Genomic DNA, 230,686 nt, shown 5'->3' with positions numbered 1-230,686 from the left:
AACAAACTTTGGTCATCAATGTTACAACATTAAGCCTTAAGGTTACAACATTAAGGCTTAAAGCTAGAACATTAAGCCTTAAGGTTACAACATTAAGCCTTAAAGTTAGAACATTAAGCCTTAAGATTACAACATTAAGCCTTAAAGCTAGAACATTAAGCCTTAAGGTTACAACATTAAGGCTTAAGGTTACAGCGATCGCAGTTGACATAGAAGACAGACCATTTGTAGGGGCACAGCATTGCTGTGCCCTATTGTCTGTTGCTTAAACGTAATATATTTTGCTGAAAATCAACCTTTGATGATTAAATTCCGAGAAATCACGGACATAAATAAAAACTTTTACTAAAAAATGCGCTTTTTGCTGAACCAAAATCCAGGTTAATTGAGACAAAATAGCTTTGTAAAGCTTTGAAAATTGTAAATTTATGACTCGAAAAAAACGTACTTCCCTGGTTCTAAAAAAAGCTGAGTTTAGAGTTGCCGGACTAAAAGCGGTCGATCCAAATATCAATTTCGATGATACTTACAACCTGCAAAACCTGACTCAATTAATAAAGCAGTTTCATAATATGCTTGATGATTATAACGCTGCTATAGCTATGATTGACTCTTCTAAAAAAAAGCTAGATGAAATGGAAAAAACCTTAAATCATGTTTCAGACAAAATGCTAGCAGTGGTTGGTTTAAAATACGGCAAAAACAGCAATGAATATGAACTTTCAGGTGGGGTTCGAGACAGCGAACGGATTCGGAAAAGCAGATTGACACGGTTAAAAGCTAATCAAAATAAAACATCAGATGAAAATGTAATAACTACCTAGTAAAGTTGCACGATCCTTTCAACAATTTTTTGAAAACTTATCGTGTATAGATCCCTGACTTCTTTAATCGAATTCGGGATCTATTTTTTAATAAATGGATCGGAACTACTATATAATAAAAATTTGCCTGAACCCAAATTTTCCGCAATCTTAAAATTGAATGACCCGTTTTATACACGATAAATTCGCCAAAGACTATCTAGAAGAATTATTAAAAAATTACGGTGAAGTCAAGGCATCAGAAAAAGTTTCAGGAAAAATTAAAGAAATAGATGTTTTATTCACTCCTACCAAACAGCAAAGCTCTAATATAGAAATACTAGGTTTGCTAGGAAGATTTGCGGAATATCCTGCACTCATAGAACCCTTCCGTAATCCAGCTTCTACTGATGAAATATGCGACTGTATTCTAAAATTATTAGAAGTAAAAGCTCTTTTACGACGAGAAGCTAAAACTAATAAAACCAAACTTCAAAACTCGGAAATTCCTAAATTGTGGATTCTGACACCTACCGTATCTGAAACTAGGTTGTCTAGCTTTGGAACTATGCAACAAGCAAGTTGGTTATCAGGAGTACATTTTCTGCCAGATGCCTTACGGACAGCAATTGTAGCAATACACCAACTACCCCAAACACCGGAGACATTATGGTTGAGGCTTTTAGGTAGGGGAAGCGTGCAGTCACAAGCGATTATCGAGTTGCAAGCGTTACCATTAGATTATCCATACCAAAAAGCAACTCTCGAATTAGTTTACAACTTGCGCGAAAACTTGAGAGTAAATCAAGAATTAGAAGCAGATGATAGGGAGTTAATTATGCGGCTAGAACCACTTTATCAAAGAGACAGAGAACAAGCCAAAGAAGAGGGAAGGCAAGAAGGAAGGCAAGACTTAATACTGCGTCTACTAAATCGCCGTATTGGTGAAATTGATGCATCATTAATCGGGCAAATTAAAGGCTTATCGATTGAACAATTAAAAAATTTAGGAGAGGCATTGCTAGATTTTTCTAGTGTTGCTGATTTAGAAACTTGGTTAAACCAACAATCAATTTAATTTATTATTACTACACCTAGCGACTAGAAGTCGCGGCTATACAAACGAAACCCACCTCTGTGGGTTAAAAATTCTTGATTTACTCTTAGTCCACGGAGGTGGACGAAAGTTTGTGTAGTAGCGAATTTTATTGCCTTATATTTTCCAAAAATTCAGTATAAAAAAGTTGCTAATAACCAATTACCAGTAAGGCTTTCATCATAAAAATAAGCTAAACTCTTATAGCCAAGTCTTGCCTAAAAATATTTCATAATTGAAGGGAGAACATCCCAATGGAGAACATAAAAATGCTAGAACAATATCGTAAACACGTTGCCGAAAGAGCAGCACTCGGTATTCCCCCTTTACCATTGGATGCGAAGCAAACCTCAGAATTATGTGAATTACTGAAAAATCCGCCAAAAGGTCAAGAGGAGATATTATTACATTTATTGAGCGATCGCGTTTCTCCTGGTGTCGATCCAGCAGCTTATGTCAAAGCTGGATTTCTCACCGCCATTGCTAAAAAGGAAATCACCAGTCCTTTGGTTTCGCGCATAGAAGCAGTGCAATTGCTGGGGACGATGGTAGGTGGTTACAATGTGCAATCTTTAATCGAACTGCTGCAATGGCCCACCGTATCCCTCTCAGACTCATCTGAAACACCACTAGTGATGGGCGGACAAGGGAAGGAACCCATCGCCGCTTACGCCGCCAACGCTTTAAGCAAAATCCTTTTGGTGTATGATGCCTTCCACGATGTTTTAGAGTTGTCTAAAACCAATCCTTTCGCCAAACGGGTGATTGACTCTTGGGCGGAAGCTGAATGGTTTACCAGTCGCCCCACAGTAAAAGAAGCGATTACTGTCACCGTTTTTAAAGTTCCTGGCGAAACCAATACCGATGATTTATCACCTGCCCAAAGCGCCACAACTCGCCCGGATATTCCCTTACACGCCTTAGTGATGTTAGAGTCACGGCAACCGGGAAGCTTGGCAACCATTGCCGAATTGAAGAAAAAAGAGCATCCTGTAGCTTACGTTGGGGATGTAGTTGGTACAGGTTCTTCGCGTAAATCTGCCATCAACTCGGTATTGTGGCACATGGGAAATGATATACCTTTTGTGCCAAACAAACGCGCTGGGGGTTATGTTTTAGGTGGTGCGATCGCGCCAATCTTCTTTAACACAGCAGAAGATGCCGGTGCTTTGCCTATTCAGTGCGATGTCACCAAACTCGAAACCGGCATGGTAATTACCATCCATCCATATAAAGGGGAAATCACTAATGAAGCAGGCGAAGTCATTTCTACCTTTGACCTTAAACCTGATACCATCCTCGATGAAGTCCGCGCAGGTGGACGCATCCCCCTACTTATCGGCCGTACCCTCACCGATAAAACTCGTCTTGCACTCGGTTTAAAACCCAGCACCGTTTTCACCCGTCCCCAGCAAGTCTTTGATACAGGCAAAGGCTACAGCCTAGCTCAAAAAATGGTAGGTAAAGCTTGCGGATTACCTGGTGTGCGTCCCGGCACATCCTGCGAACCTATCATTACTACCGTTGGTTCTCAAGATACCACAGGTCCCATGACCCGCGACGAATTAAAAGAACTCGCTTGTCTTGGTTTCAGTGCAGACTTAGTAATCCAAAGTTTCTGCCACACAGCAGCTTATCCCAAACCAGTAGATATTAAAACCCACCACGAACTCCCTGATTTCTTCGCCCAACGTGGCGGTGTTGCCCTCCGTCCCGGTGATGGTATCATCCACTCTTGGTTAAACCGGATGCTGTTACCCGACACCGTGGGAACTGGCGGCGACTCTCACACCCGCTTCCCCTTGGGTATTTCCTTCCCCGCCGGTTCTGGTTTGGTAGCCTTTGCAGCCGCCTTGGGTGTGATGCCTTTAGATATGCCAGAGTCAGTTTTGGTAAGATTCAAAGGTGAATTGCAACCCGGTGTCACCCTGCGCGATGTCGTGAATGCCATTCCTTACGTAGCAATTCAGAAAGGTTTGCTGACAGTAGAGAAACAGAATAAGAAAAACATCTTCTCCGGGCGAATTTTAGAAATTGAAGGTTTGCCAGATTTAAAAGTTGAACAAGCCTTTGAACTCACCGATGCTAGCGCCGAACGTTCTTGTGCCGGATGCACAATTAAGCTGAGTGTAGAGACAATTTCTGAATATCTGCGTTCCAACGTAGCATTGCTGAAAAATATGATCGCACGCGGCTATCAAGATGCGCGTACTATGCTGCGCCGTGTGGCAAAGATGGAAGAATGGTTAGCAAATCCCGTGTTATTAGAAGGCGATGCCGATGCGGAGTACGCCGAAATAATTGAAATTGATTTAAACGAAATCAAAGAACCAATTGTTGCTGCTCCTAATGACCCCGATAATGTTAAGTTATTATCGGAAGTGGCTAACGATCCAGTGCAAGAAGTATTCGTCGGTTCTTGTATGACGAATATTGGTCATTATCGGGCAACAGCGAAAGTTTTGGAAGGCGCAGGTGAAGTAAAAACTCGCTTGTGGATAGCACCACCAACGCGCATGGACGAACACCAATTAAAAGAAGAAGGTGTATACAGCGTTTTTGGGGCTGCGGGTGCTAGAACAGAAATGCCAGGATGCAGTTTGTGTATGGGTAATCAGGCGCGAGTTGCTGATGGCACAACAGTATTTTCTACCTCTACCCGCAACTTCAATAATCGCATGGGTAAAGATGCGCGAGTGTATCTTGGTTCAGCAGAATTAGCCGCAGTTTGTGCGCTACTAGGACGGCTGCCGACAGTGCAAGAATATTTGGATATTGTGGCGAGTAGAATTCATCCTTTTGCAGATGATTTATATCGGTATTTGAACTTCGATCAAATCGTCGGTTTTGAGGATGAAGGGCGCGTGATTGCGTTGGAAGACATGCCGAAGATTGAGGATATTTTGGATATGCCAGCTAGTAGTTTGAGTAGATAATTAAAGTTTGGTGGGCAATGCCCACCTTTCAAATCAATTATTTTTGAAAAAGCTTAGAAATAGCTATTAAATCACGTCCTTGTATCTCAACTGTAGATGAGTCTTTCCTTGTGAAGGCTTTTTCTCCAAGAAATGAAACTTCAGTTTGGATCGGGATAGTAATTCTAATGACTGAATGACCTTTATATGATATCGTATCAAACTTAGTTAGTACCTGCGTCTTTAATGTTTCTGTAAGAGCAGAATTCTGAATTGTATTCGTCAATAATCTCACATATTGCTCGATAGTTTGCTTTTGCAACTTTGCTTCTCTATCAATTCCTACAATATATCTTCCATTAATTTCAATAGGTTTTACCTTATCTTGCATTTCGATTTTATCAGCGTCTTTTTGAGAGTCAGTAACTCCAATATGAATATATCCATCGCTATCTGACCCTAAGTTTGCTATTCCACATATAGTTTCAACAATTCTTTCTAATAAATCTTTATTTAGGTTTCTTTTTGGAGATAAATCGAGTAACCCTTGCTTACATTCATACCTTGAAGTTTCTATACGAGAACGACGCAAAGAATTTTCAAGATCAAGTACAAGTTCAACGCCATGTCCTAAAACAGATGGTTCTTTTTTAGCAAAACAATCTTGAATTAGACCTATAGTTTGCTTAATGTTGCTCTTACGGTCTTCTGTTGTTGTGTAGTGACTACTTAAATCCAACTTTCTCTGAAGTCCTCGAAGACCATTCATTATACCTTCTGGATCAACAGGAGAAAGTTCTTTACGAATAACTAGGTCGAAAAAAGCCATTAAAATAGTGTAAAATGCTGTTCTGATAGGATTATTACTATTTGGATTGACAACACGCAGTAAAGACTTAGGTTCTGAACTATAAGCTTCTATTGTTTCTCGCATCACTGCAAATGTTGTGATTATATCCTGAGTTAATTTTTTGAATCCATAGGTTGCTAAGGCACTATCTAAAACTTGAGAATATTTGCCACTCAAGTCATATAAACTATCTAAACGTTCGGTGCTTACTGGCAAAGGTTCATTGAGTAAAATAGAAGCTATAATATCAGCTATCATTTGTTCGTCTTCGCTTTCTCGAAGTAGTTTTGCAGTTAAGGCTCCTTGTTTACACCATATTGTATCTTCAGCTTTAATTTTATAACCTTGATTACTTTTTTGTGAATCAATACTTATTTCTGGCATATCTGTAAGACGTAATACTTTATCTGAAACGTCTCCACGCAACTCCATAGAGATTGTTCTCACTAATTCTGCAAATGCAGTTGTTACACCCGCTTGTCTTTTTTCTTGGCTACTTAAGTGTTTACCACTGGAATTAATACGACCAAAGACTTCTGTGATGTCTTCTTCTGCCATTGCAGTATATACTGTTATTGCAAGTTGATAATCTAAAATATCGGCACATTCTTTTCCAGATAGTAGCTTTATGACTTTTTTGCCATCATCTTTTTTGCTAATTGGAATTTTCAGAATGTTATCAATTGCTAATTGTTTAGCATAAGAAAACTCCTCAATATCAAAATATTCATCATCAAAACTAAACGAATTTTCGATAAAACTAAAAATTGCATTAAGACGTTGCATTCCATCAATAATTTCATATTTGCCACTACCGTGTATCTGAGGGCGTTCTGCTAGTAGAATCAATGGGATAGGATATCCTTTTAAAATACTTCCAATTAATTTTTCTTTTTCTGAAACCGTCCATACAAGCTTTCTTTGATACTTTCTATTTACTAATAAACTACCTGAGCGATAGAGTCGGTAAGCTTCTGTAACGCTCATTCCGCGAGGTGTAATGCTCATATTCAGCGTTTAATAAATTTAATTTGTAGTACAAAGCTACACGAAAAAATCAGTTATATTTAATACCTAAATATTTTCTTAAGATTGAGCCGTGCTCACACTTCTAAATACTCCAGTACGATGACTCCGCAGATTCCTAGCAAATAATATTTTCAAAATATAGAGTTCCAGTAGAATCGAAATATCGTATCATGTGTTGCGATCGCACCCTTAATTCCTTAAGTGCGATCGCGATAAACTGTTAAAATCTAATTACCTGACACCAAAATTTTAACAGGTGAACACCAATAGATTTCTGCACATAGGAGTTATTAAAATGCTTGAACTTCACAAAAGCTATGTTATTGATGACAATCAACAACCTATTGCCGTACAAATTCCTATCGCTGAATTTGAAAAAATTGAAGAAATTCTTGAAGATTATGGGTTAGCAAAACTTATGGAGGAAGTAGAGGAAGAAAAACCATTATCAAAAGATGAAGCACTACAATATTATCAATCATTAAAAGAAGAAAATGTGGCAAGTTGAATATACCAAAAGGTTCTTAAAAGAACTTGCTGTTTTACCAGTTGAAATTCAAAGCCGCATAGAACCTATTGTCTTTCAAGAACTTGAATCAGAGAATCCCTTTGAATTAGGATATCTTGAAAAGCTGAAGGGCTATAGTGATAAATATAAGATTCGAGTTGGTGATTATCGGATTGGCATTACTCTCGATCAAGCAACAAAAACATTAATTTGCCAACGAGTTGCTCACCGCAAAGACATCTACAGAATTTTTCCTTGAAGCACTGTAAAACTTGTTATCGTCATTACTGTACATATACCCTAATACCAGTAAAGCGGCAAATGCTGTGTGACAACAATTTATTGATTTTATAGATGTCATTTGCAGTCAAGCTTTAGGAGTATAAAGATAATAATGTTTTCACCTAATTGACCATTCTATCAGCGCGATCGCACCCTTGCACTTTGCACACAGACCTAACCCCCAACCCTTGTAGGGAAGGGGGAGAAATCCAGCTTCCCTCTCAGTTTCGGAGAAGGATTGGGGGAGAGGTCAATCTATGCGATCGCGTATGTTCCAAAACAAAGCAACGGATTTGTATTAAGTACGTATGTAATAAACCTTATGAGGGGAGATCGACGGTTAAGATAATGTCAACTTGATAATACTTCATCAAAGTATCGATCGATTTCTGCTTTCAGTATGTCAAAGTCTACAGGCTTGGTTAAGTGGGATTTGAAACCAGACTTCAGCGCAAGCTGCCGATCCTCTTGGCTACCATAGCCGGTAAGCGCAATCAGAATTGAGCGAGTAAATTTGGAGTCTTTACTTAGTTCTTGTGCAACGGCAAATCCATCCATTTCGGGAAGTCCGATGTCACAAATAATCACATGAGGCTCAAGCTTCTTTGCAGTTTCTACCCCTAAAATTCCATCCTTGGCAATGGCAACTTCATGCCCAAAATACTCAAGTACTGCTTGTAATGATACGGCTGAATCCTCGTTATCTTCAATAACTAAAATCTTCAACGATTTTTTCGCCGCCTCTGTAATCTCTAGTTCGTTGTCCGAAGCTGTAATCTCTTCGCATATAGGGAGAGTGACTTTGAATTCTGCTCCCAAATTTATCCCTCTACTTGAGGCTTCAACATTACCACCATGAAGTTCTACAAGACTTTTGACTACCGAAAGTCCCAAACCTAGCCCGCCCCGCGAACGATCTAAACTGCGATCGGCCTGGGTAAACGGCTCGAAAAGTTCTGGTAATATTGTCGGTTCTATGCCGATGCCTAAGTCTCTTACAGATAAGGCCGCTACACTACCTGAGCCATTTTCACCTGGAATACATGAAAGAGCCACCCAGATGGTTCCATCTGGCTGGGAAAACTTTAAGGCGTTATCAAGAAGGTTCCCAAAGATTTGGAAGAAGCGAGTGGAGTCAACATAAGCCCACACGGGCGTGTTTGGCAGGTCTTCTACAACATTAAGGTTCCATCTCTTGATTGCTTGTGTATGGTCATTGAGACTTTGGCGAATTAATTCTACCAGATTAACCTTCTCAAGGTTTAATGAAATCTTCCCATAAGTGATGGACGACACATCAAGTAACTCATCGATCAATTTCGAGAGGTGCTTAATCTGGTTTTGCATCATTAAAACTGTTTCTCCGACTGCACCAGTCTGTCCTAGCTTCAACTTCAGTAGCTGAACGCCGTTGGAGATGGGGGCAACGGGATTCCTCAGTTCGTGACCCAGCATGGCAATAAATTTGTCTTTTAGGGCATTTTGGTTCGTCAATTTCTGGAAAAGTTGCACGTTAGCGATCGCAACTGCTGTAGTATCAGTCAAAATCTCCAGCATTCCGATCTCTTCAGATGTGGCTAAGTGGGGTGTACTCCAGTAAGCTCCAATCGCACCCAAGGGATCGGAAACCCGAATCGGAACCATCACTAAACTTTTGACAAAAGTTACCTTGTACGCCTCAATCGGAATTCGTGCATCCTGGTAAATATCCTCAATTACGGCTGCTTTTTTATTGAGCATTGCCCAACCGGAGATGCAAGACTTGAGGGGAAAACGCATACCTTTCCAAAGCGGGCCAATGGCGTTTTCATCGACATAGTGGCAACATTCACCATCCCGCAATACAAAAGTTACTCCATCAGCATTTGTGAGATCGCGAGCAGCCAAACGCACAATCTCAATAATTTCTTCAATAGTCCGCACACAAGCCAAATCCTTCACGACCGAAAGCAGCCTGTCGTAAGAGGAAATGCTATGGCTCCGATCTGAATTCTGTTCTTGAGAGATGGAGGTTTGTAATATATTTTTCATAAAGAACTCCGAAGAAAAAGATATCGGTATAAAAACTTAGACATAGCAGGAGGCAGAAGGCAGTTCTTGCTGGAGGCTCAGTTGGTAAAACTATTGCTATTCTTAGCATTCACGCTTTAAAAATGTCCTAACCTTTGTGACTACCGCTATAAAACGGGTAGGTTCAGCAGACACCTACTCTTAATCGTAATCTTAACCTCGATATTGAGAGTGCAATCTGTTACCGCCTTTTTGCTTTTCCTTATATAGTATGAAATTCTTCAAAAGTGCTAAATAAATATTCGTAATTTACTTTTATTTATTAATGCAACTTTTGGTGTTTATTTACGAGGTTACGTAACAGCTTAAACTCGTTATTTAGACGTAGTATTTGCCAGAAAATCGAAGATGCGTCACAATCCTTCGTAGACATTGCCATCGCAGGCAAATTATTTGGCGATCGCTAAATAATACTCAAATCGCTCCCGGAGTTGTTCAACCGTCAGATTTTGAGTCCAGTATTCCACTAGAGCGTGACCAAATGCCCAGGCATTGCGATCGGGTGCAGCGGAATTTTCCAGCAGTAGCGGCCAAAGGGCTAGCAACTCAAAGTTGACCGAGTTGGTGTTTAAGAGTGAGAAAAGCTCATATCCCATTTGCAGTTTGCCAATGACAATCGGCAACTGTTCCACAGGAATTTCCTTTGCCAGCATATACGCAAGAGCTGGAGATCCGGTTGAGAGGGTAGAAACAAACTGAAGGACGGGACTTTTGAGCAATGTCGTTAATCCTTGTGTTGTCGTCATTTGGAAGGTGTAATGGTCGATGATTTTGGCGGCGGCGACGATGCGAGTTTCTAGGTTACGCAAAAAGCGGGCGAGACGGAGTTGCTTGGTAGGTGCGATCGCATCCACTAATCCTAACGATAGCGCTTCTACTCCCCAGGCAACTCGATTTGTTTTGCTGTCGCTTGTAACCACTGGTAGAACGAGATTACAGAAGTTTCCTAGCAGTTTAGCACGATACTCAGTGGCTTCGCGAATGGCAATTTCTTTAGGGCGATCGCCCCATTCCCAATCATAAGGTGGTTGCCATTCGCGGATGGGACGCAGCCGATCTACTTGAGTGACGATCGCGATCGCAGGTAAATCTGCAACTTCTGCTTTGATGTCTTGCAAAAAGTCTACATCCATTTGCAGGGCAGGATCGAGGGCAGGAGTAGCTAACAGCAGCAAATCTGAGTTGATGGCATAATCAAGCACCAAATTTCGGAGTTCGGCACGGTTGACTTGTTCGTAACCAGGTGTATCCAAAAGCGTCAGAGTTTCACCACTTTCAGTTTGCCATTGATAATTCTGAATGCGATCGGTACTGGGTAAAACATCAACGGCTGCGAGATCCGCCTGAAATAGCGTATTAATCAGGCTGCTTTTTCCCGATCCCGTGCGCCCCACCAGCAGAATATTCACGGGTTTTTGCTCAACCGCCTCGGCTGGTTGAGCTTGAATCAGGATTTCTCGGAGTGTTTGAGTTTTTGCCTGGGGTAAAGTTGGAGTGGAAACTACGGTTGCTGGAACTGGTAAGGTGCTACGTCCGTAAAGTGCGATCGCTTGTCGGCATAAGTTTCTCAAGGCAGCTTCCCGGAATAACTGGCTCAAATTCCCCAATAATTGCTGAGTTGCTTGGTTACTAGAACCCTGACTGGCTTGTTTTGCCACCGCCGCCACCGGATTTAAGATCCACTGTGCCCAGTTCCAAGCTTTCCAGAATTTCCGAGCCGATGGTTCCAACTTTCGGTAGACTTCATATCCTTGGTATGCTTGTCCAACCGTCACCTGATTGAGGACAGGGGATAACTTTTGCATCCACCGATCCATATCATCCACCGTTCCCCGAATCAGCCCGTAAGCTTGGGGGACGTAAATATTCAACAGGGGATATTGAACTTCCGGATTGTAGATATGAGCGATCGCTACAACTAAATCTTGGCATCGCGTCCAAAAAGTTTGCCAGTCTTCCCAAATCGGGCGATCGCTTTGTGCTGCTTGGAGAATTTCTTGAAGGGCGGTTTCAGCAAGTTTTGTGGTGTCACTTCCCACTGGTCGCGCTGCTGTATACTCTGCTGTCGATTCCAGTTCTTCACGGACTTCACTTAATACAGCTTCCACTTGGTTAACAGCTGGTTGAGTCCATTTGACTAGCAGCCAACGCCAACCAACAAATAAAACGGTGAATACACCCCAAATCCAATTAATGCCCCACGCATGAATTTGTGAACCGGCAGACACCAGTAAGAAAATGATGATAAACGCGATCGGGATTGCTAAGACCACCCACTGCCACAGTTTTAATCGCACCATTGCCCCATACCTGCTTTGAAATGTTGGGAAATTCGAGTTTTTGTCAAAATTACTCTTATAAAAAGTCTATCGTCTCCAATGCAGGCAGGATGTTTGGTATTCTGGGATTAATGGTAGACTCCTAATTATTAGGGATAAATGTTTTATTTTGCTGTAGGTAGCTAAATAAACAACTGGATATTTATATTTATAGATTAGAAGAAGTTTTAAATTGTTCAGTTGTCTATGAGAGCAAAATTTAGTAAACAAGCTATGCAAACAATTACCGATATTGGCACGCTGATTGTCAGCACACCCGGAACCTGTGGCGGTCGCCCTCGGATTGCGGGACACCGGATTACGGTACATAATATTGCGATCGATTTCAACGCAGGCATGAAACCGGAAGAGATAGTTGTCCAAAGACCACAGCTAATGTTGGCACAAGTTTATGCAGCGCTAGCTTACTACTATGCTAACCAGCAAGTAATTGACAGGGAGATTGCCGCAGAAATTGAAGAATACGACCGTTTGGAAGCTGAGTACACGGCGAAGAGACAGTGAGCCAAATTTGTTTGTATTTAGATGAGGACAGTGTTGAGAAGTCCCCTAATCAAAGCTTTCTGTAATGCAAACTTGGATGTTGTGACAGTGGCCGATGTAAGCAGGCAGAGCTATTCTGATGATGAGCAGCTAATTTGGGCAACAGAACAAGGGCGTGTTATCTATAGCTACAACCAAAAAGACTTTTGCTGCTTACATAACGAGTTTCTAGCCACAGAAAGAAATCATGCTGGCATTATCTTGTTGCAGCAACAACGCTATTCAGTAGGGCAACAGTTACAAGGGTTGCTCAAGTTGGTTGCTACTCGTTCGGCTGAGGAGATGGTAAACCAACTAGTATTTTTGAGTGCTTATATTGATAAAAGCTCTTAACGTTTTAAATACTTAATATTAGTTAATCTTAAGGGTAGTTGGCAACAAAAATTTTTAACAGAAGTTCCCAAGCGATAACATTTGCGGACGATATCTAAGGCAAAGTATGGTACGCGCAGTCGAAGTGGGTAAAACACGGGCAGATATAACCAGTAGTAAGCCTTTTTTAGGTTATTCCACTTTGAGCAAGCTTCTTGATGCAGGAAATCTGATATGTCTACGACTAATCCTCTACCTTGGTACATCATGACATTACGCCCGTGGACATCATGAGGGTGGAGTCCGCAACTTCGCGCATAGTCAAGAGCTTCATCGATGTCCTTTATTACCTGCTTGGGAATTAGTAAACCAAAGTGCATACAATCGTAGAGGGTTGTTCCATAAAGCCGTTTCAAGACTAAAAACCCATCCTTGGCGTAGAAACACTCAGAAAAGGCTGGATGATACCCTAGACGGTGGTAAACTTCTACTTCCTCTTCAAAACCTGGCCGTCCTGGGGCATAAATCTTAACTACATAGTCAGGGTAATCGGGGTGATAGACTACTGCGGCGTAGTTTCCTTTGCCAAGCAGCCGCCAAGGTTGTGGAAGATAGCTTACCTTAATTGGATTATGGGGATTAACACTTTCAATCTGTAATCTAGGCAGTAGTTCCTGATAAATGTTTTTGACTAACTGTTTTAGGGGCAATTGGTCCATATTAATTCCTTAGCCAATTTACGAGGTTTGGGAATAAGGTTGACTTGAGTGAATTACGACCTAAATGACACTGTTGCAACTTCCCGTTAACAGTAGAGATGGCAATTTTTATCCACAACTCATTGCGATATTGATTTTTCGATCAACAATTCTGATGCTGCTTCACCCTCACCCAGGTTATCAGAATTAACAGATTTAGAAAAACCATCTGCTACATCTTTGATAAAACCAGCTATAGGTACCGCAACTAGTAAACCCAAGACTCCGCCAACATTGGTTCCTACAAGTAAAGCAATTAATACCCATATTGGTCTAATACCAGTAAATTTGCCTAAAAGACGGGGTGCGATCGCCTGATCGATTAACTGATCGATAACAACAGCTACCGCAAAAACTTTAGCTGCTAGCCAAAAGTCATGTGACGCTATTATTAAAGTTATTAAAACCAGACTGACGACATCACCAAAGGGAATTAAGCTCAAAAGTCCAACTCCCAAACCAAAGAGTAAACCAAACTGGACTTGAAAAGCTAAAAACAATAATGTTATTGAAACACCCATCAACAAAGCCAAACTTACCTGACCAATTAAGTAATTTTGAAAGTTTTGCTGAATAGACAGGCTTATCTGCTGGGCAAGATTTCCAGGTAACTTTTTAAATATCGCCTCCCAAATTCTTGGGCCATCCAACAACAAGTAAAAAGTTAGCACTACTATAATTAACGCCTCAGAAATACTATCAATTGTATCTATGATAATACTTAAAAGTTTATCTGAAATAAACTCTATCTCATTTGGTAGTTGGTCATTAATTCTTGCTAATAACTGACTGAAATTCACATTTAATTTGTGCCTAAAAAACCAATCATTTACAATCTGAAGCTTTTCTTCGCTAGAATCAATCCATTGGGGAAAGACTTTAACCATTTCATTAAATTGCTCTAAAACAATGGGCATTAAAGTGATACCCAAAGCCACAACAATTACCAATGCTAATATAAAAACTAATGCTACTGCATAGCTGCGTTTAACTTGACGCTGTTGGAGAATCGAAACAGGATAGTTTAAAACGAATGCAAGCAAGGTAGCCAAGATAAGAATTGTGACGACTGGTTGAAAGTTTTTCACCAGCAAAAATGCTAGCCAACCATTGAGGAATACTAGAGGAAATAACAGTGTAAAAATTAACCATCTAAGTAATTGATTCAGTGAAAAATTCATAATTAATTTCAAAACGAAAATTATTCTAGTTACTAGATTGAACCGAGTAATTAAATTTGCTCAATAGGAAATAAACAATAAAAATCTTTCCCGACGATCTATTTCCCATTATTTCAATGATTAACTTTCAGCAAAAGCTGAAAATTGCTCCTCATTTATTCGCCCTGCTTGATAGAGAGTATTAGTAATTTCCGAAATAGTTAAAACCGCATGGCTACGATAACCATTTTGCTGTAACCTATCTTTCACTCCTTGTTCGTGGTCGATAAATACCACAATATCATTAACCTTTAACCCTGCTGATTCCAACTTTCCTGCTCCTTCCATAACACTTTTGCCGCTAATGAGAATATCGTCAACCACTACAACTGTTTCACCAGCATGAAAGTTACCCTCAATTACTCTCCGAGTTCCGTGTGCTTTCACTTCTTTACGCGGGAAAATCATCGGACAATGAAGGCGCAAAGCTAAACCAGTCGCAGTCGGTAATGAACCATAAGGAATACCTGCTAATCTATCAAAATTCAGATTCTTCAAAATATCCTCATAAGCTGTGAGAACTTGATTAAAAACTTGGGGATTGGAAATAATTTTGCGTAAGTCGATGTAATAAGGAAATATCGCTCCTGATGCTTGGACAAAGCTGCCAAACATAATGCAGTCAAGATCATAAAGTTGTAAAATCAAATCTTGATGTGGGTGCTGATTTAGAAAACAAACATCGGGAAACCACACAGAACAAGTAGAATTTTCGTAAATAATTTCAGTTTTGATTTGATTGATTTCTGCACTTAGTGACTGGACTTCTTTTGATAATTCGATATTTACTAACATATCTTGAGGAACAGGAATCAGTAAACCATCACCGTTACTATTCAAGCCAGCTTCTAGAATTTGTTTCAGGTTTTGAGCCTCCGCCCAGATGCTACGCGCCATCATAATTCGTTCGGGTGCAACTGCTCGAATAAGTGCTAAAACTTCAGGATTTGTAGTTCCCACTTCCAAACCCAATTGTTCTGGAGTTCCCCAGGTTTTTGATTCTTTTACTACCTGTAAATAAAGGGGTGATTCGTTTGTCGGATATTGCTGTAGAGCTTCTGCACCTGAATTAGAAGTACAGCATAAAATAAACACCGCTTTATCAGGATAGACTAAAAAAGGTGCTACGTGATCTTGTCCTGTATAGGGGCTGAGAGTGATTGCGTCCACTTGCCATTTTGTAAACACAGTCTGGGCAAAGATGCTACTAGTATTTAAGTCACTGTGTTTGGCATCTAAAATCACTGGGATATGGGCTGGAATAGCTGCTAAAGTTTTGTACAGTAGTTCTAAACCAGGAATACCTAAAGCTTCGTAAAAGCCAAGTGTCGGTTTATAAGCACAAACGAAATCAGAAGTTTCCGCAATAATGAATTGTAACCACTTTTCCAAACCAGCAATCAGTTCTTCAGATTCATAACGTTCAGGCATCATCTCTGGATTTGGATCGAGTCCTACAAATAACAAGCTTTGATTTTGTAAGATATTTCTATTCAATTTATCAAAAAAGTTCATGTTTTTTAAAGAGTTATTGGTCATTAGTCATTAGTCATTAGTCATTGGTCATTTGTCTTTTCGTTTATTTATCTCCATGACCATAGATTGTTTACTAAAACATTGATTCTGTTAATTCAGTACCTCCAGCCTTACGCCCTAATTGATAGTGAATTACTACAAATAAGATAACCATTGGCACTGAGGCAAAGTGAACAATTCGCAATGCTTGCCAATCGCCAAAGCAATCCACAATCCAGGAAAATTGAGCAGGTTTATACATTCCTATCCCTGTAAATAATGCCAGCAGCAAAATAGGAATAATTGCTGTATAAGCAATCCGATGCCAAGCATAAATTAGGCGTTGGGAATTTTGAGTTTTTTGTAATGCTTTCAAGTCATTAGCACCGACAAAGCGATGTCGCCAGCGTCGGGTAATTAAAATGTAAATTCCATACCACAACAGATTCAGCGAGAATAGCCACATTGCCGCAAAATGCCAGTGTCTACCTCCTGCAAGCCAGCCTCCTAAAGTAAATATTGGAGGAATGTGCAAACCTGCGCGTCCACCAAAAACAGGGTTAGCGTTGTAAATTTGTAGTCCACTGGTGAGCATGATAAATAGACTAATGATGTTACACCAGTGGAATATTTTGGCTCCTGTTGCTTGAGTGGGTCGCTTTCGAGTTGGAGAGGGAACGTTGGAAGTCATAAATTTTGACTGATAAAATTTGTTGTTTATCTGTCTTGGGTAAATAGCCCAGCAAGGTTAGGTGGGTATTACTCACTTTTATTTTCCCATCATTTAGATTCAGTATTTTGGCATTAATGGTCTACCATCTGCTGTTTGATTACCAGTAGACCGATGTCAATCCAATACCTAAATCAGCAGCGCAGCAGTACAGGATTGCTCTTTCTTGGTGGAATGGGGTTTTGTGACGACCGTAGAGTTGTCAAACGATCGCATTTTGGCTGGCGAATGCGAGAGCGTTTTTTATCCAGTATGTATTGGTGATAAACGCGGTTTACTTTTTAGACATGATTTAAGATTAAAACATCAACAGGTATCAAACATCCTTTAAGCAAGGAGAATAAGATGGCTAACACAGATAATCTCATCGGTGTGAGAAATTTGGGTATTGCGATCGCTGATTCTTTGATTGGTAGCACTGCTCCAAAAACTCCTCAGATATTGGAAGTTACTGGTCAAGGAGAGGTTAATGTTGCTACCACTTTAACTGATGTAGAATTGGGGATTAAAGTACAGGGAAAAACTGCAACCGAAGTTCAACAACTTGTTGCTCAACGTTCAAGTGCGGTAGTTGATGTCCTGCAAAAGCTTGGGGCGCAAGAACTTCAAACTACATCTATTCAACTAAATCCTGTCTATAGCTATGAAAATAATACTCAAACTCTCACAGGTTTTGAAGGTCTGAACACACTTGAGTTTGAGTTACCAACAAATCAATCTGGGGCAGCAATTGACAAAGCTATTCAAGCAGGCGCAAATGTCATACAGAATATCAGCTTCACTACCTCAGACGAAGTATTGCAGCAGGCACGCCTACAAGTTCTCAGCGAAGCTGTTAAAGATGCTAAAGCTCAGGCTCAGGCTGTTTTTAGTACCTTGCAGTTAACCCCCGGAGAGATTATTGACATTGATATCAACTCAAATGACAATCCTAGACCATCTCCCTTCGTGTCTAATCTAACAGCAGATAAGACTTTTGCAACAGCTAGTACAACTCCTATAATTGGTAGTCCTCAAACGGTAAAAGCTAGTGTTTCTCTAGATATCGGTTATTCTCCAAATTCAGCAGGGACTCTTGCTTCGGCTGCTGATAATCTTATCGGTGTGAGAAATTTGGGTATTGCGATCGCCGATTCTTTGATTGGTAGCACTACTCCAAAAACTCCTCAGATATTAGAAGTTACTGGTCAAGGAGAGGTCAGTGTTGCTACCACTTTAACTGATGTAGAATTGGGGATTAAAGTACAGGGAAAAACTGCAACCGAAGTTCAACAACTTGTTGCTCAACGTTCAAGTGCGGTAGTTGATGTCCTGCAAAAGCTTGGGGCGCAAGAACTTCAAACTACATCTATTCAACTAAATCCTGTCTATAGTTATGAAAATAATACTCAAACGCTAACAGGTTTTGAAGGTCTCAACACGCTTGAGTTTGAGTTACCAACAAATCAATCTGGGGCAGCAATCGACAAAGCTATTCAAGCTGGCGCAAATGTCATACAGAATATCAGCTTCACTGCCTCAGACGAAGCATTGCAGCAGGCACGCCTGCAAGTTCTCAGCGAAGCTGTTAAAGATGCTAAAGCTCAAGCTCAGGCTGTTTTTAGTACCTTGCAGTTAACCCCTGGACAGATTATTGACATTGATATCAACTCAAATGACAATCCTAGACCATCTCCCTTCGTGTCTAATCTAACAGCAGATAGGGTTTCTACAACTCCTATAATTGGTGGTTCTCAGACGGTAAAAGCTAGTGTTTCTCTAGATATCAGTTATTCTCCAAATTCAGGAGTGATTCTCGATCTACCTCTTAATGGATTGCAGCAATTTGCTTAGTCAGGACTTATGCAAGTTTCACAAGCACGTGGCGGACTACACCGCGCTCAATACCGTTCGGTTAAGGAATTTTTTGGTTGAGGCAGGCGGCGGCCGCCTTGTTAATGCATCGACTTGTATTGTGAATGCGGCAGCCGCCTTGTTAATACATCAACTTGTATTGTGAATGCGGCGGCGGCCTTGTTAATGCATCGACTTGCAAAGATTAACACCTCCTCCCCAAAGTTAAATACCTAAAAGTTGGCGTGTTTTCTAATCGCGGCATAGTGTCTTGCTGTTGTATTCATCTCAATCACCAACTCTGTCCCTTGACCTAACTGAGAATTACACTTAAGTTTACCTTGATGTTTTTCAACGATAATTTGCCGACTAATTGATAACCCTAGTCCTTGACTTTTGCCTACTGGCTTGGTTGTAAAAAACGGTTCAAATATATGTCCTTGGATATGGGGAAGCATACCTTTGCCATTGTCAAAAATGCGAATGATAACTTTGTGTTTTTTCCCTAGTAGTTTGTCATTTACCCAAGGTTCATGATTATTGACCAATGATAAATGACTGCTAACAACTTCTGTATGAATCAAAATTTTTGGAGTAAAAGAATGATCGTGCTTCATCCTCTCTTCTAAAGCATCAATGGCATTAGTTAAGATGTTCATGAATACCTGATTTAGTTCACCAGGGTAACACTCAATTAAGGGTAATTCTCCAAAGGTTTTAATTACTTTAATCTCTGCTCTATCAGGTTTTTCTTTGAGACGATGTTGTAAAATCCTGAGAACACTATCAAATCCTTGATGTATGTCAACCTTTTGCATTTGACCTTCGTCAGAGGTAGAAAAATTCCGCAAGGCGAAAACAATATCTTTCACACGCTCAGAACAGGCTCGCATTGACCACAGTAATTTAAAAAATTCTGTCTTCACGAAACCAAGGTCAAGGTGTTGCAAATGTAAGGCAATAACTGGGGTAGGTGTGGGATAGTAATATTGGTAAAGTTCAATAATTCTGATTAAATCTTCAGCGTATTTACTAGCAGTATGGAGATTGCCAAAGATAAAGCTAACGGGGTGGTTAATTTCGTTAGCCATATCTGCCACCAGTTGACCGAGATTAGCCATTTTCTGGTTCTGCAATAACTGCTTTTGGGTATATTTGAGTTCATCAAGAGTAGTTTCTAGCTGTTGTGATTTTTCCTTAACTTGGTCTTCGGTAGACTGGTGTTGAGTAATTTCTCTTTGGAGTTGTTCAAATAGTTGGTATTGTTGAGTAGCGATTGCTTTATCCTGATTAATATCCTTGTGCGTTCCCACCATCCGCACTGGTTTACCGAATTTATCCCACTGAAATACTTTGCCACAAGTCAAAATCCACTTCCACTCCCCGGATTTAGTTAACATTCGCAATTCGACTTCAAACACAGGTATGTATCCTTGGAGATAATCGTGCAATACCTGGCGAATTCTTGATAAATCTTGTGGATGTACCAGTTGTTCAAAGGATTTATAATCGTTGTCGATTTCGTCTACTTTATATCCCAGGATACTTTTCCATTGGGAATCGTAATAGGTTTTGTCAGTTACTAGATTCCAATCCCACAACCCCAAGCCACTAGCGATTAATGCCATTTGTAAGGTGGCTTGTGAGCATTCGCAAGTATCTAAATTTTCTAGAGATAAGTCTTTGGCTTCTGGGAAACTCTGAGAATCTTGTACTGAAAATGGAGCTTCTGATTCATGAGTAGCGGGTTCTTGGATATGCATAGCTGCTGGTACGATGAGGAAGATATTCTGTAGCTTTCTCTCTACGCTGTTTTAGCACCCTGACGATTCAGTTATGGACAAATCGCCTAGTTGGTTTATTAGGCTGTAACTTAGGTCAGGGATATATCAGCCGATATCATCAATTGGAATGGAATTTAGAAGAATGTAACCTCTGTTGCGATCGCAATAGCAATCTTTTAGAAAAAATCGCTACATTGTTGTGCATCTACATTCTAAGATATGTCTAAAAAAAGTAGTTCAAGTCACATATAATTACTTAAAAAGCCCGAAAAAGTTGTAAAAAAAATTCTATGATTGAATCACGCTAAATAATTTCAGGATGCAAAAAATTGTCAAGGCTTTTTTGTAGCTTTTTTAGTCAGAGCTGGCTGCTATGCATAAAAGGCGGTCGACATTGACTTCTAAAGCTGAATGGTGTGAAAAAATATCATACTGAATTAGAGTCAATGAGTAATGACTATAGATGAACTAGTATTGCTACTAAAAGCCAGTCAAGCAACCGGTTTAACGACGCTCCAAGAGTTGATATTACGTTGTTCGTGGGAAGGAGAAACCTACGCCAATATAGCTAGTGAAGCGCACTACGGCGAGGAACGTGTCAAGGAAATCGCTGCTCATTTATGGCAAGTACTGAGTAATTTTTACAAAGAACCAATACATAAATCTAACTTTCGCCAGACTCTAGAAAATCACCCTCAAAGCGTTGCGCATCAGCAGTTAATTAAGGAATTCAACCGAGCTGCCACAGCGATTTCCTTAGAATTTCCTAGCGGCCCAGTATCTTTTAATTCCAGATTTTACATCCCTCACCCGCCAATTGAAGAACTCGCTTACGCAGAAATGGCTGAACCTGGGAGTGTAATTTGCATCAAAGCACCCAAAAAGATGGGAAAAAGCTCTCTGGTTTTGCGGTTGCTTGCACGCGCTAACAAGCAAAGCTTTAATACCGTAACTTTGGACTTTCAGCAAGCAGACAAAGCAGTATTTGCCAGTTTGGATAAATTTTTGCGCTGGTTCTGTGTCAATGTTAGTCGGGAGTTACAGCTAGAACCAAAACTCAATGATTATTGGGATGAAGATATGGGTAGCAAAGTCAGCTGCTCTATCTATTTCCAAAAATATTTACTGCCTGCGCTCTCAAGTCCCCTGGTTTTAGTATTAAATGAGGTGGACTGGGTATTTGAGTATCAGGAAATTGCTCAAGAGCTGCTACCATTAGTGCGATCGTGGCATAAACAAGCCAAAAGGGTAGAAATTTGGCAAAAACTGCGTCTGGTTCTGGTTTATTCAACAGAAATTCTTGTTCCCATAAAACTCACTCAATCGCCATTATTTAATATTGGTTTGACAATTAATTTACCTCCCTTTACGAAAGAGCAAGTGCAGGATTTAGCACAACGTCACGGCTTGGATTGGACAGATGGTAAAGATGCCGATAGTTTGATGGCAATGGTGGGAGGAAATCCTTATTTGGTGCGATTGGCATTGTATCACCTTGTGGGTAAAGGTGGATTAAAAGGAGATTTAGGGCAGTTATTGCAACAAGCACCCACAGAAGCCGGAATTTATAACCAGTGTCTAAGGCAATATGTATTAGCACTTCGAGATCAGCCAGAATTGGGAGATGCTTTTTATGAAGTGATTAATACTACAAATTATGTGAAATTAGAGCCAAGCTTGGCATATCAATTACAAAGTATAGGGCTAATTAATTTAGAAGGCGATGTCTACGACGGGCTACGCCTACGCAGTACTCCTACGTGTGAATTATATCGGTTATATTTCCAACAATATCTTAAAAAAAGTGAGAATTTCAATAATACTCCTGTTGAACAATTGAAACAAGAAAATCAACAGTTATCAGTCCTCTCTAGTTTAGATGAACTCACTTAATTAGTTAATCACTGCTACTTTGAAAGCTACCTGTAAATTGAGTGGCAATTTGCTCGTCATAACACTCTAAGATCACTAATTTTGTGCGATATGAATAAGAATTCAGCTATTCTGAATTCAGGAGTCAGAATTCAGAAGTCAGAATGAAGGCGCTCTCTACGAACGCTAACAGCGTGTCGCAGACAGACGCTAAAAGCGTAGCTTGCAACTCTTACAGAGTAAGCAAACTCGCTTGCCGCCGCCGCTATCAGCGGTAAATTCAGACTTGCCACTGTTTTGTTTACCATGAAATCTGCATATTTACTGTAGGGCTTAAACCCCTGAATTCATCCATCAGTCACTGTTTTGTTTACCACGAAATCTGCATATTTAGTGTAGGGCTTAAACCCCTAAATTCATCCACCAATCGCACAAAATTCATTCTAAATTCTGTTTCGATAAAAATAGCAATTGACAAGATTTTTTTGTCGATGAAACTTCCTTTATCAGCTTGGGAATAATAAATCATGCATGAGATAAGCTTGCAATTAATCTCAGCAAATTAGGTGTGTTTACCATCGACAATTAAAGGAACAATTTGTTAATGAAAGTGAGTTCATCAGGGATTAAGCTAGGTTTTGCAGTTGTTAGCAGCAGTTGTCTTGCAGCAGTCGCGATCGCTATGAGTGGAGCAAGTGCAATTGCTGCTCAATTCATCACAATTGAAAGCACTGGTACATTATCAGGAACTATTGAACTGCCCAGAAATAATCCCAATTTCAATAACAGTATTACTCGTATTGATACCGATGATACTGGAACTTATTACCGGAACTTAGGTACTAATAATAATCCTAATTATGTTCCTGTATACCAATCAGACTATTTACAGGTAAAAACACGCTCCGATGGAAGTCTGCATCATTTTGTTGACTTTAAAGGTATTCCAATTGTCTCGTTTGATGGTGTTCTGACATCGCCTGTTCTTTCTGGCGGTCAATTGACTACCTTTCTTTACCAGGGACAATTGTCAGGAACCACATTTCAAGGAGTAGTTCAGGATGAATTTAATCTTACAAAAGCTTTCTACACTGGTACTGTCACTGACCCAAACACCGGAAAGAAATATCAAGGTACTTTTGAAGTGAGTGGATATGGGGAGCGATATAGTAATCCCAATGGTAATTTAACTCCCACGGTCTTTGATTTCAAGTCTGATATCCCAGGTTTCCCAGGCGTAACATCCTTGACCATAACTAACGCTAGTTTGGCAAATCTAAGAATCATAGTACCTATAAATGAAACTTCTATTCCAGAACCCGCGAGCCTTCTCGGAACTCTGATGGTAGCTAGTTTTGGTATCGTTCTGAAAAGAAGAAAAGACAGCGGACTTAGGAAGACGTTTTAAAACTGAAAGCCTGTTGTAAAAAAGCTCACAAGGCTGAAGCTGAATTGTAAAAATCAGTGCTTTGTGAGCAAATAATCTTAGACAATAAGGACTAAAGTCCTGACTACGAACTTATTTATCTATCAATTTAAAATAAGCCGGATTTGCAAAAGTCCGGCTGAGTTTAATCATTCATCTATACGCAGTAGCTTGCGGTAAAATGGTTGTGAAAAATCGGTTATACGATAACGTTTATAGTTATCCATAAGTTCAATTAAAAAATTAATAAACTCGAAACTAGCCATCATCAGTTCATAACTCAGGTCAGCATTGCCATCAAACTGAATTCGGCAACGGGTTAAGTCTGAGGGTAAAGTAGCAACATTCCAGGAGGCGACAAAGGGGACATGTTCGCTGGCTTCAATCTTCCGATGTCCCTCCAAGACCCCTTTTTGATAAAGACTGATGGCATAGGGTAAGAAATTGCGCCTAGCACCCTGAACATATGGTAAGTAAACACTGGCTTGTTGTTGAGTTGCAGGCTGGAGTTGCTCAATAGACATAGTTAAATATTCCTCAAGTTAGTTAGCAACTGGGGATATTAGTGGATGTTAGTAGTATTCCCCAAAGATGTGTCTAAAGCACATAGTAGGAATGGGGATTGGGGATTGGGCATTGGGGATTGGGGATTGGGCATTGGGCATAAGGGATAAGTCTTTGATACTTGCTGACGAGTTTTTGAACTCCAGTCCCCAGTCCCCAGTCCCCATGCCCCATGCCTCATACCCAATAAATGAAGTTACTACTAAGAAATATTAAAATTTCGGTTACAATGATGCTGCATTAACTGTTATCGAATCTGGGAACGGTAACACTAAAAATCCCTACTATACAGTGGTGGATGGCGTTATTGCAGTTTTTCCCAACAAAAAGCTGCTGCTGCCTTGCTATTACTTTATCCAAACCGGAGTTCTCATTAGAGAAAGTCCGACTCTACAAGCTTCCTGCCGAAGTGGCTATCAAAGGAATCAAGCTTCTGTCTAAGAGTAGTAAACGCGGTTAATATGAGGTAATTACGCACAGTGGCGGTGACAACAAAGGTAGTCCCAGCGGCTTTTGGCTTAGGGATAGCGGGTATTGCAGTTTGCCCATTCCGATTAATATCGGGAAAAGTAGCTTAGGGATATTTGTCCGTAAAATTACTAACTGTAGACAAATAGTGGTTTTTGAATCAAGCAACCTAACCTATGCCAGCGAATTCCTGGCCCGAAGAAGATTCTTATCAAGAGCTCGATCCGCTCAACTCCTTGTTATCTGACCTATCAGTAGATGAGGAGTCAGTGGTAGAGACAGATTCTATGTCTCTACCATCCCGGTTTCAAGGTCGTAGAGGCAAAGCAGCTCTAGTCTTGACTATCGTCTGGAGTGGCACGATCGCTCTGCATTTAGTTTCTTGGGCTTCCATTTTTATTCTAGGACTGACCACCATTCTAGGATTTCATGCTTTGGTGGTAGTGTTTACTAAATCCCGTCGCTATCCAAAAGAAATACAGGGAGATTTACCTTCTGTTTCTGTGCTAGTGGCTGCGAAAAATGAGGAAGCGGTAATTACTAAATTAGTCAAAAATCTTTGTAATCTGGAATATCCAGGTGGGGAGTACGAAATTTGGATAATTGACGATCGCAGCAGCGATCGCACGCCACATTTATTAGCGGAACTCGCACAGAAACACGACCAGCTGAAAGTACTAAGGCGTTCAGCAGAAGCTACTGGTGGCAAATCAGGAGCGTTGAATCAGGTATTGCCGCTGACAAAGGGCGACATTATAGCAGTATTTGATGCTGATGCCCAAGTAACACCAGACTTGCTGCAACAGGTAGTACCTTTATTTCAAAGAGAAAACGTGGGGGCGGTGCAGGTGCGAAAAGCGATCGCCAACGCTAAAGCAAACTTTTGGACTAAGGGTCAAATGGCTGAAATGGCCCTTGATACCTGGTTTCAGCAACAACGGACTGCCCTTGGTGGCATTGGCGAACTGCGGGGCAATGGTCAATTTGTCCGGCGTTCCGCCTTGGAAAGCTGCGGTGGCTGGAATGAAGAAACCATTACCGATGATTTGGATTTGACAATCCGCTTACATTTGGATAAATGGGATATTGAGTGTGTTTTCCATCCTGCGGTGCAAGAAGAAGGAGTGACAAATGCAATTTCACTCTGGCATCAGCGTAACCGTTGGGCAGAAGGCGGTTATCAGCGCTATTTAGATTATTGGGATTTAATTCTCAAAAACCGGATGGGATGGCGTAAAAGCTGGGATCTGCTGATTTTTATGCTGATTATGTATATCTTACCGACAGCAGCAGTCCCAGATTTATTAATGGCGATCGCTCGTCATCGTCCACCAATGTTAAGTCCGATCACAGGCTTGTCCATTTCTATGTCTATGGTAGGGATGTTTACAGGTCTGAAACGGGTACGTCAAGATCAAAAGTTCCCACTTTCTACATATCTTATAATGCTGGTGCAAACCCTGCGTGGCAGTTTATATATGTTGCACTGGTTAGTCGTCATGAGCAGCACTACTGCTCGGATGTCGGTAAGACCAAAGCGCCTGAAATGGGTGAAAACCTTGCATACGGGGAATGGGGAATAGCCCCTTTGGGGAATTAAAAATTAAAAATTAAAAATGCAAAATTACCTAAAATAATTTTGCATTTTTTTATTCATCATCAACTTCTGCTTCTTCTACCCATTCTGGTGTAGTTATAGAATCGGAGAATTCTGGGAAATCATCTGCAAAACGGATAATTTGTCCGTTGAAAAATTCTGCTACACGTTGAGCTGCGATCGCTACTTCATCAGGTTCCCAATCAGGTGCGGGTATTTGTTTTGGGGGTGGAGGCGAAGTTTGCATCCCGTTTCCATTTACCCCATTCCCATTTACACCATTTCCATTTGCCCTATTTCCATTTACACCATTGCCATTCTTTGCTGCCAACTCGCTTTTTTGTGGTACTGGTGATGGGTTAGTTGGCTGTGGTGCTGGCGCTGGAGGCGAAATTTGCTGGTTGTAACTGGGAGTTGGTGGCTGTTGAATACGAATAGAATCTTTTGGCGGAGGATTTTTTTTGGCTGAGGTAGAGTTTGAAGAAGTTCCTTTTTCTAAATTTATCTGGATTTCACGCTGGAAAGTCTGCTGGAAAGCCGCCGTAATCATCGGTAGATAAGATTTACCCTTGTCATACCATGCCTGTTTAATCGCAATTCGAGCCACAGCACCATCGAACTCGATGAGTTGGCTCATTTGACGCAGCATTTCTTGCCTTGATTTTGGCTGGAGGTTGGCAAGTACTTGTTGCCAAATCTGAGTTAAGTCATATTCTGCTTCGCCAACAACTTCTGAAGTTACTGGTTCAATATTCACCGATGGTACAGGAACAGATACAGGTTCTGGGGTTGGTGGTGAAACTGATTTAGCAGCAGAATTATGATTTGTTTGCCGTTCAACTGGGGGAGATGAAGTGACGGGCTGATTTTGGGCTGTCGCTTGATGATTGGCAGATGCAGAATTATGATTTGTTTGCGGTTCAGCTAAAGGTACAGAAGAGACTGGCTGATTTTGGGCAACGACTGGAGTATAACTTGGAGATACAGCAGGTGTATTAACTCGCGGCGCGACACTTGGGGCTTGTGGCTGAATATTCGTCGCACTAGGCAACAATCCTAGTAATGTTACCTCCAACCACAAACGTGGCTGAGTGGTATTTTTAATTTGTACTTCAGCTTCTCGTAAGTGTTTCTGTCCCGCCAAAATCACGCTGATATCGAAGTATTGAGCAAACTCAATCAGTGCTGTCCAAGTTTGCTGAGTACAAGCAACCAAATCGTGGCGGTTGGGTGCTGTTTTGGCAATCAGTAAATCGCGGTAAAAAGCAGCAAGATTTTGCAGAATAGTTAGGGGTTCTCGACCGCGATCTAAAATGTAGTGAGTACAGTCTAGAACTGCTTCCGGTTTATCTTGAGCGATCGCATTTAAAAGCGCTAGCAAGTCCTGTTCGCTTACCGTCCCCACCAAATCCCAAACTCGCTCTGGTGTGACTTCACCTGCTAACAAGCTTAATTGGTCGAGTAGACTTTCGGCATCTCGCAAGCCTCCCTGAGAAAGTTGGGCTACCAGGGTGACAGCATCATCTGAAATATGAATATTTTCTTTAGAGGCGATCGCACTTAAATGCTTCACCATCGCCTCTAACTGAATGCGTCTAAAATCAAACCTTTGACAGCGCGAAATAATCGTTGGTAATACTCGTTGCGGGTCTGTTGTTGCCAATACAAAAACCACGTGTCTCGGTGGTTCCTCTAGGGTCTTAAGTAGTGCGTTGAATGCCTGGGTACTGAGCATGTGGCATTCATCGATTACATAAACCTTGTAGCGACACTGCACAGGAGCAAACTGGGCTTTTTCAATCAACTCACGGATATTATCGACACCAGTGTTACTAGCGGCATCGATTTCAATTACATCTAGGGTGTAGCCCTTAGCGATTCCCTGACAAACCTCACACACGCCGCAGGGTTCAGCCGTGGGCTTATCACCTTTGAGACAATTGAGGGATTTAGCCAAAATTCGGGCACTAGAAGTTTTCCCCGTACCTCTTGGCCCGGTAAATAAGTAGGCAGGGGCAATTTTAGATGTGCCGATCGCGTTCGTGAGGGTGGTGGTGATCGCCTCTTGACCCACCAGTTCAGCAAAACTTTTGGGGCGATATTTGTGGTGCAGGGGTTCGTAAGACATGGAAATATAGACTTCAATGCCTTTCAAAGTGAATTAGTAGCACCGAGTCGAGTTGAGGATTCAATTATTTTAAACTCTCGTACCTGGCTTTATTTACCGATGTTGCCATAGCCCAAGACTCAACTAATGCCGTAAATTTTGGCACTTAGGAAAGCAAGCAACCAGAGCTTATCCTCTACTATGATTTCAACATCAATGTATGGGAATTATAGCATATCATTTAGTACATTTGTTCTATTTAAAGAGACTGGGAAGCAGAGGAGAATAACTCTTGACAAATGACAAATGACAAATGACAAATGACTATACGTTTTATTGACTAAACTAACGTCATAGTCCAGTGCGATCGCTACAATTTTATAGATAAAGTAAAACTCGATGGTGCAGCAGATGCTCAAGCGGCTATTTCAATGGCTCAAAAAGCTTTTTCAGAACTTGTTTGGTGGAAAACAGACTACCTCAAAATCTAGGGTAAATGTAGAAAAAGAACCAGCACCACCCTTGAGCGATACGGATCTGGAATTTCTCTTCAACGAACTGTTGCAAGGAGTACATCAAGCACGAGGGGAAGCATGGGCACAGAAGTGGCTGCATAATATCGAACATCGGATCACAACTCAAGAGTGGGTTGAGTGGTTAGGGCGCTTTGGCGACAGATTGCTCGCATCTCCGACACCCAATAATGAAATGGCGGCGCGGTTAGTGCAATTGGGTGAGTTAAAAGTCGGAGAAATTGGAGATGTTGCCTATAATATCGGGATGCAGTTGTTGACACGCAATGAAGGCGAACCAGTTTGGGAATATGAAGGGCCAGATGCTTTTAGCACTACTTCTTTGCCCTCTGAAGGAACTGCCTCAGTATCGGAGTCAGCAGATGCACCAGAGAACCTCCCAGAGGGAGAATACCAAACTGTCACCCTAGAACAGTTGTTTGTGATGTTGCAGGAGGATGAAAATTTACGTCAGCAAATTGCTCAACAGCTTGCCGTTGAAACAGACGACCCACAAGTGCTTGTCCAGGCATTAATTAGTCAGTTATATCCTGCTGGCCAATCGACTACAGAGCAAACTGAAAATTAACTGCTGGAGAGAATCAAATTCAAGAGTTAAACCTGGGAATTGTAACGTTGTAATGCTATGCTCTTGAAGATTTGTATATTTTTTGCTAACCTGCTACGGAAGCGCTGTCCGAATCTAATGGGTTTTTACGTAATTGATGATTTTTTTAAGACAACGATGGCTAAAATCTAGAAAAACAAAATCCAAGAGTGTGGCAGATGCTCAGGCGGATATCGCAGTCGCTTAAAAGGTTTTTAAAGCGCCTCATTGCAAGTAAACAGAATAGTTCTCTCAAGGCTTCGAGAGGACGCAATTTGGTGGGGGTACCACCAGAACTAACCAATGCGGATCTGGAACAATTGTTTATCCAATTGTTAGAAGGCGTGCATCAAGCACGAGGACGACAGTGGGCATTGAGGTATCTGCAACGAATCGAATATCGCATTCCGGCTGAACGTTGGATAGACTGGTTGGTGATGTTTGGTGAAAGCTTACTAGCTTCACCTACACCAAATCCTCTTTTAGCAACACAAATGGTGCAATTAGGGGAACTTGGTGTTGGCAGAATTGGAGAAGTTGCTTATGACATTGGCATTCGGCTAATGCAAAACTTACCTACAGAAATAGAAAATTATCAGGACAATCAGGCACAAGACGATCTAGAAATCACTCCTGGGCAAGAACTGATCCGCGAGTTGGGCGAGCAGTTATGGGAGTATGATGAGCCAGATGTAATCGAAACTACTCCTGGACAAGAACTGATCCGCGATTTGGGCGAGCAGTTATGGGAATATGATGAGCCAGATGTAATCGAAACTACAACCGATGAAGAAATTATCCCAACTTCTCCCGGACAAGAGCTAATCATTAGCTTTGGCGAGCAATTATGGGAATATGATGTGCCAGATGTTGAACCAATAACGTCAGCACCTCAAAATGCCTTTTTTGAGGAGAGATTGCCCGAAAACTTCGAGGAACTGGTATCGGAATATGAAAGGGAAGACGCCCAAGCCACAATACCAGAAAATATCCCTCTGCCGACAGCAGAAGATACAATCAACTTGTTAACCCAACTTCGGTTTGACGAAGAAGAAGTTGTTCAAATTACTACACCAGCAAATCTTCTTTCCACGAGACAAAAGACTGAATTAGCAACGTCTCCCTCGGTGGAAACCTGGGATAACACTTTGACGAATTTAGAGCCAAATGTGGCTAATACTTTAGATGAGTTGTGGGTGAAGTTGGATCAAAGTACCAATTTAGTCCAGCAACTTGCTTCAGATTTGGCAGTTCAAAGCAGTAATTCTCCTGGTATTATTGAGCGGCATAACGATAATTCGATTACCCACGCTCAAGGGTGGTTTTACCAAGGTCTTAGCCAAGCGAAAACAGGCGATTTGCTAGGCGCGATCGCATCTTATGATCGAGCAATTGAAATGCAACCCGAATTCTCCGAATATTGGTTTAATCGAGGCTTAACGCTGTTCCATTTAGAACGTTTTGATGAAGCGATCGCGTCTTATGAAACAGCCATAGAATTGAAACCAGACTTTTACAAAGCTTGGTACAACCGGGGTGGAACTCTCGGAGAATTAGGATACTTTGAAGAAGCGATCGCTTCTTTTGACAAAGCTATAGAAATCAAGCCAGACTATCAAGAAGCGTGGTCTAGCAAGGGTTTGGCACTGCTGAAATTAGGTTGGCTACCAGAAGCTATTGCTAGTTATGACCAAGCGCTACAACTCCAACCAGAAGACCAAGAAAACTGGTATTACCGAGGCATAGCCCTAGCGGTCAGCGAACAATTTGCCGAGGCGATTCTATCTTACGACAGAGCTATAGAAATTAACCCAGATTACCACGAAGTATGGATAGATCGGGGTGTAGTGCTGTTTAATTTAGGCAGGTGGTCAGAAGCGATCGCTTCCTGGGACAAAGCACTTTCAGTTCAAGCCGATTTCTACTTAGCTTGGTACAACCGGGGTATAGCATTAGACAACTTAGGACGAAGACAAGAAGCGATCGCCTCCTATCAACAAGCGATCGCCATTAAACCTGATTTCCATTTAGCTTGGTATAATCAAGCAGTAGCACTGTTTTATTTAGAACAATTTGCCGAAGCGATCGTCTGTTATGACAACGCTTTGCAAATCAAACAAGATTATTGGGAAGCTTGGATTGGTCGGGGAACTGCGATCGGTCATTTAGTAGATTTTGACGTTTTGCAAAATTTGTCGAGTAGTATCATCGCGACAAATCCCGCCTTACAACAAGGTGGCTACGAAGGAAAATTAGCCAGCTACGAAGAAGGGTTAAGGCATCTGCGAACAGATACCCACCCAGAAGGTTGGGGTAGATTGCATTTTGCGATCGCTAATACTTACTATGAGCAAGGCAAAAAATATACTAACACCCGTGATTATTGGCGCAAAGCTGCATCTGAGTACCATCAAGCGCTGTTAACCCTGACATTAGAATATTTTCCCCAGTTGCATTTAGAGGTTTTACAATCTCTAAGCAAAGTGTTGATGGGTTTGGGACACACAACACAAGTTCAAGAATTGCTGCAACGTGGCACAGATTTATTGCGACAATTACTGAGTGAAGAAACTCGCTCAGATGACAGTAAAAAACAGTTAGCTTTAAAATTTGCCGGCTTCGATCAATTGGCAGTTGATTTAGCTGTAGAGTCGGGTGATTTAGTAGAAGCTTGGGAAATTGCCGAACAAGGCAAAAATGCTTGTTTAAACTGGCTGCTTTCTGGCTGGAATCATAATATTTACTCGCCTTATTATGGCGCAATTCAACAACTATTCAATCCTTCAACAGCAATTATTTACTGGCATATTAGTCCAGTTGCCCTACATACTTTTATTCTCAAAGACCAAGCACCATCACCAATTCTCCTGTTTATACCCATGCAAGATACTGGGGTAATACCTTTAGGAGAAGATGCTATTCGTCTCAATGAATTGCCTTTACCCGAAGCAGTGCAGCGCCTAATTGAATTTGAAATTTGGCTAGAAAATTGGCATCAACAATACCAAGAATATCGCAGCACAGCCCACGACAAAGAAAGTAAAAGTCAGCATTCTTGGCGAGTTGAGATGGAAGAGAAGCTGTTGCAACTGTATGAAATCCTGAATATTTCCACAATTGCACAGGAACTTGAAGGCATCACCCAACTGGTCTTAATTCCTCACCGTGACTTGTACAGATTGCCCATTCATACACTTTTCCATTTTTCTTCGCCATCACCAGAAGAGTTACCGAATGTAGAATCAAATTTCAGCTTTACTTATCTACCTAGTGCCCAAACAGGTTTATCAATCAGAACAGAGGATATTTGGCAGTGGCAAAATAAGTTATTGCTCAGTGTTGAACATCCTGAAAGTACAGGTTATCCCACACTTAAATTTGCCAAATTGGAGTCTGAAATTGTTAGTCAGATGTTCAATAATATCCAACGAATTCAAGGGGCAGAAGCTACGAAAAATATTGTTGAAAATGCCCTATTTGATAATTATAATATCTTGCATTTTACAGGTCATGTTACTCATAATTTAGCTGAACCCAAAAAGTCAGAATTAGCATTAGCGGGTGAAGACAGACTTACTCTAGATGAAATTTGCCAACAAAATCTAGATAGTTACAACCTTATTACTCTCTCTGCCTGTGAAAATTTCAGTATTAACAACTACACTATCACCAGCGAATATGTAAGTTTAGTCAGTGGTTTTGTAACTCAGGGCGTACCTCATGTAGTGAGTACTCTTTGGAGTGTAGAATCTTCGGCTAGTGCCTTGGTAATGATCGAGTTTTACCGACGATTACAGCCCAATAAATCAGCAGTTACTGCCTTAGCTGAAGCAACACGATGGCTGAAAGAACTAACTGCTGGAGAACTGACAAAATGGTATGAAGATATCTTGAATAATCTGCATCCAGAAGAAGTAAGAATTCAAACTTATTTAGCGACTCAACTATATAGAAATAGTAAAATGCCATCAGATAAAAATCTTTATAATCATCCTTATTATTGGGCAGCTTTTACAATTATGGGTAAGCCGAATAAATAATTCGTAATTCGTAATTCGTAATTCGTAATTCGTAATTCATAACAGAGAGGTTTGTTATGCCAGATGTTCGGTTTGATAAATACTATCGTTATGAAGACTTAACAGGCATTCTACACAGTTATGCGAAGGAATTTCCCCAACTAGTACGCATAGAAAGCATTGGCAAAAGTTACGAAGGACGTGACATCTGGGTATTAACAGTTAGCAACTTTGCCACTGGTGCACATCAAGAAAAACCTGCCCTCTGGATTGATGGCAACATTCACGCCACTGAACTCGCACCATCAAGTGTTTGTTTATACTTATTGCAAATATTAGTGACAGCTTACGGTACTCACCCAGAAATTACCCGTTGTTTAGATACCCGCACTTTCTACATTTGCCCCCGTGTTAATCCTGATGGTGCTGAGTTGGCATTGGCTGATAAACCGAAATTTATTCGCTCCGCTACTCGCCCTTATCCCGATGATGACGAAGGCAACGATGGGTTAGTGATGGAAGATATCGATGGCGATGGTCGGATTTTATTGATGCGAATCCCCGATGCTAATGGGGCTTGGAAAGTCTGCCCGACTGAACCTCGCCTGCTGGTGCGACGCGAACCAACAGAAATCGACGGTCAGTATTATCGCGTACTACCAGAAGGAAAGATAGAAAATTATGACGGAGTTCAGATTCAGATTCAGCGTTCTAAGCAAGGGCTAGATTTAAACCGAAATTTTCCATTTTTGTGGCGGCAAGAATCTGAGCAATCGGGGGCTGGTTCTTATCCTACATCTGAAACAGAAGTGCGATCGCTAGTTCAATTTATCACTACACATCCTAATATTACAGGAGCGATCGCTTTTCATACCTTTAGCGGTGTTCTCATCCGTCCCTACACCCACCTCAGCGATGACGAATTCCCGGTCAATGACCTCCGCACTTATCAACGCATTGGCGCAAAAGGTACTGAACTTACTCAATACCCAGCCATCTCTGCCTTTCATGATTTCCGCTATGACCCCAAAGACGTAATTACAGGTACATTTGACGATTGGGCTTATGAATACCAAGGGCTATTTGCCTGGACAGTAGAAGTCTGGAGTCCGCAGCGCCAAGCTGGAATTAATGATTATAAATACATCGATTGGCAACGAGAACACTCTGTAGAAGACGACCTGAAGTTGCTGCGTTGGAACGATGAAAAACTTGCAGGCAAAGGCTACGTAGATTGGTATCCCTTCGAGCATCCGCAACTCGGTCAGATTGAACTAGGCGGCTGGGATACCATGTACGCTTGGACAAATCCACCCCCCGAATTTCTGGAGAAAGAAATAGCCCTGTTCCCAGAATGGCTAGTTTGGCATCTATTAATATCTCCGCGTTTAGAGATTTACGAAGCCAGTGTCCATAGCTTGGGTGATGATACTTATCGGGTGCAATTAGTTGTGCATAATACAGGCTGGTTGCCCACTAATGTCACCCAAAAAGCTTTAGAAAAAAAGCTGGTGCAAGGCTGTATCTGTGAAATTGAACTGCCTCCTGGGGGAACTTTGGTAACGGGTAAGCCTCGTGAAGAGTTAGGTCAATTAGAAGGACGAGCCTACAAGCCTTCAACTCCCATTAGACGGCACAGCGATCCTACCAAGGATCGGGCGAAGGTGGAATGGGTGGTACGTGCGCCTCAAGGTAGTACAGTTAGACTGCTAGCCCGTCATCAACGTGCTGGAGTTGCTCGCACTGAATTGACGTTTCCATAATTTGGATATTTAAAATTGTCAAAAATTATCCTAATACAGCTTTGTCTAAATCAATAATTAACGTTCGCCTAATTACACGCAACGAACTTCCCCAACTTTTGGCTTTATATAAGCATCTAAATCCTGTCGATGCACCTCTACCGACTGATGATGTTTTACAATCTATCTGGGATGGGATTTTACACGATCCCCGTTTGCATTACGTTGTAGCTGATGTTGATAACCAGCTAGTAGCAACATGTAATTTAACTATTGTTCCCAACTTGACGCGTGGCGCACGTCCATACGGCATTATTGAAAATGTTGTCACTCATCTCGATTTTCGACAACAAGGATTGGGTACACAAGTGCTACATTATGCCTTAACATTAGCATGGCAGCAACAGTGCTATAAAGTGATGCTTCTGAGTGGCTCAAAACGTGAAAAGACGTTGCACTTCTATGAAAATGCAGGGTTCAAACGTGGAGTAAAAACCGGATTTGTTGCCTTCTCTCCAGAGGAGTTGTGAGCAGAACCGATACAGATTATACCTCTTTCCAAAATATTGGTTTATCTATGGGTTCTTTTTCATGAAATAGTCTTTTTTAAAAAAATAAATTCCTAGCCAAAAATGCTGGGGCAATCAGGCTTGGAATTTTTGATTGCGATCGCTAATTTCCAGTCTAGTATTTGAAAATTTATATTTAAAAATTTCCCATCAATGACAACTATCTAAAGAGTGAAAGTTTTTCTTCAAAATCCAGCCCTGAGTTAGTTGTATACTCTCGAAAAAAGATTAACAATACACCATATCGCCAAGATTGATTTTATTTCTTTTATTTCTTAAATATTGCTAAAGATCATGATACATTGAATTTGACGGCATTAACCCTCCTCGGCAATTATAAAGAGACGGCTATTAAAAGCCAATTATTTTACTGCTTGACTGCAATTTTAGAACTGAATAAAATCGCTTACTTGCATTAATTCTCTTTATGGTTGCGACATATTATATTACCACAGGAGCCATGCTTATTTTTAGTGTGCTCTGCGGTTCTTAAAAAAAAATAGGAATTCGATACTATGTGTGGTGCACATGAGGATAAACGTTATGAGATATCAGAGCAGCTACTCATAATGTTCAGCGTCTTAATTTTCCAGAGCTAACAGGTTTCATTTCTGGTTTTCATGTCGAGGCGAACCAAATAATCATCTTAGATATTTGTATTCACTTAACCTTGCATCCAGTATTTTCCACATAATCAACATAATCAACCCAAAAAATTGAAAAGAGGATATTTCCATGTCTAGTTTGTCTCGTTGGTCATCAACAAAGGTTGCTTTGCTAGTTCTGGGAATGACAGCTGCTACAATAACTCCCATCGTAATTTCTGCCCCAGCTTCATCTCAAACTCCTGTTCCATCTACGACACCATCACCTGATACACCATCACCTGCAACACCATCACCTGCGACACCATCGCCGACTTCAACAGTTAACCTGTCTGATGTTTCCTCAGATTATTGGGCGCGTCCCTTCATTCAAGCCCTAGCTGAGAATAATGTGATTAGTGGCTTTCCTGATGGCACTTATAGACCAAATCAGCCTGTGACTCGTGCGGAATTTGCTGCCTTAATTCAAAAAGCTTTCAGTAACCAAAACCGAGTCCGACAATTAAGTGCAGGTGGATTTAGTGATGTTCCTGCTAACTACTGGGCAGCTGCTGCAATTCAAAACGCCTACGAAACTGGATTTTTGGCAGGCTATCCTGGGAACGTATTTAGACCAAATCAAGAAATTCCTAGAGTGCAGGGGATCGTTGCTTTAAGTAGTGGCTTAGGTTTAACTGGTGGCGATACAAGTACTCTCACTACTTACTACAATGATGCCTCAGCTATCCCAGAGTATGCTGTTGGCAGTGTCGCAGCAGCGACAGTAAGTAATCTTGTTGTCAACTACCCGGATGTAAAACAACTCAATCCGCAACAGTCTTTGACTCGTGCTGAAGCAGCAGCACTTTTATATCAAGCTTTAGTTAAACAGGGACGGGCACAACCTATTGCTAGCAATCTTCCAGCTAGTCAGTACGTTGTAGCTGGAACTCCTACAAGTACTGATATTGTTTCTCTGACAGCATCCAGTAGTTCTTTTACAACTCTGACTTCTTTATTAAAGACAGCCGGTCTATCAGATATTCTTCAACAGCCAGGCCCTTATACAGTCTTTGCTCCCACCAATGACGCATTTGCTGCTTTACCTGCTGCTACCTTACAACAGTTAGAGCAACCAGAAAACAGAGAAGCGTTAGTTAAGATTTTGAGATATCACGTAGTTCCTGGTGCGGTAACTTCTAGTCAACTCTCAGCAGGGGAGTTGACAACCGATGAAGGAAGACCTGTAAATATTAAAATCGATTCCGCTAACAGTCAAGTTTCGGTGAATAATGCCAGAGTTCTCCAGGCGGACGTGAAAGCTAGCAATGGTGTTATCCATGCAATTAACCAAGTTCTAATTCCGCCTGATGTTAACATCAGTCAATTAAATCAGCCGCCAACAGGAAATGGGACACCTGATGTTAACGTAGGTAGAAGTACTCGTGGTGGCAGAAGCTATATCGGAGTTGGTGGTAACATTGGTTTGAGCGGCGATGATACAGCTCTGAGCGACACCAACTTTACAGTGATCAGTAAACTTGGTCTAACAAATTATCTATCAGTGCGACCATCGGTAATCTTTGGGGACGATACAATATTTTTAGTTCCTGTGACTTTAGATTTTTCTCCCCGCAGAGCAGGTTCGGTAGGTGACAGAACCTATAGCATATCTCCTTACATAGGTGCTGGTGTCGCAATTGAAGCTAACGCTGATACTGATATTGGATTGTTGTTAACAGGTGGTGTAGACATTCCTCTCGGTTCTAGACTTACGCTAACAGGTGGTGTAAATGCTGCTTTTGTAGATGATACTGATGTCGGACTACAGTTAGGAATTGGCTATAACTTCAGGTAAATAGAAGTAGAACATGATAAGGGCGCACAGTTAGTTGTGCGCCTTTGCTGTATTAAGGTCGCTTGATTGCTAAAGTAAGTCCATCGGCAATGGGGACAAGGGAGAGGGTAATGCGTTCGTCATGATGTAACTTCTTGTTCAACGCCCGGATTGCTTGGGTGCTTTCATCTTGATTTTGCTCATCAGCTACTTGTCCAGACCATAAAACATTATCGATCGCAATTAATCCACCTGGACGAACTAATTGCAGCGATCGCTCATAATATCCATCATAATTTTCTTTATCAGCATCAATAAAGGCAAAATCAAAAGTTTCGGCTTGTCCAGTTGCTAATAGCCGATCTAAAGTTTCCAAAGCTGGAGCCAATTGGAGATCGATTTTATCAGCAACTCCAGCTTCTTGCCAATACCTGCGGGCGATCGCAGTAAATTCTTCACTCACATCACAAGCGATAATCTTGCCATCAGGCGGTAGTGCCAAAGCTACAGAAAGTGAGCTATAACCCGTAAATACTCCAACTTCTAGGGTTTTTTTCGCTCCAATTAACTGCACCAGAAGGCTCATAAATTGGCCTTGTTCTGGTGAAATCTGCATTCCACTCCGGGGATGATTGGCGGTTTCTTGGCGCAATTTCCCAAGAATTTCTGGTTCTCGCAGCGAAACGGATAAAAGATAATTGTAGAGTTGTTTATCAAGACCTATAGACTGTTTTGGCATGATAGATCGGAGAATTGAGAGAAACTACAGTTATACTATCGTTGATCGGTGGAATCTCAGGAATAACATGGTGCGGTTAGTTTTGACAGCAATATTGCTGGTGCTAGTGACAGCTTGTGGCAGTATTGGACTGCTACCAACTAGCGATTTAGTGCAAAAAGCGATCGCACTTGGGCTAGAACAAACTCAACAAAAACTTAGCCAACAGTTGGATTTAGATTTTCAAGGATTTGAAATCAAGCGGCTATCAATTACCCAGGAACAACCCCTGACGATTGAAAATTTACCAGCTTTCCACGTTCGGGGAACCTACGATTTGATTCTCAAGCTACCAAAACGACACTTGACGCAACCAAAACAACCCTTTGATGTTTATCTACAAATTCAGCAAGAAGGTAAAACTTGGCGATCGCTAATTCCAGAAAAGGGTAGTAAAGATACTCAACCAATTTGGCGTAGTTATCTCATCCAATAGTGACGGGGAAACGTTTGAATTACCTCACTCTTTTCCCAAACTACAGATTAAATTTTGTGTATTCTATACCGTCATCTTCTGCAAGAATTACAAAATCGAAGGATTCAATTAACGCCTGTATTGCACCAGGTCCGCCATAGGGATGGCTAAAGGGTTCAAACTCCAGTCTAGCTCTGTCAGCAGAAAGCATTCTACAAGCAATTAATTGATATTCACCATTTTGAAAAGCATCAAACATAGAATAAAAGTCCCAAGGAGTTTCGAGGCTAGGATCTGTCCACCTCTGTTCCACAGATGTTGCAAACCAGCGACGGTAATATTCAGTCTCTTCCTCTTCACTAGGCCACCAAAAATGTGATAATGCTTTGCGATCAAAAAAAATTAGCCAATCTTCTTCATTACGCCAAAAATCGTTGTCTTTATCTTTTTTAATTTCGTTGAAAACTTCACAAAGAGCATTGAATCTTTTGCAATCATCTACTTGAAACTCTACAAAGCAGTATTCCATTCTTTCTCCCTTCTTTTATTATGTGCAACTAGAAAAACCATCACAAATATGTTTGTATAATTGAGAACCACTAGCCATAATCGAGGTGATAGTTTCATCGGAGACAGGGTAAGATGTATATCAACTTTTTCATCAGTTCCATTATTGGAATTGTGGTTCCGGTGCTGGTGGCTTTTGGCTTACTGCAATGGTTGCACATACCTACAGGTAACTTTCTTGATTGGGTGATTGGTGGTGCAAGTTTTTGGTGGCTATTGGTAATTGTTACCGTACCGTGGAATGTGCATTTTCAAGCCAAAGAAGTCTTAGCAGAAGCAGCACAATCAACTGAGAAAGGAATTCCAGTTGATGAGAAACAAGTGAAGTATGTCACAGTTTTGGCAAAGCGATCGCTCTGGGTTGCTATTGCTTTACACTTATTCTCAGCCATTGGTCTTTATACTCTTGCTGTTACTGGGATTAGTACGGTGGGATATATAAGTTCTGGTGCAGCTTTATTATTAACAATTCTGCGTCCAGCGATTCGCGCTTACGAGTATTTATATGCGCGGTTAGCGATGATTCGCCAAGAATGGAAGTATCCGCGCGAAGATATTTTTGAACTGCGCGATCGCTTCTCTATATTGGAACAAAAAATCCAGTCTTTGGAAGATCAGCTTAATCCCGAACAACCCTATTCTTTATCCGCAACTCAACAACGTTTTGCCGAAGAAACTCGCAGAGATTTAGCTCGAATTGCAGCTAATTTAGAAGAATTACGGGCGACAAATCAAACAGAACATGAGCGTTTGGCAAGAGAAGCCAGAAATGCGATCGCCCAACTTTCCACTGACGGGCAATTTCTCGATCATGTCCGCGAAATCATTCGATTTTTTAAGACCACTTAATGATTGCTTTAATAGCTACAGCTATAGCAATTATCGTTTATATAAGTACATCTTTTAACCTCAACCCCAACGTCTCTCCTCACTAAGGAGAGGGAGTGTTTGCTTCAGCAAATACGGGGTGAGGTTCCGAATGTATATGTTATAACTTTGTACGAATGATGATTAGTAAAACTTACATAACTTCAGGAGTACTCACGGTGAATCAGATACAACTGACTTTAACTATTAGTTATTTATTAATGACATGCTATTTTTTAACTAATTGGTTAATATTTTCCCTACGTCATCCTGCTTTCAATGCAGAAGATAAATTTTTATCGGTTGTGATGTTTGTGTTAACAACTATCTTCTGGCCTTTGATGATTCCGATGTCTTGTTTAGAAATGGTTCAACAAAAGCGCGTAGACTTTAGTAAAATGATTCCTGTTCTCTTAGCAATATTTGTATTTAGTATTTCATATTATTTAACCGAATAATTAATAATTCCTCCTCGCAAATTGCATAGATATTAAAGAGAAGCCAGAGGTTTGACTTGTTACCCTCCGGCTTCTTTATGTACAACTACCTTTACTTGTTAGGCAGTTTATTTATTAAACTTGGAATTGATTAACGGCGTCTGCTGCCAAAACCAGTTGAGCGGCGAGGTGCTGAACTACGCCCACTACCAAAACCACTGCCAGAATTGCGTCTAGGTGAAGTAGCTCTACCAGAAGGTTGCAATGTACTACCACCAAAACCAGAGCCAGAAGGACGGTTATTACCTGTAGTACTACGCGGTGTATTGCGTATATTTGTATTTCCAGGATATGACCTTCTAATTGTCCCTGTATTGCGGAAGGCAGTGCGATTTCTCACGGCTGCGGGTTGCGTATTATAGCGAGTTTGGTAACTTTGAACTGCTTGGCCATAGCTTCCGCCATATCCACCGAAGCCGCTTAATCCTTGCCCTGATTGATAGACAGGGGGTACATAATACTGGGGTCTAAACAACATACTACCAATTGCCTGTCCCGCCAAGCTACCAGCTACAGACCCAGCAAATGGTGCCCAGAAGTTATTTTCTCGACGGACTACAACCGTCTCTTGTTGTCCTGTTTGGGGATTAGTTCTATTCTCGGTAAGGTTGTGGACGTACTCAATTTTAAAATCTTCCGTCAGATATAGAATTGGTTGTCCTTTATCTACCTTCAGATAGGTTTTTTTACCCTGCTTGATTTCATCATCAGTTAACCGTGCCATTTGCAAATTTTCGGTTGCAAAGGTTGGGGGATTATTGTTAAGTAAAAACAAGCTGTATTCACCAGTTGCATCGTCATAAGTGGCTTGTTGTATTTGATACTCGCCATCACTCAACTTGGTATTAGTAGAGGTTTGGCTAACGTTCTTAGCTGGAGGAGTACTTTGGTTCTCGCCACCACAAGCAACAGTTGTGATACACAAACTCAGAGCTAAAAAAACGGCTGTAAATTTACGTACTATGGTCATGATCATTGGATTATTGTCCTATCTCTGAGCTTAACAATTTATCATCTAAGTAGTAAGTACGGACTACCCAACAAATTACAAAGGAATCAATTCTGGGTAATATTGCAACAGTTGATCGCTAGTAAGTTCATCGCCCAGCTGTGCTGGTGAGAAATGTACTTGGATTGCCTTTAATTTATGTTTATAATGCAAATTTATCAATGCTTTCAATCCTTCCTTGAGCGCCTGAACGTTAGAAAGATCGGTTTCCAAATCTGGTACTTCTCCTTCATAAGCTACTGTAATCATCACAATGACGTTGCGGGTTACAGGTATGGATAAAGGTTCATTCAATCCAGAGTCAGAACTGTAATTTGGTTCGCTGAGATATCTTTCGGCAGAGTCAGTAAATAATTCATTCACGTAATCCCCCGCTTCGCCCTCATTAAAAAATACATCACCTTCGTTAGCAGCAGAAAGCCAATATTCATCGTATTGCAGCAGTGTTTGGCTGATTTCTACCAATCCTTCTCCTAAAACTTCTAAGTCGCCATCGGCATCGATCGCATCTCGTCCTGCACTATTTAACACTCCCAAAATTGGCGCTACTTCACCTCCCCCTAAGTGCAGAAATAGGCGAAACACGACATAGCGAGTTCGACCGATCATTTTATTAAAAATATTGCTCATTTTTTCCTCCAAAATTTTTTTTGTCATTTGTCATTGGTCATTGGTCATTTGTCATTGGTCATTAGTTCAATTCCCGATGCCCAATGACGGCAGTTGCTCCACTTGGGGAGACCCCTGCGTACCCGTCACTGCCTCCCCAATGCCCAATGTTGCATAACTAATGATTAATATAATGAAATCCTTTAACAAAATCTATAATAATATCTAATGAAGGTAATATATTTTTTGTTGAATCACTAGACATATCATAAGCTGAAGCATTAAGAGCAGAGCGATTAATAAATCTTTTTCCAAAGTTGGGATGGTCATAAACAATCAAAGTGTGGGCACTGGAATTCGTTAAAACTATTTGGGCTGGGGCTTTACAAAAATTTAATTTTGCGGCTACTTCGATATTTTTTTTCATCTGTTTAATTGTTGTAGCCTGATTCATAGCTTGTTCAAAAAGAGTATTTAATTGTTTCCCTATCTGAGGCGATTTTAAGTTTTGGTTTGCCACAACTTCATTGTTAATTATTTTCACTATACTGGAAATATTTTTTTGGGTAGATGCCGCATCTAGAAAGGGAAGAATGACAATGTAAGCTGTAGGAAATAATGCTTCATCGCGATCTACATGAAAAGTGAAAATAGTCCGGCGACGACCACTTTCGATGCTTGGAGGTTGTTTCAGCCCTCGATATTCTTGAGCAATTTGATAGTAAGCGCCAGCGATCGCAAAATTAGCTTCATGTTCTAGAGCTGCATCAACAATAATCCGAATTGTTGGCGGTGTTTCGTTAAAAAAATCTCGTGACTCTTCAGAATGGAAATTTTGGACAATGGAGCGATCGCCATTTGGGCTAAGATCGACCCATTCACAAACTATGCCTTCGGTTTTTAAACCAAATCTGGAAGTGGCATAAAGCTTGGCTCCTGTTAAAGTTGCTCCTGTTAAGTCAGCACCGATCCATTCTGCCCTAATTAATTTTGCCTGAGTTAAATTGGCGTGGACTAAACTTGTATTTGTTAAATTGGCATTGCTTAAATCTGCGCCAATTAAATCAGCCCCGCTCAATTTTGCGCCGCTCAAATCTGCCCACCGGAGATTTGCGCCGCTCAAATCTGCCCACCGGAGATTTGCGCCGCTCAAATCTGCCCCGCTCAAATTAGTCTGGCTGAGATTGGCTTGTCTGAGTTCGGCATCTCGCAAATTTGCACCACTCAAGTCAGAACGACTCAGGTCGCTGGCGTTTAAGTTAGCCATCTCCAAGTTAGCTCCAGTTAAAGAAGCACCTCTCAAGATCGCCTCACTCAAGTTAGCGTGACGGAGATTCGCTTGGCGGAGTGTCGCTTCTCGCAAATCAGCACTGGTGAGATCGGCTTCCAACAAATCAGCGCGACTGAGGTCAGCGCGAACTAATTCGGTGCGGATTAATGAAGCTCCTCTGAGTTGAGCGCGACTTAGATCCGCTCGAATCAAATTAGCGACGTTGAGACTGGCGTTATTGAGGATGGCGCTGCATAGATTTGCACCACTCAGTCTGGCTACATTCAGCTTGACATTGCTCAAGTTAGCTTCACTCAGATTCGCGCCACTCAGGTTGACTATACTCAAATTAGCATCGCTCAGATTTACACCAGTGAGTTTTACTCCACTCAGGTTTGCTTCTGGGAGGTCAACACCACTAAAGTTTAAGACTCCTGCTGCGTATTGTTCCAGTAATTCCTCTACAGTCATTGATGCTACCCCTTGGATGCCAACTTTAATAGTTGGTAAAGTCATAAAAAACGGAATGTCAAAATCAAAAATGAATATTGGAATTTTAGGATTGGGACTGATAGGCGGATCTTTGGGTTTTGATTTGCGATCGCAAGGACATCATATCTTAGGAGTTAGTCGCCGTGAAGCAACCTGTCAAAAGGCAGTTACCTTGGGCAGTGTCGATCGAGCATCAGTCGATCTGAGCCTATTAGCAGCCGCAGAAGTTGTATTTATTTGTACACCTCTAGCCCTTATTGTGCCCCAATTTGAACAGTTAGTCGCTCATTTGCCTACGGCTACAGTCGTCACTGATGTGGGTTCAGCGAAAGCACAGATAGTCAACGATATTACTCCCCTTTGGAAAAATTTTATCGGCGGTCATCCAATGGCGGGCAGAACAGATAGTGGGATAGAAGCTGCACAGCGCGATTTATTTGTTGATAAACCTTATGTATTAACACCGATAACGACAACCCCAACTAATGCAATTACAGTTGTAGAAGAAATTGTGCGATCGCTCGGAGCTAATATCTATTTTTGTCAACCAGAGCAACACGACCGCGCTGTGAGTTGGATTTCTCATTTACCTGTGATGGTTAGTTCTTCGTTGATTGCTGCTTGTTTGAGCGAAACTGACCCCGATGTTTTGCAATTAGCCCAAAAGTTAGCTAGTTCGGGTTTTCGGGATACCAGTCGTGTGGGTGGTGGGAATCCAGAATTGGGCGTCATGATGGCGCGATATAATCGTCAAGCATTGCTGCGATCGCTGCAACAATATCGTCAAAATCTCGATGAATTGACTAACTTAATTGAGCAAGAAAATTGGGCAGTTTTAGAGGAGAAGTTTAAATCAAGGCAACAGGCACGACCTGATTTTGTTTAATAGTTGTCGGGTGCGTTCAGCTATCGATAACGTACCCATTTTTTAATTTAGTAAGTTAATTAATCAAGTTTGTTGGCTGCTTTTTTGTCAAAACAACTCTCCACAGCTACTCAGGAATTCCCACAATAAAATCTTTAAAAATGCTACTCAACAGTTTGATAGTCACCAAACCGATGTACCATACAGATAAATTTACAAAAATCAACAATGGTAGAACGTCCAATCAAGAAATCGGAACGTCAGGCTCAAGCAAACACTGACAGCAATTCCGAAAATTCGGATTCTGTAACCCCGATTGAATCTAACCCCAAAAGCTCAAAACCGAGCCGCGATCGCTCGTCTGACAAAGGGAAAAAAGGATCGTCATCTAGGGATGAAAGCAGACCACCGGTAAATCCGGCACTAGCGCGCGGCCCAAAACCCGTTAAACCTCCAACCCCCAAAGTTAAAACAGAAGAACTTGAAACCGAATCAGAATCTATCTCTGAGGAGTCTCAAGATTAACATTACAAGTGTTGTTGTGTGTGATGTGGGAGGCTATAAGCTAAAAAGACTGAGATTTCTGGCTTTGAAGGCAGCGATCGCACCCCCCATCACCATTAGATTATTTTTAGCGATCGCGTCTCTCATAGAGTTCCTGTATGTCAAATGCGCGAATGGGTAGGTGTACAATTTCCACACCCCAAAAAAATTGCTTCTATCTCAATACCAGCAAGCATTTCACCCCACTCATTACCCAATTATCATCCGCGCAATCTCTGAAATGCTTACAAAAACTAGGATGTCAGCCTTTAACTTTTCCCGGCACTCTTCCCAAAGGAATTCTCTAATGCTATGATGGCTCCAGAATCGCGCAACCGCACCTTGAAAACTAAATACAGCTTGGCTTTCAGGCTCCCGCTATTGCAATTCATCAAAATCCCTATTAGGGATTGAAACCTTTATAATAAGTAGTCCAACTATCAGGAAAGATTGCAATTCATCAAAATCCCTATTAGGGATTGAAACACAATCGGCTGAAAAGCTTGCTGTGGCGTGGTTTCAATTGCAATTCATCAAAATCCCTATTAGGGATTGAAACGCTAATGCCGACCTTGAAACAATGAGGGAAGATGATTGCAATTCATCAAAATCCCTATTAGGGATTGAAACTCTATTCCTCTATTCCCCGAATCTAATTTTATTTATTGCAATTCATCAAAATCCCTATTAGGGATTGAAACAGAGGTCTAGACAATCAGTTAGTCGGTACAATTAAATTGCAATTCATCAAAATCCCTATTAGGGATTGAAACAAGGGTGCAGCAGAGCAAGGTAAAAAAGCAGTAGATTGCAATTCATCAAAATCCCTATTAGGGATTGAAACCGTTTGGCAAGCATCTCAAGCACTTGGCGAATCGGATTGCAATTCATCAAAATCCCTATTAGGGATTGAAACGAGTGGGGCGATCGCAACGAGAGGAGTTCGCATTGCAATTCATCAAAATCCCTATTAGGGATTGAAACTTAATTGCATAAACAAAGCCCGATGCCGCTATTAGTAAATTGCAATTCATCAAAATCCCTATTAGGGATTGAAACTGAGCATTAATCCCAAGTCCCGCACTGGTACTAATTGCAATTCATCAAAATCCCTATTAGGGATTGAAACCTAGTGTAGTGGGTGGTGTTGCCGCTTTGGGGGATTGCAATTCATCAAAATCCCTATTAGGGATTGAAACGCCTCTAAAATACTTCTCCCGCTCAATCAATTCTTATTGCAATTCATCAAAATCCCTATTAGGGATTGAAACATGGAATACCATTTGCTAGAAACGCCAGAGAAATTGCAATTCATCAAAATCCCTATTAGGGATTGAAACAGATGCCTTTAGAAATCCATGTATACATGGTAGCAATTGCAATTCATCAAAATCCCTATTAGGGATTGAAACAGTGCATACTGCAATGGAGAAAGAAAGAATAATTTATGATTGCAATTCATCAAAATCCCTATTAGGGAAGCTAAAACCCCATATAGGTTTTAGCATTAGCGTTGCTAAAACCCTCTTCCCTCCTGCCTCCTACCTCATCCCAACGACAAATATTTACACGCACCTACTTATTACTGTTTTTCGCCTTTTTCTTGAAGAAGCGATCGCCAATCTTCAATCGCCTTCTCCGTCCACAGCCAATTTTTAGCTAATTTATCTACCTGGAAATTTTCGCGATCGGACTTGAGAACCGTTTGCCGCAATTTGATCGCTTCATTCAAATATTGCGTCTGCTTACCATTAGATTGACTAAGTGCAGATTTATACAATCCAAGAGCTAAACCAGCATAAGAAGTTAAAGCATCTTGAGGAACTGCTGTGTTTTGGGATGTTGAATTTGTGTTTTGTTCTTTGAGAGCTAAATTCAAAGCCTTGAACCAAGCATCATTGGCGCGATTCAGATTGCCTTCTGTGTAGTAGGCAAATCCCAAAGCGTTATTATACAAAAGCGATTCGGGTTTAGCTTTGGCAGCAGTTTCCCAATAACGACGGGCATCATCGACGCTATAGTTATTGTCTCCAGTTTGGATAGACTGCCACGCCAATCGTCCCTTGTAAAAATTCACAGATGGATCGTCAGCTTGTTTGCTGGGAATTAGTTTTAAGGAAGTTCCAGCCGCAGCCAGTGCGCCCCGATTCAGTAGTTCTTCTACAGCCAATAACCCACCTTGCAAGTCACCCTGACTCAATTTTTCCGTAGCAGTAGCGGTGACAATTCCTGTTGCTTCTATTCCTAAATCGATATTCGGCTGCTTTTGAATCGGTCGAGAATCAGGTAGAGACTGGGCGGGAATTTCTGGTATTTTAGGCAATGCTTGGGGGCGATTTTGCCACCAATTTAAACCGATCGCAGCAGCGATCGCACTAATCCCCACAACACCCACAATCGGCCACAGTTGGCGGCGACGAGTACGATTTATTGGCGGGGGTGGTTGCGATCGCGAAAAATTAGAATTTTGCCAATTTTCTTCAAGCTTTCCAGGAGTTGCAGGTGGCGGTGGTGGAACTTCTCCCCACAAATCTGCTGACTCTTCTGAAAAAGTCATTTCCTCTGAAATCTGACTTTGGTGAAGACTATTTTCGCTAATTTGTCGATCCGGTTCAGTTGCAGGTTTTTGGTTATCTAGCTGACGAAACAAATCCGAAACGATCGCAGAATCTTCTTCATAGCTTGGGTCATCATACTCAATTTCATCAACCAGATCGCCCCAAGTCTCTTCACCCAACCAGTCCAATCCAGAATCCCGCGTCAAACCACTAGGAATCATATCTTCCATTCCTAAAGACATCTCGCTATCATCAGGCATACCAGGGTACATCATGGAAGTTACCTCTAAAGGCGAACCATACTGATTCAGCGAATCTGTACTTGTAGATACCTCAGTTTCCTGACTTAAAAAACCGTCAAATTCTGGCTGGAGATATAAAATCGGTAATGCCCAGTACATCTGGTGAGAACCATAAGCCGAAATTAATCCTTGGCGCACCCGACTTACACACAAATCTACTGGATATCCCTGACTTAAATTGCGGTAAAACAATTGTGTGAGCGTCAACGCCACTTCATCAGGAATCCGTTCTGACATCGCCAAAACGCTTCTAATTCCGCGCTTCACCAGACTTTCCGCTAAGTTTCGTTCGCCAGTATCTCCAGAGGGATTGGACGCTGCTATGTACGCGCCCAAGCAGGAATTAAACACTGCCATTTGGATATTATTGTTGACGAGCAAACCTGCCAAATCGTCCCCAGTTAAGATTTCCGTTAAGCCAGTTCTGCGGCTAACAAGATAAATTTCTCCCCCATTTGCGCCTAAGTTACTATGACCAGAGTAATGGAGAACGTGATATCTACCTTGTTCTAAGGCTTGCGTCAGTTCTTCCCGTCCTGGTTGGTCTAAGACAGTGAGTTCAATTTCTGGGAAACGATTCCGACTTTCACCAAGTCGTGACGTTTGACGGTGAAGTTCCGCTTGCAGTTTAATTGCTTCTTGTTTCTGTAAGTCAAGACGGACTTGATCTGAGGGAGAAGCAATTACCATCAAGACTCTGACACCACCTTGTTCTGGTGGTGTGGGCATATTTTGCGATCGCAAAGGAGAAGCCCCGAAAATTCCACTTTGGAAGCGAGAAAAAGCCACATAAGGCCCAGTAGCCAAAGGGCGATCGCCTGCGTGCATCACTTCCCAAGGCAAACGAGCTAATCTAGTGTCTTTTAGCCCCAAGCGTAAGCGTAGTACTTGTTGATGGTTCTGAGCAATACCTTGGGCAGTAATCCAACTATCTCTGAGAGTGCCTTGAAATAGGGCGTTATAAAATTGTTGACCCAACGCCACCAAATTCACAGAGTTTCTGGCGATATCGCTTTCATGTCCGCCAGAGGTAAATGGATCTCCTTGCAACACTGAATTCAACGGGTCATTCATCAAATGCCCAGCAGCCATCAACCAATCAGCTATAGGCCAAGTCACCAATTCTTCTGCCAATGGTACCCCAGGCGCGACTTGTTCCGTCCGCACCAAGTAGTCATTTTGCCCTACTGGGGTTACGGAAATATGGAATTCCTGGGTCACAACTTCTCCTGTCCGCCTCCTAAATCTGGTTTGAAACGCGAAAGTTTCAAGTCGATTTTTCGCTTTCTCTGATAATTTAGATGCATCCTGCCCCTGAATGTTTCTGATTCGGTGTCGTTTTGGTTTTTCTGCCTTTACAACTTTATCCGGATCGGATTACCTGGGTCTAGAACACTTAATTGGTAGATGCACCTTGATCTTCAACTCCCCTAGTTGGCTAACACCCACTGGGGGTTTTTTTATTTTTGGCAAACAACAGCAACTTCTGACGCAGATATTCTCTACCAGAAAATAGTGCTTAATCCTAGAATACTTGATTAATAGATGGATGTCCCTCGATCTTTAACTTCCCTAATTGAGTTAATATCCACTTTGGTTTTTTTGACACGCGATAACAATCAATTTTCTCATAAATTTATCCGGAGCATGGTGGTTAAACCTAGAACATTTAAGTGGTAGATGCACCCTGATAACTAGCTCCCCTGGTTGGCTAACGCCCACTAGGGGGTTTTTTTATGAAAATTGAGTTTTATTGATTAACCCTGAAACACCCATTTTGTAAAGCAGCGCACCGATCGTTTAATTGGTAGGTCTGTCCTGATAACTAACCCCTCTAAGGTTTTTCTTCCATCGACAAACAGAAACAACTTCAACTTCTGCTAATTTATCCGGTAGCGACCCATTTATTTTAGAAAAGATTATTGGTAGATGCACCCTGATAACTCACTCCCCTGGTTGGTTAACACCCACTGGGGGTTTTTTTTGTTGCATCACTGATAGCGATCGCAAATGCCTCTCGTAGAGAAATGTTACCGAGTCTTTTCCTCTCAAAGATGCTAATAGCTTGCTTTTCCATAGAGGTACGAGCTTTACAGCCCATCGTCGTAGACATCAACTCTGATTTAGTTCATTTTTCCCGGAAGATGCTATCTGCCCCTAGAAAACATTATTAGTAGATGCACCCTGATAACTCACTCCCCTAGTAGGCTAACACCCACTGGGGGTTTTTTTTATTAAAAAAAATAACTGACCCCGATAACTCACTCCCTTGATAGGTTAACATCCACTGGGAGTTTTTTCTACTAGTTGCGTTACCAATAGCGATCGCAAATACGTCTAGTAAAGAAATTTTAGCGAGTCTTTTCCTCTCAGAGATACTACATGTAGCTTGCTTCTCCATAGAGGTACGAGCTTTACAGCCCTTTGTAGACATCGCCTCTAATTTAGTTCATTTTTCCCGGAAGATGCTAGCTGCCCCTAGAAAAGATTATTGGTAGATGCACCCTGATAACTCACTCCCCTAGTAGGTTAACACCCACTGGGGGTTTTTTTATTTAAAAAATAACTGACCTTTGTCCAAATTTATCCGGAGTATGGTCTTCAACCTGAGAACACTTAATTGGTAGATGCACCCTGATAACTAACTCCCCTAGTAGGTTAACACCCACTGGGGGTTTTTTTGCCCCAGATGCGTAGCAGTGAGCCACATAACCGGAGTAAATCACTATCACTACTCTTGTTGCTACTGCTGGTAGACCTTGAGTATCCTCCTGTTGCCAGGATAGAGCATAACTTACTCACTCAATCCCTGAATCGCTTTCTTTTTATTGTGAGCTAGAGACGCCACTCCAAAATGATTGCTATGATATTTAATCACATTCTTAATTTTTTTTATATATTTTGATCGACATTCCTTGATGGTACAAGCTCCTAGATTCATCTATGGAGTTAATCTAAAATTTAAAATCTAAAATTCCCAAGCCCCTAGATTTATCTATAGGGTCAATCCAAAATCCAAAACTTGTACTGAGCGACTTGTGCCGAGCGAAGTCGAGGTAAGTCGAAGTATCTAAAATCCAAAATTGTCTGACGAGTTTCCTTTTAATTTTCACTATTTGTCTGCCTCAGCAAACCTTACCTTCTCAGCACATACTAACAGACTAAATATCAGGCTACCGCTAACAGCACCCCTGAAGCAATTGAAAACTGCTATAAGTTACAATTTTTTAGCTGGTTGAGATTAGACGATAATTGTGTGGTAAACAGGCGGTCTAAAATTTCTGATTTCTGTTCTGAACTGAAGTTGTCATAAAAATTTTCAAGCTTCTCAACTATTCCGAAATTTCTGAAGGCCTCTAAATTAGAATCTGGTTTTTCAATTAAAGGTTTTTGTCTATTCTGAGAATAACTAAGTATATCTACTGGATGATTACTCCTTCGATGCACAAGCTGCATCAATAAATCTATTGCAACAGTTGGCAGAACGCGGTAGGTAGAAGTCACAAAAAAATCAAAAGTCATATTTCCTAGACGGATGCGATCGCCGTCTTTGAGCTTAATCGGCCTAACAGCGCGATTACCGTTCACAAAGGAGCCATTGGTGCTGTTGAAATCAATTAAGTAGAAGCCTTGCTCGTCAATATGCTGAATAGCAGCGTGGCGACGAGACAGATGATTGTCAGCAATGCAAATACCACTGGTGTGATTACGACCTATCGTCCAGATTTGTTGTGGCTGTCGTAAACTCTGAGTCTGATTATTGCCCAAGTTAGTCATCAGATAAACAGCAACACTATCCACTACGCCATGTACGTAACCCGTCGTCTTAACTCTCCTCAACGACGGTTGAGATAGGTTTTCTAGCTGAAGAATTTCATCTAGAAGACTGCTGTGGTGTTCATACAACTTGAGGAATACTTGATATAAAGTTAATCGCCGTTCTATTTCCGTTTGTGCAAAGTCAGTCATTATACGTAAACCTTATATTACCTGATTTCGGTTGCGATCTACTTCTCCAGCCGACAATCAGGGATAATTGATTTTTTGCTTTTTACTGCCATCTGAAAAATTTAGTGCTTTAGGAACATACTATTTTACAAATTTTAGGTGTGAGATTATTTGCTATTTATAACCATAAAAAGCATATAAATACTTTTAGAAAATTATTATGATGCTTCATTGTTTATTGTAAATAATCATTTGTTGTTTGTAACAGATATCAATCATAAAGATTTCATGAAGAATTGACAACTATCTACGTATTTTTGCTAGATAGTTAGATATTTCTTAATATTCGTAAGAGTGATGGTCATCGATCGACCTAAACATTATATATATTCGATCGTTTTTAAATAAATCTAAGTTTTATCGAAAAGAATCAGGGCTAATTTTCCCATATATAAGAAAAATTCAGCATAATAATTCCGATCGAACAAGTATTTGAAAATTGTTAATAAAAATGGAGAATTGAAAAGCAGGGAGGTTGAGGCTATTCTGCTAATCGAAAATAATTGATTTCAATAAAAAGGATTCATCCTTCAGGATAATCTAGAACCGAATATATAGGACTCATATTTGATTTTTGCGAGGCTAGGTACAGCTTTATTCCTTCTTCCCAGTCCCCAATCTCCATTACCCCTTATCCCCAGAGGGGGCCCCACCATCCCCAGTCCCTTACCCTACGAGTGATTCTCTAAATCAAATCGGATTGCTATAGGAGAATATTCGCATAGAACTACGGCGGCAAAAGAGGCTATTCCCGATGAATTAGGAAACTCCATCCGTATCTAGATTGCGGTAGTTCACACTTTCAAATCACAACAGGCCTCGTTTGCCATTGGGACGCACGGTCATCCAATTTGTTTTTGCTAGTGCTAGCTGCTCATCAGAAATTTTAGCACTGGTGAGATTAGCACCACACAAATTAGCTCCTCGGAGGTTAGCGTTGCTGAGATAAGCATTGCTAAGGTCTGCGCCTCTCAGGTCTGCTCCTTCTAAATCAGCATGGTTAAAGTATGCTTTGCTCAAATTAGCATCCTTAAGATTTGCTCGAGTCAGACTGGCTCTGCCAAAGTCACTATTGTGAAGATTAGCTCCCTGAAGATTGGTTTTTTGCAATTGAGCAGAATGGAAATTTGTTTGAGATAAATCAGCACCTTGCAGATTTAGCAAATTTAAATTGTGTAAGGCAAAATCTCGTCTTCCCTTCAGATAAGCTGTTAATAAACCTTGGGTATCTAACTTCCGCCCAACTTTAGAATTTTGACTTTGTGAACCATTGCTGTTGCTACTGAAAGTCGTTGATTTGGCCATCCCAGAACCCTGGTGCAATCCCGCAGCTTCCGCTGCCTTGGCTCGTCTAGCACGAATCGCTGCCGCTACCTGTGCCACTCCAGTATTGGTACCAGCAGGGTTGTTACATAAAACAGCAGAATTTTCCAGGTGGTTATGTGTTCGCTCTTTAGATCGATTATCAGATTTAGTCAGCAAACCCTTTGCTAAACTATCTAAGTATGGTTCTATTTCCAATGCTCTGAGAACTTCTGCTGCTGACTGATAGCGATTACGTACAGACACCTCTAACATTTTTCGCAACACATTGCCTAAGTGATCGCTCACTTGCACAAGCTGCTCCCACATCATCTCGCCAGTGTTGGGATTGTAATCTAAATCTTTAGGAGTTTTGCTAGTCAGTAAATAAATGCATGTCACACCTAGTGCATAAATATCACTGGCGTAGACTGGACGCATAGCCATTTGCTCTGGAGGTGCAAAACCAGGAGTACCAATAGCATACGCAGTTAATGCTGTCTGTCCTGATGGGCCTGTCGCACTTTGGCTAATTTGGTTTTTGACAGCACCAAAATCGATGAGTACCATTCTGGCATCTTGAGTGCGGCGGATTAAATTGGCTGGTTTGATATCACGGTGAATCACCTTTTGCTCGTGGATGTATTGCAACAGTGGCAAAATCTCGCTCAAAAATTGCTTGACTCCAGTTTCACTCAAAATGCCGTTAAGTTTGACCTCCTCTTGCAAGGTGTCACCACTAATATATTCTTGAACTAAGTAGAATTGCTCGCGATCTTCAAAATAGTCTAACAATCTTGGTACTTGGGGATGGTTGCCAATTTTACCTAGAGTTTTAGCTTCTCGCTCAAAAAGTTCTCTAGCCATCTGTAAAACGTGTGGGGCGCTTCCTGATGGGCGTAATTGTTTGATTACGCAACTCGGTTCTCCTGGTAAGCCTCGATCGTTGGCTAGGAAGGTCGCTCCAAAGCCACCCTGGCCTAATGGTTGGATCGCCTGATAGCGATCGCGCAACAGTAGTTGCGAGCCACAAGACTGACACCTTTGGCTATATACCAAATTTTCTGGATTGGAACAGGTAGGATTTAAGCAGTAGCTCATGCACTCTCAACTCGCTGCACGAATAATCACGGGGAGTGTTATACTCCCTTCCAATTATTTAGACATTAATCAACTCTTGCCAGGTAATTTTTGCTGGAAATCCTTTGAAGAGTTCCTAAAGTTTAACTGAGATTACCTAAAGCGATCGCTAAACAAGATTATTTATTATACTTACATTGGTAAAGACTGTGTATGCTACTTTCTACCAATTCGTAATTCCTAATCACGCTCTCTCAAGGCTTGTGGCGTGCATCGTGCTGTTATCCCATTCAGAAAATCAGCTTTAATCTGTTGTTTATATGGGATAACTGGTATTAAAAGTATTGAAGAGCAGTGCCCAACGCCAGTTACTAATTTGGGGCAAACCCCAGATGATCGCGGACTCGCTTGCCGCATTTGGCGTGGGCTGCGGCGATTACACGATAGTATCTAGGTTTCCCAACAATATGGCAATCTTTACTGTCAGTTCGCTTATTTTAAATTGATTGAAATAATTAAAGCTCCCAAATTCTAACTGATTTTGGGAGCTAATAATTTTAAGTTCACCGCGACGCCGTTTTACCTAAGTTTATGACCTGGGTTTATCCAGGTGGGAACCTAAATTCCTCGTTTAAAGTTTCCGGGTACATGCCCGGTATACTGCCACGAGAACAGTTGACTCCCTTGTCATTAAAGGCATAGATCAAAAAACTTGATGGCAGTCACCAACGTCGTAGTGCAACTCACTCATTATAGCTTTTCAAAAGATGTTGTGCGTTCAACAGCGAAATTTTCCCATCTATTTACCTGGATACCAGATAGATTCTATGCTGTGGGCGATGTCATTGGCGTATGCACTTGCCGACTCTCGATTTTGATCGTCGAGCAAAACGGTAACATGTCCCAACTTCCGCCCAGGACGTGATTCTGTCTTCCCATACCAGTGAACGTGCGCCTGGGGAATTTCTGCTATTTGTTGACGCTGGCTTTGGTAGTCGCTGTGAGAATTTTCATACCCTAGTAAGTTGATCATCACAGCACCAGCGCACTGCAAAGCCGGATTCCCCAAAGGTAGACCACAAACTGCTCTCAGGTGTTGCTCAAACTGAGAAGTTTCGCAAGCGTCAAGAGAAAAATGCCCAGAATTGTGGGTACGTGGTGCAATTTCATTTACCAGAATTTTGCCATCAGCACTCAGAAATAGCTCAATTCCAAAAATGCCTACGACTTCTAAGCTATTTAATAGAGTATGTGCGATCGCTTGAATTTCTGCTACTTGATTAGGCGTAATCTCTGCTGGCGCAATCACCCGCCGACACACTTGTTGTTCTTGTTGGGTTTCCACTACTGGGTAAGTGACAATTTCTCCCTCCACAGAACGGGCTGCAATTATTGCTAGTTCTCTTTCAAAAGGCACAAATTCTTCTAACAAGAATAGCGATCGATTTAAAGTTTGTGTTGTGGTTTCATCACTTAACTTTTGTTCTAAAGTAGCAAAATCCTGAATTATGAAAGTACCTTGACCATCATAACCATGACGGCGGGATTTCAAAACTACTGGAAAACCTAGATATTCTATTTTTGATTTGAGATTTTCTACCTCGTCAAGGGCGAAAAATTGAGGAACTGGTAAGCCCAAGTCGCGTAAATAGCAACGCTGATGATATTTATCTAAAAGAGGAGCTAAAGCTTCTAATCTAGGACGGAAACAAACGCCTTGCTGTGCTAAACCAGATAAAGCATTCAGGTTAACAAATTCGTTTTCAAAGGTGATAACATCGCATTTTTGAGCTAATATTTCCGTAGCATTTGCATCATCAACTGGCGCAAAAACAGTTTCTTTGGCGATTGACACGGCCGGGTCGTGAACGCTTGGAGTTTGTACTATTAATTCTACTCCTAGCTTCTGTGCTGCATCCGCCATCATCCAGGCTAGTTGTCCGCCACCAATTACACCAACACGCTTCATTGACATCCTAGAGAATCACGAGTTTGCACGCCTGTTTTGGAATTCACACCACTGGCTTTTTCGCACAGTTCTTTAATTTGCGCTCTATCCAAAATTGCATCTGTAAAATCTGCACCGTCTATATTTACATCATTAAATATGGCGCGGAGCAAAAGAGCTTCTTTGAAAACTGCATCGCTCAAATCTGCCTTAGTCAAGTTTACCTGATCGACCATTGCATTCGTTAAATCTGCTCCGTGGAGATTTGCTTTTGTCATCACCGAAGCGCTCATGACTGCTCCGCGTAAGTCAGCGTTTGTAAAGTTAGCCAATTCCATATTGGCATTAGAAAACTCCGCAGCTTGCAAACTCTGTCCAGAAAAATCACGTCTTGATAGCTCTGCATTGCTAAATGACAGTGGATGAGTCCAGTCTACTGCCACTGCTGGATTGGCCACACACCAGATAATAATTCCGAGAAGGAATGCTAGTGTTTGCCGCCAAAAAATATTGAGAGCCAATTTAGTGTATAATTTGCCCATTTGATTACCGCATTTGAATATTAGCAAGACTAGCTCGTACTAATTGAGACTCGCAGCCTTGCTACTGGACTTGGAAAACGTGTATTTCCGTTGCTTAATATTTTGTAACGCAAAAATAGCATAAACTTCTTACTTTAGCAAAATTCTCCCTGCTACTTGAGGTAGAGAGGGGCAATCTACTAATCGCGCTAAAATTAGATATCAAAACAATAATATTTATTAAATACAATAGTGATCGCCATGACTGAGTATAAATTATTTCTCACAGCCAGCAAGCTTTAGCAAAATAGAGACGGGGAGCATAATCTATCGCTCTTGATAAAAATAAAACTTGAAATTCCTAACTCTCAAGGAATAATTTAGCTGAATAAAACAATGTCTACTATGGCCTATGCTGGTTGACTTATTTACAATTCTTCATTCGTAGATTTAAATTTTCAAGATATAAAAATTTTTTTGAGCAGTAATACCCATGAAGTTATTTACAATTCTTGACTTTCTATTTTTCAAGTAAAGTTTGTTGTCTTTTAAATTCAACAGCCCCGATCGACTGTTAGTCTTTTAATTAATGAAAGCAAGGTTTGAGCGTAATTAGATCCGTCTCAATTGCTTAACAAAGCTTAAAGCTCGATAATTAGCGTTAATTTTATAGCGATTAGTTAGTTCTTCAGGAATCTCCCAGAGTTTACATTCACCAAGTACACAACTTCCACAAACCGAACTCCGAAACCCGATGATGAATCATTACTCTGTTCAATGGATTGAGGCATGGTGCCAAGAAAATGGCTGGACAGATTTATTTGTTGAGCGACGTAACAACTTCTGGGCTTTTCCTCCGGGTGGGGTAATGCCAGAGCCAATTCCAGTTCATGTTCTAAGATTGATTAAAGCCGAAAAAGGACTGACTTTGGAAGAACGATTGTGGTCAATATCCGCAGTAATTGGTACAATCCTAGCTGTTCTTTTTACCTTTTGGTTTCAGTCGCCGATGCCATTAGTTTTAGCTTTCGCTTTTAATGCTGTTACGGTGGCTCAATTTGAACTTGAAGATGCCTAAATTCTTATTTTGGGCTTTGCTATTCAAAACTGCTCTTGTCTGCTTTCAGCAAGAACAGTTTTGAATTTTTAAGAAGAAACAATTCAGGAGTCACGAAGTCAGAATGGGCTAAACATTAACTATCCGCTAACAGAATTGAATTCTGTGGGACTCGCTACCGCAGCGCGAACGTAGAGAGCGTCAAGATTGTTGAATCCTGAATTCTGAATTCTGAATTCTGAATTCTGAATTCTTCTTCAATAATTTGTATAGCAGCCGTTTAGTCTATTAAGACATAACAATTAGAAATTACTAATACTTAAGAGCAGCTAGCAGGTAAAGCTACCTTCGCGTGTTTATTAACGTAGTCCACAAATAATTGCTTCAATCGGGGACTAACGCCAGCGTGTTCAAAGAATCCAAAACCGAGATTCCTTGCTTTTGCTAAGGTTTCCTCTGGCGTTAATCCTTCCTGGATAGCGATACTCAACAGCGCAATTCCAGTCGATCGCATCCCGGCGGCACAATGCACAACTGCTGGTTTTGGGATTTGTTCGAGTGTCGTGAGGATTTTGGTAATCACCTCTTCATTCAAATTTTTGAGATCCACCTTGAGTGGAACATTTTGATAATACAGCCCTAATGCTTCCGCTACTTTTTGCTCATCTTTGGAAAATCCTAGTTCATCAGGCGATCGCAGATTGAGAACAGACTTAAAACCCTCTTGAATAGCTTGCTCAAGCTGTTTTGGTATAACTTGTCCTGTCGTTGTCAAGTTTTCGTTAATTTGTATGGCGTTGATCACATTCACTCCTTTTAACTTTCTAATATCTGCCAGCTTGCTAAATACTCCAAAGGAGCAAGCTTTAAGCAGATATTCAAAATAAACACAGCAAAATTAGCCAAATATCACAATATATTGCTTGATTGCTTCAAAATTTGCCTTTTGAAGTTGGTTATTTTATTGCTTTATCCATAATATACGGTTTATCGATAGAATTAGTGTTGATTAAAGCTTATTATACTTATTGCAGATATAATTACCGTAGATTATATTTCAGGAGTTATACTATTGGGCAAGTTGGGAGAGCAATTGGATCGAGATTTTCGCGAACAAGGGTATAAATAGAACAATTCTTCTTTTTAAACTGGGCAAATGACCCAGAACTAAAATTTTCATTCATACTGCTTTCCCCCTGCTTCCCTGCCCCCCTGCCGTACTCCCTGCTCCCCTTCCCCCAATGCCAGTCCTGAACCTATGAGTGCTAACGAAATATCTCTTCGACCTGCCCAAGAAACAGATGCGTGGGTGCTGAGTGCAATTCATATTGCTGCTATCAAAGCTCTACCTGCAACTTTCTACACTCAAAAAGAACTTTTAGCTTGGCGCAATTACCGCGATAAACCTGATGGTTCAAATATTTTGAAGAGTATGAAAACCGAATCTTTCTGGGTTGCGATCGAGGGAGATGTTGTTATCGGTTTTGCTAGTTTCATTGTTGATGAACTCATCGGACTGTATGTCCATCCTAAATATCAAGGTAAAGGGGTTGGCCGTGCTTTAGTTCAACATTTTTGCGGCGAAGCAACTGAGCAAGGTATAGATAAGGTAATTACAACCGCTAGCCTTTATGCTGAAGGGTTTTATTTACGACTGGGATTTACGGCCATCCAAAAAGCACCTCATTATTTAAGAAGTGGGATATTTGTTCCAGTTACTAAAATGAGTAAAACATTAGCTATTGCATCGAAATCAATTTGAAAAGGTAAATATTTTCAATAATTTTAAAAATGTTGGCATCAATACTATTTTCCCTAAATTACGACCACTTTTTTTACATAATCTATGATGAAAGTAAGTACTTGCCAGCATAAATGCACAAAACCATCCGTTCATCAACTCTCACCCGTACACGTTTGATAGAAGCCGCCTTGCAGGTATTTGCCAGTTTAGGTGTTCAAGGAGCAACTACCCGTGAAATAGCTCGTGTTGCTGGTGTGAATGAGGTGACTTTATTTCGCCACTTTGCTAGCAAAGAACAACTTCTGGGAGCAGTAATGAAGAATGCCTTGGCACTCCAGACAGAAGCCCTTGCATACCCCGAAGCGTGGACACAGGATCTAAAAATTGATTTAAAACAGTATGCCCATCTCTACAATACTATGCTAGAGACACAGGAAGACTTAATTCGTACCTTCATTGGAGAAGCCAAACGTCATCCAGAGGCAGCTAAACAAGTGATTCAAGAAGCTGCCAAGCCCTTAGGGGAAAAACTAGTAGCTTACCTGCAATCGAGTCAGAAACGAGGCACTGTCAGAGCAGACCTCGATCCATTTCCGGCTGTCGATATGTTTACAGGAATGCTATTGGCTGGAATGCTATGCCGCAGTGCAAAATTCAATCAAGGTAACTATAGCTGTGAGGACTATATCGAAACCTGTGTAGATATTTTTGTGCGTGGTATCAGTACTACTCCCCTCTAATACCATTTTACTTTAAGGTTGATGCAAATAGGGAGCAGGGAAGCAGGGGGCAGGGGGCAGGGAGCAGGGGGAATATTAAGTATTTCGTAAAAGCTAAAAAGTAAGTTGTTTCTGTACGAGTCGCTAGTAAAGCTACTTTAGAGGAAATAGATTTAGCGATCGCTACTGCATAATATGTTCAATAAATATAAATACTAGCCTAATTTATCCAAATAAAAATAGATGAAAATATTCAAAGGTAAGGTTGTCAGTGGTTTCGGAAACTTTTCTTACTGGATTGAGAAACTCCAGGAATATTACTTGAGAAAAACCGGAATGAAATTCTTCCCTGGAACTTTAAATATTCAATTAGATCGACCTTATCATCTCCCGAAAAATGTGATGCGTTTGGAAAAGGAAGAATATGGAGGAACTGTTTCTGTGAGTATTGTTCCCTGTCAGATATTTGGCAGAGATGCTTTTATCTTAAGAACAGACAAAAACAATACTGAAAATGGAGATCATCCAAAAACAATTATTGAGATAGCTTGCGATGTGAAACTGCGGGAGCTATATAACCTTAAAGATAATGATTTGATTGAAGTTGAGATTCACGATGTCTGATTTATCTGAATTAAACAATCTGCTTGGAGATGAAGCGTTAATCCATTACGCGAGTGGTCAAGAGCAAAATCGGTTATCAAAAGGTGCAGGTTTGCTGGAATTAGCCCGAAGCCAAGAAATTATTAGCCGCTACCTACCGCCTCCTCCCGCAGTGATTTTCGATGTTGGCGGTGGTGCTGGAGTTTATTCTTTTTGGCTTGCTCAACAAGGCTATGAAGTTCATCTCATTGATGCGGTTCCTTTGCACATAGAGCAAGCTCAACATTTGTCTCAAACTCAACCGGAATATCCTTTAGCTAGTTTGGCAGTTGGAGATGCTCGGCAACTCAATCGGGCAGATAATAGTGTTGATGGTGTTCTCTTACTTGGGCCTTTGTATCATCTGACCGAACGCACAGATCGGATTATTGCTTTGCGTGAAGCTCATCGGATCTTAAAAACTGGAGGTTTTGCTTTTGCTGCGGGAGTTTCTCGCTTTGCTTCAACCTTAGATGGACTATTTGGCGGACATTTAGACGATCCTGAGTTTGTAGAAATTGTTAAACAGGATTTGATTGATGGTCAACACCGCAACCCAAACAACCATCCTCGCTACTTTACAAAAACCTTCTTTCATCATCCAGAAGAACTTAGAGCAGAGGTTGAAGAAGCGGGTTTACATTCTGAAAAGATTTTAGCGATTGAAGGGCCAGGCTGGTTATTACAAAACTTTCAGGAACACTGGAATGAGCAAGGTCGCCGCGATCGCCTTTTAGAAGCGATTCGCTGGTTAGAAACCGAACCGTCTATGTTGGGGATGAGCGCTCACATCATGGCTATTGCTCGGAAATAGGCACTAAAGTAGAGCGATCGCCACTAACTAAAAGCGCTTGTTGTTTTGCCAGAACTCGCGTAATCAGCGCCGATGACATAATGCAGATTATTTTTTCTTCTGTAAATCTTCAGTAATTCAGGGTAACTTTAAAATACTTTAATTCTCAACGAACAGCTTTCAAGGTATCGTAAAGTAGCTTGTAGCGGTTAAAACCTGCTTCATACAAAGGATTTGGCTGCGGCTGTACTACATTACTATCCTGCGATAAAATCTTGAGTGCAGTTTCTAAATTGGGGTAAACACCAATCCCTACCATTGCCAAAATAGCTGCTCCGTAAGCAGCTCCTTCCTCAGCTTTGGGTGCAATGAGTTCTATTTGCAAAACATCTGCCAAAATTCGTAACCAGATGTGAGAACGTGCGCCTCCACCCGTTGCTAAGAGTTGATCGAGGGGAGCGATCGCACTAATTACCTCCAATGCTGACCGCAAGCTAAATGCAACCCCTTCCAGCACAGCACGAATTATATCTGCTTGCGTATGAGCTAATGACAAATTCACGAAAGCACCGCGAGTATCTGGATCGAGGTGGGGACTGCGTTCTCCTGCGAGGTGGGGTAGAAATAGCACACCACGCGCCCCAGGCTGCGATCGCTCTGCTATATCCATCAGTTCGGTGTAAGATATATGCGGTGCAAATGTATCTCGATACCAACGCAGAGAACCACCTGCTGCTAGCGTCACCCCCAGCAGATGATAGCCACCATCCACATGGCAGAACAAATGTACTCGACCTTCGGGATCGGGAATTGGGCGATCGCACGGTGCAAAGATCACTCCCGATGTGCCAATACTCAAACTACCCCGGCTCAGGTTGCTTGATGAGATGCCCAAACCGATAGCGGCGGCGGCATTATCACCTCCACCTGCAACCACAGGTAATCCCACAGGTAATCCCACGCGGGCGGCTATTTCTGGTTTGAGTCGTCCAGCGATCGCGGTAGATTCGATTACCGGAGGGAACAACGCTGGATTAATATTAAGAGTATGGAGAATATTTGTATCCCATTGCCGATTTGCCAGATTCAGACAGCCGACACCAGAAGCATCAGATGGTTCCGTTACTGCTTCGCCAGTTAACACATATCCCAGATAATCTTTAGGCAAAAGAATCTGCCATAACCGAGTGTATGCCTGTGGTTCTTTAGTCCGCAACCATAAAAGCTTCGGCAGTTGAAACCCTGTAATTGCCGGATTTCCAGTGCGCTGGATCAACTCCTGTCGGGGAATAGCGGCTTCAATCTCAGCAACAGCTTTACCTGTGCGCTGATCGTTCCATAAAATTGCCGGTCTGATTGCTTTGCCCTCCACATCGAGAGGAACCATGCCATGCATTTGTCCAGATAAACCGAGGGCGATCGCTTGGTGTCCGTTTAGCTGTTGAGTGACATCGAAGAGTGCATCTAAACTAGCTTCCACCCAATCCGATGAGTTCTGTTCCGTCCAACCGGGTTGTGGAGTTAATAGAGGATAGCTTCTGGTTGACTGAGCGATAATTTGCCCTTGTAGATTAACTGCGATCGCTCGTACTCCTCCTGTACCCAAGTCTAAGCCAACTACGATGTCAGTCAATTGCCCCTCCAAATTCTTAATCGTGAACTAACCCAATTTCTTGAAGTACCTGGCGACTGGGAACAGCCTAAAACCTAGCTTTTCATAAGTACAACGTGCCGGAGCATGACCTGGATCGCCTCCGGTTTCAACCATAGCAACCGACATCCCAGCAACTTGCATCCAATCAAGAGCAAATTCCATTAAAGCGGTGCCAATACCTTGACGTTGATAGTCTGGATCGACGGCGACCATATAGATTTCTCCCATGCTGCTCTCGGAGTGGAGTTTCACGGCTACAAAGCCCATGATTGAATCGGAGTCGATCGCAACCCACACCTTTGTGTCCGCAGCAGTACAGACTCCCTCGACAGCATGAATTTGGCTTACACGCCAATCGGGATAGAATGAGCGGTACACCTCAAGATCCATCACTTTCTGAAGCGAATCAAAAACCGGAGTCCATGCCCGAATCGAAAGGCTCTTGATGGCATCAAGGTGACTATCTTCGTATGGTTCAATTCGCATTTCGGTATGGACTCCACTTATAATCGAAAATCGGTTTTTTCTTAAAATCGGGCTAGTGTTTCTTTTGCTCCAAACTCATACAATCGGTGTAAATGGTTCGTAACTGCATCAACAAAAAGCGATGACTGGGACAAATCGCCAAAAATCTCAGTTAAATTAAGCAATGGTTTGGCATCGCTGCCACTGGAATGAGCTAGTTGAGTCAGAGTACCTGCTATTGGGTCATCAATGGGAATAGTATTGCCTTGGTCATCCTGTCCGTTGAGGTAACGGAACCAAGCAGCAACAGTTAGGCTCATGTAATCAATGGCTCCTCCTTGATGCAGCGCGTCACGGACTGAGCCGAGAACAAATTTTGGCATTTTAGCGGAGCTATTCAAGCAAAGACGCGGCAGCTGATCCCGAATCTTAGGATTGGCAAAGCGTTCGATTAAAGTTTTTTTGTAATTATCTAAATCAATCCCCGGTACAGGTTGGAGTGTGGGCGTAACTTCTGCCATCAAATTATCAACGGCTTGACGAATCAATGGATCTGCCATGACTTCATGAACGTATGTATAACCTGCCAAGGAGCCGAGATAGCCTATTAACAAATGACTGGCGTTGAGTAGCCGAATTTTCATCATCTCATAGGGATGAACATCGCTAGTCATCTGAACGCCAACGGATTCCCAATCAGGTCTACCTGCACTGAAATTGTCTTCGACTACCCACTGAAGAAACGGTTCGGCAACAACTGGAAAGGCATCATCGATATTAAACTGTTCCGCCACCATTTTGATATCTGCTGGGGTTGTGGCGGGGGTAATGCGATCGACCATGCAGTTAGGAAAGGCTACCTGTTCGGCAACCCAACGCCCCAATTCTGGGTTTTGCATTTGGGCAAATGCGGTTAACATTTTGCGGGCAATGTTACCGTTACCTTGCAGATTATCGCAGGACAACACAGTAAACGGTGCTATTCCCTGTTGACGGCGGCGATCGAGTGCTGCTGTCAAAAAGCCATATACTCCAATTGGCTCATCGGGATGCTGCAAATCGTATTGAATTGTCGGGTGATTGGCATCAAATTCACCGCTACCTTCAATATAGTAGTAGCCTCCTTCAGTAATGGTGAGGGTGACGATGCGGCATTTGGGATCTGCTAAGGTGTCAATCACTGCTTGGCGGTTATCTGGGGCAAACAGATATTTTGTAATCGATCCGATCGCACGAGCGCGATCGCCTGCTGGGGATCTCTCAACTAAGGTATACAAACAATCTTGTAATTTCAGTGCATCCCGCATCCGTTTATCGAATTCTAGTAACCCAACTCCGCAGATTCCCCATTCACTACTGGGATTTTGATGAAAGTAATTATCCAGGTATAATGCCTGATGTGCGCGATGGAACCCACCCACACCGATATGGACAATGCCGTTAGTGATTTGCTGGCGATCGTAATTGGGTACGCGAACGTTATTGCCTAACTGAGACAGAGATGCTTCATTCAGCTTGATTGCTGAGTCTGTGCTGATATTGCTGTTCATGGGATTCATTTTGGGTTAGGTGGTGACGATGAACTTTGGGGATGGCTTCACCGTCGCGATCGAACAAATGGCAAAGCTCACCGTTAATGTAAATCGGAACGTAATCGTGCATGTTGGCTGGATTATCTCCGTCTGTTTGCACAACTATGGTTTCGCCACCCGCAATTTTGATGTAGAGAAAGGTTTCTCCACCCAATCGTTCTACGACTAATACTTCACCATTCACGCTTGGGTTATTGCGATCGAGCCGCAGATGTTCGGGACGAATTCCTAATGTTGCTCTGTCCCCAACTGACAAGGTTTTGGGCTTCACTGGAATTGTTACGGTTGCGTCACCAGGGAGTCTAACTGTTGCCCCAGAGTCATTGACGGCTGAAACTGTCACCGAAATAAAGTTCATTTTTGGCGAACCAATAAATCCGGCGACAAATAGATTGCGGGGATGATGGTAGAGTTCCAGAGGAGAACCCATTTGTTCGATGATGCCGCCTTGTAATACCACAATTTTGTCGGCAAGGGTCATTGCCTCAACTTGATCGTGGGTAACATAAATCATGGTGGCTTGCAGGCTGTCGTGTAAACTGGCAAGCTCAATCCGCATCTGCACCCGCAATGAAGCATCCAGGTTGGACAGTGGCTCATCAAACAAAAATACTTTCGGATTACGCACCAAAGCACGACCGATCGCTACCCGTTGGCGTTGTCCTCCTGATAGTTCTTTGGGCTTCCGGTTCAAAAGCGGCTCTAGTTGCAGGATACGAGCGACTTCACGCGCCCTTTCATAACGCTGGGCTTTGGGCATACCCGCAAGCCGGAGGCTAAAGGCCATATTTTCTGCCACTGTCATGTGAGGATATAAGGCGTATGTTTGAAACACCATCGCCAAACCGCGTTTATCGGGTGGCACATCATTGACTTTTTGTCCATCAATGAGTAAATCGCCGGAGGAAATTTCTTCTAATCCAGCAATCATGCGGAGTAAGGTTGATTTCCCACAACCGGAGGGGCCGACGAAGACGACAAACTCGCGATCGCCCACGTCGAGATCGATGCCTTTGATGATCTCTGTGTCGGCGTAGGTTTTATGGATATTTCTTAAAGCAACTGTTGACATAAAATGTTTCCATTAATGAGTTCAAGTTTTTCTCACGCACAGACGTAGAGGTGCAACGAGGAACACAAAAGTTTGTTTTAATACCTCCTGCCCCCTGCCCCCTGCCTCCTACTTCACCGCACCAAAAGTCAGACCCCGGACTAATTGCCGTTGACTCAGCCAGCCGAAAATGAGGATGGGTGCGATCGCTAGTGTTGATGCTGCCGAAAGTTTTGCCCAAAATAATCCTTGAGGGCTGGAAAAAGAAGCAATAAAGGCTGTAAGTGGGGCGGCATCTGCTGTTGTCAAGTTCAAGCTCCAAAATGCTTCGTTCCATGACAAAATAATCGAAAGCAAGGCAGTAGATGCAATTCCGGGGACTGCCAATGGTAGCAAGACATGAACAAGTTCTTGCTGTGTGGTTGCTCCATCCATGCGATCGGCTTCGAGAATTTCTTTGGGAACTTCTTTGAAGAAGCTGTAAATCATCCAGACGACAATCGGCAAATTAATCAGGGTATAAATGATAATCAAACCGATGTGACTATCTAGTAATCCGGCGTTGCGGCACAAAATGTAGATTGGCACTAGTACACCAACAGGTGGCAGCATTTTGGTGGACAGCATCCAGAGTAAAGTCCCCTTGGTGCGTTTGGTTGGGAAGAATGCCATTGCGTAGGCGGCAGGTACGGCAAGCAGCAGCGCGACTATAGTCGATCCCAAGGAAATCGCTACGCTGTTAAAGGCATAATTGAAATAATTTGCCCGGTCTTGGATGGCAATATAATTCTCCAATGTCGGGCGGAAAAACAACTGGGGCGGAGTTGAAACTGCTGCTACTTCGGTTTTAAAACTGGTGAGAAACATCCAGAAAATTGGAAAAAACAATATGCAAGCGGCAAGCCAGCCGAGCAATGTCCATAGCCAAATCTTCGAGGTTTTACGTGCCATGTTAAGTATCCAAATTACGAGCAACACTACGCATTAAAAAGATTGCCACGATGTTGGCAAGGATGACGGCAATTAATCCACCGGCTGAAGCACCGCCGACATCGAATTCCAGCAAGGCTTTTAAGAAGATGTAATAAGCAAGGTTAGTGGTTGCAAGTCCCGGTCCGCCGCCTGTGGTGACAAAGATTTCGGCAAAAATGGTCAGGAAGAAAATCGTCTCAATCATGGCAACCACAGAAATGGCGCGGCTAAGATGGGGTAGCATAACGAAACGAAATAGAGCGATCGCATTTGCACCATCCATTCGCGCAGCTTCTAACTGGTCGCGATCGAGTGACTGAATTGCAGTCAACAAAATCAGTAGGGCAAAAGGCAGCCATTCCCAGGACACAATAATAATGATGGCAAGCAAGGGAACGCTGGCAAACCAATCGATCGCCCCTAAACCCAAACCTCTAGTAATTTGAGCAAACAACCCATTCACTGGATGCATCAGCATATTTTTCCAGATCAGGGCGCTAACTGTGGGCATAACAAAAAATGGAGAGATTGCTAGCACCCGCGCCACTCCACGACCATAAAAGTCTTGGTCAAATAGTACTGCTAGTAATGTGCCCAGACCAATTGTGATTGCTAAAACAGAAACAACCAAAACTATTGTGATGGCGATCGATGTCCATAAAGCTGAATCACTGAGGATGAAAGTGAAATTTTCAATGCCGATGAATTTACGTGCATCTGGATTGAGCAAGTTATAACGCTGAAAGGAAAACCATACGGTCATCACCAGAGGCACAATCATCCACAGCAGTAGGAGAACGACCGAAGGCGCAACCAGAGGTAAGGTTGATACTTGCCGCGTAGTCCGTTGCTTGGTAGGTGGTGGCGTTTCGTGTTGAGGTTTTACCGCTAATGAAGAAGACATAACCCAAAGGAATTTTAGATTTTAGATTTTGGATTTTAGATTTTGAATGTTTTGTAGTTGAGCATCGGCTCTTTTTACCCATGCCCAATGCCCCATTTCATTCGATATAACCCGTATGTTTCATGAAGCGTTCAGTTGATTTCTGGGATTGCTGTAACGCTTGGTCTACGGAAGTTCGATTGGTTAACGCCGCCGCCAAGGTTTGCCCGACTGAAGAACCGATCGCCTGAAATTCTGGAATATCCACATATTGAACTCCCTTATAAGGAGTTGGTTGTGCTGATGGACGGGTAACATCAGCAGATTGGATTGCTGCCAACACGATTTCTGCAAAGGGTGCAGCTTTTCGATAGTTGGGATTCTCATAAGTGGAAGTCCGAGTCCCTGGTGGTACAGCAACCCAGCCATTCTCCTTAGCAACCAGTTGAATGTATTCTTTAGAGGTTGCCCAAGCAACGAATTTTTGCGCGGCTTCTGGTGATTTTGAGGTTTTTGGAACCGCTAGCGCCCAAGCCCAAAGCCAATTTGAGCCGTTGGGATATTTTTCAATTGGCGCACGAGCAAAGCCAACTTTGTTATAAACTTGGGATTCTTTGGGATTGGATAACAGCCCTGCGGCAACGGTTGCATCTACCCACATACCGCATTTACCCGTTGAGAATAATGCCAGATTCTCATTAAATCCATTGGAACTGGCTCCGGGCGGCCCGTATTTGTTAAGCAAATCGACATAAAAGGCGATCGCCTCTTTCCAAGGTGGAGTATTAATCGTTGGTTGCCACTTCATATCAAACCACTGTCCACCATAGGTATTAACCAATGTGGAAACAAATGCGACGTTTTCACCCCAACCGGGTTTTCCGCGCAAACAAACTCCATAAACCCCATTTGCTGGGTCGTGGATTTTGCTTGCCCATTCTCTCATTTGGGGATAAGTTGGCTGTTGAGGAACCGCAATCCCAGCTTTTTCAAACAAGTCTTTGCGGTAGTACAGCATGGAACTTTCCCCATAGAATGGCACAGCATAGAGTTTGCCGTTATTGGAAAGTCCTTCTCGTATAGGTTTGAGTAGATCGTTTACATCATAGTTTGCGCCTAAATCCAAGGGTCTTAACCAATCCCGCCTAGCCCAGATTGGTGTTTCATAGGAACCAATGGTCATGACATCAAACTGCCCACCCTGGCTTGCAACATCTGTAGTTGTGCGTTGACGCAACACATTTTCTTCCAGCACAACCCACCGGAGTTGAATATCAGGATTAGCTTCTTCAAATTTGCGAGAAAGCCCTTGCATCACCACCATGTCGCCATTATTTACAGTGGCGATCGTTAGTTTAGTTTTCTCTGCGGCTTGGGAGCGCGGTGAGCAAGCATATACCAATTGCGCCAGCATTACTCCAGCGAGAAATGCAGCCAGCACTTTAGCGAAGCGGCGAATACGCATCGCGTAACTCCTTTAAAGTAAAAAACCGAACAAAATAAATTTTTGATTTTATGCTCTAATTTTGGGCAAAAGCTCAATAATAGAAATCATACCAATCTGATTTTCATCATGGGCATTTGCAACAATTCTTCAATAAGAGGTTGAATCTATGACAGCAAAAGCAACTTATCAGTTTGCAGGTAAGACGATCCTAATTACTGGCGGTGCAGGAGATATTGGCAAAGCAACTGCACACCGTTTTGCTGCTAATGGCGCAGGAATAGCCCTGCTAGATTTGAATGAACCGAAGATGACAGATGTCGCTGGGGAACTAAAAGAGTACAACGTTCCAGTCGGCACGTTTCGCTGTGATGTTACATCTAGTGATGATGTTGCTAAAGCCTTTACTGGTGCTGTAAAGCAGCTTGGGCGAATTGACTATGTATTTAATAATGCGGGTTATCAAGGAGTGTTTGCCAAGACTGACGAATATCCTGAAGACGACTTTCAAAAGGTGATTAATATTAACGTTGTCGGCGTTTTCCAGATTCTCAAGGCGGCTGCACAGCAATTACGCGATGTAGGTGGAGGTGCGATCGTTAACATGGCGAGTTATGCAGGGGTGGTTGGGCCGCCAAATATGTTGGCTTATGCTGCTTCCAAGTTTGCGGTCATTGGAATGACTCAAACAGCAGCAAAAGACTTAGCTCCTTATGGCATTCGGGTGAATGCGCTCTCGCCTGCGTTGATTGGCCCTGGTTTTATGTGGACGCGACAAACCGAATTGCAAGCAGCAGTAGGGTCACAATACTTTGATGCCGATCCCAAAGTAGTTGAGCAACAAATGATTAATTCAGTACCAATGCGGCGTTTGGGAAGCTTGGAAGAGGTGGCAAATGGAGTAGCGTTTTTGATGAGTGAAGAGGCAAGCTACATTACTGGGTTTAACTTGGAGGTGACTGGGGGATAATAGAAATTTAAAAATAATTGAGCAAAGATTATCTCTTTGGGCATATAGTATAAATAATGCAATTATACCTTTGATAGAGACATAGTTTTTGCAGGTAGTATATGGGACAACCTTTTTTAGAGCAGCGCGATGTCAGCAAGGCTGGCTTGCCTCTGAGGGCGCGCAAATTAGACCTGGCTGCACATGCTGCTTGGCTCTATTACATCGCCGGCAATACGCAAGAAGAAATTGCCGTCAAGCTTAATGTGTCCCGGCAAGCTGCACAACGTTTAGTGGCACTGGCAGTCAGTGAAAAACTGATTAAATTTCGACTCGATCATCCCTTGAGTGAATGCATTGCTCTGGCTGAGTCGTTACGCGATCGCTTTGCTCTGTCACTTTGTGAAGTAGTACCAACTGATGCAGGTAGTGGTGATACATTATACGGGATTGGTGTATGTGCTGCCACCCACCTAGAGGCTTACCTGATGGCTAAAACCCCGACCATACTAGCGTTGTCATCAGGTCGCACATTGCGAACAATGGTGGAGCAAATACCCTCAATGAACCAACCCCAGCATAAGATTGTGTCAATTATTGGCAATATGTCTCATTCTGGGCGTGCAGGTCGTCACGAAGTGGTTATGCATTTATCCGATCGCGTCGGTTCCCAAGCTTACCCAGTGCCGACTCCGGTTGTCGCGACTAGCATTGAAGAACGAGAACTCTTGCAGACTCAGCGATCGTTTCTCGCCGTCAAAACTCTCGCCGAGCAAGCCAAAGCAACCTTTGTCGGAATTAGTCACATTGCCTGGAATGCTCCGTTACATCAAGACGGCTTCATCAATGACGATGAAGTGGCTGAATTGATTGAACTAGGAGCAGTCGGAGAAATTGCAGGTTGGGCTTATAGCGATCGTGGAGTATTGCTGCAACAAGGGACAAACAACCGGGTTGCCAGTGTAGCGCTCGAACAACCCGCTCATCGACTGATTATTGGAGTGACGGGTGGTGTGAGAAAAGCGGAGGCGATTTTGGCTGCTCTGCATGGCAAGTTAATTACAGGATTGATTACCGACGAAGCTGCGGCCCAAGCGATTCTTTCTAAGTTTAGTAAGTACTAAGTGAGATATAGGACTCCGATTTGATTTCTGAAAACATACTGAGACTGAAAAGCCTGTTTGATCGGGGTTTTATCTAAAATCTTGTTCAAAAATCAGATATGAGTCCTATAGTTTATGCTAAGTATTGAGTGGTGAATTTACCTTTGATTTTTGAAAAGCAAAAGTAACTGAAAGCTTTCCATATATAGATTTTTTCTTAGTATACTTAGCAAGGTTCAAGTAAGAGCTAACTTTCTCAGTCGAATAATTGCTGCAAGCTATAAAAATTCACATCTGAATAAGCACTCACAATTAAATCTGCGCTTGATAAATTCTGCTTATTATGTTTCAATCCAGCAAAGCCAACGCATTTCATGCCTGCTTTTTTAGCAGCTTTTATCCCATTTTCTGAGTCTTCAATAACAACGCATTTATTCGGATTAACATTCATCCTTTCAGATGCTAATAAAAATATATCTGGTTCAGGTTTACCTCTCTCAACATCTTGACCAGATATTTTCACACTGAATTTATTTTGCATATTAAAGCACTCTAAAACTGTATTAACTCTGATTCTAGGAGCTGAAGATGCCAGAGCTAAAGGCACTCCAAAATCAAAAAGCTCATCAATCAGTTCTTTCACTCCCTCAATAGGTGCAAGATTGGAGTTATTTTTTAACTCTTCAACAAAATCCAATGTTTCTCTCAATACATACTCTTCTATTGACTGAGATAAATTAAATTCTTTGCTGAGATATGTCCAGAATGTCCGAGCATCAGAACCCCTAAATTTGTCTAGGATATTTTCTGTTAACTCGAAGCCAATTTCCCTACAAAACTTGATTAGAAAAATATCACTTAGCGGCTCGCTATCCAGCAGAGTCCCATCCATATCAAATAATACAGCGTCCATAGATTTGAAAATTCATCATTTATTTGGAATTGGGTTAAAGATTTTACACTACCTATTTAAAAAAGGGCACGCCCGTTAAGCCTGCCCTTTAGTTTTAGTGTTCTTGTCCCGTTGGTCGAATAAGGATTTCGTTGACATTAACGCGCGGCGGTTGCGTAAGAGCGTAAACGATCGCAGCAGCAATGTCTTCACTTTGCAGAGGTTGAATTGACTTGCGTCGTTCTTGAATCCGTTGTTTGGCAACGGGATCGGTAATTTGGCTGTCAATTTCTGTATCCACCAAACCAGGTTCAATAATGGTGACGCGGATGTTGTCCTTATGGACTTCTTGGCGCAATGCTTCCGAGAGGGCATTAACACCCCATTTGGTAGCATTGTAAACACCAACACCCGCCCGCGCTGTCCGGCCAGCCACAGAGGAGATATTGACTATATGCCCGGATTTTTGCGCCTTAAACAGAGGTAAAACAGCATGAGTCGCATATAGCAGTCCTAATACGTTGAGGTCAAACGATCGCCGCCAGTCTGAGCTATTTCCAGCTTCAATAGTTCCCAGTAAGGCAATCCCGGCATTGTTGACGAGGATATCAACCCTTCCCAATTCTGTATTGGCCTTTGCCACCAAGTTATTTACCTGAGTTTCATCAGTCACATCAGTGACAATAGGTAATGCCTTGCCACCACTAGCTTCGATGCGTTCTGCTAATGCTTGAATGCGATCGCCACGCCTAGCAGCGAGTACAACTGTAGCTCCAACTGAAGCCAAAGCGATCGCAGTTGCTTCTCCAATTCCCGCAGAAGCACCAGTGATAATTGCCACTTTTCCTTCTAATTTACCTGTCATTTCTTTAACTCCTTAGTAATTGATAATTAGGCATTGGGAAGAGGCAGAGAGGTAGAAGTTCTAAAATGTTTGAATTTTGAATTTTGAATTTTGAATTTTGAATTGATTTCTCCCCTACCCCCCTACCTCCCACCTCTTACCGATCCTCAAAACAGATGCAACAGCCGCCCCACACAGAATTAGGGCTGCAAAGCGAAAAGTTCCTTGGAATCCTGCAACGATCGCATCAGGAGGGGCAACGGAGACATCTGCACCGCCAGATATGCTACCGATTAAGGCTCCAAATATTGCCCCAATTAGAGAAACTCCTACGGTGTTACCTGATGTACGTGACAAAGACAGCAGCCCAGAAGCAATCCCTAGCCGTTCCCTCGGTACCGATCCCATAACAGTGCTGTTGTTAGGCGATTGAAATAAACCCAGACCAATGCCGTAAATAAAATAGCGCGATACATAGCCTAGTTCAGTAATTTGAGCGTCAAAGGTGCTAATCCCCAAACAGCCGCCAATCATCAACCCCAGCCCAATTGAACTGATTAGTCGAGCGCCAAAGCGGTCTGAAAGTATTCCAGCTAGTGGGGCAATTAATCCACTCAGTACAGGCGATACGGCTAGTAATAGCCCTACTTTTACCGTCGGATAATGCTTGACGCTCTCTAGAAAGAAAGGGACGATCAGTAGCGAACCGCCAATAACAATGAATGCTAACCAGCCACTTAGCAAACCCATACTCAACTGAAGATTGCGAAACAGCTTTAGCTCTAGTAGTGGCTGCTTTAGAATCGCTTCAACTACCAAAAATGTAATGAAACTTACGGTAGCGATCGCTAATAATACCAATGCATTAGTACTGCCAAAGCCCTGGCTCTGTCCTAGCGTCATACCTAAACCAAAACTACCCAGAGTCAATAAAGCCAATATGGCTCCCAAAAAGTCAAATTTCTGTTTGCCCTCAATGCGTGCAGAAGGTGGCACTACACGAGCTATTAAGAAACTAGCGATAATCCCCAAGGGTACATTGATGAAGAATATACTATGCCAGCCTGACCAGCTTAAGAGCAATCCGCCAGCAGAAGGGCCAAAAGCAATTCCCAGTGACACTACACTACCGATGATGCCAACAGCCCGACCTCGCTCGGAAGAAGGAAAAACTTCTGTGATAATTGCTAAACCAAGCCCAGAAATGAACACAGCACCTAATCCTTGAAGCGCCCGAAAGCCGATTAACCACTCGATACTAGGTGCAAAACCACACAACAGCGAACTGAAAGTGAACAGAACCAGTCCCCCTTGGTATAAGGACTTTTTACCCCACATATCCCCCAAGCGGGTTGCTCCCAAAACTAAACCGGAACTGACCAACTGGTAACTCAATACAGCCCATTGGGTGGTAGGAAAACTAGTGCCAAAGGCTTGCACTAATGTGGGCAAAGCAACATTAATGATGCCGACATCTAGGGTAGACATGAATACCCCAAGTCCGACACCGAGTAAGACCCAATTTTTTTGAGAGCTTGATAAAGCCAGAGGTTCTGCTTGGAATTGTGCCAATGTTTAGCCTCCACCTTTGACTTTACGGTTGTGAATAGTTTGCATACGTATATTCATTGTAGGGTGCTATCCTCGCTACTAAGTTCAGGAAACTAAGTTTAACGTCAGTTCTTGCAGAAGTAGGGATAAAGGTTAAGGGGTAAAGGGTAAAGGTCTAAAATTTTCCCTTACCTTTAACCTTTCCCCAACACAGGTATCTACTTCCCAATCGGCAAGATTGGCTTTTCCACTTGCCATATATTTGGTAAAGTACTTAAGTACTCTTAACTCTGCACTCCTTCGGCTATATCAACAATTGTGTTCAATAAAATACGGTAATTTGATATAGTTACTGTACTTTGACTAGTTAGCAAACTATCATAGACAACTCTCAGAAGCAAGCTCTAAAGAAAATGGAGAATAGGGAATGGGAAATGTCAATTATTAAAGTCACATCTGCAACTGCAAATAAGTACCTTTTTGTATAAGCAATGACTCAAAAAGCTGCCTTATCTCGATTTGCATTAGGATTTATTGCAGGCTTTGTGTCTGTTTTGCTGTTTCATCAAGGTATGTTAGCGCTGCTACATACAGTAAATTTTACACCTCGCGCCCCTTATTCAACTGCACCGACACAACCATTAGGAATTCCGCAAATTTGGTCAAATGCTTTCTGGGGAGGCATTTGGGGACTAATTTTGGTAGTAATTGCACCTCGTTTTCGACACGATAAAAACTATTGGTTAGGAGCCTTAATATTTGGTGCAATTGCTCCGACGCTAGTGGCTTGGTTTGTAGTTGCACCACTTAAGGGTCAACCCATCGCAGGCGGCTGGAAACTTGTGGGAATAGTGACAGGTTTATTAGTTAATGGGGCTTGGGGTGTGGGAACCGCCGGGTTGCTGAGATTATTCTCTAGGAAACAATTGTTTAACAGCTAGAGTTTTAGGCGCTTCTAAGTAAGTGGGCAATGTTAGTATCATCCAAACTAACCAAAATAGCTATATTATTATTTGAGAATAATCGGTCAAAAAATAGCGATCGTATTATTCACGTTACACCAATTCTGTATAAAGATGTGTAGAAATAACCCGACTACCTGCGGCGCTTCTTGCGAGTTTGGGAAGGTTGGGAGAGGTGAAAATGATGTGCAGCTTCACAGAGAATTGGCTTTACTCAGTAAATCAAAGATAAAAATAATTTATTACAATGGATAATTTTGGGATTTACACACTGGCTAATGACGTGGTATTTGACCAACTAGTAGCTTTGCTAAACAGCATTGAGGTGAATGTTAGTCCAGATATTCCGATTTGTATTATTCCCTATGATGACCGCTTAAAACGAGTTAAAAAGGAGATAGATTCTCGACCGAATGTCACCTTGTTTGACAATAAAAGCTCGATCAAAAAATGGGAGGATTTTGCCGTTCAAGTTTGGAACGCTTATCCAAGAAATAGTCGAAAAAATAAACCTTCTATCGAATGGAATAAAAAAAATAATTTAATCCGAAAAATGTGTGCTTTTGATGGCGAGTTTGAAAGATTTGTATTTTATGATGCTGATAGTTTGGCAATGAATAAGCTGGATAAGGTTTTAGAAAAACTAGACCAATACGACTTTGTGTTTGATGACTGGGAACACACAAAACAAACTTCAGTTGCAGCTTTCGACTTGCCGAAGTTAGAACAAAAAATGTCTTTGCCTGAATCTGAAATCAGACGAGAAATCCACTGCTCTAGTTTTTTTGGTTCAAAAAAGGGTATTTTAGGCGCTGAAGAATTAAAAATACTCAAAAAGCGATTGATAGAAGATAAAGAAGTTGAATTGATTAACGAAATCGCTTGGTGGTGTGACGCAGATTTATTTAGTTACATGACTTTTAGCATTGCTCGACCACTATTTAACTTTACACTCAGTCCCAATGGTGAAGATAGAACTGGGAACTGTGCTAATGCAAATCCATTTGTGAACATTGATAATGTTCTTTATAACCAACAGGGATTAAAACCAATTCATCGCCTTCACTATATGGGCTATTCTGCTATTGGATTTGCCCGCTTGTGTAAAGGTGAAGATGTTGATATTCGTTACAAAAATGAATTTTTGCACTATCGCTTTCTGAAGCAACCAGAGCAAAAACCAAAGCGATTAAAGCCACCCACTATAGCGGCTAGAAGCAATCGATTTATCAAAAAAATTTGGAATAAAATTAATCAAACTATTTCTTACACTTAGCTTTTGCCCAGCCTTGCTTATTAGCCTTTAGTTAGTGAGCAATGTCCACTCTCATCTTGCAAAAATGCCTAAAGTTAGTGTTTCTATTCCCACGTTTAATCGGGTTAATTTACTGCCTTTCGCAATTGACAGTGTACTCAATCAGTCTGAGCAAGACTTTGAGCTAATTATTTGTGATGACGGTTCTAGCGATCGCACACCCGAATTAATGTCACAATACACAGACAATCGGATAAAATATATCCGTCATCAGCAAAATATTGGTAAAAGTAATAATATGCGCTCTGGCTTTGATGCTGCTAGTGGTGAATATTTTATTAAATTTGATGATGACGACCGACTAGCACCCGATTTTCTCGCAAGTACATCAGCTATTCTTGCTCAAGACTCTAGCATTGATTTTGTTGGTACAGACCATTGGATAATTGATATTAACAATGTCCGGGATGAGGCAAAAACTCAAGAAAATTCTCATCGCTGGGGTAGGAAGAATTTACCAGCAGGTGTTGTAAATAATTTGTTAGAAGTCGTATTTATTCAGCAAAGCTTTCAAGTTGGGGCGACATTATTTCGTCGTAAAACATTGCAAGAATTAGGATATATGCAGCCAAATCTGCAAAATTGTGAGGATAATGATTTATTTGTACGTCTGGCTTTGGCTGGAAAAAAGGGCTATTACTTACCAGAATTATTGATGGAATATCGTTCTCATGCAGAACAGCAAGGTATTAATCGAGCCATTCCTTATTTATTTGATAAAATTCAGTATTTAGAAAGTTATAAGTTTGAGTCTGAAAAATTAGAGAAAGTCAGGAAAAATCGTTTAACTGAAACGCAATTATTATTAGGTTTGCGTTTAATTGAAAAGGGTGAAACGCGAAAAGGCAGAGAGCTAGTTTTGGCGGGACAGTCTTTTTCGACTGCTAAAGCTTGGACTGGTTTAGGTTTATCGTTGTTACCAGTTGGGTGGCGAGGTAAGGCGTTTAATGCACTACGACAGGCGCGAAGTTAGGCTAGCTCTACCTTGCGACTAACTGTTTTCCAGGAATATTTTACTTGTACTATAGCAATCATGATCATCCTTGAGAAACGATATCCGCGACTTCTTTGAAAAGTCGCGGATATTATGCTTACATGAACTTGTTTTACTTAATTACTTCAGTCAATTAGTTTTCTGACCACCGATCAACTATTTCAAGCATTTTTTTAATACTTATGCCTTTTTGCATATTTTTACCATGTGGAATTTTAACCCTTTCTACTACATCATTCAATGATTTAAACTGTTCTTTATTACGTTCCATTTCCACTGCTTCCGCTATCTGAGAAGCTTTTTTCTGATTAAAACCAGCATTTAGTAATTTAGAGATAATTTTAACTTGACTAAGCGTTTTAAAAACTTCTATTGGTTCAGTATTATCAGCAATCTGTTTTTTAAGTTCTTTGATTTCATTTTCTAAATTTGCATTAGCAGTTGCTTTTTCTAATAGTTGGTTTGTTATCTTTTCAAAACGTGATTCCAAATTTATTAAAAATTGTTCCATATCTTTGAAGTTGAAAGATGTTTGAATTGAAGAATCAGTTTTTTGCTGTCTAAATAATTCAACTTGCCTAGTTAAAGTCTCCTCATTTTCAGACTCAATAATAAATACCCCAATCATTTCACCTTTACGAGGATCTATTTCTCTAGCCCGAACAGCAGCATAATATTCAAAGTCTCCATCTACTACCTCGTATGATTGCAGGCTTGTTCTGCGAACCACTATGGGATTAATAACGCCCTCAGAGTCTAAAATTAATCTAGCAGCCTGTTCTAGTTCATCGTCTGCGAAAATTGAACGAACTTTGCTTGAAGTAATTTTCTTGACAGCAACAAGTGATGTAGCTAATTTCATTAAAGTAGCCCTATTTTTTCTAAAACTTCTATTGCTAACAACTCAAATTCATGTGCCGAAGTTGAGTCTGGTTTAAAATCTAGCACTGATATTGGGTCAGCTATCTCAATATCTCCAACAATCTGAATTCTTTCAGCACATTTTGCCAAATCTTCTCTTTCATAAATTACAGCATTCATCACGTTGATACCATATCGGTTATAAATTTTTTCTAGACGATTTTTTAAAGTTGATTGCACAAATTTAGCATTTGTCGATATTTTAGAAGCTAGAACTCCTATGATTTCAATTGGTGGTTTTCTAATTTGTTTCCTAAACCCATTGATAGTTTTTATAAATTCTTTAACATTCGTTAAACCTTGGTTAGCAAAAGGTTTTAGATCGGATGGAATAATAAGAAAATCTGTAGCTATCAAGGCAATTTTGGCATATAGGTTTAAAGAAGGCGGCGTATCAATTAGGACTACATCATACTGATCTTTTACTTTCTCTAGCTTTTCAATCAGTATTAGCCTGCTATAATCAAGTGCGTTCAGTTCCGTTTCTAGTCTTATCAAATCAATGTGTGCAGGGACTACATAAATTTCTGGATTACTAAAATTAGATTTTCTAGCTACTTCTGCAATAGGATAAAAGTCTTCTGATTGCAATACATGAAAAATATTAGAATCTTTTATATCATCAAACTCTTCATCATCAAATTTGACTAAACCAGTAGCAAATGTAGTATTGGCTTGGCTATCTAAATCAATAACTAGGACTCTTTTTCCTTTCTTCCTAATAGCAGCAGCTAGATTAACTACAGTGGTTGTCTTACCTACGCCACCTTTATTATGGTAAACCGCGATTGTTTTCATTGAATGTTTCCTTTTGGTTTCAAATTTGTAATTATTTTCAGTTATTTGGACTTCTGGCTTATCTACTAGCTGTCCTTCTTTGAGGCTTTCTCTACCAATTAAACTTTTAATTTTATCTAACTGTATCTCAACTTCCTTTCCAGAACATTGAAATACTAGTTGAATATCGTATTGCAATTTTTGATAAATTCTAATTTCTTTGCCGTTAGTCAACAATCCATACCTGACATTCAAGCTGGTTAAATAATGCCTGAGTCGAAGAACATGATTATTTAAGTTTTGTTTGGGATGCTTTGCCTCCATGACAACACTCAGCGGTGAGTTGGCATCTAAGACAAAGGGAATCACTTGTGCGGCAAATGCTAAGAAATCTAAGCGGATGCTACCAACCGCAACCTCTTGATGCCAGGTGTCAGGAGTATAACCTAGCTGTGGTAGCAAATATTGCACTATGAGTTTGCTTTCAACTTCGCTTTCGTTACGGCACAGCTCAGGATTAAAAGGCAATATTTTTCTACCTCTAAATAATTATTGGACTTGAGACAAAACCTGATATTTGCTAGATTATGGCATAGCCTTAATTATGTTGAGTGATAGAAATCACTTACTAAAATCTAAAAAATCATCATAAAATTAGTACTTTTACTGATAGAATAACCAATTTTGAAAGCTATCCATATTCAAAATTAACAGGCTACGTATGTATTTCCCTATTATCCCTGTAAATGGCTAGAATCAAAGTGTTTACCTATTTGCGCTAAAGGTTTTGGCTACTGTATCTTGTCCCCACTGCCATCAACTTGTTGAGAGTCAAGCTATTAGTTGTCCCTATTGTCGGACTACACTCAAAGCTTACGGTCATCCCGGTATTCCATTGCACCGCGCCGCTGGGGATGGGTATCTGTGCGACACCTGCACCTATCACGCTGATGATAGTTGCAATTTTCCTAAACGTCCCTATGCCAAAGACTGTACCCTCTACCAAAATATTGAAGAGACAAAGTTAGAGTTGGAACAGCAGCGTTACACTAACAGTTTTGCAGTAACTGTGAAAAGTTGGGTAAAACGCAATCAGGCTTTGCTGTTACTTTTGGGTTTATTATTGGTCTGTTTGTTGTTCGTGATATTAAGGTCTTGATTTGGGTTCTCTGAGGAGTTAAGAATACAAAGCTTCTGTGTTGAGTCTAATACAGAACTAAAGAGGGGAGCATCTCACTTTTACAAAAGTAAGATGCTCCCCTTTTACACGACGTGCCTTTAACAGTTGACCATTGCCGTTGTATATCTGCTTATACCAATTTTAAAAAAGAATGCGACAGATACATACTCCCAAACCTTTGTTCTGTCTAGCTTCCCTAATTTTGAATTTTGAATACTTCGACTGCGCTCAGTACAAGTTTTGAATTTTGAATTGGTATTAGTTTGCCGATCGCCAGGGAATGTTAACAGGGGTAAGTTGGTAATAATTCGTTAAAGTTGGGGTAGTCTTGCGGTAATAGTTTAATCACCACCGGACGCTGACTTGACTCCTGCACTGCTCGATAAACTATTGTCTGAGAACCTGCATATAGCTGCTTAACAATGGCATAATCAGGGATATACGGCAATGGATTTGAATCGGGGATTGCTGCCAGCGTCGTCATAGGGTCAAGTTAAAATTTTGAGAAGAAGTTGATAATTTTAATATTTCCCAATAATTTGGCAGAATAAACATTCCGTAACTTGTATACATAATTAATTGAGCCACAACTAGGCAAAATTCAATACTGTTTGCACGAAGATTGTCAATGACAGTTATATCAACAACTACGCGAACAGTTAGTGCAGTATTTCTAGATTCAAAAGAGAGCAATGCGATTTTGTGAGACGCTCCACCTAGAGAGCGATCGCTAATCAACTCTTATGTATAAATTGAATAAAGTGTGGCAATTTCTTCAAAAGCTTCATCCAAAATTGCCACTATCAGGAATGGTCAAAAATAACAAATTATACTCAATCCTTAATCTTCAGGTTGTGATGATTTTGGATGCTTCTGCAATTTTCAAACTGTAGTGATTTTGGATGTTTCCGCAATAGGTTCAACTTGTATCAATGGCGCTTTTTCTTCAAAGATGGCTAAGTCGAACCAAAAAGTGGTGCCAATGCCGACTTCACTCACTAGATAAACTTTACTACGATGTCTGTCGATGATATTTCTAACAATCGATAAACCTAAACCCGTACCTTCTAGGGTGTGAACTCGGTTTTCTACGCGGAAAAAGCGTTCAAAAATTGAGTGTTGATCTTCTGTGGCAATGCCAATTCCAGTATCGGAAATTTCAATCCGCACTGGTGCAGATTCGCTGTGGCTGGGGTTGAAATCTAGTTGGTAGGCGCGGATTGCTACTTTACCACCGGCTTTGGTGAATTTAAGCGCATTACCAATCAGGTTGCCAAACACTTGTACTAATAGATCGTAATTACCTAATACTAGCGGCAAATTAGGGGCAACTTCCTGAACAAGTTCAACACCTTTATCTTTGGCATTGAGTTGGTAAGTACGCAGGGTTTGCTCGATCGCTTGGGCTAAATCTACGCCATCAAAGCTGTAGTTGCGACCAGATTCGAGTTTTGATAAATCCAAAACATCGTTAACTAGGCGGGTGAGGCGATCGGTTTCATGGTTGACTGTTTGCAGAAACTCTTGCCGTTCTTGTAAATCTAAGTCTTCGCCGTAGTCGTGCAGGGTTTCAATATAAGTTTTAATGTTAAATAGAGGCGTTCGCAGTTCGTGAGAAACGTTGCTGATAAATTGACTTTTTGCCTCGTTTAGTTCGACTTCACGGGTTATATCTTGAATAGTAATCGCAATACCTTTGATGCTTTCTCTTTGCAGATTGAGTACTGTAGTCAAGAGAATACGGATCGTTCGTGGGGTGGGTTGGTTAATAAAAATTCGGAATTCGGCGCTTTCGCATTCCCCTGCTGCCATTTCGTACAAGGGACGGGTGATTTCGATTTGTACTGATGCTGGCAAGTGATGCAAGACATTGCAACCGACTACATTAGCGGCTTCCCAGCCAAAAATTCGCTCTGCTGTGGGGTTGACTAAAATCACCTGCATGTTGTTATCGATCAACACAGCACCATCTGCGATCGTGGAAACTAAAGTTTCTAGCTTGGCTTTTTCTGCGGTTAATTCTTCAATGTTCTGTTCTTCATAGCGCTCTAATCGCTCTGCCATCTCATTAAAGCTGAAAATTAATTCTCCTAGTTCGCCGCCTAAAGGTAAATTAATCCGCTGCTTAAAATTCCCGGTAGCAATTTGCTTTACCCCCACCAGTAGTTCTTTAATCGGCTTGGTGATGGTCAAGGCGTTAATCACTCCTGCCAAAATCACCATTACCCAAATTGTGATAAAAACGGCAATGGTGACATCGCGGGTAAAATTGGTAGAGATAACAGCGGTCTGATTGGGGTTGAACCCGATCGCTAATACACCTAAGTATTTTTTATTGACAATCAGGGGAATAAATACATCGGTGACTGTCCCATCTGGGGTTGTGTGTTGCCGCACCATCGGCTTTTCCCCATCACCAGGGTAATCTTCTGGCAGTTGTATCCGCCGTTTTATGGTAAGGGAATTTTCTACCTCGGCTTCCCAAAAAGGAATGCCAAAAAAGATTTCCCCGTTTTCATCAGCGTAGAGCATATAACGCACGCTAGAGGTGCTGCTATAGAAACGTTGGGAAAATCGGGCAACTTCCGTGAGATTATTGTCAGCGACCAAGGGGGCAACGTTGGCAGCAAGCAGCAGCCCCAAATCACGACCAAAGCGGGTGTCATTCATCCGCGCATCCTGCTGGATTGTATTTACAGCCCAGAAGGTTAAACCACTCATCACCAACGAAACTACCATTGTGGCCACAGCCAGCAGTTTAGTCTGGAGAGTGAACTCCGACCACCAACTTGCGATCGCATCTCGAATTGATTTGAACAGACTTAGCATCTTAAATAAAGTTGTTAGTAGTCTTTGTTATAAAGCCCAACAACTTAAAAATTAACAGTTAATTTGACAAATATGTTAGGGAAATGGGGAATGGGGCATTGGGCATTGGGCATTGGGAATGGGGCGTTGGGCATTGGGCATTGGGTATTGGGCATTGGGCATTGGGCATTGGGCATTGGGAATGGGGCGTTGGGCATTGGGCATTGGGTATTGGGCATAACTCCAAACTCCTAACTCCAAACTCCTAACTCCAAACTCCTAACTCCTAACTCCTAACTCTATGACCGATATCTTTCCGGTAATACATTCCCTGAAACTGAATATGTTGGATACTAGCGTAGGCTTGGGCGATCGCTTGCTCAAAAGTTTCTCCGATTCCTGTCACATTTAATACTCGACCTCCATCTGTGACTATTTCTTGTTGCTGGTTCAATTTCGTACCTGCATGAAATACAGTTGCTCCTGCTGCCTCTGCTTCCTCAATGCCAGTAATCACCTGGCCCTTTTGATATTCTCCTGGATAACCACCGGAAGCGGCAACGACAGTAGCAGATGCTCCCCCTTTCCAAGCAATGGGCGGCAATTCATTTAAGCGTTGCTGTACGCAAGCTAGAATCAACCCTTCTAGGGGTGTTTCTAACAGTGGTAAAATCACCTGGGTTTCGGGATCGCCAAAGCGACAGTTAAATTCCAAAACCTTCAAGTCACCATCGGGTGCAATCATTAACCCAGCATACAGCACGCCTCGGTAATCAATATTTTTAGCTCTTAAGGTAGCGATCGCTTTTTCTAATACTTCTGTTTGAATGCGTGCCATCAACTCTGGTGTAGCGATGGGTGCTGGGCTGTATGCTCCCATCCCCCCAGTATTTTCGCCTGTATCGCCGTCCCCAATCCGCTTATGGTCTTGGGCTGGCAACAAGGGTCTAATTGTTAATCCATCAGTCAATGCTAAAACTGATACTTCTTGCCCAATCAAACATTCTTCAATGACAACAAATTCACCAGCACTGCCAAATTGCCCTTGAAAAATCGCATCAATGGCACTTTCTGCTTGTGCAACTGTTTCAGCTACCGTTACACCCTTACCAGCCGCCAAGCCATCAGCTTTAACAACAATCGGCGCTCCCTGAGATTTGACGTAAGATTTTGCTGCCGCAGCTTCCGTAAATACCGCAGCCCGTGCCGTCGGAATTCTTGCTTCTTGCATCAAGGCTTTAGCCCAAGCTTTACTCGCTTCAATTTGCGCTCCGGCTCTGACTGGGCCAAATACCATCAATCCTTTATCTTGGAGGTAATCTGTGATTCCCTTAGATAGGGGAACTTCTGGGCCAACTATTACCAGAGTTATGCCATGTTCTAAAGCATATCGGCTCATTCCCTCAAAATCATTTACTGCTAAGGGCAAGTTTTGGCAACGTTCCATACTTGCCGTGCCCCCATTCCCTGGTACACAGATAACTTGCTCAATTTGCTTAGATTGCAACAGTTTCCACGCCAGAGCGTGTTCGCGCCCTCCATTACCAACAACTAAAACTTTCACTGATTTCCTCGTGCGTCCCTTGCAGAATGAGAATACCTGATTCGACTCTCGCGGATCAATTTTTTCATCAATTCTCACACTTGTGCAAGTTTCTGATGATTTATTATACCTCTTGTAAAAGTCCCCTAAGATTCCACTCCCCTTAATCCCCCCGATCTATTGAGCTACGGTGTATACACAAGTCAAATTACCCCCCTTAATCCCCCCGATTGGCTACGGTGTACACACAAGTCGAATTACCCCCCTTAATCCCCCCTTGTAAAGGGGGGAAATAAGAAATTTTGTTCCCTCCCCTTTAGAAGGGGAGGGTTAGGGTGGGGTAAAACCTTGGGTTTTTCAGCTATTTTAGTTATTGAATTCCAACTGCATTTGTTTTAAAAATTAAATTTCACTAATTAGTAAAATTTTAAATTTTATTATTAGTAATTACTAAATCAAGTTTATAACACATTTTCAGCATCAATATATTAGTTTAATTATCTTTTTAGCTGATATAATTCAACCTATTTATCAAATAATTTTCAATTAATAACCAATTTTTGATTATAATTATTAACCTGTGAATATAGCGGTTAATCAGGATATAAAAAATCGGCAAAATGGCTAAAATTATCGTTACTGGAGTCGCAGGCTTTATTGGTTCTCAGCTTGCAGAAACATTGCTACAACAAGGAAACGAAGTAATCGGGATTGATGAATTTAATGATTATTACGATCCGATGTTAAAGCGAAACAATGTTGCACACTTGTATCGTTTACCTAGTTTTGCATTAATTGAAGGAGATATGCAGTTTTTAGATTGGCAGAAACTCCTAAAAGATGTTGATGTAGTTTACCATCAAGCGGCACAAGCAGGGGTCAGAGCAAGTTGGGGTAAAGCTTTTCGAGGCTATACAGAACGAAATGTTAACGCTACACAAGTTTTGCTGGAAGCAGCTAAGGATGCTAAAGACCTAAAAAGATTGGTGTTTGCCTCTTCATCTAGTGTATATGGTGATGCAGAAACATTACCTACCCACGAGAAAATTTGTCCTCAACCGGTTTCTCCTTACGGCATTACAAAGCTAGCAGCAGAGTTTTTGTGTGAATTGTATTACAAAAACTTTGGTGTGCCCTGTGTGACATTGCGCTATTTCACAGTTTATGGCCCCAAACAGCGCCCAGATATGGCATTTCATAAATTTTTTCAATCCATTTTACACGATGAGGCGATTCCTATTTACGGCGATGGCCAGCAAACGCGGGAGTTTACCTTTGTTAGTGATATTGTCGCCGCTAATTTAGCCGCCGCCACCGCACCCAAAGCAGTGGGAGAAATTTTTAATATCGGTGGTGGGAGCAGGGTGGTTTTAGCAGAAGTCTTAAATACCATTGAAGAAATTGTTGGGAAGCCAATCAAAAGAAACCACATTGAAAAAGCGATGGGAGACGCGCGTCACACGGCTGCTGATGTATCTAAAGCACAGAAAATTCTCGGATATCAACCGCAAGTCTCTCTAAAAGAGGGTTTGACGCAGGAATGGGAGTGGGTGAAATCTTTGTATTCCCTATCTTCCTAATTTTCCTTATTCTCTTTATCCTTTAGCTAGTAGTCAAACAACACCTTGGCGCACAGCACGCTTGCGATCGCTTTTACGAGTACCCCCAGCCATCTGATACTCATGGCTATTATTACCATATTTATAAGCAATACCACGCAAAATTTTCTCAGAATAGTCTGCTAAATCCTGTTCATTTTCGACGAGCTGGGTTAGTAAGACATCAATAGTAGAGAGGGTGGTATTGTATGCTTCTAGAGATTGCCGCACCATTTCGATTTTTTCAGTGTAATCTTTGACTGTTAATCCCTCTCCAACATCGAGAGTTTGACTAATAGATTTAACGCTTGCTAGACGTAGTTCAGCTTTGCCAAGAGTACGTGAATTGCGTTTTCGCCTTCCCATAATTAATACTCATTTTCTCAATTTCTTATAACTCTATAGTGGACAATTATTGAAAAGGTTGTCATACGTGGAATTGTTGATTTTTCTGAACAATCCCAAAATTTATCTTCTTTATACTAATTCGTAATTACTAATTCTGAATTACCAATTACGAATTGACATAACATCAAAGCGGAAGTTGCTACAGCTTGCGCAAAACACGGAAACGTGAAAGCAGAAGTTGCTACAGCTTGCGCAAAACACGGAAACGTGAAAGCGGAAGTTGCTACAGCTTGCGCAAAACACGGAAACGTGAAAGCGGAAGTTCTTACAGGGAAGGCGGAAGCTGCTACAGACTGCGCGAAACACGGAAACGTCAACCCTGGAGCAATATTTTTTGATGCGATCGCAAAATTCCGAAATTAACTAATTGGGGAGTGGAGAAGGAAACAACAGTGATTTTCCCAATAGTGCGAGAGTAAGTAAAAATGTTCAAAAAAAAATCTTTAATCAGTGTCGTTATTCCGATTGCTGTTTTGTTAGGAAGTTGCGGAGCTAATTTTAAGTCTGTAGAAGACTTTACCAAGAGCAAAGAAATAGTTGAACGAGCTTCTAATGATTTTGCTGAAGATATTTACCAATCTTGTTTACGACGTACTAGATATATCAAATTAGTTCCCGATAATGGAATCCCTTATCGCAACGAGCGGCGAGAAAGTTGTGAGACAACTGAACGAGTGGATTCTGATAATTTTAAAACAGGAGTCAGTGTTTTAATTGACTATATGGATGCTCTAGGTGCCATAGCAAGCGGAAAAAATTTATCTTTAGATAAATCAATAAATGACTTAAGTGAAAGTCTCCAAAATTTATCTATTAATAGCAACAAACTAGATTCGGATGCAGTGGATGGAGGCAGTCAAATTCTTAAATTCTTATTTGATTTAGCGACTAAAAAAAATCGAGAGGATGCTCTCCAAAAAGCGATTGTTTGTACTAATGAACCTATTCATAAATATATTACTGGCAATTCGGTTCCAGCAACTGATGAGAATGGGGTCGATCTTTATAAACCTGCTAAAGGAGGCTTAATATTTCTTGTAAACAACAACTATCTTAGTAAGGAAGGAACTTTAGGCATAGAAGCAAACGCAATTGATACTTACTATAAATCTTACTTTCTTACTTTAAATGAGTTAGGCAAAGAGCAAATAAGTTCAAGTAATTATCAACAAGTTATTGACAAAATTACAGTAGGTGAACAATTAACAGAAGATTATAATAAAGCTATGAAAATAGTGAGTGAAAAAGAACAGGCGGGTAGGGCTTACAATCAGCTTCTTGTGATTACAGTTAAAGCTCATAATCAACTAAGCAAAGAATTTGCAGAAGGGCTAAAACCCAAAGATATTAATCAACTATGTCAGTTTAATGCTAAAGTTTCATTAAAAAAAATTGATGATAAAAAAATGAAGCGTATTCAAAGAATACTCAATGAATACGTCATCTCAGTCAAACCTCTAGTCAAAGAAGTCGATCGCGCTTTTTAATTAGATTTTATCTAATTTTTTCTCATTGCCAATTCATTGTTTAAAAAAGGAGAGTTATTATTTATGTCCTTGAGAGATAAGATGATAGAATTAAAGACCACTCTTGAAGAAAGAGCAACAGAGCTTTTCAGGGCTAAAACAATTACTCCGAATCAATTGGAATCAATTACTAATGAATGCCAAAAAATTTTGGATTTTGCTGCCAAGATTAATAGCATAGAATTAAATAAAGTTTTAACTGATATAAATGAACCAGCCCAAAAAATAAGTGAAGCTACTAATTCTCTCGATCGCGCGGCTGCAAAAATTCAAGAATTTCAGAATTTTTTTGATATTTTAACTCCATTAATCAGATTAGGGGAAGCTGTTTCAAATGCCATTGTAAGCGGCGGTGTAGCTGCAATTGGCAATATAGTTGGGGAACTTAGAGATGTTGGCGATCGCCTTAATACCTAATACCAATACTTTATGAAGCAGCGCCAAATTTTCTTTATTTGGTACAATAGTAATCCTGAATGATTCGTGAAAAAATGTAAGTAATATTTACGACTAAAGAGGGCTAGTAGTAATGTGGATGCGATCGCTAACAGAGTTTATTTAACAGAACCAAGACAAACGTGAGGTAAAACGAGCAATTGCAGTCAAGATGTTACTCTCAGGACACAAGCTTGGCGATGTTGTCACCTGTGGATATTAATGGTGTAGAGCTAGACACTGATAAAAAGCTAGTAGTTGAAGCAAGCAGTATGTATCCCACTGATTAAATTTATGAGGTTGCTGTTTGTAGAGAGGTTCTTAAATCATCTTCAACATTTTTTTAGCGACGATCGTTGCTGCAAATATGTTTTTTTAAGTTTTGTCTTAGCATTAAAATTTTCTGGTATTTATTGATTTTAATTTAATTAATGCAAAGTATAACTTAATCAAAAAGGAAGTCAGAAATGATTAGTACTTTAACTGTTTATCAAATTAGAAAGACTACAAACCGTTTTGTTATTGGTACTGCGGCAATGGCTATTGCTTGCAGTGGCATTGCTTTAACTCCAACTACGGCTAATGCCGTTATTAGTTACTATTCATGTAGTAAAGGAGGTTTTACAGGCACAATTGTAATCGATCACACTCCCAACGGAAAATTTCTAGGTCCAGTAGTAAGAATCAACTATAAAATTGACAAGGGACGTAATCGCGGCGGTAATAAAGCAAATATTTATTACGATGACAAGGGAGCTCTAACACAAATCACTACCGGAGATACAAGCATTCAAGATAATAATCAGCATGAGTTGGGTGGCCCTTATATACCAGGTCGTCAAAAAATCCTTGCTACGTTCATTTTTGATAAAAGCTCCGCTCCCGATCCTAGTTGTTCTATCACAATTCAGGCTCCATAGATCGCAAAGTTTTTCAGAAACCTTACCAGTCATTCATTTGTGCTGGTATCGAAGGCAAGAGGTTGTTTATGGTCAGTTATCACTAAAGACAATTTAATAGTATTATCAGCTAATTGAGTTCAAATCGTTATTGGCTATGGGTTACAGGTTCTACAGTCTGATAACGATTTGAAAACGATTTGACGATCGGGGCGGCAATGTGGATGCGATCGCTTGTCTAATTAATTTAATCTTTAGCTTACCTATTCCCATGATTGAAATTCATCAATAGCGCTACGAATTAAGGAAGTTATTTGAGCGCGCCTGGTTTCAAAGTTGGCGGCGATATAAATCAATAAAATGCCAACTAGCAAGCCAACAACCCATTTTAAAAAAGAGTACTGCAAGCTGAAAATTACCGATTGATAGATTGTAGTAATTAAAAAAGTGGCTGTACCAATGTAGAGAAAAGCTCGTACTCGTAAAGCTAATCCAGCAAAAATAGCGATGAGACTAAAAACACCCGGAATCCAAGCTGTATTTTGATTAAATAAAATTGCCCAACCACAAATTAAGCCACTCCCTAGCACTCTCAGAAGATGACGAGATGTTTTGTACTCTGGTAACTTCAGTTGGGTATCCACTTGAGCAATATAAAGCAGCGATAAGCCAATGGGTGTTACATACCACAAAGCATCAGTCAGGTGTAAGGAATCAAACCAACGATAAAGTGCCCAATCAATCAATGCCACACTAATATAGGTGAAAACATCCGTTTCACCTACTTTTGCTAAAAAGATGTAAAATCCAGCTGCGAGTACTAAGGTAATCGGGTAAGTTTGCAGTCTGGTTTCCCATAAAATTATCAGTGGTGTGATGTATGCAGCTTGTTGCCAAGGTCTTTTAGACCAACCCCAATTTTCCCAAGGTAAAACGTACAAAAAGTAGGCTACCACACAAGCGATCGCACCATTCCAAGGAACTAATGGCCCAGCCCAAAATCGCCCTACTGCTGTCTCTCGCCAATAAATCCTCATCCCGGCTACCTCTAATAAACCAAGGTAAACCCACATCTCGGCGATTGTAATTCTTCCCAAGATCCTGGGGGAAGTGGGTAAATTTCGTCCCTGAAAGACGGCGTAGCGAATCAAAAATACTCCCGTTCCCAATCCCACCAAACGGTTAACTGCAATGGGAAGAGGAATAGCAGCCATTAATAAACAGCTACTCCAAACCCAGTGAATATGAGCAATTCTTTTCAATTCTTGGGGAGTTAGGTGTAAGTAACTAACAAGCCAAGGTGACAAAATGCGGTAAGCATACATGATACTCGCGCCAAGGGCAGACATGGCAATTAATCCATCACCTAATGCTCCTCCTGAAGCTTGTGACATTTGATAGAACAAAAGTTCATAAGCAGAAATTGATACGCCAATAATTCCTAAATACAGCAAGGGTTTGAAGCTTGCGTGGCGTCGCCCCACGCCAATAATAATTAAAGCTACACCCAAGGAATACAAACCTGTCCATTCGGTGAAGGTGTTCAAACGCAGCAATACACTGAATGCACCATAAATTAATGGCAAAATGTGCAGGCTGCTAGGAAACCTTTCTAATTGATGTCGTCGCCGCCACCACTCGCCGACAAGTTGAGTAATTAAACCCAAGGCGATGTTTGCGATCGCAATTCTCACAATTGAGCGTTCCCCCAACCCTAACCCTTGGGCAATTAACAATTCCAAACACCAAGCAATGCCATAAAATGCCCAATTTGTCGGTTCACGCCAACTGCGATAAACAATGGCTGCCAAGGTAATTACAGTGGCAATTAAGAACAAAAATCCTGAAGTCGTAAACCCTTGGTAAATCAGTATTGAGTGCAGCGTCAAACTTAATAATTCAACACTACACAAAGCGATCGCCCATTTATCGCTGGCGGCTGCATAGATAACTGCTAATTCGTTACCGCGTCGGTTGAAAACAGTCCGCGCTAACCATAGACTGAGAGTTGCGATCGCTCCGACAACAAACCAACCTGCTACCGCTAGGCGAGGTAAACCAGGTACACCCGTCCACAGCAGCACGCCAATGAAACTTAAAACAAATCCTTCTGTAATTACCGCAGATACTTGGTTGCGCAAATAGCGGGTATTTACAAACATCAATCCAGCACCTACAGCCAAACCGATTAATCTGATTCCTGGTAGCTGTAAAGTTAGTAACTGGGCAACTATTACAGCCAAGACACTCAAGTAACGGCTAGTAAGCCGTCGCTCTATAATTGCGGCATTGGCAACACCTGTAAGAGCTAAAGGCGTAACTAGCCATAAAACTCCCCAATCAGATCGGTTATCAGTGATGCCATACCAAGATGATTCTGAATTCATCCACAAAAAGAAAAAACTCGCTGCGGCTAATCCTAAGCCGATATCCCATGCACTACGTTGCCATAGTCCTTCCTGCAAACTGAATCGCCATTCTGCAACCATCAGAACCAATAAAATACTTGCCCAACCTTGTTGAGTCAGGCTGGGGAATAACCAATTAATCGTAAAGCAAAATGTCAGCACCCCCATGATATGAGTTAGGTATACCAGGGGAAGGGATGAGGGGGAGCGGCGTTGAGTAACAAATGCCAGAGTGGCGGTAGAAAATAGCAGATTTAGCGATCGCAATGGAGGATTTACAAGAGCGATCGCTGTTAAAAAAGCTCCAAATAACAGGGTAAGCAGTTCGCCAAATTTAGCTAATCCTCGCTTTTGGCGGCGATACAAACTATCTGTAAGCGCCACCATCAAAATTACGTAGGGAAATAAAGCTATACCCAGTAGCGCCCAAGGTTCATTTTGAGAATTGGTGAGTTGGGTAGTAGTTGCGATCGCTAATTTCTGTAAGTTATCGGGTACTAATCGCCAACCTAGCAAAATCGTCTCTAAGCCGATGACAAAAGCCTCTGCAAAGTCTCGCTTTAAACTGTATCGCCACAAGCGACTCCCCACAAACCACAAACCCAAACCACAGACAGCTATTGCTTGCCAAGGATAATTTACTACCGATACCACCCAACCCAGAAAGAGTAAAACCCCACCAAGTCTTTCCCAGAGTAAGAGGGATGAAGGAGACAAGGGGGACAAGGGAGACGAGGAGGATATTAATGTTACTTCCCCTGCTTCCCCTGCTCCCCCTGCCCCCTGCCCCCTGCCCCCTGCCCTCCTCTGCTCTGCTAACCAAGTCATCAACCAGCCGCAAATGCCAATAGCTAACCCCAACAGTGCGACATCTACTTTGGTAACAAAAATTGCCCGCACCAACAATACTATTAAAGAATAAATAATTACAGTAGCAGGTAAACTAATACTTAACCTACGGCGATCGTCGCTGACAGTATGAGGCTGTTGGAAAGGATTGTGATAAATGGTAATGATAGTTGTGGCGATCGTTGCCAGATAAACAGCAATTAAGGGAAATCCTCTTAATTGCCAACCCCAATGTAGATAACTCAGCCCTAGAATATTTACCAGAGGTAATTTGCCAGTATGCAAATTGGTAAAAATAGTCCGATTTTTGGAGAGTAAAACAGTTATAGCAGTCAGTGTAGGACAGGCGATCGCAACTACAATCCAATCCACAGGATTTTGCCACAATTTGAAGCTATCCATTGCCCAAAAATTCACTGGCACCAACAAAAGAGTGGCAATCAGCAATGTTTGAGCCGTCAATCTGAGGTTATTTTGCCTAGTCGCCCAAAAGCTTAATCCCCAAAAACTCAAAGTATAAGCAAATAAAACCCCGTACTGTCCAGCAGCGGGAAACCTCGCCCATTGACTAGCAGCCAGTACCCCAGAAGATACAACTACCAAGAAAACCCCTAGAAAAAGTAGCCAACGCACACTCAGTTCTGCCCCCAAAGACTGCAACATTGTGCCGATGAAGTTGGGTTTAGCTGGTTTTTGTTGTGGTTGTTTACCGCTACTAGATTGTAAAGCTGCTACAGGCAACTGCTGCACGGGGTCGGAAGTTGGAAATACTACCTTTGTATGAGCTTCAGTCTGGGGTTGCAACACCACCGCACACACCAGAAACTCTCTACATAACTGCCTGACTTGGGTATCAGATATCAAACCTAAACGCAACCATATATCCAGTCCTTCCAATAATTGAGGATGGGAAGATGGCAATCTGATTTCAATTTTTAACGGGCGCTCAAGGGGCGATGACATAAGCGGCAGCAATACCAGTATATACTTAAATTATTTGTTTAATTAAAGTATATTTTGGCTCTAACTGTGCAACTTATCAGGCTAATTGATATTAATTTTTAACCGATAAGCGAGATTCAAATGCCAACTATCTGCTTTTAGTTTCCACTTGCAGTCTCCCAGGCGGTAGATGTGCCCGTATTCTTAGTTTAATTAGCTTTTGTTATTTTCCAGAGAAAGTCGTCTACTTGCTGTAACTTTGAGTTATAAACTTTTTCAATTCCAGCTTTTAAGAAATCAGATGGCTCGAACAAGAATAAAAATATGTCACTAAAGCCATTAGTAATCTCTGGTAACTGATTTTTTCCGACAATTTGGAATTGCACTTTTGGATCGATTAAGTTACTAAGTACTTGTAGTGGTGGAATGATGTTATCCTCATCACTAATTAAAAGTGGTTTCTTAGTTTGATTAATAATATGAGCCATTTGAGGATATTTTTGGTATTTATCAGGGAATTGGTTCCACCAAATCTGCGGTTGAGAGTGAACCATACAAGATACAACCTCGCTCATAACTACCATAAATGCTACAAGTGACCAAAACTTTTTTTGCCAAGCTTTAGTAGAAATAGACGTAATCTTAGTGGTAAATAGGTAAGCAACAGCTAACTGTATCCCTAAAACAGAAGGAAGTGTATATCGACTAGTAGCATATCGTTTTAAAAAGACGAAATCTATTATCAGTAAGGGAAGCCCTACTGATGCAATTAAGGTTAAAACAAATAACCAAACTTTTTTAGAGGTTCTTCGACATAAAAAATAGATTGAGTAGCCGATTATAACTAAAAGAATCAATATAAAAGGAATTAATAAAAACTTAAGTTTTCCAGGCTCGTTAGGACTAATACCTAAATCAATAAACGCACGACTAAAGATACCAGCCCACCTTACAGCTGACATAAATACTGTTTGTTTAATATTTGCCCAAGTTACTGCTTCTGGCTGAGGATTGGTAATAATAATCCAAATCCAAGGTACAAAAGTCATAAAACCCGCAAGCGATGATAGCAGGTAAGAAATTAATGTTTTACTCAATCGGAAGCGTTCGATTGTAATTACATAAATTCCTTGTGCAAAAGCAACCAAGGTAAAAAATAGATGAGTATAAAACCCTATTGATAATGCTGCTGCATAAATAAACCAATTAACATTTGTTTTCAGGCGCATAGCTCGCAGCAGTGCTGCACTCGATATTAAGATGGCTACTATTGCTAAACTATACGATCGCGCTTCTTGTGCATACACGATATGAATAGGTGAAACAGCTACCAACCCGATGGCTATCCACCCTACTAGTGAAGACTCAAATAATTCTTGACATAGCCAATAAAGACAAGGAAAGGTAAGCAGACTAATAAATGCCGAAAAACTTCTGATCGCTGCTATCGAATTGCCAAAGTACTCTACCCAAAACCGGGTCATCAAGATGTATAGTGGCAAAATCTGCGAGTCTTCTACAATAACTCCTTTAATTGTATCAATTGCATTTTTTTCAGAATTAGGATATTGGTATTTATGTAAATCTTCTATGCCAATCAAACGACCATTACCTAATTGCTTCTTCATTTCTGACTGCGTATAGCCAGATATGCGTAATGACGATAAAACTTCATCACCCCAATAAATTTTTTTATCAATATTAACGAAGCGAAAAAATACACCTATTACTAATAGAATTATAATTAAAAAACGTAACCAATATTTAGAAATAGTCCATTTATGTGATATCTGCGTTTTCTTTTGTGGTAATTCCTTTTTCATGTAGTTTTCGATCTCCTCAAGGCTTAATCAATCTTGGTAAAAAATAAACTGATAATTGTTTATTAGCCTGTTCTCATGAAAAAAGCAAATTAGAATATCTGAACCAAAGAGTAGACTAACATGAAAATTTATCTAATTTACGAAATAAATAAAAGGTCTGATTTTCTGATTAATCAGTATCAAATTGTCTATAAACATTTTAATTAAAAATTTTTATTCAAAAGAATTATTTCAATAGTGATTTTGCAGCTTTTTACAATATGTAATTATGATAAATATAATTGTTTCTTTGTCATCCTACAGTATAAATTAATCCATAAATAAAATACTTGTGTGAAAAATAAAAAGATTTAATAAACTTTATATGAAATAACTCTAAGTACGTCTTTGAGTAGCGAATAACATAGAGAGACCAAGTAACTCAGCGAGAAAAAATGCAATGTATATGAAGAATTAGGGTGTATTATGCCATAGACTAACGTCCCTGAATTGTTGACGTTCTGTTGTAACGCATCCTACATTGAAATTTCTTAACATAGCTTGAAATATTAACCCCGACTTACTGAGTGTGGAATCGTCGAAAGTTCCAAAAAGCACTTGCAGCAAAAATTTAGTGCTTTCTCTGTACCCATTTAATTACTTAGCTTGCTTGCTTCTCACTGGATCTGAGAAGCTTCTTAATATCTGTATTCCGAATTTTTACTTACCTTTTCCCGGACTAAATCGACTATTGTTACAGCAGTCTAAAATATGGCGAGTAAATACTACGGTAAATCGATCAGTTTATAGTACTATATTTAAACTGCGATCGCTTCCTTTGGTATGTAGCCATTAAGCGCAAGCAACATATCTCAAGTAAACGGACGAGTGCGAACACGCCCGATCGATCAAACTATGGAGAATTGAGATGAGCAACAAACACATTGAAGTCAAACAGGTAGCAGGTTTCATCGGTGCTGAAATCAGCGGCGTAGACTTGTCACGTCCTTTGCACGATGATGCAGTCAAAGAAATTCGTCAAGCACTATTGAAGTGGAAAGTCGTGTTCTTTCGCGGTCAAAACATCGATCATGCAGCACAGATTGCATTCACGGCTCGTTTTGGCGAAGTGACTTACGCACATCCCCACGAAGACGAGCCGATTGAAGGCTTCTCAGAAATCTTGCCCATTGACCGCAGCCGTTACGAGCGGCGTAATGGTCTGCGTCGTTCCAGCTACGAGAGCCGTTGGCACACCGATGTTACAGCAGTTGTCAACCCACCTGCGGCATCAATTTTGCGTGCGGTTAATGTCCCTAGCTTCGGTGGTGACACTCAATGGACAAATCTAGTTGCAGCCTATGAGGGTCTGTCAGCACCCCTACGGGCGTTGGCAGACACATTAAAAGCCGAACATCGCTTCAATGCGCGTTTGAATTTGCCCAGCAACAGCAAGATTGCCCAGCGCATCGCAGCCAATCCCCTGGTTTCAATCCATCCAGTAGTAAGGGTTCATCCTGAGACTGGTGAACGCGCGTTGTATGTCAACCCTGGCTTCACCTCGCACATTCTTAACGTATCACGACAAGAGAGCGATCTGCTGCTTGAGTTGTTCTTCAACCAGATTACCAAGCCCGCCTACACCACCCGCTTCCGCTGGAATAACGGTGACATTGCATTCTGGGACAACCGCGCCACCTCTCATTTAGCCCCTCAAGACTTGGATCATCTGGAAGTCGAGCGCGTCCTCTATCGCACCACGATCACGGGCGATGTTCCAGTTGGGCCCGATGGTTTCCGATCGCAAGTGGTTGAAGGTGAAGCGTTTAACAGCGAACTACCAACCGTATTGAAGAACAAAGCTGAGAAGCTAGAAGCAGTATCAGCACTTTCATAAGCTACAGAGCGGTAAACAAGGGCTACGCTGTTCGTAGCCCATACCTACTAAAGTTTTTCGAGCCAGAATTTTACCGATATAGTTGGTTATATATTGGTATCTTTGGTACTATTTTACCTAACGTTAATTTTATGGAAGAAACCCTTCAAACGCCTTTTCTATGAAAAGAAGACAAATTTTTGGCTTTTTGGGTATAGCGATCGCTGGCTTGCTGCTAGCAATTGGTTTACCGTTGTTTAATCCTTCTCCTGTAATAGCACAGTCGAACACAAACATACTTGTGTCCGCAGCTGCCAGCTTAAAAGATGCACTGGAAGAAATTAAGCCTTTATACCAACAAAATAAATCAAATATCAATATTAATTATAACTTTGGGGCTTCTGGTGCGTTGCAGCAACAGATTGAGCAAGGTGCGCCAGCGGATATCTTTATTTCTGCTGGCAAAAAGCAAGTGGATGCTTTGGAACAAAAAGGACTGTTACTACCAGGTAGCCGTACTAACCTAGCAAATAACCGTCTAGTCTTGATTGTGGCTCAGGATGTTGTTGGCATCAATAGCTTCTACAATTTAACAGATAGTAAGATTAAAAAAATTGCGATCGGTGAACCCAGAAGCGTACCCGCCGGTCAATATGGCGAGCAAGTCTTGAAGAAATTGAAACTTTACGATCGCCTCAAGTCGAAGTTTGTCTTTGCTAACAATGTGCGTCAAGTTTTAGCAGCAGTAGAAAGTGGTAACGCCGAAGCGGGTTTAGTTTATGCCACTGATGCCAAAATTTCCAACAAGGTAAAAGTCGTAGTTACTGCTGATGATAAATTTCATTCCCCAATTGTCTATCCGGTAGCAATAATTAAAAGCAGTAAAAATCCTTCTGCTGCCAAAGAATTTGTTCAGTTTTTATCTGGCAGTGAAGCCAAAACTGTACTCAGAAAATATGGGTTTATTGTGAGTTAAAATAAGGGGCTTAAGCCCCTTGTCTTGTTAATTGAAGTTTAAGAAGCTGTGGACTGTAATTGTTCTAGTCGTGCCAGCACTTCTGAACTGTGAATAGTTGGGTTGACTTTGACAAAAGTCTCGCGCAAGACGCCTTGAGGATCGATTATGAAACTGTGGCGCATAGATAAAAAGCCGAGCCACGAACCGTAAGCTTTGCTCACTGAACCATCAGTGTCAGCCAACAAGGGGAATTTGAGTCCTTCTGAATCACAAAATTTGGCGTGGGAATCAATGTCATCAGCACTAACGCCAATTATCTGAGCATTTTTTTCGAGGTATTGGGGTAAGTCTTGCTGAAAACGACGAGCCTCTATAGTACAACCAGAGGTGAAGTCTTTAGGATAGAAGTACAGAACTAGCCATTTACCGCGCAAGTCAGAGAGGGAAATTTTGCCATCACCTGTGTTGGTTGGCAAAGTAAACTCAGGTGCGGGTTGATTAATTGCCGGAAGTTTACCACCCATAGCATCAGCAGCAGGGGTAAAATTCAGCCAGCTGATGATAGAAATACAGCTGGCAAATAATATGCTTAAAAAAGTACGGCGGGAAATCATGGTGTAAACCAGAATTACAACTTTACACAAGTTTACAATTCTTGGTTGCGAGAAATCTTATTCTAAGTGAGATTCGGCAGGGGTATCTGTGCTTTCGATATATTGACTATCTAGGAGAAAGACACCCCTAGCAAAGCGAATCCCCCAATATCCACCGGGTCTGCGGTCGATGACTATACCTTCTTCGCCTATGTGAATTACATTAGGGGGGCGTAGCATGGGCATAGGTTCAGCAGTTTTGACATAAGCTGGTAGCGCCACAACACGGACTTTACTACCAATTGCGAATTCTTTGGACATTTTAATCAAGCGGAGTTTTGATTAACTCATAACTCAAAACTAGCTTGAAAGTCTACTAAATTGAGCAGGGGAATAAATAGGGAAAGGGAAAGGGGATGAAGTTTTTCCCCTTTCCGCATCTTCTGCAAGAAGTCTATATAATCTATTTTGGGATTGAGATGGGCGGCACTGCCCACCCCAGAATTATTATTTTTTGAAAGATGATTATTGAGGATTGCCTTGTTGACGGCGTGAAGGAGCATTTTGACGGAATTGCTCTAATTTTTGACGCTGTTCTGCGGTTAAGACTGCTTGAATCTGTTGTTTTTCAGACTCGCGGATTTGTCGCATTTGGGTTTTTTGGGCTTCAGTTAGATTTAAGTCAGCAAAACCACCCTTTCCTCGACGTTGACCGGGTTGCCGTTGACCTGTTTGCCCTTGAGCTTTACGCGCTTGCCATTCAGCCCGCCGTGCTTGTTTCGCTGCCTCTAATTTTGCTTTTTGTTCTGGGGTCAAAACTGCTTCAAATTTGGCGCGACTATCGCGGCGAATCGTTTGAATTTGGGCTTTTTGGGCATCTGTTAGACCCAACTCTTTCCAAGGGCCTCTTTCTTTTTGTGGAGTTTGTGCAAGTAACAGGGGTGAAGGAGAGGCTGTTTGAGCGTGAACAGCAAAGGAGGTTGCAGTTAAAGTGAGAGCGATCGCGGAAGCAACTAGCGATAATGCTTTGAGTTTCATTACTTATCTGGTGGGTTTTTCCTGGTTGGATGCCACCATCATAAGAACTTATCTTCAGCAGTTACATGAGGAGAAAGTCATGGTTATATCCATGACTTTAGTCATGATTGACAATAGATAGTTAAGAGTTAGAAGTTAGGAGTTAGGAGTTAGAAATTATGAAAATTTTGATTATGATGATTTCATAAGGCATTATTTAGCTGATTAACTAACTGTTTTGTTCTTTTAATTCAGTTTTGATTTCTCACTCAGCGAAAAAATTAAGTGATGAAAGCATCTGCTCAAATTATCGGAACTATTAACTTTTAATTCCTAACTTATAACTCATAACTCATCACTTTTAACTGGAGCAACGCGATTAATGAGTCGTCCAATTGAAATTAATAAACATCCTTTTCCGTCTCTGCTTTATTTGGAGTGGACATTACTGGCAATCACCGCATTGACAGCTGTGATACCACCTCCGTTACGGCGATTTCGTCCCAAGCCTCTAGAGCTATCAATTTGTGGTGCATTTCCAGACTTGTCAGTTTGTAGCATATTGCCAGAATTATCAATTTATAGTTTGATTATTTTTGCAGGAATGGGCTTAACATTACCCAGAAAGAACCAAACAACTAAGGTAATATATACAGCCATTGAAATTTTATTAATTTTAATAATTGGACTTTTTGGAGAAAGGTTTGCTCGGCTTTTTCCTTTTTTATATATAATTTTAGTGACTCGTAGTTGTCTGATTTTTCAGTTAAATGGACGCTTATTCGTTACAGCTTTGTCATTTGCCTTATTTTTAGTTACTACACAACTAAAATATCAGTTATTCAATTTTCAAGCATCGCCGCAGGCACAAGAGCGATATCGATTTTTGATTTTGAATTCGTCGCTAGTATTTGGCTTAAGTTTGGTTTTTGTATTGTTGATGATGAATGCAGTTTTGTCTGAACGGCAAAGTCGAGAAAAGCTAGCTCTTGCTAACGACAAACTCCGTCAATATGCCATGCAAATTGAAAATCAAGCTACTTTAGAAGAACGTAACCGCATTGCTCGTGAAATTCATGATTCATTAGGACACTCTCTGACTGCTTTAAATCTGCAATTAGAAACTGCTTTAAAACTATGGCAATCTAATCCAGCTAAGGCTGAAACATTTCTCGCAACTGCAAAGGAATTGGGTTCAAAGGCGCTAAAAGATGTTCGTCAATCTGTTTCTACTATGCGTTCTAATCCCTTACAAGAACAATCTTTAGAAGATGCGATCGCTAGTCTTTCAGAAAATTTTTATCGCTTTAATGGAATATTACCAATTTATCAAATTAACCTGGAATATTCTCTACCACCTGAAATCAATACTGCTATTTATCGAATTACTCAAGAATCTTTAACTAATATATCTAAATATGCGTATGCCACAGAGGTAAAATTGGAACTCACTACGACTAAAGGCAATTTACAATTGATAATTCAGGATAATGGTAAAGGTTTTGATGTCGGGCAAAATACTACTGGTTTTGGACTTCATAGTATGCACGATCGCACTTTAGCACTTGGGGGTCAGTTTAATATTAATAGCGCTCTTGGCTCTGGCTGCAAAATTACAGTTAATATTCCATTAACAAGGTTAACATAATGATTAAAGTCTTGCTGGTAGATGACCAAAGTTTAATTCGCCAAGGATTAAGAGCGTTATTGGAACTAGAACCAGATTTAGAAATAGTTGGAGAAGCAGAAAACGGGGAACAAGCGATTAATTTGGTTGCAGAATTTCAGCCAGATGTAATATTGCTAGATATCAGAATGCCGATTATGGATGGAGTTGCAGCCACAAAGGAAATTCAAAAACGTTTTACCAAAACTAAGATTTTAGTACTAACGACTTTTGATGACGATGAATATGTGTCAGCAGCTTTAAAAAATGGGGCTATGGGTTATTTATTGAAAGATACACCATCAGAAGAATTAGCTGTTGCTATTCGTGCCGTTCATAAAGGATATACTCACTTAGGCCCAGGTATAGTTAAAAAGCTGTTGACTCAATTTTCTCCTGTTGCACCAACTCATTCGCCGCCTGTACCATCTAGTTTAACTGAACTTACTCCTAGAGAAAAAGAGGTTTTGCGGTTAATTGCTACAGGCGCTAGTAACCGAGAAATTGCTCAGGGACTCTACATTTCTGAGGGAACGGTAAAAAACCATGTTACAAATATTTTAAACAGATTAAATTTGCGCGATCGCACTCAAGCGGCGATTTGGGCAAATACATATTTATCGTATTTGAATGAGCCAAGTTAAATAATTCGTAATGACGCTCCTACGTTGCCAACATGATTATTCACTGAGGTACTTATATTAATGAATCAATCATAAACCATGATTTAATAAATTAGGAAAAAGCAAGCACTCGCTCATTATATTATGCAGAGCAATTGTTAAGCTTGAAGCTCAAAATATTGTATTATTTAAATTAGTTTTGATTAAGCTTAATTGTTTTATGGAAGTCATTTTGGGTGATATCACAAAGTTAGAAGTTGATGCCATCGTCAATGCTGCAAATACTAGTTTGCTTGGGGGTAGCGGCGTAGATGGAGCGATACACAAGGCATCTGGATCAGACCTAGTTGATGAATGTAGGTCACTTGGAGGATGTCAGATTGGCGATGCTAAACTAACTAAAGGATATCGCTTACCTGCAAACTTCATCATTCATACCGTAGGCCCAGTATGGCGAGGAGGTAATCACGGAGAACCCGAACTTCTGGCTCAGTGTTATTATAAATGTATGCAAATTGCTGCAGAGAAAAAGTTTAATAGTTTGGCATTTCCTTGTATTAGTACTGGCATTTATAAATATCCTAAAGCTTTAGCGGCTGAGGTGGCAGTGAAAATATGCGATGAACAGCTACAAAAGAATGGTCATCCACAAAGAATAATTTTTTGCTGCTATGACCCAGAAAATTATGGAATATATACAAATATTTTAGGACTTACGCATTAGACCAAAGATAGACCAAAGATAAAGAACAAGATTTTTCGAGTGTGTTTAGAATAACTACTCATAAAAAGAATTTTTTGAGTAGCTTATTTAAATAATTCCAAACATTCATTTTTTAAAATATCTTTTGTAACTTTGATTTTCTTAGATGACTTATCGATTACCTCTTCGCAAGATATACTAATTTGTGATTGATTTACAGTAATTAAATCTTGAATTGAAGCACCATATACAATCTCTGATAAACCACTCCAAACACAAGCAGTTGCACACATCGGACAAGGTTCGCCAGTTGTATATATGCTATAACCTTCTAAAGAGGGGTTTTTCAGTTTAGCTGTTAAACTACGAATAGCATTGATTTCTGCATGGGCTGATGGATCGTTGTCTCTCTTTACAGTATTATGAGCTACGGCAACGACTTCGTTATCTTTAACAATCACTGCACCGTAGGGTGCATCGCCTTTTTTTGCTTCTGCCAATGCTAAACGCATAAAAAATTCTGGGTTCATATAAGCTGAGGTTAACATAAGGATAATGGTTAATCATATCGTATTTCTAATGTTATAACTGGAAATTAAGATGTTTTAATGGTCGAATATGTTACTGAGCAGACAAGAAACAGAGTTTTACTTAGAAGACCTAGAAACACCAATAGGTAAAGCAATTAATTTAACCCTTGCCTCTTTGGTGCTAATATCATCAGGAATTTTTGTGGCAGAAACATATAATATTCCTGATGATATGCGGTTTCAGTTAAATGTAGCTGATACTGCGATCGTCATCATCTTCGCTGTGGAATATTTGCTTCGCCTGTGGAGTGCGGAAAACAAAATTAAGTATATTTTTAGCTTTTATTCGATTATTGACTTAATGGCGATTCTACCATTTTTTCTCGGTATGGTAGATATTAGCTTTATCCGCCTATTACGATGGTTTCGGATTTTAAGATTAATTAGATTTATAGATAGAAAGTTTTTATTCGCTAGTATCAGCAGTGAAGATGGGATGATTTTTGCGCGAATATTATTTACGTTATTTGCAATTGTTTTTATTTACTCTGGCTTAATTTATCAAGTCGAGCATCCGGTTAATCCTGAAAATTACGGTACATTTTTGGATGCATTCTACTTCTCTGTTGTCACAATGACAACTGTAGGATTTGGCGATGTTATTCCAATTTCAGAATCAGGACGCTTGCTAACAGTATTGATGATTTTTACCGGAATTGCATTGATTCCTTGGCAAGTGGGGGATTTAATTAAGCAAGTGGTGAAAACTGCTAATCAGGTAGAAATAGTTTGTTCGGGTTGTGGTTTAGCTTTCCATGATGTAAATGCTGGGTTTTGTCAGAGGTGCGGGACTAAGTTACCTAGTCGCAGGATTGATTAAACATCTGGTGAAATTAAATATCCATTATCCACGATCCTTGGAGAGATGTAGCACTGCTACGTCTCTCCATTCTTTTTAACTCCTATAGGATATCTCCCTTGATGAAAACCCAGGTTCAGTTTAAGGTGTCGTCTGCGGTGGATTGGGGGAATTAGGAAATGGAAGAGTTGGTACAGTTACAGGTACAGGCTTTGCTTTTTCGCCTTGCAGTTGAATTTGGGCTTGATTGCGGCCCTCTATTGCTTGTTGGTAGTTAGGCTTGTATTTTATTGCTCGATCGTAAGAAGCGATCGCATCTTGAAACCGTTTCAAATTTAATAGAGCATTACCTCTACTATACCAGCTTTCGGAATGGTCTGGTTTATAACGAACTGCCTTATTATAAGACGCGATCGCATCTTCGTATTTCTGCAATATGTATTGTGAATTTCCCAAATTATACCAGAGTTGATAGTCATTTTGCTTAATTGTCGCCGCTTTATTATAAGCTTTTATTGCTTCTTCATAGCGTTGGTTTTGATGCAGCGACCATCCCAAATTATACCAGGCTTGATAGTTTCTGGGACTGTATTTAATTACTTGATTAAAAGATTCAATCGCGTCTGGATAACGTCGTAAATTCAGCAGTATATTACCTCTAGATAACCAAGCTTGGTAATAATCTGGCTGATATTGCACCGATTTATCATAAGCTGTAAATGCATCTTGATAGCGTTTTAAATTGACTAGCGCATTCCCCAAATTATACCAGGCTTGCTCGTAGTCTGGTTTTAAATCTACGACTTTTTGATAGGCGGCGATCGCTTCTTCATATTGCCTAGAATTCTGCAAAGCTAATCCTTTTTTATACCAAGCTTCGTAATTATCTGGTTTGAGTTCAATTGCTTTTTCATAAGACTTAATTGCCTGGTCATATTGGTTTAAATTGCTGAAAGCTTCACCCCTAGCATTCCAGACTTCTGAGTTGTCATTCTTTAATTCTAAGGCTTTATCAAAAGAGGCGATCGCTTCTTGATATCGCTGTAAATTTCCCAATACAGTACCACGTCCAATCCAAGCATCTAAATAATCTGGCTGAATTTGAATTGCTTTATCATAGGCCACTAATGCGTCTTTGTATTTTCTTAATTTATTTAGTGTTTTGCCTTGACCATTCCAAGCTTGAGCATAATCTGGTCTAAGATTAACGGCTTTTTCATATACTTCTAGCGCGTCTTGATAGCGTTGTAAATCAAAAAATGTATTTCCTTGTTTAGATAATTCTATAGCATTATTTGAATTAATGTAATGCCAAATAAATATTGATGCTACTGTGCCAACAGTAAAGAAAAATATTGTTAGTAAAATTTTACCTAAAATACCTTTTTTTGGTTCAGGTTTGTTGATATTTTTTGGTGGAGGAGGAGGAGTTAAGGCTATTGTCTGAACAGGTGGTCGTGTTACCTCCTTCAGCGCTTGTAATGCCACTGTTGCCGAAGGATAGCGTTGCCGAAAGTCGTAGCACACCATTTTATCTAAGAATTGAGCAAATTCTGGTGTTACCGTGGCTTTATCGTGCCAGATAATTTCATTAGTATCAGCATCTTTTACTATTTCTTCTGGTGATAATCCAGTGAGAGCTTGAATAGCAATTATTCCCGCAGCATAGATATCACTGCTTAATTTTGGCGTACCATGAGCTTGTTCGCTAGGAATATATCCAGGCGTACCGATAGCTACTGTTGCAAGAGTTTGACCTTGGGGAGTAATAACTTGAGTTGCAATTTGTTTAACTGCACCAAAATCAATTAAAATTAGTTTGCCATCTGGTTGGCGTCTAAGAATATTGTGAGGATTGACATCACGATGAATTACATTCTGTTGATGGACAAATTCTAAGATTGTCAAAAGTTCTTGTAAAAGTGAAATGACTTCTTCTTGACTGAGGATTTTATCTGATGTTAATTCTTTACTCAGGTCATGACCTTCGATCAATTCCTGTACAAGATAGAATTCGGCATTTTCCTCAAAGTAAGCTAAAAGTTGGGGAATGCGATCGTGAGTTCCTAATTTATACAGAACTTGTGCTTCCGTATCAAATAAACGCCTAGCTGTTTCCAAAGTTACCGGATCGCTTGCCTGGGGTTTGAGTTTCTTCACAACACATAGAGGTGAACCAGGTAATTGGGTATCACAAGCCACAAAAGTTTCACCAAAACCCCCACCTCCCAAGTTACTAATAATTTGGTATCTTCCTACAAGTGTGTTTCCTAGCATCTTGTTTGCCTAGTTAAGTGCGATGCGATCTGATTTCAATCTTGCCACACGTTAAGGGGAAGTGAGGCAGGGGAGCAGGGGAGGCAGGGGAGAAATCAATTCAAAATTCAAAATTCAAAATTCAAAATTGAAGATTCAATGCCCAATGCCCAATGACCAATGACCAATGACAAATGACAAATCTATATGATTCCTATTAGTGATAACATTCGTTGTCGAAATAAACCAATTATTAATTACTGGTTGATTGCCATTAACCTGGCTGTATTTTTATGGGAACTTCAACTAGAGTTTAGCGGTCAATTAGGCTATTTTGTGAATACTTGGGGTATGATTCCAGCACAGATTAGTGGAGCAGTTACCAATGCTCTTTTTCTCAACTCTGCTGCTTGGATAGTTGTGATTTGGCGGGTATTTACCCTATTGTTTGGGATATTTCTGCACGGCAGTTTTAGTCAAATATTAGGAAATTTACTATTTTTGTGGGTTTTTGGAAAAACTGTAGAAAATCTTCTAGGACACAGACGCTATCTAGGATTTTATCTGGCTGCTGGGATAGCGACAGGTGTAATACAAATTTTGCTTGAACCGAGTTTGACAGTTCCATTGATTGGGGCAAATGGTGCGATCGCAGCTATTTTAGGAGTATACGTTATGAAGTTTCCTAAAGCTACAATTGACACTGTTTTGCCGCTAATAATCTTGTATATCCCTATCCAACTACCAACCCTTTTCTATATATTTTGGTGGTTTGTACAACAATTATTTTATGGTATCGGTAGTTTAAATATTCCTCCTGTTGGCGTAAATCAATCGGGTGTTGTCGTCTTAGGGCAGGTTGTGGCATTATTAATTGGTGCAGCTTTCATCCGATTAAAGAAATAAATTTGAATTTAGCTATGTAGCGATTATTTCTAGGGTGGGCACTATTAACTGACTGACTGATGTCACAAAGCTCAATTTTGATATTTTTGGCAGTGCTTACCCTACAGTTATTGAAACTCATATATACCTTTGGGCTGAAATATATAAATTGTCTTTGCTTAATAAAGCATAATTAATCAAACGCTGAGGCTGTATTAAATTTTAATTTTTAATTTTAAATTCCGCCTTGCGGTACTAGGGAATACCTACTCTTCAAGTCGATATTGTTAAATATTAGCGGTGTACAATATGCAAAATGTTGAGAAAATTAACTTTCAACTTACTGATGAATTAGCAGTGTTGCGGCAGCGAGTAGCTGAGTTAGAGCAATCAGAAATATTTTATCAACAAAGGCAAGCAGCACTTGAAGAACAATTAACAGAACTAAAAATAAAGCTGGCAGTAGAAGCAGAAAAGCCTGATATTAAAGTTAAAGAAACATCTGTGCATCTCATGCCAACAGAGATAGCAGTAATTTTAGAGCAACTCCAACAAGAAAGTGCGGCGCGACAGCAGCTAGAAGTACTTCTCAGGGAGAGTGAAGAACGGCTGAGGCTGACTCTAGAGGTATCGCAGATGGGCTTGTGGGATTGGAATATTGTTACCAATCAAGTCATTTGGTCGGAAAATTATGAATTGCTTTTTGGTCTACATCCAAGTAGTTTTGACAGCCCTTATGAGACGTTTCAAAAGTGCGTTCATCCTGAAGATAGCCAATCTGTAATGCAAGCGATCGCCCATGCTTTCACACAAAAGACTGATTACAATGATGAATTTCGTATAGTTCGCTCAGACCAAAGTACACATTGGATTTCTGCCAAAGGAAAATTTATCTATAACGCTCAAGGAAAAGCGGTGCGAATGCTCGGCGTTTGTATGGAAACTACTGTGTGTATGCAGGCAAAAGAAAGTACTCGCGAACTGACATCACAAGTCCAAGAACAAGCAAATATTTTAAATGCCATCCTCACCGCCTCAGTCGATCATATTTACATCTTTAATCGCCAAGGTTGTTATCAGTATATTAGTCATGATGCAGCGACTATACTAGGTTTAAATCCCCAAGATATTATCGGCAAAAGTTTGCCAGAAATGGATTTCCCCACCGACCTAATAACCCAGGTAGAGAATCAACGACTTGCTGTGATGAAAACTGGGCAACCGATTAAAGATGAGTGTAAATATGTTAGCGCCGATGGGTTGCATTATTATGAATATATCCTTACACCATTACGGAATTTAAACCAAACTATTGAAGGCGTAATCACTGTTGCTCGTGATATTACCGAACACAAACGGGCAGAAAAAATTTTACGTGAAAGCGAAGCGCGATTTCGGCGTTTGTTTGAATCTAACTTGATTGGGGTCGCTTTTTGGAATGTGCATGGCTTTGTAATTGATGCCAATGATGCCTTTCTGCAACTAGCTGGTTACACTCGTGATGAGTTTGCTACTCTAGACAGAATTAATTGGAAAGAACTTACTCCTGTTGAGTATCAGGATTTAGACGATCGCGCCTTTTTAGAGGTGCAAACCACTGGAGTTTCCAAAATTTATGAAAAAGAATATATCCACCGCAACGGTAAGCGAGTACCGATTGTTTTAGGAATAGCTTTGCTGAATGATTCCCAAGAACATGGTGTTGCTTTTGTACTGGACATCACCGAGCGCAAATTGGCTGAACAAGAATGCGATCGCCTACTTGAGCGCGAAAAGACAGCACGACAACAAGCAGAAATCGCCAACAAAATTAAAGATGAATTTCTGGCGGTTCTCTCCCATGAACTGCGAACCCCACTCAACTCTATTCTGGGATGGTCGAAAATGCTGCGGACTCGGAAGTTTGATGAAAAAACTACTCACCACGCCTTAGAAACCATTGAACGCAACGCCAAGTTACAAACTCAGCTAATTGAAGATTTGTTGGATGTATCGCGCATCCTCCAAGGAAAATTAAATTTGAATATCTGTCCTGTTAGCTTGGTAATGGTAGTTGAAGCAGCGCTAGAAACGGTAAAACTAGCAGCACAAGCCAAGTCAATTCAAATTCAGACCTTATTTGATAACGATTTGGGACAAGTGATGGGCGACCCCAATCGGCTGCAACAAGTTGTGTGGAACTTGCTTTCTAATGCGGTAAAATTTACACCAACAGGAGGACGAGTAGAAATTCGACTCATGGAAGCTGGTAATCAGACTCAAATTCAGGTTAGCGATACAGGTAAGGGAATTAGCCTAGACTTTTTGCCTTATGTATTCGATTACTTTCGTCAAGCTGATGGCACAACTACACGCACATTTGGTGGACTAGGTTTAGGACTAGCGATCGTGCGTAAGGTTGTAGAAATGCATGGGGGAAATGTTCAAGCCGAAAGTCTGGGAGAAGGATTGGGTGCAAGCTTCACTGTCGAGTTACCGCTTTTGGTGAGAAGCGAACAATTTCGGGGTGAAGAGAATCAGTTTTCATATTCAGAGCCGGAATCATCGCTGCTTGCAGACACTCAAGTTTTGGTAGTGGACGATGAACCAGATATCCGCGATTTAGTTACCTTTATTTTGCAAGACTACGGCGTGCAAGTAACCGCCGTATCATCAGCACAGGAAGCACTACAAGCGCTATCTGACTCGATACCAGATGTTTTAATTAGCGATATTGGAATGCCAAAAACAGACGGTTATATGCTGATGCGGGAAGTGCGATCGCGATCCCCTGAACAAGGAGGAAACGTACCCGCGATCGCTCTGACAGCCTATGCAGGGGAAATGAATCAGCAGCAAGCATTAGCAGCTGGATTTCAAATGCATATTTCCAAACCAGTAGATCCAGATATATTAGTGAAAGCGATCGCTGATTTAATTGAACCAAGTTGATACTAGATTGGCGTCCGTCGGCTGTCTATCACTTTAGTGTTGTACGATGTCTACTGCTTTCCTGCTAGACTCTGAATAGCACTTATGCTTTTAGAAATTATGGCATCTGTTGAACAGATTATGAAAGAAGCCTTAACTTTGCCCAGTGCAGCGAGAGCATTGTTGGCAGAAAAGCTGGTTGAAAGTCTTGAATTTGATGTAGACGAAACACTTCAAACACTGTGGACAGATGAAGCCAAGAAGCGTAGAGATGAAGTTCGTAGCGGTGCAGTTTCACCTATTCCTGGAGAGGAAGGGACTTTGAAATTCGCTCCCCTTCTCCCAATATTGGGAGAAGGGGTTGGGGGATGAGGGCAAATTTTGCGACAATACAGTTCAGAATGAGCAACAAAACCCAGATTGTAGAGACGCGATTCATCGCGTCTTGAAAGGTCAATCGCATTGTTAGCCGATGCAATCGCATTGTTAGTCAATGCAATCGCATTGTTAGCCAAAACAATCGCATTGTTAGCCAAAACAATCGCATTGTTAGTCAATGCAATCGCATTGTTAGTCAATGCAATCGCATTGTTAGTCAATGCGATCGCTCATACTCAGGAACACTACTAAAGGTACTAGTTATCGCTTTAAGAATCGCTATAAGATGACAAAAAGGGTCTTCTATGTTTGGATGAAAATGACTGAGCAACGTGATGCTGATTTACCATCAACTGATTCTCAGCAATTGAGCGAACCGACCGACAAAACGATTACCAAGTCGGCCGATAATTCCTGGACAAATCAGATTGCTGGCGTATGGAACAAAGCAACAACACGTCTAACACAACACCTACCCGTAGAACAACTGGCACAGACAGTTGTCGAATGGTTTAGTGTGAGTGATACTCAGGTTGCAGAGATTTTAGAGAAAATCCAAGCCGAACTGCCAACCACAGAAGCCCTCTTAATTGGTAAACCTCAAGCCGGGAAAAGTTCTATTGTGCGGGGATTGACGGGAGTTTCTGCTGAAATTATCGGTCAAGGATTTCGCCCACACACGCAACACACCCAGCGCTATGCCTATCCTTCCAATGACCTGCCGCTACTAATTTTTACTGATACAGTGGGGCTGGGTGATGTCAAACAAGATACTCAAAAAATTATTCAGGAGTTAGTTGGCGATTTACAACAGGAAACTCGTTCCGCCAGAATCCTACTTTTGACGGTTAAAATCAATGACTTTGCAACTGATACCCTACGACAAATTGCTCAACAACTGCGCCAGAAGTATCCAGACATTCCCTGTCTGCTGGTAGTGACTTGCTTGCACGAAGTTTATCCTGGCGATACCGTCGATCATCCCGCCTATCCACCAGATTATCAAGAAGTTAACCGCGCATTTGCCGCAATCCAACAAGCCTTTGCAGGAATAACAGATCGCTCTGTACTGATTGACTTTACCTTAGAAGAAGATGGCTACACTCAAGTATTTTATGGCTTAGAAGCACTGCGAGATTCCTTAGCAGAACTACTTCCACAAGCAGAAGCCCAAGCGATTTATCAGCTATTAGATCGAGAAGAAGTTGGCAAGCAAATTGGCAACCTTTACCGAGATACTGCACGCCGTTATATTTTGCCATTTGCGATCATGTCTGCAACTCTGGCTGCCGTACCTCTACCATTTGCCACAATGCCCGTACTGACTGCCTTGCAAGTATCAATGGTGGGACTGTTGGGTAAATTATATGGGCAGACAGTTACTCCATCTCAGGCGGGAGGCGTTGTGAGTGCGATCGCAGGTGGTTTTTTAGCACAAGCAATTGCACGAGAGTTAATTAAATTTATACCAGGTTTTGGGAGTGCGATCGCCGCTTCTTGGGCAGCCGCCTATACTTGGGCACTAGGCGAAGCTGCCTGTGTTTACTTTGGCGATCTCATGGGAGGCAAGAAACCCGATCCCCAAAAAATTCAGTTAGTGATGCAAGAAGCATTTAAAGCCGCGCAAGAACGGTTTAAGGGGATTAAACTTTAGGAGTAGGTACAATCCAGTTCAGGTGATTTGATTTTGAATTTTTTTGAATTCTTTCTTCAAACAAAGTAAAGCTTTCTGAAATCCATTTCTAGACAGAACTATAAAGAAAAAAGCCCTAGTCGAAATACTTATTTAAAAGTATTTTTTATATCTGACTAGAGGCTGATGAAGATAAAGCATTTGATTAGTTTCCTAGATAAGGAGAGGCTACACAAAATCGGATAAAAGTTTGGCAACTGTTTGATTTTGTGTAAGCAGCCTTTGCAATTAACAGAGGAATTCAAATGTTTTATCACAATAAGAAACTCCAGTATTTTAAGCCGCCAGAAAAACCAGATGCGGTTTATGCAATGAAAATTCAAGAACTCATCGGCGGTACTTTTGGTGAAATGACCGTGATGATGCAGTATCTGTTTCAGGGTTGGAACTGTCGAGGCCCTGCCAAGTACCGGGATATGCTGCTTGATGTTGGGACTGAGGAAATCGGTCACATTGAGATGCTGGCAACGATGATTGCCCATCTTCTAGATAAAGCGCCGCTCAAAATGCAAGAAGAAAGTGTCAAAGATGCGGTTGTGGGTGCTGTCATGGGCGGTAGTAACCCACGGGATGTAATTATGGCGGCGGCGATGAACCCTCAACACGCCATTGTCTCTGGTTTGGGTGCAACACCATCTGATAGCGTCGGCTATCCTTGGAATGGTCGTTTTATTGTCTCCAGTGGCAACCTGTTGGCAGATTTCCGTTCTAATCTCCACGCTGAAAGTCAGGGACGTTTGCAGGCAGTGCGACTGTATGAAATGACGGACGATCCAGGAGTGAAAGATACCTTGAGCTTTATGATCGCTCGTGATACGATGCACCAAAACTTGTGGCTAGCAACCATTGAAGATTTAGAAAGTTCTGGATTAGAAACCACTCCGGTTCCCAGTTCCTTCCCATTGGAATTGGAGAAACGCGAGTTTTCTTATCAGTTCTGGAATCACTCAGAAGGAACCGAAAGCGCCGAAGGTCGTTGGGCAAAAGGCCCCTCAATGGATGGCAAAGGCGAATTCGAGTATGTGGAAAATCCCCAACCACTAGGCCCAGAACCGCAACCTCCTGTGCCCGACCCACGACTGCATGGTACCTCGAAAATGCCATTGGCACAAGGCGACGTTTCAAGCGCACCCTCTTTGATTGACCGGATAACAAATACCGATGGCTAATCATATTTCCAGCACTTATACCATTCCACGAAACATCTGATACAGATACATAGCTTTGGTAGCACAGCTGCTGTGTTACCTGCATCCAAAGGAGAGCGCTATATTGCAATATGATTCAGTTAAGGATAATTCTTTCAAGACGCGATAAATCGCGTCTCTACATCATCAGGGTTTTGGGTTTATCTGAACTGTATTGCGCTATATCGTCTCTCCTACACTTTCTCCTTGGCTGCTGGCACAATCCCAAACTTATTTAAACCTGCATCAATTTCCCTAAGTGTTTTAAAATCCTCTTCTGGTAAAGGATAGCTGCTACTGCCGATGAAACCTCCACTGAAAGCAGGCTGCTTTTCTAAAAAAGAGAAAGCTTGGCGAAACTGATGCGGTTTAGCTTTAATTGGTGAATCAAAGTGGCAGGGAATTATCCACTCGAAGTCCCAACTTGCAACTTTATCAGCCCAGTCAATGGTTTCTTGTGGTGCGCGATTGAGAATCAGCGTTTGTAAAATTGGTGCGACAAATAAACGCCCATTACCTCGCAGGGCATCAAACGATCGCTGCCAATCTGACTGCCATTTAAAGGGATACAATCCAAAATAAGCTTTCCTTGAGCGTTCTGGGGCTTTCAAGGCATTTTGCAATACCTGACTCCATTGGCGTATATCTAATGTGCTTGGTTGAAAGTACAAAGCAAACAGACAGATGCGCTGCCAACCCTTACGGCGATTTACCTGACTATCTGCAACAATCTCAGAAGCATAATCCTTGGCATGAAATAATAAAGGATATGAATCTAAGAGAATGATCGCAGGTGGATCTTCTGGGATCGAAAGCACAGAATCTGTGACTAAAAGAGTATGCGATCGCTTGTGGAAAAAAGCAACTTCCGCAAACCTACCAGGCCCAAGACCAATAGGGCCCAGCATTGCATAATCAAACTCGTCAGCAAAGGGAGTTTTGCTACTATCTTCTGGAAGTACTTGAGTTCGTTTTGGGGGTAAGCCAAGCCAGCTAAGGGGCAGATTTAGCGGGAAACTCCACTGATGGGGAGCTACAAATACCTGTGCAGTCGGAAAGTATCTGGCGAAGGGGCCAACGAAGACCTTGTGTTCTATACCAGAGATAGTTGGCAGAATGATGTACTTAATTTCGCCATATTTCGCCACCAACTCATTCACAAGTCTGATGCACTCTAGCGTTGGTGCAACAGGCGCGTAGACAAGAAGACCCCCGGTTTCAAACTTCACAACAGTCATCCGAATCGGCACAACAACGTAGAAAATGCCTTGAATCTGGTCAAAATTCCAGATTGTGTCCTTAAGCACTTCTTGACGAATTGTCTGCCGCCTACCGTAGGGGTAGAGTGGCACAACAGGCCATAATCCCCAGGAAAAATCCTTTGGATAAATCTGTTGTGTATTGACTATGCGTTCATCAGCCACTCTGCGACCCCCTCCAAATTCCCAATACTCAAATTGTTTTTATTTGCTCTCCACGAAGTTGGAGTTTAGCAAATTGTTGAGATAATAATACCAATTTGTAATTCGTACTACTCCCCAAAGCAAGAAGTAAGCTACGTAATTAGTAATTTGTAATTAAGACGGGTTAGCTTTCAGCTGGATTTTCAAGCTTTGAATCTGTAGGTCTTTTTGCAAATGGTATAACCTAGCTCAATACTTGTTGGGTTTTGGGGAAAAGGGTAAAGGGAAAGAAAAAACCTTTACCCTTTTCCCTTTAACCTTTCCCCCTGCTGCCCTACTGGCTATTTATATCAACCTGAAAGTGAAATAGTATTACCAAAGGGAGATGCCAAGGCACTGAGATTCTTTTTATGCGTCCTCATAAAGGATTGGTATCAGTCCTAAAAACAATTAATTGGAGAATAACGTGAAAATAACGATTATTGCTAAAACATTAATTACATCTATAGGTTTATTAACTTTGTTTGCCCCAAGTCAAGCATCGGCTCAACTGATACCGCAACCTTGGGTTTCAGTCGGTGGAAAAGATGGTGACATAACTTATGCTGTCGGAGCTAGGGCTTTGAATTTCGGGGTTGAAGTGGGAACTGGCGCTGATGGTGCTACGGGAGTCGATGTTTTAAAATTTATCAATTTACCTGTAATTTCACCTTATGTCGGAGTTGGACTTTATTCAGAGGATAAAGGTGTTGCCGTTTCAGGTGGCGTTCAGGTAGGTGCTACTAATAACGTTTTTGTTGGTGCTGGTTACAATTCTGTTCGTGGCTTTAACGGGCAACTGGGAATAAGATTTTAACAAAACAGAACTCAGAAGCCAGAATTCAGAAGTCAGAATTTAAATTTCTGAGACTGATGGACTTTGGCATAAGCGCTACTTCTCTACAAGAAGCTGCGCCGACAACAAGGCTCAGTAGAAATCAGTCTAAGGCTGAATAAACGGGTTTAAGTCCCCCACGAAAGTGATTCTGACTCCTGAATTCTGAATTCTGAATTCTTCAAATTAATTATGCAGGGGGAGTAATTGAAGTTGAGATTAGTTCTCTAACATGCTCTGCGGAATCTTGTTGTAATGCTGATGCCACGATCGCTTCACTCTCAACTATACTCAACCGAGCGATCGCCTGTTTCACTCCAGGTATACTTTGGGGATTTACGCTCAATTCATCCAACCCTAAACCTAATAAAATTGGTGTTGCTAAAGTATCTGCTGCCAATTCTCCACATAATCCTACCGAAATTCCCGCCGCATGCGCAGCTTGGACAGTTTGCTGCACCATTCGTAATACGGCTGGATGTAGTGCATCAACCAAATTTGCCACGCTGGGATTAGTGCGATCGCTAGCCATGACGTACTGACTCAGATCGTTAGTGCCGATACTAAAGAAGTCTACTTCGGCAGCTAATCGATCGGCGATCGCTACTGCTGAGGGAACCTCTACCATAATTCCTACTTTCATCGCGGCATCAAATGCGATACCAGCTTGATTTAGTTCAGCCTGCACTTCGCCCAAAATTACCTTAGCTGCACGTATTTCAGTTACAGTCGCAATCATCGGCAACATGATTTTAATTTGGTGTCCGACACTAGCTCTCAAAATTGCCCGTAACTGAGTTTTGAAGAGTTCTGGACGATCTAAACAGAAACGAATTCCCCGCCAACCCAAAAAAGGGTTAGCTTCTCTTAACCCTACTTTTATATAAGGAAGCGGCTTATCACCACCGACATCTAAGGTACGAATAATCAGCGGCCGATGATCTAAAACTTGAGCGATCGCCTGATAAACTGATAATTGTTCTTCTTCAGTCGGGGCGCTGGTTCGGTCTAAATACAGAAACTCAGTGCGGAGCAGTCCCACACCTTCTGCACCGCTAGCCACAGCAACTTGCACATCATTTATACTACCAATATTGGCGAAGACGCTAACTTGCCGACCATCACGAGTAATCGCTGGCTGATGTGCCGTGGCTCGTGCTTCCTGTTGGGCAGTTTGCCAAGCTGATTGCTTTGCTGCCAGTAAATCCAAGATGTCTGATTCTGGTTCTACCCAAGCTTTGCCACTTTCACCATCAAGTGCCATCATTGTACCATCTGCCAAGTGCAACACCTGGGCATCCACTCCCAAAACTGCCGGAATACCCAACGTCCGGGCGATAATGGCACTGTGGGAAGTGGCACTACCTGAAGTTGTACAAATACCCAACACCTTTGTCGGATCTAGTCCCGCCGTATCTGAGGGAGTTAAATCAGTCGCCACCAAAATCGCTGGTGACTCAAGATGCAGGTTCGCAGGCGCATTCCCAGCCAGTAATCGCAGCACTCTTTGCCCAACATCTACAACATCGTCAACTCGCTCTTGCAGATAAGAATCCTCAAGAGTGTGGTAAGAAGTAACTACTTCATCAACTACAGCTTGCCAAGCTGCTTCAGCATTTATATGGTTGTCCAAAATACGCTGATGAGCCGCTTCTAACAGTACTGGATCTTCTAAAAATAGTAATTGGGCATCAAAGATGGCAGCTTCAGCATCACCAATTTGCAGAGATGCTTGTGAGAAAACTGCTTGAATTTCTTGTCGGGCAGTGTTAATCGCTGATTGTAACCGTTGCCACTCTGCATCAGGATCGTTTACGTGGTATTCCGTAATTGTGATGTGAGTGGGTTGATAACGAACAACAGGCGCGATCGCTACTCCACTAGAAGCTGCAATCCCTGAAAGTTCGCCGTGATTTGCTGGAGTAACTTCATGGTGAAAAGCTGGTGGAGACTGCGAAACAACACGATCTTCACCCTCCGGGTTCGGCAGTCCAACGCCAGTCGCCTGCGACGGGAAACCCGTCTTCAGCGCTGGCTCCTCTTTGTTGGAATAACAAGACTGGGCTGCCTCACCAAAGTTATTGGCGAATAATGCCTGTAATGCTCCCAGCGCCTCATCTGCATCAGAACCAGTGGCAGTAATTAGCAGTTCGTGTCCTTGACGCACTCCTAAAGTTGTGACTTGGTTAATACTGTCACCTCTGACTAGCTCAGTATTTCTCGTTAAATTCCGTACCAGAATTTGAGATTGAAACCGGGCTGCGGTTGCCACAAACTGGGCGGCGGGACGGGCGTGTAATCCTAAGCGATTGCTCACAATCAGCCGAATTTCTCGTGTTGGCGATTCTATATTGGTTGTTATTGGGCTGACAACAGACAACGGCTTCGTAACCACACCCAGTTGAGTTGCTTTTGCAAGCAGTGCGCCGCGTGCTTCCGCCATAACTTGGTGAATATCTCTACCAGCCGCCGCCGCTACTACAGCAGCGATCGCGCCTTCTACTAGAGGTGCTTCACACAAATACACTTTTTCCTGTTGTGCTTCTGGCAAAAACTCGATTGCCATTTCTGCACTCAGCAAAGCACTACCCAAATCCATTAACACCAAGACACCATCATCAGAAAAAACAGAAGCGATCGCTTCATAAACCTGAATTGGATCTGTACCCAATGGATTTTCCGAATCTTCAATACCTGCTGCAACAGCAATGGAAACTTGGCCTTGAACCATCTGCGCGGCGAGTTCCCGCACACCCAAAGCTAGTTGTTTACTGTGAGAAACGATAACAATTGCGATCGCGGCCACACCGTCAACCTTGTTGAGAGGTTTGCGTTTAGCTAGTTATCCATTTCATTTTCCCATTCCGCTAGAATTGCAACTGCCCGAAAATATTCCGGTCTTTCCAGCTAGAAATACGAATAAAATAGCCTTCTTTTACGGAAATACGTGGTTTCCACTCATAAACTCCATCGCTAGCAGTACGGGAAGAAATGTTTTGGATAAGTTTGTTCCCATCGTACAACTTAATCGAGACATCGCTATCAAAATTATCCCGCCACAATATTAAAAAAGGCTGATCTTTCTTTGGCAGTACTTTACCAACTGGTTGAGCGATCGAGATTTTTGGCGCAATCTGATTTTTGCTTTTCTTACGGAATTCCAGATAATGAGGTAGATGTCGGAAAGTAGGATTTTCTTGCAGATTAGACAGTTGGGGAACAATAATGTTTCCCTTCTGGGAATTGAACAAATAAGTCGATCTGCCACCGTCAACGGTAATAATATCGCCTTTGACTCCTAATTTACGTAATAAATCGGCTGCCTCATCCAGAGTTGCTTGGTTCACCGTCATAATCAACAAAAGCTCGTCACCTTTAACACCATCTTTGTTCAGAGTACCGATGACTTGATATTTATTCGCTTGGTTTTGGGCTAATACTTTCGCCGGATGATCGCTATATCGATAAGTAACAATCGCATTCTTCACTGCTTTTTGGTTAAGAGGCGCACCGCTAGCTTGGTTGTAATCGGTAATATATGCCTGTTTATCATTCCAGACTAAAGTTTTGAGGCGAATATTACGATAATATTTATCTTTTGGTTCCTTGATTGGGCCATAAGGGCTAGTGCCACCAGTGATGACTACACCATTAAGTTTAATCGGAAAGGATAATTGAGTACTAGATTGATATTGTTCAAAGAAAGAACAATTAATCATCGAAAAAACATTGTTTGCGTAAAGTTTTTTATATTCATCCGCAACATCAGAAAACAACTTATTTTGGAAAAAAGGGCTGTAATATTTACCTTTTCCTTGATAATATTTACCTTCATTTAGACCCATATTATCTACCTCTCCGATAATTTGGTCTATATGCATTTTACCCAAATTAATAACTTGTAAATAGGCTTCGTTACCATTCGTTAATTGTTTTCTATATAAAGCTGCCCCATCTATAGCTTGGAGAGCTTGATAAGAAGATAAAGGGTTGAAACTTTGGGCAATCCAAAAGCTACTCAGAATCGGCAGCAAAAAAAGCAGTAAATTGATTAGAGCATTCATCGTCTTGCGATCGCAATTCCACAAAAAGTTGTTGTTACTACTTTAAGGCTATTGGCTCCCCTCTCCGTGTCGGAGAGGGGTTGGGGGAGAGGTCAAAAAAGGGCGAACTCACATTTTTTTAACAGTAATTGCATTAGACTTCTTGGCAAAAGTCGGGAAAAGGGGAAGGTGGGGCCCCCTCTGGGGATAAGGGGCGGGGGAAAGGTTTGTTATTTTCCCTTTCCCCTTTAACCTTTACCCTTTTCCACCAAGAGTGCAAAAAGCAGAAATGCCAAGAGGTCTATTGAGCACTATCGTTTGCAAGGTGCTTTTGTAAGCACCTCATAACCTTTGTCGCTTAACGATTAGAGAATTTAATGACGATTAAACAAGCACAAAATTATTTTCGGTTAGTGACAGTCCAGCAGATAGTTGTGCAAATTTTACCTGAGTAAACCCAGATGCACTGCCGTCTTGGTCAAAGAACAATCCACCTGTAGAATTATCATAAATAAATCGTTGATTGCTTGTCGTTGCAGATGTTCCGATGGTGAACTGAGCATCCGACAGTGAACCTATTAATAACCCGCCACCAAAACCATTAGCATATACTTGAATCAGTTCATTAGTAGCGTTGAAGTCATAAATAGTGTCAACACCCTCATTGTAATTATAGAAACCAAAGGTATCAGTCCCATCCCCTCCAATTAGGCTGTCATTACCGTTTCCACCTTGGAGGATATCATTGCCATTGCTCCCAACAATATTGTCATCATAGCTCGTACCTGAGATATTTAATTGCTCAATATTGTTGTAGTTAACACGATACATGCCCACCGTAATTGTTCCAGTGTTAGTAGTAGCATTGAATGTCGAAGTGATTCCCCCAGAAGCAAAGTAGTAATTGGTGAACAACGAATCATTACCATTACCCCCATCTACTGTTTGAGTCACTAAATCAGACAGGTTACTATCTATGGAACTAGCGATTAGATTGAAGGAATCATTGCCATCGCCCCCAGACAGAAGGTTATCACCTGTTGAATTGCTGAAGCTCAACTTGTCGTCACCAGCGCCTCCTTCTAGCGTGTTATTACCAGACGGGCGAGAGTCGGAGTAGTCGTTGGAGTTGTAGCTGTAGTAGTCACCAGAGATATCAAGCTCATCATTGCCATCACCCCCAGAAAGCAGGTTATCGCCTTTTGAACCACCAGCGCTCAAGCGATCGTCACCAGCACCTCCGTTGAGAGTGTTATTGCCTAATGAGCGAGAGTCCGAAGAGTCTGTGGGATTATTCTCGTTGTAGCCGCCAAAAATGGTAAGAGAATCATTGCCATCGCCCCCAGAAAGCAGGTTATCACCTTTTAAACCACCAGCACTCAAGATGTCGTTACCTGCACCTCCGTTGAGAGTGTTGTTGCCTAATGAGCGAGAGTCGGAGATGTAGCCGTAGTTATTCCTGTAGCTGCCAGAAATGTCAAGAGAATCATTGCCATCGCCCCCAGAGAGCAGGTTATCACCTTTTGAACCGCTAGCACTCAACGTGTCGTTACCTGCACCTCCGTTGAGAGTGTTATTGCCTAATGAGCGAGAGTCGAATTTGGCGAATGTGCCACTGAATGTGTCGTTGAATATGCTGCCAGAGATATCAAGAGAATCATTACCATCGTCCCCAAAGAGCAGGTTATCGCCTGTTGAACTGATAGCACTCAAGGTATCGTCACCAATACCTCCGTCAAGGGTGTTATTTCCCGCACCACCTCTGAGCAAGTCATTACCGCTCAACCCGTCGATGATGTCGTCACCCCCCTGACCATTGATGACATCATTAGAGTTGTCAAAACCCGTAATGTTGTTATCGAGGTCATTAAGGAAGGTAACAGTGTTCCTGTTGAACACAGTAGTTTGAGTGGAATCAGCATCAAACACATCAAAACTGTCGCTGATGCTGGTTTGTCCATCAAACAGGATATTGCCAATAGCTGGTCGTGAAGAAGTTGCTGAGAGATTATCCAGGTTTTCTAACTTGAAGTTTTGTAGAATAACTTTCCTGTCATTACCGAAACCTTCAAAGGTAATTTCTAAGTTGTTACCATTTTGAGTTAATTGCAGATTTTGAGCAGTAAAACCTATAAATTGCAAAGTGTCTAAGGAGGCAATTACGGTTGCTGAGGTATTTGAACCTTTACCTATGCCACCGAAATCGGTGATAATATCAGTGTTAGTGCCGTCATAGGAGCTATCGCTCAAGCTATAAATAAATTTGTCATTGCCCGTGCCACCAGTTAGGGTGTCCTTCCCACTCTCACCTGCCAAGATATCATTACCTGCACCGCCAATAATCGTATCTTTGCCATAGCTCCCAAAGAGCGTATCGTTCCCACTATTCCCCAGAATGTTGTCGTCGAAAGCTGTGCCTAAGATATTTAATCGTTCGATGTTCTTGTAGTTAACTTGATTTGTGCCCGCCGTAATTACTCCCTTGTTTGTAGTGGCATTGAATGTCGTTGCGATCCCCTTTGTAATATTGACATTGGAGATGTAATCAACGGACAATACATCGTCACCCGCTCCCCCATCGATTGTATCTTTGCCAGTATTGCCTGTTGAAAGCGTATCGTTGCCACTATTGCCAACAATATTGTCGTCGAAAGCTGTACCTGAGATATTTAATTGTTCGATATTCTTGTAATTAACCTGATTTGTGCCCGCCGTAATTACTCCCTTGTTTGTAGTGGCGTTGAATGTTGTTGCGATCGCCCCTGTGGGATTGCTGTACCTGTAATCAACGGACAATAGATCCTCACCTGCTCCCCCATCGATTGTATCTTTGCCATCATATCCCCCAGAGAGCGTATCGTTCGCACTGCTTCCTACAATATTGTCGTCATAAGCTGTACCTAAGATATTCAATCGTTCGATATTCTTGTAATTAACCTGATATGTGCCTGCCGTAATTTCTACATTGTTTGTAGTGGCATTGAATGTCGTTGAAATACCCGCTGTAGCGAAACTGTAATCAACGGATAAAAAATCGTCACCTGCTCCCCCATCTATCGTTTGAATTGCTAAATCAGAGAGGGGAGTATCTGAGGATTTGGTACTTAGATAGAAGGAATCATTGCCATCGCCCCCAGAGAACAAGTTATTGCCTGTTGAATAATTAGCAGTCAATGTATCGTCACCAGCACCACCATTAAGGGTGTTATTGCCTGAAGAAAGGTAATAAAATTCTCGACCGCTATAGTTGATAATATCGCCAGAGATATCAAGAGAATCATTACCATCACCCCCAGACAGTAAGTTATTGCCTGTTGAAATGCCAGCATTCAAGGTATCGTTACCAGCACCACCGTTGAGGGTGTTATTGCCTGATGCCTTAAAATTAGGGTCTCCTCTATAAGTTGTAATTCCAGAGGTGGAGAGAGAATCATTGCCATCGCCCCCAAAGAGTAAGTTATTCCCTGATGGAGACTGAGCATTCAAGGTATCGTCACCAGCACCTCCTTCTAGGGTGTTATTACCTGAGGAGGGGTAATAGATGTTAGGGCTGAAGCTGCTATAAGCATTAGAGGTGGAAAGAGAATCATTACCATCGCCCCCAAACAGTAAGTTATTCCCAGATGTTGCCCCAGCATCCAAGGTATCATCACCAACGCCACCCTTGAGGGTGTTAGCGCCTGTTGAAAATTTAACATCTAAGCGATCGTTACCAGTACCACCAATCAGAGAGTCATTGCCCGCACCACCCACGAGGGAGTGATTACCTGTGGAAGAGTCATTACCCGTACCACCTATGAGAATATCATTCCCCGCACTACCAATGAGGGAGTCATTACCCGCACCACCTCTGAGTGTGTCGTTGCCACTTAAGCCGTCAATGAGATCATTGCCACCCTGACCATTGATGACATCATTTGAGTTATCAAAGCCATTAACATTATTGTTCAGATCATTAAGAAAAGTGACTGTATTATTATTGAAGATAGTGCTTTGGGTCAAGTTGGCATTGAACACATCAAAGCTATCTGTGGTGCTAGTTTGTGTATCAAATAAGATATTGCCCAAGTCTACAGTGGCCCCTGTAGATTTGCTCAAGTTTTCCAGGTTTTCCAGGGCAAAGTTTTGCAGGATAACTGAGTTCTCAAAAAACCTTGTATAAGCATCTCCTGCAAAGCTGATTTCCAAATTGTTGCCTTTTTGGGTCAACAACAAATTTTGGGCTATGGCATCAGTGCCCTGGAATTCTAGGGTATCCACATCGGCAATGACTGCTGCTGTCGGGTTTGTTCCTTTACCGACACCACCAAAATCGGTGACGATCGCAGTATCGTTGTTGTTGCTGTTGTAGTAGTAGTAGACGAATTTATCATTGCCGCTTCCACCAGTTAAGGTGTCTTTGCCACCGTTAGAATATATGATATCGTTGCCTGCAAGACCGTTAATCGTATCCGCGTCACTATAAGTACCCTGTAGGATATTATCACCGTTAGTTCCAATGATATTTGCCATAACTTTTACCTTTCTAAATCATTTTTTTCAGTAACTTCAGTTGTCAATTTGCAGATTGTGCTGTTTCAGGGCGCAAAAATTCACCGAAATCTACATACTTTGTACGTCACCCTTGAAAAACAGTAAATTTATCGAAAATTTCCTCAATTTCAAGGTTTTTGCGTATACTTTTTTTAGAGTCTCAAACTATTTAAGTCTTAAGCACTGTACAAATTAATTAACGTGTGAATTTGCGAAAACTAGTCATTTCAGGTTTTTTATCATCCTTTTTGAGTAAAAATTACTCTTTTAAGTACCTAAAATTCTTTATATTTATTTTTTTGCCAGCGCCTAAGTCTTACTAGAAGATAAAAATAATCAACAGTTGACTCTTAATCGGGAAAAAGATTTTGATGCCTTCCTTGTAACCTGTTATCCGTGGGTGTCTAGCTTGAAAATAGAGAATATCTCAAGAACCTCAAAAGAACTACACAGTCAATATCATACTTAGATGTTTCTACTTAAATACTCATCTTTGCATACTCTTCACATTACTTACTGAAAAATCTATACACAAGTATTGAGCTTTGTATATTCTTTATATTCTTCTGTGTCTAGGCAATAAGAAAGTAGAACCTAGTAGATAAATATTTTATAAGGTTATAAAAAATACATATATTTATTTTTGAAGGCTGCGATCGCCTGTGGTTTTTGCTAGCTACGCCTTGGTTTACTTATACTACGATTAAGAGCGATCGCCTGCCAATATATATCTATGCAAGAATCGCTATAGGTTATAAAAATTATCAACGCAGATATAAACAAACTTAACCAAGAATACTGCAAATCATTTGCACCCATGCCGAAAGTTAAGGAACCAAATCCATCATCTACTCTCTGTTTGTACTAATTGCATTGAAAAATCGAATGGGAGGTGTTGTTTTAAGTACCTCCCATTTCATGCCTTGAGCGATCTTAGAGCGCTAATGAAGATTAAACAATCACAAAGTTCTTTTCAGTTAGTGTCACACCACCCAAAAATTGTGCAAATCTTACCTGAGTATATGCACCACCACTACCATCTCGGTCAAAATACAGTACACCTGTAATATTGTCATAGATAAATCGTTGATCGCCTGTGGTTGCAGATGTTCCAAGGGTAAACTGACTTGGCTTAAGTGAACCTATTGATAAGGCTACATCAGAACTAGAATAACTCGGTAATTGAATGAGTTCATCAGTCGCGTTGAAGTCATAAATAGTATCAAAAACATTGTCAATATATTTGAAAGCAAAGGTATCATTACCATTACCTCCATAAAGGCTATCATTGCCAGACTCCCCATAGAGCGTATCATTGCCATTGCTCCCCACAATTAAGTCATCGTAATTTGTACCTGAGATATTTAATCGTTCGATATTCTTATAGCTAACGCCATACGTGTCCCCCGAAATCGATCCCGTAATCGATCCAGTGTTAGTGGTGGCATCAAAAGTCGAAGCGATCCCGTCTAAAGGATAATATCCGTAACCGTAATTGACGAACAATACATCATCACCCTTACCCCCATCTATCGTATCATTGCCACTATATCCAGTTGAGAGCGTATCGTTGCCATCATTCCCCACAATAAAGTCATCGTAATCTGTACCTGAGATATTTAGTCGTTCGATATTCTTGTAACTAACTCCACTCGTGCCTTCCGTAATTTCTCCCTTGTTTGTAGTGGCATTAAAAGTCGTTGTGATTCCCTTACTACCATATCTGTAATCGACGGACAACACATCGTCACCTGTCCCCCCATCTATCGTATCTTTACCATTAGTGCCTGTGGAGAGCGTATCGTTCCCACTATTCCCCACAATGTTATCGTCATGATATGTACCAAAGATATTTAATCGTTCGATATTCTTGTAGCTAACTCGACTCGTGCCCGCTGTAATTTCTCCTTTGTTTGTAGTGGTATTGAATGTTGAAGCGATCCCCCTTTCAGCATTCCTGTAATTAACGAACAAGAAATCGTCATCCTTACCCCCATCTACCGTTTGAGTCACAAAGCCAGAGACAGCAGGAGGATATGAGGATGGAAGTTGGCTGCTGTTTACATAGAAGGAATCATTGCCATCGCCCCCAGAGAGTAGGTTATTGCCTAAGGTGAGAGAGTCACTACTTGTATCAGTAACTGCGTCAAAAAAGCCAGAGACGTCAAGAGAATCATTGCCATCGCCCCCAGATAGCAGGTTATCACCTGATGAACCACTAGCATTCAAGTAATCATCACCAGCGCCACCGTTAAGGGTGTTATTGCCCTCTGAGCGAGAATCGGAGGAGGAGGAGTAGTAGATGCTCTGTGATGATTCAAAGCCAGAGATATCTAAAGAATCATTGCCATCGCCCCCAGATAGCAGGTTATCACCTTTTGAACCGCTAGCATTCAAAGTATCATTACCTGCACCACCATTGAGGGTATTATTACCAGATGAGCGAAGGTCGTCGTCTTGTATGGTGTAGCTGTTGTAGTACTGGTAGCCAGAGGCGCTAAGAGAATCATTGCCATCGCCTCCAGAAAGCAGATTATTGCCTGGTGAAGAGTTAGCATCCAAGGTATCGTTACCAGTATCACCGTTAAGGGTATTATTACCCACACCACCACGCAATAAGTCATTGCCACTTAAACCGTTGATTTTGTCATCACCCTCTTGACCATTGATGACATCATCTGAGTTGTCAAAGCCGCTAACATTGTTGTCGAGGTCATTAAGAAAGGTGACTGTGTTCTTATTGAAGATAGTGCTTTGGGTGGAGTCGGCATTGAAGACATCAAAGCTGTCCGTGATGCTAGTTTGTCCATCAAATAGAATATTGCCCAAGTCTACAGTGGCTCCTGTAGATAAGCTTAGATTATCCAGGTTTTCCAGGGCAAAGTTTTGCAGAATGAGTTTGCGACCACCAATCACGCCAGAAAAGGTGATTTCTAGATTGTTGCCATTTTGGGTCAACAGCAGATTTTTGGCAGTTAAGCCTGTACCTTGAAATATTAGGGTGTCCACTTCGGCAATGACTGCTGATGTAGGATTTGTTCCTTTAGCTACTCCACCAAAATCAATGATAGTACTAGGGCTGTAGTCTAAGTTGTAAACAAATTTATCCTTGCCACCGCCACCTATGAGGTAGTCATTGCTATTACCAATGCTATTACCACCATTAAGGGTATCATCGCCATTACCACCATTGAGGGTATTATTACCCTCACGGCGGGAATTTTCAGCGCCCAAAGGGCCGAGGGAATCATTGCCATCGCCCCCAATGAACAGGTTATCGCCTGATAAACCACTAGTACTCAAGGTATCATCACCTGCACCACCGTTGAGGGTGTTTTTGTCATACGAGCGATCCCCAGGTAAAAAGAACCCGGAAGCAAAGATGAAGAGAGAATCATTACCATCGCCCCCAGAGAGTAGGTTATCGCCTAATGAGCTATACTGAGCGTAGTCAGCACGCAATGTATCGTCACCGGCACCACCGTCTAGGGTATTATTACTTGAGGGGGATAAAAAATAGATGTCAGAGCTACTGGCGCTATTAGAAATGTAAAGATAATCATTATCATCCTCACCAGAGAGTAAGTTATTGCCTGTAAAACCCCTAAAACTCAAGGTATCGTTACCTGCGCCACCGTTGAGGGTGTTATTGCCCGCACCACCACGCAACAAGTCATTGCCACTTAAGCCGTTGATTTTGTCATCACCTCCTTGACCATTGATCGTGTCATCTGAGTTGTTAAAACCGTTAACATTGTTGTCGAGGTCGTTAAGGAAAGTGACTGTGTTCTTATTGAAGATAGTGCTTTGGGTGGAATTGGCATTGAAGACATCAAAGCTGTCTGTGATGCTAGTTTGTTTATCAAATAGGATATTGCCCAAGTCTACAGTGGCTCCTGTAGATAAGCTTAGGTTATCTAAGTTTTCTAGGGCAAAATCTTGCAGGATGACTGGACTATAATCAAGCACCCCTTCAAAGCTGATTTCCAGATTTTTGCCATTTTGAGTCAGCAACAGATTTTGAGCAGTCAAGCCATTGCCTTGGAATTTGATGGTATCAACTTTGGCAATGACTGCTGCTGTTGGGTTTGTTCCTTTACCTATGCCATCAAAATCAGTGATGATATCATTGTCGTCACCCAAATTGTAAACAAATTTATCCTTGCCGTCTCCACCAGTCAGGGTATCACCGTACTTGTTGCCTGTAATGGTATCGTTGCCTGCAAGACCCTTAATCGTGTCCGCATCATTACTACCCACTAGCGTATCATTACCATTGGTTCCAATGATATCTGCCATAACTTTTACCCACCTGAATAGATTTTTTCAGTAACTTTAAGTTCTTAACCCTGAGTTAATGCTGTTTTAAAGGACAAAAACTCACTGAAATTTGACGTTTTTGACATACTTTCTACTTCACCTTTGAAAAACAGTAATATTTATCGAAAATTCACCTTATGAAAAAGCTTTTAGGTAGCACTTAGCTAACTATCTCAAACTATTTAAGTCTTAAGCAATGTACAAATTCATCAGCGTGTGTATTTAGGTGAATCCAGTATTTCAGGCTTTTTTAATCATCTTTGTTCTGTATAAATCACTGAACAAGTATTAAAAAATTTGACAAGTAAATATCTAAAATTCATCCTTCATAATTTGGTTTTTTGCCAGCGCCTAAGTCCTACTAGCTTAAAATATAGAACGTTTCAATAGCCTCAAAATAACTACATAGTTAATATCCTACTTAGATATCTATGATTTAGATAGGCATCTTTACATACTCTTCACATTCCGGGATGAAAAATATACATACAAGTAGTGAGCTTGTATATTCTTCATATTCTTCTCGTGTCTAGGCAATACAAAAGCAGTAAGCAAATGTTTGAGGGAGCGATAAAAAAATACATATCTTTTTTAAAGGCTGCGATCGCCTGCGGTTTTTGCTAGCATACGCATTAAGCAAAAATTGTTAGAAGTTGCTAAAATTACAAACGCAGACATGATCCAACTTAGCCAAGAACACTTGCAAATTATCCGCACCCATGCCGAAAGCACTTACCCAGATGAGTGCTGTGGTATAATTTTGGGCTATCTGGCTAATGAGGGCAAAACTGTGGTAGAAGTCATGCCAACAGAAAATGCTTGGAATACAAAAGCGGCTGCTGAATTTCCGGGGGAAGGCACAACAGAAAGTAAAAGACGACAATATACGATCGCACCCGAAGTTATGTTAAAAACACAAAGGGAAGCACGCGATCGCTCACTGAACATTATCGGCATTTTTCATTCTCATCCAGATCATCCTGCTATCCCTTCAGAATGCGATCGCATATACGCTTGGCAGGGATACTCGTATATAATAGTTTCCGTCCAAAACGGCAAAGCTGGAGAACTCAAAAGTTGGAGCCTTGATGATACTCATCAGTTTCAAATAGAGGAAATTGAAAATATAAAATAACTGACTTAGTTTAAAGATAGTCACTCGTAGCGGTTTTAGCCGCCACCACAGATGAAAATTCGTCTTTCCCACTCCTATCTCTATATAAGATCCAGTTTTTCGATAGGATTAATATTCCGCTTTCCTACATCATAACTGCTATGCTCAATCCCAATCTGGACGAAATCCAGTTAAGCAAAGACGATTACGAACGCTACTCCCGACACCTGATTTTACCGGAAGTAGGACTAGAAGGACAGAAGCGCCTGAAAGCCGCTAGTGTAATGTGTATCGGTACAGGTGGACTCGGTTCACCACTACTTTTATATTTGGCGGCGGCGGGTGTTGGACGCATCGGAATTGTCGATTTTGATATTGTCGATACTTCTAATCTGCAACGCCAAGTAATTCACGGGACATCCTGGGTGGGTAAACCTAAGATTGAATCGGCAAAAAACCGCATTCACGAGATTAACCCCTATTGTCAGGTTGATTTATACGAAACTCGCCTGACTTCCGAAAACGCCCTGGATCTGATTCAACCTTACGATATCGTCGTAGATGGTACTGATAACTTCCCCACCAGATATCTAGTTAACGATGCCTGCGTATTGCTGAATAAGCCCAATGTCTACGGTTCAATTTTACGCTTTGAAGGGCAAGCTACTGTATTTAATTACGAAGGTGGCCCGAATTATCGTGACCTTTTCCCAGAACCACCACCACCAGGAATGGTTCCTTCTTGTGCAGAAGGTGGCGTATTGGGAATTTTGCCAGGAATTATTGGTTTAATCCAAGCAACCGAAGCTGTTAAAATCATTTTGGGACAAGGCAACACTCTCAGCGGGCGATTGCTGCTATACAACGCCTTGGATATGAAATTTCGGGAGTTGAAACTGCGTCCGAACCCGATTCGCCCAGTGATTGAAAAGTTGATAGACTATGAAGAATTCTGCGGGATTCCACAAGCTAAGGCAGAGGAGGCAAAACAGCAGATGGAAAGTCAAGAAATGACTGTCAAGGATTTGAAGGAGTTGTTAGATAGCGGTGCAAAGGATTTTGTACTGCTAGATGTCCGCAACCCCCATGAGTACGACATTGCTAAGATTCCGGGTTCAGTGTTGGTGCCCTTACCAGACATTGAAAATGGCAATGGTGTTGCTAAGGTGAAGGAAATATTGAACGGTCATCGTTTAATTGCTCATTGTAAAATGGGCGGGCGATCGGCAAAAGCCCTAGCTATTCTCAAGGAAGCCGGGATTGTCGGGACGAATGTTAAAGGCGGAATTACCGCTTGGAGTAAAGAAATCGATCCGTCAGTTCCGGAGTATTAACAAGAGAGGCAGGGGGCAGGGAGCAGGGAGCAGGGAGCAGGGGAGAAGTTGCACTAAATCTTTCCCCTCTGCCCCTCTGCCCCTCTGCCTCTTGTGCCCAATGCCCAATTTCCATTTCGTTATGACTACCTTGAAATCTCATCTGAATATTTTATGGGTGCAAGTTTGGGTGTTGGCAGCAGTGCAGGGAGCAATTACCCTCTCGTGGTTAATTTATAATATTTATTTGCCGCAACTTCTGACTCAGTTTGGTTTTCCGGCTTCATTAGCAGTTGGTTTGGTGCTAGTTGAAAATGCTTTGGGTGCGGTGCTGGAACCAGTGATGGGTGGACTTTCAGACCAAGCTAGACGCTGGGTAGGAACTCGGTTTCCTTTTATTTCAGTAGGTATGATTCTGGCATCGGCTTTGTTTATTGCCATACCATGCGTTGCAAGTTTGATCCCGTCTACTACCGTGATGCGGGCACTTTTACCTATAGTATTGGTAGCTTGGGCATTGGCAATGGCAATATTTCGTTCTCCAGTTATGTGCCTATTGGGGATGTATTCGACACCAGCCCAGTTACCTTTAGCAGTAAGTTTTGTCACTTTAACAGGCGGTGTGATTGGGGCTTTTAGACCGATAAGCTACAAGTTTATTCTAAGCTTAGGGCCAGTTTATACCTTTGCAATTGGTTCTTTTGTGATGCTGGGGGCGGCAGCTGTGTTGCGGTTAGTCAATCCTCCAGAAGCACCAGTGGATAGACACCAAGCAGAAACAGTAAAGTTGCCCTTACAGAAATTGGCTTTGATTTTAGGAACTGGTTTCGGTGTTGCGTGGGGTATCCGATTTCTCATGGATGTCTTGGGTAAAGTACTCAAGACCCAACTGAATACTGATAATATTGATGTGCTGATGGTGTGGATTGGAATAGCGATCGCAATTGCCAGCATCCCAGCAGGAATCTTCGCCGTTAAAATTGGTAATAGTCAAGCAATGCTTTGTGGAATCTGTGCAATCATTCCTTCGTTATTGATAATGATATCTGTAGGGGCACAAATTCCGATAATTGTGTTGATAATTCCAAGCTTTAGTTTAATTGTCAACGGAGCAATTCCTTTTGCTTTAGGGCAAGTACCCCAGCGATGGGCGGGATTAGGAATTGGGATGTATTTTGGTGGGTTTGCTTTAGCAATGAGTTTGTTTGGCGTTATATTTCCCCAACTGCAAGTAATAACACCTTTTTTTGGTGCTGTTGGGGGTGGATTAGCATTTTTGTTAGCTGGTATTTGTATTGCGATAAGTGGCATTTCTGAAACGCAAAGGAACGCAGAGGTTTAACGCAAAGGAACACAAAGGTACGCAAAGTTATTCTCTGCGTACCTCTGTGGATGAAATCTGACTTTCTTAATTACGAATTAAGAATGAGTTACAGGTTTAACTTGACTCAACAAATCGTGCAGTTTTTCGCCTTCAATGACCTCTGTTTCTAAGAGTTGAGTAGCGATCGCTTCTAGCAAGTCTCGATTCTGTCTAAGAATCTCTAGGGCTTGCTCGTGGGCTGTTTCCACGATTTCCTTGACTTCGATATCAATCGCTTTCGCTGTATCTTCGCTCACCAATCTCCGAGGATTCGGCGCACCATTACCCAAAAATGCTGCTTGTTGTCCTTGTTGATAAGCTAATGGCCCTAAGACTTTGCTCATACCATAAGCTGTTACCATCCGTTCTGCCAAGTCAGTTGCTCGTTGCAAATCGTTGGAAGCACCTGTGGTAATACTGTTAAACACAATCTCTTCGGCGGAACGTCCACCTAACAGAGTTGCAATCTGACCCCGCAATTCATCTTCATTCAGCAAAAAGCGGTCTTCAGTTGGTAATTGCAGAGTGTAGCCTAAAGCAGCCATCCCACGAGGAATAATCGAAATCTTTTCTACACGACCGTTTTCGGTTGTCAGCGCTCCGACCATTGCGTGACCAACTTCATGGTATGCAACAATCTTTTTCTCTGTGTCGTTCATCACGCGGCTCTTCTTCTCTAAACCGGCGACTACCCGCTCAATTGCTTCGGCAAAGTCTTCTTGAGCAACCTTTTCACGCAGATTGCGCGCCGCTAATAATGCGGCTTCGTTTACCAAGTTTGCCAAATCTGCGCCAGCAAAACCAGGGGTACGAGTAGCGATCGCTCTTAAATCTACATCATCTCCTAATTTTACCTTTTGAGCGTGAATCTTGAGAATTGCTTCACGACCAGATAAATCGGGACGGTCTACCAACACTTGGCGGTCAAAGCGACCTGGACGCAGCAATGCCGGGTCTAGGGTTTCCGGGCGGTTGGTAGCTGCTAGCACAATCACCGTTGCATCCCCAGCTGCAAACCCATCCATCTCAGTTAGTAATTGGTTGAGGGTTTGTTCGCGCTCATCGTTACCACCGTAGAAGCCGTTACTGCTACGAGATTTACCAATCGCATCTAATTCATCAATGAATACAATACAGGGAGCTTGTTTTTTAGCCTGTTCAAACAAATCCCGGACTCTGGAAGAACCGACACCGACAAACAATTCGACAAACTCGGAACCAGAGATGCTGAAAAATGGAACTCCTGCTTCTCCTGCTACGGCTTTTGCTAAAAGTGTCTTACCAGTACCAGGAGGCCCAACCAACAACACACCTTTGGGAATCCTAGCGCCGATTTGCGTAAACCGTGCCGGAGTCTTGAGGAAATCTACAATTTCTACTAACTCAGTTTTTGCTTCTTCTACCCCAGCCACATCTGCAAAAGTGATTTTCGCAGATTCGCCTTCAACGTAAACCTTAGCTTTGCTCTTACCAATGGAAAGCGCACCTTGAGGGCCACCGCCACCAGCACCACGTGCAAGAAAGAACTGCCAAATCCCAATAAAAATCAGTGGTGGAATCACCCAACTTAAGAGGGTTGTGAACCAAGTATTTTTGGGTGGCGGTGTAGCAGCGAATTCAACTCCTTTTTCTTCTAGCAGTTTGGGTAACTCTAAATCAAAGATTGGTGTCGTTGCAAACACCTGGCCCGGTTGGGAATTTTCTGTTTTTGTTTGGTAAAGAATCTGGTTTTGACCAACGGAAACGCGGCTGACTTCCCCTTCCTGTACTTGATGAATAAATAAGCTATAGGGAACACCAGCAGGGCCAGAAGCAAATAAACCAGGCAAAAATAAATTCAAGAGCAGGAATAGTCCTGATACTGCCAGTAAAATATTAGCAACGATCCGAAACCGAGGTGACTTAGGCTGTTCTTTAATTCCCATAAATGTTACCAATCCTGAAATAATGAAACTAACTTGAAAATTGGGCATAGGGCATGGGGCATGGGGCATTACTTTTCCCCTGCTTCCCCCGTTCCTTATTTCCCTTAACGTTTTGAGAAACTTGATTAAAGACTGATCAAGAATGCTGATATATTCGCCCAATCTGAGCAATGTCTACGACGGATTGTAAGACTCATGATGCTCGTTAGCCCTTGCATCTCGCTTTGGGAGAAGACTCGCTAACGATAAGGCAAGGTTGTTCGGCTTGTCTCGGTCTTCAAGTATACTACTCTTTCTCATAATTTCTCCCATTTAGCAATGTTTGCAGCATTTTTTTACTTATTTATGTAACTAAACTTAACAATTTAATTAATCTTTGGGAACTAACGAGCAAATACGGTTTACCGTACTCAAAAAATATGCAGAGATTGGGAGATGCAAATAGAAATCCCCCACAAAGAGTTATTTTGAAGCCTTTGTGGAGTTTTCCTTGTTCCAATCTGGAATTTTTATCAAGTCATTCTACTCTGAACTTTGGAACTGCGTTCTCCATATATGCGGTTCCTCTAGCCATTAATGTCCATCATGTGACCAGTGGGGGCGATCGCTAGATAATTTAATCACACCGTAAGAACGCCCAACTTGCCATAAAGTAGAATTTTCATAACTCGTTCGTGGCTGAGTAATGCTAACTGTCGTTCCGTTAGCGTTTTTGATATTTAAGATTCCTGACCAAGTAATTTCCCAATCAATTGCTAATCTTTGGGTATGACGAGAGGTAAGAACAGGTCGAAAAGCAATATTATAAGCAGACACCATTTCTTTAGCAGCTTGGACAGAACCAGCATTGGTGTAATGTAGCCAATTAATATCTACATTAGGCATCGGTGGAACATCTTTGGCAGCAATTTCATTATTACTAATACGGAAAGCATAGTGCATTAAATAAGCTCGTTCTGAAGGGCGAAATACTGAAGATATATCGATATTAGCTCCGGCATTTTTTAAGGCTTGCTCAAAAGCTTGTACTTTTTGACGGAAGGGAGAAGCTAAATCATCAATTGAGTCGCTGTCTGGGAAAAAATTAACCCAGGCTTTTCCACTCAGTCGTTGTCTTAATTTTTTAGCGTATTGAGTTATGTTGTCTAAAGCCAACTCCAAATCAATGCCAAGCTTGGTTTTTGTTGTATTAGAAAGCTGTTGAGCTAACTCGGCTCGGAAATTGATGTCTCTGATTTTATAAGTTTCGGCTAGTCCTTTTGTACTGTTGGGGCCAAAGTCTCCATCAGCTACTAACGGCGGATTCAAACGACCGATCGCTGTTAAACTTTTTTGTAAATCTTTGACTTCATTTACTCCAAAGTTAAGATAGGTTAAGAATTTATTCCCGCCATCGGTGTAGATAGCAAAATAAATTGCAAAACCTTGCTCTAGCGCTTTTTTATAAGTAGCAGTATCGACAATTCCCGTTACTGTTAAAGCATTACTAGTCTGATAATCACGCGTTGCTTGAGTTGTAATATTCCCAAAATCCCCATCAACGGCAGCAATAGGGAAGTCGTAATCTAAAAGAAATTTCTGCCAAGCAGTTACAATTGGCCCTTCGGATTTTTTCTGGAGAGTCGGAAGTTGCAAAGCTTGAAGTTTAAAGCTCATAGTTTTTCTTGGATGAAACAATTGTTTTGAGTTAATTTCTGTGTCACTATTCGTCGTATAATTTAAGTTACTACCGCTGCCAATTTGGTATCTCGTACTTCATGAGAGCGATTGGAGTTCAATAAACGCTGTTTTGCAAAACCCACTTTGGATTATAACATCCGCAGTTATATTAGCTTTTCTCAGGCGATCGCCGATCATCTTATATATAAACGCCTCTATCCTTTTGTTCTTTCTGTGATATCTTACGGTTCCTGTATTACGCGTAATACGTTAATTAAATTCATCCTATCAGGTGAGTCTAATGGGTGAGGTACAACAAACACCAAGTATTGTACCTTGATGCTATCAAATGGTTGTTTAGCACCCCAATTTCTCGGCTCAAAAATTAGGAAGTAGATAATGAATGTAAACCAAATTATTGGAGATTCAAAAAATAACATTTTTGCAAACCTTCGGAAAAACTTTTTTGCCTGGATGATGGCTTCAAATAGTAGTAAATACGATCAAATTGTCAGCGATCGCAAACGTTCTCTTTTTGGTAATCTCCAAGGTAAAGTTTTAGAAATTGGCCCCAGAACAGGCGCTAACTTACCCTACTATCCTAAAGATATCCATTGGATAGGAATCGAGCCAAATTCACAGACGCATTCTTCTCTTCAAAAACAAGCAGAAAAACTGGGTTTAAATATCGACCTCCGCATTGGTAATGCCGAATGGTTAGATGCCGAAGATAACAGCATCGATACTGTTGTTAGTACATTCTTTTTATGCTCTGTGCCGAATATAGATTATACATTGCAGGCAATTTTAAGAGTACTTAAACCAGGTGGACGCTTCTTATTTATTGAACATGTCGCCGCACCTCAAGGAAGTTTATTGCAACAAGTACAAAACACAATTAGTCCAATTGGGAAAGCAATAGGTGATGGTTGTCATCCAGATAGAGAAACTTGGATAGCATTAGGAAATGCTGGTTTTAGTAGCATCCATTACGAGCGATTCGATGCACAATTGCCAATTGTTAGTCCTCATATTATCGGCGTAGCAATAAAATAAAAGTATGAATAAACCCCCGGCGAAAGTCGTGGGGTTTATCAGGTTTTCCAGCAGAGAGAGATTTTATGGATTCTCGCGCAGGAAAGTATCAATATCATTTAGTTCCTGCTGATTGAGGCGAAATTCTCCAGCACCAATGATTCCTTCTACCTGCTTAGGATTGCGTCCGCCAACGATCGCCGCAGTCACCGCCGGATTATTTAAAGTCCAAGCGATCGCAACTTCACCTGGTGAGCGATCGTGTTGTTTACCAATGTGTTGCAACACCTCGACTAGCTTCAGGTTACGAGATAGACGTGGCTCCTGAAATTCACTACTGTTTTTGCGCCAATCATTATCTGGGAAATTAGCAACTCGCTCAGGTGTCATCTTTCCTGTGAGCAAGCCAGATTGCATAGGTGAATAAACAATCACACCTATGTTATTTTCCTTACAAAAAGGCAGAATCTCCTTTTCGACATCGGGCTTCACCAGCGAATAAGGCGGTTGCAATGACGTAACTGGTGCAATCTCTTGGATACGTTTCAACTGTTCGACATTGAAATTGGAAACTCCGATATAGCGAACCTTACCCTCATCCTTGAGCTTGACCATAGTTGTCCAGCCTTCTTCGATTTCTGAGTCAGGGTTGGGCCAGTGGATTTGGTAAAGATCGATGGTTTCAACCTCTAGTCGGCGCAGACTGGCTTCAACCTCCCGCCGCAGAGAATCCGCTTTCAGACTGCGACTAATTTCGCCCTTTTCATCCCAGATCATTGAGCATTTCGTGAAAATGTAAGGGCGACTAGATCGACCTTTGAGCGCCTTAGCAACAACCTCTTCAGAATGCCCTAAACCATAAATAGCTGCGGTGTCAATCCAATTAACGCCGAGGTCAAGAGCGCGATCGATCGCTGCGATCGATTCTTGGTCATCTTGCTCTCCCCAACCAAAAGCCCATTCACCGCCACCAATCGCCCAAGCACCAAAGCCGATTGGGGTAATGTTAAGCTCCGAATTACCAAGCTGTTTGGTTTGCATATCTACTTTCTTCAAGAATTTTTGAGTCAATTGCTACTTTAAGCTGCAAATATTTTCTCAACAGCTATCTGAGGTGTGAATTAGTACTAGTACAAATATGACAGGCGATCGCTCTCAATACGCTTCGGATAAGCACTTTTCATATCCGTTGTGGTTTGGGGAAAGGGCAAAGGGTAAGGGGTAAAGGTTTGAATTCACCTTTTTCCCTTTCCTCTTTAACCGAACTGTATTGCAATTACTCTTGAATATTGTGTTGATACACATTACTTGTATACTAAACTTGCTCAAAGATAGTAAAAGTTGTCAGTGCCGATCGAAATAGAGAAGTAATATGTCAGAAGATTTAAAAGGCAAAGTTGCGCTAATTACAGGTGCAAACAAAGGTATTGGATATGAGATTGCCCGCCAATTAGGTTCTAGAGGTGCTACTGTTCTTGTTGGTTCAAGAGATATAGGACGTGGTGAAGAAGCGGCGAATAAACTTCGTCTTAGCCAGATCGATGCCCGAACAATTCAACTTGATGTGAGCGACCAAATAACAATCGACTCTGCGGCTAAACAAATCGAGAGCGAATTTGAAAAACTTGATATTCTCGTGAACAATGCTGGAATAATAAGTGATGGCGACCGCCTTCCACCTAGCCAAGTTGATATTGAAACACTACGACATACTTATGAAACGAATGTATTTGGAGTGTTTGCAGTTACAAAAGCGTTGTTGCCACTTTTAAAGAAATCAGAAGCAGGGCGAATAGTGAATTTATCAAGTGGTTTAGGTTCTCTGACTCAGAACTCCGATCCAAATTACGAATTCGCTAATTTTAAGTTTCTTGCTTATAACTCATCCAAAACAGCAGTGAATGCAATCACAGTTTTATTGGCTGCCGAACTTAAAGATACCCCAATTAAAATCAATGCTGCCGATCCTGGTTTTACAGCAACTGACATTAATCAATACCAAGGGTATCGCACTGTTGAGCAGGGTGCGATCGCAGCAGTAAGACTCGCTACTCTACCTGATGATGGTTCTAGCGGAGGATTTTTTGATGAAAACGGTGTGGTTCCTTGGTAAAAACTAGAGGGCATTGGGCATGGGTTATTTCCCTTATTCCCTTATCTCATCGTACCTCTACGGGAAAGCAAGCTAAGTGCAGTGTCTGTTTGCGACGACATACTACGCGAACGTACAAAGTGTTATGAATTACGAATTACTAATTACGAATTACTAATTACGAATTACTAATTACTAAACCTACCGAATATTAACCTCTTGCAAGTAATTTACTTCTTGAAGAGATTCAATCTTAGTAACTGACTTTTTCGGAACAAATAAATTTGTTCTTTTTGCAGAAGCTATCTTTTGATAGTCAGCTACCACGCGTTGTTTTTGAGTATACTCATTCAATTTGACTTGAGCTTGAGCATAAACTAAAGTATCTTGGGGAATATTTCGGAGAAATTTTACAGCTCGATCGAAATCACCAATAGATGCTTTTTTATAGGCTTTCTGTAAAAAGTAGGCTGCTCTGATCTGCCGCTTTCGATTATATTCAGCTAACTTGTCTTGCACTAAAGCACCCGCACGACTTTCTTGAGGAATTTGACGTAGATATTGTAAGGCGGCAGAAAAATCTTTGTCAGCAGCTTTTTCGTAAGCTTTTGCTAATAAATCTTGCGTCTGTAATTCAATGTTGACAGATGCTTGCTGAACTATTTTATCTGTTTTAGATTGCCAATATAAAATTTTTGGAACTTTGGCAGCAGCATGAAGAACATCTGACCATCTCTTCTCTTGAAAAGCTAGTTGTGCTATTTCGTATTGCTGTGCAGCTACTTGCCATTGTTCTTGCCATTCTTCAATTGTAGCTTGCGCTTCTGGATAAACATTGCTGTGAGAAGGGATCGATTTAGCGAGTGCGATCGCTTCTTCCAAATCTCCTGCTTGATATTCTTTTGTTGCTTTATATAATGTATCTGTTTCTGAATATGCAGGTGATGTATTAACTAAAGAATATACACCAAATCCCATCACTAAAGAATTAGCTGCTAGCCCTACTTTCATTCCCGTTAATAATGGGGATAATTTTCCAGACGCAGGATTTTTTGCTACTTCTAGAGAAAATTGAGAATCTTCCTGTAATGTTTCTGATGGCTGAGGTTCCCAGATTATTTGTTTGAGTACTCGCAATACTTCACTCGCAGACTGAAAGCGGTCTTGGTGATTATAGCGGATCATCTGGCTGAGAACAGCAGCTAAATAATCGTTAACTGGCGTGTTTTGAGAACGCCAAAAAATTTCATTAGTAGAAGGATCGGTTTTTAATTGTAGTGGTTCTAGCCCTGTTAAAGCCTGGATAGCAATCATACCCAAAGCATAAATATCACTGTTGGGCTGTGTTTGACCAATAAATTGTTCTGGCGGTATGTATCCCAATGAAGTGACGGGAATTCTATAAATGGGCAATTCCGCACCTATGCCAAAATCGATCGACTGGATTGAGCCAAAGTCAATCATAACTAACTTGTTATCAACAGTACGTCTAATCAAGTTTTCCGGCTTGATATCGCAATGGATCACGCCTTGAGAGTGGACAAATTCTAGAATACCTAAGACATCTATCAAAAATTCTACAACTTCGCTCTCACTCCACAGACACCCAAAATGTCGATCGATGGGCAATTCCGCAGTCAGCGCATGTCCTTCAATACACTCTTGCACTATATAAAATCGCTCGTTTTCTTCAAAACAGGCGATAAATTCAGGAATTTGGTCATGACTTCCTAGAAGCTTGAGGGTTTGGGTTTCAGTCAGAAACAGTAACCTCAGCATCTCCAAATAGCCGGATTCGGAACTGCTAACTTTAATCTGCTTAATAACGCATTTGGGATTGTCTGGATAATCTACATCTACAGCAATGTATGTTTGCCCAAACACCCCTGCACCGAGGCTTTGGACAACTTGGTAACGCCCTTGTAGTAATTTACCGATTATGTGGTGGGTCATGACCTGGTTACTCAGTAAGTCCTTTTATCTAGTTTTTCTGACATTCCCTCCTGTTTCCGGAATACTTTAGAAATAAATAACCAGAATTTTGACACTAAAATATAAGTTAATTTTTTTTAAGTATTTTTGCGTATAAAAAACATTTTTTTAGGAAAAAATACTTCGCAAACAAAATACCTTTGTTGGGTTGCGCTTTGCTTCACCCAACCTACAATTTTTCTGCCTTGTAGAAAAAATATCTTACAATCTGCAATTGCCCATCAAAATGTCGAGTCTGTCCAGCAAGTGCTAAAGGCAACGGGAAGAAGAAAGAACAAGAGAGAAATGCGGCTACTTGTCGATTAAGGGGAAAGGGAGAAGAAAAAACCTTTACCCTTTACCCTTTAACCTTTCCCCTTGATTTAGAAATCTCTTGTCTAATCTTGAGTTTTTTGTTGATATATTTGCGGCGCAAGAATCACTTGAATTTGCTTTTCATGGCATTTTTGAGAAAAAATACTAATTTGCTCGGACTCACTTCCTTCAATTGATAAAGATTGCAAAAATCCTTGAAATCCTAAAAAAGCTAATTCATAAATAGCTTTCTGACTAAAAACACCTTCAAAATAGCCCGTGTGGGTATCAACACCTTGAGGATCTGTATTCTTAAAAGACTTCCGAATAAATGCCAAGGTGAGGAAAATATAATTCCCAAAATTTATCGCTGGCTTTTGGATGGCAGAACTAACTAATCCGATCTGCTTCATCCGGTCATCTTTATAATCTGTACAGTCAAAATATGTAAATAAATCTGCGGGTTGTACCAACTCTTCTGACATTTCAGTTATCTCTTCAAGTTTTCTATGTTCGTTACTAGAAGAACGAATTTCTAAATATTTATAAGGATTATCAAGTCTGTAACCTTTGCCATAGTCTTGTTTGTGTAAATTAACAACTCCATATCTGGGTGTGTGACCCACTGAATCATTTTTATTGTTGAAATGTTTAACTGTGATATTACCAAGCCTGTATCCACTAATACGAGTTCGCGCTGGGAAACTAAAATAATTTGCGGCAGTAGAGGTAAATCGTAACGCTAGGTCTCCTTCATTACAAAATATATAAGCTTCTTCACAACGACGTAAAGAAGAACGAAGAAAATTAGCACGTCCTGCTAAGATACTTTCTACAGGAATATCAGGTGCAACTAATACAAGTCTGCCTAATCGAAATACATTACCAATATCCGAATTCGGTTTTTTATTAATAGATTTAACATCAAAAACATCAGAGAGAATCCGAATTACATCTGTAACTACAAAACACCCCATGCTATGACTAATAAAAGATAATTTAATCCGCTTATTTGGGAGAAGTTTTGTTGTGTAATCCAACTGTCTGATCAATTCCACCAAATCTGTCGTTCCATAATTAGTTGCTCTGTAAATATCACGAAAGTAAGTAGATATTCTGAGAATAATTAGTGTAAAAATAATTGAAGATACAATCCCAGATAAAATTAATATTGCTGTGAAAAAGTGGACAGCACTATTACTCAAAATATTTAGGAATAATAAAGCTATGGTAGACAATATACTAATTGTTAGTCCCAAAGCTAAATTAATAGCTAGTAAAGTTGGTAGAGAAGAAAGTGCGTTGATTAGTTTTTGTTTAAAGGAACCAGACTCATCCGTTTTTATAGGATTTTCTGATGGCCATCTGTATCCGATAAAAATATACTTATTTGATTGTTCAATATGCGTATTAACATATTCATAAATCTTTTTGCACCCGCTCTCTGTATCCGATGGTGTAGAACTATATCCATGAATATTGATAATTATTTCTGGGTCGGGGCTTGATTGCAAACTTTGAGAAATTTTCTCAATCATGTGTTGGGTTGAAGGTTCAGCTTCTCCATCATTGAGATTAAAAAACTTTTTATTCGCAACTGATGAGAAATACCTATGAGAATTGTCTTCTTCTGTCTCAACGTTCAGTTTCGCAGTACTAACTACTAAATAACCAGGTATTTTTTCTTGATTAGTTTTTTTAAATTCGTAAATTTTATACGGTTGATTGTCTGGCAGACTCTGATTATCAGGATAAGTCATTAGGTCTATTTCCTTTGACAATTTATATTCAGTATATCGCGATCGCTTTTTGGTAATATAAGAATCATATTTGATTTTTGAACAAAATTAAGTATTGTAGTGGCGTGGCAAGGCTAAATTTGTGCATTAACAAACTCTTGTGGGATGGGCTTCTAGCCCGTCCTAATTGGCGGGCATCTTGCCCGCTCCACAAGAAAATTTATTGCAACATTTTAGTCTTGACACACTACTACGTATCTTTTCAGAAATCAAATACTAGTCCTATATCGGGTCAGCCTGCATAAATACTGAGTTCACTCAGTACTTATATGAGTGATTTATAAGCAAATAATCCTTAAAACTGAAAAATTTTTGTGATTAAAATTCCAATTTTATAGAGAATTCTCCGTTTCAGGAAGGACAATTGTAATTCCATATTTTGGAGCAGTTGCTAATATCCTGTCAATCACTTCTTGAGTTATAGGTAACGGTGGAACTGATGAATTCTCTACTTTAGTTCCGACTTGTGCAAAAAACTTTTCTATTCCACCTGGAGTAGCCCAAATCAGCATTTTAGCTGGTGCAGAACCAATATTTTTAAAACTATGGAGTTGACCTATAGGAGAATGCAAGAATGTTCCGGGAGTTGCTAGAACTGTTTGTTCATCAAGATAAAACTCAATCGAACCTTCAAGAATGTAGAATGCTTCGTCTTCTCGACTATGAATATGTGGCGGCGGGCCTAGTTGGGGTGCAAGTACTACTTCAAACAGTGCATACTTGCCATCTGTTTGTTCGCTCGTAGCTTTAAAGGTAGCTACATCGCCTGCTACTGAATAACTATCACCATCACCTAGTTGTGATAATATCCCATGATTAATTGTCATTTTCATTATCTCCTGAGTTTCATGACAAACAGATTGCCATGCTTGCACAAATCACTAAAACACAGCCTAGCTATGATTCAAAAGCCCAGTAATTAAGCTCCAATGTGCTACCCACTATTATTTTCCGAAAAGTAATTAGGATAATTATTTCATGCTAAAACTGATATTTACCGAAGGCTTCTATCTAAAGAATTAGTTGTTTTCTGCCTATGGTTGCCTAACGAGTATCAAAAAATTCCCCGTCTATTTGCTGCAAAATACTCCCCAATTTTGGTCAAGATTTGCGATAACACTATTCGATTGCATATTGCTTGCTCTTCCCTTTTTTGTATTTGCAGATAATCCATAAAATATTATTGTTAGTTATGAATGGAACATAAATAGATAACGGAGGCGGCAGATCGTGAACGACTGGAATTTGCCCTGGGAAGGTGGATGCCGTTGCGGACAGATACGGTTTCAGGTGAGTGCCCCGCCTCTGCTGACAATGGCTTGCCACTGCACGGGTTGTCAGCGAATGACCGCCAGCGCTTTTTCTTTAAGCGCCGCGATCCCAAGCGTTGGGTTCTCAGTACTGAAAGGTCAGCCGACCATTGGCGGTTTGCACGGCGCGACCCGCCATTACTTCTGCCCGCACTGCATGAGTTGGATGTTTACTCGCCCGGAAGGAATAGACGAGTTCGTTAACCTTCGCGCAACGATGCTGGACGATGCGTCATGGTTAACGCCTTTCATCGAAACTTGGACGAGGGAAAAGCTGCTATGGGCGATGACCGCTGCGGTTCATAGCTTCGAGACTCTGCCCAATTACGAAGACTATGCTTTCCTGATAGAAGAATACGCCAAGCAAGCGTCGAAACCTGCACGATGACGAACCGTTTTGGAACGGATTTACGGCTGGCTCTCGGTGCGATCGCTCACAAAACCGCTCCCCCAAAGACTAGTGGCGAATACTTCGGTCATCAACTCAAACGGTTGCAGTCAGGCTTGGGGGATTTTAGCCACAAAAGTTAATAAACTTTAGCGTTGAACTGAAGCTTGCTTTAGCGGGGTTCCATTCCAAGAGAAAGTAGGTTCGCCCTCGCAATAGCTCCATCTTGCTTCCCAGGGCATGGGAAAATTAGGAACCAGAAAGCGGATTGAAAATCGTCCCCAGGTGTTGCTCAACTTGCCTGACCCATCTTCTCGTGACGTGTCACATTTGACATTGGAGTTACCAACCCAATAGCCATGATAAATTCCACGATTGCTGGATACTCCAGCTAGCCCTTCAATGAAGATAGTTCCTCCTGGATAAGTCCATATAGCAGTTTTACCGCGATCGCTTTGATAGACCACCCTGCCATAGCCGCTATTCCACACTTCATCTGCAAGCGCAATTTTTGGCACAGCAGCCAAAACAAATACTGCACTGACAATTACTAGTTGCTGAAGCTTCATTGTACTCCTGATTTCTAGTAAGCGTATAACACTATACACAGATGATATCGTTTATGGTCATAAAACTAACAATATTTAGCTATTGACTTCTTCATCATGTTCAATCACCTCAGATTTATCTTGTAATGGCTTCACTACCCGTGCGATCGCTTCTTGAATAAAAGCTTTAATAAATTCATCTCGGCGATTAATTTGAAACTGTTTCTGCACAACTTCCGTCATTCCCCCATCACCCCAATCTTGATCGTGACGAAAATATTCAATAAAACTTTTACCAGCAATTCGCGTTAAATAAGCTGCTGTCACGCCTTGAATTGCCCTACCAACCAGAAAGGTAGCAACATTGAGTTGCAAGGCTGTAGATAATAATTGAATTGCTCCTTTAACAATGCCCAAACTGGCGATGGTTTTCGCTAAAGAAAGAGCTAATTCTCGTCCCCGTTCCATATTCAATTCACAGCCATACACTCTGCCAATTTCTACAACCATTTGAGCGTTAACTGCGGCTGTGGCTAATAAATCTACAACTGGTATCGGCGTAACTGACACCACACCAGCGCCAATCCATTGAAACCGTTCTACGATTTTGTCAGCTTGACGGCGACGCTGGCCATCAATGAGTTTTCGCGCTTCATCTCCCAATCGCAGAGATTGCAAAAGAATATTATCCGCCACCAAATCTTCCCCCTCGGCACGCAAAACAGCAGCCGTGCGCCGTAGCAAAGGAACAATATCCGGTTCCGGTTGGAAGGTTTCGCCAGTTTCTAGTTGTGCAGGTTGGGGATTGGCAGCGATCGCTACCACATCATTAGTAGCAATAAATCCCCGTACGCGTTGACGCAATCTCGCAAGGATGGATTCTTTATCTTCATCTGTATATAAATCAGTTTTGTTGAGAACTAAAAGCGATCGCTTGCCAATTTCTGCTAACCCCCGCAACGGCTCATATTCTGAGCGTCGTAAGTCATTATCTACCACAAACAACAGTAAATCTGCTTCTGTCGCCAGTTCTCGCGCCATCTGTTCCCGTTCCGTTCCTGCCACTCCTGCTTCTAAAATCCCCGGCGTATCTGTAATTAAAATCTTGCGTTCTAATCCCTTCAACCGCAGACAATAGGTTTCTCCAACCTGAGTTGTACCCATCGGTGCATTTACTTGACCGACCATACGTCCCATAATCGCATTAACTAGAGAAGTTTTGCCAGCACTCCCCGTACCAAATACCACTACTTGAATTTCACCCCGTGCGAGGTTGGCTTCAATCTCTCGCGATCGACTTAATAAAGCTTGGCGTGTGACTTCATCTTGAATTTGCGCTACCTGTTGCCGCACAGCCTGGAGAGTTGTAGAAGCTGCATCAGATTTGCCAGCCGGAATTTGGGCCGCAGTCGCTCGCTTTGGGTTGCGACGCGATCGCTTTTCTCCAGATTGAATCACCAGTACATAATAAACAAAAGCAGCAACCAAGGCTCCAATCAGGAGAATTAGCAGCAACAACAGTAAATTGCCTAGCAACGGCGAATAGGATAATTGCCAATAGAGGCGTGACAGGGAATCAATTAGCCATAGGGCTAGCCCCAAAATGACGATCAGACCGACAATCAGCGTTACTAGGCGTGACAGAGGCATGGCTGGGAAGGTTTAGTAAGTATTCAGTAGGCAGATGCTTCTAATCTTAATAGTTTCAGCATTTTTTACCAGAGTAAGGGACTTCCTTATATTCGTGTCCGGTTAAAGACTTATTATTGAGAGCGCAGGGAGCAGGGGGAGAAAGAGTTTTCAGGTTTTTACACAAATGCAGGAATCATAGCTAATCAGCCGGATTTGGTATTAAAGCAACTGTTGCATCATGAGTTGTGCAAATAGCCCTGATTGATTTCCTAGTTCAACAAAACTACCCTGCTGCACTACTTTGCCATTTGCAAGTACGTAAATTCGGTCAGCGTTTTGAATAGTACTGAGGCGATGGGCGATCGCAACCCTAGTTACCTTCAGCTGTTGTAAACTTTCACTGACAATTGCTTGGGTTCTGTTATCTAAAGCGCTAGTCGCCTCATCGAATAGCAAAATCCGGGGTTTCAACACCAACGCCCTAGCAATCAACAGCCGTTGTCGTTGTCCGCCAGAAAGATTACTACCTCCCTCACTGACGATTGTATGCATCTGCATCGGCATTGCTGCAACATCATCTGCTAAACCTGCCATCTGGGCTGCTTGCCAAGCTTCGTCCATCGTCACCAAGGCACCACTGGCAATATTCTCGAAAATAGAAGCTGACATCAACCGACTATTTTGGAGTACCACACCCAATTGACGGCGTACAGCATGGACATCCAAAGAAGTTAAGTCTTGCTCGTCGTAGTAAATTGTGCCAGATTTCGGTAATTCAAACCCCAACAGTAACCTCAATAAAGTTGATTTACCGCTGCCAGAAGGCCCAACAATGGCAATAAATTCTCCTGGTTCAGCACGAATGCTGACATCATCTAACGTCAAGGGACCATCGTCACGATAGCGGAAAGTTACCCGATCTACAACTAATTTGCCCGATAACCTACCCGGATCTGCTTGAGCGGAACTAATTTCCGGTTCAGCTTGCAAAATTGGTTGGGCCCGTTGCCACAAGGGTAAAACTTGCAAAACTTCCACAACTGTGCTGCTTAAGCTAGTGGCTCCGTTAATAAACGTGCCAAAAGCAACGTTGAATGCTAAGAAAGTGCCAGTGGATAAACCACCTCCTCCAGGAGTTTGGGATTGCCCAATTAAGCTAGTAGCAAACCAGAAGAGGGCAGCAGTGGTTAACACAGGTAATACTTGATTGATTACCGCGAGGCTATCTTCAATGCCTTGGGTACTCAGCATTAATTTTAGTTGATGCGTATACTGTTTACCCCAGTAGGCGAAGGCGCGGGTTTCAGCTTTGGCGATTCGGAGTTTGGCAACTCCATTAATTAATTGCACCATCACGCCAAAAATTTGTCCTTGTAGCTCTAGTAATGGGCGAACTTTACGGACAATAAGACTACCAGAGATGATAGTGACGGCAATATTTACCAGTGCCACTGCACAAGCTATGAGAGCTAAGGAAACATTGTAGTAAAATAACAATCCCAGATTCAATAAGGAAAACAAACTGGAGAAGATTGTTTTTAAGACTGTGTTACCCAGTCGCTGGCGGATTTGAGTAATAGCCGTGACTCTAGAATCCAAGTCACCAACTGAGAAAGAGCGAAAAAAGGAAGCCTTCAAGTTTAACAATCGATCCCACACTGCGGCTTGGGTAGAGGAATCGGCAAAAGTTTCCAACCTAATGGTGGCAAACCCAACGGCTAGCTGAAATAGCGTTCCACCAAAGGCAGCAGCCACCAAAGCAAGAGCAATTTGGCTCAACAAGCCTCGATTAGCATCTGGGATGGCTTTGTCGATCAGGATAGCTGTAGCTTGAGGTGTCAGCATTCCTAACAGGCTAACGCTTATTCCCATTACTACAACTATAATTACTTCTTTGTAATGTCCTTGGAGGGCAAACTGAAGTAAATCAAAAGTTTTCAGCTTTTTATCAGGTAAAGGTCGATAAAATGCGTAGGCAGTCTTAGCTAAAACTGCTGCTATCTGAGCATCGACAGAGATCGGCGTTCGTTCCCCAGGAACGTAGAGTTTGTAATGTGTATCAGACACTGGTAATAGTGCCACTGGCCGTTTATCTGCAAGTGTAAATGCCAACATCGGCCCGCAATCCTTTTGCCACCAACTGTCCCGTAACTGAATCCGTCGTAAGCGGATACGCGAAGCACGAGCGATCGCTTCTACAGGATCTTGGATTCGATTAGAATCTTCTGAGGCAGCTGGCGGATGAATCTTAATTCCCAATGCTCGTCCCACAGCACCAGCAGCAATTAGTAAGGCTTGGTTTGGGTCAGTTGCATCAAGATTACTACTGAATCCGAAACTATTATCTAGCCCGTCTGATTTTGGCTGTGGCAATACAGATGCTAATTCTGCTAACGTCTCTTGCATCACTTGGCTCTCAAGACGTTCTCTGGCTTGAAATCTCAGTAATTCGGCATCCATCTCTTGCCGTTGCAGCAGATTAATGCAGTGGAGGAAGTAAGTTTGTAGTTGGGACAAACCACCTAACAAGAAATTGATATCTGCGATTTGGGCGGTGTTAACACTTTTCAACTCCACAGTGTTATCTGCTTGTAACCACATATTTTCAGCCAAAGGCAACATTCCAGAGGCAGAAGTTAAGGCCAGTTCCTCAAACCCCATCCATCTAGCACGCCCTTGGAGAATTTGCACCCACGATATTTGATGCGGCTGGAAGATTTGGTCTTCGACTAAGGAGAACTGGCGGGTTTTTGGCAGCGATGTTGGTATAGTTGGCGTAGCGATCCCAGCAAGTACCGAACCTAATTGGTAAATCCAGCGTTCTATCAGAGTTACTACTTCTTTATTAGCGTCAGCAAACAACTGGTTAAAGTCTGCTCTGGATACTTTGAGAATTTCTGTCTCCTCAAGTGACACTGCTAAAACCTCTTGCTGCTTGCCCTCTAAACTTGGTGCGATCGCAAACATCGCCTGTCCAGCTGTGCTACTAAATAAATAGCGACGAGTGCCTTCAGGAATGCCATTATTAACTGCGATCGCAAATAGCGCCAAGTAACCAGATTTCACTAGCCAAATTGTTTCCGGGTCATCTAGCAGTAGCGATTCATTGCATTGAAAACGATAGTGTTGTCCTTTGAGATTTGCAAAGGATAACAGAGATGAAGGAGACACAGGGGACAAGGAAGTAATTTCTTCCCCTGCCTCCCCTGCCTCCCCTGCTCCTCTGCTCCCACTTCGGCTACGCTCAGTGACCACCTGCTCCCCTGCTCCCTGCTCCCCTGCCTCCTCTGCTCCCTCACTGCGAATTAATTGTAAGTACGGCCCTTGAACTTGTTGTAATTGTGCATGGCTTCCCCGTTGGACTATCTTGCCGCGATCGAGGACAATAATTTCATCACAATCTCGGATAGTCGAGAGTCGATGCGCGACGATGATGCAAGTGCAACCGCGCAACCGCAGATTACGACTGACATTCTTTTCTGTTTCGGCATCCAGGGCGCTGGTGGCTTCATCCACGATCAGGATACTGGGATTATTCACCAAAGCACGGGCAATTTCTAGCCGTTGTCGCTGACCACCACTCAAATTAGTAGCACCTTCTAAAAGGTCAGCATGATAGCCTCCAGGTAGTGAAAGGATTACATCGTGAAGCACTGCGTCTTGACAAGCTCGGACAAGATGACTCTCAGGTATGGTAGTATCCCAAAGCGTCAAGTTGTCTCTGACGCTGCCAGCAAATAACAAAATCTCTTGTTCTACGACAGAAATAGAATTGGCTAGTATCTGGCGAGAAATTTGCTCTCTAGGTTTGCCGTCAAATCGAATTTCTCCCTGCCACGGTTCGTACAGCCCACATAAAAGTTTGGCAACAGTAGACTTACCAGAACCACTCCCACCCACCAAGGCAACTCGCTGTCCCGGCTGGAGCGAGAGACTAAAATTTTCAATTAGCGGCGGGGCAATTTGACTATAGCCAAATGTCACATTGCGTAATTCAACATACCCCTGGAGTTTGGGAAGAGGGTAGGGAGATAAGAGAGACAAGGAGGTAATTTCTTCCCCTGCTTCCCCTGCTCCCCCTGCTCCCCCTGCCTCCCCTGCCTCCCCTGCTCCCACTTCGGCTACGCTCAGTGACCACCTGCCCCCCTGCTCCCTGCTCCCTGCCCCCCTGCCTCTTTCCTGCAACTGTCGGTCAATGGGGTTACGCAAGACATCATCAAGGCGAGTCAGATTACCTTCCATCTCTTGAAGTTCGCTTCCCAGGCTGATGAGATTACTGACTGGGGCGAAAAACCTTTGCATCATGCCAAGAAAGGCTATTAACATACCGATGCTCAAGGCTCCATCCATGACTCGCAAACCGCCTACAGCTAAAAGCAGCATGGAAGCGATCGCTGACAGAAAAGATGGTAAAACACCTATTGTCTGGTTTGTTTCTTCTAATTCCTGGTGGGTGTTGATCGCTTTGGCATAATGACCCGCCCAGCGAGAGAAGAAATCTGACTCTAATCCAGATGCTTTTAGCGTCTCCATACTCTGAAGACCAGAAATTTCGACGCCGCGAACTTTTCCCTCTTCTTGGATGAGTTTGATATTGGCATCTGTGCGCCGCCTTCTCACCCACTGTAAGGCGGCAAGGTTGATCGCGACAAAGGCGATCGCAATTAAAGTTAGTACAACATCATATTGCAGCATCACTACTACATATATAAATACTGATACTGTTGCGATCGCAGTAGTCGCTAATTCACCAGAAAGCATATTGGCGATGCTGTCGTTGAGTTGTATGCGGCTACTGATTTCTCCGGCATACCGCTGATCGTAAAAACTAATGGGTAGGCGTAAAATGTGCCACAGATACCGACTCTCCATACCCACGGACAACTTAATTTTCATTTGACGCAAAAACTGCAACTGTAGCAGCGTCAAAAATCCACTGAGTCCGGCTGTAAAGATCATGCCTAAAATTAGGGGACGCAACCACTCATACCGATGCTCAATCAATATGTTGTCTACAAATACCTGGGAAAATGCAGGTATGGCCAGTCCCGGAATTACTAACAAAAATCCTGCCAGCACGCAGTAAAGTAATGCGCCAATGGAGCCTTGCAACCGCGACCATAAAGCTAAGATTGTGCTAGGCTTGCGTCCTCCGCGTTGAAACTCTAAACCAGGCTCTAGAACTAGCACTACACCTGTGTAAGCGCCGCTGAATTCTTCTAAGGAGACGATGCGCCGTCCAGTAGCAGGATCGTTGAGATAAACTCGCTGTTTGCCGATTCCTTCTACTACTAAAAAATGGTTAAAGTTCCAAAATACAATGTAAGGAAATTTTAACTGCGACAAGCCAGCTAAGTTGGTTTTAAAGCTTTTAGCGTTGAGTCGATAATTTCTGGCAGCCTTCAAGATATTTAAGGCACTAACTCCATCCCGCGAGACACCGCACGCTTGCCTCAGTTCTGTTAGTGGGACAATGCGATTGTAATAACCCAGAATAATACCCAAAGCAGCAGCGCCGCATTCTACTACCTCCATTTGCAGCAGAGTAGGGGTGTGACACCGCTTGTTTTTAGGCGTTGGCTTTACCCACCGCAGGCATCGCTCTAATATATTTTGCAGATTTCTTTGCAGATTTTGCCAGAACATAAAAATATTTTTTAAAATTTGGACTTTGGCTTAATTTATTAGACCTCTTGCAAAAGTCTCTAACACCCCTCCCCGCAAGCGGGGCTACGGTGTACACACAAGTCTTATAGAGTTGCCCCAGAGCCTTTTGATCCCCCCAACCCCCCTTAAAAAGGGGGGCAAAAGTCTCTTAAAGTCCCCTTTTTTAAGGGGGATTTAGGGGGATCTCCAACGATTTTGGGTCTGTACAGAGATGTGTGTACACCGTAGGCAAGCGGGGAGGGGAGACAAAGCGTAGCTTTGGCGGGGTGGGGTTCTTTCTTATTTTTGATTTATGCAAGAGGTCTATTGATATAAAAGTTACTTTCAATACGGTTCGGATAAGCATTTTGAACTAAGAATTGGTTTGGGGAAAAGGTTAAAGGGTAAGGGTTAAAGGTTTTTTCTTTCCCTTTTCCCCTTCGCCTTTCCCCTTTAACCGAACCGTATTGAAGTTACTTTTGGTTGGCGCAAAGAAGTAGCCAGCACTTAGACACTTTTCGGTTTCTCTACGAGACGCTGCGCGTTAGCGGAGCTTTCGCTTTAGCGATACACTCAAGGCAAGAAGCTACTTCTCTGCTCGGCGTTATCTTCATTGCTTTGAGGCTTTAGATACATCCCTGTTCCCAGTTCCGTTCTGAAGTCTTGATTGTATTGATTAAGCCAAATTAATAAGCAAAATGCCTGAATGCTTTCTCATTTCGGTAGATTCAGCAAACAAAAAGGCATATTGCTTTCTCATTTTGCTTAAATGCTTTCTCATTTCGGTAGATTCAGCAAGCAAAAAGGCATATTGCTTTCTCATTTTGCTTAAATGCTTTCTCATTTCGGTAGATTCAGCAAGCAAAAAGGCATATTGCTTTCTCATTTCAGTAGATCGCGTATTCATTTTGATGTTTTCTGCAAATAATTAGATACATTGCTTTCCCAGTACGCCAGAATGCATTCTCCTTTAAGTGATTTCGCACTTTAATACAGCATCAAGGTTGATTCAATAGGTAAAATTTTCAATAATTTCTTTTACATTCCCCTAGTCCCCAATATTACGAAATGCCACTCCAGGATCTTAGAATCGGCAGCACAAAAGTAATCGGGGCGCGTTCTTCCACGGTCACTTGTACTGAGGTAGTAGTTCCAGAAGTGACTTTCATCTGTGGCCCTTGAGAAGAAGACCATTTGTAGGCGCTGAAGGTGGAATTGTCTGGTTGCAGTCGCGCAGTAATTAGCATCTGTGGCCCTTGTGACATCAAAGCTTCCACGAATTCAGAATTGCCGACTACACTTAATGCACCTTCTTTAGTCACAGGAAAAGCTGAGACATCTGTGACAGCACCGATGATGCCACCAAAGCGTTCGCGTTGCACTGTACTAGGTGTAACTTGTAACTTCATCCCTGGTTGAATTTGCTTGCCATCGCCAACAGGAAAAAATGCCACACTCACAGGTTGAGCCAATCGCTTTTGTGCGGCGATCGCTCCTATGGGTGTACCCTGTAAAACAACCTGTCCGGGACTTGCGGAGATTTCTAAAATTCGTCCAGAGTAACTGCTCTTGACTAAGCTGTTGCTTGATAGTTGCAGTGCTAATTGCACAATATTCCGCTGAACTTCCTGGATTTCTTTTTTGCGGTTGGTTACAGCTTCTAAGTCTTGTTGCGCCGCAGTCGCTTCTTTGCTATCTAGTTGTTTTAATTGCGCTTGCAAATCTTTAATTGAGTTCAAATTCTCTAGGTATTGTCGTTGGGCATCTGCTTCTTTGACATCTAGTTGCTTGAGTTGCGATTCGGCTTCATTAATTTGGGTAACAGCATTTAAGTAATCTTGCTGTGACTGTAAGACTGTATCGCCAGAAATTGCTCCCTCTTGTAATAGCTGCTGGCGGTTGGTCAATCTCTGTTTGAAGGTAGGTAAGAGATCCCGCAGTGCTTGTAAGCTTTGGGTTTGATTGGCGCGATCGCGTTGAATCGAATTTAGCCCTTTCTCTCTTAAAATCGGGGTGAGTTTCTGTACCGCCTGGAGGTTTTGCTGCAAAGATTGGCGTTGCTGTTTCATCGCTTCTTTGTCTGCGTTTTGCCGCTGCACTTGCACTAAGTTAGCAGCGCTATCTTCTGTTTGTAGTTGCCCTAATTTCGAGCGGACTAGTTGTAGCTGTTTCATCAGTTCGCTTTGGTCTAGTGTCGCCAGCACATCTCCTCTATTTACAAAGTCGCCAACTCGGACGTTGATTGTTCGCAATTTACCTGCGATCGGTGACTGGAATGAGGTAATTGTGCTGGGATAGACTATTATGCCAGTACCCGTTACTGTAATTGGAATTCGACCTAAAAAACTCCAAGTTAGCCCTGTTACCACCAAGGAACCAACAGCAACTAGAGGTAGCCACTTTTTCGGGCTGACTACCTGCATAATTTGATCTAGTTCTTCAGGCGAAGAAGCACGCTCTAAAGCTTCTTTGCGAAATAGGTCGCTTTTTTGATTAATCACTATAAATTATCCCAATTTGCATTGCATTCAGAAGGAATTGGGTATTAGGCTGACAACTGAATAAAAAATTACCTTCTGTCTTCAGCGGAAGGCGGATATGTTTTGTTTGCTTTGGCATACTAATATTCAGATGCAAAAATCAACCTACCATCTGATGAAAGGTCGAAAGCTGAGAAAATCAAATTTTTTATTTTTAAATTTTGCGATTTTGCGTAGACGAGAGTAACTTCTGTTAAAGTAACGATTTTGTAATTTTTATATGAAAACATTGACGGGTGGGTAAGAAGTAAGGGATAATAATGATTGGTCGCTTACCTTTTGACCTTTCGTTATTATCCGGCTTACACCCGCCAATGTTCGTGTAACGTTGTAAAGGGTTGTGATGCCAATAATAGCCAGACCACTATGTTATAAGATGTCTGTAGCTTATTCGTAAGGGTCGTTTGTAGTCCTTTGTCAGTTGTTCGTAGCAATTGGCAAAGGATTACTGTTTAATAACTGTCCTAACGAAATAATGCATAGCTTTCATGCTTACTAGCTTAGTGCTGTTTTGATTTGTATCATCGTTACAAATCATGATATAGAAATTTTTGGCAATACAAACACTGTTAAAGTGACTTTTGGTTGAGGTGGTAACTCAACATGAGCGTACTATGGAGATAAACTAGTATTTATTAATACTAGAAGCGCACGCGGTCTCTGCTATTATCAATCCCTTGATTTGATTTTTGAATAACCTTAGCATCTCCTCCACCAATTGCTATTGCAACACCAACTTGATTGGATACTTGTACGTTTCCACCTTTGGCTTTAACGTCAATTTTAGCCTTGGTATCGATATCTACACTTCCGCGTCCACCGCCGACAATTCCACTGATTTCTTCATCAGCTAATTCGGTCATAACTGCGAGTGTTTCTTGTTCAAGTGTTACAACTGACATAAAAATTCCTTCCTTGTACAAAATGGTTTTGGAACAGTGAAATAGTAACTCAACATGAGCGTGCTATGGAGATAACCTAGTACTTATTAGTATTAGAAGTACACACGGTCTCTGCTGTTATCAATCTCTTGATTTGAATTTTGATAAACCTTAGCATCTCCTCCACCAATTGCTGATGCGTTACCAACTTGATTGGATACTTGTACGTTCTTACCTTTGGCATTAACGCCAACATTGGTTCTGTTATCGATATCTATACCGCGTCCACCGCCGACAATTCCACTGATTTCTTCATCAGCTAATTCGGTCATAACTGCGAGTGTTTCTTGTTCAAGTGTTACAACTGACATAAAAATTCCTTCCTTGTACAAAATGGTTTTGGAACAGTGAAATAGTAACTCAACATGAGCGTGCTATGGAGATAACCTAGTACTTATTAGTATTAGAAGTACACACGGTCTCTGCTGTTATCAATCTCTTGATTTGAATTTTGATAAACCTTAGCATCTCCTCCACCAATTGCTGATGCGTTACCAACTTGATTGGATACTTGTACGTTCTTACCTTTGGCATTAACGCCAACATTGGTTCTGTTATCGATATCTATACCGCGTCCACCGCCGACAATTCCACTGATTTCTTCATCAGCTAATTCGGTCATAACTGCGAGTGTTTCTTGTTCAAGTGTTACAACTGACATAAAAATTCCTTCCTTGTACAAAATGGTTTTGGAATAGTGAAATGTTTCTTTTCCTTAACCAAATAATAAAAATCTTTAGACATTAAAATAATAAATATCTGAGGATTTTTATTATCAAATTTGTTTTTTGCAGCACATTAAATTAGTGTGCGTAACAACATTTGTTTTTGGTTTGTTTGGTAATTTCACTATGTTTAAACAATACAGTTTTTTGAAAGAATTTTATATAAAGAAATGATGAAGTTATTAAATAGTTTTTTAAAGATTAATATTTTAAGAAATATCAAACATCGGCATTTATTCAAGTTAATAAAGGTAGGATAAGCCGATGGTATATCTAAAAATAATTTTGCTAAAAGTTACTATAGGTATTACAAAATCTTGCCGAATAAGCAACGGTTGACATATTAAGTTATTCATAAAAATAATATCCCCAACTTCTAAAGAAGTTGGGGATACGCACCTTTAATTGGGTACATAAAACGTGAGTTGAATTTGAGTTATACCAATTCTGTATGAAGATGCGCCAAGCTATATAAGAAACGAACTGCATAGACGCAAAGGGGCTTTCTACAGGGTAGGATGCATACTCCTACAAATAAGCAAGCTACGCGCAGCATCTCGTCAGAAAAGTACACAAAGGAAGAAAGAAAATTTGACGCAACCTCACAAATAAATGGTATTACTGTGAATGCTAAATGGCTGAAGTCACTGTTGAATCTATTGTTTGTGCAACTCCATTTATTAGTGTGAATCTTCTTCTTGTGCGTGTTCTTTGCTTAGTTTTCGTATTCACAATATCCTGATTGGAGTCTTGAACAACAGCATCATTTCCATCAGTTGAAGTCGCATTTATCTGTGATGAAAAATCTAAAACAATACTAATACCTCCCACTATTCCTTTTAATTCGCCATCTATCAGTTCCTCGACAATAACTTTTCGATTACAGGTGGATTGAAAACTCACTTGATTGATAGTAGTCATAAATTTCTCCAGAAGTATGCAGACATGTTGTGTCTGAGATGTATTTACAAATAGCAGCTTATTTAATAATTTGTCAACAGATTATAAAAAATATCTTACTTTTCCCAACTAACTTACTTTTCTCATTTTTTAATTTTCACTTCTCTAATTTTTTCTAGTTTTATTACTAATATTTCTAGAATACACAAGCTTCATATTACGATTTTTCATCAAAAAAGATTGTCGTCTAGTATTTACCATCCGACAAACGTGAATTATCAAATAAAAGCTGTAAAAACATTTGTTCGATGTTTGCCAAACTACTGCTAATGTTGGCAGCATCACGCATCTTTATTACGGCACAAAACCGCTAAAATCTCAAATCTTCAATCTCAATTCAAACTTTTGGTACAAATAGGTTCTTTATAAACACAGAAGTTACATGAGAAAATTCAGAAGTCAGAATATTCTGACTTCTGGCTACAGTAACAAACAATGAGGAGTGTACAATTGGTGTTATACTAAATATGGTTTGAGCGACAAAGAAGGTGAATTTGTAGTATTTTTTTGGTCAAAAAACTTTTATAAAAATTACAACCTTTACAGGCTAACATTTTTATATTATCTGCTTCCTTGACTTTATTTACTTCTCAAAAATCACCTTTAGTTGTTTTATGATATTAATTCGCTCAAATTCACCTCATGTATTAGAAATGACATTTCTTAAACTTTACTTTCGTCGAATTACTATCCAACAAAATTCTGGAGAGATACGCCCAAGTCTGAGACTAAACCGGCCACTTTTCCGAATAGCCCGTCAAACAATCCTCCTCCCACTACTCCGTCTAATTCTTCCTCATTAATTTCTTCCAAAATGATTTCTTGATTGTTGGGTTGTGTCAAGTTTTTATCGTTAGTCATAATTTTCTCCAGAAAGTGTTTAGTAGGCATTTGTGCCTTGGATGTACTTATAAATATCAATTTTTATAAAAGCTTGTCAACGGTTTTTATAAAACATCCTACTTTTCCTACTTTTCCTGTTTTTCCTACTTTTCCTACTTTTAAAACCCACTTTTCTTACTTTTCTTCCTAGCATTTTCAAGATGTCCAACACCCGATAAAACACATATTCTCATACCAAAGGAAGATGTTTTATATAAAATTTTGCCTGTTTAGTCGATCTGCTTTGAGTTTTTATGTAAAACGGTAGATTTACAAACAAAAGTTTGTACAGTTTATTTACATTGAGCATAGAAAAATAAATATAGCTTATATCAAAAGACTGATTTTTTAGTTTTCAACTAGTAATTTAGTATTGTTTGGCAAAGGATGCAGGGGAGGAATTTTGTCAAGTGCTAAATCATCCCGCTTTCTCTGCAATGCCAAAAATTGCAACAATGTCAGAATCGGTCTAGATCAATTCTGGCAATATTTGAATATGCAGACTATTACCAAAAAGTCAATAAATAAATCTTGGGCTGGTGCGATCGCAGAACCAGCAAAAGAATTTCCCCTTACTCAGCTATCAATTATTTCTGGTAAAATTCCAGATGGCTTGCGTGGCACTCTTTACCGCAATGGCCCCGCACGGCTAGAACGCGGTGGTAATCGTGTTGGACACTGGTTTGATGGAGATGGGGCAATTCTCGGCATCCATTTCACAGATGCAGGAGCTAGCGGAGTCTATCGCTATGTGCAAACAGCAGAATATCTAGCTGAAACTCAAGCAGATAGATTTCTTTATGGTGTCTATGGGATGCATCCACCAGGCCCCATCTGGAAGCGCTGGGGTCAACAGATCAAGAATGCAGCGAATACCTCAGTGTTGGCTTTACCCGATAAATTATTGGCTTTATGGGAAGCAAGCAATCCTTATGCCCTTGATTTGCAAACTTTAGAAACGAAGGGATTGGATGATTTAGGCGCTTTGGATAATGGATTACCTTATTCTGCTCATTACAAACGCGATTCCCAAACAGGCGAGATTTTTAACTTTGGAATCAGTATCGGAAGTTCTGTACAACTGAATCTCTACAAAAGCGATGCTACTGGCAAAATTATCCAAAAAACTGCTTTTAAGTTAGATCGCTACTCGATAATGCATGATTTTGTTTTGACTCAAAAGTATCTAGTGTTTTTCATGCCACCAATGCGGATGAAAATGCTGTCACTTTTGTTAGGTTTGACTACCTTTAGTGAATCTCTGTTGTGGGAACCTCAATTAGGAACCCAGGTGTTAATCTTTGACCGAGAAAATTTATCTTTAGTTAGTCGTGGCGAAACCGATCCTTGGTTCAATTGGCATTTTGGCAATGGTTGTGAAGATGAAGACGGTTCCGTGGTTCTAGACATGGTGCGATATGCAGATTTTCACCAAACTGATGAATATCTCAGAGAATTTGCAAGTGGTGAGACGCACACAGTAACTCAAGGAACATTGTGGCAAGTCCGCCTCAATCCTCAAACTGCTAAAGTTATAGAAATGCAGGAAGTTGTCAACCGCAAGTGTGAATTTCCTGTAGTGCAGCGAGCGCAAGTTGGGCAACCTTGGCGCTATACTTACATATCATTAATGCCCCAAAGAGGGGATACAGACAAAGAATGGTTTGGTGCGATCGCCCGCTTCGACTACAAAACTGAAACCCTCACCGAAGCAGACTTAGGAGAAAACCGCTATCCTTCAGAACCCATCTATGCCCAAGATGTCCAAAACTCCGAGCAAGGCTGGGTGCTAACTGTTGTATACGATGCTAATACTCATAGTAGTGAAGTTTGCGTATTTGATAGCGATCGCCTGGATGCAGAACCCGTTTGCAAACTAGGATTACCTAGCGTCATTCCCCACAGTTTCCACGGCACTTGGAACCCAGCTTAACAATTTGGGGAATGAAGCAGGGGAGAAATCAATTCAAAATTCAAAACTTGTACTGAGCTTGTCGAAGTATTCAAAATTCAAACATTTTAGAACTTCTGCCTCCTGCCTCCTCTTTCCCAATGCCCAATACTTCGACTACGCTCAGTACAAGTGTCCAATGCCCAATTCACTCTCATCTTTGATAATTGCTAAGTGTAAAAACGTAGTATCCTACATATTGGTATCTAAAAATAAGTCCAAAATCATGAGGAGAAACCGGATAGCATTACTACTTAGCGGAGTGATTGTCAGCTTTGGACTGTCATCATTGTTAGCTCAAGCACAACAAAAGGTTTCTGATGCTCAAGTTGCGGCAATGGTAGAGGCGCTACGACTAGCTGCACCGCAGACCGGCACCGCAAATGATGGACTTTACAGTGAATGGCAAGTTAAACCAGAAACCTTAAAAGGCTGGTCGAAATATTGTCTTAAACAAGAACTAACACCAACGCAGTTTGAAAATAGTCCCGCAAAAGCACGCCAAGTTGTATCTTGCATCACGCGCCGTGAGTTTAACAAGCAATTTCTTGCCAACAGTAATAATGAAACCGCTGCTGTGCGTGGCGTCGGTTGTTGGTGGATGACTGGCAGCTATACAGGCTGCAACAGTGGATTTACTGCTACATATCTTCAAAAAGTTGTGGGTTTTTACCAGCAGCAGCGTTCAAAACCAAAAACTACTCCATAGACATCACCAAATTAGGGACTTCCAAGTAAAAAAATATTCCATAGCAGAGGGACAAGGAAGACAACGGGGACAAGGGGGACAAGGGGGACAAGGAAGAAAGAAGTCTAGTTGAGTAGACAAATTGGATAATTTATTTTTTGGAGTTCCCTTAATCGCCGCGATGGTTATATCTAAACAAGGGATTGTTTGAACTTTGCTAATGCTGTTAGAATGCCTCAATGTCAAAAAAGCAACATCTATTAAACAAAAAACTCGGTTGGTCTTTGGATGAGCGAGATCCAAAGTTCATAGAATCTCTGATGCCCTTAGTTGGCTTTTTCTATCAGTACTATTTCCAAGTTCAAACTAGTGGCTGGGAGAATATTCCACCCCAGCAAAAAGTTTTGTTTGTTGGCTCGCACAATGGTGGACTCGCAGCCCCAGATATGGTAATGATGATGTACGACTGGTTCCGAAAATTTGGTGTAGAAAAACCAGTTTATGGTTTGATGCATCCCAAAGCTTGGCAGGTTAGCCCACCACTAGCGCAATTAGTCGCCAAAGCTGGAGCAATCATTGCCCATCCAAAAATGGCTTACGCTGCCTTACGCTCTGGAGCGAGTCTGCTAGTTTATCCCGGTGGAGCCGAAGATATCTTCCGACCGAATTATTTACGTAACAAAATTTACTTAGCTGGGCGACAAGGATTTATCAAGTTAGCGTTACGGGAAAATGTGCCAATTGTGCCTGTGATTTCTTGGGGCGCTCACGATACACTCATTGTTATCGCTGACTGCTACAAAGTTGCGCGGCAACTCCACGAATGGGGAATGCCTTGGCTATTAGGTATCGACCCAGAAGTTTTTCCAATCTATCTCGGACTGCCTTGGGGATTAGCAATTGGCCCATTACCCAATATTCCATTACCAGTGCCTATATATACGCGGGTTTGTCCGCCAATTGTATTTGAACGCTACGGTCGTCAAGCAGCTAGCGATCGCTATTATGTCAATAAATGTTATGAATTAGTTGTTAGTCAGATGCAGCAAGAGTTAGACAACTTAATAAAGCTAACTGCTCAGACTAATTCTCTTTGAATAGTTATGAGTTAAAAGTTTTGAATCTTTAATTTATCGCTCCAAACTCCTAACTCCTAACTGTTTTCCTAACCGCCGCTGACTGGCGGAATCAACACAACCTCATCTCCATCTTGCAGTAAGGTATCTGGTTCGACAAATATCAAATTAATTCCAAAACGGGTTATATCGCGCCATTGTGCGAGTTCAGGGTGTTCAGCTATGAGGCGATCGCATACTGCTTTGACTGGCATACTATTAGGAAATTCCAGCACTAATTCCGAAACCCTAAAGGCTTCTTGATAAGCAGCGAACAATTTGACGGTAACGGTGATTACAGATTTAGACATATAACATACTTTGGCAGTACGAGCAAGTGTCGCAGACAAGCCTCTCGTACCATTTTGTATAAGTTAAATTACGCATAGCGTCTCCTTTTGGGAGAAGAGAAGGCTTTACGCTGCGCTATCATCAATCTAAAATTGCAAATCTAAAATTCCAAATTGTTTGACTATTCAGCATTGAGGATTTTTGGTACTTTGAAAAATTCGCCTTCCTGTTCGGGCGCACTGTTGAGAATAGTTTCCCGGTCAGGATAGGGTTGCAATTCATCCTCTCGTGTGATGTTGCTGACATCAATTGCGCGTGTTGTTGGCAGCACATTACTGACATCAAGTTCATTCAATTGTTCGATATAGTCCAGAATACTTCCCAACTGAGTAGTGAATTGTTCCTCTTCTTCTGTAGTCAATTCTAAACGAGCAAGATTGGCTACTTTGTGAACTTGTTCTTGGTCAATCATAATTTGTCATTTGTCACTTGTACTGAGCGACTTGCCTTGAGCGAAGTCGAAAGGAGTCGAAGTATTGGTCATTGGTCATTGGTCATTGGTCATTAGTCATTAGTCCTGAGCAAATGACAAAGAACTAATGACTAATGACTAAAAGAATACGTCAATTTGCGATCGCCCGGTGGTTTTCAGCCAGTTTTGAGCTTCGATGTAGTTATTGGGAGCCATGCGAATAGCACGAATCCAATAGTCTGCTGCTTGGTCAAAAAGTGCTTCGCCAGCCTCGTCATCTCCAGCTTCTTTTTCTTTTTCGCCTTGGTAGTGATAAATTACAGCGATGTTGTTCAAGGCTTGGGGCATACGTGGATTCAACTCAATTGCCTTGTGATATAGTTCTAAAGCCTTGTTGTGGTCGCCATTGCTGGCATAGATTAGCCCCATATTGTAGAGTATATAGCCGCGATCGTTGGTATCTTCCTCTAGTGTTAAAGCTTCTTCATAGTATTCCAATGCCTCAGCATATTCGCCTTCCGCTTGGGCTGACATCCCATCTCGATAATAAACAAACGCTTCTTTAGCTTTTTTGTTAGCTGGCAGGATCTTCAGAATGATATCCGCCATCACAGTAAAGGATTTGTCAATAAAATTATCGTTCTTTTGTGTTCTTGGCATATTTCTCTCTGGGTATTGGGCATTGGGGATTGGGCATGGGGCATTGGGAAAACGCTTTTTATCCCCTTGTCTGCTTGTCTCCCCAATCCCCTAGTTCACTCAATAGTTAATTTAACTGATTTGCGGGGGCGTTCTTCTCACTGAGGGGTACGATACATTCTGAAGTATTATGTCGAGAGTTGTTTACCAAGGTGCTAACTGGATATGCAATCATTGCTGGCGCTGGATAAGGACGCAATAGCTGCTGTAGGGTTTGGGGCGTTTCTACTAGGGAATCTAGCCATAAATCGTAATCTTGTGGCTCCAGAATTACTGGCATCCGTTCGTGGATGGGTTGAAGTAATTCATTAGCTGCCGTTGTCAAAATTGTACAAGAAATTATTTCTTCGTTAGCAGGCGATCGCCATCTTTCCCACAAACCTGCAAAACCGAAGGGTTGCCCATCTTGGAGACGAAAATAAAATGGCTGCTTCTTACCTTGTTGGCGTTGCCACTCATAAAAGCCATCAGCTAGCACTAAACAGCGTCGGTGCTTAAAAGCCGAACGAAAAGCAGGTTTTTCAGCAACAGTTTCTGCCCTAGCATTAATCAGCTTTGCCCCCATTCCTGCATCTTTCGCCCATGACGGAATTAATCCCCAATGCAACTGCTTAAATTCTCGCTTTTTGTTGTCGGGATTTTGTAACACTGTCGCCACCATTTGCGTAGGCGCAATGTTATATTCTGCTGCCAAATCGGGAACTGACTCGACATGGAAAACTTCAGACAATCCTGCTGCCGAATAGTTTAGAGTAAATCTTCCACACATAGTTTTCTTTTCGACCATTAACTAAATTAAACATCTCAAACTAGAAATAAATAATATTTTTTTTATTTTCTCGAATAATTTCTTGTAGTACGTTCAGATACTAAATACAAAAAAAATATCCGGTTTTGGGAAAATCTTTTGGTAAGATATTGTATTTTGAACCTTCACTTCTCAACACATTCCTAACTGTATTTTAACATGGAACTACTGCATCTGTACGATTTTTTACCTTCTGGTCATGGTTATAAGATACGTCTTTTATTGACACAACTAGGTATGCCTTTTGAGAGGATAGAGCTTAACATCTTGAAAGGCGAGACTCGAACCCCAGAATTTTTAAGTAAAAATCCTAACGGTAAGATACCTGTCCTGGAAATCGAGCCAGGGAAATATTTGGCAGAATCAAATGCCATATTGGTTTATCTGAGTGAAGGTACAGAGTTTTTACCTTATGACCGTTTTTTACGAGCGCAGGTGCTGCAATGGTTATGTTTTGAACAATATAGCCATGAGCCTTTTATTGCTACATCAAGATTTTGGATTTCTATTTTAGGTAAAACTGAAGAATATAGTGAAGCTATCAAACAAAAACGCGAACCAGGCTATGCAGCACTTAACTTGATGGATAAACACTTAACTTCTCAAGATTTTTTTGTCGGAGAACGTTATTCGATTGCTGATATCGCTTTGTTCGCCTATACTCATGTAGCTGATGAAGGTGGGTTTGATTTAACACAATATCCTGCTATCCAAGCTTGGATAGAAAGAGTCAAAAATCAACCAAGGTATATCAGTATTACAGAGGCATGAATCAATTCAAAATTCAAAATTCAAAATTCAAAATTAAATATAGCCACCCACAATTAGAGCTGATTCGTAAAGAAAATCTTAAGGATACCCAACTCATTGCTGGGCATGACTTTCAGACAATTAACGCTTGATTGACTCAAATTCCTGAAACCCTTACGAGACAAAGACTTTACTCTAGTTTACAAATTAGCTCTTATTGTTTATAGTAGAGAATATCCTGGGTGGAATGTAGCTCATATTCAGAAAGCAGCAAAGTCTTCACAAAAGATATTATTAAGCAGCAGTTAGGTATTCGGATCGATTTCCATCAGCTTTTGCCGAGAAGAGAAACCTGACTTAATTCTGATATGAGACTTGGGTACATCAAATTTATCTGCTAGTAGTTTAATTAACTCTTCATTAGCCTTACCATCAACTGGAGGCGATTTTAAATAAACAGTCAGACTACCATCAGGTTGTTCTTCAATTTTTTGCTGTTTTGAATTAGGTTTCACCTTGATTTTTTTTTGCATAACTTATTTTGTGTAATTGTCGCAGCCATAACCAGCCCAAAACAGAACCCAATACATAATGAGGAAAATCCCACCAAACAAAGGTCGTACCAAGTAACAATTTACCTATCAAGGTGGCGCGCATTTGTTCTAATAGTGACGGATGCCAAAGTTGCAAGAATTCTAGTATACAGGTGATGACAAAAACCCATATAGGAATTTGGATTACTGCCGCCCGACTTCTGAAAAACCAAAATGCAAACAGACACCAAAATATTTCGTAAAATACAGCTGCTCCGTAGTCATTAAACCAGTGATGAGCAGGCCCATTATAATACTTAAACAAAAATCCCATCGGTACAACGATGAGTACAGAAATAATAATAAATATTGTTTGCTTACGGTATCGGAGCATTTCTATAGACTAGAGACTATCCAAAATTTTAGCAGCGGAATGACTATAAGTCTCGGCTGGGTACTGGGGAAGAAAACATAAGTACAATTTGGTTAGGGTCTAAATCCACATTCAAATTTTCAAGAGTCCAACTACCAAAAACCGCAGCGATCGCTAATTTCCAAAAAGCAGATAAAATTTTTGTAAAGCTCAAGTGTTGTTAAAGATAAAAATTCTTCTGGATATATATTAATTTAACTTATCGATTCAAAAAAATATTGTTTTAATATAAACTTTTCTTAATTAAACATAATAGTTCTTTAACAAAAAAAATTATATTGAAACCTAACTTAATGACAAAGCTCATAAAACTACAAAGCTGATAACATTAACCAAATAAACCAGTAGATTTTAAAAAATATTTAATTTTAGATTTAAAAACACATACTAATGTATTATCAATCATCTTGATTAAGTATTTTTAAGATTTTGTAAAGAACTTTATGTAACCTTGTACTTCATGATAATTAAATAGTTACAGTATGGGTTCAAAAAGTTGGAAACAACCAAAATATTTGACCTAATTACTTAATCATTTGCGTAATCAAGTAATGGATTGTCAGGAAATAAATTATCTAATTTTGTAGAGTAGGCGTTTCGCTTGCAACTAAGGGCTGGCTTTTCAGGTCAGCCCACAGTAAGTAGTTGGATATTTTTTATTGAGAAGTTCCTAACTAAATAGTTAATGTTTTTTGACATGAGATTACGCAAATGACAAGTAATCTACATTGAACTGATAAATAGTTCTTTGATTGATGCTGAACTTACATATTTAGTGAGAAATTTAGGAGAGATAATATGGCTTTCGGTACTACAAATCCTGACACGATAAATGGGAGTTCGGGAAATGACACCATAGTTGGTTGGGCTAGTGGTGGTAACGCCAATACTGCCTCCGGTAACGATATCTTGAATGGCTTGGCTGGTAACGATTCCCTCGCAGGTGGCACGGCGAATGACAGTCTTAGCGGCGGAGATGGCAATGATACGCTTGATGGGGGTACAGGAAACGACACTCTCAAAGGTGGTGCAGGTAGTGATACCTTCAAAGGCAGTCGGGGTAACGACAACATTGATGGCGGAGATGGCATTGATACCGCAGACTACAGTCAACTAGGTCAAACCATTACCTTGTCAGGTGTTGGAACCATTCAAAAAGGTGGGGGATTGGAAAAAGACCTACTCTTTAAAGTAGAAAGGGTGATTGCTAATGCTAATGTTGCCAACAACACCATAGATGCATCCCAATCTTTGGCAGGGGTATCTATCGCCGTTAACCTACAAACCCAAAGTTTAGCTGCTAATAACGTTCCTGGTTTAGGAACATTGTCATTTACCGCAGTTAACTTTGATAATGTCATCGGCACAAATGGAAATGACACCATTACTGGCGACAATCAAAATAACCAATTATCCGGTAATAATGGCAATGATACACTTGATGGGGGCACAGGAAACGACACTCTAAAAGGTGGTGCAGGCAGTGATACCTTCAAAGCCAGTCAGGGTAACGACAACATTGATGGTGGAGATGGCATTGATACCGCAGACTACAGTCAACTAGGTCAAACCATTACCTTATCAGGTGTTGGAACCATTCAAAAAGGTGGGGGATTGGGACAAGACCTACTCTTTAAAGTAGAAAGGGTTATCGCTAATGCTAATGTTGCCAACAACACCATCGATGCATCCCAATCTTTAGCTGGGGTATCTATTGACGTTAACCTGCAAAGCCGAAGTTTGGCTGCCAGTAACGTTCCTGGTTTGGGAACATTGTCATTTACCGCAGTCAACTTTGATAATGTCATCGGCACAAATGCAAATGACAACATTGTTGGCGATAACCAAAATAATCAATTATCCGGTAATAATGGCGATGACACACTGAATGGGGGTGTAGGAAACGACACTTTAAGAGGTGGTGCAGGTGACGATAGTTACTTTGTTGACACTACTCGTGATATCATTACAGAGGCTGCGAATTCAGGCATAGATACCGTCCGGTCTTCTGTAAGCTACACATTAGGAGCCAATCTGGAGAACCTGAGACTGAGAGAAGGTGGCAACCTTACCGGGATAGGTAACAGTCTTAACAACTTTCTTTTTGGTAATACTTCTAATAACACTCTAAATGCAAGAGCAGGCGATGATACGCTAGACGGTAGTAATGGCGACGATCTTCTCAATGGTGAGGACGGCAATGATAGCCTACAAGGCGGGCCGGGCAATGATATTCTCAATGGGGGATCTGGAAACGATATCCTCATCGGTACTTTTCCTGGTAGTCCGTTTCCACCTGGATTAGGGGAAATTGATAACTTGACTGGCGGGGCTGGGGCAGATAGATTTATCCTGGGCGACGCTGAAAATGTTTTCTACGACGATAACAACACTACGAATCCTGGTTTTAGCGACTTGGCTACTATTACTGACTTCGACGCTAATCAAGACCGAATTGAACTCAACGGATTTTCACAGGATTACCGCTTGCAAGTTGTTGGAAGTAACACACGAATATTCTTAGACAAACTAGGAGCAGAGCAAGATGAGATCATCGGTATTGTGCAGGGGGTAGTGGGTCTCACACTTGATAGTGACAGCTTCACTTTTGTATGAGCAGAAAAATACTGGATAAAGTACAAACAATACATTCACCAGCCCTGAAAGGTTATCTTGCCTAAAGATGGCGGAACTTTCTTTGGTAGCAGTTCTAATCCTGATTTTTCTTATAAGTAAATCGGTAAGAATAAATCAAACTAGATTAAGTAATGTAAGAAATCTTGAAATTAGTTTTTAGTGAGGACTTTAGTCTTCTTTTGACGGCTGAAGCCCTCTCTGCGAGACGCTTCGCGAACACTACAAACCTAGAATTATTCACGCCGCTCTACTTACACTAGGAGTCAGTTTTGCATAAAAACATTGTCAACTTAAGAAAGTACTAATATCAGAAGGCAGATTCAAGGATACTTTTCCTTTTCGCTAGGAGAACACGGCTGCGTGTTCTCCTTTATCCAATATGAAACTATTTACAAGCCAGTACTTCTCTTCGGGGGTAACACATCTTAATTATTTCTAATTGATTAGCGTTCTAAAATTATCTTGATAATTGCAATTTTGGGTAAGCGATCGTCAAAACTAATCACCTAGACAAATTGAATCGTCAATAGTTGCAATCAAAACCGATGAAATCCCTCAAAAGTCCCTCATCTAGCTTTTCTAATTTTCAAGCACCAGAACAAACTTCTCAATTGGCCTATAGACCGTTTGGCGGCCAAACTCAAAAAGCATCTTTTACGCCTGTGACACAAACGGACGTAGAGAATGAAGCTTTTGCAGAGGAAAAGATGGAAGTAACTGGATTGGAATTACAAGCCAAGCATCGGACGATTACGCCAGAGGGACAAGAACGGCTGACTGTATTGCAAGCCAAGATGGATCGATCTTTGAATTCTCGGCTGGAAAAAGCAACTCGATTTGGTCATAACTTTGCCAATATTCCAGTCAGAAGACCAAATACATCAACACCAATTCAAGCAAAACTGACGATTGGGGAGCCTGGAGATAAGTACGAACAGGAAGCTGACCAAACAGCACGTCAGGTGATGCAAAGAATTCATCAGCCACAGAGTGGAAAACTTCAGCGAGAAAAATTATCTGATGAAGAAGATGAATTGCAAATGAAACCAGAGGGCAGTATTCAGCGCGAGGAACTGTTAGAAGAAGAAGTACAAATGAAATTGGAAGCAACTCCCTCGCTGCAACGGGAGGAACTACCAGAAGAAGAATTGCAAATGAAGCCGCTTGGTACTTCATCCCAGATAGTGAATGAGGTAAAATCCCCAAACAAACCGCTTGGACATGACATTAGTCGAATATCACTGCGGCGTCCACAAACAAAACTGACAGTTAACGAGCCTGGAGACATTTATGAGCAAGAGGCTGATAGTGTAGCCCAATTGGTGATGCAGAGGATGAGCGAACCTGTGCAATCTATCCAACGAGAGGCATTACCAGAGGAAGAAGATCGATTACAAATGAAATCCCTGGCGGATTCTATTACTCCTTTGGTGCAGCGTCAGGGTGGAGGAAGGACAGCCGCAACATCTGAGCTAGAAACTTCAATCCAACAAGCACGTGGCAATGGGCAGCCGCTTGCAGATGATATCAAGCACCCAATGGAGCAAGCATTTGGGGCTGATTTCGGTAGCGTCCGGGTTCATACTGATGCTCAATCTAATCGTTTAAATGAATCTATACAAGCTCGTGCTTTTACCACAGGGCAGGATGTGTTCTTTCGTCAAGGCGAATACTCTCCTGGAAGTGATGCAGGCAAGGAATTACTGGCCCATGAGTTGACGCACGTTGTCCAGCAGAATGGCAGTGCAGTGCAGCCGAAATCTCTTCATGTAGCACCAAAAGAAAATAAACTCCAGACAAAAGTGCCGACAACATCTGCGGGGCATGTGCTAGCTATCCAACTGCGAGAGAATTTCCAAAAACCAAGTTACGAAGATAACCAAAAAAAATTAGAGTCCAAAACTGATACGGAAAACGGCGAACAACAAAATCAGCCTACAACAAAAAAACATCAAGCTATCCCTACACCCCCAGATGATGGTGGGAACGCGGCAACAGAACCACCTCCGACAAAAAAGGTTGGTGCAGCAGTAACTCATAAACAGGTTGAGGTTAGGGGAAATCAACCAAAAAAGCTTGAGTCAAAAGATACCAAAGTTAATACAGAAAAGGTCGATTCTCAACAGCAAGCTCAAAACAAAGGAGCAGATGTAGGTAAGGTAAACGCAGATTTATCTGGAGAAAACGCCGGGAAAGCGATCGCTGGATTACCAGGAGCAAATGTAACTAGCACCGCAGTAAAATTACCTGATGCATCTGAGGGGAAAAAGGCTCCCACTTCCCCTGAAGATGACCCAGGATTTCAAGCGGTAGTCGGCACAACAAAAGAAGTTGCAGGACAACAGAAAAAACACCCACCTGCTAATAGCAAAGCCCAAGAAGCCCAAGCAGCAGCCCAACCCCCAGATAATGAAGTAGACAGCAAAGCGCAAGCCAATCAAGTTGGACAGATGCAACAGGCCCCAACACCAGGATTTGACGCTGCCGCTTTCAAAGCCAAACTGATGGAGCGGATTGCTGATATGGCTCCCAAAACCTTAAAAGAGGCTGACGAGTTTAAGAATAACAATAAAATTGACTCGGTTAAGGGCGATTTAAGCGGCAAAGTTGATGAACAGCAGAAAGCTTCTCAACAGCCATTAGAAGAAAAAGCAAAAGAAACGCCTGACACCAGTGGCATTGAGTCGAAAAAAGTCACGCCACTGCCAGAGACTAATGCTGGAACTCCTCCGTCAGACATCGATGCTAAGAAAGCAGCACCCAAGTCTAAGGGTAAGAGTCAAGTTGAAGCGCCGTTGCAAGAAGAAAGCAAAAAGCTTGACCAGCAGATGACCCAGGCGAATGTCACTGAAGAGCAACTAGCGAATTCCAACGAACCAGAATTTCAAGCAGCACTCAAAGCGAAGAAAGACGCTCAAACAAATGCCACACAAGCTCCACAACAGTATCGCCAGCAAGAGCAAAACCTACTAACAAATGCTCAAGCCACTGCCGAAGCTACGGCACAGCAGCAACTACAGGGAATGCACGGCACACGTACTCAACAGCTAGGTCAAGTTGGAAATCAGCAGGTGGGAGCCAAAGGCAAAGATGAGCAGGCAAGGGCTAAGGTTGCTGGTGATATTAATAAGATTTACGACAAGACTAAAGGCATCGTTGAAAAAACTCTCGGTGATTTAGATAGCCAAGTTCAGCAAGAGTTCGATGCTGGCGCAGCCGAGGCGAAGAAAGCCTTTGAGGATTACGTTGACCAACGGATGAAGGCTTATAAAGACGATCGCTATAGCGGCATTTCTGGCCCAGTAAAATGGGGAATAGACAAATTGCTCGGTATGCCGTCAGAGGTAAACACCTTCTATCGAGAGGGTCGGCAGCTTTACATCGATAAGATGGATGGTGTGATCAACAAAGTTGTCGCCATTATCAGCAAAGGGCTAACCCAAGCCAAAGCGGAAATTACCAAAGGCAAGCAGGAAATTCAAAACTATGTTAACCAATTGCCTCAAGACCTGAAAGCAGTTGGTCAACAAGCAGCAACAGACATTGATAGCAAGTTTGATGCGTTGGAACAAAGCGTCAAAGATAAAGAAAATGAGCTAATTGAGACTCTAGCGCAGAAATATCAAGAGAATTTGGAAGCTGTTGATGCCCGCATTGATGAGATGAAGGCGGCAAATCAAGGTCTAGTTCAAAAGGCTCTCGATGCTGTTGTGGGAGTTATAAAGACGATCGTTGAACTGACCAAAATGCTCATGCAGGTGTTGGGAAGGGTTGCGGGTGTGGTTGAACAAATCCTTAAAGATCCGATTGGTTTTTTGGGTAATTTGATTCAGGCGCTTAAGCAAGGCTTCCTGAACTTTATGAATAATATCGACAAGCACCTGAAAAAAGGTTTAATCGGTTGGCTGACCGGCACGATGGCAGAATCTGGTATTGAGATGCCGAAAAAATTTGACCTCAAAGGTATCTTTGGCTTGATATCGGAGGTTTTAGGATTCACCTATCAGGTAATTCGGGCACAAGCTGTGAAACGATTGGGTGAGAAAAAGGTCGGCCATCTCGAACAAAGCTTGGACATATTTCAAGTCTTAGCTAGTGAAGGAGTAGCTGGTATTTGGGAGTTTGTCCAAGACCGGATAGGCGATCTCAATGAGCTTGTCATTAAACCGATTAAGGACTTTGTAATTGAAACCGTGATTTTTGCAGGGGTAGAGTGGGTTCTCAGCCTCCTGACTCCAGCCTCAGCATTTGTGAAAGCTGCCAAGGCGATTTACCAAATTATCAGCTTTTTCATTGAACGCGCCCAGCAAATTGCAAGCTTGATTAACGCAATTTTGGATGCTGTCAGTGCGATCGCTAGTGGTGCGATCGACCAAGCAGTAAAAGGGGTTGAAAATGCCCTAGCTAAGTCGTTACCTGTGGTAATCAGTTTCCTCGCCAGTCTTTTAGGCTTGGGTGGTATTGCTGGGAAAGTTCAGGCAATTTTCCAAAAACTACGCAGCCCTGTGGAAAAAGCAGTTGATTGGATAATTGACAAGGGTGCTAAGGCTGCTAATAAAGTTGGTAACAAGTTTAACAAGAGTAAATTCGGCAAGAAAGCAAACGCGGTCAAAGAATCAGCACTCAAGAAAAAAGAAGCAGCCCAAGAGTGGGCTAATAAGAAGAAAGAAGCCGCCCAGCAGAGGTTTGAAGAGAAGAAGCAAGCCGTAAACAACAGGCTGGAAGAGAAGAAAAACCAGCTGATGAATACCAAGGCGGGTAAAAAGTTGGCAGCCGCAAATGAGGCAGCACACAAGAAGTTAGATGCTTTAGAGGAGAAGCGGCAAGCTTTCAATGATAAAGTCGAAGCCGTGAAGGAATGGCCGCGTAAGAAGCTAGAAGCAGTAGAAAACAAAGCAGAAGAATTGAGGGGAACCGCAAAAGATAAGTTTAAGCAGAGCAAGCTAGGCCAAAAGCTTGGGGATAAAAGCGACGCTGCCAAGAAGTGGGGCAGTAAGAAGAAGGAAACAGTAAAAGACAAGTATGGCAAGGCAAGCGATAAAGTTAAGGATAAGCTTGGGTTTGAGAAGGACAATAAAGCAGCAGAAAAAGAGAAAGTATCTGGAAAAGGCAAGCCTGTTGAAGTTCAGTTTTCAATGAACGGTGAACCACATACCTTAATAGTGACCAGTGGTACTGCACCGAGTATAGAGATGGCATCTAAGCGAGAACGGCTATCGAAAAAGATTGGAACAGCAGTTGCTAAATTAGTAAATAAAGACCCCAAACCTGCTAATCAAATTAAAGATTTAAAGGAGCTAGGAGGTAAAGTTAAGACCTTTGAAAAATTAGTTAAAGCATATGCAAATATGACTCCTCCTCAACAAGTTTCACCATCTGAACCAGCAATTGGAGCCATGATCAGTACCATGATTACTTATGGTCAAAATTACAATGCTTCGGATATTGATGTTTTTGCAGATGGTGCAAATGATCTACGCTCTCATAGTGGTTATTCTTGGCTTGTATCTAAAGGTCTTTCTCATGACTTTGAATCTCGTATTGTTGCTAACCTAGATAAATTTCCACGAGATAAGGTAAGAATTATACTTGATCAAATCGTTCGATTTCAAGGCAAGTCAGCTTTTGAAGCAAAAGTTAGTAAGGCTGTAAATGCGAACCGATTTTGGTCGCCTAACGATGGTTTCTTCTTTGAAATTACAGACCTCAAATCAATTGCAGATATAAAGTTTTTTGATGTTAAAGTTGGTAATAAAGAAATCGATATCTTAACAGGAAATGGTGTTTTGATAGATCAGAAGTTTAAGGTTGAAGCAGACTATACAGATCCTAGTAACCCAATATTGAACAAGCGGATGATGAAGCAAGTTCAAGCTATGCAAGCTGCTATCGGCTCAACTATTGAGGGAATAACAATTACTGACTTTAAGCTCCATGTTGCACAACCTTTAACTTCAGATGTAGTTAGTCTATTACAAAGTAATGGTATCGATAGCCATTTCAAATTTACAGGATAAGTTTTATGTCACTTTATGAATATGATCTTTATCTGATCCGTGAATTTAATAGAGGGGAATTACTCTCTGAAATTATAAATTCTGGTTTACTGCATATTATAGATGATGATGAAGCATCTATTCTCGGACAGATAAATTGTTTTTTTCGAGAAGTAATTAATCAAGAGGTTCCGTCATGTCCTCTCCGTATTGTGAAATTAGAACTAGATAATGCCCAGATTGAGCAATTTTTACAATCTAATGGGCAGGCATTTATATCATGGTTGAAGCAACTGGTTCAGGAACATGATATTGCTTATGCCTTCATTGGAGGAGGTTCCTATGCTGCCTATTATGAAGAGGGAGGAATAACTTCTGAGATGGTCTTCAAACAAGTTGGTCATCTGATAGAGACTGGAAAAGTCGAGATAGTTCATCCTGTAATGTTCTTTTCTGAACGACTTGGAAAGGGAAAAATCTGTACTCTGGCAAAAGGATCACCTTATAGTGTAGACGAAATACCAAGAGTAGGTTGTCTACTCCTATTAGTAAATGGAAATTTTCATGAAAATCAAATTGAAATACTCGATCCAGGAAGGATTTATCATAGACTACATAACTACTTTAAATAGTGTTTGGTTTAGATAAATATTATGTGAAATTTCTATGTCAATATAGCTTGATAAAATTCTTATATTCTATTTTATAGATATAACCAAATTTAACATTCTCAATACTTTCAGGCTATTAATCTTATTTGAACTAATAACTTAAATTTTGTTTAAATTTCAAACTAAAAGCAGAACTATAATTAATTTTAATAGAATTAGCTTCATTTTTATTCTTGCTAAATCTTAAACTTATGCTGAACTTTACTATAGCTAGAGATTGGCTTTTTCCTGTTTTTGACTTCTCTATTGTATGTATATATAACCTACGCACATTATTAGACTCTCAAAAAATAAATCGTCTTAAGCTTACCAAATCTAACTCAGCATGACTACTGACACTGAAACTCATCAACTGGATAGCGAACTAACCCTATATGACTCCTCTCAATTATCTCTAAAAATTTGGGCGATCGCCCTCTCCCTCACCACACAAAACAACGAACTCATCGAGTGTCGCCTCACTTTCCAAGTCAACCTACAACTCTACCAACGCATCGATACCACCGCTTTATTCAATCTCAAACCAGATGTGCGTAACCCTCTATCATCTGGAAAATTCCTCAGCGAACCAGACATCACCATCGAAACCAGCCTGAAACCTGATTTATTACCGCTACTAGCAGAATACGCCGTCAACATTGATGAAACTGCAAAATATATCCTGAATTTAAGCCAAGAACAACCCGATAACCAAATCCTCTTCACTGAAAGTTGGTTGGGTTTATCTGTTAAACAGCAACAAGAATCAGGCGAAATCGGCTATCGTACTTTTTGGTCTTATATTAGTCCAGAAAATATTGTTCAAACAAACGTTTCCGGTGAAGGAATTGCTGAAGGTATTGTCAACTTTTTTAAAGATTGGACTGAGGCGAATTTATCTGTAAAAACTCAGAAAGCATCTGCCAAAATGCTGGAAGGAATCGATAAATTTTTGACAGAATTAGCTAATATTAACACAGATGAGATAACACAAAAAATAGAGGCAACTTTGTCCTCAGATTCTACAGATGGTAGTATTTTTGAAGAAATAATCAATTTTTTCCAAGCTGATAATTGGCCGTTTGTACAACTTCCAGGACAGTCAGCTTTACAAATATTGTTCCAAGGCGAAAATGGCAAATGGAATTGTTACGCTAGAGCCAGAAGCGAACAAAATCAATTCGTTTTTTATTCAATTTGTCCAGTCAACGCACCAGAAAATAAGCGGCTGGCTGTAGCAGAATTTATAACTAGAGCTAATTCTGGTATGATGATCGGCAATTTTGAGTTAGATTTTACCGATGGTGAGATTAGCTACAAAACTAGTATTGATGTCGAAGGTGACAGACTCAGTTTTGCACTTATTCAACGGGTGGTTTACGCCAACGTCACGATGATGGATGAATACTTGCCAGGGATTATGTCTGTGATTTATGGTAATGTCTCACCAGAAGAAGCGATCGCTAAAATTGAGGTTAGTTGAATATTTCTTTTTTGCTAGTCCCTAAATAGAAGTCATAGTAACAATTGCCACTATGACTTCTGCTGCGTTTAAGTATTTCTGAGTCTTGATTTAAATTCTCAACTAAACCTTTGCTTGCAAAGATTTGAGTAACTCAGTATTTACGCCTGACTCACGAGTTAGGGCAATTTTGCCAGTACGGGCGATTTCTTTCAAACCAAATTTTTGTAATACTTGCACGATCGCTACCAGTTTACCTGGATCTCCCACAACTTCTAAAGTGAGAGAATCTTCCGCCACATCCACGACTCGCGCCCGGAAAATCTGAGACAATTCGATCACTTCTGAGCGATTGCTGGTACTAGCATTCACCTTCAAAAGCATCAATTCCCGCTCGACACAAGGAGTTTCGGTAATATCCTGGACTTTTAAGACATTGACTAACTTGTACAGTTGTTTGGTGAGTTGCTCGATCACGCGATCGTCACCAGGGACAACCATTGTAATTCGGGAGACTCCTCCTTGTTCAGCAGGGCCAACAGCAAGGCTTTCAATATTAAAGCCGCGACGCGCAAATAAACCAGATATGCGGGAAAGAACACCCGCCTCATCTTCTACGAGAACTGAAAGGGTATGTTTCATCTTCGCCAACAGAGGCTAGAGCAGGAATTGAGGGGAGCAGACACTAGCTAAGGGCAATGCTAGACCTACTACCGCACTAAATTTTCAGTGCGACCTCCTATTGTAAACTTAAGAGCTGCACTCATTGCATTTCCAATCGAGAAATTGTTTAGAAATTCTACTGCAAGCAAGAATTTGATTGAATGTATATCTTTTTGTTGGCAGATGCAGCATTTGTTGCAAACCTTTTATACTCAGATTTGATCGGTTTCTAATAGGAGAAAAGTTTTTATGGGTTGGCTACAAAGATTGTTTGGTATGGAAAAACCTCAAAATGCAGAAGTAAATCCAGCTCCACAGGCTATACAGCAAGCTCCTAGTAGTGAGGTCGCTAGTGCTACGCAATCAATACCCCCAGAACGTCTGGGATTAAGCGGGGAATATGACCAAAGTGGTCTGGCAAAGCGGGTAGCGTTGGCATTTGATGAAGATCCCCAACTCGACGATGTTAATACCCTTTGGGTTGCTCAAACGGGCAGCACTGTAGTGTTGAAAGGTAAAGTTCCCAGTCAAGAAATTCTTAACAAAATGGTTTCTGTGGCGCGTTCTGTAAATGGTGCTACAGATGTTGACACTAACCAAGCGACGATTGGCTAGTTACTGCTGATGCGATCGCTCCCATTGCATAATATTTAGGGAATAACCAATGGTTGGCGATGCCTGCGGCGGGCTTCGCCTACGCCATCCATCTCTCAATCCAATCTAAAATCGCTTGGTTAACTTGTTCTGGACATTCATCATGGGGACAATGCCCTACGTCTTCCAGATTTAGCAGTTCTAACTTCTCGTTATATTGGGCAAATTGGCTAGCTAGGGCTGGCGGCACAAACCGATCTTTTTGTCCCCAAATTAAAAGCATCGGAATTGTTAAGGTTGGTAATACTGTCTTGACACTAGGACTAAAATTAATTCCGATCGCAGCTTTGAACAAAGCACTAAATGCCCTCGCAGAACCCCGATCTTGGGGAGGCCCTGCTAAAATTTCGATCAGTTCATCGGTAATCGCTTCTGGGTTAGCGTAGGCAAGACTAGCCCAGCGCCGCAGCACCCCAGGACGGCGCACGAAGTTAAATACAGGTTTAAGTATTAACGGCGAAGCAACAACATTTTTAATTGCTGTAACAAGTGGGCGCAGCACAGGAGGAATTGCTTCTTGTTCTAATGACGGGTCAGGTAAACTCATCATCACCATACCCAGCACCATATCCGGGTGGGCGGCGGCGGCGGCCATAGATATCAGTGAACCGTTGGAATTGCCTATTAATATTGCTGGTTGACGGATAAATGTTTTCCAGAAATCGTAAACTTGCTCAACCCAGAGTTCGATGCTGTAATTAGCTGCGGCTTTTTCAGAAGCGCCAAAACCCAGCATATCTATGGCGTAAACTGTCTGATATTCACCCAACACCTCTAAATTATGTCGCCAATGACCAATGGAAGCGCCAAAGCCATGTAACAGAATTAGGGGTGTTGTATTGTGGTGATTTTGGCTAGGGCGAATGTAAGTGTAGCGGGTTTGCCAGCCACGCCAAATCCAATCTCTTTGATTACCAACTCGTTCCTGCCAGTGTACCGTAGCGATCGCACTTACCTCCGATTTATCAGCACTAAAATACCATTATAAGAATTGGCATTGGGGATTGGGCACAAAAGGCAGAGGGGCAGAGGGGAAAAACTTACTGCAACTTCTCCCCTGCTTCTTCCCCATTCCTATGCGCTACTTACCTAACAAATTGGGGCATAATTTCGGCAGCAGTGAATATTCCATAGATGCCGCGTTGGTGTAATTGTCTGCCCGCTTTAAGATAGCCGAAAGCAGGGCCGCAGACATTGGCTGCCATGCTGGTTTCATCTCCGAGAGTAAATGTATGGGTAGAAATCTTTCCTTCAAAGGTACGTCCTGTTACTTTTACATTGGTGCTGAGAGGCTTTTTAGGATTGCGAGTATCGACTACACCACCAACTGTAACGCGATCGCGCCCTACTATCCCGGCTACTTCTAACATCACATCATCAGCGTGTTCCATGTTTTTCAAGGTCAGCACGCCATTAGTTTTATCTAGTAAGGCTTCTACTTCCGCGTCAGTCATCGCCCTAGCAGTTTCTACTGTGTAACCAGGCATGTGGCCAATGTCTTCCCGAACAGTGGCGCGGTAAGCTTCCCAGTTAGCAATTCCCACCCCAAAGGTAATTTCAACTTGATGAATTTCGGCATAACTTTGGGCGGCTAAAGCTGCTGCTGCTGTTAATAGTCCAGGGGTAGCACCGCATCCTGTCATGTAGGTAATTCCGGCGGCTTCCAGTTCCTCTTTCATCGCTAGGAGTTGTTCTACAGCAGTGGTGCGTTTAATTGCATCTACTAGTACCCCACGCCAACCAGATTTGATAAATTCCTTGGCGACATTGGGAATAAAGTCATTAGGTAGGTTGGGTAAAGCCAAAAAATACCCATCTACTTCAGCTATTTCGATTAAATCCTGAATACTTTGATTTGTTAATGTACCAATTGGCTCTAAATAACCTACCGAACCTTGGGACTGATAGGTTGCAATGGATTTTTCAGTATTTAAACCTTCAGCAGCATAAGCGTAACCTTTTTGATCTGCTGCTGCGACTAAAATCATTTCTCGTTTGCCGGCAACTACCTTGGCGGCGGCTTGTCCGAGTCCGCCAAAACCCAGTACTCCCACACGTATCGCTGGCGAAATATTTAGAGAATTTTTGATTTTTTCAGAATTCATAGTCAATTCGTTAAGTTGAATCCAAAGCTTTGATTATTCGGCATCTCAGCTTCCGGCTGATAACTGGTGGCTGATGGCTGATAACTCAAAGCTATAGAGATTAATTATGATTCATTATCCTGGGTTCTTTGGCTGGATATTGCAGATATTTATCTACTAGCGATCGCTTTTGAGTTTTTTGACTGGGAATATACCAGATTTTAACCAATGGCCGCAACTGGCAACCCCGAAGAAAGCTTAAAAATACTGGCTAAACTTGATGTTCTGAGAGAATAGAGTTGCGTGATGATACAAAGACTTACGCAGGCGATCGCTTAAAGTGGTATGAAGTTGTTAGCATTTTGAGCATTATGAAACGTCTTTACACTATGTTTAATATTTTTACAATAACTTCATTATCTGCTTTTATATTTGCTAGCACCATTACTTTATTGCTAGTGCAGACGGTCACAGCTAAACCAGTACAGACAAAAAAGCCAGTCAATCAAGCAATACCATTCAACTCAAGAGTACGAATATATCCTGCAAATAATAGCTTACCAGCAAGCCGTTTGATAACAATTGAAAGTGTTATCAAAAAGTCTACCAAGATGCGAATTACAGAAGTAAAACTTACAACATACGAAGAATTTGCAGCCAAAACTGGGGAGTACAAATCATCGATTTCTAACAATCGAATGGTGTGGATAGTGACTGGTTTTGTCCAAGGTGAGTTTAGTATGGCTAAAGGTAGAAGTGTGTGTACTGATAACGCTAAACTTGTGGAATTAAGGGATGCAGAAACTGGCGATTCTTTTGGTAGAAGTGTTTACTGTCCGCCAAGCAACCAGATAAATTTTATGCCGTAAATTAGACATCTTGCAAAAATATATTTTTGCATTCTTAGGGTAAAGGGTAAAGGTTAAAGGTAAAGGATTTTGAGTTTATTTACCCTTTTCACCTTCAGCTTTACCCCGACTTTTGCAAGATGTCTATTATCTATAGTGATAATAAGTTTGCCTAGCAGTTATTTTAACGCTCATAAATTTCTAATGGTAAATTGTCTGGGTCTTTAAAGAAAGTATATTTTTTACCTGTAATTTCATCAACTCTGATATTTTCTACCTCTAAACCTTTTGATTTTAAGTAAAAAACAGTTTCCTCTACATCATCAACTTGAAAAGCAAGATGTCTTAAACCACAAGACTCTGGTTTACTAGGTCGTTCTGGAGGATTTGGGAAAGAGAATAGTTCGATTTGAGTATTTTCTGCAACTTTTAAATCTAATTTATAAGAATTTCTGGCGGCGCGAAAAGTCTCTTGAATAATCGGAAAGCCTAAAGTTTCGACATAAAATGCTTTGGAGCGATCGTAGTCAGAACAAATAATTGCTACATGATGGATACCAGTGGTTTTCATTGGAGTTTTGCTTTTTTTAATACAAATATTCAGAGAGTGTACGCAGGTGGGAACCCAACCATATTACACCCTCTTAAGTCGAGGTTAAGCTTTAATGTTTTTGATTGATCTTACCTTTCTTTTCATGAACAAGCCAATAGTGCCAAGAAGAAGTGTGCTACCTAAAGTATTTAACTAAAATTTATATTTAATCAGCAAAAAGGCTTATTGCTTTCTCAAAACTTCATATTCAATAAGCGAAAAGGCATATTGCTTACTCAAAATGACATTTTACTTTCTCAAAAGCAGCTTTTGCTTTCTCATTTTGGTGTTTTCCGCAAGCAAAACAAGCTTTTACTTTCTCAAAAGCAGCTTTTACTTTCTCATTTTAGTGTTTTCCGCAAGCAAAACAAGCTTTTACTTTCTCATTTTGGTGTTTTCCACAAGTAAAACAAGCTTTTACTTTCTCAAACCCCAGTTTACTTATTTATTTAAGTAATTTCCGCATTCATTTTGGTATATGGTTAAGCCACTAGCTTGCGATCGCTTCATTCAGCAAAAATCCTTAAAGTGCTGCTTAATATATTAATTTAATACCTAGATATTACTATGATCGCGTAGTTATATTTAATTTTTCAGCCCATTCATTTTATGTTGGAAAAACTGAAGCATCTACGACAGCATACTTGTGCCAAATAGCTTCGATTTCATACCCATTAGGCTTTGGTGACTGCATTTTTCTTTCCATGACTTCTGCCATTCCTAGCATCATCCAAGTAAGGCTTGGCCATTCCATAGAAAATACTAAATCTTCCCATAAAAAGAGTATTGGTGATGTTTCCTGTTGTTTTTCATTACCAACTACAACGTATAAGCCATTCTCCGTGCTAGAAATAGGAAACAAGCGTGAAGAAAAATTATTGTTATTCAGGAGAGAAGCTAAAATTTTTTGCTGGCAATCATTTGTCTTTCCTGATAGCTGTAATTTGTGTTCGTTCTTCTTTAACCAAGAGGCTATAGAGCAATATGTATTAATTGCTTCTCCTAACGGGAAAAAAACGTCATCTTCCAATGGAAATTGAAATGGAAAATAACTGTCGAAGGAATCCCAATTTTTGTTGTGGTTGACACCAATAGGCAAACAACTATTACCTCTTTGGTATAGTTCACAAAGTTCTAATGGTAAATTAAACGGATAATTTTGAGTAAGTTTCTGGATCTGCTCAAAACTTAATCTTGGAGGATAATCTGGATTATAACCGCCGCAAACACTCCAATCTTCAAGACAGCCTATATAACCACTTTGTTCTGCAAGGATTGCAATCTTATCAATAACAAAGTTTATTGTTGACATTCTACACTTCCAAACAAAATCAATTTTTACTATTCTTGTAAAACGGTTTTAGATACAATCCTAGTTTTCTTCAAGTCTGCTTCGGAAAGTTTTTCCCCAGCTTGCAGGCGAGTGGCGGAGGTTTGCAACACTGTTGCTGCACCTTTATCTCCAATTTGTAATGCGGTTTTAGCAGCCGTTTGTAGCATTGTGGCTGCACCAGTGCGATCGCCTTGTTGCAATTTCGCCTCGGCTAACTGGGTTTGGCGATACTTCGCTAATGCTAAAATAGAATGTTGCACCTGGGGATTCGATGTCGGTTGATACGCCCGCACTACATCTGCATACACTGGCATCAAGGGCGAAAGTAAGCCTTGTTCGTTAACCAACGGGTCATCATAACGAATTTGCAAATGCCCGATCGCTTGTTTACCTTCTGGCAATTGTCCCAGATAAATGTTAGCCAAAACTACCCGTTCTACATCCTGCATCAAATCTCCCAAACGCACAGCAAAGCTACCGTCAGCTTCGGGTTCTACTGGTAACTCGATTGTGTCTGGGGCAACTTGGGCAATGGGTTTCAATTCTGCTAGTCGGACATTGGGCACTAAAGATAACAGCAAGTAGGCATTAGTTAGCCCAATCGATTGAATCCGTCCAAACAGTCGGCTAAATTGCTCCACAGCTTGTTCGGGACGTTCGATATAAGCTAGAGTACCACCACCGACATCGGCAATGTTTTCCAACAAATCCTGATTCCAGCTATTGCCAAATCCGAAAGTGTTGATAGTTAGGTTCAGCTTGGCAGCCTTTTGCGCCAGTTTCAGACAGCGTTTATTGTCATCTCGCCCAATATCCCACTTCCAAATCCGCAAACCGCTTTCACCATGCCCATCTGTCAGTAGAAACGCTTGGGAAACAGCGCCTCTTGTGCCCTTCATCAGTTCTGTAATTCCCAGTTCCAAACCATCAGCGATCGCAGTGCCGCCGCTAGCAGTCAGTTTGCTTTTTATTTGAGATTTGATGCTTTCGGGGTCTTCAATCGCTTGGTTGGGGATAATGACTTCCGCAGTGCCAGAAAAAGCTACAACCGAGATGCGATCGCCTACTTTCAACCGTTCGATTAATCCTTCCACTGCCTGGATCGCCATTTTAATTGGGTGTCCATGCATGGAACCACTTTTATCCAAAATCAAGCAGAGATTAAGGGGGAGATTTCGATCGGACTCACCAGCGATTGCCGAAATTGTAATTGCCAATTGACGTTGGCTACTTGTTTGAGCCAGATCAACATTATTGTCATTTAACGCCGAGAGCAATTTAACTTTCATCTAAACCTGAGTTTACTGGGGAGGAGTATCTTGCAAAACTGTTTTGGAGACAATTCTGGTTTTCTTGCGATCGCTTTCGGATAAATCTTGGCCAGATTGTAGCTGGGTGGCAGAAGTTTGCAACACCGTCGCTGCATTAGTATCTCCCATTTGCAAAGCAGTTTTCGCAGCCGTTTGTAACATTGTCGCCGCACCAGAACGATCGCCCTGTTGTAATTTCGTCTCGGCTAACTGGGTTTGGCGATACTTAGCTAATGCCAAAATAGACTGTTGCACCTGGGGATTCGGGTCTGCTTGGTAATTTTTGACTACATGGGCATAAACTGGGATATTTGGTGTAACTAAACCTACTTTGTTGGCGGCTGGATCGTCGTAGCGGACTTGCACATTAGCGATCGCTTGTTCACCTGTTGGCAATTGTCCCAAATAAATATTAGCTAAGATTACCCGTTCTGCATCTTTCATTAAATCTCCCAACCGCACAGCGAAACGTCTATCAGCTTCTTGTTGCAGTGGTAACTCGATTGTGTCTGGGGATACTTGGGCGATGGGTTTAAGTTCCGCTAACCGGACATTGGGCATCAGGGAGAATAACAGATAAGCATTAGTCAATCCCACTGTTTGAACGCGGCTGAACAGGCGATTAAACTCTTCGGCTGCCTGTTCGGGTTTTTGAATATAAGATAAAGTACCTAAGCCAGCATCGGCAATTTTTTCTAAAACATCTTGGTTCCAGTTGTCACCAAATCCCAAAGTATTTAAAGTTAAATTATAGCTAGCAGCCAATTGAGCAAATTTTAAACAGCGATTGTTATCACCGTGTTCATTTTCACCGTCGGTTAATAAAAAAGCTTGGGAAACAGTATCTTTTTTGCCCTTCGCCAACTCCTCAATCCCCAAGCGCAGTCCTTCATCAATCGCAGTTCCACCATCAGCATTTAGGCGATTGATTTGGTGTTTGATTTTCTCTGGATTTTCGACACTTTGATTGGCTACTAAGACTTTGGCACGGTGATCGAAAACTACCACACTGAGGCGATCGCCAGGGTTGAGTCTATCTACCAGACGATTCGCTGCTTTTTTCACCGTTTCCAGCGATCGCCCATTCATCGAACCACTATGATCGAGAATTAAACACAAATTCAGGGGTACATGGCGGTCTTGAATCTCTGCGATCGCCGAAATCGAAATTCCCAACTGACGTTGACTGTTCAGTTGATTTGCGTCCAAATTACCATCATTCAAGGCAGGCTGCAAATTAACCTTCATAACTCAGAGTCCCTATTCAGGATATACATATAAAAAAATAACTTCAAAGCACTACTTTAGCTCTACGGAAAACTTATCCAACATAAATACACTAATATAATCAGAATATCTTAGAAGCCAAGCATTGGCAGATGCGAAGCCACCTTCAGCATTAGGGAGAAATCCGCACCTTAAAGAAGGTGAGCATCGCGCTAGGATGTATTACAGTTAACGGCATAGTTTCAGGCGATCAGTTGCTATGGACAATTCCCCAATCAAGGCTGTTCAAGCCCCATATTACGGCGATAACTTTTACCGAACACCACCGCCAGATTTACCTTCCCTCTTATTGAAGGAGCGAATCGTCTATATTGGGATGCCACTGGTGCCTGCTGTTACGGAATTAATCGTGGCCCAATTGCTGTTCTTGCAATCCGACGACCCCGAAAAACCGATTAAAATCTATATCAACTCCACCGGCACTTCCGGTTACAGTGGCGAACCCATTGGCTTTGAAACCGAAGCCTTCGCCATCTATGACACCATGAAATATATCAAGCCTCCTATCCACACCATCTGCGTCGGTTCCGCGATGGGAATGTCAGCGATGCTACTCAGTGCTGGTACAAAAGGTTGTCGCGCTAGTTTGCCTCATTCCTCGATTATCCTGCATCAGCCCAAGAGCTACGCCCAAGGTCAAGCAACGGATATTCAAATTCGCGCCAGGGAAGTTTTGGTAAATAAAGGGGCCTTAGTTGATATCTTACATCGCACCACTGGACAAGCTCCAGAAAAAATTACTAAAGACATGGATCGCTTGTTATATTTAACACCCTACGAAGCGAAGGAATACGGTTTAATTGACCGAGTTTTTGAGAAAGAAGAACTCGCCAATCCTCCACTTCCTGCCAGTGTCCTTTAATTTATCTTTTGTCATTTGTCCTTTGTCCTTTGTCCTTTGTTAATAATCAAAAATTATTAATGTTAACGACCAATTGAGCAATTGACCAATGACCAATGACCAATGACTAATGACTGACTAATTAAAAACGGAGTAAATTATGCCTATAGGCGTTCCTAAAGTTCCTTACCGGATGCCCGGTGGACAATATACAGATTGGATTAGCATCTACGATCGCCTTTACCGAGAACGGATTATATTCTTGGGGCGTGATATTGATGATGAAATTGCCAATCAAATTATCGCTGTAATGCTGTATTTGGACTCAGACGATCCAGGTAAAGACATTTATTTATACATCAATTCCCCCGGTGGAATGGTTACATCTGGCATGGCTATTTTTGACACCATGCAACATATCAAATCAGATGTAGTAACTATTTGCGTGGGATTAGCTGCTTCAATGGGGTCTTTCCTGCTGGCAGCTGGCACCAAAGGCAAACGCCTAGCATTGCCTCACTCACGGATTATGATTCACCAGCCTTCAGGTGGTACCCGTGGACAAGCAACCGATATCGAAATTGAAGCTAGAGAGATTCTACGGATTCGTCACCAGCTCAATGGCATTTATGCCGATAAAACAGGTCAGACCATAGAAAAAATTGAAAAAGATATGGATCGTGACTTTTTCATGTCTGCCGAAGAGGCAAAAGAATACGGTTTAATTGACCGTGTGATTGAAGAACGAACCTCTGTAGTAGCTGGTTAGTAGGGAGTCAGGGGGCAGGGGGAGAAATCAATTCAAAATTCAAAATTCAAAATTAAAGAACTTCTGCCTCCTGCCTTCTGCCTTCTGCCTCCTCTTTCCCAATCCCCTTTTATGAACAAACTGTCAACATTGAACTTTAAAATAGAAAATTAGCCCTTATCATTAATAGTCCGGGCTTGAAGCTGATACTGACAGATAATAGCCAATAGCTAAATATTCGATAGCTGATAGCTCAAGATGGATCTTGGAGATTGCTACCGTTTACTAGGTTTAAGATCGGGAGCTTCTTTTGCTGACATCAAAGCGTCTTACCGACGACTGGCGCAGCAATATCATCCCGATATCAACCCAGATGACAACAAAGCCAAAGATAAGTTTATTGCCTTGACAGAAGCGTACAAACTCCTGATGACAGTGGTACTACCAGAGGAAACTGTGGCACATTCAACTCAGGTATCAACATCTGGTGGGCGTGATGACGCTAAGGCAACGCATAGGCAGAAAACACCAGTAACAACGGTGACAAGCCAAGAATCAGGGAAACCAAAGCCGCCTAATCTGTTGGAAATAGAAGAACGGCTGAAGTGGAAGACTTATGAGCAATTGCAGCGATTTTTGCAAGAAAAACGATTTCCGCAAGCGATCGCCCTGGCGGAAGCTTTAGCAGATCGGTTGTCAACAGATGCAGAAGTTCGTCAATGGTTGGCGATCGCCTATCAAATTTGGGGACGAGCGCTAATTTCCGAAAAACAACTACTCAAAGCCAGAATTTATCTTAAAAAAGCTTTGAAAACAGACCCACATAATAAAAGTCTCTGGTATGAAGTCCAGCGTGATTTCCAGCGCTTGGAGCAAATTTTTTAAAGATTCAAAATTAGCCCTTTCAAGGTAGGTAAAATTTTTGGACAATAATTCTTCTTACTTCTGTGTTATCTGCGACTAATGCAGTTAAATAAATTACCAAAAAATGCTGACTCACCTTGAAAGGGCTAGTTCTGAGTATAAAACTTTTACCAAAAATCTTGATTTTAGGATTTTATTAGAAAATAAACGCTTTAATTATCACTTTATCTACAGTTAAAAAATACGCTCTTATTTTTTCTTTGTTCAAAGTAATTAAAGAGGATTAATTACTTTAGATTTTTGTTACATAGTTAGAAATTTTTCTGCCTACTTAGTATAAACAGTTAATCTAGTAAATAAATATAAAATTAAATTTGGAAACCACTCATGGCGATCGGAACAATCACCAGGGTTTTCGGCCTATTCATCTCCACATCGCTAGCGTTTGCGACCGTCGCTGAGGCTGCGCCGTTCAACAGTCCGGGCTATCCAAGCTACCCTTATGAAGGTCGCTACCCGGAGTCCACGCCCTGCCGTTACAACCTCCAGCAGAGCAAGAAGGCAACCTGGGCTGGAAGCAACATAACGCTGAAGTACTTCTACAGCGGCCAATGCGGTTCATTCGCACGAATCGACAACGCGCCGCCTTACTGCAAGGTCTACCTCGATCGCACCCGCAGCAGTAACGCCAACCCCAGTAGCTGGGACTATGTTGGCGAAACCGTCGATCCGGGCATTAACTTTGCCTACACGAAGGTCGGCAATAACCTCAGTGGCCGCCTCTCCCGTGCGGCCCTAGTCTGTGGCACCGGAACCGTTGTTACCCGCACTAACTGGTACTAAGCGTGACTTTTCACAGGATGTGGAAAAGAAAGAGCGGTTCGCTAATTGCTACGGCTTGTAAGGAAAGAAAGTTTGACCGGAGGTTTCCTGAGATCGGACTTTCCACAAAATCTAAAATTGCTACGCTCGTCGCTGCCATCCACGCAGCACTGCTCCCAAGGTAGCGATTCCCTCGACAATCTTTTTAGTTGGTTGAAAGCTAAAAGCTAACCTGATGGCATCATCTCCCTGTCCATTGGCGTAGCAGCGAGTTCCTGGGAGAAAGCTGATACCGCGTTCATTGGCAGCAGTTAGGAGTGCTGTGGCGCTGATGTCTGGCGGCAATTTACACCAGACAAAAAAGCCACCACCTGGTCGCAAAGCAACTACATCACTGGGAAACTCTTGAGCGATCGCTTCTAACAACAAATTACACTTATGTTTGTACCAGACGATTAGCTCCTGAATGTGATAATCTAGTTTGCCTGTAGCACAGTAGCGACCAACCACATGGCTGACAAACGGCCCCACAGGCCCTTCACTTTTGAACATTGCCAATCGCTCAATAATTGCTGGATCGCCACAAGCCCAGCCTAGCCGGATACCAGGCGCAATGATTTTCGAGAAGGTATTCACGTATAACACCCATCCCTCTTTGTCAAGGCTTGCCAAGGATGGCACAGCCTCGCCTTGGAAGCGCAAATCGCTATAGGCATCGTCTTCTACCACCAATACGCCATACTCAGCCGCTAACGCTACCAGTTTTTGGCGACGAGATAACGGCATAGTAGAGCCTGTGGGATTATGAAAAGTAGGGATAGTGTAAATAAACCTGGGTCGAATCCCCCGTTTTTTCAAGTCGCTTAAAGTTTCTTCTAACGCATCTACATCCATTCCCATCTCATCTACAGGAATAGTAATCAGGCGGGCGCCAGCCTGGACAAATCTATTAACTACTTCCAAGAAGGTTGGCCCTTCCACAATTACCACATCACCAGGTTCGAGAAACACATCTGGTAGCAAGCCCAAAATCTGACTGGAACCGTAGCCAATAATCACGCGATCGCGATCGGCAGGGATTCCTTGAGCCTGCAAGCGGAGGATTATTTGTTCATAAAGTTGGGCTGAAGGTGGCCCATAATTGAGAGCGAGCGGAGCTTCTTCTGCCAATACAGCAGCACTTGCAGCAGACAAATCAGCATGAGGAAAAAGAATTGGGTCAGCCAGACCATAGGCAAAGCTGACGGTGATGATTTTGGTTAACTCAGTGCCGTAAGTTGGTGGTGTCAGATTTCTAGCTCTTTCGGCGAACAAATCAGCAATTTGGTAAGCAGAAGTGGTAGAAGCCATAAGCGATTAAAAATTGGGAGTCAGAATATAGAACACACACAAAGGCAATTAGCAAAAAGTCATACGTATGTATTCTTTCTTATAACATCTTGACAAGTATCGTAAAAACTGATTACTAGAACAAAATTACTATGGTGAAATTAATTAACTTCAAGTGGCAGCAGCTAATTCTAAGCTTAGGCTGTCTACTACTAATTATTGCCTGTCAAAGTTTATATCCCACTACTAACCCAGATGTTAAAATTCTCAAGGTAGCCACAGACCCCACCTTTGTCCCTTTTGAATTTCAAACAGCAGACGGTAAGTTAGAAGGTTTTGATATTGATTTGATGAATGCGTTGGTGTCGCCCGCCGCAGGCATCGCTAAAGTAGCAGGTTTTGCAATCCAGTTTGAAAGTCTGCCCTTTGATGGCACGATCTCAAGTTTGGAAGCTAAAAGAGTTGATGCCGCAATTAGTGGAATCACAATTACCGCCGAACGCCTGAAAACAATTGCTTTTTCACGACCTTATTTTAAAGCCGGACTTGCGATCGCTGTCCGCGAAGACAATCAAAATATTAAAGACTTCAATAGTCTCAAAGGTAAAAAAATTGCTGTCCAAATTGGTTCCACTGGGGCAGATTTTGCCAAAACCATCCCCAACGCTAAAATTAGTACTTTTAATTCTGGGCCAGAATTTTTCCAAGACTTACTCAATGGCAATGTCGATGCTGTGGTTAGCGATGCTTTCGCTACTTTGTATGCGATTAAAAATGGCAAACTCAAAGGCATTAGAGTTGTTGCGGATTTGCTCACCCAAGAATACTACGGGATTGCTACGCCCAAGGATTCACCGCATTTGGATGCAATTAACAAAGGTTTAGCAACTTTGTTATCCAATGGCACTTACAAGCAAATTTATCAAAAATGGTTTGACGCTGAACCTCCACAATTGCCAGACTCTTGATAATTGGGTATTGGGCATGGGGCATTGGGCATTGGGTATGGGGAAAGGGGTAAGGGGAAAAGGGGAAAGATTAAATTTATTCCTTTTCCCTTTAACCTTTAACCTTTTCCCCTGCCCCCTGCCTCCCCTGCTCCCCTGCTTCTTCCCCATTCCCCATTTCCAAGGAATTAGCTGCCAATATATGAAATATTTATCTAATATGCGTCACAATTAATACTGCCACCAAAATTCATTGATCAACTACAATCTACTGTAGTCAGGGACAGCCAATTGTGGCACCTTGGATGTTAGTGGCTAGAAGCACCTTGGAACGAATGGGAATAAAGGAACTTCCACTATGCTGATTTGCCCTCAGTGTAAATTTGAAAACCCCAATAGCAACAAATTCTGTCAAAACTGTGGCACGTCCCTGACTCACAAGATTTGTCCTGAATGCGGTACTGATGATGTACCTGTGAATGTATTACGTTGTCATAACTGTGACACAGAATGTGGAACAGTGTTTTGGGCAATTATTGCTAAAGAAACGACTAGGGAAGCTTTGAGAGGAGAAGGGGATGTCAAAGATGTGGGAGGTGAGGGAGATGAACAAGCAATACCCTCCTCATCTTCTGTATCTCCTAGTTCTCAAATTACATTAGGCTCCTATTTAGACTCCCAAGAACGCTATCAATTATTAGATGCGCTACCTGCTCAAACGGAAACTGCCATTATTACTGATGTGGGTGTGAGAGTTCTAGACTGCCAGCCGTATCAAATATCACCGATTCAGGCAATCCTAGAAAATCAGGAATCAGATTTGCTCACACCATCAGTGGAAGCGAATGAGATTCCTCGCCTTGCTAAACTTTATATTGCTTTACAATCCCAAGGTGAGCGGGGGATACCGTCGATTCACGACGCATGGCAGCAAGGTGATATACAGGTATTAATAATCGAAAACCGCTCGGATTGGCAGTATTTACTCGACCTGTGGCAAGAAGAAACAACCAGTTCGTTAAAAATTTTACACTGGTGTTATGAAATGGTTCAACTTTGGGCAGTATTGGAACCAGTAAATTGTCGTCAAAGCCTTTTAGATTTGTCGAATTTGCGATTGGATGAAGACCAAACGTTGGCACTACAAAGGTTGTATGTGGAATCACTGAATTCTCAACCCGCCACGGAGTCGTTAGAAGATGCCCCTCGCCAAACATCTGCCATTCCAGAGGAGCCGTTAACTATCCAAGCTTTGGGAAGGGTTTGGCAAGCACTATTTAGACAATCGCAACGGACTCAATTTGGCTCTGTAGTCCAAATGTTGGGGGATTTAGAGGTAGGTAAGATTCAGACCATCGCTCAATTGCGATCGCGTTTGGAGGAAATCTCTGTTGAACTGGAAGCATTAGGAAGCGCAACTTTGCCCGCAATCAAGGAGAACAATACTGTTGTGTCCACTACCCCGCAATCAGATGAGTTAGAAGATATCATTAGCAAAACTGATGATATGGCAACTGTGGTGCTGGCGATGCAGTTAAGTAGCTTAGAAGATGCAGGACGCACAGATGTGGGGCGTCAACGTCATCATAACGAGGACTGCTTTGGCATTGAAACCAAAATTCAGAAACTGGAGTTCCCTAAAAGTCGAGTTTTAGAAGGGCATGGTTTGTATATTCTTTGTGATGGTATGGGTGGACACGCTGGCGGCGAGATAGCCAGTGAGTTAGCAGTCAACACCCTACGGGAATACTTTCAAGAACACTGGATTGCCAACCAGCTGCCAACAGAAGATAGTATTCGTGAGGCAGTGTTTTTAGCTAATGAGGCGATTTACAAGCTCAATCAACAAGATGCCCGTTCTGGAGTTGGGCGTATGGGTACAACTTTAGTAATGCTTTTAATTCAAGATACTCAAGCAGCAGTTGCTCATGTCGGAGATAGCCGTCTCTATCGCCTGACGCGCAAGCAGGGACTAGAACAAGTCACAGTAGATCACGAAGTTGGGCAACGGGAAATAAATCGAGGAGTAGAAGCAAGCATCGCTTATGCCCGCCCAGATGCCTACCAACTCACCCAAGCCTTGGGGCCTCGTGATGAAAACTCAATTAATCCCGACGTTGGTTTTTTCGACATCAACGAAGACACTCTTCTGCTGTTGGTGTCAGACGGTCTATCAGATAATGATTTACTAGAAACCCATTGGCAGACGCACTTAGAACCCTTACTTAGTTCTGGTGCTAACTTAGAACGGGGCGTTACAGAATTAATTGATTTGGCAAATCAACACAACGGTCACGACAATATTACTGGTATACTTATTCGGGCAAAAGTACGCCCAAATCTAGAAAGTTGAAATTAAGAGACTGGGAACTGGGGACTGGGGACTGGGAACTGTGAAATAATTTTTCTACTCTCCAATCCCCAATACCCAATCCCCAATCCCTAATCCCCAATCCCTAATCCCCAATCCCTAATCCATTTACCTTGTAGGTTGTATTGTGGTTAGTCTGACCCTGTTAGAACCGCAACAGAAAACGCCCCTCCAGCAGTGGAGCTTTGAGAACTCCTCCATAATTCGGATTGGTCGAGCGGCAGATAATCACGTTGTTTTAAATGATAGTTTAGTTTCGCGGTATCATCTAGAACTGAGAAAAGTCGGTGACGCTAGCAATGGCGATGCTTGGCAGCTGACTAGTAAAGGTACAAATGGCACTTTTCTCAACGGTATCCTTGTACTTCAGAGTCCGTTACCAGATAATTCCCTTTTGCAATTGGCACAGGGAGGTCCAATATTGCAATTCCAAATTCAGCAGGTAACAGTACTGGAAACTGGTTTGCGATCGCAGCAACAAATACAAGGGACAGAAGAAAACGCTGCTGAGACATTTTACTCAGCAGAAAATCTGGCAAATTTATCTTCTACTTGCACGCACGAAGGTAATTCTCCAAACAATCTGTTTTGCATCCACTGCGGTCAACCTCTCTCAGTCCAACAGAGAATTCGCAATTATCAGGTGTTGCGAACTCTCGGACAAGGAGGTATGGGTACTACTTATCTCGCTTGGGATGAGGCTGGTCTGATTGCGGGTGTGCCACAACTGCTGGTGTTGAAGCAAATGAATGCTGATATGCTAAAAATTGTCAAAGCTCAAGAGCTATTTGAGCGAGAGGCGCACACTCTCAAATCCCTTAAACATCCTGGAATTCCCAAGTATTATGACTTTTTTGTAGAAGGCGGAAAAAAATACTTGGCAATGGAATTAATCCACGGACAAGATTTGGAGAAACGTGTCTATACCACCGGCCCAGTAACACCAAGCCAAGCGATCGCTTGGATGATCCAAACTTGTGATATTTTGGACTATCTTCATAGCCAAGAGCCTCCACTGATTCACCGCGATATCAAACCCGCCAATTTAATGGTGCGAAGTTCAGGAAATCGCATAGTGGTGCTAGATTTTGGCGCAGTTAAAGAGATTGGCACAGCGCCCGGTACTCGAATTGGTGCAGAAGGTTACTGCGCTCCCGAACAAGAACGAGGACAACCTTTGACTCAATCTGATTTGTATGCAATTGGGCCAACGCTGATTTTTCTGCTCACAGGCGAAAACCCGTTCAAGTATTACCGCCAAAGAGGGCGAAACTTCAGGTTTGAGGTGGCAAAAGTTCCCACCATTAGTTCCCAATTAAGAGATGTTATCGATCGGGTTACAGAACCATTGCCACGCGATCGCTATCAAACGGCAAAGGAATTAGCTGCGGCATTAGCTGCTTGCAAAGTTTAGAGGATCGGGAGTTATGTAGAGACGCGATTAATCGCGTCTAGGGAGTGGTGAATATTAAAAATTTCTATTCCCTATGCCCTATTCCCTACTCTTCATCCCAAGTTTCTACAGCTAGCAATTCACTAACTGGGTCTTGCATACTAAAGCCAAAGTCAAGCAGTTCTTGTTTCCAGTGCTGCCATTCATTACCATAGAGCAGAGCGATTTTCCAGATGCTATCGCTTGGCTTGATAATATTCGATTCTATGAGTGATTGCACATTGCGCTGCAATTTCACCATTGGGTGAATCACTTGCTGAGTCATAACCTCGATTGAATTCTGATTTTGTAGGTAAATGCTTAATTAAAACCGCTTCCCATTCTGCAATTGTTGCCGGCCCGTAGAGTGGTTTAATTTGGTAAAGCTAGTCTTAACTTTTTAACTATACCATAACAAACTCTACTAAGTTACTGGTAAATTCGGTTTTGTACGGTAATTACCACCAGAAAATCCCAATTTTACCAAGCAGTCCTTAAACTTTTCGCAGAAGTAGACAAAAGTTTTGGGAGAAGGAGTAAGGGATGCTTATATTTACACTTTTTCCTTTAACTTTTGCCCCTTTTGTTTTTCCTCTTTACGTCTACCTTTTTTTTGCAACGGTGCAACACTACCTTTCGTAAGATATCTCTTGTGAACGCCGAGCAGAATAATTAGTCCTCAAGGAAGTTCCACTAAGTAGTGTGACTGAGGACTACTAGGAAAATTCTGTTTGTTTAAATTAGGAAAAATATGCTTGCTTGTTGCAGTAGCTATAGGATACGAGCTACTTTGAAGGTTTTTGACCGACTGGGAAATTTGCAATTGAGTAGAAATGTGTACTCTTTCTGTTGATTTAAATGTTATTTAGATTATCGCAAACATCTGGCTTTAGGCGAAATAATTGTAAATCTTTATATAATTTTTATATTTTGCTCAGAGAATAAGACCTGTTAGGGTACAGGGTAGGGTTTTGCTTTGAGGTATAGAAGCGATGCCTACGGCAGTAAACTACGCATAGCAAAATTGTTGCTATAGATAGGCTTACCATAAAGTTCTCTCGTCTTCAGAGTCAGCATTTGAAGTTTGTGTAAAAAATTTTTAGCGCGGATGTTAGTTTCTGTTGAGCAGATGGGTATCCTCAGAACGGAGGCTTGCTGATACTTAAGTGTTTACCGCAGCAAGTATGTGAGACATGGCTGGTTCAGACGAAGAATACCTAATTACCCGCAAAAAGCAGATTCAGCGGCGACAAAAGATTGTCACGATAGTGTCGATGTTCTCGTTTTTTGGTTCTACGTTATTTGCAGTCGTTCCAGCAATCCAACAGGCTACTCAACCTAAGCCAGCAACTGCGTCTGCTTCTCCTGAGTCAGGATTACAGCAACAGGCGCAAGGCTACGAGTTGGTTTTACAACGGGAACCAGAAAACCAACTTGCTTTAGAGAAACTGTCTTTGCTGCGGTTGCAATTGAAAGATTATAAAGGTGCGATGGAGCCTTTGGAAAAGCTGGTGAAGTTGCACCCCGATCGGCAAGATTACAAAGTTGTTTTAGAGAAAATTAAAAAGCAAGAGAAAAATAGCGATCGCACCACAAATAATCAACCAAAATCTAATTAACAATTTTACTTAAATATTTATTTTTGGAAAATAATAATTTTGAGATTACAAAGAATTACAAGATGTTTAATGGCAAATCGATTTTAATTACTGGTGGTACAGGCTCGTTCGGCAAACAATTTGTGAAAACGGTTCTCAGCCGATATCAGCCTCAGAAAGTCATAGTTTATTCACGTGATGAACTGAAGCAGTACGAGATGGCGCAGGAGTTTAACGCACCTGTAATGCGCTATTTTATTGGAGATGTGCGCGATCGCGATCGTTTGCATATGGCAATGAGAGGTGTAGATTATGTTATTCATGCTGCGGCACTCAAGCATATTCCTGCTGCTGAATACAACCCAATGGAATGTATTAAAACTAATATTCACGGTGCAAATAATGTTATTGATGTTGCCATTGAGCAAGAAGTAGAAAAAGTAATTGCTCTATCAACAGATAAGGCAGTTAATCCAATTAATCTCTATGGTGCAACCAAGCTAGCTGCGGATAAACTTTTTGTTGCAGCTAATAACATTGTTGGGTCAATGAAAACCCGGTTTGCTGTAGTTCGCTACGGCAATGTTGTTGGTTCCAGAGGCTCAGTTGTACCCTTCTTTCAAAAACTGATTCAGGAAAAATCCGCCGAAATTCCCATTACAGATCTACGCATGACCCGCTTTTGGATTACCCTACAACATGCTGTAGATTTAGTTTTTAATAGCTTTGAAAGAATGCACGGTGGAGAAATATTTGTCCCCAAGATTCCTTCAATGAAAATTACTGATTTAGCTGAAACACTCGCACCAGGGGTTCCAATTAAAATTGTTGGCATTAGACCAGGAGAGAAACTACATGAAGCTATGTTTTGTTCTGAAGCTTCACATTTAGCCTTGGAGTTTGCAGACCATTATGTAATTAAACCAACTATTGAATATGCCTATTCTATTGATTATACCTGCAATGCTTTAGGTGAAAAAGGAGTCCCTGTGGCAGAAGGGTTTGAGTATAGCTCCGAAATAAATACAGAATGGCTAAAAGGTTTCCAATTATTGGATATGTTGAAGTAATGAGTGGCTATATTCCCTATGGGCGGCAAGATATTAATCAAGAAGACATTGATGCTGTAATTGAAGTTTTGCACTCAGACTGGATTACTCAAGGCCCAGTGATAGAGAGGTTTGAACAAGCGGTTGCTAACTATTGTGGGGCAAAATATGCTGTAGCGGTTTCCAGTGCCACAGCTGCATTACATATTGCTTGTCTTGCAGCTGATTTAGGGCAAGGAGACCTTCTTTGGACATCACCAAATACCTTTGTCGCCTCAGCTAATTGTGGGCTTTATTGTAATGCCAAAGTAGATTTTATTGATATTGATTTAAATACCTATAATTTAAGCGTAGATGAATTAGAAAGTAAGTTAGCTAAGGCAGAATATCAAGGATGTCTGCCAAAAGTATTAATACCCGTGCATTTTGCAGGGCAATCCTGTGAAATGGAGAAAATTGCCGCTTTATCGCAGCAATATGGTTTCAAAATTATTGAAGATGCTTCTCATGCGATCGGGGGAACCTATCAGAGACAATCTGTTGGTTCTTGTCAATTTTCTGATATGACAGTTTTTAGCTTTCATCCAGTCAAGATTATCACGACTGGCGAAGGCGGTATGGTGCTAACCAATCAGGAGGAATTGTATCAAATATTAATTAGATTAAGAAGTCATGGCATAACTCGCAATCCAGATTTCATGCAAGGACAATCTCATGGATCTTGGTATTATCAGCAACTTGAATTAGGTTTCAACTATCGGATAACAGATATTCAAGCAGCATTGGGCGTTAGTCAGATGCAAAGACTAGATGAATTTGTAGAACGTCGCTGGTTTTTAGCTAACCGCTATAATCAACTACTGCAAGATTTACCATTAATGCTGCCGTGGCAACATCCAGATACTTATTCTAGCTGGCATCTTTATGTGATTCGGCTCAAACTGGATAAAATTAATAAAACTCATCGGCAGGTATTTGAAGAACTTCGTAGTGCAGGAATTGGTGTGAGTTTGCACTATATTCCAGTTCATATACAGCCTTATTACCAAAATTTTGGCTTTAAATTAGGAGACTTTCCACAAGTAGAAAAATACTACAAAGAAGCTATCAGTATTCCAATATATTATGGACTAGATGAAGAGAGTCAAGATAGGGTAGTAGCTTCGTTAAAAGAGAGGCTGATATGAAAACTGTAATTATTGTTCAGGCAAGAATGACTTCAACTCGGCTTCCCGGAAAAGTACTCAAAAAGGTATTGGATAAGCCTTTATTAGAATACCAGATTGAGAGACTAAAGCGAGTAAAGCTGGCTGATGAAATTGTGATTGCTACTACAAACAATAATACAGATTTGCCAATCATTGAACTTTGCGATCGCCTTTCAATACCATATTTTCGAGGCTCTGAAGAAGACGTATTAGCCAGATACTATGGAGCAGCTAAAGAATATCAAGCAGATGTAGTAGTTCGCGTTACCTCTGATTGTCCACTTATTGATCCACAAGTGATTGACAAGGTAATTCAATTTTTTTTTGATTATAGATATCAATATGATTATGTTTCTAACTGTTTAGAGAGAACTTACCCACGGGGAATGGACACTGAGGTTTTTTCGTTCCTAGCATTACATCAGGCATTTGTAGAAGCAATCGCACAACCTGACCGGGAGCATGTTACCCCGTTTATTTATATGCAACCTAAATGTTATCGATTAGCTCAGGTAGTTTATTCAGAAAATGAAAGTTCATATCGCTGGACAGTTGATACAGCAGATGATTTTGAACTGACTAAAAGAATTATTGAAGCGCTTTATCCTCAAATTCCAAAATTTACTCTTGAGGATTGTTTAGATTTGCTCAGAGAGTATCCTGATTGGTCACTAATTAACGCACACGTAGAACAAAATAAATATGCTGTATAAGTATTAATTTATCAAAAATGAACCTATTTATCCGAGTAGATGCATCAACACAAATAGGTACAGGTCATGTAATGCGTTGTCTAGCTTTAGCGCAGGCTTGGCAAAATGCAGGTGGTCAGGTTATTTTTGTGATGGCGGCTGAAGCACCAGATTTGAAAACTCGGTTAAACGCGGAAGAAATGGAAGTTATCCACCTGCCGATTCAAATTGGAAGCGCTGAGGATGCCGAAAAAACAGCGAAACTCGCACACCAGTTTAATGCAAATTGGGTTGTAGTAGATGGTTATAATTTCGATGCTAAGTATCAAGAAATCATCAAGGAATCTGAGCTAAAACTTTTATTCATTGATGATTATGGACACGCAAAACAGTACCACGCGGACATTGTTTTAAATCAAAATATTTATGCTCATGACGGATTATACAGGAATAGACAGCCATATACCAAACTATTACTTGGTACAAGCTATAGCCTTTTGCGGCGGGAATTTTGCCAGTGGCGGAGATGGCAGCGATCGCTCCCTCTGACAGCTAAGAAGTTACTGGTTACACTAGGCGGTGCAGATCCAGATAATATAACTCTCAAGGTGATTCAAGGATTACAACAAGTAGAAATAGAAGGGCTAGAAGCAGTTGTTGTAGTTGGAGGAAGTAATCCGCATTATGAGCAGCTGCGATCGGCTAGTAAGGAGTCAAGGTTTCCTATTCCCCTGAAAAGGAATGTAACGGATATGCCCAATCTGATGTCTTGGGCTGATGTGGCAGTGACCGCTGGTGGTAGCACTTGCTGGGAACTAGCTTTTATAGGTTTGCCTAGTGTAATGGTAATTTTGGCAGATAACCAACGGGCGATTGCCGAAAAACTAGAGGCAATGGGAGTAGTTGTCAATTTGGGATGGCATGAGAATGTTTCTGCTGTTGAAATAGCAGCGGCAGTAGCGCAATTACTGATAACTCCTGAAAAGCGGGAAAAAATGACTAGATGTAGCCAAGAATTAGTGGATGGTCAAGGAAGCAGTCGAGTTTTGAGCTATCTAAAAGATAACTTTTTTCAATTGCGATCGGTGCAGCAAGATGATTGTCGGTTGTTATGGGAATGGTCAAACGCTCCAGAAGTACGTGCGCTTTCTTTTTCTTCAAAGTCTATACTCTGGGAAAATCATGTTCAATGGTTTAAATCTAAATTAATTAACCCTAATTGTATCTTTTACATTGCTATTAACAATAATAATGTACCTATTGGACAGATTCGATATGACATAGAAAATTATGAAGCTACTGTTTCCATGAGTATTGACCCAACGTTTCGTAATCAGGGTTATGGCAGTAGCTTGATTAAATTAGCTTGTAAACAACTATTCTCTGATTCTGATGTTACTAGAATTAATGCCTACATAAAACCAAGTAATCAGGCATCTATTAAGGCATTTTCCAAAGCGGGTTTTCAGAGTATGGGAATAACTACACTGCAAGGACATCAAGCAATCCTTCTAATCATAGACAAGTGTAAATTTGATTAATTGAGAGAGTAAATGCGAGAAATTAACATTGCAGATAGAATAATCGGTGCTAGTCATCTCCCCTTCGTTGTTGCTGAAGTTTCCGGCAATCATAACCAATCTTTAGAAAGAGCTTTAGATATCGTTGAAGCAGCTGCTAAAGCCGGAGTACATGCAATTAAAGTTCAGACTTATACTGCTGACACGATGACCTTAGACATAAATGAGGGTGATTTTTACATCGATTCTCCTAATAGTTTATGGCACGGTAAATCCCTGTATCAGCTATATCAGCAGGCTTACACACCTTGGGAATGGCACAAACCTATTTTTGAGCGTTGTGATGATTTGGGAATAGTTGTATTTAGCACTCCTTTTGATGCTACCTCTGTAGATTTTCTCGAATCTTTAAATGTATCTTGCTATAAAATTGCCTCTTTTGAAAATACCGATTTACCTTTAATTCGCAAAGTTGCGAACACAGGTAAACCGATGATTATTTCTACTGGTATGGCAACAATTTCTGAGTTAGATGAAACTGTTCGGACAGCACGAGAAGCTGGATGCCAAGATTTAATATTACTCAAATGTACTAGTAGCTATCCTGCCACACCAGAAAATACTAACCTGTTAACTATTCCTCAAATGCGTGAGTTGTTTAATGTGCAGGTAGGGTTATCGGATCACACAATGGGTATTGGAGTTGCTGTTGCTAGTGTTGCTTTAGGAGCTACATTAATTGAGAAGCACTTTACTCTGTGTCGCGCTGATGGTGGAGTTGATTCAGCCTTTTCAATGGAACCAGCAGAGATGCAGCAATTGGTAATAGAATCGCAAAGAGCTTGGCAAGCTTTGGGCAGTATAAAATATGGAGCCACTGAGGCTGAAAAAGAATCATTGTTTTATCGGCGATCGCTCTACGTTGCTAAAGATATGAAAGCTGGAGAGATTCTCACTCCAGAAAACCTAAGAGCAGTACGCCCAGGTTTAGGATTACCGCCTAAGTTTTTCGACATTATTATCGGAAAAGCAGTTAATCAAAATATCAAGAAAGGTACACCTTTTGCCTGGGAACTAGTATTAGCAAGTGAGTAATAAAAAGCCCACTAATAGACAGAAAAATGCTAATTTTAGTTATTATCTATATATCTTTATGTTTAACATTAAAAAGTTAAGGATGAATCGTCAATGAGTGAAGTTAACACAAGTGTGCAGATATTACGAAAACACTATCAGAATCTTGTAAGGACAAAAGGTGACTCACCTGGTTCTGGACAGTGGGGTTCTATAGATGAATCTCTTGTTAGATATTTAGAACTTATGAAAATTGGAGACCTTAATGGATGTCGAATTTTAGATATAGGATGTAGTATCGGTTATTTTGCAGAATATTTGCAAGAACACAATATTATTTGCCAATATACAGGCATAGATATTGTACCTGAAGCTATTCAAATTGCACGTAAAAAATTTCCAGATATGAAATTCGAGTGCTTAGATATAACTCAAGAAAGTTTAAAAGAAACCTATGATTATGTTTTAGTCTCTGCTGTTTTCAATAATTTTACACCTAACGGGAATATTTTTCTACAAACTTTAATCAAAAAAGCATTCTCTTTATGTGAGAAAGGTCTAGCATTTAATTTTATTTCCTCTTATGTGAATTTTCGACAAGAAACGATGGCTTATTATGAACCAGAGACAGTTTTAAGTTTCTGTATTCAGCAGCTATCGAGAAAAGCCACAATAATTCATCATTACTATCATTGTGATGTTTGTATTTATGTTTATAAGTAAATGAATACTAAAGATTTTGTAATTAATTGGCAGGAAATAGCAAATATTTGGGATGATTTTGTTGAAGAATCTCCTCAAGGAACTGTTTTTGCCAAAACTGAATTTCTCAATTCATTAGGAGTTCCTTTTCAAGTTATTACAGTCTATTTTAGACACAAAATAGTTGCAGGTACTGTCATCTTATTTTCTGAAGATTCCAAGATATTACCCGCTCCTTTCCCTTTCACACCCTATCAAGGACTGTTACTAGCCGACAATTTTGCTAAAACAGATCACAAACGGAATTGCGAAGAATTTTTTATTGTCACTTGGTTCTTAGAAAAACTTATAGAGAAATTTGATAAAATTTCCCTAGCCCATTCATGGCAATTGCAGGATATACGACCATTTCAATGGTATAACTACCATACACCTGAAAAAGGGAAGTTTGAAGTTCAACTCAGATACACGGGGATATTAAAATTAAAAAAATTTGATACTTTTGACTTTTATCTCAGTTGCATCCGCGCTGTCAGGCGTCAGGAAATGCGGAAAGCTATCAAGAATAAATTATCTATTCAAGTGTCTGAAAATATTCATATTTTAGACAAACTAAACAGAGAAGTTTGGGCTAGACAAGGAATAGAAAATATAGAAAAAGAATCTTATTTACTTAAAGCAATAACAGATAAATCTTTAACCAAAGGATTTGGAACACTGAAAGTATGCTATTTGGATACAATTCCTATTTCTGCAATTTTATTCCTCTTTGATCGTAAGCGTGGCTATTATATGTTTGCTGGAAATAATTCGGAATACAGAGAAAGTGGTGGTTCAACATTTTTACTACTCAATTTAATTGAAGAGTGTTTTAAACGTAACTTGCAAGAAGTTGATTTTGTAGGAGTTAATTCTCCAAATAGAGGAGATTACAAACTCAGTTTTAATCCAGAGATTAAGCCTTATTTTGTAACAGATTTTAATACCAATTTGAATCTCTATAAATAAATATAAAAATTTAGCTGGAGAAGTAACTAAAACTGTGAATCGTGTCATTGCCACAATAGAAGCTCGGATGGGTTCTTCACGCTTTCCTGGTAAAGTTCTCAAGGAAGCAGTGGGTAAACCAATGCTGTTGTTAATGATTGAGCGTATCCGTCGCGCTCGTTATATAGACGAAGTAGTAGTTGCCACAACCACTAATGAAAAGGACGAAGCGATCGCATCCTTATGCAGTGAACACAATATTTCTTACTTTCGTGGTTCAGAAGAAAATGTATTAGAACGAGTTGTGGAAACTGGGCGACACTATCAAGCAGAAGTTAGTGTCCTTTTAACCGGAGATTGCCCGCTAATTGACCCTTATGTGATTGACCAGCACATTTGTGCCTTTTTCGCGGCTTACCCCCATGTGGATTACGTTGCTAATTGTGAAGTACGTTCATATCCTCATGGGCTGGATCTCATGGTGCTGTCTTGGAAAACACTAGCTCAAACAGTTGATTTTGCCTCCAGCAAACCCTTTCGTGAACATGTTGGTTGGTACATCCGACGACATCCAGAGTTATATCGTCGCTTGGATATCATTGCTCCTCCAGGCTTAAGTAATCCTTTCTTCCGTATTACTCTTGACTATCAAGAAGACTACGATCGCATCAAAGCCATTTTTGAAGCACTTTATCCTCAGAATCCCCAATTTACTACAGTAGACATTCTTCACTATGCCCAACAACAAGGATGGATTGACTCCTAAGAGAGATTAAACTCATGAAAGTGTGTGTCGGTATTATTGGTTTGGGAAAAATTGGGCATCGCTTTGGTATTTCCCCACAAGGCGATCCACTCAGCCATTCCGAAGGGTATGCCCAAATCCCTAACGTAACAGTTGTATTAGGAGTAGATCCAGATCCAGAGGCTTGTAGAAATTTTCAGCAACGTTTTTCCGAAGCACAGGTATACTCCAGTCTGAAAGATGTACCACATGGACTTCACCTCGACGTAGTATCAGTATGTAGTCCTACTCACCTACACGCTCAGGGAGTTATTGCTGCACTCGCTTGGCGATCGCGTGTGATCCTGTGCGAAAAACCCCTTGCAATTAATGCAGCAGAAGCAGAAATGATGCTAGCTGCTTGCTCTGCACAGGGCTGTATTTTGATAACTAACTATTCGCGTCGTTGGACACCAATGCTGCAAGCCTTGAAAAATCTAACGAACCAAGATGATGGCTTAGGAACCCCAATTGGTGCTTGCTTACGCTACAACGGTGGTTTATTGCATAATGGAACCCATTGGATCGATATGTTATTGGCTTTATTCGGATCGGTTGCTTGTACATATCGTCTGGAAAAATTATCTGTTGCTCAAGATGACGCTGGCGAGTCAATTGCACTATCCTGGAACAGCGGATTAACTGCATATTTGATTGCAGTACGTGGAACTGGGTGTTCAATCGGCGAAGGCGAACTCTGGGGAACCAGCGGTATGCTGCGGTATAGCGCCGGGGGACAGCAAGTCACTTGGCAGACAGTTCAACCCAGCCAATGGTCAGGCTTTCAAGAGTTAAGTCAAGCAAAGATCATCTGTGAAGCTGGCTTAAAAGGCCACATTTTGGGGGCTGTCACCGAAGCTGTGCAATTAGCACAAATTGGCGGACAACCAACCTGTTCTGGCGCTGATGGTGTGCTTGCTTTACAAGTTGTTGAAATGGCAAGAAACAACAAATTTCTAATTAAGTAGGTAATTTGATGGTTATTACTAGAGAAAAACCGGCTTTGCTTGGAGGTTCCAAAGTTTTTCCAGAGCCATTACCAAGGTATATCAGTACTGGTTTTCAAGAGACAGAGGTCGCGATTCAAGTATTGAAAAGCGGTATTTTATCTGACTATATTGGTGCTGCTGGACTGTACTTTATGGGTGGCAAACAAGTTCGCACCTTAGAAAAACAATGGGCTAACTACTTTAATGTTCGTCACGCTTTGAGTGTTAACTCTGCTACTAGTGGTTTACATGCCGCTGTGATTGCAGCAGGTGTGAAGTTTGGTGATGAGGTAATTGTGCCGCCACAAACCATGTCAGCAACGGCAACAGCAGTGGTTATGGCAAATGGTACTCCTGTTTTTGTCGATCAAGAGGAGGCCACCTGCTGCATCGATCCAGAAGCTGTTGAAGCTGCTATTGGACCGCGCACAAAAGCAATTATCGCAGTCAATTTATTTGGAGGTCCAGCCAAACTGTTGCGCTTACGGGAGTTAGCAGATCGACACGGTTTGATTCTAATTGAGGACAATGCCCAAGCACCAGGAGGCCAGCATCAGGGGCGTTGGTTGGCAACAATTGGGCATTTGGGGGTTTTCAGCCTCAATTGTCACAAAACGATCCAGTGTGGTGAAGGGGGAATCGTAGTCACTAATGACGATCGCTTGGCCCAGCGAGTGGCACTGGTACGCAATCACGGGGAGAATGCAATTGAAGCGGAAAACTGGTATGAAGATACTGATATTGTTGGTTACAATTACCGTTTAACTGAACTTCAGGCAGTGATCGCTCAGGTTCAACTTCAACGTTTAGAAGAATTGACACAGCCACGGCTGAAAATTGCTGAAGCTTTAGATCAAGGGTTGTCTGAGTTTAAAGCATTGCGGACGACTAAAGTTGACTCTGGCGATCGCCATGTTTACTATACATATCCCATCTGGATCGATCCACAACAAGCTGGATTGTCGCGGGACAGATTTGTGGAAGCACTTCAAGCAGAAGGATGTCCTGTGACGGGGCGTTACGTGCGTCCCTTATACAGACTACCTCTTTTCCAAAAGCTCCAACAAGAAGGCAAGACAATTGTCAGTCATCCTACTGGTGTTTGTCCTATAGCCGAAAAGACATATAGCGAGACGCTTTTATCTACAACTCTCATCCAAATACCTGGGGGTATTGACTTAATTGATGGTTTCATAGCTTCCGTGGCTAAAGTCCTGGCTCATGCCGAAGAGTTAAGCCAAGGGCAAGATGAATGAAGATTATTGCGATCGCTCACGACCCAGGCGGTGCTAATGCTGTCGCTGCAACAGTTGCAGTCTTGCGGGCAGCAGGTACACAGGTTGAAGCCTATGCCAAAGGCCCAGCCATCCATCAGTTTCAACGCCTTGAAGTTGCTTGCATACCAGTTTCTGAGGAACACCAAACTCTTCTTGTAAATTTAACAGGAGATATTCTGCTAACAGGAACATCTCAATATGATGAGTTTGAACGTGATGCTATTTTATGGGCGAGACAAGAGCATATTCCTAGTATTGCGGTCATAGATTATTGGGCAAATTATCGGCAGCGTTTTCAAGCACTCAACAATCCTAATACGGAACCAACTTTTCCAGATATCATCACAGCTATAGATGAAGTATGTGCCGCAGGAATGCTTGCTGATGGAATACCAGAAAAGCGAATACGCATTGTGGGACAGCCCTATTTTGCTTGGCTAATTGCTAGGCAAAAATCCAAAAAAAGTATTTTCAAACTTCCAGAAAATATTCTATTTGCTTCTCAACCAAATGCCAATGAAATTGAGATGCTCCGTCTCTTAATTAAGGTATTAACCGACTATAAACATTTAAAAAAATTGCTCATCCGCTTTCATCCACGCCAAGGGAAGTGTCCTGGTTCACTTGATTTGCTAGCAAGATCAAGCTTACCATTTGCGATTGACGAAAGCCCGAATATACTAGATACACTGCAACAACAGGATATTGTTTTGGGAATTACTTCCATTATTCTAATTGAAGCAGCCTTGATGGGGATACCAACAGGTAGCTTGGTTATGGGTGTGAATAACACGTTAATAACCAACAAATGGGGATTTACGCTTCCCTTAAACACCCCAGAAAAGCTGCAAGAGTTTTTGTATTTTACCGAATATAGGGAAATAGATAAGCAGTTCTTTGAACAACAATGCAATGCAGATTATCGAGTAACACAGTTATGTAAAGCGATAATTTAGTTACTTTGTATCGCCTGATAAATATGGTTTCAATAAAATTTGTTCTTTATACATTTGGTGTTAAAACATATGTCAACAGTTAGATTAGTTATAGTTCAAGGTCCCAATCAAATGTTATATTCTCTTTCTGTCCTTCGTTATCTCGAAGCAACTGAAGAATATAAAGACTGTGAAGATATATTAATATTAGGTGGATATAGAGCCGACCCAAAACTTACAGAAGTTTGCTTACAAATATCTAAAATTTGGAATTTTAAATCAAAAATAATTTTACATGGGTTTGATTATTTATGCCAAGATAATTCTCTAGATTTTGTATCAGCATCAGAATTATTAAAAAGAGTTATCAATCTTCAATCTGTTGATGTTATATTTGTACTCCGCAATTGGCAATTTATCAATGAAGTATTTTTATACGCTTACCCTAGCGCTCGTAAAATATGTTACGGAGAATTAGGCTGGTTAGATTTTAGTAGTACTTTATGGAGTAATTTTTATGGCAGTCCACCTATTAATCCATCGGGTAAGTTTATTCAAATAGATGAGGCATATCCTGTATTAGTACCCGTGGATGCAGATCATACTTTTGAACAATGTCCCATTAAGGTTGTTGGAGGTGATTTTTTTAAGTCTGTTATATACGACAGTGCTAGACAGATCCAAGGACTTAGCAATTACTGTGCGTTAATTGTAGAACAACTTGGTAATTCCATCACCTTTGTCCTAACATCATATGATACAGAGGCAGGATTTATTAAAAGTTACCAAGATGAAATAGAATGTTACTTGTCTTGCATCTTACCATATACTCAGGAAGATGAAGCTATAGTTGTCAAAGGACATCCCAGGCAAATATACAACCAGTCGGAATTACTGACAAATAAGCTGTGCGAATTTGAACGTAGAGCCTTTGTTGTTTCCGAATTTACCCAAGTTCCTATTGAGTTATTTATTCCTTTTCTTCCAATAAAAAAGGTAATTGCTCCTATGTCTTCAGCTTCTATAACATTGGGATACTTGGGAGCTTCTGAATTAGTTATAGGATTTGGTGAAAACTTAATAAGTAAATATATATTTCCTAAATGCCAGGAAACCATATTGATTGGGCAGTACCAACGAGCATTAGAAGCGAAATATACATATCAGCAAAATTGTGAACCAATCAAGTATTTAGAACTCAAAGATAACTTAAAACAATATTATCAACAGCAAATATGTATTAATCTATCTGATGATAATGCTACTCAAAGACATGTTGAGGAATTGACCGGAAAACATGATTTTGTTGATAGGGTACTTAGCTTTGAAAAATCTAAAATAGAGCAGCCAGATATATCTGTATTGCAAGAGTTACTTGATTTGAGAAACCAGATGGTCGAATTTTTGTTAACAATAGAAGTAAATTTACTTGAAAGATTATACTCTAACAAATTAGGTGAAGCTTATCAAGCACTATTAAATAGTGGCATTAAACATGAACCATTCACTATTACTGAACAAAACTTTGTAGTTGAAATATTAGATCATCTTGCTAAAGGATTTGATCAACCAAAAGCTATTCAATATCTGCTAGCAGTAATGCTGTACTACCGCCCTTACCAATTACCTTTAACTTACAACCTGACTCTTATTCCTAATTGGCTACTTAATGACTACTTTCAATTTCTCTTACAACCTCCTCTTTGTTTCCAGGATATAGGAGAAGCAAATATTTATTATGAATATCTAAGTATTATTGTAGATTACATACATAATAATATTCTTAATAATCCAGATTCTAAGTTCTGGCAGAGCGTAGCACATAAATTTACAATTGAGGCTAACTTTATTCCATTGTATTTTAATAAATTTAATTTAAAGGATATATACGAAAAACGCGCTAATATTATAGAATTCTATTTAAAAAAATCTGATTTTCAAATCGACTATAATTTCCCAGAACGCTCCCCAGAACGGCAGAAAATTCGCCTTGGAATACTTGCAAGTCATTTTAGCCCACAAACAGAAACTTTTGCTAGCTTATCACTGTACAAGAATTTAAATAGAGATTTATTTGAGATTATTATTTTTACCTTACAAACTAGTAATCATCGCTTAGAACGATATTGTGCTGGTCATGCAGATACTTTCGTTCGACTACCAAATGATCTGCCTAACCAAGTGCAAAGCATTCGGGATGCAGAACTGGATATCTTGTTCATTTCTACTAATGTGACTGCTGTTACACATGCAATTACCTTAATTGCTTTACATCGGCTAGCACGAATACAGATAGTTGACGCAAATTCGCCAGTAACAACAGGAATGCGTCATACAGATTATTACCTTTCAAGTAAACTTTCTGAAATTGAAGATAATGCTCAACAACATTATACGGAAAAGTTAATTACATTAGATAGTCCTCCTCAATGTTTCGATTTTGCAACAGAAGAGAAAATACTTGCTACAACTTCTATTAGCAGAAACAGTTTAGGTATTGCTACAACTGCTGTAGTTTATGTTTCAGGTGCTAATTACTACAAAATAATTCCAGAGCAAGAAGAAACTTGGACAAAGATAATTGCTAACGTAACTAATTCTGTACTATTACTTTATCCATTTAATCCAAACTGGTCATCTTCTTATCCTTCTATTGCTTTCCGTAAGCGTATAGTTACTACTTTTGCTAAATATGGTCTTAGCGAAGATAGGTTGATTATTCTTGAGGCAGCACCGAATCGTGCTGATGTTAAAGAACGTTTGAAAATTGCTGATATATACTTAGATTCTTATCCTTACTCCGGTATGACTTCACTCATTGATCCTTTGGAAGTGGGCTTACCAACCGTGGTAATGGAAGCAGAACCTTCTCGTTCTCGCAAAGGAGCGTCACTTTTGCGAGAACTTAAGATATTTGATTTAATCACCAACAATGAAGAGGCTTATATTGAAGTAGCTGTTGCTTTAGGAAACAGCCGAGAATTATGTAAACAAAAAAGCGCCACAATTAAAGAAAAAATGCTGAGTAACCCCATTTTTTTGGATAGTCGCTCTTTCTCAGCTAAAATAGGGAACTTATTTCAAAAGCTATTCAGTGACTATCTTGCAAATAGCCTAAGTGAAAATTTACGCTTAAGGGATATTAATTTAATTATTTTCCCAGATTGGCATCAATCAGAAGACTTAATAGGTTTTGACTTAGAACGAGTAATTAAAGCTCTTGCTAGTTATCCGGCTAGCCAAAACACCACTCTCTTAATTGCTATTACTAATATTTCTCTGGAAGACGCGGAAATTTTTCTATCCAGTGTGATCATGAATATTTTGATAAATGATGATATAGATATTACTGATAAACTAGAAATTTCGTTGGTAGAGAATTGGAATGATATTCAGTGCCAAGCTTTGCTTCCGCATTTGAAAGCTCGAATTGTTTTGGAACATGAAAATCAACAAACACTGACACAGATAAAAGTAGAAAAGCTTCTATCCTATAATTTGGATAGTTTTATTACATCAAATTGTGAAATTACATCTATTTAACTAAAGCAGCCTAAATCATTCGTGAGACATAAGAACCCCAACTTATTTCCGAAGTTAGGGTTCTTTGGTTTTCCTCATCTCACAAACTAAATTAGGATTGCTATTAAGGTCATTTTGCTTCTATGTACCTTTGCCACATCTCTTCGTAAGCTTTCTCCATCTCACGAGTGAATTGCTTACCATTCCACAAGGGTGCTATTTGTCTTGATTGGCGAAGTTTCCAAGAGATTTGGTCTCTTAAGGCTGCATCGTTACCCAAACGCACACCCCACTCTATATACTCTCGATCATTCCAGGCAATGCCTTCTGTGATACCCGCATTCATCATCATGGTGTAGCTATTACGGGCTGCAAATTGTTCACCAACTCTTGTCACTAAAGGGATACCCATCCACAATGTTTCTAAAGTTGTTGTCGCTCCGTTGTAGGGAAATGTATCTAATACAATATCAGCAATGCCTAAATTAGCACGATGAACTGACTCTAAATAAACTTGTGGTAAAAATCGTAACCGAGAACAATCTACACCTTCTTCCTCGGCAATTTGGTAAAAGAAACGTTTAATTGTTTCCTCCTCAGCAGGCCCTTTTATCAAAAAGTAGCTGTTAGGTACTTGTTTAATAATTTGCATTTGCCACTTTGTCGTTTCTGGATGGCGCTTATATCCTCTTTGGGCGCTGAGATATACAACGGCATCCATAGGAATATCCAAGTCATCGCGGCGGAGAGTTGGTACACCAACTTCAAAACCATCTACTGCTATGTAAGTTTGAGGTAATCGCCAGATTTTCTCTGTATAGTAATTTTGTGCATCATCTGGCAGTACGTAAGGATCTGCGATAAAGTAATCAATTGCAGGTATACCTGATGCATCCCATCCTAGCCAAGTAACTTGAATCGGGGCTGGCTTGAGTGCCATAACTTCACTGGTAATATCTAGAGTGATACTATCAAGGTCAATTAAAATATCAATTTCATCTTGATATATCTGGTCAGCAATCTCTAGACCATTCATACCTAATTGACGAGGTTTTCCTGCCTGACCTAGATACCATTCTTGGAGATAGTCATTTACTAATGTGTAGTTAACAAAGTAAGTATGAATATCAAATTTATCTCGGTCATGATGCTGAAATAACCAGCGAGCTAGCCAACCAACAGAATGATTCCTTAAAGCGTAAGATACATAACCAATTTTTAATTTTTTCGTAGCTCTGTATATTTGTTTCTTATTGGTATTGTTATGGCAATAAATTTTTCCTTCTGATTGGGCAAGAGCTTTAATATAAAAGTTAAAAACTTCAGCTACCTGATTATGAATAGCCCGGAAATTCGCAGGAGTATCTTTAATATGAGGTATCGCAAAAGATGGCGTAAGCAACCGTAATATTCTTCCTTCTTCTAAAGGAATTCGTTCAGCTTTAATAAACTGTTGAAATATATTTTCTAATTCTTGAGAAGTTGTACATATCTCTTGCCAATACCCCCCTGCTGACATTAGACCTCTTAACAGCAAATGAAGTGCAAAAATTTTATCAGCCAAACCTTCTGATAAGGAATAACACAATCTAGCTATCTCTATCCCTTGAGAATAATTACGAGCATCTTGATAAAAAGTTGCTAAATGCCGCAAAATTTCTACATTATCTGGTTCCAATCGTAAATGCAAGCTAAGAATAGAGGCTGCTAGCATAGGCTGCCGCAAAGTATGACCAATTTTGATAGCAGCAGGAAGCAGTATAGAAAAGCATTGATGAGTATCAAGAAAATAAGGAAGACTAGCTTCTATCAAATTCAGATTGATTGGATTTAAGGGTATAATATTTAAAAACTCTTTTAAAACTTGTATCAATAGTTCGATATCGATTTCTATATCTTCTTTTGCTTTTAAGCTCTCAATTAATCCCCACTTATTCAAATTATCAATTTCTTCAATTTTTTCTAACTTGAGAGAAAGCATAAGGATTTGAAGCAAATTATTTATATAACTAGGATTAATTTCCCGCATATGCTGGCGAATTAACCAAGCTAGAGAATATTCTGCCAGTGTTTCACGCCTTTCAGCTTCTATTTGTAAAATTTGAAATAGTTGATTTGTCCAAATAGGTAACTGTTCTTCATCTGCCTCTGTCATTGGCAGCATCCAAGTCATTTGAGCTTCCGCTTCTTGCCCTTGTAGTAACATTAGTAGTCCTAAATCCCAATAATAGGAGATAGTATTTGGTTCTATCGCTATTGCTTGCTCGTATAATTTGGCTGCTTGCAAATAGTTCTCTTGAATGAAGTATTCTTTAGCCTCAACTTGCCAATTATATATATCAGTAATCATTTTGATTCTTATAGAAAAAGGTATGGCCAATCTACTTGTGAATAAATCACAAAATTGAAATAGAGTGGATAGAAGAATCTACCCACTTCAGAAAATGCGTAATTTAGCTGAATAAAAGTCGTGATGACAATTAAAGTTCTATATCAAGTGTTGTCGGTGAGTAATTTTGATCTACTAACTCACATATCTACTTAGATAAGCTGGTGAAGCCAGTGGGGCAAGTCGGTGTTCCACTGGGAAAGTCGGCTGCTGCGAGTGTAACTATATCTGAACCACCATTAACTCTAGCTTTATCAGCTTCACATACAATAGCTATAGTGGTAGCTTCACTGGTAGCAGCTTGCGTTGCTACACCCACACCACCAATATAAGTTTTAAGAGGTGCAGTCCCAAGTATTACTCCTCCTTGGTTAGTTACTTGACTAGGCCTGCCGTCAATTGTGTACTGGTAATTTGATGTTTTTGTTGCAATACCAAGACCTAATTTCCCAATTTCACCAGCCTGTGCAAATGTGTTTTGTTCTAGGTAGAAAGCCTGTTGCGCGCGATTCATGGAACCCACGTAAGTTTTTGCTTCTGACTGCTTGGCTTTGTTAGCTTGGTTCAAGAAAGAAGGTAGAGCGATCGCAGACAAAATACCGATGATGATAATTACTACTAGTAATTCAATAAGTGTAAAACCCTCATTTTCATTCTTTTTGTTGAGGATGTGTTGGAGAAACTTGGCTTTTAATTCGGTTTTCATAAGTGTTTTCCTGGGGTAGGAAGTGCTTGGGTGTTCTAGATGTAACTTACCCAGCTGCGATCGCTTTCCTATCATTTCCAGAAAAAAAGTTTGGGGAGATACAGTTATACAATTCAGAATCCTTGTATTCCAAATGACACAGATATAACTAAGCCCCTGGTGTTCACCAAGGGCTAGATTCTTAATTTCATTTGTGAGAGTACTTTATTCAAACTCAGGTGGCCACAGTTCTGATATCGCCAGTTCCCAACCTGGCAGCAAGTCTGGTAGTGTGAGGATGTCGCCATTCTGCATCACCACTGGAGCTTGATTTATTCGATAAACTGTTACTGTCAAGTTGTCAGGGTCAATCAATATACCGACTGTAGACCCAAGTTGCAAGAATAGCTGAATCTTCTCTTCAAGTGGTTTGATTCTGTCGCTTTTAGATTTAATCTCAACCATCAAATCTGGAACTAATTCTACAAAGTCGCGCTTGGTCTTTTTCAATCTGTCAGCGCGGACAAACGACACGTCAGGGGCACGTAGGTTCCTTTTTTCCGAGTCGTCCTCTTCTATTCTAGGTAATATGAAGCCTGCGCTAGAGCCAGTCACTCGCCCAAGCTTGCGCGACATTACCCAAATATTTAAGAAGGTACTCAACCGAGTGCCAATTTCCTCTGACTCGTAATCTGATGGCCCCATAACTATGATTTTTCCCTCTACCAACTCCATCTGCCATTCTGGATGCTCGGTTTGTAGCTGCTCTAAGTCTGTAATAGTAAAAGACATAACACGACAGGAAATATTCTTATAGCTATCATAAATACTCCTCACACATCAAGCGGCAACCTATGAGCGCTGTCTCTGTATTCCCGATTTTTCTAACTTGCGATCGCTTCCCATCTGACGTAGCCAATCACAGTTTGTTATGCTATATTAAGCGTAGTCGTTATGAGTTCATATATTTTCATGAGTAACCCAACTGTAGAAAACTTGGTAATTATCGGTTCTGGGCCAGCAGGGTACACAGCTGCTATCTATGCCGGACGTGCTAACCTGAAACCCGTTGTATTTGAAGGTTTTCAAGCCGGGGGATTACCTGGTGGACAACTAATGACAACGACAGAAGTTGAGAATTTTCCGGGATTTCCTAAAGGAATTACCGGGCCGGAACTGATGGATCAGATGAAAGCGCAGGCGGAGCGCTGGGGAGCTGAACTATATACTGAAGATGTTATCTCAGTTGACTTGAGTCAGCGTCCCTTTACAGTGCGATCGCAAGAAAGGGAAATTAAAACCAACAGCATAGTTATTGCTACGGGTGCGACAGCAAAGCGTTTGGGTTTACCCAACGAACACGAATTTTGGAGTCGGGGTATTTCCGCTTGTGCAATTTGCGATGGTGCAACACCAATTTTCCACGGCGCAGAATTGGCTGTGATTGGTGCTGGTGACTCGGCGGCGGAAGAGTCAATTTACCTCACCAAATACGGTTCTAAGGTAAATATGTTGGTACGCAGCGATAAAATGCGGGCTTCTAAAGCTATGCAAGATCGCGTTTTGAACAACCCGAAAATCCAAGTGCATTGGAACACAGAAGCCGTGGATATCTTCGGTAATGGTCACATGGAAGGGGTGAAAGTTCGCAATACTAAAACTGGTGAAGAGAGCCAACTGCACGCTAAAGGTTTATTTTACGCCGTTGGTCACAGTCCCAATACCTCTCTATTTAAAGGACAATTAGAACTGGATGAGGTAGGTTACGTTGTCACCAAGCCTGGTTCTGTAGAAACCAGTGTAGAAGGCGTTTTTGCTGCTGGCGACGTACAAGATCATGAGTTTCGCCAAGCAATTACGGCTGCGGGTACTGGCTGTATGGCGGCGATGTTAGCAGAACGTTGGTTGTCATCTAGTGGCTTGATTCAAGAATTCCATCAACAGCCTGAAACAAAAGATAATGAATTAGAACATCAGCCAGCCAAAAAGACTGAAGCTGAGGAAGAAGCTGGATTTAATTTGGATGGGACGCGCCATGAGGGAGGTTATGCTTTACGAAAATTGTTCCATGAAAGCGATCGCTTACTCCTGGTTAAATACGTTTCTCCCGGTTGTGGTCCTTGTCATACCCTGAAGCCAATTTTAAATAAAGTGGTGGATGAATTTGACAGCAAAATTCACTTTGTGGAAATTGACATCGACAAAGACCGAGATATTGCTGAAAATGCTGGTGTGACAGGAACGCCAACAGTTCAATTGTTCAAAAATAAGGAACTGGTGAAGGAAGTCAAAGGCGTGAAGCAAAAGAGCGAATATCGCCAGTTGATTGAAAGTAATCTTTGAGATAGTAGGTATTGGACAGTTCCCAATATCCAACACCTGCCATAGCCCAATACGTTTGGATTATAGGTTATTGGTGTAGGTAATTGGTATTTTAAGACGCGATTTATCGCGTCTCTACATTAGCGTTTTGTTGCTCATTCTGAACTGTATTGCGTCATAGCCGACAACTTTACTGCTCATTTTTTGCATCTTGATATAGGTGCAAAGAATGAGTATATCTCCTAAATTGAGCTAATTAATATTAATTATCTTGATGACGATCGCTTGTATCTTGCTCAGTTTCTAGTAGCCGTGAAATCAGCATCTCTGGTTTTCTACTAATAACAGACTTAATTTTATCAATAGCAATTACTTCACTGATTTTCACAACCATTTCCCAGAAAGTATCCTCCTCTGTATCTTTGTTGTAAGTTCTATGTTTAAAGGACAATAAATCATCCCAAACTCCGATAATTGTGGCGAAATACCACTTATCTCTCACTAGTATCCAAATTTCTTGTTCTAAGTAAGTCTGTAGAAGAGGTTTCACAATGACTAAGATAATAAAAAATATTGTGCTACATATTAATTAAGTATTAACAGCCAAGACCACAGTTAAAATACTGAAAGTGTTTCAAAAAAATCAAAGGCTGCATCATCAAGATGACTGATTCGCTGATCGAGACAATCACGAATATAGTAGTACTCTGAATCGGAGTTAAAAGCACTGGCAAAAATAAAGTATAATTTCACCTCTAACTCAGTCTATATCTGTATCCACGTGAAGTAGTCGGACTTTTATTTAAAGATGTTTACGCAATCCCCTATCTAAATATGTAAAATGGTCAGCGTATCAAGCTTTGCTTTAGGCGATCGCTTTATGGCCATTACAAAACGGCGACTACCAACATTTTTACAGTTTGGCAAAAGTCTCAATCTTTCGCAAAAACTCATGCTCATTGGGTTAGCCATTACCCTATTTTTCATCTTCCTGGCATTTTTCGCTCCCGTATTGCAGGCTTGGGGATGGCTGCAAAACCCCAAAGATTTTCTCTCTAATCCAATTCACGAGCCACCCTCAGCTAAACATTGGTTTGGTACTAGTCGTTTGGGTTATGATGTATTCTCTCGGACATTGTTCGGCGCTCAAGCTGCTTTGCAGGTGGTAATTTTGGCAACAGCACTGAGTATGATTATCGGTGTGCCTTTGGGGATGCTGAGTGGTTATCTCGGCGGTAAATTGGATAAAGTGCTGCTATTTATTATGGATAGCATCTACACCTTACCGGGACTGCTGCTGTCTGTGACACTGGCCTTTGTGGTGGGGCGTGGGATATTGAATGCAGCGATCGCTATTAGCATTGCCTACATCCCTCAATACTATCGCGTTGTTCGTAACCACACCGTGAGCGTGAAAACTGAAGTGTTCATCGAAGCTGCTCAAGCAATGGGCGCTTCTACTTGGGTTGTGCTTTCTCGTTATTTGTTTTTCAACGTCATTCAAAGCGTACCCGTCCTATTCACGCTCAACGCCGCTGATGCGATTTTGGTGTTGGGCGGTTTAGGCTTTTTGGGGCTAGGACTTCCCGAAGAAGTGGCAGAATGGGGACATGATTTAAAACAAGCCCTAGAAGCTCTACCTACTGGCATTTGGTGGACTACACTTTTTCCTGGTTTAACGATGACATTCATGGTGGTAGGGTTATCACTACTTGGTGAGGGGTTAAATGAATTTGTCAATCCTCGATTACGGAGAGAAAATAGAATCCGACAATAGTCATTGGTCATTGGTCATTAATTTTAGACAAAGGACAAATGACAAATGACAAATGACAAATAAACAATACAGAGATTTGTATGAAAGATAATCTAACGTTAATTGCTGCCGCTACTGGCGGGTTTATCCTTTCTTTTGCTCTTGCTGGTATCTTAAGAGGTGCGCCAATTACAGCTTGGCAAGAGCAATCTAGTGTTCGTACTATGACTGTTGCTAATTTACGAGTCGCACCCAATAGGACAGAAAATTTAGAATATTTTCGTGCCAAATCCTAAAACCCTGATGAATTCTTGATTTTGAACTCGACGATCGCCAATAGGCAATGGGTGATAACTGTTCACCAATTACCAATGCCCAATGCCTCATACCCAATTACAAATGACAAATGACAAATGACAAATGACAAATGACAAATGACAAAATTCAAGTAATTGGCATTGATGTCGGGGGAACAGCAATTAAGCTGGGGCGTTTTGCAGATGATGGTACTTGTCTGCAATCTTTAACTGTGGTATCTCCTCAACCAACAACGCCGGAAGCGGTGTTGGCGGTTCTGCTAGATGCGATCGCTCAAATCGATCCAGATAATCAAGCTGTTGCGATTGGTGTTGGTACTCCTGGCCCAGCCGATGCCGCCGGACGCATTGCCAAAATCGCTATTAACTTACCTGGATGGATCGATGTGCCTTTAGCAGACTGGTTAGAAGCTAAAACTGGCAAACCAACTGCGATCGCTAATGATGCTAATTGCGCTCTTTTGGGAGAAGCTTGGCTGGGAGCCGGTCGCCACTTTCAAAATCTGATTCTGCTAACTTTAGGTACTGGGGTTGGTGGCGCAATTATCCTAGATGGCAAATTATTTATTGGACATCAAGGAGCCGCTGGGGAGTTGGGTTTAATTTCCTTAAATCCCGATGGGCCAATTTGTAATAGTGGCAATCGAGGCTCTTTGGAACAATATGCCTGTGCTACTGCAATTCGCCGCCGCACTCTCAAGGAACCCATCGAATTGGGTTTTCTTGCCCAACAAGGAGATGCCGCAGCATTGACTTTTTGGCAAGAATATGGTGTTTATTTAGGAGTTGGTTTGACGAGTTTGATTTATGTACTGACACCACAAGCGATCGTGATTGGTGGCGGTATCAGTGGTAGCTTTGAGTTTTTCTTACCAAGTGTGAAGGCAGAAATTGAGAAGCGAGTGCAGCCTTTATCACGAGAGGGTTTACAAATATTGCCAGCAAAGTTAGGCAATTTTGCAGGAATATTAGGTGCAGCAAAGTTGGCATGGCAAAACTATTCAAGATTTTAAATTATTAATTTTACTTTTTACTCAGCACAAGCTCAACGCCCCGCTGACGCTAACGTTATACCGTTTCACCTTAAAATTGATACAGATGGCAGGCTGTTCTTGAGCAGGGAAGGCAGGGGAGGCAGGGGAAGCAAGAAAAGTGATTTGTATCAAAAATTTCGTGAAATGGTATTACTCTAAGCCAAGGTACTGTTTCAGTGAGTGAAAAGCAACTATTTAAGCTTGAATAAGCACTATGTAATGTCAGAAGATGCAGTAAAGATGTTTTTCTGGCAAAAATCATAAAATGAGCATGTTATTCAGAACCAAAGCCAGTCCAATGGCTAAAGGCTTGAAGTATCAGCAAAAAGTCAAGCAAACTTTTACCGTAATGCTCATAAGAGCTAGGCATCGCTACATACTCGTGGCATTAATACTCAGCTTGATAATTCTTGCCTGCATTAACATCTTAAAATCTACCCAATCTTCAGTCACCGAGTCTCCTATTAACAGTAAAGTCCTGAAGATTTGGTCAGATAAAGGTTATACCTTGGAAGAGGATGAAGCGCTCCAGAAAATCATTAGTAACTGGGAACAACAAAGCGGCAACAAAATTAAACTTACTTTCTATACTAACGATGAATTGCCACAAAAGACTCAAAGGGCACTTCAGGCAGGTAATTCACCCGATCTCGTCATAAATAGCAGTGCTGAGAGGGAGCTGTATCCACGTCTTGCTTGGGAAGGTAAATTGGCAGATGTCTCTGATGTAATTGAGCCAATCAAAAGTATTTATTCTGAAGGTGTGTTGGAAGCAGTTCGTTTATATAACAACGTTGATAAGAAGCCGAGTTACTATGCAGTCCCAATTAATCAATTAACAATTCACATCTTCTACTGGCGAGACTTACTAGAGAAAGTAGGTCGAACTCAAAGCGATATCCCTAAAGAGTGGGATGCTTTTTGGGAGTTTTGGAAACAAGTGCAAGATGATTTACGCGCACAGCAAAAACAGAATATTTATGGGTTAGGCTTTCCTTTTTCCACTGGTTCTACAGATACCTACTACTTATTTGAGCAGATTTTAGAGGCCTACAATGTCCAAATTTTAGACTCCCAGGGTCAACTTCTGCTCAACGATCCCAAGGTGTATCAAGGTATTGTTAAAAGCTTGGAGTGGTATGCGAAATTTTTCCAGCAGGGTTACGTACCACCAGACGCAGTAAACTGGTTAAATCCAGACAATAATCGCAGCTTACTCAATCATGGCGTGGTTATGACGCCTAACAGCTCGCTTTCGATTCCTGCTGCTGTTCGCCAAGATTCTGACACCTATCGTCATAAGCTTGGTATCTTAGAATTTCCGAACAAACCTAATGGTCAACCGATGCGCTTCTTAGTCTCGATTAATGAAATAGTTTTGTTTGCCGAGTCTAAAAACCAAAAGGTAGCCAAAGACTTTCTCGCATATTTAATTAAACCTGAAATAATAGGAAACTATCTCAAAGCTACCGGAGGTCGGTATCTACCAGTAATGAAGTCTGTTTGGAAAGATCCTTTTTGGACAAATCCAGCAGATCCTCATCTTTCCACTGCAACTCAAACATTAACTAAAGATACTCGTCCATTTTATATTGTCCAAAACCCTGCTTACAGCCTAGTTTTAGAAGAGAATGTTTGGGGTAAAGCTCTTAATGGAATAGTTGTCAATAGCATATCTCCAGAAGAAGCAGCAAACACGGCAATTGAGCGGATAAAACAAATTTTTGAGGAATGGCAGTGAGCGATAAGTAGAATCGCGTAAATATTTGTAGTTGGGATGAGGCAAAAGGCAGAAGTTCTAAAATATTTGAATTTTGAATTTTGAATTTTGAATTTTTAATTGTTAATTTTACCTTGTTCTGCTATATAGGAATTTCAAGACAAAGAATATCCTGTTTCTTTTTGAACGTATTTTACAACTTTTTCATAAGATTCAGGATTACTCACAGGGTTGATGATAATAGGAATAGTGCCATCTGGCAACCAAAAAGTTATCCTGCCGTTCGGTTCATGACAAAAGGAACTGATGCAGTTGAGATTAATGACATATTCATTTTTTTCGTAAATTATTTTCACCCAGTGGGCACGCTCTAATTCTAATCCTGTCACGCATTCTAAATAATCGAGAATTTTTTGATAATCGTCCAGGTTATTTTGTGGGTTAATTATTATGGGAATGGCACTATCGGGTAGCCAAAAAGTAACTCTGCCATTCAGTTCATAACAAAAAGCATGGACACGTTCAAAATTTACTACATATTCTTTCCTCTCGTAAAGGATTTTCACCCAGTACGCCACAACATCTCCTCAAGTCCGAAATTTACGAATGATGCACCCTGAATATCCAAATCTACTGAAGTCTTAAGTTAATGTTGCAATTAATTTGGAATTTTGAATTTGGAATTGTTATGACACCTCCAATGGTGTTGGTGTGCTAGATGTTGAAAGTGAAAGAGCGATCGCTGTTTGAATGAATCCTTTAAATAAAGGATGAGGTGTACTGGGGCGTGATTGAAATTCTGGATGAAATTGGCAAGCAAGAAAGAATGGGTGCTTGGGTAATTCCACAATTTCAACTAAACGTCCATCGGGAGAAGTACCACTAATTACATAGCCAGACTTTAACAACAAATCGCGGTAAGCATTGTTGAACTCATAGCGATGTCGATGTCGTTCGTAAATTACATCTTCTTGATAGAGCTTAAAAGCTAAAGTATCAGGGAGAACACGACAAGGATATAATCCTAAGCGCATTGTACCCCCTAAATCCACAACTTCCTGCTGTTCTGGCAATAAATTAATTACCGGATTAGTTGTGTAAGGGTCAAATTCAGCACTATTAGCACCTGTTAATCCCCCGACGTTTCTGGCCCACTCAATCACAGAACATTGCATTCCCAGGCATAAACCCAAAAAGGGAATTTGGCGATCGCGGGCGTATTTAATCGCGGCAATTTTGCCATCGACTCCTCGAACCCCGAAACCTCCTGGTACAACTATGCCATCAACACCTTCGAGATAATTTTCGGCTGGTTCCGTTTCCAATTCTTCTGAATTCACCCAACGCAGGCGCAGTTTGCCATAAGTGGAGATTGCCGCATGGTTGAGCGCTTCCACTACAGATAGATAAGCATCACTTAACTGCACATATTTACCAACGATCGCAATTTCTACCTCGTGCTTGGGACTATGCAAACGTTGTACCAGGGTTTGCCACTGCGTTAAATCTGGTTTACGTTGTTCCATTTGCAGCAAGTTCAGCACTTGTTCTGCCATTCCTTCCCGTTCTAGATTTAGCGGGACTTCATAGATACTTTTGGCATCTTGGGAAGTGATGACGCATTCTTCCGGTACATCGCAAAATCCCGACAATTTCTGCTTTAATCCCTTCGGTAAAGGGCGATCGCTCCGACAAACTAAAATATCTGGTTGAATGCCAATGGATCTGAGTTCTTTAACTGAATGCTGTGTCGGCTTAGTTTTCATTTCACCCGCAGAGGCAATCCACGGCACCAAAGTTACGTGCATATACAGCACATTCTGCCGTCCCACCTCTTTGCGGAACTGGCGAATTGCTTCCAAAAACGGCAGTGATTCAATATCTCCCACCGTCCCGCCGATTTCTGTAATTACTACAGAAGGATTTGTACTTTTAGCAACTCGCAGAATCCGGTCTTTAATTTCATTGGTAATATGAGGAATTACCTGTACAGTACCGCCATTGTAATCTCCGCGCCGTTCTTTATTAATGACTGCTTGGTAAATTGAGCCAGTAGTCACACAATTTAAGCGCGACATTGAGGTATCGGTAAAGCGTTCGTAATGCCCCAAATCTAAATCTGTCTCCGCACCATCTTGGGTAACGAATACTTCCCCATGCTGAAAGGGACTCATCGTCCCAGGATCGATATTGATATAAGGGTCGAGTTTGAGAATCGACACCGAATATTCGCGCGACTTGAGCAAACGCCCTAGACTTGCTGCTACAATGCCCTTACCAATACTGGAAACTACGCCTCCAGTAACAAAGATAAACTTAGTCATAGTAGTTTGAATTTCTAACAACTTCTAAAAATACATCCCGTCATTGTGCCACAGTTGTTGTGGTGTCATCTTCTGTGATTTGCTGTGAAAAACCTCTTAGGATTAGTAATATTAAGCTGTATTCTCACCTCCTCGGTAGCATTGGCAGAGCCATCTCTTATAGTCGTTTTTCCCCAGACAAACTACCAGACAAGTGCCCAAAAAATCTTCTTTCTGGGCACTGCACCACCAGATGGTCAGGTTTTGATCAATGGTAAGCCAATTACCCGCAGCAAAGCTGGTCATTTTTCCCCTAGTTTCCCCTTGCAGTTGGGGGAGAATCTTTTTACTGTGCGTCGCCAGAATCAAGAACTTAAGATTAAGGTGATCGGGCTTAACGCTAGCCCGGAACTACCACAGGGGGTAGCCTTTGCGAAAGATTCCCTGACGCCCGCAGTTGACATTGCCAGATTACCAGGAGAAGTAATTTGTTTTAGTGCGATCGCACCCCCTAACGCTAATGTCTCTGTAATCCTGGCTAATCAAACTATTGCCCTTTTACCACAACCTCAACAAGCACAACTACCAAGTAATTTGGCAGCTTTGACAGGGCGAAATCAGCCTCATGCCCAGTCTAGCGTAGGCAACTATCAAGGTTGCACCACAGGGGCAACAGCCGCCGATCTAGGAAAACCTCAATTTCAACTGACGCTTGATGGCAAGACGATAACTCAACCAGGATCTGGTAAGATTGAAATCCTCTCAAGAGCACAGTTGCCAGTTTGTGAGGTTACAGTAGAGTTAGGCGTTGCTCGTACTGGGCCTAGCACCGATTATTCCCGACTCACACCACTGCCCAAAGGCACACGCGCCACAGTTACAGGTAGGGAAGGTGAATGGTTGCGCCTAGATTATGGCGCTTGGATTAATAGCAAAGAAACCCGCATTCTACCTGGTGCAGTTCCGCCACAGACAATAATTCGCAGTGTCGGATACCGTCAACTCCCTAGTGCGACAGAGATAGTTTTCCCCTTGCAAGTTCCCGTACCGGTGAGCGTACAACAAAGTGAGCAAACTTTCGCTCTCACTCTCTACAATACTACTGCCCAAACGGACATCATTCGCCTGGATGATGACCCCCTAATTTATCGCCTAGACTGGCAACAGGAGGCTCCAGGACAAGTAAAATACACCTTTAACCTCAAAAAAGCTCAACAGTGGGGATACAAGCTGAGATACGACGGTACAACCCTGGTTTTGGCTTTGCGTCATCCGCCTAAAATTGGGAACACAAGACGCAAGCTTTTAGCTAATTTCAAGATTGTACTAGATCCAGGGCATGGCGGTAAAGAAACTGGTGCCAGTGGGCCAACTGGATATTTAGAAAAAGATGTCAATTTGGTGGTATCCAAGTTGCTGCGCGACGAGTTGGTGAAGCGAGGGGCAACGGTGGTGATGACGCGGGAGGACGACAAGGAAGTTTCGCTAGTAGAACGTCAAACAATTATCAGTCGAGAGGAACCTGCGATCGCTATTTCCATACATTACAACTCTCTACCCGATGATGGCGATGCCGAAAAAACCAAGGGATTCGGCGCTTTTTGGTATCAACCCCAAGCACACAGTCTCGCAATGTTTTTACACAACTATGTAGTCAAAAAAACCGATAGACCTTCTTATGGTGTGTTTTGGGATAACCTGGCGCTGACACGTCCGACAGCTGCACCATCGGTGTTGTTGGAATTGGGTTTTATGAGCAATCCCGATGAATTTGAGCAGGTGGTGAACCCAGAGGAACAGAAGAAAATGGCAAAAGCGATCGCTCAGGGGATTACTGAGTGGTTTAGGACTGTGAGATAAATTTGCAGGTAGAACTAGACTTTACGAAGCCGAGCATCGTCAAAAGCATTGCTACTGTATCAATCTAGTCAAATGGAAGTTCAGTTGTTCCTGCGAGATGTCTTTAGGTGAAACTAGAGGCTGTGACAGAAAAAGTAAAAATTTTGAAAAGTATTGCAGTTATTTATATAGTCCTTTATGCTTCCCATCAGGTATTACGAAGTAGTATAACACCTTGCTATATCTTGATTTCAGTGCTTCTACCCTGCCAGAACGGCTTTGATTGCGGATAGAAATATATGAAATCTTATATTTTGAGAATCTATGTATTTTAAAATCGGCGGTATAGTGGGAGCGATCGCTATTTTATTAAGTAATTGCAGTGCGTTCGCTCAAGATGCAGAAAGATATATTACTGTAGGGCATGATAAATTGGGAAACAGCGTAGCTCTGGACACGGAAACGATTAAGGGCACAGTATACAAGCTTTACGGTATCTATGGAGATGGCATCTTCGAGACTACCTTTGATGCATCGTGCAAAGAATCGCGCCTGTTTCGCAATCGCATTGCGATTTACGGGCCAGAAGGACAGCTACTTGAAGAGGATAAAGAAAAAGGAGAAATCCCTTTTGTAGCAAGTTCTTCACCAGGCAAAGGTATGAAATTTGTTTGTCAAAAGATTGGTGCGAGTGGTTGGTAGTTGCTCAATATTTTATGAGTAGGGAATGGGAAATAAGCAATGCACAATGCCCAATGCCCAATTCCCAGCTAAAAAATACTAAGGACAAAACAACGTATCACGCGTATCTCGTCCTGTAACGGGATTAGTCCCTTTGGCAAGTTTGCACAATTTTTTTTGCTCATCGGGACGCAGCAGCGTATCGGTAAAATCTGCCCCATCAATGATTGCACCATCAAATCTCGCGTTAGCAGCAAACGCACCCTCCAGCAGTGCATTTGTCAAATTTGCTCTGACTAAACGAGCCGAGTCTAAAGTGGCATTTCTCAAGTCAGAACCCTCTAAATTCGCAGACTCTAAATTTGCTGCAAAGAAGCTGACACCGTTCAAATTAGCTCGGCTAAAGTTGCTCTGGCGAAGATTAGCTTTAGTAAAGCTGGAGTCTGTTAAATCACGTCCTGAAAAATCAGCATCAACCAAAATTTCTTTATTATATTCAAGTGCCAAAGCTGTTGGAGTAAAACCGACTGTTACGGTGATGCCAACTATTACCCAGAGGAATAAGCTGAGTATACTTGCCCAAATCCGGGCGCTTAACTTAGAATTCATTCTATTTTTAGCCAATGGCGAACCCTCCTCCATCTCATTATCCTTGAGTCAGAGATTTTAGCGCAAAAATCCTTTAAAAATATTTTTATGAATCCTAATTCAAGTTCATACGACGATTTGAACGTTGCCTTTGCACGACTTCAGGCTATTGAGTGGGATACGTTAGGAATGGGGGAGAAAGACGAAAGACTTACAGAACTGATGTTAGAATTTCTGTCGCGGGTAAGGCAATGGGTAAAGTTTTTGCAGAGCGAACAGAAGCATATTTTTGAAAATCTTGCTGTCCAGATTCGCCCTGACATTGAACTCCCGTCTCCCCTAATGCAATGGCTGGACGAGTTATACAACAGGGAACCATACCAGCGTGGTAGAACCTATCTTGTACAAGGGGTAGGTAATTACTTATTTTGGTGTCGTCTACGGGAATTTGATGCAGTCCCCGCGAATGGTCTTCCTGACCCTTATGAGCCGTTCATCACTTTTTTGGAATGCGGTGGTGGCATATATGTCGAGCATCACCTTTTTATGGATATTTACCCCAATTATGATCACTTTATTTTGACTGTTGGGAATGCCACGCCAGCAAGTGAAGAATAAGCACATCATTGGGAGGATGATTTCGGGTAACTGCTAGAAACTCTTATTTTCCTGTTGAATTAAATAACCAAGAATACTAAAGTTTATATGCATTATCCAAATATTGGTGAATTAGGAGAAGACCTATAGGAATCATATTTGATTTCTGAAAAAGACTACGAGATAATACGGAGGAAGA

The 230,686-nt window shown here is 41.3% G+C and carries 186 protein-coding genes, 1 other RNA gene, 1 pseudogene and 1 CRISPR repeat array; of the genes and pseudogenes, 97 read left to right on the top strand and 91 right to left on the bottom strand.

The window, feature by feature from the left end; genetic code table 11:
- Positions 1–428: 428 nt before the first annotated feature.
- The 3 genes from RM368_RS00940 to acnB all read left to right on the top strand — a co-directional run bounded on the left by RM368_RS00940 (position 429) and on the right by acnB (position 4,835).
- Positions 429–824 carry a hypothetical protein gene (locus RM368_RS00940; protein WP_322692295.1) on the top strand — a complete coding sequence of 132 codons (396 nt, stop codon included), beginning with the start codon at positions 429–431 and terminating at the stop codon, positions 822–824.
- Positions 825–984: 160 nt separating this feature from the next.
- Positions 985–1,881, top strand: a complete 897-nt coding sequence (locus RM368_RS00935) for a DUF4351 domain-containing protein (protein ID WP_322692294.1) — start codon at positions 985–987, stop codon at positions 1,879–1,881.
- 287 nt (positions 1,882–2,168) lie between these two features.
- The gene (acnB, locus tag RM368_RS00930; RefSeq protein WP_322692333.1) at positions 2,169–4,835 is read left to right on the top strand and encodes a bifunctional aconitate hydratase 2/2-methylisocitrate dehydratase; all 2,667 of its coding nucleotides are present in this window, start codon (positions 2,169–2,171) and stop codon (positions 4,833–4,835) included.
- Between the two features lie 37 nt (positions 4,836–4,872).
- Here the strand turns inward: acnB and RM368_RS00925 are convergent, their stop codons facing one another.
- The gene (locus RM368_RS00925) at positions 4,873–6,651 is read right to left on the bottom strand and encodes a GmrSD restriction endonuclease domain-containing protein (protein WP_322692293.1); all 1,779 of its coding nucleotides are present in this window, start codon (positions 6,649–6,651) and stop codon (positions 4,873–4,875) included.
- A 337-nt stretch (positions 6,652–6,988) separates the two neighbouring features.
- Between RM368_RS00925 and RM368_RS00920 the strand changes: the two genes are divergently transcribed.
- Together RM368_RS00920 and RM368_RS00915 are read left to right on the top strand one after the other, a co-directional pair.
- Complete coding sequence (locus RM368_RS00920; RefSeq protein WP_099103718.1) at positions 6,989–7,201, top strand: hypothetical protein; 213 nt, start codon at positions 6,989–6,991, stop codon at positions 7,199–7,201.
- A complete protein-coding gene (locus tag RM368_RS00915) occupies positions 7,188–7,460 on the top strand; it encodes a type II toxin-antitoxin system RelE/ParE family toxin (RefSeq protein ID WP_322692292.1) in 273 nt (90 codons plus the stop codon). Before RM368_RS00920 ends, RM368_RS00915 begins: the two co-directional genes overlap by 14 nt.
- 374 nt (positions 7,461–7,834) lie before the next feature.
- On the opposite strand, the gene RM368_RS00910 is transcribed toward RM368_RS00915, so the two are convergent.
- Both RM368_RS00910 and RM368_RS00905 read right to left on the bottom strand, forming a co-directional pair.
- Positions 7,835–9,514: an ATP-binding protein gene (locus RM368_RS00910; protein WP_322692291.1), complete on the bottom strand. Its 1,680-nt coding sequence runs from the start codon at positions 9,512–9,514 to the stop codon at positions 7,835–7,837.
- Positions 9,515–9,942: 428 nt separating this feature from the next.
- A complete protein-coding gene (locus tag RM368_RS00905; protein ID WP_322692290.1) occupies positions 9,943–11,853 on the bottom strand; it encodes a GTPase family protein in 1,911 nt (636 codons plus the stop codon).
- 225 nt (positions 11,854–12,078) lie between these two features.
- Between RM368_RS00905 and RM368_RS00900 the strand changes: the two genes are divergently transcribed.
- Complete coding sequence (locus RM368_RS00900) at positions 12,079–12,396, top strand: DUF433 domain-containing protein (protein WP_322692289.1); 318 nt, start codon at positions 12,079–12,081, stop codon at positions 12,394–12,396.
- Positions 12,397–12,429: 33 nt separating this feature from the next.
- Complete coding sequence (locus tag RM368_RS00895; protein ID WP_322692288.1) at positions 12,430–12,768, top strand: DUF5615 family PIN-like protein; 339 nt, start codon at positions 12,430–12,432, stop codon at positions 12,766–12,768.
- Here the strand turns inward: RM368_RS00895 and RM368_RS00890 are convergent.
- The 4 genes from RM368_RS00890 to RM368_RS00875 form a co-directional block, all read right to left on the bottom strand.
- Entirely contained in the window at positions 12,765–13,466 is a 702-nt protein-coding gene (locus RM368_RS00890) for a serine/threonine protein kinase (protein WP_322692287.1), read from the bottom strand. The genes RM368_RS00895 and RM368_RS00890 overlap by 4 nt on opposite strands.
- A gap of 119 nt (positions 13,467–13,585) precedes the next feature.
- Positions 13,586–14,686 carry an AI-2E family transporter gene (locus RM368_RS00885; RefSeq protein ID WP_322692286.1) on the bottom strand — a complete coding sequence of 367 codons (1,101 nt, stop codon included), beginning with the start codon at positions 14,684–14,686 and terminating at the stop codon, positions 13,586–13,588.
- A gap of 120 nt (positions 14,687–14,806) precedes the next feature.
- A complete protein-coding gene (locus tag RM368_RS00880; protein ID WP_322692332.1) occupies positions 14,807–16,240 on the bottom strand; it encodes a bifunctional orotidine-5'-phosphate decarboxylase/orotate phosphoribosyltransferase in 1,434 nt (477 codons plus the stop codon).
- 94 nt (positions 16,241–16,334) lie between these two features.
- Positions 16,335–16,931, bottom strand: a complete 597-nt coding sequence (locus tag RM368_RS00875) for a cytochrome b/b6 domain-containing protein (RefSeq protein ID WP_322692285.1) — start codon at positions 16,929–16,931, stop codon at positions 16,335–16,337.
- 153 nt (positions 16,932–17,084) lie between these two features.
- Here RM368_RS00875 and RM368_RS00870 point away from each other — a divergent pair, with 153 nt between their 5' ends.
- Positions 17,085–17,234 carry a hypothetical protein gene (locus tag RM368_RS00870; protein ID WP_322692284.1) on the top strand — a complete coding sequence of 50 codons (150 nt, stop codon included), beginning with the start codon at positions 17,085–17,087 and terminating at the stop codon, positions 17,232–17,234.
- Between the two features lie 81 nt (positions 17,235–17,315).
- Positions 17,316–18,803 (top strand): SIMPL domain-containing protein, encoded by a 1,488-nt coding sequence (locus tag RM368_RS00865; RefSeq protein WP_322692283.1) that lies wholly within the window; start codon positions 17,316–17,318, stop codon positions 18,801–18,803.
- A 233-nt stretch (positions 18,804–19,036) separates the two neighbouring features.
- On the opposite strand, the gene RM368_RS00860 is transcribed toward RM368_RS00865, so the two are convergent.
- Entirely contained in the window at positions 19,037–20,566 is a 1,530-nt protein-coding gene (locus RM368_RS00860) for a PAS domain-containing sensor histidine kinase (protein ID WP_322692282.1), read from the bottom strand.
- 474 nt (positions 20,567–21,040) lie between these two features.
- On the opposite strand from RM368_RS00860, the gene RM368_RS00855 reads away from it, so the two are divergent.
- Positions 21,041–22,480: an AAA-like domain-containing protein gene (locus RM368_RS00855; protein ID WP_322692281.1), complete on the top strand. Its 1,440-nt coding sequence runs from the start codon at positions 21,041–21,043 to the stop codon at positions 22,478–22,480.
- A gap of 131 nt (positions 22,481–22,611) precedes the next feature.
- On the opposite strand, the gene RM368_RS00850 is transcribed toward RM368_RS00855, so the two are convergent.
- Positions 22,612–22,767 carry a hypothetical protein gene (locus RM368_RS00850; RefSeq protein WP_322692280.1) on the bottom strand — a complete coding sequence of 52 codons (156 nt, stop codon included), beginning with the start codon at positions 22,765–22,767 and terminating at the stop codon, positions 22,612–22,614.
- Positions 22,768–23,063: 296 nt separating this feature from the next.
- Between RM368_RS00850 and RM368_RS00845 the strand changes: the two genes are divergently transcribed.
- Positions 23,064–23,867 carry a PEP-CTERM sorting domain-containing protein gene (locus tag RM368_RS00845; RefSeq protein ID WP_322692279.1) on the top strand — a complete coding sequence of 268 codons (804 nt, stop codon included), beginning with the start codon at positions 23,064–23,066 and terminating at the stop codon, positions 23,865–23,867.
- A 167-nt stretch (positions 23,868–24,034) separates the two neighbouring features.
- Here RM368_RS00845 and ebsA read toward each other — a convergent pair whose 3' ends face one another.
- Positions 24,035–24,409: a type IV pilus biogenesis protein EbsA gene (gene ebsA, locus RM368_RS00840; RefSeq protein WP_322688958.1), complete on the bottom strand. Its 375-nt coding sequence runs from the start codon at positions 24,407–24,409 to the stop codon at positions 24,035–24,037.
- A 684-nt stretch (positions 24,410–25,093) separates the two neighbouring features.
- On the opposite strand from ebsA, the gene RM368_RS00835 reads away from it, so the two are divergent.
- The gene (locus RM368_RS00835; protein WP_322692278.1) at positions 25,094–26,500 is read left to right on the top strand and encodes a glycosyltransferase family 2 protein; all 1,407 of its coding nucleotides are present in this window, start codon (positions 25,094–25,096) and stop codon (positions 26,498–26,500) included.
- 66 nt (positions 26,501–26,566) lie between these two features.
- Here RM368_RS00835 and RM368_RS00830 read toward each other — a convergent pair whose 3' ends face one another.
- Positions 26,567–28,642: a DNA polymerase III subunit gamma/tau gene (locus RM368_RS00830; protein ID WP_322692277.1), complete on the bottom strand. Its 2,076-nt coding sequence runs from the start codon at positions 28,640–28,642 to the stop codon at positions 26,567–26,569.
- 390 nt (positions 28,643–29,032) lie between these two features.
- Here RM368_RS00830 and RM368_RS00825 point away from each other — a divergent pair, with 390 nt between their 5' ends.
- The 5 genes from RM368_RS00825 (at position 29,033) to RM368_RS00805 (ending at position 38,512) form a co-directional block, all read left to right on the top strand.
- A complete protein-coding gene (locus RM368_RS00825; protein ID WP_416212202.1) occupies positions 29,033–29,722 on the top strand; it encodes a hypothetical protein in 690 nt (229 codons plus the stop codon).
- Between the two features lie 197 nt (positions 29,723–29,919).
- Positions 29,920–33,780, top strand: a complete 3,861-nt coding sequence (locus RM368_RS00820) for a CHAT domain-containing protein (RefSeq protein ID WP_322692275.1) — start codon at positions 29,920–29,922, stop codon at positions 33,778–33,780.
- 56 nt (positions 33,781–33,836) lie between these two features.
- Positions 33,837–35,522 (top strand): M14 family metallopeptidase, encoded by a 1,686-nt coding sequence (locus tag RM368_RS00815; protein WP_322692274.1) that lies wholly within the window; start codon positions 33,837–33,839, stop codon positions 35,520–35,522.
- Positions 35,523–35,563: 41 nt separating this feature from the next.
- Positions 35,564–36,031 (top strand): GNAT family N-acetyltransferase, encoded by a 468-nt coding sequence (locus tag RM368_RS00810; protein ID WP_322692273.1) that lies wholly within the window; start codon positions 35,564–35,566, stop codon positions 36,029–36,031.
- Positions 36,032–36,805: 774 nt separating this feature from the next.
- A complete protein-coding gene (locus RM368_RS00805; RefSeq protein ID WP_322692272.1) occupies positions 36,806–38,512 on the top strand; it encodes a fasciclin domain-containing protein in 1,707 nt (568 codons plus the stop codon).
- A gap of 52 nt (positions 38,513–38,564) precedes the next feature.
- Here the strand turns inward: RM368_RS00805 and RM368_RS00800 are convergent, their stop codons facing one another.
- Complete coding sequence (locus RM368_RS00800) at positions 38,565–39,230, bottom strand: class I SAM-dependent methyltransferase (protein ID WP_322692271.1); 666 nt, start codon at positions 39,228–39,230, stop codon at positions 38,565–38,567.
- Positions 39,231–39,297: 67 nt separating this feature from the next.
- On the opposite strand from RM368_RS00800, the gene RM368_RS00795 reads away from it, so the two are divergent.
- A complete protein-coding gene (locus RM368_RS00795) occupies positions 39,298–39,705 on the top strand; it encodes a hypothetical protein (RefSeq protein ID WP_322692331.1) in 408 nt (135 codons plus the stop codon).
- 40 nt (positions 39,706–39,745) lie between these two features.
- On the opposite strand, the gene RM368_RS00790 is transcribed toward RM368_RS00795, so the two are convergent.
- On the bottom strand, positions 39,746–40,213 hold the full coding sequence (locus tag RM368_RS00790; protein ID WP_322692270.1) for a hypothetical protein: 468 nt from the start codon (positions 40,211–40,213) through the stop codon (positions 39,746–39,748).
- 113 nt (positions 40,214–40,326) lie between these two features.
- Between RM368_RS00790 and RM368_RS00785 the strand changes: the two genes are divergently transcribed.
- On the top strand, positions 40,327–41,100 hold the full coding sequence (locus RM368_RS00785) for a hypothetical protein (protein WP_322692269.1): 774 nt from the start codon (positions 40,327–40,329) through the stop codon (positions 41,098–41,100).
- A gap of 606 nt (positions 41,101–41,706) precedes the next feature.
- Here RM368_RS00785 and RM368_RS00780 read toward each other — a convergent pair.
- The 3 genes from RM368_RS00780 to RM368_RS00770 form a co-directional block, all read right to left on the bottom strand.
- Complete coding sequence (locus tag RM368_RS00780; protein ID WP_322692268.1) at positions 41,707–42,591, bottom strand: hypothetical protein; 885 nt, start codon at positions 42,589–42,591, stop codon at positions 41,707–41,709.
- 69 nt (positions 42,592–42,660) lie between these two features.
- Positions 42,661–43,254: a DUF1517 domain-containing protein gene (locus tag RM368_RS00775; protein WP_322692267.1), complete on the bottom strand. Its 594-nt coding sequence runs from the start codon at positions 43,252–43,254 to the stop codon at positions 42,661–42,663.
- Positions 43,255–43,411: 157 nt separating this feature from the next.
- A complete protein-coding gene (locus RM368_RS00770; protein WP_322692330.1) occupies positions 43,412–44,974 on the bottom strand; it encodes a pentapeptide repeat-containing protein in 1,563 nt (520 codons plus the stop codon).
- 70 nt (positions 44,975–45,044) lie between these two features.
- Here RM368_RS00770 and RM368_RS00765 point away from each other — a divergent pair, with 70 nt between their 5' ends.
- Complete coding sequence (locus RM368_RS00765; protein WP_322692329.1) at positions 45,045–45,881, top strand: prephenate/arogenate dehydrogenase; 837 nt, start codon at positions 45,045–45,047, stop codon at positions 45,879–45,881.
- 207 nt (positions 45,882–46,088) lie between these two features.
- A complete protein-coding gene (locus RM368_RS00760; protein WP_322692266.1) occupies positions 46,089–46,385 on the top strand; it encodes a hypothetical protein in 297 nt (98 codons plus the stop codon).
- A gap of 398 nt (positions 46,386–46,783) precedes the next feature.
- Positions 46,784–47,890: a CRISPR direct-repeat array (repeat unit 37 nt; unit sequence ATTGCAATTCATCAAAATCCCTATTAGGGATTGAAAC).
- A 95-nt stretch (positions 47,891–47,985) separates the two neighbouring features.
- Here the strand turns inward: RM368_RS00760 and hetF are convergent.
- The 7 genes from hetF to RM368_RS00725 all read right to left on the bottom strand — a co-directional run bounded on the left by hetF (position 47,986) and on the right by RM368_RS00725 (position 58,143).
- Positions 47,986–50,484 (bottom strand): cell division protein HetF, encoded by a 2,499-nt coding sequence (gene hetF / locus RM368_RS00755; RefSeq protein WP_322692265.1) that lies wholly within the window; start codon positions 50,482–50,484, stop codon positions 47,986–47,988.
- Between the two features lie 739 nt (positions 50,485–51,223).
- On the bottom strand, positions 51,224–51,376 hold the full coding sequence (locus tag RM368_RS00750; protein ID WP_322692264.1) for a hypothetical protein: 153 nt from the start codon (positions 51,374–51,376) through the stop codon (positions 51,224–51,226).
- Positions 51,377–52,473: 1,097 nt separating this feature from the next.
- Entirely contained in the window at positions 52,474–53,232 is a 759-nt protein-coding gene (locus RM368_RS00745) for an FHA domain-containing protein (protein ID WP_322692263.1), read from the bottom strand.
- Positions 53,233–54,078: 846 nt separating this feature from the next.
- Positions 54,079–55,674, bottom strand: a complete 1,596-nt coding sequence (locus RM368_RS00740) for a serine/threonine-protein kinase (RefSeq protein WP_322692262.1) — start codon at positions 55,672–55,674, stop codon at positions 54,079–54,081.
- A gap of 538 nt (positions 55,675–56,212) precedes the next feature.
- Positions 56,213–56,396, bottom strand: a non-coding RNA gene (ssrS, locus tag RM368_RS00735) — 6S RNA.
- Between the two features lie 56 nt (positions 56,397–56,452).
- The gene (locus RM368_RS00730; RefSeq protein ID WP_322692261.1) at positions 56,453–57,622 is read right to left on the bottom strand and encodes a 5-(carboxyamino)imidazole ribonucleotide synthase; all 1,170 of its coding nucleotides are present in this window, start codon (positions 57,620–57,622) and stop codon (positions 56,453–56,455) included.
- The gene (locus tag RM368_RS00725) at positions 57,619–58,143 is read right to left on the bottom strand and encodes a pentapeptide repeat-containing protein (RefSeq protein WP_322692260.1); all 525 of its coding nucleotides are present in this window, start codon (positions 58,141–58,143) and stop codon (positions 57,619–57,621) included. Before RM368_RS00725 ends, RM368_RS00730 begins: the two co-directional genes overlap by 4 nt.
- 733 nt (positions 58,144–58,876) lie before the next feature.
- Here RM368_RS00725 and RM368_RS00720 point away from each other — a divergent pair.
- Positions 58,877–59,200, top strand: a complete 324-nt coding sequence (locus RM368_RS00720; RefSeq protein ID WP_322692259.1) for a hypothetical protein — start codon at positions 58,877–58,879, stop codon at positions 59,198–59,200.
- 298 nt (positions 59,201–59,498) lie between these two features.
- Here the strand turns inward: RM368_RS00720 and RM368_RS00715 are convergent, their stop codons facing one another.
- A complete protein-coding gene (locus tag RM368_RS00715) occupies positions 59,499–59,984 on the bottom strand; it encodes a beta-lactamase hydrolase domain-containing protein (RefSeq protein ID WP_194040625.1) in 486 nt (161 codons plus the stop codon).
- Positions 59,985–60,437: 453 nt separating this feature from the next.
- Between RM368_RS00715 and RM368_RS00710 the strand changes: the two genes are divergently transcribed.
- From RM368_RS00710 to RM368_RS00695, 4 genes are all read left to right on the top strand, one after another.
- A complete protein-coding gene (locus tag RM368_RS00710) occupies positions 60,438–60,941 on the top strand; it encodes a GNAT family N-acetyltransferase (protein WP_322692258.1) in 504 nt (167 codons plus the stop codon).
- Between the two features lie 113 nt (positions 60,942–61,054).
- The gene (locus RM368_RS00705; protein WP_322673064.1) at positions 61,055–61,663 is read left to right on the top strand and encodes a TetR/AcrR family transcriptional regulator; all 609 of its coding nucleotides are present in this window, start codon (positions 61,055–61,057) and stop codon (positions 61,661–61,663) included.
- Positions 61,664–61,885: 222 nt separating this feature from the next.
- Positions 61,886–62,266: a DUF120 domain-containing protein gene (locus RM368_RS00700; protein WP_322692257.1), complete on the top strand. Its 381-nt coding sequence runs from the start codon at positions 61,886–61,888 to the stop codon at positions 62,264–62,266.
- The gene (locus tag RM368_RS00695; protein ID WP_322692256.1) at positions 62,259–63,098 is read left to right on the top strand and encodes a class I SAM-dependent methyltransferase; all 840 of its coding nucleotides are present in this window, start codon (positions 62,259–62,261) and stop codon (positions 63,096–63,098) included. Before RM368_RS00700 ends, RM368_RS00695 begins: the two co-directional genes overlap by 8 nt.
- A gap of 145 nt (positions 63,099–63,243) precedes the next feature.
- On the opposite strand, the gene xylB is transcribed toward RM368_RS00695, so the two are convergent.
- The 7 genes from xylB to RM368_RS00660 all read right to left on the bottom strand — a co-directional run bounded on the left by xylB (position 63,244) and on the right by RM368_RS00660 (position 71,159).
- Positions 63,244–64,710, bottom strand: a complete 1,467-nt coding sequence (xylB, locus tag RM368_RS00690) for a xylulokinase (RefSeq protein ID WP_322692255.1) — start codon at positions 64,708–64,710, stop codon at positions 63,244–63,246.
- Positions 64,711–64,737: 27 nt separating this feature from the next.
- Complete coding sequence (locus RM368_RS00685; protein ID WP_322692254.1) at positions 64,738–65,121, bottom strand: GNAT family N-acetyltransferase; 384 nt, start codon at positions 65,119–65,121, stop codon at positions 64,738–64,740.
- A gap of 137 nt (positions 65,122–65,258) precedes the next feature.
- Positions 65,259–66,746, bottom strand: coding sequence for a mannitol dehydrogenase family protein (locus tag RM368_RS00680; RefSeq protein WP_322692253.1), 1,488 nt, complete (start codon positions 66,744–66,746; stop codon positions 65,259–65,261).
- Positions 66,703–67,860: a sn-glycerol-3-phosphate ABC transporter ATP-binding protein UgpC gene (locus RM368_RS00675; RefSeq protein WP_322692252.1), complete on the bottom strand. Its 1,158-nt coding sequence runs from the start codon at positions 67,858–67,860 to the stop codon at positions 66,703–66,705. The genes RM368_RS00680 and RM368_RS00675 overlap by 44 nt, the downstream gene beginning before the upstream one ends.
- A 108-nt stretch (positions 67,861–67,968) precedes the next feature.
- Positions 67,969–68,790, bottom strand: a complete 822-nt coding sequence (locus RM368_RS00670; protein ID WP_322678872.1) for a carbohydrate ABC transporter permease — start codon at positions 68,788–68,790, stop codon at positions 67,969–67,971.
- Between the two features lies 1 nt (position 68,791).
- Positions 68,792–69,715, bottom strand: coding sequence for a sugar ABC transporter permease (locus RM368_RS00665; RefSeq protein WP_322692251.1), 924 nt, complete (start codon positions 69,713–69,715; stop codon positions 68,792–68,794).
- A 97-nt stretch (positions 69,716–69,812) separates the two neighbouring features.
- On the bottom strand, positions 69,813–71,159 hold the full coding sequence (locus RM368_RS00660; protein ID WP_322692250.1) for a sugar ABC transporter substrate-binding protein: 1,347 nt from the start codon (positions 71,157–71,159) through the stop codon (positions 69,813–69,815).
- Positions 71,160–71,307: 148 nt separating this feature from the next.
- On the opposite strand from RM368_RS00660, the gene RM368_RS00655 reads away from it, so the two are divergent.
- Together RM368_RS00655 and RM368_RS00650 are read left to right on the top strand one after the other, a co-directional pair.
- A complete protein-coding gene (locus RM368_RS00655) occupies positions 71,308–72,108 on the top strand; it encodes an SDR family oxidoreductase (RefSeq protein WP_322692249.1) in 801 nt (266 codons plus the stop codon).
- 101 nt (positions 72,109–72,209) lie between these two features.
- Complete coding sequence (locus RM368_RS00650) at positions 72,210–73,211, top strand: sugar-binding transcriptional regulator (RefSeq protein ID WP_322692248.1); 1,002 nt, start codon at positions 72,210–72,212, stop codon at positions 73,209–73,211.
- A 235-nt stretch (positions 73,212–73,446) separates the two neighbouring features.
- Here the strand turns inward: RM368_RS00650 and RM368_RS00645 are convergent, their stop codons facing one another.
- The 3 genes from RM368_RS00645 to RM368_RS00635 form a co-directional block, all read right to left on the bottom strand.
- Positions 73,447–74,103 carry an HAD family phosphatase gene (locus RM368_RS00645; protein ID WP_322692247.1) on the bottom strand — a complete coding sequence of 219 codons (657 nt, stop codon included), beginning with the start codon at positions 74,101–74,103 and terminating at the stop codon, positions 73,447–73,449.
- A gap of 94 nt (positions 74,104–74,197) precedes the next feature.
- Positions 74,198–74,947: an SDR family NAD(P)-dependent oxidoreductase gene (locus RM368_RS00640; protein WP_322692246.1), complete on the bottom strand. Its 750-nt coding sequence runs from the start codon at positions 74,945–74,947 to the stop codon at positions 74,198–74,200.
- Positions 74,948–75,061: 114 nt separating this feature from the next.
- Complete coding sequence (locus RM368_RS00635) at positions 75,062–76,498, bottom strand: DHA2 family efflux MFS transporter permease subunit (protein WP_322692245.1); 1,437 nt, start codon at positions 76,496–76,498, stop codon at positions 75,062–75,064.
- 470 nt (positions 76,499–76,968) lie between these two features.
- On the opposite strand from RM368_RS00635, the gene RM368_RS00630 reads away from it, so the two are divergent.
- The 3 genes from RM368_RS00630 (at position 76,969) to RM368_RS00620 (ending at position 79,727) form a co-directional block, all read left to right on the top strand.
- A complete protein-coding gene (locus RM368_RS00630; RefSeq protein WP_322692244.1) occupies positions 76,969–77,418 on the top strand; it encodes a hypothetical protein in 450 nt (149 codons plus the stop codon).
- Between the two features lie 268 nt (positions 77,419–77,686).
- On the top strand, positions 77,687–78,715 hold the full coding sequence (locus RM368_RS00625) for an Npun_R2821/Npun_R2822 family protein (RefSeq protein ID WP_416212198.1): 1,029 nt from the start codon (positions 77,687–77,689) through the stop codon (positions 78,713–78,715).
- A gap of 64 nt (positions 78,716–78,779) precedes the next feature.
- Positions 78,780–79,727 carry a glycosyltransferase family 2 protein gene (locus RM368_RS00620; RefSeq protein ID WP_322692242.1) on the top strand — a complete coding sequence of 316 codons (948 nt, stop codon included), beginning with the start codon at positions 78,780–78,782 and terminating at the stop codon, positions 79,725–79,727.
- Positions 79,728–79,881: 154 nt separating this feature from the next.
- Here the strand turns inward: RM368_RS00620 and RM368_RS00615 are convergent, their stop codons facing one another.
- Complete coding sequence (locus RM368_RS00615) at positions 79,882–80,610, bottom strand: hypothetical protein (RefSeq protein ID WP_322692241.1); 729 nt, start codon at positions 80,608–80,610, stop codon at positions 79,882–79,884.
- Positions 80,610–81,974, bottom strand: coding sequence for an AAA family ATPase (locus RM368_RS00610; RefSeq protein ID WP_322692240.1), 1,365 nt, complete (start codon positions 81,972–81,974; stop codon positions 80,610–80,612). The genes RM368_RS00615 and RM368_RS00610 overlap by 1 nt, the downstream gene beginning before the upstream one ends.
- 259 nt (positions 81,975–82,233) lie before the next feature.
- Between RM368_RS00610 and RM368_RS00605 the strand changes: the two genes are divergently transcribed.
- Complete coding sequence (locus RM368_RS00605) at positions 82,234–82,605, top strand: zinc ribbon domain-containing protein (RefSeq protein WP_322692239.1); 372 nt, start codon at positions 82,234–82,236, stop codon at positions 82,603–82,605.
- Positions 82,606–82,909: 304 nt separating this feature from the next.
- Here the strand turns inward: RM368_RS00605 and RM368_RS00600 are convergent, their stop codons facing one another.
- Positions 82,910–83,110: a hypothetical protein gene (locus RM368_RS00600; protein WP_322692238.1), complete on the bottom strand. Its 201-nt coding sequence runs from the start codon at positions 83,108–83,110 to the stop codon at positions 82,910–82,912.
- A gap of 398 nt (positions 83,111–83,508) precedes the next feature.
- Positions 83,509–85,455 carry a two-component system sensor histidine kinase NblS gene (gene nblS / locus RM368_RS00595; protein ID WP_322692237.1) on the bottom strand — a complete coding sequence of 649 codons (1,947 nt, stop codon included), beginning with the start codon at positions 85,453–85,455 and terminating at the stop codon, positions 83,509–83,511.
- A gap of 83 nt (positions 85,456–85,538) precedes the next feature.
- Between nblS and RM368_RS00590 the strand changes: the two genes are divergently transcribed.
- Positions 85,539–85,703, top strand: a complete 165-nt coding sequence (locus tag RM368_RS00590) for a hypothetical protein (RefSeq protein ID WP_322692236.1) — start codon at positions 85,539–85,541, stop codon at positions 85,701–85,703.
- A 17-nt stretch (positions 85,704–85,720) separates the two neighbouring features.
- Here RM368_RS00590 and purD read toward each other — a convergent pair whose 3' ends face one another.
- A complete protein-coding gene (gene purD / locus RM368_RS00585) occupies positions 85,721–86,998 on the bottom strand; it encodes a phosphoribosylamine--glycine ligase (RefSeq protein WP_322692235.1) in 1,278 nt (425 codons plus the stop codon).
- Between the two features lie 599 nt (positions 86,999–87,597).
- Between purD and RM368_RS00580 the strand changes: the two genes are divergently transcribed.
- Positions 87,598–88,557, top strand: a complete 960-nt coding sequence (locus RM368_RS00580; protein WP_322692234.1) for an NAD-dependent epimerase/dehydratase family protein — start codon at positions 87,598–87,600, stop codon at positions 88,555–88,557.
- A 33-nt stretch (positions 88,558–88,590) separates the two neighbouring features.
- Here the strand turns inward: RM368_RS00580 and RM368_RS00575 are convergent, their stop codons facing one another.
- Positions 88,591–88,941 (bottom strand): hypothetical protein, encoded by a 351-nt coding sequence (locus RM368_RS00575; RefSeq protein WP_322692233.1) that lies wholly within the window; start codon positions 88,939–88,941, stop codon positions 88,591–88,593.
- 249 nt (positions 88,942–89,190) lie between these two features.
- On the opposite strand from RM368_RS00575, the gene RM368_RS00570 reads away from it, so the two are divergent.
- From RM368_RS00570 to RM368_RS00555, 4 genes are all read left to right on the top strand, one after another.
- Positions 89,191–89,346: a hypothetical protein gene (locus RM368_RS00570; protein ID WP_322692232.1), complete on the top strand. Its 156-nt coding sequence runs from the start codon at positions 89,191–89,193 to the stop codon at positions 89,344–89,346.
- Between the two features lie 62 nt (positions 89,347–89,408).
- On the top strand, positions 89,409–90,470 hold the full coding sequence (locus RM368_RS00565) for a hypothetical protein (protein ID WP_322692231.1): 1,062 nt from the start codon (positions 89,409–89,411) through the stop codon (positions 90,468–90,470).
- A 36-nt stretch (positions 90,471–90,506) separates the two neighbouring features.
- On the top strand, positions 90,507–90,926 hold the full coding sequence (locus tag RM368_RS00560) for a hypothetical protein (protein WP_322692230.1): 420 nt from the start codon (positions 90,507–90,509) through the stop codon (positions 90,924–90,926).
- Between the two features lie 485 nt (positions 90,927–91,411).
- Entirely contained in the window at positions 91,412–91,864 is a 453-nt protein-coding gene (locus RM368_RS00555; protein WP_322692229.1) for a hypothetical protein, read from the top strand.
- A 242-nt stretch (positions 91,865–92,106) separates the two neighbouring features.
- On the opposite strand, the gene RM368_RS00550 is transcribed toward RM368_RS00555, so the two are convergent.
- Entirely contained in the window at positions 92,107–96,063 is a 3,957-nt protein-coding gene (locus RM368_RS00550; RefSeq protein ID WP_322692228.1) for a DUF2157 domain-containing protein, read from the bottom strand.
- A 188-nt stretch (positions 96,064–96,251) separates the two neighbouring features.
- Positions 96,252–97,865, bottom strand: a complete 1,614-nt coding sequence (locus RM368_RS00545; RefSeq protein WP_322692227.1) for a glycosyltransferase family 39 protein — start codon at positions 97,863–97,865, stop codon at positions 96,252–96,254.
- Positions 97,866–98,772: 907 nt separating this feature from the next.
- Here RM368_RS00545 and RM368_RS00540 point away from each other — a divergent pair.
- Both RM368_RS00540 and modA read left to right on the top strand, forming a co-directional pair.
- The gene (locus RM368_RS00540; protein ID WP_322692226.1) at positions 98,773–99,741 is read left to right on the top strand and encodes a TauD/TfdA dioxygenase family protein; all 969 of its coding nucleotides are present in this window, start codon (positions 98,773–98,775) and stop codon (positions 99,739–99,741) included.
- A gap of 160 nt (positions 99,742–99,901) precedes the next feature.
- Positions 99,902–100,696, top strand: coding sequence for a molybdate ABC transporter substrate-binding protein (modA, locus tag RM368_RS00535; protein WP_322692225.1), 795 nt, complete (start codon positions 99,902–99,904; stop codon positions 100,694–100,696).
- A gap of 38 nt (positions 100,697–100,734) precedes the next feature.
- Here the strand turns inward: modA and RM368_RS00530 are convergent, their stop codons facing one another.
- The 3 genes from RM368_RS00530 to RM368_RS00520 all read right to left on the bottom strand — a co-directional run bounded on the left by RM368_RS00530 (position 100,735) and on the right by RM368_RS00520 (position 102,309).
- Positions 100,735–101,292, bottom strand: coding sequence for a peroxiredoxin (locus RM368_RS00530; protein WP_322692224.1), 558 nt, complete (start codon positions 101,290–101,292; stop codon positions 100,735–100,737).
- A 57-nt stretch (positions 101,293–101,349) separates the two neighbouring features.
- Positions 101,350–101,592, bottom strand: coding sequence for a regulatory protein SipA (gene sipA / locus RM368_RS00525; RefSeq protein ID WP_289797541.1), 243 nt, complete (start codon positions 101,590–101,592; stop codon positions 101,350–101,352).
- 204 nt (positions 101,593–101,796) lie between these two features.
- A complete protein-coding gene (locus RM368_RS00520; RefSeq protein WP_322670533.1) occupies positions 101,797–102,309 on the bottom strand; it encodes a P pilus assembly/Cpx signaling pathway, periplasmic inhibitor/zinc-resistance associated protein in 513 nt (170 codons plus the stop codon).
- Positions 102,310–102,670: 361 nt separating this feature from the next.
- On the opposite strand from RM368_RS00520, the gene RM368_RS00515 reads away from it, so the two are divergent.
- From RM368_RS00515 to RM368_RS00505, 3 genes are all read left to right on the top strand, one after another.
- Complete coding sequence (locus RM368_RS00515) at positions 102,671–103,936, top strand: sensor histidine kinase (RefSeq protein ID WP_322692223.1); 1,266 nt, start codon at positions 102,671–102,673, stop codon at positions 103,934–103,936.
- Positions 103,936–104,598: a response regulator transcription factor gene (locus RM368_RS00510; RefSeq protein ID WP_322692222.1), complete on the top strand. Its 663-nt coding sequence runs from the start codon at positions 103,936–103,938 to the stop codon at positions 104,596–104,598. Before RM368_RS00515 ends, RM368_RS00510 begins: the two co-directional genes overlap by 1 nt.
- Positions 104,599–104,797: 199 nt before the next feature.
- Positions 104,798–105,301 carry an O-acetyl-ADP-ribose deacetylase gene (locus tag RM368_RS00505; protein ID WP_322692221.1) on the top strand — a complete coding sequence of 168 codons (504 nt, stop codon included), beginning with the start codon at positions 104,798–104,800 and terminating at the stop codon, positions 105,299–105,301.
- Positions 105,302–105,384: 83 nt separating this feature from the next.
- Here the strand turns inward: RM368_RS00505 and RM368_RS00500 are convergent, their stop codons facing one another.
- Positions 105,385–105,810, bottom strand: coding sequence for a nucleoside deaminase (locus tag RM368_RS00500; RefSeq protein ID WP_322692220.1), 426 nt, complete (start codon positions 105,808–105,810; stop codon positions 105,385–105,387).
- An 88-nt stretch (positions 105,811–105,898) separates the two neighbouring features.
- On the opposite strand from RM368_RS00500, the gene RM368_RS00495 reads away from it, so the two are divergent.
- Positions 105,899–106,690, top strand: coding sequence for an ion transporter (locus RM368_RS00495; protein WP_322688305.1), 792 nt, complete (start codon positions 105,899–105,901; stop codon positions 106,688–106,690).
- 120 nt (positions 106,691–106,810) lie between these two features.
- On the opposite strand, the gene RM368_RS00490 is transcribed toward RM368_RS00495, so the two are convergent.
- A complete protein-coding gene (locus RM368_RS00490; protein WP_322692219.1) occupies positions 106,811–108,946 on the bottom strand; it encodes a tetratricopeptide repeat protein in 2,136 nt (711 codons plus the stop codon).
- Between the two features lie 186 nt (positions 108,947–109,132).
- On the opposite strand from RM368_RS00490, the gene RM368_RS00485 reads away from it, so the two are divergent.
- From RM368_RS00485 to RM368_RS00460, 6 genes are all read left to right on the top strand, one after another.
- Complete coding sequence (locus tag RM368_RS00485; RefSeq protein ID WP_322692218.1) at positions 109,133–109,831, top strand: rhomboid family intramembrane serine protease; 699 nt, start codon at positions 109,133–109,135, stop codon at positions 109,829–109,831.
- A 288-nt stretch (positions 109,832–110,119) separates the two neighbouring features.
- Complete coding sequence (locus RM368_RS00480; protein ID WP_322692217.1) at positions 110,120–112,741, top strand: PAS domain S-box protein; 2,622 nt, start codon at positions 110,120–110,122, stop codon at positions 112,739–112,741.
- Positions 112,742–112,840: 99 nt separating this feature from the next.
- Entirely contained in the window at positions 112,841–113,092 is a 252-nt protein-coding gene (locus RM368_RS00475; protein WP_322692328.1) for an addiction module protein, read from the top strand.
- 90 nt (positions 113,093–113,182) lie between these two features.
- Positions 113,183–113,350 (top strand): hypothetical protein, encoded by a 168-nt coding sequence (locus RM368_RS00470; RefSeq protein WP_322692216.1) that lies wholly within the window; start codon positions 113,183–113,185, stop codon positions 113,348–113,350.
- A 67-nt stretch (positions 113,351–113,417) separates the two neighbouring features.
- Entirely contained in the window at positions 113,418–114,752 is a 1,335-nt protein-coding gene (locus tag RM368_RS00465; protein WP_322692215.1) for a 50S ribosome-binding GTPase, read from the top strand.
- A 284-nt stretch (positions 114,753–115,036) separates the two neighbouring features.
- Positions 115,037–115,960, top strand: a complete 924-nt coding sequence (locus tag RM368_RS00460; RefSeq protein ID WP_322692214.1) for a manganese catalase family protein — start codon at positions 115,037–115,039, stop codon at positions 115,958–115,960.
- 212 nt (positions 115,961–116,172) lie between these two features.
- Here RM368_RS00460 and RM368_RS00455 read toward each other — a convergent pair whose 3' ends face one another.
- The gene (locus RM368_RS00455) at positions 116,173–117,402 is read right to left on the bottom strand and encodes a DUF4336 domain-containing protein (protein ID WP_322692213.1); all 1,230 of its coding nucleotides are present in this window, start codon (positions 117,400–117,402) and stop codon (positions 116,173–116,175) included.
- Positions 117,403–117,847: 445 nt separating this feature from the next.
- On the opposite strand from RM368_RS00455, the gene RM368_RS00450 reads away from it, so the two are divergent.
- Entirely contained in the window at positions 117,848–118,237 is a 390-nt protein-coding gene (locus RM368_RS00450) for a hypothetical protein (RefSeq protein ID WP_322692212.1), read from the top strand.
- A gap of 208 nt (positions 118,238–118,445) precedes the next feature.
- On the opposite strand, the gene ptsP is transcribed toward RM368_RS00450, so the two are convergent.
- The 4 genes from ptsP to RM368_RS00430 all read right to left on the bottom strand — a co-directional run bounded on the left by ptsP (position 118,446) and on the right by RM368_RS00430 (position 131,130).
- Positions 118,446–121,061, bottom strand: a complete 2,616-nt coding sequence (gene ptsP / locus RM368_RS00445) for a phosphoenolpyruvate--protein phosphotransferase (protein WP_322692211.1) — start codon at positions 121,059–121,061, stop codon at positions 118,446–118,448.
- A 61-nt stretch (positions 121,062–121,122) separates the two neighbouring features.
- A complete protein-coding gene (locus tag RM368_RS00440) occupies positions 121,123–122,319 on the bottom strand; it encodes a hypothetical protein (protein ID WP_322692210.1) in 1,197 nt (398 codons plus the stop codon).
- A gap of 363 nt (positions 122,320–122,682) precedes the next feature.
- Complete coding sequence (locus RM368_RS00435; protein WP_322692209.1) at positions 122,683–126,810, bottom strand: calcium-binding protein; 4,128 nt, start codon at positions 126,808–126,810, stop codon at positions 122,683–122,685.
- Between the two features lie 972 nt (positions 126,811–127,782).
- Complete coding sequence (locus RM368_RS00430) at positions 127,783–131,130, bottom strand: calcium-binding protein (protein WP_322692208.1); 3,348 nt, start codon at positions 131,128–131,130, stop codon at positions 127,783–127,785.
- Positions 131,131–131,827: 697 nt separating this feature from the next.
- Here RM368_RS00430 and RM368_RS00425 point away from each other — a divergent pair.
- The 3 genes from RM368_RS00425 (at position 131,828) to RM368_RS00415 (ending at position 134,920) form a co-directional block, all read left to right on the top strand.
- A complete protein-coding gene (locus RM368_RS00425; RefSeq protein ID WP_322692207.1) occupies positions 131,828–132,286 on the top strand; it encodes a M67 family metallopeptidase in 459 nt (152 codons plus the stop codon).
- A 140-nt stretch (positions 132,287–132,426) separates the two neighbouring features.
- Entirely contained in the window at positions 132,427–133,599 is a 1,173-nt protein-coding gene (gene moeB, locus RM368_RS00420) for a molybdopterin-synthase adenylyltransferase MoeB (protein WP_322692206.1), read from the top strand.
- A gap of 121 nt (positions 133,600–133,720) precedes the next feature.
- Complete coding sequence (locus tag RM368_RS00415) at positions 133,721–134,920, top strand: MFS transporter (RefSeq protein ID WP_322692205.1); 1,200 nt, start codon at positions 133,721–133,723, stop codon at positions 134,918–134,920.
- A gap of 77 nt (positions 134,921–134,997) precedes the next feature.
- Here the strand turns inward: RM368_RS00415 and ftsH4 are convergent, their stop codons facing one another.
- Together ftsH4 and RM368_RS00405 are read right to left on the bottom strand one after the other, a co-directional pair.
- On the bottom strand, positions 134,998–136,866 hold the full coding sequence (gene ftsH4 / locus RM368_RS00410; protein WP_322692327.1) for an ATP-dependent zinc metalloprotease FtsH4: 1,869 nt from the start codon (positions 136,864–136,866) through the stop codon (positions 134,998–135,000).
- A 573-nt stretch (positions 136,867–137,439) separates the two neighbouring features.
- Positions 137,440–138,522, bottom strand: a complete 1,083-nt coding sequence (locus RM368_RS00405; RefSeq protein ID WP_322692204.1) for a peptidoglycan-binding protein — start codon at positions 138,520–138,522, stop codon at positions 137,440–137,442.
- A gap of 477 nt (positions 138,523–138,999) precedes the next feature.
- On the opposite strand from RM368_RS00405, the gene RM368_RS00400 reads away from it, so the two are divergent.
- On the top strand, positions 139,000–139,581 hold the full coding sequence (locus tag RM368_RS00400) for a class I SAM-dependent methyltransferase (RefSeq protein WP_322692203.1): 582 nt from the start codon (positions 139,000–139,002) through the stop codon (positions 139,579–139,581).
- Between the two features lie 63 nt (positions 139,582–139,644).
- On the opposite strand, the gene RM368_RS00395 is transcribed toward RM368_RS00400, so the two are convergent.
- Entirely contained in the window at positions 139,645–140,601 is a 957-nt protein-coding gene (locus tag RM368_RS00395; protein ID WP_322692202.1) for an aldo/keto reductase, read from the bottom strand.
- Between the two features lie 331 nt (positions 140,602–140,932).
- On the opposite strand from RM368_RS00395, the gene RM368_RS00390 reads away from it, so the two are divergent.
- Positions 140,933–141,673 (top strand): SDR family oxidoreductase, encoded by a 741-nt coding sequence (locus RM368_RS00390; RefSeq protein WP_322692201.1) that lies wholly within the window; start codon positions 140,933–140,935, stop codon positions 141,671–141,673.
- Positions 141,674–141,853: 180 nt separating this feature from the next.
- Here RM368_RS00390 and RM368_RS00385 read toward each other — a convergent pair whose 3' ends face one another.
- The 3 genes from RM368_RS00385 to RM368_RS00375 form a co-directional block, all read right to left on the bottom strand.
- Positions 141,854–143,605, bottom strand: a complete 1,752-nt coding sequence (locus RM368_RS00385) for a serine/threonine-protein kinase (RefSeq protein WP_322692200.1) — start codon at positions 143,603–143,605, stop codon at positions 141,854–141,856.
- 416 nt (positions 143,606–144,021) lie between these two features.
- Positions 144,022–145,698 carry an alpha/beta hydrolase gene (locus RM368_RS00380; protein ID WP_322692199.1) on the bottom strand — a complete coding sequence of 559 codons (1,677 nt, stop codon included), beginning with the start codon at positions 145,696–145,698 and terminating at the stop codon, positions 144,022–144,024.
- 371 nt (positions 145,699–146,069) lie between these two features.
- Positions 146,070–146,564 (bottom strand): quercetin 2,3-dioxygenase, encoded by a 495-nt coding sequence (locus RM368_RS00375; RefSeq protein WP_322692198.1) that lies wholly within the window; start codon positions 146,562–146,564, stop codon positions 146,070–146,072.
- A gap of 487 nt (positions 146,565–147,051) precedes the next feature.
- Between RM368_RS00375 and RM368_RS00370 the strand changes: the two genes are divergently transcribed.
- Both RM368_RS00370 and RM368_RS00365 read left to right on the top strand, forming a co-directional pair.
- Positions 147,052–147,435: a GFA family protein gene (locus RM368_RS00370; protein ID WP_322692326.1), complete on the top strand. Its 384-nt coding sequence runs from the start codon at positions 147,052–147,054 to the stop codon at positions 147,433–147,435.
- Positions 147,432–147,578, top strand: a complete 147-nt coding sequence (locus RM368_RS00365) for a hypothetical protein (RefSeq protein WP_322692197.1) — start codon at positions 147,432–147,434, stop codon at positions 147,576–147,578. The genes RM368_RS00370 and RM368_RS00365 overlap by 4 nt, the downstream gene beginning before the upstream one ends.
- A gap of 6 nt (positions 147,579–147,584) precedes the next feature.
- Here the strand turns inward: RM368_RS00365 and RM368_RS00360 are convergent, their stop codons facing one another.
- From RM368_RS00360 to RM368_RS00310, 11 genes and pseudogenes are all read right to left on the bottom strand, one after another.
- Complete coding sequence (locus RM368_RS00360; RefSeq protein WP_322692196.1) at positions 147,585–148,004, bottom strand: hypothetical protein; 420 nt, start codon at positions 148,002–148,004, stop codon at positions 147,585–147,587.
- A 75-nt stretch (positions 148,005–148,079) separates the two neighbouring features.
- Entirely contained in the window at positions 148,080–149,633 is a 1,554-nt protein-coding gene (locus RM368_RS00355; protein WP_322692195.1) for a GTP-binding protein, read from the bottom strand.
- 201 nt (positions 149,634–149,834) lie between these two features.
- Entirely contained in the window at positions 149,835–152,771 is a 2,937-nt protein-coding gene (locus RM368_RS00350; RefSeq protein ID WP_416212201.1) for an NHLP bacteriocin export ABC transporter permease/ATPase subunit, read from the bottom strand.
- A 135-nt stretch (positions 152,772–152,906) separates the two neighbouring features.
- A pseudogene (locus RM368_RS00345) lies at positions 152,907–155,150 on the bottom strand (NHLP family bacteriocin export ABC transporter peptidase/permease/ATPase subunit); the annotation flags it as partial.
- A 787-nt stretch (positions 155,151–155,937) separates the two neighbouring features.
- Positions 155,938–156,168: a hypothetical protein gene (locus tag RM368_RS00340; RefSeq protein ID WP_322692194.1), complete on the bottom strand. Its 231-nt coding sequence runs from the start codon at positions 156,166–156,168 to the stop codon at positions 155,938–155,940.
- Positions 156,169–156,322: 154 nt separating this feature from the next.
- A complete protein-coding gene (locus RM368_RS00335; RefSeq protein ID WP_322692193.1) occupies positions 156,323–157,762 on the bottom strand; it encodes an NHLP bacteriocin system secretion protein in 1,440 nt (479 codons plus the stop codon).
- Positions 157,763–158,442: 680 nt separating this feature from the next.
- The gene (locus tag RM368_RS00330; protein WP_322692192.1) at positions 158,443–158,703 is read right to left on the bottom strand and encodes a hypothetical protein; all 261 of its coding nucleotides are present in this window, start codon (positions 158,701–158,703) and stop codon (positions 158,443–158,445) included.
- A 92-nt stretch (positions 158,704–158,795) separates the two neighbouring features.
- Positions 158,796–159,053: a hypothetical protein gene (locus tag RM368_RS00325; RefSeq protein ID WP_322692191.1), complete on the bottom strand. Its 258-nt coding sequence runs from the start codon at positions 159,051–159,053 to the stop codon at positions 158,796–158,798.
- Positions 159,054–159,145: 92 nt separating this feature from the next.
- Positions 159,146–159,403, bottom strand: a complete 258-nt coding sequence (locus tag RM368_RS00320; RefSeq protein WP_322692191.1) for a hypothetical protein — start codon at positions 159,401–159,403, stop codon at positions 159,146–159,148.
- A gap of 694 nt (positions 159,404–160,097) precedes the next feature.
- On the bottom strand, positions 160,098–160,388 hold the full coding sequence (locus RM368_RS00315) for a hypothetical protein (RefSeq protein ID WP_322692190.1): 291 nt from the start codon (positions 160,386–160,388) through the stop codon (positions 160,098–160,100).
- Between the two features lie 726 nt (positions 160,389–161,114).
- Positions 161,115–161,288 carry a hypothetical protein gene (locus RM368_RS00310; RefSeq protein WP_322692189.1) on the bottom strand — a complete coding sequence of 58 codons (174 nt, stop codon included), beginning with the start codon at positions 161,286–161,288 and terminating at the stop codon, positions 161,115–161,117.
- 517 nt (positions 161,289–161,805) lie between these two features.
- On the opposite strand from RM368_RS00310, the gene RM368_RS00305 reads away from it, so the two are divergent.
- The 3 genes from RM368_RS00305 (at position 161,806) to RM368_RS00295 (ending at position 165,045) form a co-directional block, all read left to right on the top strand.
- Positions 161,806–163,242, top strand: coding sequence for a carotenoid oxygenase family protein (locus RM368_RS00305; protein WP_322692188.1), 1,437 nt, complete (start codon positions 161,806–161,808; stop codon positions 163,240–163,242).
- Between the two features lie 244 nt (positions 163,243–163,486).
- Positions 163,487–163,969 (top strand): hypothetical protein, encoded by a 483-nt coding sequence (locus RM368_RS00300; protein WP_322692187.1) that lies wholly within the window; start codon positions 163,487–163,489, stop codon positions 163,967–163,969.
- A 218-nt stretch (positions 163,970–164,187) separates the two neighbouring features.
- Entirely contained in the window at positions 164,188–165,045 is an 858-nt protein-coding gene (locus tag RM368_RS00295; RefSeq protein ID WP_322692186.1) for a lysophospholipid acyltransferase family protein, read from the top strand.
- Positions 165,046–165,113: 68 nt separating this feature from the next.
- Here the strand turns inward: RM368_RS00295 and RM368_RS00290 are convergent, their stop codons facing one another.
- The 4 genes from RM368_RS00290 to RM368_RS00275 form a co-directional block, all read right to left on the bottom strand.
- A complete protein-coding gene (locus RM368_RS00290; protein ID WP_322692185.1) occupies positions 165,114–165,374 on the bottom strand; it encodes a MoaD/ThiS family protein in 261 nt (86 codons plus the stop codon).
- Positions 165,375–165,535: 161 nt separating this feature from the next.
- Entirely contained in the window at positions 165,536–165,826 is a 291-nt protein-coding gene (gene gatC / locus RM368_RS00285; RefSeq protein ID WP_322692184.1) for an Asp-tRNA(Asn)/Glu-tRNA(Gln) amidotransferase subunit GatC, read from the bottom strand.
- A 138-nt stretch (positions 165,827–165,964) separates the two neighbouring features.
- Positions 165,965–166,486, bottom strand: a complete 522-nt coding sequence (locus RM368_RS00280) for a photosystem I assembly protein Ycf3 (protein WP_322692183.1) — start codon at positions 166,484–166,486, stop codon at positions 165,965–165,967.
- Between the two features lie 106 nt (positions 166,487–166,592).
- A complete protein-coding gene (locus RM368_RS00275) occupies positions 166,593–167,294 on the bottom strand; it encodes an SOS response-associated peptidase (protein ID WP_322692324.1) in 702 nt (233 codons plus the stop codon).
- Between the two features lie 198 nt (positions 167,295–167,492).
- On the opposite strand from RM368_RS00275, the gene RM368_RS00270 reads away from it, so the two are divergent.
- Complete coding sequence (locus tag RM368_RS00270; RefSeq protein WP_322692182.1) at positions 167,493–168,104, top strand: glutathione S-transferase family protein; 612 nt, start codon at positions 167,493–167,495, stop codon at positions 168,102–168,104.
- Positions 168,105–168,388: 284 nt separating this feature from the next.
- Here the strand turns inward: RM368_RS00270 and RM368_RS00265 are convergent, their stop codons facing one another.
- Complete coding sequence (locus RM368_RS00265; RefSeq protein ID WP_322692181.1) at positions 168,389–168,616, bottom strand: DUF167 domain-containing protein; 228 nt, start codon at positions 168,614–168,616, stop codon at positions 168,389–168,391.
- Positions 168,588–169,010, bottom strand: a complete 423-nt coding sequence (locus tag RM368_RS00260; protein ID WP_322692180.1) for a DUF2809 domain-containing protein — start codon at positions 169,008–169,010, stop codon at positions 168,588–168,590. The genes RM368_RS00265 and RM368_RS00260 overlap by 29 nt, the downstream gene beginning before the upstream one ends.
- Positions 169,011–169,847: 837 nt before the next feature.
- Between RM368_RS00260 and RM368_RS00255 the strand changes: the two genes are divergently transcribed.
- The 4 genes from RM368_RS00255 (at position 169,848) to RM368_RS00240 (ending at position 179,815) form a co-directional block, all read left to right on the top strand.
- A complete protein-coding gene (locus tag RM368_RS00255; RefSeq protein WP_322692179.1) occupies positions 169,848–171,665 on the top strand; it encodes a calcium-binding protein in 1,818 nt (605 codons plus the stop codon).
- A 566-nt stretch (positions 171,666–172,231) separates the two neighbouring features.
- Positions 172,232–177,703 (top strand): eCIS core domain-containing protein, encoded by a 5,472-nt coding sequence (locus RM368_RS00250; RefSeq protein ID WP_322692178.1) that lies wholly within the window; start codon positions 172,232–172,234, stop codon positions 177,701–177,703.
- A 5-nt stretch (positions 177,704–177,708) separates the two neighbouring features.
- A complete protein-coding gene (locus RM368_RS00245; protein ID WP_322692177.1) occupies positions 177,709–178,314 on the top strand; it encodes a hypothetical protein in 606 nt (201 codons plus the stop codon).
- 364 nt (positions 178,315–178,678) lie between these two features.
- Positions 178,679–179,815 (top strand): YbjN domain-containing protein, encoded by a 1,137-nt coding sequence (locus RM368_RS00240; RefSeq protein ID WP_322692176.1) that lies wholly within the window; start codon positions 178,679–178,681, stop codon positions 179,813–179,815.
- Positions 179,816–179,917: 102 nt separating this feature from the next.
- On the opposite strand, the gene ilvN is transcribed toward RM368_RS00240, so the two are convergent.
- Positions 179,918–180,436 (bottom strand): acetolactate synthase small subunit, encoded by a 519-nt coding sequence (gene ilvN, locus RM368_RS00235; RefSeq protein ID WP_322692175.1) that lies wholly within the window; start codon positions 180,434–180,436, stop codon positions 179,918–179,920.
- Positions 180,437–180,706: 270 nt separating this feature from the next.
- Between ilvN and RM368_RS00230 the strand changes: the two genes are divergently transcribed.
- Entirely contained in the window at positions 180,707–181,072 is a 366-nt protein-coding gene (locus RM368_RS00230; RefSeq protein ID WP_322692174.1) for a BON domain-containing protein, read from the top strand.
- Positions 181,073–181,151: 79 nt separating this feature from the next.
- Here RM368_RS00230 and RM368_RS00225 read toward each other — a convergent pair whose 3' ends face one another.
- Positions 181,152–182,009 (bottom strand): alpha/beta fold hydrolase, encoded by an 858-nt coding sequence (locus RM368_RS00225; RefSeq protein ID WP_322692323.1) that lies wholly within the window; start codon positions 182,007–182,009, stop codon positions 181,152–181,154.
- Between RM368_RS00225 and RM368_RS00220 the strand changes: the two genes are divergently transcribed.
- Positions 181,953–182,099 carry a hypothetical protein gene (locus RM368_RS00220; protein ID WP_322692173.1) on the top strand — a complete coding sequence of 49 codons (147 nt, stop codon included), beginning with the start codon at positions 181,953–181,955 and terminating at the stop codon, positions 182,097–182,099. The genes RM368_RS00225 and RM368_RS00220 overlap by 57 nt on opposite strands.
- 97 nt (positions 182,100–182,196) lie before the next feature.
- Here RM368_RS00220 and bioU read toward each other — a convergent pair whose 3' ends face one another.
- Complete coding sequence (gene bioU, locus RM368_RS00215) at positions 182,197–183,216, bottom strand: (S)-8-amino-7-oxononanoate synthase BioU (RefSeq protein ID WP_322692172.1); 1,020 nt, start codon at positions 183,214–183,216, stop codon at positions 182,197–182,199.
- 278 nt (positions 183,217–183,494) lie between these two features.
- Here bioU and RM368_RS00210 point away from each other — a divergent pair, with 278 nt between their 5' ends.
- A complete protein-coding gene (locus RM368_RS00210) occupies positions 183,495–184,064 on the top strand; it encodes a hypothetical protein (protein ID WP_322692171.1) in 570 nt (189 codons plus the stop codon).
- Between the two features lie 163 nt (positions 184,065–184,227).
- Here the strand turns inward: RM368_RS00210 and RM368_RS00205 are convergent, their stop codons facing one another.
- From RM368_RS00205 to RM368_RS00190, 4 genes are all read right to left on the bottom strand, one after another.
- Entirely contained in the window at positions 184,228–184,614 is a 387-nt protein-coding gene (locus tag RM368_RS00205; protein WP_322692170.1) for a VOC family protein, read from the bottom strand.
- 628 nt (positions 184,615–185,242) lie between these two features.
- Positions 185,243–185,947 (bottom strand): hypothetical protein, encoded by a 705-nt coding sequence (locus RM368_RS00200; protein WP_322692169.1) that lies wholly within the window; start codon positions 185,945–185,947, stop codon positions 185,243–185,245.
- A gap of 29 nt (positions 185,948–185,976) precedes the next feature.
- The gene (locus RM368_RS00195) at positions 185,977–187,257 is read right to left on the bottom strand and encodes a VWA domain-containing protein (RefSeq protein WP_322692168.1); all 1,281 of its coding nucleotides are present in this window, start codon (positions 187,255–187,257) and stop codon (positions 185,977–185,979) included.
- Positions 187,258–187,269: 12 nt separating this feature from the next.
- Positions 187,270–188,526, bottom strand: a complete 1,257-nt coding sequence (locus RM368_RS00190) for a VWA domain-containing protein (protein WP_322692167.1) — start codon at positions 188,524–188,526, stop codon at positions 187,270–187,272.
- 238 nt (positions 188,527–188,764) lie between these two features.
- Between RM368_RS00190 and RM368_RS00185 the strand changes: the two genes are divergently transcribed.
- The 4 genes from RM368_RS00185 (at position 188,765) to RM368_RS00170 (ending at position 191,861) form a co-directional block, all read left to right on the top strand.
- Positions 188,765–189,427 carry an ATP-dependent Clp protease proteolytic subunit gene (locus tag RM368_RS00185; RefSeq protein ID WP_322670451.1) on the top strand — a complete coding sequence of 221 codons (663 nt, stop codon included), beginning with the start codon at positions 188,765–188,767 and terminating at the stop codon, positions 189,425–189,427.
- 139 nt (positions 189,428–189,566) lie between these two features.
- On the top strand, positions 189,567–190,175 hold the full coding sequence (locus RM368_RS00180) for an ATP-dependent Clp protease proteolytic subunit (protein WP_322670450.1): 609 nt from the start codon (positions 189,567–189,569) through the stop codon (positions 190,173–190,175).
- A gap of 237 nt (positions 190,176–190,412) precedes the next feature.
- On the top strand, positions 190,413–191,039 hold the full coding sequence (locus tag RM368_RS00175) for a J domain-containing protein (RefSeq protein ID WP_322670449.1): 627 nt from the start codon (positions 190,413–190,415) through the stop codon (positions 191,037–191,039).
- Between the two features lie 366 nt (positions 191,040–191,405).
- Positions 191,406–191,861 (top strand): hypothetical protein, encoded by a 456-nt coding sequence (locus RM368_RS00170; protein WP_322692166.1) that lies wholly within the window; start codon positions 191,406–191,408, stop codon positions 191,859–191,861.
- Positions 191,862–191,981: 120 nt separating this feature from the next.
- Here the strand turns inward: RM368_RS00170 and RM368_RS00165 are convergent, their stop codons facing one another.
- Complete coding sequence (locus tag RM368_RS00165; RefSeq protein WP_322692165.1) at positions 191,982–193,190, bottom strand: PLP-dependent aminotransferase family protein; 1,209 nt, start codon at positions 193,188–193,190, stop codon at positions 191,982–191,984.
- A gap of 131 nt (positions 193,191–193,321) precedes the next feature.
- Between RM368_RS00165 and RM368_RS00160 the strand changes: the two genes are divergently transcribed.
- From RM368_RS00160 to RM368_RS00150, 3 genes are all read left to right on the top strand, one after another.
- Positions 193,322–194,137, top strand: coding sequence for a basic amino acid ABC transporter substrate-binding protein (locus RM368_RS00160; RefSeq protein WP_322692164.1), 816 nt, complete (start codon positions 193,322–193,324; stop codon positions 194,135–194,137).
- A 337-nt stretch (positions 194,138–194,474) separates the two neighbouring features.
- The gene (locus RM368_RS00155; RefSeq protein ID WP_322692163.1) at positions 194,475–196,469 is read left to right on the top strand and encodes a serine/threonine phosphatase; all 1,995 of its coding nucleotides are present in this window, start codon (positions 194,475–194,477) and stop codon (positions 196,467–196,469) included.
- Positions 196,470–196,614: 145 nt separating this feature from the next.
- Positions 196,615–197,901 (top strand): FHA domain-containing serine/threonine-protein kinase, encoded by a 1,287-nt coding sequence (locus RM368_RS00150; protein ID WP_322692162.1) that lies wholly within the window; start codon positions 196,615–196,617, stop codon positions 197,899–197,901.
- Between the two features lie 85 nt (positions 197,902–197,986).
- Here the strand turns inward: RM368_RS00150 and RM368_RS00145 are convergent, their stop codons facing one another.
- Positions 197,987–198,205, bottom strand: a complete 219-nt coding sequence (locus tag RM368_RS00145; RefSeq protein ID WP_012407469.1) for a DUF4327 family protein — start codon at positions 198,203–198,205, stop codon at positions 197,987–197,989.
- Positions 198,206–199,112: 907 nt separating this feature from the next.
- On the opposite strand from RM368_RS00145, the gene RM368_RS00140 reads away from it, so the two are divergent.
- From RM368_RS00140 to RM368_RS00080, 13 genes are all read left to right on the top strand, one after another.
- Positions 199,113–199,538 (top strand): tetratricopeptide repeat protein, encoded by a 426-nt coding sequence (locus tag RM368_RS00140; protein WP_322692161.1) that lies wholly within the window; start codon positions 199,113–199,115, stop codon positions 199,536–199,538.
- A 62-nt stretch (positions 199,539–199,600) separates the two neighbouring features.
- Positions 199,601–200,587: a UDP-N-acetylglucosamine 4,6-dehydratase (inverting) gene (gene pseB, locus RM368_RS00135; protein ID WP_322692160.1), complete on the top strand. Its 987-nt coding sequence runs from the start codon at positions 199,601–199,603 to the stop codon at positions 200,585–200,587.
- Positions 200,548–201,753 carry a UDP-4-amino-4,6-dideoxy-N-acetyl-beta-L-altrosamine transaminase gene (gene pseC, locus RM368_RS00130; RefSeq protein WP_322692159.1) on the top strand — a complete coding sequence of 402 codons (1,206 nt, stop codon included), beginning with the start codon at positions 200,548–200,550 and terminating at the stop codon, positions 201,751–201,753. The genes pseB and pseC overlap by 40 nt, the downstream gene beginning before the upstream one ends.
- Complete coding sequence (locus RM368_RS00125) at positions 201,750–202,487, top strand: glycosyltransferase family protein (RefSeq protein ID WP_322692158.1); 738 nt, start codon at positions 201,750–201,752, stop codon at positions 202,485–202,487. The genes pseC and RM368_RS00125 overlap by 4 nt, the downstream gene beginning before the upstream one ends.
- Before the next feature lie 17 nt (positions 202,488–202,504).
- Positions 202,505–204,007 (top strand): UDP-2,4-diacetamido-2,4,6-trideoxy-beta-L-altropyranose hydrolase, encoded by a 1,503-nt coding sequence (gene pseG, locus RM368_RS00120; protein WP_322692157.1) that lies wholly within the window; start codon positions 202,505–202,507, stop codon positions 204,005–204,007.
- Between the two features lie 12 nt (positions 204,008–204,019).
- Entirely contained in the window at positions 204,020–205,081 is a 1,062-nt protein-coding gene (pseI, locus tag RM368_RS00115; RefSeq protein WP_322692156.1) for a pseudaminic acid synthase, read from the top strand.
- Between the two features lie 93 nt (positions 205,082–205,174).
- Complete coding sequence (locus RM368_RS00110; protein WP_322692155.1) at positions 205,175–205,783, top strand: class I SAM-dependent methyltransferase; 609 nt, start codon at positions 205,175–205,177, stop codon at positions 205,781–205,783.
- Positions 205,784–206,770 carry a GNAT family N-acetyltransferase gene (locus RM368_RS00105; protein ID WP_322692154.1) on the top strand — a complete coding sequence of 329 codons (987 nt, stop codon included), beginning with the start codon at positions 205,784–205,786 and terminating at the stop codon, positions 206,768–206,770.
- A 34-nt stretch (positions 206,771–206,804) separates the two neighbouring features.
- A complete protein-coding gene (locus RM368_RS00100) occupies positions 206,805–207,515 on the top strand; it encodes a glycosyltransferase family protein (RefSeq protein WP_322692153.1) in 711 nt (236 codons plus the stop codon).
- Between the two features lie 14 nt (positions 207,516–207,529).
- Positions 207,530–208,501 carry a Gfo/Idh/MocA family oxidoreductase gene (locus RM368_RS00095; protein ID WP_322692152.1) on the top strand — a complete coding sequence of 324 codons (972 nt, stop codon included), beginning with the start codon at positions 207,530–207,532 and terminating at the stop codon, positions 208,499–208,501.
- An 8-nt stretch (positions 208,502–208,509) separates the two neighbouring features.
- Positions 208,510–209,778, top strand: coding sequence for a DegT/DnrJ/EryC1/StrS family aminotransferase (locus tag RM368_RS00090; protein ID WP_322692151.1), 1,269 nt, complete (start codon positions 208,510–208,512; stop codon positions 209,776–209,778).
- Positions 209,775–210,755 carry a hypothetical protein gene (locus tag RM368_RS00085; RefSeq protein WP_322692150.1) on the top strand — a complete coding sequence of 327 codons (981 nt, stop codon included), beginning with the start codon at positions 209,775–209,777 and terminating at the stop codon, positions 210,753–210,755. Before RM368_RS00090 ends, RM368_RS00085 begins: the two co-directional genes overlap by 4 nt.
- A 69-nt stretch (positions 210,756–210,824) precedes the next feature.
- Positions 210,825–214,277 carry a polysialyltransferase family glycosyltransferase gene (locus RM368_RS00080; RefSeq protein WP_322692149.1) on the top strand — a complete coding sequence of 1,151 codons (3,453 nt, stop codon included), beginning with the start codon at positions 210,825–210,827 and terminating at the stop codon, positions 214,275–214,277.
- 109 nt (positions 214,278–214,386) lie between these two features.
- Here RM368_RS00080 and RM368_RS00075 read toward each other — a convergent pair whose 3' ends face one another.
- The 3 genes from RM368_RS00075 to RM368_RS00065 all read right to left on the bottom strand — a co-directional run bounded on the left by RM368_RS00075 (position 214,387) and on the right by RM368_RS00065 (position 218,122).
- The gene (locus tag RM368_RS00075) at positions 214,387–216,606 is read right to left on the bottom strand and encodes a tetratricopeptide repeat protein (RefSeq protein ID WP_322692148.1); all 2,220 of its coding nucleotides are present in this window, start codon (positions 216,604–216,606) and stop codon (positions 214,387–214,389) included.
- Positions 216,607–216,793: 187 nt separating this feature from the next.
- Complete coding sequence (locus RM368_RS00070; protein WP_322692147.1) at positions 216,794–217,351, bottom strand: type IV pilin-like G/H family protein; 558 nt, start codon at positions 217,349–217,351, stop codon at positions 216,794–216,796.
- 204 nt (positions 217,352–217,555) lie between these two features.
- Complete coding sequence (locus tag RM368_RS00065; protein ID WP_322692146.1) at positions 217,556–218,122, bottom strand: Uma2 family endonuclease; 567 nt, start codon at positions 218,120–218,122, stop codon at positions 217,556–217,558.
- A gap of 180 nt (positions 218,123–218,302) precedes the next feature.
- Between RM368_RS00065 and trxB the strand changes: the two genes are divergently transcribed.
- On the top strand, positions 218,303–219,673 hold the full coding sequence (gene trxB / locus RM368_RS00060; RefSeq protein WP_322692145.1) for a thioredoxin-disulfide reductase: 1,371 nt from the start codon (positions 218,303–218,305) through the stop codon (positions 219,671–219,673).
- Positions 219,674–219,914: 241 nt separating this feature from the next.
- Here trxB and RM368_RS00055 read toward each other — a convergent pair whose 3' ends face one another.
- The gene (locus RM368_RS00055) at positions 219,915–220,202 is read right to left on the bottom strand and encodes a hypothetical protein (protein ID WP_322692144.1); all 288 of its coding nucleotides are present in this window, start codon (positions 220,200–220,202) and stop codon (positions 219,915–219,917) included.
- A gap of 330 nt (positions 220,203–220,532) precedes the next feature.
- On the opposite strand from RM368_RS00055, the gene RM368_RS00050 reads away from it, so the two are divergent.
- The 4 genes from RM368_RS00050 (at position 220,533) to RM368_RS00035 (ending at position 224,500) form a co-directional block, all read left to right on the top strand.
- A complete protein-coding gene (locus RM368_RS00050) occupies positions 220,533–221,429 on the top strand; it encodes an ABC transporter permease (RefSeq protein WP_292726601.1) in 897 nt (298 codons plus the stop codon).
- 80 nt (positions 221,430–221,509) lie between these two features.
- Entirely contained in the window at positions 221,510–221,704 is a 195-nt protein-coding gene (locus tag RM368_RS00045; RefSeq protein WP_194043825.1) for a hypothetical protein, read from the top strand.
- A gap of 131 nt (positions 221,705–221,835) precedes the next feature.
- A complete protein-coding gene (locus RM368_RS00040) occupies positions 221,836–222,738 on the top strand; it encodes an ROK family protein (protein ID WP_322692143.1) in 903 nt (300 codons plus the stop codon).
- A 286-nt stretch (positions 222,739–223,024) separates the two neighbouring features.
- Positions 223,025–224,500, top strand: coding sequence for an ABC transporter substrate-binding protein (locus RM368_RS00035; RefSeq protein ID WP_322692142.1), 1,476 nt, complete (start codon positions 223,025–223,027; stop codon positions 224,498–224,500).
- Between the two features lie 134 nt (positions 224,501–224,634).
- Here the strand turns inward: RM368_RS00035 and RM368_RS00030 are convergent, their stop codons facing one another.
- Both RM368_RS00030 and RM368_RS00025 read right to left on the bottom strand, forming a co-directional pair.
- Positions 224,635–225,057 (bottom strand): hypothetical protein, encoded by a 423-nt coding sequence (locus RM368_RS00030; RefSeq protein WP_322692141.1) that lies wholly within the window; start codon positions 225,055–225,057, stop codon positions 224,635–224,637.
- 108 nt (positions 225,058–225,165) lie between these two features.
- Complete coding sequence (locus tag RM368_RS00025; RefSeq protein ID WP_322692140.1) at positions 225,166–226,803, bottom strand: CTP synthase; 1,638 nt, start codon at positions 226,801–226,803, stop codon at positions 225,166–225,168.
- An 84-nt stretch (positions 226,804–226,887) separates the two neighbouring features.
- Here RM368_RS00025 and RM368_RS00020 point away from each other — a divergent pair, with 84 nt between their 5' ends.
- Positions 226,888–228,642, top strand: a complete 1,755-nt coding sequence (locus tag RM368_RS00020) for an N-acetylmuramoyl-L-alanine amidase (RefSeq protein WP_322692139.1) — start codon at positions 226,888–226,890, stop codon at positions 228,640–228,642.
- Between the two features lie 303 nt (positions 228,643–228,945).
- The gene (locus RM368_RS00015) at positions 228,946–229,323 is read left to right on the top strand and encodes a hypothetical protein (RefSeq protein WP_322692138.1); all 378 of its coding nucleotides are present in this window, start codon (positions 228,946–228,948) and stop codon (positions 229,321–229,323) included.
- Positions 229,324–229,401: 78 nt separating this feature from the next.
- On the opposite strand, the gene RM368_RS00010 is transcribed toward RM368_RS00015, so the two are convergent.
- The gene (locus RM368_RS00010) at positions 229,402–229,911 is read right to left on the bottom strand and encodes a pentapeptide repeat-containing protein (protein ID WP_322692137.1); all 510 of its coding nucleotides are present in this window, start codon (positions 229,909–229,911) and stop codon (positions 229,402–229,404) included.
- An 87-nt stretch (positions 229,912–229,998) separates the two neighbouring features.
- On the opposite strand from RM368_RS00010, the gene RM368_RS00005 reads away from it, so the two are divergent.
- Entirely contained in the window at positions 229,999–230,508 is a 510-nt protein-coding gene (locus tag RM368_RS00005) for a hypothetical protein (protein ID WP_322692136.1), read from the top strand.
- Positions 230,509–230,686 lie beyond the last annotated feature (178 nt).

This window comes from Nostoc sp. DedSLP03, assembly GCF_034530815.1.
Classification (GTDB): Bacteria; Cyanobacteriota; Cyanobacteriia; order Cyanobacteriales; family Nostocaceae; genus Nostoc.
This window is presented reverse-complemented; position numbering and strand designations above follow the sequence as displayed.

Bases quoted from the DNA above. Each gene is read 5' to 3' on its own strand.
- RM368_RS00940 (WP_322692295.1), top strand. From the start codon at position 429: ATGACTCGAAAAAAACGTACTTCCCTGGTTCTAAAAAAAGCTGAGTTT.
- RM368_RS00935 (WP_322692294.1), top strand. From the start codon at position 985: ATGACCCGTTTTATACACGATAAATTCGCCAAAGACTATCTAGAAGAA.
- acnB (WP_322692333.1), top strand. From the start codon at position 2,169: ATGCTAGAACAATATCGTAAACACGTTGCCGAAAGAGCAGCACTCGGT.
- RM368_RS00925 (WP_322692293.1), bottom strand. From the start codon at position 6,651: ATGAGCGTTACAGAAGCTTACCGACTCTATCGCTCAGGTAGTTTATTA.
- RM368_RS00920 (WP_099103718.1), top strand. From the start codon at position 6,989: ATGCTTGAACTTCACAAAAGCTATGTTATTGATGACAATCAACAACCT.
- RM368_RS00915 (WP_322692292.1), top strand. From the start codon at position 7,188: ATGTGGCAAGTTGAATATACCAAAAGGTTCTTAAAAGAACTTGCTGTT.
- RM368_RS00910 (WP_322692291.1), bottom strand. From the start codon at position 9,514: ATGAAAAATATATTACAAACCTCCATCTCTCAAGAACAGAATTCAGAT.
- RM368_RS00905 (WP_322692290.1), bottom strand. From the start codon at position 11,853: ATGGTGCGATTAAAACTGTGGCAGTGGGTGGTCTTAGCAATCCCGATC.
- RM368_RS00900 (WP_322692289.1), top strand. From the start codon at position 12,079: ATGAGAGCAAAATTTAGTAAACAAGCTATGCAAACAATTACCGATATT.
- RM368_RS00890 (WP_322692287.1), bottom strand. From the start codon at position 13,466: ATGGACCAATTGCCCCTAAAACAGTTAGTCAAAAACATTTATCAGGAA.
- RM368_RS00885 (WP_322692286.1), bottom strand. From the start codon at position 14,686: ATGAATTTTTCACTGAATCAATTACTTAGATGGTTAATTTTTACACTG.
- RM368_RS00880 (WP_322692332.1), bottom strand. From the start codon at position 16,240: ATGAACTTTTTTGATAAATTGAATAGAAATATCTTACAAAATCAAAGC.
- RM368_RS00875 (WP_322692285.1), bottom strand. From the start codon at position 16,931: ATGACTTCCAACGTTCCCTCTCCAACTCGAAAGCGACCCACTCAAGCA.
- RM368_RS00870 (WP_322692284.1), top strand. From the start codon at position 17,085: ATGTCAATCCAATACCTAAATCAGCAGCGCAGCAGTACAGGATTGCTC.
- RM368_RS00865 (WP_322692283.1), top strand. From the start codon at position 17,316: ATGGCTAACACAGATAATCTCATCGGTGTGAGAAATTTGGGTATTGCG.
- RM368_RS00860 (WP_322692282.1), bottom strand. From the start codon at position 20,566: ATGCATATCCAAGAACCCGCTACTCATGAATCAGAAGCTCCATTTTCA.
- RM368_RS00855 (WP_322692281.1), top strand. From the start codon at position 21,041: ATGACTATAGATGAACTAGTATTGCTACTAAAAGCCAGTCAAGCAACC.
- RM368_RS00850 (WP_322692280.1), bottom strand. From the start codon at position 22,767: ATGGTAAACAAAACAGTGGCAAGTCTGAATTTACCGCTGATAGCGGCG.
- RM368_RS00845 (WP_322692279.1), top strand. From the start codon at position 23,064: ATGAAAGTGAGTTCATCAGGGATTAAGCTAGGTTTTGCAGTTGTTAGC.
- ebsA (WP_322688958.1), bottom strand. From the start codon at position 24,409: ATGTCTATTGAGCAACTCCAGCCTGCAACTCAACAACAAGCCAGTGTT.
- RM368_RS00835 (WP_322692278.1), top strand. From the start codon at position 25,094: ATGCCAGCGAATTCCTGGCCCGAAGAAGATTCTTATCAAGAGCTCGAT.
- RM368_RS00830 (WP_322692277.1), bottom strand. From the start codon at position 28,642: ATGTCTTACGAACCCCTGCACCACAAATATCGCCCCAAAAGTTTTGCT.
- RM368_RS00825 (WP_416212202.1), top strand. From the start codon at position 29,033: ATGCTCAAGCGGCTATTTCAATGGCTCAAAAAGCTTTTTCAGAACTTG.
- RM368_RS00820 (WP_322692275.1), top strand. From the start codon at position 29,920: ATGCTCAGGCGGATATCGCAGTCGCTTAAAAGGTTTTTAAAGCGCCTC.
- RM368_RS00815 (WP_322692274.1), top strand. From the start codon at position 33,837: ATGCCAGATGTTCGGTTTGATAAATACTATCGTTATGAAGACTTAACA.
- RM368_RS00805 (WP_322692272.1), top strand. From the start codon at position 36,806: ATGTCTAGTTTGTCTCGTTGGTCATCAACAAAGGTTGCTTTGCTAGTT.
- RM368_RS00800 (WP_322692271.1), bottom strand. From the start codon at position 39,230: ATGCCAAAACAGTCTATAGGTCTTGATAAACAACTCTACAATTATCTT.
- RM368_RS00795 (WP_322692331.1), top strand. From the start codon at position 39,298: ATGGTGCGGTTAGTTTTGACAGCAATATTGCTGGTGCTAGTGACAGCT.
- RM368_RS00790 (WP_322692270.1), bottom strand. From the start codon at position 40,213: ATGGAATACTGCTTTGTAGAGTTTCAAGTAGATGATTGCAAAAGATTC.
- RM368_RS00785 (WP_322692269.1), top strand. From the start codon at position 40,327: ATGTATATCAACTTTTTCATCAGTTCCATTATTGGAATTGTGGTTCCG.
- RM368_RS00780 (WP_322692268.1), bottom strand. From the start codon at position 42,591: ATGATCATGACCATAGTACGTAAATTTACAGCCGTTTTTTTAGCTCTG.
- RM368_RS00775 (WP_322692267.1), bottom strand. From the start codon at position 43,254: ATGAGCAATATTTTTAATAAAATGATCGGTCGAACTCGCTATGTCGTG.
- RM368_RS00770 (WP_322692330.1), bottom strand. From the start codon at position 44,974: ATGACTGTAGAGGAATTACTGGAACAATACGCAGCAGGAGTCTTAAAC.
- RM368_RS00765 (WP_322692329.1), top strand. From the start codon at position 45,045: ATGAATATTGGAATTTTAGGATTGGGACTGATAGGCGGATCTTTGGGT.
- RM368_RS00760 (WP_322692266.1), top strand. From the start codon at position 46,089: ATGGTAGAACGTCCAATCAAGAAATCGGAACGTCAGGCTCAAGCAAAC.
- RM368_RS00750 (WP_322692264.1), bottom strand. From the start codon at position 51,376: ATGTCTACGACGATGGGCTGTAAAGCTCGTACCTCTATGGAAAAGCAA.
- RM368_RS00745 (WP_322692263.1), bottom strand. From the start codon at position 53,232: ATGACTGACTTTGCACAAACGGAAATAGAACGGCGATTAACTTTATAT.
- RM368_RS00740 (WP_322692262.1), bottom strand. From the start codon at position 55,674: ATGAGCTACTGCTTAAATCCTACCTGTTCCAATCCAGAAAATTTGGTA.
- RM368_RS00730 (WP_322692261.1), bottom strand. From the start codon at position 57,622: ATGAAGCGTGTTGGTGTAATTGGTGGCGGACAACTAGCCTGGATGATG.
- RM368_RS00725 (WP_322692260.1), bottom strand. From the start codon at position 58,143: ATGGGCAAATTATACACTAAATTGGCTCTCAATATTTTTTGGCGGCAA.
- RM368_RS00720 (WP_322692259.1), top strand. From the start codon at position 58,877: ATGATGAATCATTACTCTGTTCAATGGATTGAGGCATGGTGCCAAGAA.
- RM368_RS00710 (WP_322692258.1), top strand. From the start codon at position 60,438: ATGAGTGCTAACGAAATATCTCTTCGACCTGCCCAAGAAACAGATGCG.
- RM368_RS00705 (WP_322673064.1), top strand. From the start codon at position 61,055: ATGCACAAAACCATCCGTTCATCAACTCTCACCCGTACACGTTTGATA.
- RM368_RS00700 (WP_322692257.1), top strand. From the start codon at position 61,886: ATGAAAATATTCAAAGGTAAGGTTGTCAGTGGTTTCGGAAACTTTTCT.
- RM368_RS00695 (WP_322692256.1), top strand. From the start codon at position 62,259: ATGTCTGATTTATCTGAATTAAACAATCTGCTTGGAGATGAAGCGTTA.
- RM368_RS00685 (WP_322692254.1), bottom strand. From the start codon at position 65,121: ATGGATCTTGAGGTGTACCGCTCATTCTATCCCGATTGGCGTGTAAGC.
- RM368_RS00680 (WP_322692253.1), bottom strand. From the start codon at position 66,746: ATGAACAGCAATATCAGCACAGACTCAGCAATCAAGCTGAATGAAGCA.
- RM368_RS00675 (WP_322692252.1), bottom strand. From the start codon at position 67,860: ATGTCAACAGTTGCTTTAAGAAATATCCATAAAACCTACGCCGACACA.
- RM368_RS00670 (WP_322678872.1), bottom strand. From the start codon at position 68,790: ATGGCACGTAAAACCTCGAAGATTTGGCTATGGACATTGCTCGGCTGG.
- RM368_RS00665 (WP_322692251.1), bottom strand. From the start codon at position 69,715: ATGTCTTCTTCATTAGCGGTAAAACCTCAACACGAAACGCCACCACCT.
- RM368_RS00660 (WP_322692250.1), bottom strand. From the start codon at position 71,159: ATGCGTATTCGCCGCTTCGCTAAAGTGCTGGCTGCATTTCTCGCTGGA.
- RM368_RS00655 (WP_322692249.1), top strand. From the start codon at position 71,308: ATGACAGCAAAAGCAACTTATCAGTTTGCAGGTAAGACGATCCTAATT.
- RM368_RS00650 (WP_322692248.1), top strand. From the start codon at position 72,210: ATGGGACAACCTTTTTTAGAGCAGCGCGATGTCAGCAAGGCTGGCTTG.
- RM368_RS00645 (WP_322692247.1), bottom strand. From the start codon at position 74,103: ATGGACGCTGTATTATTTGATATGGATGGGACTCTGCTGGATAGCGAG.
- RM368_RS00640 (WP_322692246.1), bottom strand. From the start codon at position 74,947: ATGACAGGTAAATTAGAAGGAAAAGTGGCAATTATCACTGGTGCTTCT.
- RM368_RS00630 (WP_322692244.1), top strand. From the start codon at position 76,969: ATGACTCAAAAAGCTGCCTTATCTCGATTTGCATTAGGATTTATTGCA.
- RM368_RS00625 (WP_416212198.1), top strand. From the start codon at position 77,687: ATGGATAATTTTGGGATTTACACACTGGCTAATGACGTGGTATTTGAC.
- RM368_RS00620 (WP_322692242.1), top strand. From the start codon at position 78,780: ATGCCTAAAGTTAGTGTTTCTATTCCCACGTTTAATCGGGTTAATTTA.
- RM368_RS00615 (WP_322692241.1), bottom strand. From the start codon at position 80,610: ATGAAATTAGCTACATCACTTGTTGCTGTCAAGAAAATTACTTCAAGC.
- RM368_RS00600 (WP_322692238.1), bottom strand. From the start codon at position 83,110: ATGACGACGCTGGCAGCAATCCCCGATTCAAATCCATTGCCGTATATC.
- nblS (WP_322692237.1), bottom strand. From the start codon at position 85,455: ATGCTAAGTCTGTTCAAATCAATTCGAGATGCGATCGCAAGTTGGTGG.
- RM368_RS00590 (WP_322692236.1), top strand. From the start codon at position 85,539: ATGGGGAATGGGGCATTGGGCATTGGGCATTGGGAATGGGGCGTTGGG.
- RM368_RS00580 (WP_322692234.1), top strand. From the start codon at position 87,598: ATGGCTAAAATTATCGTTACTGGAGTCGCAGGCTTTATTGGTTCTCAG.
- RM368_RS00575 (WP_322692233.1), bottom strand. From the start codon at position 88,941: ATGGGAAGGCGAAAACGCAATTCACGTACTCTTGGCAAAGCTGAACTA.
- RM368_RS00565 (WP_322692231.1), top strand. From the start codon at position 89,409: ATGTTCAAAAAAAAATCTTTAATCAGTGTCGTTATTCCGATTGCTGTT.
- RM368_RS00555 (WP_322692229.1), top strand. From the start codon at position 91,412: ATGATTAGTACTTTAACTGTTTATCAAATTAGAAAGACTACAAACCGT.
- RM368_RS00550 (WP_322692228.1), bottom strand. From the start codon at position 96,063: ATGTCATCGCCCCTTGAGCGCCCGTTAAAAATTGAAATCAGATTGCCA.
- RM368_RS00545 (WP_322692227.1), bottom strand. From the start codon at position 97,865: ATGAAAAAGGAATTACCACAAAAGAAAACGCAGATATCACATAAATGG.
- RM368_RS00540 (WP_322692226.1), top strand. From the start codon at position 98,773: ATGAGCAACAAACACATTGAAGTCAAACAGGTAGCAGGTTTCATCGGT.
- modA (WP_322692225.1), top strand. From the start codon at position 99,902: ATGAAAAGAAGACAAATTTTTGGCTTTTTGGGTATAGCGATCGCTGGC.
- RM368_RS00530 (WP_322692224.1), bottom strand. From the start codon at position 101,292: ATGATTTCCCGCCGTACTTTTTTAAGCATATTATTTGCCAGCTGTATT.
- sipA (WP_289797541.1), bottom strand. From the start codon at position 101,592: ATGTCCAAAGAATTCGCAATTGGTAGTAAAGTCCGTGTTGTGGCGCTA.
- RM368_RS00520 (WP_322670533.1), bottom strand. From the start codon at position 102,309: ATGAAACTCAAAGCATTATCGCTAGTTGCTTCCGCGATCGCTCTCACT.
- RM368_RS00515 (WP_322692223.1), top strand. From the start codon at position 102,671: ATGAGTCGTCCAATTGAAATTAATAAACATCCTTTTCCGTCTCTGCTT.
- RM368_RS00510 (WP_322692222.1), top strand. From the start codon at position 103,936: ATGATTAAAGTCTTGCTGGTAGATGACCAAAGTTTAATTCGCCAAGGA.
- RM368_RS00505 (WP_322692221.1), top strand. From the start codon at position 104,798: ATGGAAGTCATTTTGGGTGATATCACAAAGTTAGAAGTTGATGCCATC.
- RM368_RS00500 (WP_322692220.1), bottom strand. From the start codon at position 105,810: ATGAACCCAGAATTTTTTATGCGTTTAGCATTGGCAGAAGCAAAAAAA.
- RM368_RS00495 (WP_322688305.1), top strand. From the start codon at position 105,899: ATGTTACTGAGCAGACAAGAAACAGAGTTTTACTTAGAAGACCTAGAA.
- RM368_RS00490 (WP_322692219.1), bottom strand. From the start codon at position 108,946: ATGCTAGGAAACACACTTGTAGGAAGATACCAAATTATTAGTAACTTG.
- RM368_RS00485 (WP_322692218.1), top strand. From the start codon at position 109,133: ATGATTCCTATTAGTGATAACATTCGTTGTCGAAATAAACCAATTATT.
- RM368_RS00480 (WP_322692217.1), top strand. From the start codon at position 110,120: ATGCAAAATGTTGAGAAAATTAACTTTCAACTTACTGATGAATTAGCA.
- RM368_RS00475 (WP_322692328.1), top strand. From the start codon at position 112,841: ATGGCATCTGTTGAACAGATTATGAAAGAAGCCTTAACTTTGCCCAGT.
- RM368_RS00465 (WP_322692215.1), top strand. From the start codon at position 113,418: ATGACTGAGCAACGTGATGCTGATTTACCATCAACTGATTCTCAGCAA.
- RM368_RS00460 (WP_322692214.1), top strand. From the start codon at position 115,037: ATGTTTTATCACAATAAGAAACTCCAGTATTTTAAGCCGCCAGAAAAA.
- RM368_RS00440 (WP_322692210.1), bottom strand. From the start codon at position 122,319: ATGAATGCTCTAATCAATTTACTGCTTTTTTTGCTGCCGATTCTGAGT.
- RM368_RS00435 (WP_322692209.1), bottom strand. From the start codon at position 126,810: ATGGCAAATATCATTGGAACTAACGGTGATAATATCCTACAGGGTACT.
- RM368_RS00430 (WP_322692208.1), bottom strand. From the start codon at position 131,130: ATGGCAGATATCATTGGAACCAATGGTAATGATACGCTAGTGGGTAGT.
- RM368_RS00425 (WP_322692207.1), top strand. From the start codon at position 131,828: ATGATCCAACTTAGCCAAGAACACTTGCAAATTATCCGCACCCATGCC.
- moeB (WP_322692206.1), top strand. From the start codon at position 132,427: ATGCTCAATCCCAATCTGGACGAAATCCAGTTAAGCAAAGACGATTAC.
- RM368_RS00415 (WP_322692205.1), top strand. From the start codon at position 133,721: ATGACTACCTTGAAATCTCATCTGAATATTTTATGGGTGCAAGTTTGG.
- ftsH4 (WP_322692327.1), bottom strand. From the start codon at position 136,866: ATGGGAATTAAAGAACAGCCTAAGTCACCTCGGTTTCGGATCGTTGCT.
- RM368_RS00405 (WP_322692204.1), bottom strand. From the start codon at position 138,522: ATGAGCTTTAAACTTCAAGCTTTGCAACTTCCGACTCTCCAGAAAAAA.
- RM368_RS00400 (WP_322692203.1), top strand. From the start codon at position 139,000: ATGATGGCTTCAAATAGTAGTAAATACGATCAAATTGTCAGCGATCGC.
- RM368_RS00395 (WP_322692202.1), bottom strand. From the start codon at position 140,601: ATGCAAACCAAACAGCTTGGTAATTCGGAGCTTAACATTACCCCAATC.
- RM368_RS00390 (WP_322692201.1), top strand. From the start codon at position 140,933: ATGTCAGAAGATTTAAAAGGCAAAGTTGCGCTAATTACAGGTGCAAAC.
- RM368_RS00385 (WP_322692200.1), bottom strand. From the start codon at position 143,605: ATGACCCACCACATAATCGGTAAATTACTACAAGGGCGTTACCAAGTT.
- RM368_RS00380 (WP_322692199.1), bottom strand. From the start codon at position 145,698: ATGACTTATCCTGATAATCAGAGTCTGCCAGACAATCAACCGTATAAA.
- RM368_RS00375 (WP_322692198.1), bottom strand. From the start codon at position 146,564: ATGACAATTAATCATGGGATATTATCACAACTAGGTGATGGTGATAGT.
- RM368_RS00370 (WP_322692326.1), top strand. From the start codon at position 147,052: ATGGCTTGCCACTGCACGGGTTGTCAGCGAATGACCGCCAGCGCTTTT.
- RM368_RS00365 (WP_322692197.1), top strand. From the start codon at position 147,432: ATGACGAACCGTTTTGGAACGGATTTACGGCTGGCTCTCGGTGCGATC.
- RM368_RS00360 (WP_322692196.1), bottom strand. From the start codon at position 148,004: ATGAAGCTTCAGCAACTAGTAATTGTCAGTGCAGTATTTGTTTTGGCT.
- RM368_RS00355 (WP_322692195.1), bottom strand. From the start codon at position 149,633: ATGCCTCTGTCACGCCTAGTAACGCTGATTGTCGGTCTGATCGTCATT.
- RM368_RS00340 (WP_322692194.1), bottom strand. From the start codon at position 156,168: ATGAATACGCGATCTACTGAAATGAGAAAGCAATATGCCTTTTTGCTT.
- RM368_RS00330 (WP_322692192.1), bottom strand. From the start codon at position 158,703: ATGTCAGTTGTAACACTTGAACAAGAAACACTCGCAGTTATGACCGAA.
- RM368_RS00325 (WP_322692191.1), bottom strand. From the start codon at position 159,053: ATGTCAGTTGTAACACTTGAACAAGAAACACTCGCAGTTATGACCGAA.
- RM368_RS00320 (WP_322692191.1), bottom strand. From the start codon at position 159,403: ATGTCAGTTGTAACACTTGAACAAGAAACACTCGCAGTTATGACCGAA.
- RM368_RS00315 (WP_322692190.1), bottom strand. From the start codon at position 160,388: ATGACTACTATCAATCAAGTGAGTTTTCAATCCACCTGTAATCGAAAA.
- RM368_RS00310 (WP_322692189.1), bottom strand. From the start codon at position 161,288: ATGACTAACGATAAAAACTTGACACAACCCAACAATCAAGAAATCATT.
- RM368_RS00305 (WP_322692188.1), top strand. From the start codon at position 161,806: ATGCAGACTATTACCAAAAAGTCAATAAATAAATCTTGGGCTGGTGCG.
- RM368_RS00300 (WP_322692187.1), top strand. From the start codon at position 163,487: ATGAGGAGAAACCGGATAGCATTACTACTTAGCGGAGTGATTGTCAGC.
- RM368_RS00295 (WP_322692186.1), top strand. From the start codon at position 164,188: ATGTCAAAAAAGCAACATCTATTAAACAAAAAACTCGGTTGGTCTTTG.
- RM368_RS00290 (WP_322692185.1), bottom strand. From the start codon at position 165,374: ATGTCTAAATCTGTAATCACCGTTACCGTCAAATTGTTCGCTGCTTAT.
- gatC (WP_322692184.1), bottom strand. From the start codon at position 165,826: ATGATTGACCAAGAACAAGTTCACAAAGTAGCCAATCTTGCTCGTTTA.
- RM368_RS00280 (WP_322692183.1), bottom strand. From the start codon at position 166,486: ATGCCAAGAACACAAAAGAACGATAATTTTATTGACAAATCCTTTACT.
- RM368_RS00275 (WP_322692324.1), bottom strand. From the start codon at position 167,294: ATGTGTGGAAGATTTACTCTAAACTATTCGGCAGCAGGATTGTCTGAA.
- RM368_RS00270 (WP_322692182.1), top strand. From the start codon at position 167,493: ATGGAACTACTGCATCTGTACGATTTTTTACCTTCTGGTCATGGTTAT.
- RM368_RS00265 (WP_322692181.1), bottom strand. From the start codon at position 168,616: ATGCAAAAAAAAATCAAGGTGAAACCTAATTCAAAACAGCAAAAAATT.
- RM368_RS00260 (WP_322692180.1), bottom strand. From the start codon at position 169,010: ATGCTCCGATACCGTAAGCAAACAATATTTATTATTATTTCTGTACTC.
- RM368_RS00255 (WP_322692179.1), top strand. From the start codon at position 169,848: ATGGCTTTCGGTACTACAAATCCTGACACGATAAATGGGAGTTCGGGA.
- RM368_RS00250 (WP_322692178.1), top strand. From the start codon at position 172,232: ATGAAATCCCTCAAAAGTCCCTCATCTAGCTTTTCTAATTTTCAAGCA.
- RM368_RS00245 (WP_322692177.1), top strand. From the start codon at position 177,709: ATGTCACTTTATGAATATGATCTTTATCTGATCCGTGAATTTAATAGA.
- RM368_RS00240 (WP_322692176.1), top strand. From the start codon at position 178,679: ATGACTACTGACACTGAAACTCATCAACTGGATAGCGAACTAACCCTA.
- ilvN (WP_322692175.1), bottom strand. From the start codon at position 180,436: ATGAAACATACCCTTTCAGTTCTCGTAGAAGATGAGGCGGGTGTTCTT.
- RM368_RS00230 (WP_322692174.1), top strand. From the start codon at position 180,707: ATGGGTTGGCTACAAAGATTGTTTGGTATGGAAAAACCTCAAAATGCA.
- bioU (WP_322692172.1), bottom strand. From the start codon at position 183,216: ATGAATTCTGAAAAAATCAAAAATTCTCTAAATATTTCGCCAGCGATA.
- RM368_RS00205 (WP_322692170.1), bottom strand. From the start codon at position 184,614: ATGAAAACCACTGGTATCCATCATGTAGCAATTATTTGTTCTGACTAC.
- RM368_RS00200 (WP_322692169.1), bottom strand. From the start codon at position 185,947: ATGTCAACAATAAACTTTGTTATTGATAAGATTGCAATCCTTGCAGAA.
- RM368_RS00195 (WP_322692168.1), bottom strand. From the start codon at position 187,257: ATGAAAGTTAAATTGCTCTCGGCGTTAAATGACAATAATGTTGATCTG.
- RM368_RS00190 (WP_322692167.1), bottom strand. From the start codon at position 188,526: ATGAAGGTTAATTTGCAGCCTGCCTTGAATGATGGTAATTTGGACGCA.
- RM368_RS00185 (WP_322670451.1), top strand. From the start codon at position 188,765: ATGGACAATTCCCCAATCAAGGCTGTTCAAGCCCCATATTACGGCGAT.
- RM368_RS00180 (WP_322670450.1), top strand. From the start codon at position 189,567: ATGCCTATAGGCGTTCCTAAAGTTCCTTACCGGATGCCCGGTGGACAA.
- RM368_RS00175 (WP_322670449.1), top strand. From the start codon at position 190,413: ATGGATCTTGGAGATTGCTACCGTTTACTAGGTTTAAGATCGGGAGCT.
- RM368_RS00170 (WP_322692166.1), top strand. From the start codon at position 191,406: ATGGCGATCGGAACAATCACCAGGGTTTTCGGCCTATTCATCTCCACA.
- RM368_RS00165 (WP_322692165.1), bottom strand. From the start codon at position 193,190: ATGGCTTCTACCACTTCTGCTTACCAAATTGCTGATTTGTTCGCCGAA.
- RM368_RS00160 (WP_322692164.1), top strand. From the start codon at position 193,322: ATGGTGAAATTAATTAACTTCAAGTGGCAGCAGCTAATTCTAAGCTTA.
- RM368_RS00155 (WP_322692163.1), top strand. From the start codon at position 194,475: ATGCTGATTTGCCCTCAGTGTAAATTTGAAAACCCCAATAGCAACAAA.
- RM368_RS00145 (WP_012407469.1), bottom strand. From the start codon at position 198,205: ATGACTCAGCAAGTGATTCACCCAATGGTGAAATTGCAGCGCAATGTG.
- RM368_RS00140 (WP_322692161.1), top strand. From the start codon at position 199,113: ATGGCTGGTTCAGACGAAGAATACCTAATTACCCGCAAAAAGCAGATT.
- pseB (WP_322692160.1), top strand. From the start codon at position 199,601: ATGTTTAATGGCAAATCGATTTTAATTACTGGTGGTACAGGCTCGTTC.
- pseC (WP_322692159.1), top strand. From the start codon at position 200,548: ATGGCTAAAAGGTTTCCAATTATTGGATATGTTGAAGTAATGAGTGGC.
- RM368_RS00125 (WP_322692158.1), top strand. From the start codon at position 201,750: ATGAAAACTGTAATTATTGTTCAGGCAAGAATGACTTCAACTCGGCTT.
- pseG (WP_322692157.1), top strand. From the start codon at position 202,505: ATGAACCTATTTATCCGAGTAGATGCATCAACACAAATAGGTACAGGT.
- pseI (WP_322692156.1), top strand. From the start codon at position 204,020: ATGCGAGAAATTAACATTGCAGATAGAATAATCGGTGCTAGTCATCTC.
- RM368_RS00110 (WP_322692155.1), top strand. From the start codon at position 205,175: ATGAGTGAAGTTAACACAAGTGTGCAGATATTACGAAAACACTATCAG.
- RM368_RS00105 (WP_322692154.1), top strand. From the start codon at position 205,784: ATGAATACTAAAGATTTTGTAATTAATTGGCAGGAAATAGCAAATATT.
- RM368_RS00095 (WP_322692152.1), top strand. From the start codon at position 207,530: ATGAAAGTGTGTGTCGGTATTATTGGTTTGGGAAAAATTGGGCATCGC.
- RM368_RS00090 (WP_322692151.1), top strand. From the start codon at position 208,510: ATGGTTATTACTAGAGAAAAACCGGCTTTGCTTGGAGGTTCCAAAGTT.
- RM368_RS00085 (WP_322692150.1), top strand. From the start codon at position 209,775: ATGAAGATTATTGCGATCGCTCACGACCCAGGCGGTGCTAATGCTGTC.
- RM368_RS00080 (WP_322692149.1), top strand. From the start codon at position 210,825: ATGTCAACAGTTAGATTAGTTATAGTTCAAGGTCCCAATCAAATGTTA.
- RM368_RS00075 (WP_322692148.1), bottom strand. From the start codon at position 216,606: ATGATTACTGATATATATAATTGGCAAGTTGAGGCTAAAGAATACTTC.
- RM368_RS00070 (WP_322692147.1), bottom strand. From the start codon at position 217,351: ATGAAAACCGAATTAAAAGCCAAGTTTCTCCAACACATCCTCAACAAA.
- RM368_RS00065 (WP_322692146.1), bottom strand. From the start codon at position 218,122: ATGTCTTTTACTATTACAGACTTAGAGCAGCTACAAACCGAGCATCCA.
- trxB (WP_322692145.1), top strand. From the start codon at position 218,303: ATGAGTAACCCAACTGTAGAAAACTTGGTAATTATCGGTTCTGGGCCA.
- RM368_RS00050 (WP_292726601.1), top strand. From the start codon at position 220,533: ATGGCCATTACAAAACGGCGACTACCAACATTTTTACAGTTTGGCAAA.
- RM368_RS00045 (WP_194043825.1), top strand. From the start codon at position 221,510: ATGAAAGATAATCTAACGTTAATTGCTGCCGCTACTGGCGGGTTTATC.
- RM368_RS00040 (WP_322692143.1), top strand. From the start codon at position 221,836: ATGACAAATGACAAAATTCAAGTAATTGGCATTGATGTCGGGGGAACA.
- RM368_RS00035 (WP_322692142.1), top strand. From the start codon at position 223,025: ATGAGCATGTTATTCAGAACCAAAGCCAGTCCAATGGCTAAAGGCTTG.
- RM368_RS00025 (WP_322692140.1), bottom strand. From the start codon at position 226,803: ATGACTAAGTTTATCTTTGTTACTGGAGGCGTAGTTTCCAGTATTGGT.
- RM368_RS00015 (WP_322692138.1), top strand. From the start codon at position 228,946: ATGTATTTTAAAATCGGCGGTATAGTGGGAGCGATCGCTATTTTATTA.
- RM368_RS00010 (WP_322692137.1), bottom strand. From the start codon at position 229,911: ATGAATTCTAAGTTAAGCGCCCGGATTTGGGCAAGTATACTCAGCTTA.
- RM368_RS00005 (WP_322692136.1), top strand. From the start codon at position 229,999: ATGAATCCTAATTCAAGTTCATACGACGATTTGAACGTTGCCTTTGCA.